189 protein-coding genes and 51 pseudogenes (2 of these 240 cut by a window edge) are annotated in these 229400 nt (G+C 68.4%); 132 read left to right on the top strand and 108 right to left on the bottom strand.

The window, feature by feature from the left end; translation table 11 throughout:
• Positions 1-632 carry the end of a multicopper oxidase family protein gene (locus OG395_RS02400; protein ID WP_327241376.1) on the top strand. The gene continues 793 nt to the left of window position 1, outside the view, so only the last 632 of its 1425 coding nucleotides appear in the window; its start codon lies beyond the left edge, outside the window; the stop codon is at positions 630-632.
• Positions 629-883, top strand: a complete 255-nt coding sequence (locus OG395_RS02395) for a hypothetical protein (protein ID WP_327241375.1) — start codon at positions 629-631, stop codon at positions 881-883. Before OG395_RS02400 ends, OG395_RS02395 begins: the two co-directional genes overlap by 4 nt.
• On the opposite strand, the gene OG395_RS02390 is transcribed toward OG395_RS02395, so the two are convergent.
• From OG395_RS02390 to hutU, 4 genes are all read right to left on the bottom strand, one after another.
• Entirely contained in the window at positions 869-2185 is a 1317-nt protein-coding gene (locus tag OG395_RS02390; RefSeq protein ID WP_327241374.1) for an MFS transporter, read from the bottom strand. The genes OG395_RS02395 and OG395_RS02390 overlap by 15 nt on opposite strands.
• Positions 2182-2790 (bottom strand): ArsR/SmtB family transcription factor, encoded by a 609-nt coding sequence (locus OG395_RS02385; protein WP_327241373.1) that lies wholly within the window; start codon positions 2788-2790, stop codon positions 2182-2184. Before OG395_RS02385 ends, OG395_RS02390 begins: the two co-directional genes overlap by 4 nt.
• 502 nt (positions 2791-3292) lie before the next feature.
• A complete protein-coding gene (gene hutG, locus OG395_RS02380; protein WP_327241372.1) occupies positions 3293-4309 on the bottom strand; it encodes a formimidoylglutamase in 1017 nt (338 codons plus the stop codon).
• A gap of 29 nt (positions 4310-4338) precedes the next feature.
• Complete coding sequence (gene hutU, locus OG395_RS02375) at positions 4339-6015, bottom strand: urocanate hydratase (protein WP_327241371.1); 1677 nt, start codon at positions 6013-6015, stop codon at positions 4339-4341.
• A gap of 239 nt (positions 6016-6254) precedes the next feature.
• Between hutU and hutC the strand changes: the two genes are divergently transcribed.
• Positions 6255-7004 (top strand): histidine utilization repressor, encoded by a 750-nt coding sequence (gene hutC, locus OG395_RS02370; protein WP_327241370.1) that lies wholly within the window; start codon positions 6255-6257, stop codon positions 7002-7004.
• 46 nt (positions 7005-7050) lie between these two features.
• Here the strand turns inward: hutC and OG395_RS02365 are convergent, their stop codons facing one another.
• Positions 7051-7890, bottom strand: a complete 840-nt coding sequence (locus OG395_RS02365) for an IclR family transcriptional regulator (protein WP_327241369.1) — start codon at positions 7888-7890, stop codon at positions 7051-7053.
• A gap of 139 nt (positions 7891-8029) precedes the next feature.
• Between OG395_RS02365 and OG395_RS02360 the strand changes: the two genes are divergently transcribed.
• Complete coding sequence (locus OG395_RS02360) at positions 8030-9466, top strand: amino acid permease (protein ID WP_327241368.1); 1437 nt, start codon at positions 8030-8032, stop codon at positions 9464-9466.
• A gap of 242 nt (positions 9467-9708) precedes the next feature.
• On the opposite strand, the gene OG395_RS02355 is transcribed toward OG395_RS02360, so the two are convergent.
• A complete protein-coding gene (locus OG395_RS02355) occupies positions 9709-10653 on the bottom strand; it encodes an MFS transporter (RefSeq protein WP_327241367.1) in 945 nt (314 codons plus the stop codon).
• 100 nt (positions 10654-10753) lie between these two features.
• Positions 10754-11182, bottom strand: coding sequence for an IS200/IS605 family transposase (tnpA, locus tag OG395_RS02350; RefSeq protein ID WP_327241366.1), 429 nt, complete (start codon positions 11180-11182; stop codon positions 10754-10756).
• 51 nt (positions 11183-11233) lie between these two features.
• Here tnpA (OG395_RS02350) and OG395_RS02345 point away from each other — a divergent pair, with 51 nt between their 5' ends.
• From OG395_RS02345 to OG395_RS02325, 5 genes are all read left to right on the top strand, one after another.
• On the top strand, positions 11234-12433 hold the full coding sequence (locus tag OG395_RS02345) for an RNA-guided endonuclease InsQ/TnpB family protein (protein WP_327241365.1): 1200 nt from the start codon (positions 11234-11236) through the stop codon (positions 12431-12433).
• Positions 12434-12541: 108 nt separating this feature from the next.
• On the top strand, positions 12542-14197 hold the full coding sequence (locus OG395_RS02340; RefSeq protein WP_327241364.1) for an IS1182 family transposase: 1656 nt from the start codon (positions 12542-12544) through the stop codon (positions 14195-14197).
• A gap of 200 nt (positions 14198-14397) precedes the next feature.
• Positions 14398-15549 carry an ISAs1 family transposase gene (locus tag OG395_RS02335; RefSeq protein ID WP_327241110.1) on the top strand — a complete coding sequence of 384 codons (1152 nt, stop codon included), beginning with the start codon at positions 14398-14400 and terminating at the stop codon, positions 15547-15549.
• 568 nt (positions 15550-16117) lie between these two features.
• Positions 16118-17458 (top strand): group II intron reverse transcriptase/maturase, encoded by a 1341-nt coding sequence (gene ltrA / locus OG395_RS02330; RefSeq protein ID WP_327241363.1) that lies wholly within the window; start codon positions 16118-16120, stop codon positions 17456-17458.
• A gap of 6 nt (positions 17459-17464) precedes the next feature.
• On the top strand, positions 17465-18454 hold the full coding sequence (locus OG395_RS02325; RefSeq protein WP_327249233.1) for a tetratricopeptide repeat protein: 990 nt from the start codon (positions 17465-17467) through the stop codon (positions 18452-18454).
• Between the two features lie 134 nt (positions 18455-18588).
• Here OG395_RS02325 and OG395_RS02320 read toward each other — a convergent pair whose 3' ends face one another.
• The 5 genes and pseudogenes from OG395_RS02320 to OG395_RS02300 all read right to left on the bottom strand — a co-directional run bounded on the left by OG395_RS02320 (position 18589) and on the right by OG395_RS02300 (position 23182).
• Positions 18589-19020, bottom strand: coding sequence for a hypothetical protein (locus OG395_RS02320; RefSeq protein ID WP_327241362.1), 432 nt, complete (start codon positions 19018-19020; stop codon positions 18589-18591).
• 306 nt (positions 19021-19326) lie between these two features.
• Positions 19327-19482, bottom strand: coding sequence for a hypothetical protein (locus OG395_RS02315; protein WP_327241361.1), 156 nt, complete (start codon positions 19480-19482; stop codon positions 19327-19329).
• 422 nt (positions 19483-19904) lie between these two features.
• A pseudogene (locus OG395_RS57980) lies at positions 19905-20237 on the bottom strand (transposase); the annotation flags it as partial.
• Positions 20238-20398: 161 nt separating this feature from the next.
• Positions 20399-21886 (bottom strand): lipase family protein, encoded by a 1488-nt coding sequence (locus OG395_RS02305; protein ID WP_327241360.1) that lies wholly within the window; start codon positions 21884-21886, stop codon positions 20399-20401.
• A gap of 1041 nt (positions 21887-22927) precedes the next feature.
• A complete protein-coding gene (locus OG395_RS02300; RefSeq protein ID WP_327241359.1) occupies positions 22928-23182 on the bottom strand; it encodes an IclR family transcriptional regulator domain-containing protein in 255 nt (84 codons plus the stop codon).
• Positions 23183-23305: 123 nt separating this feature from the next.
• Here OG395_RS02300 and OG395_RS02295 point away from each other — a divergent pair, with 123 nt between their 5' ends.
• Entirely contained in the window at positions 23306-24424 is a 1119-nt protein-coding gene (locus tag OG395_RS02295; protein ID WP_327249232.1) for a PP2C family protein-serine/threonine phosphatase, read from the top strand.
• A gap of 216 nt (positions 24425-24640) precedes the next feature.
• On the opposite strand, the gene OG395_RS02290 is transcribed toward OG395_RS02295, so the two are convergent.
• Positions 24641-25198 carry a TetR/AcrR family transcriptional regulator gene (locus tag OG395_RS02290; RefSeq protein WP_327241358.1) on the bottom strand — a complete coding sequence of 186 codons (558 nt, stop codon included), beginning with the start codon at positions 25196-25198 and terminating at the stop codon, positions 24641-24643.
• Positions 25199-25337: 139 nt separating this feature from the next.
• On the opposite strand from OG395_RS02290, the gene OG395_RS02285 reads away from it, so the two are divergent.
• From OG395_RS02285 to OG395_RS02265, 5 genes are all read left to right on the top strand, one after another.
• Complete coding sequence (locus OG395_RS02285; RefSeq protein ID WP_327241357.1) at positions 25338-26000, top strand: isochorismatase family cysteine hydrolase; 663 nt, start codon at positions 25338-25340, stop codon at positions 25998-26000.
• Complete coding sequence (locus tag OG395_RS02280) at positions 25997-27574, top strand: aldehyde dehydrogenase (NADP(+)) (protein WP_327241356.1); 1578 nt, start codon at positions 25997-25999, stop codon at positions 27572-27574. The genes OG395_RS02285 and OG395_RS02280 overlap by 4 nt, the downstream gene beginning before the upstream one ends.
• Before the next feature lie 73 nt (positions 27575-27647).
• Complete coding sequence (locus OG395_RS02275; RefSeq protein ID WP_327241355.1) at positions 27648-28133, top strand: lipocalin-like domain-containing protein; 486 nt, start codon at positions 27648-27650, stop codon at positions 28131-28133.
• Positions 28134-28642: 509 nt separating this feature from the next.
• Positions 28643-30001 (top strand): MFS transporter, encoded by a 1359-nt coding sequence (locus tag OG395_RS02270; RefSeq protein ID WP_327241354.1) that lies wholly within the window; start codon positions 28643-28645, stop codon positions 29999-30001.
• Positions 30002-30092: 91 nt separating this feature from the next.
• Complete coding sequence (locus OG395_RS02265; protein ID WP_327241353.1) at positions 30093-30911, top strand: enoyl-CoA hydratase/isomerase family protein; 819 nt, start codon at positions 30093-30095, stop codon at positions 30909-30911.
• A gap of 316 nt (positions 30912-31227) precedes the next feature.
• Here the strand turns inward: OG395_RS02265 and OG395_RS02260 are convergent, their stop codons facing one another.
• Both OG395_RS02260 and OG395_RS57975 read right to left on the bottom strand, forming a co-directional pair.
• Complete coding sequence (locus OG395_RS02260; protein ID WP_327241352.1) at positions 31228-31560, bottom strand: hypothetical protein; 333 nt, start codon at positions 31558-31560, stop codon at positions 31228-31230.
• A gap of 62 nt (positions 31561-31622) precedes the next feature.
• Positions 31623-31897 (bottom strand): annotated as a pseudogene (locus OG395_RS57975) (transposase).
• Between the two features lie 47 nt (positions 31898-31944).
• Here OG395_RS57975 and OG395_RS02250 point away from each other — a divergent pair.
• Positions 31945-33143: pseudogene (locus OG395_RS02250) on the top strand (RNA-guided endonuclease InsQ/TnpB family protein).
• On the opposite strand, the gene OG395_RS02245 reads toward OG395_RS02250, so the two are convergent.
• The 3 genes and pseudogenes from OG395_RS02245 to OG395_RS02235 form a co-directional block, all read right to left on the bottom strand.
• Entirely contained in the window at positions 33102-33353 is a 252-nt protein-coding gene (locus OG395_RS02245) for a hypothetical protein (RefSeq protein ID WP_327241351.1), read from the bottom strand. The pseudogene OG395_RS02250 and the gene OG395_RS02245 sit on opposite strands and share 42 nt — an antisense overlap.
• A gap of 761 nt (positions 33354-34114) precedes the next feature.
• The gene (tpg, locus tag OG395_RS02240) at positions 34115-34576 is read right to left on the bottom strand and encodes a telomere-protecting terminal protein Tpg (protein WP_327241350.1); all 462 of its coding nucleotides are present in this window, start codon (positions 34574-34576) and stop codon (positions 34115-34117) included.
• 47 nt (positions 34577-34623) lie between these two features.
• Positions 34624-35181 (bottom strand): annotated as a pseudogene (locus OG395_RS02235) (helix-turn-helix domain-containing protein); the annotation flags it as partial.
• Positions 35182-35370: 189 nt separating this feature from the next.
• On the opposite strand from OG395_RS02235, the gene OG395_RS02230 reads away from it, so the two are divergent.
• On the top strand, positions 35371-36015 hold the full coding sequence (locus OG395_RS02230; RefSeq protein WP_327241349.1) for a GNAT family N-acetyltransferase: 645 nt from the start codon (positions 35371-35373) through the stop codon (positions 36013-36015).
• Between the two features lie 509 nt (positions 36016-36524).
• Positions 36525-36815, top strand: coding sequence for a hypothetical protein (locus OG395_RS02225; protein ID WP_327241348.1), 291 nt, complete (start codon positions 36525-36527; stop codon positions 36813-36815).
• A gap of 803 nt (positions 36816-37618) precedes the next feature.
• Here the strand turns inward: OG395_RS02225 and OG395_RS02220 are convergent.
• On the bottom strand, positions 37619-37879 hold the full coding sequence (locus OG395_RS02220; RefSeq protein WP_327241347.1) for a GntR family transcriptional regulator: 261 nt from the start codon (positions 37877-37879) through the stop codon (positions 37619-37621).
• Positions 37880-38029: 150 nt separating this feature from the next.
• On the opposite strand from OG395_RS02220, the gene OG395_RS02215 reads away from it, so the two are divergent.
• The 7 genes and pseudogenes from OG395_RS02215 (at position 38030) to OG395_RS02185 (ending at position 44363) form a co-directional block, all read left to right on the top strand.
• Positions 38030-38233: a hypothetical protein gene (locus OG395_RS02215; protein WP_327241346.1), complete on the top strand. Its 204-nt coding sequence runs from the start codon at positions 38030-38032 to the stop codon at positions 38231-38233.
• A gap of 207 nt (positions 38234-38440) precedes the next feature.
• Positions 38441-38539 (top strand): annotated as a pseudogene (locus OG395_RS02210) (IS5/IS1182 family transposase); the annotation flags it as partial.
• Positions 38540-38827: 288 nt separating this feature from the next.
• Positions 38828-39766, top strand: a complete 939-nt coding sequence (locus OG395_RS02205) for an ABC transporter ATP-binding protein (protein ID WP_327241345.1) — start codon at positions 38828-38830, stop codon at positions 39764-39766.
• Positions 39763-40602, top strand: coding sequence for an ABC transporter permease (locus tag OG395_RS02200; protein WP_327241344.1), 840 nt, complete (start codon positions 39763-39765; stop codon positions 40600-40602). The genes OG395_RS02205 and OG395_RS02200 overlap by 4 nt, the downstream gene beginning before the upstream one ends.
• A gap of 27 nt (positions 40603-40629) precedes the next feature.
• The gene (locus OG395_RS02195) at positions 40630-41910 is read left to right on the top strand and encodes a sensor histidine kinase (RefSeq protein ID WP_327241343.1); all 1281 of its coding nucleotides are present in this window, start codon (positions 40630-40632) and stop codon (positions 41908-41910) included.
• Complete coding sequence (locus OG395_RS02190; RefSeq protein ID WP_327241342.1) at positions 41907-42575, top strand: response regulator transcription factor; 669 nt, start codon at positions 41907-41909, stop codon at positions 42573-42575. The genes OG395_RS02195 and OG395_RS02190 overlap by 4 nt, the downstream gene beginning before the upstream one ends.
• 444 nt (positions 42576-43019) lie before the next feature.
• A complete protein-coding gene (locus OG395_RS02185; protein WP_327241341.1) occupies positions 43020-44363 on the top strand; it encodes an endonuclease domain-containing protein in 1344 nt (447 codons plus the stop codon).
• A 798-nt stretch (positions 44364-45161) separates the two neighbouring features.
• On the opposite strand, the gene OG395_RS02175 is transcribed toward OG395_RS02185, so the two are convergent.
• On the bottom strand, positions 45162-45401 hold the full coding sequence (locus OG395_RS02175; RefSeq protein ID WP_327241340.1) for a Smr/MutS family protein: 240 nt from the start codon (positions 45399-45401) through the stop codon (positions 45162-45164).
• Positions 45402-45657: 256 nt separating this feature from the next.
• On the opposite strand from OG395_RS02175, the gene OG395_RS57970 reads away from it, so the two are divergent.
• Complete coding sequence (locus OG395_RS57970) at positions 45658-45762, top strand: transposase (RefSeq protein WP_376343250.1); 105 nt, start codon at positions 45658-45660, stop codon at positions 45760-45762.
• Here the strand turns inward: OG395_RS57970 and OG395_RS02170 are convergent.
• A complete protein-coding gene (locus OG395_RS02170) occupies positions 45720-45896 on the bottom strand; it encodes a helicase associated domain-containing protein (RefSeq protein ID WP_327241339.1) in 177 nt (58 codons plus the stop codon). The genes OG395_RS57970 and OG395_RS02170 overlap by 43 nt on opposite strands.
• A 3-nt stretch (positions 45897-45899) precedes the next feature.
• On the opposite strand from OG395_RS02170, the pseudogene OG395_RS57965 reads away from it, so the two are divergent.
• A pseudogene (locus OG395_RS57965) lies at positions 45900-46007 on the top strand (IS982 family transposase); the annotation flags it as partial.
• 59 nt (positions 46008-46066) lie between these two features.
• Here OG395_RS57965 and OG395_RS02165 read toward each other — a convergent pair.
• From OG395_RS02165 to OG395_RS02140, 6 genes and pseudogenes are all read right to left on the bottom strand, one after another.
• The gene (locus OG395_RS02165; protein WP_327241338.1) at positions 46067-47257 is read right to left on the bottom strand and encodes an aspartate kinase; all 1191 of its coding nucleotides are present in this window, start codon (positions 47255-47257) and stop codon (positions 46067-46069) included.
• 4 nt (positions 47258-47261) lie between these two features.
• Positions 47262-48668: an aspartate aminotransferase family protein gene (locus OG395_RS02160; RefSeq protein WP_327241337.1), complete on the bottom strand. Its 1407-nt coding sequence runs from the start codon at positions 48666-48668 to the stop codon at positions 47262-47264.
• Positions 48665-52816, bottom strand: coding sequence for a Pls/PosA family non-ribosomal peptide synthetase (locus OG395_RS02155; protein WP_327241336.1), 4152 nt, complete (start codon positions 52814-52816; stop codon positions 48665-48667). The genes OG395_RS02160 and OG395_RS02155 overlap by 4 nt, the downstream gene beginning before the upstream one ends.
• 238 nt (positions 52817-53054) lie before the next feature.
• Positions 53055-54359: a sensor histidine kinase gene (locus OG395_RS02150; RefSeq protein ID WP_327241335.1), complete on the bottom strand. Its 1305-nt coding sequence runs from the start codon at positions 54357-54359 to the stop codon at positions 53055-53057.
• Position 54360: 1 nt separating this feature from the next.
• The gene (locus OG395_RS02145; protein ID WP_327241334.1) at positions 54361-55047 is read right to left on the bottom strand and encodes a response regulator transcription factor; all 687 of its coding nucleotides are present in this window, start codon (positions 55045-55047) and stop codon (positions 54361-54363) included.
• A 170-nt stretch (positions 55048-55217) separates the two neighbouring features.
• Positions 55218-55358 (bottom strand): annotated as a pseudogene (locus tag OG395_RS02140) (IS6 family transposase); the annotation flags it as partial.
• Here OG395_RS02140 and OG395_RS02135 point away from each other — a divergent pair.
• Positions 55356-55595 (top strand): annotated as a pseudogene (locus tag OG395_RS02135) (IS6 family transposase); the annotation flags it as partial. The pseudogenes OG395_RS02140 and OG395_RS02135 overlap by 3 nt on opposite strands.
• Before the next feature lie 83 nt (positions 55596-55678).
• Here the strand turns inward: OG395_RS02135 and OG395_RS02130 are convergent.
• The gene (locus OG395_RS02130) at positions 55679-57307 is read right to left on the bottom strand and encodes a transposase (RefSeq protein WP_327249231.1); all 1629 of its coding nucleotides are present in this window, start codon (positions 57305-57307) and stop codon (positions 55679-55681) included.
• Positions 57308-57556: 249 nt separating this feature from the next.
• On the opposite strand from OG395_RS02130, the gene OG395_RS02125 reads away from it, so the two are divergent.
• From OG395_RS02125 to OG395_RS02115, 3 genes are read left to right on the top strand one after another with little or no spacing between them, the layout of a single operon-like run.
• Positions 57557-58570 (top strand): RNA polymerase subunit sigma-70, encoded by a 1014-nt coding sequence (locus OG395_RS02125; protein WP_327241333.1) that lies wholly within the window; start codon positions 57557-57559, stop codon positions 58568-58570.
• A 5-nt stretch (positions 58571-58575) separates the two neighbouring features.
• Positions 58576-58884: a hypothetical protein gene (locus OG395_RS02120; RefSeq protein ID WP_327241332.1), complete on the top strand. Its 309-nt coding sequence runs from the start codon at positions 58576-58578 to the stop codon at positions 58882-58884.
• Positions 58868-59320, top strand: a complete 453-nt coding sequence (locus OG395_RS02115; RefSeq protein ID WP_327241331.1) for a DUF6069 family protein — start codon at positions 58868-58870, stop codon at positions 59318-59320. The genes OG395_RS02120 and OG395_RS02115 overlap by 17 nt, the downstream gene beginning before the upstream one ends.
• An 82-nt stretch (positions 59321-59402) precedes the next feature.
• Here the strand turns inward: OG395_RS02115 and OG395_RS02110 are convergent, their stop codons facing one another.
• Positions 59403-59774 carry an integrase core domain-containing protein gene (locus OG395_RS02110; protein WP_327241330.1) on the bottom strand — a complete coding sequence of 124 codons (372 nt, stop codon included), beginning with the start codon at positions 59772-59774 and terminating at the stop codon, positions 59403-59405.
• A gap of 41 nt (positions 59775-59815) precedes the next feature.
• Positions 59816-60652 (bottom strand): AraC family transcriptional regulator, encoded by an 837-nt coding sequence (locus OG395_RS02105; protein WP_327249230.1) that lies wholly within the window; start codon positions 60650-60652, stop codon positions 59816-59818.
• Between the two features lie 162 nt (positions 60653-60814).
• Here OG395_RS02105 and OG395_RS02100 point away from each other — a divergent pair, with 162 nt between their 5' ends.
• Positions 60815-61678 carry an alpha/beta fold hydrolase gene (locus OG395_RS02100; protein WP_327241329.1) on the top strand — a complete coding sequence of 288 codons (864 nt, stop codon included), beginning with the start codon at positions 60815-60817 and terminating at the stop codon, positions 61676-61678.
• Between the two features lie 629 nt (positions 61679-62307).
• On the opposite strand, the gene OG395_RS02095 is transcribed toward OG395_RS02100, so the two are convergent.
• The 3 genes from OG395_RS02095 to OG395_RS02085 all read right to left on the bottom strand — a co-directional run bounded on the left by OG395_RS02095 (position 62308) and on the right by OG395_RS02085 (position 64465).
• Entirely contained in the window at positions 62308-63141 is an 834-nt protein-coding gene (locus OG395_RS02095) for a PIG-L family deacetylase (protein WP_327241328.1), read from the bottom strand.
• A 465-nt stretch (positions 63142-63606) separates the two neighbouring features.
• Positions 63607-64236 (bottom strand): hypothetical protein, encoded by a 630-nt coding sequence (locus OG395_RS02090; RefSeq protein WP_327241327.1) that lies wholly within the window; start codon positions 64234-64236, stop codon positions 63607-63609.
• Between the two features lie 22 nt (positions 64237-64258).
• Complete coding sequence (locus OG395_RS02085) at positions 64259-64465, bottom strand: LysR family transcriptional regulator (protein WP_327241326.1); 207 nt, start codon at positions 64463-64465, stop codon at positions 64259-64261.
• A 77-nt stretch (positions 64466-64542) separates the two neighbouring features.
• On the opposite strand from OG395_RS02085, the gene OG395_RS02080 reads away from it, so the two are divergent.
• Both OG395_RS02080 and OG395_RS02075 read left to right on the top strand, forming a co-directional pair.
• A complete protein-coding gene (locus OG395_RS02080; protein WP_327241325.1) occupies positions 64543-65118 on the top strand; it encodes an IS607 family transposase in 576 nt (191 codons plus the stop codon).
• A complete protein-coding gene (locus tag OG395_RS02075; protein WP_327241324.1) occupies positions 65111-66739 on the top strand; it encodes an IS200/IS605 family accessory protein TnpB-related protein in 1629 nt (542 codons plus the stop codon). The genes OG395_RS02080 and OG395_RS02075 overlap by 8 nt, the downstream gene beginning before the upstream one ends.
• 523 nt (positions 66740-67262) lie before the next feature.
• On the opposite strand, the gene OG395_RS02070 is transcribed toward OG395_RS02075, so the two are convergent.
• Positions 67263-68261, bottom strand: coding sequence for a helix-turn-helix transcriptional regulator (locus tag OG395_RS02070; protein WP_327241323.1), 999 nt, complete (start codon positions 68259-68261; stop codon positions 67263-67265).
• A 62-nt stretch (positions 68262-68323) separates the two neighbouring features.
• Here OG395_RS02070 and OG395_RS02065 point away from each other — a divergent pair, with 62 nt between their 5' ends.
• Positions 68324-68911, top strand: a complete 588-nt coding sequence (locus tag OG395_RS02065) for a DinB family protein (protein WP_327241322.1) — start codon at positions 68324-68326, stop codon at positions 68909-68911.
• Complete coding sequence (locus OG395_RS02060) at positions 68908-69369, top strand: VOC family protein (protein ID WP_327241321.1); 462 nt, start codon at positions 68908-68910, stop codon at positions 69367-69369. Before OG395_RS02065 ends, OG395_RS02060 begins: the two co-directional genes overlap by 4 nt.
• A gap of 417 nt (positions 69370-69786) precedes the next feature.
• On the opposite strand, the gene OG395_RS02055 is transcribed toward OG395_RS02060, so the two are convergent.
• Positions 69787-69999: a hypothetical protein gene (locus tag OG395_RS02055; RefSeq protein WP_327241320.1), complete on the bottom strand. Its 213-nt coding sequence runs from the start codon at positions 69997-69999 to the stop codon at positions 69787-69789.
• Between the two features lie 315 nt (positions 70000-70314).
• Between OG395_RS02055 and OG395_RS02050 the strand changes: the two are divergent.
• Positions 70315-70854, top strand: a pseudogene (locus OG395_RS02050) (integrase); the annotation flags it as partial.
• 210 nt (positions 70855-71064) lie between these two features.
• Here the strand turns inward: OG395_RS02050 and OG395_RS02045 are convergent.
• From OG395_RS02045 to OG395_RS02035, 3 genes and pseudogenes are all read right to left on the bottom strand, one after another.
• Positions 71065-71955 carry a TIGR03620 family F420-dependent LLM class oxidoreductase gene (locus tag OG395_RS02045; RefSeq protein ID WP_327241319.1) on the bottom strand — a complete coding sequence of 297 codons (891 nt, stop codon included), beginning with the start codon at positions 71953-71955 and terminating at the stop codon, positions 71065-71067.
• A gap of 127 nt (positions 71956-72082) precedes the next feature.
• Positions 72083-72220 (bottom strand): annotated as a pseudogene (locus OG395_RS02040) (hypothetical protein); the annotation flags it as partial.
• 114 nt (positions 72221-72334) lie between these two features.
• Positions 72335-72424, bottom strand: a pseudogene (locus OG395_RS02035) (transposase); the annotation flags it as partial.
• A 233-nt stretch (positions 72425-72657) separates the two neighbouring features.
• On the opposite strand from OG395_RS02035, the gene OG395_RS02030 reads away from it, so the two are divergent.
• Complete coding sequence (locus OG395_RS02030; protein ID WP_327241318.1) at positions 72658-73857, top strand: RNA-guided endonuclease InsQ/TnpB family protein; 1200 nt, start codon at positions 72658-72660, stop codon at positions 73855-73857.
• Between the two features lie 317 nt (positions 73858-74174).
• Here the strand turns inward: OG395_RS02030 and OG395_RS02025 are convergent, their stop codons facing one another.
• Both OG395_RS02025 and OG395_RS02020 read right to left on the bottom strand, forming a co-directional pair.
• The gene (locus OG395_RS02025; protein ID WP_327241317.1) at positions 74175-74858 is read right to left on the bottom strand and encodes a hypothetical protein; all 684 of its coding nucleotides are present in this window, start codon (positions 74856-74858) and stop codon (positions 74175-74177) included.
• A 164-nt stretch (positions 74859-75022) separates the two neighbouring features.
• A complete protein-coding gene (locus OG395_RS02020) occupies positions 75023-75679 on the bottom strand; it encodes a TetR/AcrR family transcriptional regulator (protein WP_327241316.1) in 657 nt (218 codons plus the stop codon).
• Positions 75680-75755: 76 nt separating this feature from the next.
• Here OG395_RS02020 and OG395_RS02015 point away from each other — a divergent pair, with 76 nt between their 5' ends.
• The 4 genes from OG395_RS02015 to OG395_RS02000 all read left to right on the top strand — a co-directional run bounded on the left by OG395_RS02015 (position 75756) and on the right by OG395_RS02000 (position 78229).
• Positions 75756-76448 carry an NAD(P)-dependent oxidoreductase gene (locus OG395_RS02015; RefSeq protein WP_266977703.1) on the top strand — a complete coding sequence of 231 codons (693 nt, stop codon included), beginning with the start codon at positions 75756-75758 and terminating at the stop codon, positions 76446-76448.
• Positions 76445-76849 carry a pyridoxamine 5'-phosphate oxidase family protein gene (locus OG395_RS02010; RefSeq protein ID WP_327241315.1) on the top strand — a complete coding sequence of 135 codons (405 nt, stop codon included), beginning with the start codon at positions 76445-76447 and terminating at the stop codon, positions 76847-76849. Before OG395_RS02015 ends, OG395_RS02010 begins: the two co-directional genes overlap by 4 nt.
• Positions 76846-77754, top strand: a complete 909-nt coding sequence (locus OG395_RS02005; protein ID WP_327249229.1) for a haloalkane dehalogenase — start codon at positions 76846-76848, stop codon at positions 77752-77754. The genes OG395_RS02010 and OG395_RS02005 overlap by 4 nt, the downstream gene beginning before the upstream one ends.
• 100 nt (positions 77755-77854) lie before the next feature.
• Positions 77855-78229: an integrase gene (locus OG395_RS02000; protein WP_327241314.1), complete on the top strand. Its 375-nt coding sequence runs from the start codon at positions 77855-77857 to the stop codon at positions 78227-78229.
• 47 nt (positions 78230-78276) lie between these two features.
• On the opposite strand, the gene OG395_RS01995 is transcribed toward OG395_RS02000, so the two are convergent.
• A complete protein-coding gene (locus OG395_RS01995; RefSeq protein WP_327241313.1) occupies positions 78277-79179 on the bottom strand; it encodes a hypothetical protein in 903 nt (300 codons plus the stop codon).
• 93 nt (positions 79180-79272) lie between these two features.
• Complete coding sequence (locus tag OG395_RS01990) at positions 79273-79464, bottom strand: trypsin-like serine protease (RefSeq protein ID WP_376346587.1); 192 nt, start codon at positions 79462-79464, stop codon at positions 79273-79275.
• A gap of 58 nt (positions 79465-79522) precedes the next feature.
• Between OG395_RS01990 and OG395_RS01985 the strand changes: the two genes are divergently transcribed.
• Positions 79523-79978 (top strand): VOC family protein, encoded by a 456-nt coding sequence (locus tag OG395_RS01985; RefSeq protein WP_327241312.1) that lies wholly within the window; start codon positions 79523-79525, stop codon positions 79976-79978.
• A gap of 21 nt (positions 79979-79999) precedes the next feature.
• On the opposite strand, the pseudogene OG395_RS01980 reads toward OG395_RS01985, so the two are convergent.
• Positions 80000-80682: pseudogene (locus tag OG395_RS01980) on the bottom strand (IS5 family transposase); the annotation flags it as partial.
• A gap of 211 nt (positions 80683-80893) precedes the next feature.
• Here OG395_RS01980 and OG395_RS01970 point away from each other — a divergent pair.
• A pseudogene (locus OG395_RS01970) lies at positions 80894-80993 on the top strand (HNH endonuclease); the annotation flags it as partial.
• A 105-nt stretch (positions 80994-81098) separates the two neighbouring features.
• Here OG395_RS01970 and OG395_RS01965 read toward each other — a convergent pair.
• A complete protein-coding gene (locus OG395_RS01965; RefSeq protein ID WP_327249227.1) occupies positions 81099-81662 on the bottom strand; it encodes a hypothetical protein in 564 nt (187 codons plus the stop codon).
• Positions 81663-81932: 270 nt separating this feature from the next.
• Positions 81933-82199: pseudogene (locus OG395_RS01960) on the bottom strand (YrhB domain-containing protein); the annotation flags it as partial.
• A 146-nt stretch (positions 82200-82345) separates the two neighbouring features.
• Between OG395_RS01960 and OG395_RS01955 the strand changes: the two are divergent.
• The 3 genes and pseudogenes from OG395_RS01955 to OG395_RS01945 all read left to right on the top strand — a co-directional run bounded on the left by OG395_RS01955 (position 82346) and on the right by OG395_RS01945 (position 87415).
• Positions 82346-82588, top strand: a complete 243-nt coding sequence (locus tag OG395_RS01955; RefSeq protein WP_327241311.1) for a hypothetical protein — start codon at positions 82346-82348, stop codon at positions 82586-82588.
• Positions 82527-82760 (top strand): annotated as a pseudogene (locus OG395_RS57960) (helix-turn-helix domain-containing protein); the annotation flags it as partial. The gene OG395_RS01955 and the pseudogene OG395_RS57960, both read left to right, overlap by 62 nt.
• A 293-nt stretch (positions 82761-83053) precedes the next feature.
• Positions 83054-87415 carry a S8 family serine peptidase gene (locus tag OG395_RS01945; RefSeq protein WP_327241309.1) on the top strand — a complete coding sequence of 1454 codons (4362 nt, stop codon included), beginning with the start codon at positions 83054-83056 and terminating at the stop codon, positions 87413-87415.
• 62 nt (positions 87416-87477) lie between these two features.
• Here OG395_RS01945 and OG395_RS01940 read toward each other — a convergent pair whose 3' ends face one another.
• Complete coding sequence (locus tag OG395_RS01940) at positions 87478-87684, bottom strand: helix-turn-helix domain-containing protein (protein ID WP_327241308.1); 207 nt, start codon at positions 87682-87684, stop codon at positions 87478-87480.
• Between the two features lie 13 nt (positions 87685-87697).
• Positions 87698-88159: a hypothetical protein gene (locus tag OG395_RS01935; protein WP_327241307.1), complete on the bottom strand. Its 462-nt coding sequence runs from the start codon at positions 88157-88159 to the stop codon at positions 87698-87700.
• 36 nt (positions 88160-88195) lie between these two features.
• Between OG395_RS01935 and OG395_RS01930 the strand changes: the two genes are divergently transcribed.
• Positions 88196-88717, top strand: coding sequence for a group II intron maturase-specific domain-containing protein (locus OG395_RS01930; RefSeq protein ID WP_327241306.1), 522 nt, complete (start codon positions 88196-88198; stop codon positions 88715-88717).
• A gap of 22 nt (positions 88718-88739) precedes the next feature.
• On the top strand, positions 88740-88964 hold the full coding sequence (locus OG395_RS01925) for a hypothetical protein (RefSeq protein ID WP_327241305.1): 225 nt from the start codon (positions 88740-88742) through the stop codon (positions 88962-88964).
• A gap of 181 nt (positions 88965-89145) precedes the next feature.
• Here OG395_RS01925 and OG395_RS01920 read toward each other — a convergent pair whose 3' ends face one another.
• On the bottom strand, positions 89146-89370 hold the full coding sequence (locus OG395_RS01920; protein WP_442818499.1) for a hypothetical protein: 225 nt from the start codon (positions 89368-89370) through the stop codon (positions 89146-89148).
• A 140-nt stretch (positions 89371-89510) separates the two neighbouring features.
• Entirely contained in the window at positions 89511-89894 is a 384-nt protein-coding gene (locus tag OG395_RS01915) for a winged helix-turn-helix transcriptional regulator (protein ID WP_327241304.1), read from the bottom strand.
• Positions 89895-89980: 86 nt separating this feature from the next.
• Here OG395_RS01915 and OG395_RS01910 point away from each other — a divergent pair, with 86 nt between their 5' ends.
• A complete protein-coding gene (locus tag OG395_RS01910; protein WP_327241303.1) occupies positions 89981-90970 on the top strand; it encodes a zinc-dependent alcohol dehydrogenase family protein in 990 nt (329 codons plus the stop codon).
• 12 nt (positions 90971-90982) lie between these two features.
• On the opposite strand, the gene OG395_RS01905 is transcribed toward OG395_RS01910, so the two are convergent.
• The 6 genes and pseudogenes from OG395_RS01905 to OG395_RS01880 form a co-directional block, all read right to left on the bottom strand.
• Positions 90983-91675 (bottom strand): response regulator transcription factor, encoded by a 693-nt coding sequence (locus OG395_RS01905; RefSeq protein ID WP_327241302.1) that lies wholly within the window; start codon positions 91673-91675, stop codon positions 90983-90985.
• A gap of 3 nt (positions 91676-91678) precedes the next feature.
• A complete protein-coding gene (locus tag OG395_RS01900; RefSeq protein WP_442818727.1) occupies positions 91679-92890 on the bottom strand; it encodes a sensor histidine kinase in 1212 nt (403 codons plus the stop codon).
• A gap of 57 nt (positions 92891-92947) precedes the next feature.
• Positions 92948-93868 (bottom strand): CPBP family intramembrane glutamic endopeptidase, encoded by a 921-nt coding sequence (locus OG395_RS01895; protein ID WP_327241300.1) that lies wholly within the window; start codon positions 93866-93868, stop codon positions 92948-92950.
• Positions 93869-94137: 269 nt separating this feature from the next.
• Positions 94138-94287: pseudogene (locus OG395_RS01890) on the bottom strand (IS256 family transposase); the annotation flags it as partial.
• 157 nt (positions 94288-94444) lie between these two features.
• Positions 94445-94666 (bottom strand): annotated as a pseudogene (locus tag OG395_RS01885) (IS6 family transposase); the annotation flags it as partial.
• On the bottom strand, positions 94615-94914 hold the full coding sequence (locus OG395_RS01880; RefSeq protein WP_442818498.1) for a transposase: 300 nt from the start codon (positions 94912-94914) through the stop codon (positions 94615-94617). The gene OG395_RS01880 and the pseudogene OG395_RS01885, both read right to left, overlap by 52 nt.
• Before the next feature lie 448 nt (positions 94915-95362).
• Here OG395_RS01880 and OG395_RS01875 point away from each other — a divergent pair, with 448 nt between their 5' ends.
• The 8 genes and pseudogenes from OG395_RS01875 to OG395_RS01840 all read left to right on the top strand — a co-directional run bounded on the left by OG395_RS01875 (position 95363) and on the right by OG395_RS01840 (position 104945).
• On the top strand, positions 95363-96613 hold the full coding sequence (locus tag OG395_RS01875) for an IS110 family transposase (RefSeq protein ID WP_327241299.1): 1251 nt from the start codon (positions 95363-95365) through the stop codon (positions 96611-96613).
• Between the two features lie 79 nt (positions 96614-96692).
• Entirely contained in the window at positions 96693-97712 is a 1020-nt protein-coding gene (locus OG395_RS01870; protein ID WP_327241298.1) for an NAD(P)-dependent oxidoreductase, read from the top strand.
• Positions 97713-97849: 137 nt separating this feature from the next.
• Positions 97850-98194 (top strand): hypothetical protein, encoded by a 345-nt coding sequence (locus tag OG395_RS01865; RefSeq protein WP_327241297.1) that lies wholly within the window; start codon positions 97850-97852, stop codon positions 98192-98194.
• A 5-nt stretch (positions 98195-98199) separates the two neighbouring features.
• Positions 98200-102135, top strand: a complete 3936-nt coding sequence (locus OG395_RS01860; protein ID WP_442818497.1) for a Pls/PosA family non-ribosomal peptide synthetase — start codon at positions 98200-98202, stop codon at positions 102133-102135.
• Positions 102135-103496: a M1 family metallopeptidase gene (locus OG395_RS01855; protein ID WP_327241296.1), complete on the top strand. Its 1362-nt coding sequence runs from the start codon at positions 102135-102137 to the stop codon at positions 103494-103496. Before OG395_RS01860 ends, OG395_RS01855 begins: the two co-directional genes overlap by 1 nt.
• 63 nt (positions 103497-103559) lie before the next feature.
• A pseudogene (gene tpg, locus OG395_RS01850) lies at positions 103560-103835 on the top strand (telomere-protecting terminal protein Tpg); the annotation flags it as partial.
• Between the two features lie 475 nt (positions 103836-104310).
• On the top strand, positions 104311-104568 hold the full coding sequence (locus OG395_RS01845; RefSeq protein WP_327241295.1) for a hypothetical protein: 258 nt from the start codon (positions 104311-104313) through the stop codon (positions 104566-104568).
• Positions 104569-104603: 35 nt separating this feature from the next.
• Positions 104604-104945, top strand: a complete 342-nt coding sequence (locus tag OG395_RS01840) for a hypothetical protein (RefSeq protein WP_442818726.1) — start codon at positions 104604-104606, stop codon at positions 104943-104945.
• A gap of 410 nt (positions 104946-105355) precedes the next feature.
• Here the strand turns inward: OG395_RS01840 and OG395_RS01835 are convergent, their stop codons facing one another.
• On the bottom strand, positions 105356-106813 hold the full coding sequence (locus OG395_RS01835; RefSeq protein WP_327241293.1) for an MFS transporter: 1458 nt from the start codon (positions 106811-106813) through the stop codon (positions 105356-105358).
• A 168-nt stretch (positions 106814-106981) separates the two neighbouring features.
• On the opposite strand from OG395_RS01835, the gene OG395_RS01830 reads away from it, so the two are divergent.
• From OG395_RS01830 to OG395_RS01805, 6 genes are all read left to right on the top strand, one after another.
• Positions 106982-107434: a MarR family winged helix-turn-helix transcriptional regulator gene (locus tag OG395_RS01830; RefSeq protein WP_327241292.1), complete on the top strand. Its 453-nt coding sequence runs from the start codon at positions 106982-106984 to the stop codon at positions 107432-107434.
• A 132-nt stretch (positions 107435-107566) separates the two neighbouring features.
• Positions 107567-108010 carry a hypothetical protein gene (locus OG395_RS01825; RefSeq protein ID WP_327241291.1) on the top strand — a complete coding sequence of 148 codons (444 nt, stop codon included), beginning with the start codon at positions 107567-107569 and terminating at the stop codon, positions 108008-108010.
• Positions 108011-108287: 277 nt separating this feature from the next.
• Positions 108288-108566, top strand: a complete 279-nt coding sequence (locus OG395_RS01820) for a DUF5372 family protein (protein ID WP_327241290.1) — start codon at positions 108288-108290, stop codon at positions 108564-108566.
• Positions 108567-108740: 174 nt separating this feature from the next.
• Positions 108741-109229, top strand: a complete 489-nt coding sequence (locus tag OG395_RS01815; RefSeq protein ID WP_327241289.1) for a helix-turn-helix domain-containing protein — start codon at positions 108741-108743, stop codon at positions 109227-109229.
• A gap of 28 nt (positions 109230-109257) precedes the next feature.
• Positions 109258-109521, top strand: a complete 264-nt coding sequence (locus OG395_RS01810; protein WP_327241288.1) for a hypothetical protein — start codon at positions 109258-109260, stop codon at positions 109519-109521.
• A 24-nt stretch (positions 109522-109545) separates the two neighbouring features.
• Entirely contained in the window at positions 109546-111606 is a 2061-nt protein-coding gene (locus OG395_RS01805; protein WP_327241287.1) for a recombinase family protein, read from the top strand.
• 129 nt (positions 111607-111735) lie between these two features.
• Here OG395_RS01805 and OG395_RS01800 read toward each other — a convergent pair.
• Positions 111736-111855: pseudogene (locus OG395_RS01800) on the bottom strand (leucine zipper domain-containing protein); the annotation flags it as partial.
• Between the two features lie 556 nt (positions 111856-112411).
• Between OG395_RS01800 and OG395_RS01795 the strand changes: the two are divergent.
• Complete coding sequence (locus tag OG395_RS01795; RefSeq protein WP_327241286.1) at positions 112412-112633, top strand: hypothetical protein; 222 nt, start codon at positions 112412-112414, stop codon at positions 112631-112633.
• Between the two features lie 691 nt (positions 112634-113324).
• On the opposite strand, the pseudogene OG395_RS01790 reads toward OG395_RS01795, so the two are convergent.
• Together OG395_RS01790 and OG395_RS01785 are read right to left on the bottom strand one after the other, a co-directional pair.
• Positions 113325-113570 (bottom strand): annotated as a pseudogene (locus tag OG395_RS01790) (DUF7848 domain-containing protein).
• Complete coding sequence (locus OG395_RS01785; RefSeq protein ID WP_442818496.1) at positions 113558-113800, bottom strand: hypothetical protein; 243 nt, start codon at positions 113798-113800, stop codon at positions 113558-113560. The pseudogene OG395_RS01790 and the gene OG395_RS01785 overlap by 13 nt, the downstream one beginning before the upstream one ends.
• Positions 113801-114096: 296 nt before the next feature.
• On the opposite strand from OG395_RS01785, the gene OG395_RS01780 reads away from it, so the two are divergent.
• Together OG395_RS01780 and OG395_RS01775 are read left to right on the top strand one after the other, a co-directional pair.
• Positions 114097-114816 carry an XRE family transcriptional regulator gene (locus OG395_RS01780; RefSeq protein WP_327241284.1) on the top strand — a complete coding sequence of 240 codons (720 nt, stop codon included), beginning with the start codon at positions 114097-114099 and terminating at the stop codon, positions 114814-114816.
• 2 nt (positions 114817-114818) lie between these two features.
• Complete coding sequence (locus OG395_RS01775; RefSeq protein ID WP_327241283.1) at positions 114819-115289, top strand: NUDIX domain-containing protein; 471 nt, start codon at positions 114819-114821, stop codon at positions 115287-115289.
• Positions 115290-115650: 361 nt separating this feature from the next.
• Here OG395_RS01775 and OG395_RS01770 read toward each other — a convergent pair whose 3' ends face one another.
• Positions 115651-118743 (bottom strand): glycoside hydrolase family 18 protein, encoded by a 3093-nt coding sequence (locus OG395_RS01770; protein ID WP_327241282.1) that lies wholly within the window; start codon positions 118741-118743, stop codon positions 115651-115653.
• 481 nt (positions 118744-119224) lie between these two features.
• On the opposite strand from OG395_RS01770, the gene OG395_RS01765 reads away from it, so the two are divergent.
• The 3 genes and pseudogenes from OG395_RS01765 to OG395_RS01750 form a co-directional block, all read left to right on the top strand.
• Positions 119225-119773: a hypothetical protein gene (locus tag OG395_RS01765; protein WP_327241281.1), complete on the top strand. Its 549-nt coding sequence runs from the start codon at positions 119225-119227 to the stop codon at positions 119771-119773.
• A gap of 172 nt (positions 119774-119945) precedes the next feature.
• Positions 119946-120242: a transposase gene (locus OG395_RS01755; protein WP_327241280.1), complete on the top strand. Its 297-nt coding sequence runs from the start codon at positions 119946-119948 to the stop codon at positions 120240-120242.
• A 186-nt stretch (positions 120243-120428) separates the two neighbouring features.
• Positions 120429-120761 (top strand): annotated as a pseudogene (locus tag OG395_RS01750) (long-chain fatty acid--CoA ligase); the annotation flags it as partial.
• Between the two features lie 110 nt (positions 120762-120871).
• Here OG395_RS01750 and OG395_RS01745 read toward each other — a convergent pair.
• Both OG395_RS01745 and OG395_RS01740 read right to left on the bottom strand, forming a co-directional pair.
• Positions 120872-121666 carry a maleylpyruvate isomerase family mycothiol-dependent enzyme gene (locus OG395_RS01745; protein ID WP_327241279.1) on the bottom strand — a complete coding sequence of 265 codons (795 nt, stop codon included), beginning with the start codon at positions 121664-121666 and terminating at the stop codon, positions 120872-120874.
• Positions 121605-122255 carry a TetR/AcrR family transcriptional regulator gene (locus OG395_RS01740; protein ID WP_327241278.1) on the bottom strand — a complete coding sequence of 217 codons (651 nt, stop codon included), beginning with the start codon at positions 122253-122255 and terminating at the stop codon, positions 121605-121607. Before OG395_RS01740 ends, OG395_RS01745 begins: the two co-directional genes overlap by 62 nt.
• 130 nt (positions 122256-122385) lie before the next feature.
• Between OG395_RS01740 and OG395_RS01735 the strand changes: the two are divergent.
• Positions 122386-122571, top strand: a pseudogene (locus tag OG395_RS01735) (zinc ribbon domain-containing protein); the annotation flags it as partial.
• A 10-nt stretch (positions 122572-122581) separates the two neighbouring features.
• Here OG395_RS01735 and OG395_RS01730 read toward each other — a convergent pair.
• Positions 122582-122875, bottom strand: coding sequence for a hypothetical protein (locus OG395_RS01730; protein WP_327249752.1), 294 nt, complete (start codon positions 122873-122875; stop codon positions 122582-122584).
• 58 nt (positions 122876-122933) lie between these two features.
• Between OG395_RS01730 and OG395_RS01725 the strand changes: the two genes are divergently transcribed.
• Complete coding sequence (locus tag OG395_RS01725) at positions 122934-123167, top strand: hypothetical protein (protein ID WP_327241277.1); 234 nt, start codon at positions 122934-122936, stop codon at positions 123165-123167.
• A gap of 544 nt (positions 123168-123711) precedes the next feature.
• Here the strand turns inward: OG395_RS01725 and OG395_RS01720 are convergent.
• Entirely contained in the window at positions 123712-123864 is a 153-nt protein-coding gene (locus tag OG395_RS01720) for a PmrA (RefSeq protein WP_327241276.1), read from the bottom strand.
• Between the two features lie 147 nt (positions 123865-124011).
• Here OG395_RS01720 and OG395_RS01715 point away from each other — a divergent pair, with 147 nt between their 5' ends.
• The 3 genes and pseudogenes from OG395_RS01715 to OG395_RS01705 all read left to right on the top strand — a co-directional run bounded on the left by OG395_RS01715 (position 124012) and on the right by OG395_RS01705 (position 127125).
• Positions 124012-124590 carry an IS607 family transposase gene (locus OG395_RS01715; RefSeq protein ID WP_327241179.1) on the top strand — a complete coding sequence of 193 codons (579 nt, stop codon included), beginning with the start codon at positions 124012-124014 and terminating at the stop codon, positions 124588-124590.
• Entirely contained in the window at positions 124583-126223 is a 1641-nt protein-coding gene (locus OG395_RS01710; protein ID WP_327241275.1) for a transposase, read from the top strand. The genes OG395_RS01715 and OG395_RS01710 overlap by 8 nt, the downstream gene beginning before the upstream one ends.
• 141 nt (positions 126224-126364) lie before the next feature.
• Positions 126365-127125, top strand: a pseudogene (locus OG395_RS01705) (IS6 family transposase).
• 519 nt (positions 127126-127644) lie between these two features.
• On the opposite strand, the gene OG395_RS01700 reads toward OG395_RS01705, so the two are convergent.
• The 4 genes from OG395_RS01700 to tnpA (OG395_RS01685) all read right to left on the bottom strand — a co-directional run bounded on the left by OG395_RS01700 (position 127645) and on the right by tnpA (OG395_RS01685) (position 131531).
• Positions 127645-129423, bottom strand: a complete 1779-nt coding sequence (locus OG395_RS01700) for a S8 family serine peptidase (protein ID WP_327241274.1) — start codon at positions 129421-129423, stop codon at positions 127645-127647.
• A gap of 206 nt (positions 129424-129629) precedes the next feature.
• The gene (locus tag OG395_RS01695) at positions 129630-130193 is read right to left on the bottom strand and encodes a hypothetical protein (protein ID WP_327241273.1); all 564 of its coding nucleotides are present in this window, start codon (positions 130191-130193) and stop codon (positions 129630-129632) included.
• Positions 130194-130734: 541 nt separating this feature from the next.
• A complete protein-coding gene (locus OG395_RS01690) occupies positions 130735-130974 on the bottom strand; it encodes a hypothetical protein (RefSeq protein WP_327241272.1) in 240 nt (79 codons plus the stop codon).
• A gap of 128 nt (positions 130975-131102) precedes the next feature.
• Positions 131103-131531: an IS200/IS605 family transposase gene (gene tnpA / locus OG395_RS01685; RefSeq protein ID WP_327241271.1), complete on the bottom strand. Its 429-nt coding sequence runs from the start codon at positions 131529-131531 to the stop codon at positions 131103-131105.
• Positions 131532-131581: 50 nt separating this feature from the next.
• Between tnpA (OG395_RS01685) and OG395_RS01680 the strand changes: the two are divergent.
• The 3 genes and pseudogenes from OG395_RS01680 to OG395_RS01670 form a co-directional block, all read left to right on the top strand.
• Positions 131582-132782: pseudogene (locus tag OG395_RS01680) on the top strand (RNA-guided endonuclease InsQ/TnpB family protein).
• 545 nt (positions 132783-133327) lie between these two features.
• Positions 133328-134764 carry a group II intron reverse transcriptase/maturase gene (gene ltrA, locus OG395_RS01675; RefSeq protein WP_327241270.1) on the top strand — a complete coding sequence of 479 codons (1437 nt, stop codon included), beginning with the start codon at positions 133328-133330 and terminating at the stop codon, positions 134762-134764.
• Positions 134765-135630: 866 nt separating this feature from the next.
• Positions 135631-135735 (top strand): annotated as a pseudogene (locus OG395_RS01670) (restriction endonuclease); the annotation flags it as partial.
• A 93-nt stretch (positions 135736-135828) separates the two neighbouring features.
• Here the strand turns inward: OG395_RS01670 and OG395_RS01665 are convergent.
• The 3 genes and pseudogenes from OG395_RS01665 to OG395_RS01655 form a co-directional block, all read right to left on the bottom strand.
• Positions 135829-138114, bottom strand: coding sequence for a SpoIIE family protein phosphatase (locus OG395_RS01665; protein ID WP_327241269.1), 2286 nt, complete (start codon positions 138112-138114; stop codon positions 135829-135831).
• A 121-nt stretch (positions 138115-138235) separates the two neighbouring features.
• Positions 138236-138463: a hypothetical protein gene (locus OG395_RS01660; RefSeq protein WP_327241268.1), complete on the bottom strand. Its 228-nt coding sequence runs from the start codon at positions 138461-138463 to the stop codon at positions 138236-138238.
• Positions 138464-138545: 82 nt separating this feature from the next.
• Positions 138546-138923: pseudogene (locus tag OG395_RS01655) on the bottom strand (transposase); the annotation flags it as partial.
• Between the two features lie 10 nt (positions 138924-138933).
• On the opposite strand from OG395_RS01655, the gene OG395_RS01650 reads away from it, so the two are divergent.
• A complete protein-coding gene (locus tag OG395_RS01650; RefSeq protein ID WP_327241267.1) occupies positions 138934-139275 on the top strand; it encodes a DUF2306 domain-containing protein in 342 nt (113 codons plus the stop codon).
• 36 nt (positions 139276-139311) lie between these two features.
• On the opposite strand, the gene OG395_RS57955 is transcribed toward OG395_RS01650, so the two are convergent.
• Both OG395_RS57955 and OG395_RS01645 read right to left on the bottom strand, forming a co-directional pair.
• Positions 139312-139809: a flavin reductase gene (locus OG395_RS57955; RefSeq protein ID WP_442818495.1), complete on the bottom strand. Its 498-nt coding sequence runs from the start codon at positions 139807-139809 to the stop codon at positions 139312-139314.
• On the bottom strand, positions 139806-141674 hold the full coding sequence (locus tag OG395_RS01645) for a hypothetical protein (protein ID WP_327241266.1): 1869 nt from the start codon (positions 141672-141674) through the stop codon (positions 139806-139808). Before OG395_RS01645 ends, OG395_RS57955 begins: the two co-directional genes overlap by 4 nt.
• Positions 141675-142158: 484 nt before the next feature.
• Between OG395_RS01645 and OG395_RS01640 the strand changes: the two genes are divergently transcribed.
• Entirely contained in the window at positions 142159-142554 is a 396-nt protein-coding gene (locus OG395_RS01640) for a peptidoglycan-binding domain-containing protein (RefSeq protein WP_327241265.1), read from the top strand.
• 868 nt (positions 142555-143422) lie between these two features.
• Here the strand turns inward: OG395_RS01640 and tnpA (OG395_RS01635) are convergent.
• On the bottom strand, positions 143423-143851 hold the full coding sequence (gene tnpA / locus OG395_RS01635) for an IS200/IS605 family transposase (RefSeq protein WP_327241177.1): 429 nt from the start codon (positions 143849-143851) through the stop codon (positions 143423-143425).
• 50 nt (positions 143852-143901) lie between these two features.
• Here tnpA (OG395_RS01635) and OG395_RS01630 point away from each other — a divergent pair.
• The 7 genes and pseudogenes from OG395_RS01630 to OG395_RS01600 all read left to right on the top strand — a co-directional run.
• Positions 143902-144255, top strand: a pseudogene (locus tag OG395_RS01630) (RNA-guided endonuclease TnpB family protein); the annotation flags it as partial.
• A gap of 102 nt (positions 144256-144357) precedes the next feature.
• Positions 144358-144624, top strand: a complete 267-nt coding sequence (locus OG395_RS01625; RefSeq protein ID WP_327241264.1) for a hypothetical protein — start codon at positions 144358-144360, stop codon at positions 144622-144624.
• 59 nt (positions 144625-144683) lie between these two features.
• Entirely contained in the window at positions 144684-144857 is a 174-nt protein-coding gene (locus OG395_RS01620; RefSeq protein WP_327241263.1) for a hypothetical protein, read from the top strand.
• A 274-nt stretch (positions 144858-145131) separates the two neighbouring features.
• On the top strand, positions 145132-146256 hold the full coding sequence (locus OG395_RS01615) for a PP2C family protein-serine/threonine phosphatase (RefSeq protein ID WP_327241262.1): 1125 nt from the start codon (positions 145132-145134) through the stop codon (positions 146254-146256).
• Between the two features lie 2 nt (positions 146257-146258).
• Positions 146259-146489 carry a hypothetical protein gene (locus tag OG395_RS01610; protein ID WP_327241261.1) on the top strand — a complete coding sequence of 77 codons (231 nt, stop codon included), beginning with the start codon at positions 146259-146261 and terminating at the stop codon, positions 146487-146489.
• Positions 146490-146933: 444 nt separating this feature from the next.
• Positions 146934-148649, top strand: a complete 1716-nt coding sequence (locus tag OG395_RS01605; RefSeq protein WP_327241260.1) for an IS1182 family transposase — start codon at positions 146934-146936, stop codon at positions 148647-148649.
• A gap of 30 nt (positions 148650-148679) precedes the next feature.
• Positions 148680-149525 (top strand): annotated as a pseudogene (locus OG395_RS01600) (transposase); the annotation flags it as partial.
• A 302-nt stretch (positions 149526-149827) separates the two neighbouring features.
• Here OG395_RS01600 and OG395_RS01595 read toward each other — a convergent pair.
• The 4 genes from OG395_RS01595 to OG395_RS01580 form a co-directional block, all read right to left on the bottom strand.
• Complete coding sequence (locus tag OG395_RS01595) at positions 149828-152260, bottom strand: lamin tail domain-containing protein (RefSeq protein WP_327241258.1); 2433 nt, start codon at positions 152258-152260, stop codon at positions 149828-149830.
• 321 nt (positions 152261-152581) lie between these two features.
• Complete coding sequence (locus OG395_RS01590; RefSeq protein WP_327241257.1) at positions 152582-153007, bottom strand: hypothetical protein; 426 nt, start codon at positions 153005-153007, stop codon at positions 152582-152584.
• A gap of 692 nt (positions 153008-153699) precedes the next feature.
• Positions 153700-153993 carry a hypothetical protein gene (locus tag OG395_RS01585; RefSeq protein WP_327241256.1) on the bottom strand — a complete coding sequence of 98 codons (294 nt, stop codon included), beginning with the start codon at positions 153991-153993 and terminating at the stop codon, positions 153700-153702.
• Positions 153994-154277: 284 nt separating this feature from the next.
• The gene (locus OG395_RS01580) at positions 154278-154520 is read right to left on the bottom strand and encodes a hypothetical protein (RefSeq protein ID WP_327241255.1); all 243 of its coding nucleotides are present in this window, start codon (positions 154518-154520) and stop codon (positions 154278-154280) included.
• An 83-nt stretch (positions 154521-154603) separates the two neighbouring features.
• Between OG395_RS01580 and OG395_RS01575 the strand changes: the two genes are divergently transcribed.
• Complete coding sequence (locus OG395_RS01575; RefSeq protein ID WP_327241254.1) at positions 154604-155197, top strand: hypothetical protein; 594 nt, start codon at positions 154604-154606, stop codon at positions 155195-155197.
• A gap of 458 nt (positions 155198-155655) precedes the next feature.
• Here OG395_RS01575 and OG395_RS01570 read toward each other — a convergent pair whose 3' ends face one another.
• Positions 155656-155982: a hypothetical protein gene (locus OG395_RS01570; RefSeq protein WP_327241253.1), complete on the bottom strand. Its 327-nt coding sequence runs from the start codon at positions 155980-155982 to the stop codon at positions 155656-155658.
• A 423-nt stretch (positions 155983-156405) separates the two neighbouring features.
• Between OG395_RS01570 and OG395_RS01565 the strand changes: the two genes are divergently transcribed.
• The 4 genes and pseudogenes from OG395_RS01565 to OG395_RS01550 all read left to right on the top strand — a co-directional run bounded on the left by OG395_RS01565 (position 156406) and on the right by OG395_RS01550 (position 158757).
• Complete coding sequence (locus OG395_RS01565) at positions 156406-156666, top strand: integrase core domain-containing protein (RefSeq protein WP_327241252.1); 261 nt, start codon at positions 156406-156408, stop codon at positions 156664-156666.
• Positions 156667-156813: 147 nt separating this feature from the next.
• The gene (locus tag OG395_RS01560) at positions 156814-157092 is read left to right on the top strand and encodes a hypothetical protein (protein WP_327241251.1); all 279 of its coding nucleotides are present in this window, start codon (positions 156814-156816) and stop codon (positions 157090-157092) included.
• A gap of 480 nt (positions 157093-157572) precedes the next feature.
• Positions 157573-157890: pseudogene (locus OG395_RS01555) on the top strand (3'-5' exonuclease); the annotation flags it as partial.
• 651 nt (positions 157891-158541) lie between these two features.
• A complete protein-coding gene (locus OG395_RS01550) occupies positions 158542-158757 on the top strand; it encodes a DUF6243 family protein (protein WP_327241250.1) in 216 nt (71 codons plus the stop codon).
• Between the two features lie 254 nt (positions 158758-159011).
• On the opposite strand, the gene OG395_RS01545 is transcribed toward OG395_RS01550, so the two are convergent.
• Positions 159012-159245 carry an isocitrate lyase/phosphoenolpyruvate mutase family protein gene (locus OG395_RS01545; protein ID WP_327241249.1) on the bottom strand — a complete coding sequence of 78 codons (234 nt, stop codon included), beginning with the start codon at positions 159243-159245 and terminating at the stop codon, positions 159012-159014.
• Positions 159246-159428: 183 nt separating this feature from the next.
• On the opposite strand from OG395_RS01545, the pseudogene OG395_RS01540 reads away from it, so the two are divergent.
• The 3 genes and pseudogenes from OG395_RS01540 to OG395_RS57950 form a co-directional block, all read left to right on the top strand.
• A pseudogene (locus OG395_RS01540) lies at positions 159429-159725 on the top strand (dihydrofolate reductase family protein); the annotation flags it as partial.
• A gap of 8 nt (positions 159726-159733) precedes the next feature.
• Positions 159734-160576: an alpha/beta fold hydrolase gene (locus OG395_RS01535; RefSeq protein WP_327241248.1), complete on the top strand. Its 843-nt coding sequence runs from the start codon at positions 159734-159736 to the stop codon at positions 160574-160576.
• Between the two features lie 357 nt (positions 160577-160933).
• Positions 160934-161059: pseudogene (locus OG395_RS57950) on the top strand (IS630 family transposase); the annotation flags it as partial.
• Positions 161060-161838: 779 nt separating this feature from the next.
• Here the strand turns inward: OG395_RS57950 and OG395_RS01525 are convergent.
• Together OG395_RS01525 and OG395_RS01520 are read right to left on the bottom strand one after the other, a co-directional pair.
• Entirely contained in the window at positions 161839-162393 is a 555-nt protein-coding gene (locus OG395_RS01525; RefSeq protein ID WP_327241246.1) for a hypothetical protein, read from the bottom strand.
• A gap of 178 nt (positions 162394-162571) precedes the next feature.
• Positions 162572-162661: pseudogene (locus tag OG395_RS01520) on the bottom strand (transposase); the annotation flags it as partial.
• Positions 162662-162894: 233 nt separating this feature from the next.
• On the opposite strand from OG395_RS01520, the gene OG395_RS01515 reads away from it, so the two are divergent.
• From OG395_RS01515 to rpsR, 3 genes are all read left to right on the top strand, one after another.
• Positions 162895-164094, top strand: coding sequence for an RNA-guided endonuclease InsQ/TnpB family protein (locus OG395_RS01515; protein WP_327241245.1), 1200 nt, complete (start codon positions 162895-162897; stop codon positions 164092-164094).
• A gap of 545 nt (positions 164095-164639) precedes the next feature.
• On the top strand, positions 164640-165980 hold the full coding sequence (ltrA, locus tag OG395_RS01510; protein WP_327241244.1) for a group II intron reverse transcriptase/maturase: 1341 nt from the start codon (positions 164640-164642) through the stop codon (positions 165978-165980).
• Between the two features lie 41 nt (positions 165981-166021).
• Positions 166022-166300: a 30S ribosomal protein S18 gene (gene rpsR, locus OG395_RS01505; protein WP_327241243.1), complete on the top strand. Its 279-nt coding sequence runs from the start codon at positions 166022-166024 to the stop codon at positions 166298-166300.
• A 535-nt stretch (positions 166301-166835) separates the two neighbouring features.
• Here rpsR and OG395_RS01500 read toward each other — a convergent pair.
• From OG395_RS01500 to OG395_RS01475, 6 genes are all read right to left on the bottom strand, one after another.
• Entirely contained in the window at positions 166836-167762 is a 927-nt protein-coding gene (locus tag OG395_RS01500; protein WP_327241242.1) for an anchored repeat-type ABC transporter permease subunit, read from the bottom strand.
• On the bottom strand, positions 167759-168490 hold the full coding sequence (locus tag OG395_RS01495; protein WP_327241241.1) for an anchored repeat-type ABC transporter ATP-binding subunit: 732 nt from the start codon (positions 168488-168490) through the stop codon (positions 167759-167761). Before OG395_RS01495 ends, OG395_RS01500 begins: the two co-directional genes overlap by 4 nt.
• Positions 168487-170040: a choice-of-anchor M domain-containing protein gene (locus OG395_RS01490; protein WP_327241240.1), complete on the bottom strand. Its 1554-nt coding sequence runs from the start codon at positions 170038-170040 to the stop codon at positions 168487-168489. The genes OG395_RS01495 and OG395_RS01490 overlap by 4 nt, the downstream gene beginning before the upstream one ends.
• Positions 170041-170045: 5 nt before the next feature.
• A complete protein-coding gene (locus OG395_RS01485; protein WP_327241239.1) occupies positions 170046-171581 on the bottom strand; it encodes an anchored repeat ABC transporter, substrate-binding protein in 1536 nt (511 codons plus the stop codon).
• A complete protein-coding gene (locus tag OG395_RS01480) occupies positions 171578-172681 on the bottom strand; it encodes a choice-of-anchor M domain-containing protein (protein WP_327241238.1) in 1104 nt (367 codons plus the stop codon). The genes OG395_RS01485 and OG395_RS01480 overlap by 4 nt, the downstream gene beginning before the upstream one ends.
• Before the next feature lie 108 nt (positions 172682-172789).
• The gene (locus OG395_RS01475) at positions 172790-173440 is read right to left on the bottom strand and encodes a choice-of-anchor M domain-containing protein (RefSeq protein WP_327241237.1); all 651 of its coding nucleotides are present in this window, start codon (positions 173438-173440) and stop codon (positions 172790-172792) included.
• A 202-nt stretch (positions 173441-173642) separates the two neighbouring features.
• Between OG395_RS01475 and rpmF the strand changes: the two genes are divergently transcribed.
• Together rpmF and OG395_RS01465 are read left to right on the top strand one after the other, a co-directional pair.
• Positions 173643-173813 (top strand): 50S ribosomal protein L32, encoded by a 171-nt coding sequence (gene rpmF / locus OG395_RS01470; protein WP_327241236.1) that lies wholly within the window; start codon positions 173643-173645, stop codon positions 173811-173813.
• A 20-nt stretch (positions 173814-173833) separates the two neighbouring features.
• On the top strand, positions 173834-174991 hold the full coding sequence (locus tag OG395_RS01465) for a GTP-binding protein (protein ID WP_327249224.1): 1158 nt from the start codon (positions 173834-173836) through the stop codon (positions 174989-174991).
• Positions 174992-175117: 126 nt separating this feature from the next.
• Here the strand turns inward: OG395_RS01465 and OG395_RS01460 are convergent.
• A pseudogene (locus OG395_RS01460) lies at positions 175118-175333 on the bottom strand (helicase associated domain-containing protein); the annotation flags it as partial.
• Between the two features lie 441 nt (positions 175334-175774).
• Between OG395_RS01460 and OG395_RS01455 the strand changes: the two are divergent.
• Both OG395_RS01455 and OG395_RS01450 read left to right on the top strand, forming a co-directional pair.
• Positions 175775-176197: pseudogene (locus OG395_RS01455) on the top strand (IS30 family transposase); the annotation flags it as partial.
• An 89-nt stretch (positions 176198-176286) separates the two neighbouring features.
• A complete protein-coding gene (locus OG395_RS01450; RefSeq protein WP_327241235.1) occupies positions 176287-176919 on the top strand; it encodes a DUF2461 family protein in 633 nt (210 codons plus the stop codon).
• Positions 176920-176921: 2 nt separating this feature from the next.
• Here OG395_RS01450 and OG395_RS01445 read toward each other — a convergent pair.
• Positions 176922-177252 (bottom strand): annotated as a pseudogene (locus OG395_RS01445) (hypothetical protein); the annotation flags it as partial.
• A 220-nt stretch (positions 177253-177472) separates the two neighbouring features.
• Between OG395_RS01445 and OG395_RS01440 the strand changes: the two are divergent.
• The 3 genes and pseudogenes from OG395_RS01440 to OG395_RS01430 form a co-directional block, all read left to right on the top strand.
• A pseudogene (locus OG395_RS01440) lies at positions 177473-177580 on the top strand (DNA-binding response regulator); the annotation flags it as partial.
• Positions 177581-177727: 147 nt separating this feature from the next.
• Positions 177728-178105 carry a zf-HC2 domain-containing protein gene (locus tag OG395_RS01435; RefSeq protein ID WP_327241234.1) on the top strand — a complete coding sequence of 126 codons (378 nt, stop codon included), beginning with the start codon at positions 177728-177730 and terminating at the stop codon, positions 178103-178105.
• A 153-nt stretch (positions 178106-178258) separates the two neighbouring features.
• A pseudogene (locus OG395_RS01430) lies at positions 178259-179356 on the top strand (integrase core domain-containing protein).
• Positions 179357-179411: 55 nt separating this feature from the next.
• Here the strand turns inward: OG395_RS01430 and OG395_RS01425 are convergent.
• Together OG395_RS01425 and OG395_RS01420 are read right to left on the bottom strand one after the other, a co-directional pair.
• Entirely contained in the window at positions 179412-181118 is a 1707-nt protein-coding gene (locus tag OG395_RS01425; RefSeq protein WP_327249223.1) for an IS1182 family transposase, read from the bottom strand.
• Positions 181119-181324: 206 nt separating this feature from the next.
• Complete coding sequence (locus OG395_RS01420; protein ID WP_327241233.1) at positions 181325-182275, bottom strand: Ppx/GppA phosphatase family protein; 951 nt, start codon at positions 182273-182275, stop codon at positions 181325-181327.
• A gap of 193 nt (positions 182276-182468) precedes the next feature.
• On the opposite strand from OG395_RS01420, the pseudogene OG395_RS01415 reads away from it, so the two are divergent.
• Positions 182469-182731 (top strand): annotated as a pseudogene (locus OG395_RS01415) (kinase); the annotation flags it as partial.
• 13 nt (positions 182732-182744) lie between these two features.
• Here the strand turns inward: OG395_RS01415 and OG395_RS01410 are convergent.
• Entirely contained in the window at positions 182745-183533 is a 789-nt protein-coding gene (locus tag OG395_RS01410; protein WP_327249751.1) for a hypothetical protein, read from the bottom strand.
• Here OG395_RS01410 and OG395_RS01405 point away from each other — a divergent pair.
• The 4 genes and pseudogenes from OG395_RS01405 to OG395_RS01390 all read left to right on the top strand — a co-directional run.
• Positions 183499-183690: pseudogene (locus tag OG395_RS01405) on the top strand (hypothetical protein); the annotation flags it as partial. The gene OG395_RS01410 and the pseudogene OG395_RS01405 overlap by 35 nt on opposite strands.
• A 151-nt stretch (positions 183691-183841) precedes the next feature.
• A pseudogene (locus OG395_RS01400) lies at positions 183842-183972 on the top strand (transcriptional regulator); the annotation flags it as partial.
• 578 nt (positions 183973-184550) lie between these two features.
• On the top strand, positions 184551-184769 hold the full coding sequence (locus OG395_RS01395) for a hypothetical protein (protein WP_327241232.1): 219 nt from the start codon (positions 184551-184553) through the stop codon (positions 184767-184769).
• 468 nt (positions 184770-185237) lie between these two features.
• The gene (locus OG395_RS01390; protein ID WP_327241231.1) at positions 185238-185780 is read left to right on the top strand and encodes a hypothetical protein; all 543 of its coding nucleotides are present in this window, start codon (positions 185238-185240) and stop codon (positions 185778-185780) included.
• Between the two features lie 746 nt (positions 185781-186526).
• On the opposite strand, the gene OG395_RS01385 is transcribed toward OG395_RS01390, so the two are convergent.
• Positions 186527-187717 carry an ATP-binding protein gene (locus tag OG395_RS01385; RefSeq protein WP_327241230.1) on the bottom strand — a complete coding sequence of 397 codons (1191 nt, stop codon included), beginning with the start codon at positions 187715-187717 and terminating at the stop codon, positions 186527-186529.
• Between the two features lie 500 nt (positions 187718-188217).
• Between OG395_RS01385 and OG395_RS01380 the strand changes: the two are divergent.
• Positions 188218-188961, top strand: a pseudogene (locus tag OG395_RS01380) (winged helix-turn-helix domain-containing protein); the annotation flags it as partial.
• 60 nt (positions 188962-189021) lie between these two features.
• Here the strand turns inward: OG395_RS01380 and OG395_RS01375 are convergent.
• A complete protein-coding gene (locus OG395_RS01375) occupies positions 189022-191538 on the bottom strand; it encodes a transposase domain-containing protein (protein ID WP_442818494.1) in 2517 nt (838 codons plus the stop codon).
• Between the two features lie 351 nt (positions 191539-191889).
• On the opposite strand from OG395_RS01375, the gene OG395_RS01365 reads away from it, so the two are divergent.
• Complete coding sequence (locus OG395_RS01365) at positions 191890-192708, top strand: alpha/beta fold hydrolase (RefSeq protein ID WP_327241229.1); 819 nt, start codon at positions 191890-191892, stop codon at positions 192706-192708.
• 1095 nt (positions 192709-193803) lie between these two features.
• On the opposite strand, the pseudogene OG395_RS01360 reads toward OG395_RS01365, so the two are convergent.
• Positions 193804-194625 (bottom strand): annotated as a pseudogene (locus OG395_RS01360) (transcriptional regulator); the annotation flags it as partial.
• Between the two features lie 406 nt (positions 194626-195031).
• Between OG395_RS01360 and OG395_RS01355 the strand changes: the two are divergent.
• The 3 genes and pseudogenes from OG395_RS01355 (at position 195032) to OG395_RS01340 (ending at position 197590) form a co-directional block, all read left to right on the top strand.
• Positions 195032-195511: a hypothetical protein gene (locus OG395_RS01355; RefSeq protein WP_327241228.1), complete on the top strand. Its 480-nt coding sequence runs from the start codon at positions 195032-195034 to the stop codon at positions 195509-195511.
• A 5-nt stretch (positions 195512-195516) separates the two neighbouring features.
• A pseudogene (locus OG395_RS01345) lies at positions 195517-197051 on the top strand (ISKra4 family transposase).
• Between the two features lie 143 nt (positions 197052-197194).
• Positions 197195-197590: a zf-HC2 domain-containing protein gene (locus OG395_RS01340; RefSeq protein ID WP_327241225.1), complete on the top strand. Its 396-nt coding sequence runs from the start codon at positions 197195-197197 to the stop codon at positions 197588-197590.
• A gap of 592 nt (positions 197591-198182) precedes the next feature.
• On the opposite strand, the gene tnpA (OG395_RS01330) is transcribed toward OG395_RS01340, so the two are convergent.
• Positions 198183-198611 (bottom strand): IS200/IS605 family transposase, encoded by a 429-nt coding sequence (gene tnpA / locus OG395_RS01330; RefSeq protein WP_327241224.1) that lies wholly within the window; start codon positions 198609-198611, stop codon positions 198183-198185.
• 51 nt (positions 198612-198662) lie between these two features.
• On the opposite strand from tnpA (OG395_RS01330), the gene OG395_RS01325 reads away from it, so the two are divergent.
• A complete protein-coding gene (locus tag OG395_RS01325; RefSeq protein ID WP_327241223.1) occupies positions 198663-199862 on the top strand; it encodes an RNA-guided endonuclease InsQ/TnpB family protein in 1200 nt (399 codons plus the stop codon).
• A 62-nt stretch (positions 199863-199924) separates the two neighbouring features.
• Here the strand turns inward: OG395_RS01325 and OG395_RS01320 are convergent, their stop codons facing one another.
• Positions 199925-201565, bottom strand: a complete 1641-nt coding sequence (locus OG395_RS01320) for an IS1182 family transposase (RefSeq protein ID WP_442818493.1) — start codon at positions 201563-201565, stop codon at positions 199925-199927.
• Between the two features lie 111 nt (positions 201566-201676).
• Here OG395_RS01320 and OG395_RS01315 point away from each other — a divergent pair.
• Together OG395_RS01315 and OG395_RS01310 are read left to right on the top strand one after the other, a co-directional pair.
• Positions 201677-202432: pseudogene (locus OG395_RS01315) on the top strand (integrase core domain-containing protein); the annotation flags it as partial.
• A 502-nt stretch (positions 202433-202934) separates the two neighbouring features.
• On the top strand, positions 202935-208745 hold the full coding sequence (locus OG395_RS01310) for a family 78 glycoside hydrolase catalytic domain (RefSeq protein WP_327241221.1): 5811 nt from the start codon (positions 202935-202937) through the stop codon (positions 208743-208745).
• 248 nt (positions 208746-208993) lie between these two features.
• On the opposite strand, the pseudogene OG395_RS01305 reads toward OG395_RS01310, so the two are convergent.
• Positions 208994-209269, bottom strand: a pseudogene (locus tag OG395_RS01305) (DDE-type integrase/transposase/recombinase); the annotation flags it as partial.
• Positions 209270-209788: 519 nt separating this feature from the next.
• On the opposite strand from OG395_RS01305, the gene OG395_RS01300 reads away from it, so the two are divergent.
• Positions 209789-210589 carry an SAM-dependent methyltransferase gene (locus OG395_RS01300; protein WP_266993504.1) on the top strand — a complete coding sequence of 267 codons (801 nt, stop codon included), beginning with the start codon at positions 209789-209791 and terminating at the stop codon, positions 210587-210589.
• A 625-nt stretch (positions 210590-211214) separates the two neighbouring features.
• On the opposite strand, the pseudogene OG395_RS01295 reads toward OG395_RS01300, so the two are convergent.
• The 4 genes and pseudogenes from OG395_RS01295 to OG395_RS01280 all read right to left on the bottom strand — a co-directional run.
• A pseudogene (locus OG395_RS01295) lies at positions 211215-211460 on the bottom strand (transposase); the annotation flags it as partial.
• A 261-nt stretch (positions 211461-211721) separates the two neighbouring features.
• A pseudogene (locus OG395_RS01290) lies at positions 211722-212021 on the bottom strand (IS5 family transposase); the annotation flags it as partial.
• Between the two features lie 76 nt (positions 212022-212097).
• Positions 212098-213129 carry a M14 family zinc carboxypeptidase gene (locus OG395_RS01285; RefSeq protein ID WP_327241220.1) on the bottom strand — a complete coding sequence of 344 codons (1032 nt, stop codon included), beginning with the start codon at positions 213127-213129 and terminating at the stop codon, positions 212098-212100.
• 11 nt (positions 213130-213140) lie between these two features.
• Positions 213141-214343 (bottom strand): M14 family zinc carboxypeptidase, encoded by a 1203-nt coding sequence (locus OG395_RS01280; RefSeq protein WP_327241219.1) that lies wholly within the window; start codon positions 214341-214343, stop codon positions 213141-213143.
• A gap of 276 nt (positions 214344-214619) precedes the next feature.
• On the opposite strand from OG395_RS01280, the pseudogene OG395_RS01275 reads away from it, so the two are divergent.
• Positions 214620-215706: pseudogene (locus OG395_RS01275) on the top strand (IS110 family transposase); the annotation flags it as partial.
• 32 nt (positions 215707-215738) lie between these two features.
• On the opposite strand, the gene OG395_RS01270 reads toward OG395_RS01275, so the two are convergent.
• Positions 215739-217124 (bottom strand): ATP-dependent DNA ligase, encoded by a 1386-nt coding sequence (locus tag OG395_RS01270; RefSeq protein WP_327241218.1) that lies wholly within the window; start codon positions 217122-217124, stop codon positions 215739-215741.
• 107 nt (positions 217125-217231) lie between these two features.
• On the opposite strand from OG395_RS01270, the gene OG395_RS01265 reads away from it, so the two are divergent.
• From OG395_RS01265 to OG395_RS01230, 8 genes and pseudogenes are all read left to right on the top strand, one after another.
• Positions 217232-217408: a hypothetical protein gene (locus OG395_RS01265; RefSeq protein WP_327241217.1), complete on the top strand. Its 177-nt coding sequence runs from the start codon at positions 217232-217234 to the stop codon at positions 217406-217408.
• Between the two features lie 45 nt (positions 217409-217453).
• Positions 217454-217693, top strand: coding sequence for a hypothetical protein (locus tag OG395_RS01260; RefSeq protein WP_327241216.1), 240 nt, complete (start codon positions 217454-217456; stop codon positions 217691-217693).
• 2 nt (positions 217694-217695) lie between these two features.
• Positions 217696-218184: a hypothetical protein gene (locus tag OG395_RS01255; protein ID WP_327241215.1), complete on the top strand. Its 489-nt coding sequence runs from the start codon at positions 217696-217698 to the stop codon at positions 218182-218184.
• 232 nt (positions 218185-218416) lie between these two features.
• Positions 218417-218755 carry a DUF6529 family protein gene (locus tag OG395_RS01250; RefSeq protein ID WP_327241214.1) on the top strand — a complete coding sequence of 113 codons (339 nt, stop codon included), beginning with the start codon at positions 218417-218419 and terminating at the stop codon, positions 218753-218755.
• 555 nt (positions 218756-219310) lie between these two features.
• Positions 219311-220603: a cytochrome P450 gene (locus OG395_RS01245; protein ID WP_327241213.1), complete on the top strand. Its 1293-nt coding sequence runs from the start codon at positions 219311-219313 to the stop codon at positions 220601-220603.
• 656 nt (positions 220604-221259) lie between these two features.
• Entirely contained in the window at positions 221260-221487 is a 228-nt protein-coding gene (locus OG395_RS01240; protein ID WP_327241212.1) for a ferredoxin, read from the top strand.
• Positions 221484-222854 (top strand): annotated as a pseudogene (locus OG395_RS01235) (NAD(P)/FAD-dependent oxidoreductase); the annotation flags it as partial. The gene OG395_RS01240 and the pseudogene OG395_RS01235, both read left to right, overlap by 4 nt.
• Positions 222855-222857: 3 nt before the next feature.
• Positions 222858-224108, top strand: a complete 1251-nt coding sequence (locus OG395_RS01230; protein WP_327249221.1) for a cytochrome P450 — start codon at positions 222858-222860, stop codon at positions 224106-224108.
• 227 nt (positions 224109-224335) lie between these two features.
• Here OG395_RS01230 and OG395_RS01225 read toward each other — a convergent pair whose 3' ends face one another.
• Both OG395_RS01225 and OG395_RS01220 read right to left on the bottom strand, forming a co-directional pair.
• The gene (locus OG395_RS01225) at positions 224336-224893 is read right to left on the bottom strand and encodes a GNAT family N-acetyltransferase (RefSeq protein ID WP_327241211.1); all 558 of its coding nucleotides are present in this window, start codon (positions 224891-224893) and stop codon (positions 224336-224338) included.
• Between the two features lie 373 nt (positions 224894-225266).
• Positions 225267-225470: an integrase core domain-containing protein gene (locus tag OG395_RS01220; protein ID WP_327241210.1), complete on the bottom strand. Its 204-nt coding sequence runs from the start codon at positions 225468-225470 to the stop codon at positions 225267-225269.
• A 110-nt stretch (positions 225471-225580) separates the two neighbouring features.
• Between OG395_RS01220 and OG395_RS01215 the strand changes: the two are divergent.
• Positions 225581-226673, top strand: a pseudogene (locus tag OG395_RS01215) (integrase core domain-containing protein).
• A 41-nt stretch (positions 226674-226714) separates the two neighbouring features.
• On the opposite strand, the pseudogene OG395_RS01210 reads toward OG395_RS01215, so the two are convergent.
• Positions 226715-227011: pseudogene (locus OG395_RS01210) on the bottom strand (transposase); the annotation flags it as partial.
• Between the two features lie 124 nt (positions 227012-227135).
• On the opposite strand from OG395_RS01210, the gene OG395_RS01205 reads away from it, so the two are divergent.
• Positions 227136-227588, top strand: a complete 453-nt coding sequence (locus OG395_RS01205; RefSeq protein ID WP_327241209.1) for a DUF2750 domain-containing protein — start codon at positions 227136-227138, stop codon at positions 227586-227588.
• A 424-nt stretch (positions 227589-228012) separates the two neighbouring features.
• Positions 228013-228222 (top strand): Lrp/AsnC ligand binding domain-containing protein, encoded by a 210-nt coding sequence (locus OG395_RS01200; protein ID WP_327241208.1) that lies wholly within the window; start codon positions 228013-228015, stop codon positions 228220-228222.
• An 80-nt stretch (positions 228223-228302) separates the two neighbouring features.
• On the opposite strand, the gene OG395_RS01195 is transcribed toward OG395_RS01200, so the two are convergent.
• Positions 228303-228425 carry a hypothetical protein gene (locus tag OG395_RS01195; protein ID WP_327241207.1) on the bottom strand — a complete coding sequence of 41 codons (123 nt, stop codon included), beginning with the start codon at positions 228423-228425 and terminating at the stop codon, positions 228303-228305.
• Between the two features lie 134 nt (positions 228426-228559).
• Between OG395_RS01195 and OG395_RS01190 the strand changes: the two genes are divergently transcribed.
• A protein-coding gene (locus tag OG395_RS01190; protein WP_327241206.1) for a VCBS repeat-containing protein crosses the window boundary here: on the top strand, positions 228560-229400 show its 5' portion. It continues 617 nt past the right edge of the window; 841 of the gene's 1458 nt are visible here — the first part of the coding sequence; the start codon lies at positions 228560-228562; its stop codon lies beyond the right edge, outside the window.

Raw genomic sequence — 229400 nt, 5'->3', positions numbered from 1 at the left:
CCCATGACGGCACCCCCGTTGACCGCATCTGGACAGCCGACTCGCTGCTCCTGGCGGCCGGGGCCCGCTTCGACGTGCTCGTCCAAGGCGGTCCGGGCGGCCGCACCCAACTGCAGACGCTCGCCTACAAGACCGGGCCGGGCGGCAATTCCTTCCCGGAGGCGACCTTGGCCACCCTGGTCTCCGAAGGGCCTGCTGCGCAGCCGGCGACGCTGCCCACCTCGTCCTTCGCGCCGACCGTGAATTTGAGCGATGCTCCGATCGCCGCGCGGCGCACCGTCGTGTTCTCCGAGAACAAGGCCGGCACCAAGTTCTACATCAATGGCAAGCAGTTCGATCCGAACCGAGTGGACATGCGGGCCAAGCTGAACACGGTCGAGGAGTGGACCGTGCGCAACGACAGCAACGAAGAACACTCCTTCCATGTGCACACCAACCATTTCCAGCTGATGAGCATCAACGGACGTCCGCACCGGGGCCACGGCTTGCAGGACGTTGCGAGCGTTCCCGCCAAGGGCCAGTTCGTCATCCGGATCCGCTTCAAGGACTACACCGGCAAGACCGTCCTGCACTGCCATATTCTCAACCACGAGGACGCGGGCATGATGGCGGTGCTGGACATCGTCAAGTGACGCGGCCATCCATTTTCTGCACGGGCCTGCACAACGTGCCCGACACGCCGGACTTCCTTCTCGGTGTGCTCGACGACGACCAGGCCCGCCGGGTGCGGGCGGTGGGCGGTCTGTACCGGCTGCTACTGAACCAGGAGCGTGTCTTCCCGGCCACCGCTCCGGCGGCGCTGGTCGTCGCCACCCTTCTCGGTGATCCCCGCACCTTCGCTGATCCGGGTCGGACCGTTACCGGTGGGTCAACAAGGTACTGATCGATTGTCGTCGTCCGTGCCGCCCGTTGTATCCGCGGTGTTGTTCGGGGCCAGGGAGCGAATGTGGGGTATCGGTGAGGGCAGTAGCCAGAGCAGTGACAGGGCTCCGCCGACAGCGGCGATGAGGAGGGTCGCCCTCAGGCCGATGACGGTAGCGAGTAGCCCGCCGACGATGGCTCCGACGGGGCGGATGCCGTAGTTGATCGTGCTGTACGCGCCGGCCACGCGGCTGCGCATGCCATCGGGGATCACAGCGGCCTGGAGGGAGTTGAGGTTGACGTCGAACAGCATGACGCCGAAGCCGGACAGGAACTCGGCCGCGGCCAAGGCTCCGGCACGGAGCCAGAGCGGGCCGTCTGCGGCGGCGGCGATGGCGATCGGCGCCGGAAACAGCACCGCGCCCACGACGATGCTGCGCCCCACGCCGAACCGTCGCGAGATTTTCGGGGCGAACGCCGCGCCAAGGAGGGAACCGGTCGCGCCGATCCCGAACGCGATGCCGATCACTCCTGCCGACAGTCCGAGGCTCCGGTTGGCGAACAGCACGATCAGCCCACTGCCCGCGACAAAGGTGAAGAAGTTGACGGTCGCCGCGCAGCTGAGAGTGGCCCGCAGTACTGGGTGACGGACGACGAACGACAGTCCCTCTCGGGCACGTTGCAACAGCGAGGGTGCCGCTGTGCTGCCGGATGCGGTCGGCAACTCGTGGACCGAGACCCGGCCGACCAGAAACGCTGACGCCAGGAAGGTCAGGGCGTCCACGGCGATGGTGACGGGTGCGGTCAGCGCCTGGACCAGAACGCCGCCGATGGCCGGGCCGGCGACATACGATGCGGACCGGCTGGCACTGAGTTTGCTGTTGGCGTCGACGTAGGACGCGCGCGGCACGAGGCGTACGAAGAACGGGGGATAGGCGGTGTTGAACAGCACCCCGGCGGCGCCCATCAGTAATGCCACGGCATACAATTGTCCCAGCGTCACCATCCCTGACAGGTAGGCCGCCGGGACGCTGAGCAGTACTGCGGCGCGTATCAGGTCGGCGAGGATCATCAGACGGCGTTTGTGGGCTTGGTGATCGACCCAGGCCCCCAGGAAGATTGCGAGCAGGTTCGGGGTCCAGATGAGTGCGGTCAGCCACGCCACCTGGTTGGCCGAAGCGTTCAGGGCGCTGATGGCGATCAGGGGCAGGGCCAGTTCGGTGATCCGGTCGCCGAACTGTGAGACCGACTGGCCGGCCCAGAAGCGGCGGAACCGTTGATCCCGCCACAGCGATATCGCAGCGGTGCGGTCCGGGTTGTTCATGGCGTCTGCCCGGTCTGCTTGTCGGCACCTTCCGGCAGGACGTAGCGCATCAGCCGGACGCCGCGGCCGTCGGCAGGCCGCTCGGCCGGGTCACGAGTGACGTACGGCGCGAGAATGCGCTCGATCCCGTCCTCGATGGCGGCGAGTTCTTCGGCGGAGACCACGACGCGGGTGTTGGCCAGCCCGGCCAGTCTGCGCCACGCCGGATCGAGTTCGGGCTCGATCTCGGCAGCCCACCGGCTCGGAAGGTCTGCACAGTGCAGGAACATCTGCCGCGACAGCACCCGCGCGGCTGACCGACCCTCCTCGTCCGCCGGGTCCTGTGGCGCCTCGAACCGGAAACCGCGCGCCACCGCCTCCCACCGCCGCTGGCGGCGGTCCGGTCCGGGCTCGCTGTCGCGGACCAGTCCGAAGCCTGCCAGGTGGCGCAGATGCCAGCTGGTCACCGTCGGGGTCGCTCCCACGTCGGGCGCGAGTTGCGTCGCGGTCGCCGGCCCGTGCCGCTGGAGATGGTCAAGGATGGCCAGCCGAACCGGATGAGCCAGCGCCCGCATCGCTTGCGGGTCGGTGATCTCGATATCGCCCAGGCGATTACTGGAGTCCATGACGTGAGAGTCTCCTCTCATAATTTGTGAGAGTCAACGCTCACGTCGGTCGACGTCGAGCAGCCGCCGGACGGGCCGCCGCCTGTACCACCGCGTCCCGGACGTCGCCGGGCGGGCCGAGCACGACGCATCGGCCTGGCAGTGCCTCCTCGGTACTGCGCTGCCGCCGGATACGGTCGCCGCGCCGCGCCCGCCACTCCTGGAGGGAGAGGGCGACGGCGCCGACGACAGCGGCGGCCTCCGTGGTCGGTGCCGCGTTCGCCGCCGCTCCCAGGGCCCGCTATCGATATGTCGGTGATCGTGGCAGAGAGCGGACGACAGATGATCCCGGGCGCGCGCCCGGAATTTCAGCGCGGCTGCGGAGCCCCTCTGTCCGTGGCGCTGAGAATGAATCCCGGCAGCCCGTCTCTCCCCGGAAAATCAATGGTCGCCAGACCGCGGCTGTCCGTGCTCTCACGGCCTGGCGACCGGTATAGGGGCGGCCCGTCTGTCAGGCGCGCCGTCAGTCGGACGCGGTGGCGTCGACCACGCCGGCCATCGCCCGACGCGTCGTCAGAACGCGGTGAATCAACCGCGCACCCGCGCGCGCCGTCCGGTGGTCGACATCGAGGTCCGGGTTGAGTTCGGCGACATCGACCACGATCGGCTTCCCGCTCGCCGCCACCCGGGCGCAGACGCGCTCGACGACCTCCATCTGCACGCCGTGGGCGGCCGGGGCGCTGACCCCGGGAGCGGCGGCGGCCGACAGGACGTCCAGGTCGATGCTGAGGTGGAGGACATCGCTGCCGTCGACGAACTCGTCCACGAACGCGTCGACCGCGGGCAGATCGAGGAGCCCGCACTCGGTGTCGGTCAGATAGCGCACTTTGAGCCGGTCGGCCGTGCGGAAGAGATGCTCGGTGTTGCTCGGCTGACTGATGCCGATCACACGGTAGTTGAGCCAGTGGCCCCGCTGCTCCTCGCTCCGCGCCATCTGGAGGAACGGGGTGCCGGAGCTCGCCCGCACGTCGTCCCGGAGGTCGAAGTGGGCGTCGAGGTTGAGCACCCCGAGCCGCCCTCCCGCCCGCACCGCGCGCGTGCCGACGAGCCCGAGATAGGTCCCGTACGCCACCTCGTGACCGCCGCCCAGCACCACCACCGGAATGCCGCGGTCGACGAGCGCGCCGACCGCCTGCCCCAGGCGCCAGTGCCCCGACTCCAGGTCCCCGTCGAGGACTTCGACGTCTCCGGCGTCCAGCACGGTCATGGGTGCGGGCAGTGCCATGGACGCCAGGGCGGCACGCAGTTCGCGCGGGCCGCCCGCCGCGCCCTGGCGGCCCTTGTTGCGGCGCACCCCCTCGTCGCTGCGGAAGCCGACGAACGCCGCGTCCCACGGCCCCGGTTGCCCGGGGTCGGTGCTGATCGCGTGGTGCCAGCGCAGGTGTTCGTTCCCGGGACCGTCGTCCCGGCCATGCCACGCCTCGGGAGCCACGTCCACGGTGAGGTCGACGGGCGCGTCCACAGCGCAGTCGACAGCCATGTCCGTGGGTTCGATCGTGCCCGCCGCGCTCACTTGCTGTCGCCCTCGGTCATGGGGATGCGTACCCCGCGGTCGCGTGCCACGGTGCCGGCGTACTCGTAACCCGCGTCGACGTGGCGGATGACGCCCATGCCGGGGTCGTTGGTCAGGACGCGGGACAGCTTCTGCGCGGCGAGTTCGGTGCCGTCGGCGATGCACACCTGGCCCGCGTGGATGGAGCGGCCCATGCCGACTCCGCCGCCGTGGTGGATCGAGACCCACGAAGCGCCGGACGACGTGTTCACCAGGGCGTTGAGCAGCGGCCAGTCGGCGATGGCGTCGGAGCCGTCGAGCATGGCCTCGGTCTCGCGGTACGGGGAGGCGACGGAGCCGGAGTCCAGGTGGTCGCGGCCGATGGCGAGCGGCGCGGACAGTTCGCCGGAGGCGACCATCTCGTTGAACCGCAGGCCCGCACGGTGGCGTTCGCCGTAGCCGAGCCAGCAGATGCGGGCGGGCAGGCCCTCGAAGGAGACGCGCTCACCGGCCATCTTGATCCAGCGGTGGAGGTGCTCGTTCTCGGGGAAGAGCTCCATGATCGCCCGGTCGGTGGCCTCGATGTCCTTGGGGTCGCCGGACAGCGCCGCCCACCGGAACGGGCCGAGGCCCTCTTCGAACAGGGGCCGGATGTGGGCGGGTACGAAGCCGGGGAAGTCGAAAGCGCGCTGGTAGCCGGCCCTGCGGGCCTCGTCGCGGATCGAGTTGCCGTAGTCGAAGACCTCGGCTCCGGCGTCGAGGAACCCGACCATGGCCTCCACGTGCCGGGCCATCGACTCGCGGGAGCGGCGGGTGAAGTCCGCCGGGTCCTTGCGGGCCTGCTCGTGCCACTCCTCGACGCTCACGCCGACGGGGAGGTAGGCCAGCGGGTCGTGCGCCGAGGTCTGGTCGGTGACGATGTCGATCGGCGCGCCCATCTCCAGGAGCTGGGGGAACACCTCGGCGGCGTTGCCCGCGAGGCCGATGGACAGCGGGCGGCGCGCTTCCTTGGCCTCGATGGCGAGACTCAGGGCGTGGTCGAGGTCGTCGGCCGCGACGTCGAGATAGTGGTGCGCGATACGGCGCTCGATGCGGGTGGGGTCGACGTCGACGCAGAGCGCGACGCCGTCGTTCATGGTGACGGCGAGCGGCTGGGCGCCGCCCATGCCGCCGAGTCCGGCGGTCAGCGTGATGGTGCCCGCCAGCGTGCCGTCGAACTTCTTGCGCGCGACCGCTCCGAAGGTCTCGTACGTGCCCTGGAGGATGCCCTGGCTGCCGATGTAGATCCAGGAGCCGGCGGTCATCTGGCCGTACATGGTCAGTCCGCGCGCCTCGAGGGAGCGGAACTCCTCCCAGTTGGCCCAGTCGCCGACCAGGTTGGAGTTGGCGAGCAGCACCCGCGGCGCCCACTCGCTGGTGCGCATGACGCCGACCGGCTTTCCGGACTGCACCAGGAGCGTCTCGTCGTCCTTGAGCGTTTTGAGCGTGCGCACGATCGCGTCGTACGCGGCCCAGTCGCGGGCGGCCTTGCCGGTGCCGCCGTAGACGATCAGGTTCTCGGGGTGCTCGGCGACCTCGGGGTCGAGGTTGTTCATGAGCATGCGCAGGGCGCCCTCCTGCTGCCAGCCGAGGCAGTTCAGTTCGGTGCCACGCGGGGCGCGGATGTGGCGGGCCGCGGGGGAAACGCCGATCATGGTCTTCTCCTGGTGGGTAACGGAGTTGCTGCGTGCCCCATGACAGGCGACCGGTCGGGCGGGAACCAGCGGCGGGCCCCGAAGTTCTCGGATCCGAGAACGGGATGCGCCCGGCCCGTACGGCGGGGGCCGCCGTGACCAGCATCCTGAAAGGCGTCTCGCCTAGAATTCGGGTGACCGTGACCGCACCTCAGGCGGCGCGGCGACCGACGGGGACGAGGACGGTGGACGGCTTGGTCGTGGGGGCTTCGGAGCTCGCCAGGCTCTACGCGGAGCAGACACCCGGTTCCGCGCCCGCCTACCAGCGGATCAAGGACCTCGTGTCCCGGCAGATCGTCAGCGGCCACTGGCGCGAGGGCGAGGCACTGCCGTCGGAGAACCAGCTCGTCGAGTCGCTCGGCCTGTCCCGGATGACGGTCAACCGCGCTCTGCGCGAGCTGAGCGCGGACGGCCTGCTGCGGCGCGTCATGGGAGTGGGCACCTTCGTCGCACGGCGCAAGGGCAGCTCCGCCCTGGTCGAGGTGCACAACATCGCCGACGAGATCCGGGGCCGTGGCCATCGCTACGAGGCCAGGGTGCTGTCACTGCGCGAGGAACTCCCCGATCCCGAGATCAGCGCACAGCTCGGCCTCGACGGGCGGCGCAGCGCCTTCCGTTCGCGCGTCGTGCACTTCGAGGACGGGGCGGCGGTCCAGTTGGAGGACCGTTACGTCCATCCGGACTTCGCCCCCGGCTATCTCGACCAGGACTTCACGCAACGCACACCGTTCACGTTCCTGTCGGAGGTCGCGCCGCTGGGCAAGGGCGAGCACATCGTCGAGGCGGTACTTCCCTCCGCGGAGGAGTGCGAGATCCTCGGCGTGTCACCGGCCGAGCCGTGCCTGCTGATCCAGCGACGCACCTGGTCGCGCGACGCCGTCGTCAGCGTCGCGCGTCTGCTGCACCCGGGCTCCCGGTACCGCCTCGAGGGAACGTTCGCCGCGCACTGAGCTGTCGGTGCGCCTGCCTGCATGTGCACCGACCTGTCGGTGACCGTCAGGGGGCGCCCGGTCCGGCGGTGCGGCTCAGCTGCGCCGCCGGTCGCCGGCCGGACATCGCGGCGGTCAGCCGCGCCGCGGACTGTTCGAGAACGCCGCGCACCTGGTCGGGCTCGTGCCGGCTGTAGTGCCGGTGCCAGGTGCTGCTGAGTGCGGCGACGGGCCGCTCGTTGTGGTCGAAGGCCGCGATCCCCATCGACCGGAAACCTTCCGAGACCAGCTCGACCTCCTCCGACCAGCCGCGTTCACGGTCCTGTGCCAGCAGGGACAGCAGTTCCGGCAGCGAGCGCGGTCCCTTGCCGGTACGGGTGATGAGGTCGCCGCGGCGCGGGAACAGGGCCCGTAGCTGCGCCGGAGCGGAATGGGCGAGGACGGCACGCCCGTTGGCCGTCAGATGCGCGGGCAGCCGGACCCCGATGTCCGTGACGAGGGCGATGTCGGCGTCGCCTGACGGGCGCGACCGGGGACGCTCCTTGAGCAGGTAGACCGTCTCCGCGCCGTGGACGATGCCCAGGTGGACGGTCTGGCCGAGGCGGTTGGACGCGCTGCGCAGGATGGGGCGCGCGAGCCGTTCGAGGGGCTCGTGCCGGAGGTAGGCCGAGCCGATCTCGAAGGACGCGACCCCGAGCCCGTACGCCTGCTCCTTGGGCAGGTAGGTGACGAAACCGCGGTCCACCAGGACGGAGAGGATGTGGTACGCGGACGACCGCGGGATGCCCAGTTCGCGGGCGAGGGCCGCGGCCTGGACCGGGCCCGACCGGCCGGCGAGGTGCAGCAGGATGTCCAGCGCCCGTCCGACGGCCGGTGAGGCGCTCGACGCCGTCTCTCGTTCACCCATTGGTCCACCTCTTGACGCTCCTGTATATACAGGAATATACAAGTTCCCTCGTCGTGCGGGTGTGCCGAAGGCCGTCACCGGTCATCGATCCGGCCCCGCCATCTCGCCCGGAACGCGCCGTTCCCAAGGAGGGCATTCGTTGACCACCGACATGTTGACCACTGACAAGACGTCCCTGCAGCGCGGGCTCAAGTCCCGGCACATACGCTTCATCGCCCTCGGCTCCGCCATCGGGACCGGCCTCTTCTACGGTTCCTCGGAATCCATCAAGGCGGCCGGGCCGGCCGTACTGCTCGCCTATCTCATCGGCGGAGCCGCCGTCTTCCTCGTCCTGCGCTCGCTCGGCGAGATGGCGGTGAGCCGGCCGTGCGCCGGATCCTTCGGCGAGTACGCGACCAGGTACCTCGGTCCGCTGCCCGGCTTCCTGACCGGCTGGACCTACGCGCTGGAGATGGTCTTCGTCTGCCTGGCTGACATCACGGCACTCGGCGTCTACATGGGCTTCTGGTTCCCCGACGTGCCCCGCTGGATCTGGCTCCTGGCGGCCGTGGGCGTCATCGGCGCCATGAACCTCTTCAGCGTCAAGGTCTTCGGCGAGCTGGAGTTCTGGCTCTCGCTCGCCAAGGTCGTCGCCATCATCGCGATGATCCTCGCCGGACTCGCGATCATCGTCTTCGGCTTCGGCAGCCACGGCGGCGCGGGCGTCTCGAACCTGTGGAGCAACGGAGGCTTCTTCCCCCACGGGATCCAGGGCATCGTCATGTCGCTGGCCGTGGTGATGTTCGCGTTCGGCGGCACCGAGATCATCGGCGTCACCGCCGGCGAGGCGCAGGACCCCGAGAAGACGATCCCGAGCGCCGTCAACTCCATCCCCATCCGCATCGTGCTCTTCTACGTGCTCACCCTCGCCGTGATCATGTCGCTCGACCCCTGGCAGCACATCGGCTCGGGCGGCAGCCCCTTCGTCGAGATCTTCGCCGGACTCGGCGTCAGCTCCGCGGCCGCCGTACTGAACGTCGTCGTCATCGTCGCCGCACTGTCCGCGATCAACAGCGACATCTTCGCCGCCGGACGCATCATGTACGGCATGGCCGAGCGGGGACAGGCACCGGCCGCCATGCGCAGGCTCTCGCGCAACGGGGTGCCGTGGCTGACCGTCGTCATCATGATCGGCGCACTCCTCTGCGGCGTACTCCTCAACTACCTCATGCCCGAACGGGTCTTCCTCGTCATCGCCTCCATCGCGACCTTCGCCACCGTCTGGGTCTGGCTCATGATCCTGTTCTCCCAGGTCAGCGCCCGCCGCAGGATGACCCCGCAGGAGGTCGCCACGCTGAAGTACCCGGCACCCTTCTGGCCCTACGGGCAGATCGCCGCGATCGTGTTCATGGCCGGCGTGGTGGCGCTCCTCGCGTTCTCGGACAGCACGAGGATCGCCCTCGTCGTCGGAGTGGTCTGGCTGGCGCTGATGACGGGCGCGTACCACCTCTGTATGCGCCACCGCCCACCGGAGGCCGAAACCCTCGAAGCCCCGAAGGGGACCGAGCCCGACAGGGAACCGGTCCATCAGTACTAGCCCCGCAACCACGACCACTCGGCGGAACCGCGACCCACGCGGTTCCGCCGAATGCTTTTCGGGTCGGCCGGTCATGGTTCAAGGCTCTGCCAGGCCCCCGCCCCACAGCCACCCACCCGAACCGGCAAGTGTCTGGGATCCCAGACAATAACCCTCCGCAGCCACTGACACCGCCGGTCGGGCTGAGCGGCCCGTCCTGGCCGGCACCTCCACCACCAGCCCTGTCTCCACCCGCGTACGGCTCACCCTCCGTGCTCAGGACGAGGTTGCCCGGGAGTGCAGGTCCCCCGCCCGGTCCCCGTCATGGTGCTCCGCTGCGGATTGGGGGCCTCGGGTCCGGGGCGTGTGCGTGCGGTGCGGAGCAGGGTGGCGATGAGAACCGCCGCGCCCGTCATCAGGACGGCACTGACCACCGAGGCGATCCTGGCCTCCCGGGCGAAGGCGTCGAAGGCCGCGTTCCGCAGGGATTCGGCGGTGCCCCTCGGGAGGGCGGCGGCGGTCTCGACGGCGCCGCCGAGTGTGCTCCTGGCCGCCTCCAACTCCTTGGACGTCAGGTCGTCAGGAGCACTGACCGCCAGTTCCGAACGGTAGACGGCGGTGCCGATGCTGCCCAGGAGCGCGATGCCCAGCGCCCCGCCGAACTCGGCAGAGGTCTCGGCCATGGCTGAGGCCGCCCCGGCCCGCTCCGGTGGTGCGGCGGACAGGATCACCTCGGTGACGACTGCGGAGACGGCGCCGATGCCGATCGCGACGACGGTCATGCCGCTGACGAGGTGGACGACTCCCGAATCGGCTTGGAGCAGGGCCAGCATGACGTAGCCGACAGTCGCCACGAGCAGCCCGGCGGCGATCACGTTGTGTTTACCGATGCGGGGGGCGAGCGCGGTGGCCAGCGCGATACCCAGGGGCATCACGAGGAAGGTGGGCAAGGACCACACGGCCGACTCCAACGGACCCATGCCCAGGACGAGTTGCATGAACTGCCAGTTGAACAGGCTGAAGCCGACCAGTCCGAACGTCGCCAGCGCGTCGATGAGCAGGGGCACGTTGAACCGGCGCGTGCGGAACAGCATCATGTCGATCACCGGGTTCGCGGCCCCGTGCTGGCGGCGGAGGAATGCCGCTCCCACAGCGAGTCCGGCGGCACAGCACATCAGGGGAATCCACCCGAAGCCGTGCTCCGCCATCCCTGATCTTGCGTGGGTATCCCCGGCTTCAGTCGGGGAGGGAAACGCATCCTTGGTCCGGAGGCGCGAAGCGCCGGAGTTCGCTGTGCCTGGGGGATGGTCAGGCAGGCCGCTTCTGCTCTTCGATGTACTGGCGGATCATGGTCAGCGGTGCGCCGCCGCAGGATCCCGCGAAGTAGGAGCGGGACCAGAACACCGATCCCATGCCGATCCGGTTGATTCGCCCGGTGTACTCCGCTCGCAGGTACCTGGAGCTGACGCCCTTGAGGCTGTTGATCAGCTTCGACAGGGCGACCTTCGGCGGGTAGTGCACCAGCAGGTGCACATGGTCGGCTTCGCCGTTGAACTCCCGCAGCTCCGCCTCGAACGTGCCGCAGACCTCGCGCATGATCTCCTCGCACCGCTTCAACATGTCGTCATCGAACACGCCGCGCCGGTACCTGGTGACGAACACCAAGTGGGCATGGAGGTGGGAGACGACGTGGCGACCGGTACGAATATCGGGGTTTGGTTCCCATCGTGGTGACACACGCCAAGCGTAGTATGATCTCCGAAGCGGGCCAGGAAGGGGGTGGGCCGGATGATCCGTGCGTACAAGTTCCTGATGCGGCCCACCGTGGGCCAGCAGGGCGCGCTCGCCGAGATGCTGCGGGATCACTGCTCGCTCTACAACGGCGCGTTGCAAGAACGCCGCGATGCCTACCGGCACAGCTCGAAGACGACGGTCCGGTACGGGCAGCAGTCCGCCCAGCTCAAGGACATCCGGGCCTTCGACCCGGAACGTCAGGGACGTTGGTCGTTCTCTTCTCAGCAGGCGACGTTGCGACGGCTGGACAAGGCGTTCACCGCGTTCTTCCGTCGGGTCAAGGCCGCAGAGGCACCGGGGTATCCGCGCTTTCGTTCGGGCAAGCGGTTCGACACCGTGGACTTCCCGAAGGACGGCGACGGCTGCCGCTGGGATGCCACCCCGCACGACCCCGTCACCCGCGTCCGCCTCCAGGGCGTCGGGCACGTCAAGGTGCACCAGCACCGGCCGGTGGCCGGGAAGGTCAAGACGATCAGCGTCAAGCGCGAAGGTCGGCGCTGGTACGTCATCCTCACCGCCGACCAGGAACAGCCCGCGCCCCTACCGGCGACCGGCAGCATGGTCGGCATCGACCTGGGCATAGCGAACTTCCTCGCCGACTCCCACGGCGAGTTCGTACCCAACCCCCGGCACGGGGCGAAGGCCGCCGCGAAACTCGAAGCCGCGCAGCAGGCCCTCGCCCGGTGCAAGCGCGGCTCGAAGCGCCGACGCAAGGCCGTGGAGGTTGTGGCGCGGCTGCACCGCAAGGTCCGCCGTCAGCGCCTGGACCACGCGCACAAGACCGCGCTGAACCTGGTGCGTGACCACGATTTCATCGCGCACGAAGACCTCAGGATCCGCAACATGAGCAAGGTCCCGGCTCCGAAGCCGGACCCCGCCACGCCGGGCAGCTTCCTGCCCAACGGGGCCGTCGCCAAGGCCGGGCTGAACCGTTCGATCGCTGATGCCGGATGGGGGGTGTTCCTGACGATCCTCACCGCCAAGGCAGAATGCGCCGGACGGGAAGTGATGGCCGTGGACCCCCGCAACACCTCCCGGCGGTGCCCCGTATGCGGGCACACCGCCAAGGAGAACCGGCCCACACAACAGAAGTTCCGCTGCGTGTCGTGCGGCCACCAGGCACACGCGGACACGGTGGGCGCCCTGAACGTTCTACGGGCCGGGCTGGTCCGTCGCGAAGCCCAACCGGCCTAGCGAGAAGCCCCCACCTTCAGGACTCCGTTGGGGAATCCGCAAACCGGTGATGACGAGCTGCCTGGACTGCCATGATCGTCCTGTTCATCGATCGAGGGCGGGGACTGGATGTCGTTGGAGCCGCGGGTTGATCGCGGGGTGCCGGAGCTGACGGCGCGGGTGGTGCGGGCGTCGTTCCCGAAGGGGGTGCTGGCGGTCCGGGTCCGGGAGGCGCTCGGTCCGCTGTTCGAGGACGAGTCCTTCGCCGAGGCGTTCCCGAAGCGGGGGCGGCCGGCGGTCTCGCCCGGGGCGTTGGCGTTGGTGTCGGTGCTGCAGTATGCGGAGGGGCTCACCGACCGGCAGGCCGCCGACCAGGTGAGGGCCCGGATGGACTGGAAGTTCCTCCTGGGCCTGGAGCTGGACGACCCGGGGTTCGACTTCTCCGTCCTGGGCGACTTCCGTGCCCGGCTGATCGAGCACGGGCTGGAGGAGAAGGTCCTGGACCTGGTCCTTGAGCGGATCTCCGCACTCGGACTGCTGCGCGCGGGTGGCCGTCAGCGCACCGACTCCACCCATGTCCTGGCCGCCGTGCGGACACTGAACCGGATGGAGTTCGTCGGCGAGACCCTGCGCGCGGCCCTGGAGGCCCTGGCAGCAGCGGCCCCCGCGTGGCTGTCCACGCTGGCCACGGCCGGCTGGGTCAAGCGTTATGGCGCGCGGATCGACTCCTACCGCTTCCCCAAGGGCGACAACGTGCGCCGGGAGTGGGCCGAGCAGGTCGGCCAGGACGGGTTCACGGTGCTGGACACCGTCGACGCGCCGGGGGCGCCGACGTGGCTGCGCGAGGTCCCCGCCGTCCAGGTCCTGCGCCGTGCCTGGGGCGAGCAGTACCACCGCGACGGGAAGGGGGTGCGCTGGCGGGAGGGCAGGGACCTCCCGCCGAGCAGAGAACGCCTGTCCTCGCCCTACGACCTCGATGCCCGCTACGGGACCAAGCGCGGCTCCGGCTGGTGCGGCTACAAGACCCACCTGAGCGAGACCTGTGAGCCCGACGCCCCGCACCTGATCACCCACGTGGCCACCACCGACGCCACGGTCACAGACACCGAGCTGACCGATTCCATCCACCAGGGCCTGGCGACAAGGGAGTTGACGCCGGACGAGCACGCGGTGGATGCCGGCTACGTCACCGCCGCCCACATCGTCACCGCCCGCGACGACCACGGCGTCGACCTGCTGGGCCCGGTCGGACTCGACACCTGCCATGACCGGTCAGGCGAAGAGCACTTCGCCCAGAGCGCCTTCACCATCGACTGGGATCGCCGACAGGTCACCTGTCCCCGGGGCGCGACCAGCGTCAGCTGGTCCGACCAGCGCAAGGCCAGTGGTACCCCGCTGGCCCGCATCCATTTCGCCGTCACCGACTGCGCGGCCTGTCCGCTGCGGGCCAGGTGCACCACGGCCACCAACGGCAAGTGGGGACGCAGCCTGACCCTCCTGCCCCGCGAGCAGCAAGAAGTCCTGGCCCAGCGCCGCCGGGAACAGCAGACCGAGGAGTGGAAGAAGCGCTACGACGTCCGCGCAGGTGTCGAAGGCACCATCTCCCAAACCGTCCGCCGCACCGGCATCCGCCGCACGCGCTACACCGGTCTACCCAAGACGCACCTCGGCAACGTGTTCGCCGCCACCGCGATCAACATCATCCGACTCGACGCCTGGCTCACCGGCACCCCGCTCGGCCAGACCAGAACCTCACACCTGGCCCGCCTCGAACTCGCCGCCTAACCATGATCACGACAGCCAGTTTGCGGATTCCCCAACGGAGTCCTTCAGGTGGGGGACAGGGGCGTTTCAAAGTCCCGATGATCAGGTGAGTCTGCAGGTCATGGTGCTGCAGGGTGTCGAGGGTGACCCGTCACGGAAGCAACGAAACTCCGGTTGAACGGGGTGACCTTCCCAAGTCGCCCTGCTTCGCCGGAGTTTCGATGTGTCGTCAGTCTGCCACCGTCTGTCTGGTCAAGCCGCCCACCCTGGCGGGTGTCGCAGTGCTTCCGCTGGTGGAGCGGTTGCGGTTGCTGCCTGATCCCCGGCGCCGGCGCGGTGTGCGTCACCCGTTCGTGGCGGTGCTGCTGGTCGCTGCCTCGGCGGTGGTGGCAGGCGCCCGGTCGTACGCGGCGATCGGGCAGTGGTCCACCAGCGCCCCGCAGCACACGCTGGCCCGGTTGGGCGCCCGGACCGTAGGCGCGCTGGGCGTGCGCGTTCCGCCGAGCGCTGCCACGATCCGACGGGTCCTCGGCCGTGTCTGCCCGGGCGGCCTGGCCGACCTGACCGGCGCCGATCCCGCAGGCGCACAGTCGGTGGCCGTGGACGGCAAGGCCGCCCGCGGGTCGCGTCACGACCAGAGCCCGGCCGCCCATCTCCTGGCCGCGATGACCGACCAGGGGCGGACCGTCACCCAGCTGCGGGTGCCCGACAAGACCAACGAGATCACCTGCTTCGCCGCCCTGCTGGAGCCCTACGACCTGACCGGGGTCACCGTCACGGCCGATGCTCTGCACACCCAGCGCGCCCACGCGCGCTTCCTGGTCGAGGAGAAGAACGCGCACTACCTGCTGGTGGTCAAGGCCAACCAGCCCGGTCTGCACCGACAGGTGCGGTCACTGCCGTGGAAGGACGTCACCGCACGCCGCTACGACCGCGAGAGGGGCCACGGACGCAAGGAGACCCGCGTCACCAGGGTCCTCACGGTCACCGACCTCGGACTCGACTTCCCCCACGCCGTCCAGGCCGTGCGGATCCTGCGCCACCGCACCGACCTCAAGACCGGCGCGTGCACCCGCCAGACCGTCTACGCGATCACCGACCTGACCTCGCATCAAGCCTCGCCCCAACGCCTGGGCCAACTCGCCAGGTCGCAGTGGACCATCGAGAACCGGCTGCACTTCGTCCGCGACACCACCTTCCGCGAGGACGCCTCGAAGGTTCGGACCGGCCACGGGCCCGACAACATGGCGAGCCTGCGGAACTTGGCGATCAACACGCTCCGCGACGCCGGGCACAGCAACATCGCCGCCGGTCTCCGCCACGCTTCCTACGAACCGTTCACCCGCCCACTCGACCTCTTGGGCATCGCCTGACCGGCGCACTCACAAGATCAAGAGACTTTGCAGCGCCCCTGAGGTGGGGGAGGAGTCAGTACGCCCGACATGGGCAGCAGCTAAAGGGTGAAAGTCCCGACGAGAAGAGGTGAGACTAACTCGCTAGCCGAACGGCAAGGGCGTCATCGCGAGGTGGGGTCCGAAGGAAGCCGGAGGCAAAACCGGGTACCGATGTACAAGAACCGCATTTGAGGCTAGGCGTCTTGGGCAAGGTGGCTGACTGCATCGAAGCCCGTTCTCACCAAGAAAGACGCAGAGTATATGCGGCGGCGATCCGGGGAAAGTTGCTGTTCTTATTCGGGGAGGTCTGCCCGGGTGTCACCTGTAACGGTGTGTCGGCCGGGATTGTGACGACCGATGCCAGCAATGGCACTGGTTTGCCGGACAGAAGTCAGCAGAGGTCATAGTACCGAGACGGGAAGGCAGTAGGCCGACAAGGACTCGGGAAGGGCCGAACGTTTAGCGGATTGGAAGAAGGGTGTCTGCTCGCGCAGGTCACGATGACCGCCGTAAATCTGCCCCGGCAGACCCTGGGGTGACGGGGTCGGTGCATACGACCGCCCAGCCCAAGGGGCGCAGTGACCAGCCGGCGCTACACGCGGACAACAATCACCGCGAGGTCTCCCTCTGGGAGACGGTGTTCTCGAAGGAGAACCTTCTCGCGGCGCTCAGGCGCGTCGAAGCAAACCGGGGTGCCCCCGGCGTTGATGGGATGACGACGGATGAACTCCGGCCATGGATCGCCCAGAACTGGCCCAAGGTATGGGCTGAGCTCGATGCGGGGACATATAAGCCCGCTCCTGTCCGTCGGGTGACCATCCCTAAGCCGAATGGTGGGGAGCGGATGCTAGGTGTCCCACGGGTGCTGGATCGCTTGATCCAGCAGGCAATTGCGCAGGCCCTCGTGCCCGTCTTCGATCCCCACTTCTCTGGGGCGTCGTTCGGGTTCCGACCAGGGCGTTCGGCCCACCAAGCCGTAAGGGTTGGTCGCCGGGCCGTCCAGGACAGAAACCGTTGGGCCGTGGACCTGGACCTCGACAAGTTCTTCGACCGAATGAATCACGATGCGCTTATGGCGCGGGTGGCTCGCCGGGTGAGGGACAGAAAGGTCCTGAAGTTGATTCGGCGGTACCTGGAAGCCGGGATTATGAGCGACGGCGTGATGGTGAGGAACGAGGAAGGGACCCCGCAGGGTTCCCCTTTGTCCCCGTTGCTGTCGAACATCATGCTGGACGACCTTGACCGCGAACTCTTCAAACGCGGACACCGGTTCGTGAGGTACGCGGACGATGTGATGATTTTCGTCCGGTCCGAGCGAGCGGCGCAGCGGACCCTCGCCTCGGTCACGGCCTTCATTGAGAAGACCTTGAAACTGAGGGTGAATCGTGAGAAGTCGAAGGCGTGCCCCATCTGGTGGACGTCACTCCTGGGATTCGGGTACTACCTCGCCAAAGGGCAGGTGAAGATCCGGGTGGACCGGAAGGCCGTGAGACGGCTAAAGTCCACCGTTCGGCGAGTCACCTCCCGGACGTGGGGCGTATCGATGGCCCACAGGATGGACAAACTCAACCGTTTCTCGGTCGGCTGGGTGGCCTACTTCAGTCTCTCCGACAGCCTTCGGGTTTTCGAGGAGATTGATCACTGGACCCGCCGCAGGCTACGGCAGGCCCAGTGGGTGCAGTGGAAGACCAGTCAGCGCAAGAACTCCATGCTCCAGAAGCTCGGTTACGAATTTGGAGACCAGGAGCAAGGCGTTGCAGTGCAACGCAAGCGATACTGGCGGGCCTCCCACCTGAAACCACTGGAAATCGCTATGAATAAAGCCTATTGGGATGCGCAGGGCTACAAGTCGTTCAAGGGCTCGTGGTCCCGCCTGAAGCTCGCCTGAGATCAGCTGGACGAACCGCCGGATGCGGGCCCGCATGTCCGGTGGTGTGGGGGGCGGGCCGGGCAAACCGGCCCGCCTACCCGATCGGAGCCTGAGTACGGTCTGCGCCTGGCCGACTCCCTGACCGTGCTCAGCAAGTGGTACGCCGAGACAGGCAGAGGTGAAGACGCGCTGAAGGTCCTGCGCAGCGCCATGGTCACGCGCCGGCAACTCGCCGTCAGGAGGCCAGCGAGCTTTCTGGATATCTATGCGACGAATCTGGTGATGCTGGCACGCCATGAGGCCGGACTGGGATACGTCCGCGAGGCGCTCCAGACGTATCAGGAAGCCTGCTCGTCCTTCGCCCGGACGGAGGCGGCCGCACGGGAACCGGAACTGGCGGCGCGGGCGCAAGCCCTGGAGTCCGAAGCGGAGAACCATGTCGAGGCGGGCCGGGAGGAGGACGCGCTCACCTCGTATCAGCAAGCCGTCACCGCGTACGGGCAGGCACTGACCGCGCCGACTGACCCGGAGCTGGTCTCGCAGGCCCCGAAACTGGTCAGGAGAGCGCATGCGCTGGCCGCGGCGGGACGGGACGAGGAAGCCCTGTCCCTCTTCGTGCGGGCGGCGGACGCGTACGGAAAACTCGCCGAGCGAAACGTCACCCGGTACGTCGGGCCGCATGTACTCGCGCTGAATACGGCTGCCAAACGCCTGGCCAGAGCCAAACGGCATGAAGAGGCGCTGGCCATGCTCGAACGCGTGACGGCGGCGTATCAGCGTGCAGCCGACGCGGATCCGGCCCGCTACACACTGCATTACGCCCGCTCTCTGGTGCCCGTGGCCAAGAAGCTCATGGGCGCCGGCCGCGACAGTGACGCACGCGCCGTGCTGCACAGAGCGCTCGACGTGTACCAGAGCGTGACTCCTCCACCCCGTTCACGGGGTGGAGGAGTCACCGTCATCCGACACCTGCGCGATCCAGGAGGGCCGAATCGGGGACGGGCCGCGTCGTGAGCGACCAGCCGGGTCTGATCGCCTCGCGCCATCCCGCCCTGCCGTCGGCCGAAGAGGTGTGAGCTCCGCTGTGACGAGACGGCGGCCGACCGCGTCGCAGGCGGGCGCGTCGGACGATGCGCCAGGTGCCCCGGTCAGCGCCGAGGACCGTCCTTGTTGCCGCGCCGGATCCAGTGCGCCCGGCGCTGGTAGCGGGCGACTGGCGGGGTGACCGCTGGACCGTGCGACGGCGCGGCCTCGCCGGTCGGCGGCGGGGTCGGGGCGGGCGTGTCGCTGGGCGGGCGGAGCCCTTCCGTCGAGTACTGCGTCGTGGCGATGCTCTCCACGAGCTGCTCTTCGGTGAAGCTCTCCGAACCGGACACATGAGGTACGAAGCCGATGAGCACTCCGTCGCTGACGATTTCCGCGTCGAGTCCCGAGGCCCCGTCGACGTCCCACAGCGCCTCGATTCCCTCGTCGAGGACGACCCGGATCCCGAACTCGTAGACGCCCGCCTCTACCAGATGGGCCATCACGCCACGGGCACGAAGCGCCGACACCAAACGGCCGGCACGTTCCGAATCCATACCGGGCGCACCTCCTTCGAGTACGGGCGCGCGAAGTGGACAACCGAACGCCGGCACATCCCGAGTGCCTCGGAACCGTCCTGGCGAACGGTGGCCTTGCCGGTCACGGCCGCCAGTCCGGGCCGGCCCCCCGCGCACAGCACATGGGCGGCGGGGTGCCGATCGCTGTCGCGCAATGCAGCGCCCCTTTCTCAGGCCGCTGACTTCACCGGATTCCGCTGCGGCGGAGCACGGGAAACAGGGCGGCGCACAGAGCCCCTGCCAGGGCGAACCGGCAAGGATCCCTACCGTATGCCGCCGCCTCTGTCAGCTCTCGGTATGCCCCGCCAGGCGCTCACCCTCCGCCTGGGACGGCCGGGCGCGCCACATGGCGGGATACTCGGCCTCGGCGGGATCCGTGTTCCCTTCCAGTCTCTCCCCTTCGGCCTGTGACGGCGTCGGGTACTTGACGTTCTGGCCCATGGCCGCCTCCGCGGCCGCAACGCGTGCCTACAAAATGAGCCTAACGCGTCGCCCGGCTGGCGGCCTGGGCTGCCCGCATCGCCGTACAGGCCTGGCCCGGACAGCAGATGCTGCGCGACTTCGAGCTCGTCGTCGGCCCGGCCGGGGTCGGTGAAGGCGGGAACGAACGCGCGCTGGGCCTGACTGGTGGTTCGTCCACCTGCTGATGCGGTGCGGCTCCGTCGAGAATGAGCAGGCGCGAGGGGTGAGCCGTGCCGGTCGGTGATCAGGTGGTACGGCCCGGACGCGCACGGCCGACCGGCGAAGGTCCGGTGTGAGCCCCCTCTGAGAGCCCTGACGTGCAAGCCGTCCACGGCCGCGTCATCCATGTCCGGCAGACCCGCCGCCCGCAATTCCGCCAGAAGGACCTCGTGCAGACGGGGCCGGACACCGGCCTCCGTCCAGTCGCGCAGACGTCGCCAGGACGTCACCCCACTGCGGCCGACCCTGTCCGTGGGCACATCCGCCCAGCCCGCGCCCTTGTAGAGCCCGTAAACGATCCCGCGCAGGGCGTCCCGGCCGTCCGCAGGCGGGTCTGTCAAACGAGCGGTGTAACCAGGGTGGTGGGGGGTTGAACACCAGGCTGACAACGCAGCGGCGGATCGGTGGGGGCAGCGGGCGTGGAGGCCAATGGTGGGAATCGCCCTTCGGTCCGGTGCACTTGCGGTCTCCTCCGGTGGCCAGGAGCCGGGCCCGGCTCCTGGCCCGTCGGCCACGTCCTCGCCTGCGTCGGCCAGTTGCTGGGCGAGCGTGTGGCCCAGGCCGCGTGCGTCTTCATGGCGAAGCGGCGTTCGGGTCACTGGGCTCACGGACGCGATTTGGTCCCGGACCGCGGGGCGATCGCTGTCCGCATCCAGTGGGCTGACCGACTCCGGTGTCACCCGGTGTAGGTGAACTCGTCGGCTGGACCGGTGGGGGACGAGTAGCCGTTCACGGTCACGGTGATGTCCACGGTTGTGCTCGTGGGCTTGCCCGATGGGGGTGCTTTGGCGACGATCTTGTCCGAGTCGACCTGGACGGATGGCGAGATGTTCTTCCCGAAATGCACGGTGGCGCCTTTCGCGAAGCCCGCGCCGGAGATAGTGACCGAGTCGTTGGCCTTGCCCCTGTCCGGTGTGATGGTGGTGACCACCACGGGTTCGGGCCCGCCGTAGGCGAACTGCCCGAGCGGGACGGCCGGGGAGGTGCCCAGGGGGTTGGTGACGTACACGTTGACGATGCCGGTCCCGTCGGGCACCTCGGCAGTGATGGTGCCGTCAGGGTTGAACGTGGGTGGTTTCTGGCACGGGACGGGGCCGAAGTCGACGTCGCAATCCTTGCTGAAGTCGCGGCCCTTGATAGTGACCTGTGTGCCCGATGCGCCGAAGCTTGGGATCACGCTGGTCACCGTCGGCGGCTCGGAGAGGACGGGCGCGTCCAGCAGTCTGAGGTAGGTGGAGTTGGCGTGCTGAAATCCGACCTGGCCGAGGAAATCCCCAACCGAGGCCTTGACCAAATTGTTGTCGCGGATCATGTAGTCGGTGTTCTTGCTGACGGCAGTGCCCGGCTGGACGTAGACATTGTTTCCGCGCAGGGTTGCGATCGTCCCGAGGAGCCCCTTCACGTCGAGGGTCGCCGCTGGTCCGGGATCCGGGTACCAGCTCTCTGCGGTGGGGAGATCGGCCCAGGCCAGCGGCACCACGTCGTAGGCGTTGACGTAGCGCTGGTTCATGCTCCCGAACTGGGAGGTGAGGTAGTCGGCGAAGCTCTCGAGACCGGCGGTGGGTGCCGCGAAGGTGACCACCCCGAACTGCGGCTGGCTTTGCTGCCAGGTCTGCGCCTTCAGGTACAGCGCGACCATGTTTGCGACGCAACCACCTAGGCTGTGACCGATCACGTAGACCGTCGGCTGCGCAATCCCCGTCAAGAGGCCGGCGAGCGCCTGCACGAGATTGGAGCTGGTGCCGAGCGAACGCATGTCGACGACCTGAGTGAAGGCGTCCATCGCCCCCTTCGACACGGAGATGGGGGACGTCGACCCGCTGGCGGTGAACGGCACCACCGTGCCGACGTCGAGGTCTTCGAGAATGTCGGTCACGCTGGCGATTGTCCCGCGGACGACCACGGCAAACTGGTTCGAACCGTCGTTGTTCTTGGCGATGTACGCCATGTTCGCGTTCTCCGGGCTCAGCGCGAGCCACGTCGGTGTCCAGTTTTTCGTCAGGGGGGAGTTGGAGAACTGCCGGGTGATGCCGAGCTTGATCCGCTCGGTCTGGGCTTGCAAGGTCTCCCCCGACGGACGCGGAGTCGCTCCAGTTGCCGCGATGGCGGCCAGGGTCATGGCCACCTGAGGCGTGATCGGATTGGCCTGTTGTGCCGCCGCCATGCTCGCTCCTTAAGTCTTCACCCACCGTCAAACATCTCCATTTCAATGTATTCGCATATTCAGTATCCTGACGGATATCAGGCTCTTTCTGTTCTCTGGTTCACTCGTTCGGAATGGGTCCGACTTCAAGCGGAACCGTAGTAAACGGCTTCAAGGAACTGGTCGCCGTGCAACCGCGTCGTCGTGATTGGGTCGGCGACTCTGGGGCGGGCGGTGGAGGCACCCCGGTTTGGGCCGTACCCGGGTTACACCGTTCCCATCGAAATCGGCCTGGGCGCAGCCACACTCCAAGCACTGGTCGCCGCTCTGCTGGAGAGACTCCGAACGTCGAAGTATGGTCCCGCTCTGCGCCAGGAGCTCGCCGGCCCTCGTCACTGTGCCGAGGTGTGGGCCGGCGTCGCGGAAGTACCAGTTCACCGGTGCGAGCGCACAGGATGTTCCTCTCCGCCGTTCACACAGAAAGTGGTGGGGTGTCCTCGCCGCTTCTGTTCGTCTGCGTGTCGGCAGGCGGCCTATCGCGAGCGCGTTCGGACAGGCGGAGGGAAGGATGACACCCCCTGCGACAGCTCAGGCAGCGGGCCCTCGCGTGGTCAGACTTACCGACTATTTCGCTGACCTTCCAGACTTCCCCGAGCCCGTGAGCGGGCTAACGACGCACGACAGCTTTTTGAAGCACTTCCAGGGCAGAGTGAGACGGTGGCATTCGCCGGGTTTCGGCTCCCGCGGCGCACCCCTGTCTCAGCATTGGGTTCCGGATGCGTCATCTTGTCTGTTTGCATCGTCTTGCCTGTTGTCGATACAGGCAACGCTTTTCCGCCCCTTCTGACTTCACCCATGGCTACGTGGATTCCTGCGCTCATAGTGAGGGTCGTTCCGCAGAAGGAACGGTGAGTATCGGCCTTTGCGTAGTCGTGTTGTTGACGGAGGGAAGGGCGGAGCCTGCCTGCCGACGGTTCCACTCGGACGGAGTAGCTCAGGTCCGTGGCCGTCAGCGAGGTGGGCGCCAAGCGCAGCCACATCGTGCCCCGTTCGCCCGGATCGTCATAGCGCGAGCCGCAGCGGCCGGAACGTCTCGACGGGCGTCACCACGCCGACGGCGGCCACCGCGGTGCCCACCGCGTCGCGGATCGGGGCCGTCAGTCCGGCCGTCTCCGGCGAGACGGTGCCGACGGTCACCGCGTAGGCCTGCCGCCTGATCTTCGTCAGGGAGTGCTGCAACTCCGCGCTCCCCAGGCCGGTGACCGGCTGGTCCGCCGGTCCCGTGTTATCGAATCCGACCGGGTCGAAGGAGTCCACGGGCCGCGGACCCTGCATGTAGTGCTGGTCACCGCACAGGGGACATCGTCCGGCGGGGCGCGGCTCACCCACGGCCGTGCCTGCCTACCGTACGGGGAGTACACCACCTGCCCGGGAGATCACGTGCCCCGTAAGCATCCGAAGAGTTTCACGCATCCCTTCGAGACCATCGAACCACCGCGCGACGCCGAGGTAATGATTGGCGTGGTGTCAGTGACGGTCCTGGTGGTGGCCCTCAGTGCCCTGTCCGAGTCCCCGGTGTGGCTTCTCGGACTCCTTGTATTCCTGCCGGGGACGGCGTCCGCGCTGTGCACCGTACGCCAGACGAAGTTCGTGGCTGCATGGACCACGTTCGTGGTCATCGTCACCGTGCTGGTCCGGCACGGTGAGATGCGGTGGTTCGACAGGATCCTCATGATGCTGCTCACCCTCGCCCTGGGCGCGGCCTCCGTCTACGCGTGCCGCAGCCGTATCCACCGCGAGAACGAGATGCTGCGGCTGCGTTCCACCGCCGCCGCAATGCAGCGTCACATCCTGCGCCCCCTGCCTCTACTCACCGACGACGTCCTGGTCGACGGCGTGTACGAGCCCGTCCAGGAGGACCGGCTCGTTGGCGGCGACATCTACGACGTCGTCGTCTCTCCGTGGGGTACCCGGGTTCTGATCGGCGATGTCCAGGGCAAGGGCCTGCCCGCGGTCGGCGCCGCGTTCGCCGTCATCGGCGCCTTCCGGGCGACGGCCCACCGAGAGCCCACCCTGACCGCCCTCGTCGACGCCCTCGACGCCTCTGTCGTACGGCACAACTCCTACGCCGCACAGACCGGCGACGACGAACGGTTCGTCACAGCGCTCATCGTCAACGTCGACGCGCACGAAGAGGTACAAGTCATTAACTGTGGGCACATTCCGCCGCAGCTGCTGCACGACGCCACCGTCATCACGCCGGCTCTCGGCTCCGGCGTCCCGCTCGGTCTCGCCGAACTCGCCGCCGAACCCGCGACCGTCGACTGGTTCGCCTTCCCACCCGGTGCGACGCTGCTGCTGACCACGGATGGGCTCACCGAGACCCGCTCTGCCGACGGCACGTTCTACCCCCTCGCCGAACGTCTCGCCAAGCACGTATCTCTCTCCCACACCGACCTGCCGCGCGCCCTCTACGAAGACGCGCGCGTGTTCGCCGGGGAGGGCGCCCAGCACGACGATGTGGCGGTCCTGTCCGTCCGACGGTCACCGCACCGCTGAGCGCATCGCGGTGCACGTCACGCAACCGACGGCGGGCTCGAGAAGTACCCGGTGGCCCTCGTGCGGGGTGGGGTACCGGTCTTGCGGGAGTCCGTAGTGCGGGCAGCCCGGCGGTTCGGGTGGCGGAGGCGCGGTGGCGCCCACCCCGTGCGATGCCCCGCGCGGGTGTCATGCCCGGTGGGCTTCAGGTCCGTCGCCAGGTCTTCGCTTCGCGGATCAGGTCAGCCGGGCTCTGACCGTCTCCAGTAGTTCGTCGGACAAGGCCTCGTCAGCCACGGCCCGGGCCATGAGTACGGCACCGACCAGGGCGCTGAGGGTGAGTATCGCCTCGGCCCGGGCGTCCTCGGAGTTGCCGTCGAGTCCCGCGATCAGGTCCAGGTATGTGCGGACCTGCTTCTCGTAGGCCTCTTTGAGGTGCCGGTCATCACGTCCGGCGACGGCGCCCAGGGTGACCAGCGCGCAGCCCGTGGCCGGATCATCTCGGTGTCTCTTCGCCAGGTAGGCGTCGATGAGGCCGGCCTGCGGATCCCGGGCGTTCTGCTGTGCGGAGCGCTCCATCTTCGCCGTGCCCTCCGCCAGCGCGGCGGCGGCAGCCTGTGTGACCAGGTCATCGCGTGAGTCGAAGTGCTTGTAGAAGCCGCCGTGCGTCAGCCCGGCCTCGTTCATGAGGTCCGCGATACCGAGGCGGGCGATGTCCTCGGAGCGAATCTTGCGGGAGGCGATCTGCAGGACCCGTTCGCGGGTCGCAGCCTTCTCGGCCTGCGAGTGGCCCATATCGACCCTGCCTTTCCTTGGGGTGGCGCAGTATGGCCACCACAAAACTGGATGATGGTCATCATACACCCATGTCCCGCATGAGGCTTTTGTGGTTTTCGTTTGACATTCTGGATGACCAACGTAATCTAGCTAGTGGATGACGACCATCATCCAGATTGGAGATGCGACCATGTCCCGTACCTACGACCCTCGTCGTACGGCCGTTCTGCTGGTCGACCCTTACAACGACTTCCTGTCCGAGGGCGGCAAGATCTGGCCGCGCCTGGAGCAGATGGCGCAGGAGGTCGGACTGCTTGAGCACCTGCATTCGGTGGTGGGCTCCGCCCGTGAGGCTGGTGTCCGCGTGGTGTTCGTCCCGCATCGCCGATGGGAGCCGGGTGACTACGAAACGTGGAACCATCCCAACCCCACGCAGCTGAGCATCATGGAGCGTCACAGCTTCGCCCGCGGGACGTGGGGCGGCGAGTTCCATCCCGACTTCCAGCCGCAGCCCGGTGATGTAGTCGTCCAGGAGCACTGGGCGCAGAGCGGATTCGCCAACACCGATCTCGACTTCCAGCTCAAGCAGCACGGCATCACGCATGTGGTGGCCGTGGGTCTGCTGGCGAACACCTGCATCGAGTCCACCAGCCGCTTCGCCATGGAACTGGGCTACCACGTGACGCTGGTGCGTGACGCCACCGCGGCGTTCCTGCCGGAGATGATGCACGCCGCTCACGACCTGAATGGCCCGACTTACGCCCACGCCATCATCACCACCGACGAGCTCACCGCCGCATTCAAGGGAGGACGCGCATGACACTGACCGGAGCCTTGTTGATCGGAGCGTCCCGAGTGGCCGCCACCGCGGGGGCCATGAAGGCGCTCAACCCCGCCACCGGTGAGCTCATCGAGCCCGAGTTCGCTTTCGGTGGCCCGGCCGAGGCCGACCACGCGGTCCGCCTGGCGGACGAGGCCTTCGACAGCTACAGCCACACCGGCCTGGCCGAGCGGGCCGCGTTCCTTGACCTCATCGCGGACAAGCTCGAGGCGGTCAAGGACGAGCTCGCGGAGCGTGTTGCCCTGGAAACCGGCCTGCCCGCGGCGCAGCTCGAGGGTGAGGCCGTGCGGAGCGCCGGTGTGTTCCGCAAGTTCGCCACCGTCGTCCGTCAGGGCCGCTTTCTGCAGGCGACCATCGATCCCGCGCAGCCGGACCGGCAGCCCGCACCACGTCTGGACCACCGGCTGCAGAAGGTGGCCCTGGGGCCTGTCGTGATCTTCGGCGCGAGCAACTTCCCGATCTCCTACTCCGTGGTGGGCGGTGACACCGCCTCCGCCCTTGCGGCCGGCTGCACCGTGATCGTCAAGGCGCACAACGCACACCCCGGCGCCTCGGAAATACAGGGCCGCGTCATCCAGGAAGCCGTCGCGGAGGCGGGACTGCACGAAGGTGTCTTCTCTCTCATCCGGGGCGCCGGCAACGAGATCGGTGAGGAGCTCGTGGACCATCCGCTGGTCCGGGCGGTCGCGTTCACCGGCTCCGAGGGCGGCGGCATGGCCCTCTACCGGCGGGCGCAGAAGCGTCCTGACCCCATCCCCGTGTTCACCGAGATGACCAGCGTCAACCCGACCTTCGTGCTGCCCGCCGCGCTCGCGGCCCGTGGCACGGAGATCGGCACCAGCCTGGTGCAGCGAGCCATGTACAACGTCGGACAGGCCTGCCTCAAGCCCGCGATCCTCCTCGCGGCCGACGGACCCGGCTTCGCGGAACTGCGTGCGGCAGCGGCCGCCGAGGTGAAGAAGGCAACCGCGCGAACCATGCTCACACCCGGCATCCACGACGCCTACACCCGCAACGCGCAGCGCCTGGAGGACGACGGCGCCGTCCGGATCGCCGAGGGCGACACCCCCACGCACGCCGGGGCCGGCCAGTCCCTGCTGTACGAGGTCACCGGCGAGCAGCTACTGGCCGAACCTGCCCTGCGCGAGGAGGTTTTCGGCCCGGCCGTTCTGCTGGTCAGGGTGACTGGACAGGAACAGCTGCTCGAGGCGGCCCGAGCCTTCCGCGGGCAGCTCTCGGCCACCCTGCACGCCGAGGTCGCGGACCGCGGCATTGCCGAACGGCTTCTGCCGGTTCTGGAACGCCGCACGGGACGGATCGTGTTCAACGCCTTCTCCATCCCGCAGGAGGTCTCCTACGCATCCACCCACGGCGGTCCCTTCCCGGCGACCTCCGACAGTCGATTCACGTCCGTGGGCACGGGCGCGATCGAGCGGTTCGTCCGCCCGGTCACGTACCAGAACCTCCCGGACGAGCTCCTGCCGCAGCCACTGCGCGAGGCGAACCCGCTGCACCTGTGGCGATTGGTGGACGGCGAAATCACGCAGCGCTGAACCGTTCTCCCGGGACCCGTCCGCCGCTACGGACGGGTCCCCCTCTCCTGAATGGAAGGAGCCCCCCTTTTCCATGAACGCCACCGAAGGTACCTCTGCGGACGCCGAACGCAAGGCCCGCGACGAGATACGCGGGAAACTGCTCGGCGCCTGGCGTCTCGTGTCCTACACCGCCACGAGCACTGACGGGGACGTGATCGAGCCCCTCGGCCCCAACCCGAACGGACTGATCCTCTACACCCCCCAGGGATACATGTCCGCCCAGCTGGGACGTAGCGATCGCCCACTTTTGAGCTCCGCACGGCTCGAGGACGCCACGCCCGAGGAACTGGCCCGGACGACGGTCGGCTACCTCGCGTACGGCGGACCGTTCGAGATCGTCGACGCCACCACTGTCGAGCATCACGTCACCACCAGCCTCTTCCCGAACTGGACCGGACATCCCCAGACACGAAAGGTGCGCTTCGACGGCCCACTGCTCACCCTCGCCGTCCCCACCCCCACCCGACTGTGGGGCGCGGAGCGCACGGCCGAACTCGTGTGGGAGAGGCCGGCCTGACCACGGGCCGCGTCCTGCCGTGCCTGTCGCCCCCGTAGTTGAATGCGTATTCCTTCCTGGCCCTTCGGTGAAAGCGGACCTGCGGCGTGGCCCAGTGGGCCGCACTGCTCGGGCGCGTCCCCGTCAAGCAGCCCTGCACGGAACCTCCCCACGACCCCGGCCAGCACGGCTGCGGTCGTCCGACCGCCTCCTGCCACGCAGGAACGCAGGCAGCGGCGGACGGACGGGCGAACGCCCGCTCCGCACCGGAAAGTTCATGGCACTGAATCACCACCCAGCCGTGATCCATCAAAACGAAATCCTTTGAAGACACTGCTCAGCCGGCCGAGGCACCGAACCGCAGGAGCGAAAGCCTGCTCCGCATGACCCGTGGCGATGTTGCCGCCGGCAGCCGCTCGGCCGGGTCTGAGAGCCGTACACCGCTGACAGAGGACATCGCCGGCACCGGAGCACCGTCGCGCCTGCCACGCTTCGCGTCTCCGCCTGTCACATCACGACATGAGGACCCCATGACCAGCGCAATCACACGCCCAGGCGTGAAGCGCGGAACCATCCCCGTCTTCGCCACCGCGACAGCGATCACCGTTTCCAACATCTACTTCACCCAGCCGCTACTCGACGAGATCGCCCGGGACTTCCACACGTCAGCCTCCGCTGCCGGGCTGGTGGCCACAACAGGGCAGATCGGCTACGCCCTGGGCATCATCGCCATCGTGCCGCTCGCGGACAGCGTCCGGCTGCGACGGTTGTCCACCCTTCTCCTGGTGGTGACCACCCTTGCCCTCCTGGCGGGCGCCGCCGCTCCTTCGATCGCTCCGCTGAGCATGGCCACCCTCATACTTTCCGCCAGTACCGTGCTCCCGCAGGTCATCATGCCGACTGTCGTCTCCATGGCCACTCCCGGCAACGCCGGACGTGTCCTCGGGGCGGTGGGGACGGGCCTGACCATGGGCGCCCTGCTCTCGCGCACCGCTGCCGGCCTCATCGCCGAGGCCATCGGGACATGGCGGGCCGGCTTCGCCGTCGCGGCCGTGGCCACCGGAGCCCTTCTCCTCGTCCTCCCGCGATACATGCCCGCCGATCCGCCGACTCCGGCCGGAACGCGGCAGAGTTACGGGCGCCTGCTGGCCTCACTCCCCAGACTGATCACCGAGCACGCGCCTCTGCGCCTCTCGGCGGTGCTGGGAGCGACGGTCTTCGCGGCCTTCTCCGCCTTCTGGTCGTCACTAGCCTTCCACCTCACCACCCCTCCGATCGCGCTGGGGCCCGCGGTGATCGGGCTCTTTGGACTGTTCAGCGTCCCTGGAGCCCTGGCCGCCCGCTATTCCGGACACCTCAGCGACCGATGGGGCGCACGACGCGTCAACGTGCTGTCACTCACGTCGGTGCTGCTCGCCTTCGCCCTGTTCGGGTTCGCCGGCCAGTCATTGATAGCGCTTGCCGTCGGCTGCAATCTTCTCGGCTACGGGACCACCAGCGGCCAGATCGCCAACCAGACGCGCATCTTCGCCGCGCAGCCCGCAATCAGAGCCCGGTTGAACACCGTCTACATTTTCGCGGTGTTCGCCGGAGGCGCCGTCGGATCCGCTGTGGCAGCAGTCATGTTCTCCGCGTTCGGGTGGGCCGGCGTGGTGCTCAGCGGACTGGGCTTCGTGCTGCTCGCGGGGATGGCCCTTGCTGGGAACGTCCTGCACATGCGCCGTCGGGCCGGCCGTGCACCGGCCGTGGCCGCTGGCTGGGCCTCGGCGGGTCGCCCGGCGGGCTGGAGGCGGCTCGCCGCCGCCCAGGAACGAAGCCTTGGCATCCCCGGCGACTTCGAGACGCACATGGAGCGGCCTCTGCCCGGCCTCGGCGCGCAGGACACGTGAAGACGTCGGACGACCGCCCCACTCTCGCCGAGATTTCCTACGTGAACAGCGCTTCTGTGCGCACCACTGTCCTCACAAGGAGGGACCCCGCATGAGTAACCACGAGCAGTTCGCCGTCGAAGAGGTCAGCCCGTCCTACTGGAGGGTGACCTTCTCCAACGGAGAGATCAACCTGATCGACCCCGACACCATCGAGCAGCTCGCGGAGCTGGTCACCCGCATCGAGCAGGCCCCGGATCTGACCGCCGTCGTCTTCCGCAGCAGCAACGCCGATTTCTTCATGGCGCACTGGGACTTCCAGGCGGACCGGTCTCGTGTGGCCGCCATGAAGCCGGCCCCCTCGGGTCTGCATCCGTTCGCCGACAACCTGTACCGGCTCGCTCAGGTGCCCGCTGTCACGATCAGCGAGATCAACGGCCGAGCCCGGGGCGCCGGCAGCGAGTTCGTCCTGGCGACGGACACCCGCTTCGCCGGGCCCGATGCCATCCTGGGACAGTTCGAAGTGAGCGTCGGATCCGTGCCCGGGGGCAACCCCAGCGGTCGGCTGCCTCATTTGGTGGGCCGTGGACGCGCCCTCGAGATCCTGCTGGGCGCCGACGACTTCCCAGCCGATCTTGCGGCAGAGTACGGCTATGTCAACCGCGTCGTGCCGGCGGGCGAACTGGAGCAGTTCGTCGACACCTTCGCCCGTCGTATCGCAGTCTTCGACAAGACTGCGGTCACCCGGATCAAGGCTCTGGTGGACGTCGAGTCCCTGCCGACGGCCGAGTCCTACGGGGCTAGCCTTCAGGCCTATTTCCAGACTGCCGGGCGACCCGAGAACGCGCACCGCGTACGCTCGCTGTTCGAACGCGGACTGCAGCGGCCAGACGGCGTGGAACTCGACCTCGGCCGCCGCGTGGCTGAGTAGCCCACGCGAACGGCCGCCGCGGTAGGACGCACCCGACTGCTCCGTAAACGCACCTGCACCGAACTTCATCCGGCCCGGCCCGGTGCCTCGGTACGGCAGGCAGGGATGCCCCCAGGGGGTGGCCCGCCTTGGCGGCCCATCCGCGGGCGGCGGTCAGGCCTTCTCCCCAGGCGACGTCGTAGTGGGACCAGATCATGCCGAGCTTCTCCAGCTGGATGATGCGGTCCTTGTCCATCGGTCACTGCCTCCTGTGGTCGGCTTCGTTGCGCGACAGCGGCCAAAGCTTCCCGGTACGACCGAAATACTCGCCTCGGGCTCAACTCTGCCGGGCGCGGGCGATGGTGTCGAAGACCCACTTATGAAACACAAGCCGCGGGAAGAACCGGCCTTCGACATCGAACTTGAGAGAAAAAGATGGGCTCATTCTCAAATCCCGGTGCACGGTGCGGACGCAAACGAAGGTGTCGGGACGGTGCCGGCCCGATCCGACGGGGCCGATTTGATTGATCCTCGCGTGAATACGGTTCCCGTGGACCAGGGCGGCACAGCCGTGTTCCCTGGCCTTCGATACCGGGACGCTGCCGGCCCAGCGGCTGAACTCGTCGAGATACCCATGCCCGGACAGCTCCCGCAGGGTGATCTTCTCCATCCCTCTTCTTCGGAGGGAATCCCCGCCTTCAGGATCGGAATGCCTCGCCCGCGGAGCCGCGCTCAGTCGGGCCGCTTCTGGTTCTCGATGCAGTCCTTGACCACGTGGAGGGGTGCGCCGCCGCATGACCCCGCGAAGTAGGAGCCGGACCAGAAGCGGCCGTGCATGATGGCCTGGTTGACGTGGCCGGTGAACTCCTCTCTTCGCAGCGTGTCAGTATCTCGTCGTTGAAGACGGTCCGCCGGTACCTGGTGACGAACACCAATTGCGTGTGGAGGTGGTGGACGACGTGACGGCCGCGCCGTATGTCGGGGTTTGGTTCCCAGCGTGGTGACATGAACCAATGTTACGGTTAAGGTCGATTCGAGTCGGAGGGTGGGCTGAATGATCCGTGCGTACACGTTCCTCCTGCGGCCCACCGCCCGGCAGGACCAGGCCCTTCGCGAGATGCTGCGCGATCACTGCTCGCTCTACAACGGCGCGTTGCAAGAGCGTCGTGACGCCTACCGGCACGCCTCGAAGACGACGGTCCGATACGGGCAGCAGTCCGTGCAGCTCAAGGAGATCCGGGCATGCGACCCGGAGCGTCAGGGCCGCTGGTCGTTCTCCAGCCAGCAGGCCACCCTGCGCCGGCTGGACAAGGCGTTCGCCGCGTTCTTCCGCCGTGTCAAGGCCGGTGAGAAGCCGGGCTATCCGCGTTTTCGCACAGTGGGCCGGTTCGACACGGTGGAGTTCCCCAGGGACGGAGACGGCTGCCGTTGGGATGCCACCGCGCACGACCCGGTCACGCGGGTGCGCCTGCAAGGTGTCGGGCACGTCAAGGTGCACCAGCACCGGCCCGTGGTCGGCCATGTCAAGACCGTCTCGGTCAAGCGTGAGGGCAAGCGCTGGTATGTGATCCTGACCGCTGAGCGGCCCCGGCCCGAGCCGCTGCCCGCGACCGGCAGCGTGGTCGGCATCGACCTGGGCATTGCCAACTTCCTCGCCGGCTCGAACGGCGAGTTCGTGCCCAACCCGCGTCACGGGCGAAAGGCCGCAGCGAAGCTCGAAGCAGCTCAGCAGGCACTGAGCAGGTGCAAGCGCGGAAGCAAGCGCCGCCGCAAGGCGGTAGAGGCTGTGGCACGTCTGCACCGCAAGGTGCGGTGCCAGCGCCTCGACCACGCCCACAAGACCGCCCTCGGCCTCGTGCGGGAACACGACCTCATCGCGCACGAAGACCTCAAGATCCGCAACATGAGCAAGGCCCCGAACCGAAGCCCGACCCCGACCAGCCGGGCAGCTTCCTGCCCAACGGGGCCGCGGCCAAGGCCGGGCTCAACCGCTCGATATCGGATGCCGGATGGGGGGTGTTCCTCGCGATCCTGAACGCAAAGGCTGAGAGTGCCGGGCGGGAAGTGATCGCCGTGGACCCTCGCAACACCTCCCGGCGATGCCCCGAATGCGGGCATACCACCAAGGAGAACCGGCCCACACAGGAGACGTTCCACTGCGTCTCGTGCGGCCACAGCGCGCACGCGGACACCGTCGGTGCTCTCAACGTCCTACGGGCCGGGCTGGTCCGTCGCGAAGCCCAACCGGCATAGCGAGAAGCCACCCCGTTCACGGGGTGGAGGAGTCACCCGCACATCCTCCGGACCGTCGAGGAACACCATGAGCTGCGGCACCCCCCTGCGGCGCCGCCAGTGAGCGGGGAGACCCTGGACGCCGCAGTCCAGCACGCGCAGGACGTCCGCGCGCACCGCGGGGCCCAGCGACTGGAGTTCTCTCAGCATGTATTCGCCGTCCTCGTTCACCCCACAAGCGTCCACGAGAAGGACCACCAACTCAACAATGCGGTCAGCGGCCTGCGTTCGTTTCCATCCAGGGCACCGCTGGGCGTTCGCCAGGGGCCTTGGTGACAGTAGGTCTGCTTTTGTGGCAACTATCCGTGCTTCGACTCACCAACTGTGCCGAGGCTCGGTAGTTGTCACCGACGGCACCGCATAGGCTGCACAGAAACCAGGTCGAAGCAGCCGGACTGTCACCAGAGAGGCGCTGGAGTTGTCACACATAGCCGATCACTGGTCTTCCTGTCGCCGGGGCGCAGTGTGACTCGCGACGACCTCATCGCCATGCTCCGCGAACAGACGCCGGCATGCGGGCCTGCACGTAACGCCTTGATCGCCGGGGCTGACTTCGTCGTCTGGGACGGCCTGGTCCCGGCCAACCGGCACGCGGGCGTTTTCCGGAGTCGAATGCACCACTCCTTGAAGCGTGGCCACACGATCGATGGCCTGGCCGACAGTGTCGACATCCTTCTGCGAGCCGGGGAAGAGCCGCTTCGTACCGGATCCATCGACGCGGTGGACAGGTCATCCTGGTTCACGATCTTCCTGAACTCCACGGCGACAGTAGTGGTGGCCTGCTGCGGCGGACGCCGACCCACCACCATGGAGTCGACCGACCCCCCCGAGTCCGGCGCCCAACCTCGCAGGTGACAACAAGCCTGCCTATGTGACAACTATCGCGCTTTGGCTCACCAACTGAAGTGCTCAATCGGGGCTTCGTTGCTGTGTCAGAAGCTGAGTTCTACGTAGTCGATGTCGGTGAATTCGACCAGGAGCCCGTCGGCACGGCGGCCGCGGTCCTTGAAGTACTCCTGTTGGAGTCCTTCGGCGAGGACGGCCCGGAGCTGCTGCTCAGGGGCACCGGCAGCCTGTGCGTCGAAGAGGCGGGCTGCGTAGGTGGCGGGAAGGTGCTGGGTGAGGCGCCGGATGCGTCCGTCGTCCGTGCTGCCCGGCGCGGCGGTGAACCCGAACCGCGCTCTCGTTTCCACGATGATGCCGGTGAAGATGGCCGCGTTCTTCTTCGCGTTCTCCTTTACCCGCGGTTGCCACCGTGTGCGGACCTTATCGGCGAGCCGGGCCGCGAGCTGTGCACGCGGCGTCTTGATCCGGTCCCTGACGTACCGCTCGGCGGTGCGCTGGGACACCCCCAGCAAGTCGGCCACCGGCCTGGTGCCCTTCAGTCGTTTCACCAGGAACCGCACCTGCGCGCCCGCCGATCTCGGGATCGGCCGGGTGGCTCGTCGAAGGCGAAGACCCGGTCCGGGAAGCAGTCCAGGACGTGCTCGATGCGGTCGAGCTTGGCGTCGCGCTCGGGGTCCGGAGATTCCTTCCACGTCTTGGTGTGCTGGAAGGTGATACCGCGGCGGGCGAGGAGGCAGCGTAATGCCTCGCGGCCGATGCGGATGATCCGACCGTGGATTTTCCGCAGGTACGCGACCAATTTGCGCAGTGACCAGCGGGTGAAGGGCTGGCCGAGCTTGACCGGTCGGGTGGTGGCTGTCTGGATGATGAAGTTCTCGTCGTCAGAGCTGAGCAGGCGGGGACGGCCTCCCGCCCACTGAGGGTCCAGACAGGCCAGGCCGATCTCGTTGAACTTGTGGATCACGTCGCGGACGGTGTCCTCGTCGGCCTGCACCAGCTGGGCGATCACCGGTACCCGGTTCCCGCCGGCCGAGGCCAGCAGCATCATCGCCTGTCGGTAGCGCACCGAACTCGTGCTGCCCCGACGCACGATTCGCTGCAGCAGCTGCCCCTCCTGGTCGGTCAGTCTGTGCGCACGGACAGGCTCAGCCACCGCGCCTCCAGCGGTCGGACCGGACGTCACCGCACATCCAACCGCCACGACCACCAACCTGGCGAACCTGTGCGGTCACAGCACTAGCGAAGAACTTCTGACTCAGGTCACTCGGGTCCCGTCTGCCGTGGGCCGTCCGGGGACGGAATTGACTGGTCCGCCGGTCCCGGTGGCCGGTAGCATCCGCCCGTGATCGAGGACGTGGCAGAGGCTGTGGCTGGGCGCCTTGCCGGGGAGGAACCGGAGGACGGGGACGGGGGATCGGCCCGGGAGGTCTGCTGGCGGGGTAGGGGTGTCGTCTTCGCGTCGCTCGACGTTGACGACGCGGAGCTGGTCCACGTCTGGCGCGCCGACCCCGTGGCTGCCCATGAGGTCGGCATGTGGCCGCGTTCTCTCTCTGCGGTGCGCGAGCGCATCGAGCGCGACCGCGACGAGCACGACCGTGACGACTTCCTCGTCCTGCTCCCCGACGGCACGCCGATCGGCCACATCGCCCTGACAGACCAGGACATGGTCGACGGCACAGCCGAGATCATGCTGATGCTGGACCCCGACCACCGGGGCCGGGGCTATGGCGTGGACGCTGTGGACGCGCTTGTCGACCTCGCCTTCGGTGAACTGCCCATGCAGCGCGTCCAGGCTGTCACCCACACCACCAACACCGCGGCTCTCGGCGTCCTGGACAGGGCCGGGTTCGTCCAGGAGGGGGTGCGCCGCTCAGCCTGTCTGCACCGCGGCCGCCGGTACGACGTCGCGGTGCTGGCCCTGCTCCGGGACGAGTGGCAGGCTCTTATCCGACCCCGGTCCTGGGACGTGCCGGTCACCGGACAGTGACCTGAGTCAGGGAACCTTGGCGGTTCAAATCTTGGGCGGCGTGATCTTCGCTGCGCTGCCCTTGGACCCCGTGGTCTGGGACCTACAGGACGGATCTCTGGCGATCCCTGACCTAGGGCGTTTCGTTTGGATCACCGTTCCGCTGCGCCCGGTATTGACCGGCAGGATGACAGGCGGCGGAACATGTATCCGGCGTCGCCCGCGTATCCGACGCGCACATCCGGAACTGATCGCTGCCTGTTGGCGTGGTGGCGTTTATGGCACAGGGTGGGAGCACGATGGGCGAGGAGCCGACGTGGGCAGAGCTGCTGCTTACCCTTCTCCTCATGGCGGCCGTCCCCACCATCATCGGAGGGGCGGTGCTCTTGTCCCTTGTCGGACTGACGATGTGGGTGACAGCACCGCTGCGGCGGCGCAGGCGTGCCCGGTCCGAGAACGACTAGGACCTCTCGTTTGGATCAAGGTGGGGGCGAGTTACGGCGGGCGTTGCCGGGTGGCAGTCTGGGGCGATGCTCCCCTGGAACAGCTCCACCGAGAGCGATCTGCGGCGTCTGCTCAATGAGTGGGACCCGATCGGCGTCGCTGACTTCGTGCAGGACGAGTACGACTGCATGCTCGCCCCTTTGCTCCAGCAGCTCCGCGCCGGTGCTGGCCAGGCGGAGATCGGCGAGTACCTGCGGCAGGAGCTAGAGGATCACTTCGGCCTCGATCCCAATTTCCAGCGGACGGACGCGGTGGCCGCCGGAGTGATTGGCTGGTGGGCAGCTGCCAGCCCGGCCGATGGCACTGGACGCATGTAGCCGCTGCTTCCAGTCCGTCTGATCGTTGGTCCGGGGATCACCGTGAGGCCCGCCACCCGGTGGGGCCAAATGAGACCGGAACACCCCCCGAACGCTCCCGTAAGCCCCCAACCCTGGGGCCAACTCAAGCCGAAAAGTGGAGCCGGATCAGACCGCCAAAGCCACCTGCTGGCAGCCCCGATGGCAGAACCCTCACGGCTGGTCGCCCAACGCCTCGGAGGAAGACGACTGGTGGGACTTCGCCGGCACCGTCCCCGTCATCGCCACCCACCTCGACCAGCTCCGCATCCACGGTCCGCACGGGCCGGTGTGGTGGCGCTTCGGCCACAGCGACTGGCAGCCGATCACCGACGCCCTCACCGACAACGGCACCGAAGGCGCTCTCTGTGAGGCTTTCGGGGTGCCGCAGAATCCACCCGGAGACCGTCCGAGGGGTCGGCGGCCTGAGCTCCGGGGGCCGCCAACTGTCGCCTTGGCACCGCAGGCTGCGCGCTCCGGGCACTTGAGGCAGTGGCTGTGGCCAGTGCTGGGCTTGTTGCTGCAGTTTCGGCAGCGGTTCCCCGCCATGCCTTCTCTCCGGCGGGCGTGGGAGGTAGGAAGATCCCGCATCCTGGCCAGGATGTCGGCCCTCAGCCAGGCCGGTCTGCGGGGGTGCAGATCTGGCACGCCTCAATGTCAGGCTCGCCGGCGGGACCGTATCAGCTGCACATCGTCACGAACGTGCAGTAGGCCGGGCAGCGACAGTCACTCCTGGGTGTAATTGTCGCCGCATCCTTCGGGCTGCTGGCCGCGGTGAAGTGAAGTCACTCCTGGGGTGCGCCGCCAGCCGGGGGCAGAGGGCGTGCGACGAACGACCCGAGCCCGGGTTCCGTGTAGATCAGTCCGTCCTCGCGCAGCGCCCGGTGCACCTTCTGCCCGGTCGCCGCGGCGATCCCGAACTCGGCCTGGAGCTGTAGCACCGACGGCACGCGGGTGCGCGGCGCGTAGGTGCCGTCCGCGATCCGTTGCCGGATCACTTCGGCGACCTGGCGCCACCGTGGCTGGTCAGGAGCAAATTCGATCACCCGGCCAAGCTAGGCAGGCCATAGCGCAGCACGCGAGATATGCCATATCTAGCATGCCGTAGCACGCTATGCTGCAGTCACACGAAGACCCTCCCTGCAGCCGATGGCACGGCCCCGGGGGCGTGGACACCGGCAGTGGGAGCTGATGACGTGCCTGAGAACACCGGCCCAATGGCGGCCGAGCGCAGGGCCGAAGACGCCGCCGTCCAGACCGCATACAGCGGGTTCATCCGCCACACCCAGGCGTGCACCGAGTGCCGCACGGGAGGCATGGACTGCACGGACGCCAGTGAGCTGCGGCGGGTGTACCGGGTGTACCGGGTGGCGAAGCGGCGCGCGGGGGAGGATCGATGATCTGCGAGCGCCGATGACTTTGGCCGAGACGGAGACCCGCGACATGCCTGGCGAGTCCGGCACAGGCTGCACGCTCTACCTCCACAGGGGCCGCTGCCCCGTGCCGGCCCCGCCGCGCCCCCGGACGTACTCGCCCCGCGACCGCTGAATTTTCGCCCGTACCCGGGGCCGGCGTCGGCCAGGGTGCGGGCGGGGTTCGGTGCGTTCACTGCCAGCTCCGAAGCCATGATCCACGTCGCCTCTATCGACAATCTCGCCAAGCGCATGACGGACGAGACCACACCGACCTGGCGAGGAACCTGCTAGGGCATAAGAGGCAATTCGCCCACGCTAAACGCCCTCTCAGGGAGATCTGGGTGGTCACCCCCTTGTTTGCTGGTGGACGAGTTGGCCTGGGAGTCTGACAGGCAGGCCAGGCCCTGGGGGCGGCCGACGAGCACGGAAGGCACCGCAGGTAGTCGGGTAGTACCGCGGTACTACGCGCCCGGCGTAGTTCAGCCTCCCGGTACCACCGGATTGGGGTGATTCGGCTCCTAGCGTGGCCGGTGAGGCGTCGGAAGCGACGGACGCCGGAGCCCGACAGGGAGAACGCGAATGATCGACGCACGGCAGTTGACCAAGAGGTACGGCGAGAAGACGGCCGTCGACGGGTTGGACTTCGTCGTGAGGCCGGGCACGGTGACCGGCTTTCTGGGGCCCAACGGCGCGGGCAAGTCCACGACGATGCGCATGATCGTCGGCCTCGACGCCCCGACGAGCGGATCCGTCACCGTGAACGGCCACCGCTACGCCCACCACCAGGCACCGCTCCAGGAGGTCGGTGCCCTCCTGGAGGCGAAGTCGATCCACCCAGGCCGCTCGGCGTACAACCACCTCAGGGCCCTCGCGCTGACCCACGGCATTCCGGGCCGCCGGGTCGACGAGGTCATCGACCTCGCCGGACTGGGCAGCGTGGCGAAAAAGCGGGCCGGCGCCTTCTCCCTCGGGATGGGCCAGCGGCTGGGCATCGCGGCGGCGCTGCTGGGCGATCCGCAGACGGTGATGCTGGACGAGCCGGTCAACGGGCTGGACCCGGAGGGTGTGCTCTGGATCCGCAACCTGCTGAAGACGCTCGCCGACGAGGGCCGGACGGTGTTCGTGTCCTCGCACCTGATGAGCGAGATGGCTCTGGTCGCGGACCACCTGATCATCGTGGGGCGCGGGCAGCTGCTGGCCGACACGACCGTGGCAGACCTGATCCGCGAGGCGGGCGGCGACACGGTGAAGGTCGCGACGCAGGACCCGGCGCGGCTGCGGGACGTGCTGACGGGGCCTGGCGTCGACGTCACCGGCCGGATCGGCTCCGAGGAGCTGCAGGTGACCGGGCTGACCGCCCGCGAGATCGGGCTGAAGGCCGCGGAGCACGGGATTGCGCTGTTCGAGCTGAGCGCGCGGACCGTGTCGCTGGAGGAGGCATTCATGGACCTGACCAGGGATGCCGTGGAGTACCACGGCTCCACGACCGGGATCGAGACCCTCGGGAGGCCCGCATGAGCACCCTCACCGCAACCGTCGAGGAACCCCGGACCACCCCCGCCCGCCCCGCCTACCGGGTGACCGGACGGCGCGTGCTCTCCTCCGAATGGGCCAAGCTGTGGTCCCTGCGCTCGACCTGGATCACCCTGGGCCTGGGCCTGCTGTTCCTGGTGGCCTTCGGCCTGATCGCCGCGAGCCGCTACAAGTCGGGGATCAACTCCGGCCACCTGGACCGGGACTTCGCCGATTCGACGGCCGTGAGCCTGTCCCTCTTCGGTACGAACTTCGCCCAGCTGGCCCTGGGCGTGCTCGGCGTGCTGGTCACGGCGGGGGAGTACTCGACCGGCATGATCCGCTCGACGCTCGCGGCGGTGCCCCGCCGGCTGCCCGTACTGTGGTCCAAGGCGGCCGTGTTCGGGCTGGTCGCGCTGGCGTTGGGGACCGTCGGTGCGTTCGTCACCTTCTTGGTCGGGAGCGGGATCGTCTCGGGCACGCCCGCGGCCATGGGTCTCTCGCACGCGGGTGTGCTGCGGAGTCTGCTGGGCGCCGGGCTGTATCTCGGCCTGGTCGGGGTGATCGGTGCCGCGCTGGGCGCGCTGCTGCGGTCGGTGGCCGGCGGGATCTCGGTGCTGGTGGCCACCCTGATGCTGATCCCGGGCCTGATCTCCCTGCTGCCGAGCTCCTGGCGGGACGACATCAGCCCCTACCTGCCGTCCAACGCGGGAGAGTCGATGTTCGCGCTGACCCACGACTCCACGACCCTGTCGCCGGCCGCAGGGCTGCTGGTCTTCCTCAGCTGGACGGCACTGGCGCTGGCGGGCGCGGCGTACCGGCTCGCGCGCAGCGACGTCTGACGCCTGCACCATGGACAGGTGACGTCCGTGACCACCGATGACATCAGCGGGATGGGACCGCTGGTCGCCCGTCTGTCCCGGGGCGGCCAGCGGTTGAGGCAGGCCGACCAGGCACATCCGTGGGTGCTGGACACCGCGGTCGTGGTCCTGGTCTTCCTCATGTTCTGCCTGCCCGACCTGCTCCACGGCGTTGTGGACGACGGCGACGGCCCGCGCCGGTTCCGGCTCGCCTTCACTCAGCTGCCCGTCGCGGGAATTCTGGTACTGCAGGCCGGACTGGTACTGCCCCTGCTGTGGCGGCGGCGCAAGCCCGTGGCGGCCTTCGGTGTCATCGCCGCGGTGTTCGTCGTCCAATGGTCCCTGGGCGCGGCGCTGCGCGCGGACGTCGCCCTCTTCGTCGCCCTGTACAGCCTGGCCCTGCACGGGCAGCTGCGGCAGCTGCCGTGGGCCTGTGCGGCCATGGCAGGCGCCATGGCGCTGGTCGCGGTACGCGCGTCCTCGGCCGTCTCCGTCTGGGACGCGCTGTTCTTCCTGCTGAGCACGGCGACCGCGGCTCTCGCGCTCGGCCTGATGGTACGCATCCGCCGGGCCCAGCTCGCCGGACTGCGAGAACGGGCCGCCCGGCTGGAGATCGAGCGCGACCAGCGCAGCAGGCTGGCCACGGCCACCGAACGCACCCGTGTCGCCCGCGAGATGCACGACATCGTCGGCCACAACCTGTCCGTCATCATCACGCTCGCCGACGCCGGCGCTTACGCCACCGACATCGCCCCCGAACGTGGCAAGGAGGCCCTCCAGCTTATCGGTGACACCGGCCGACAGGCCCTCGGCGAGCTGCGGCGCGTGCTCGGCGTGCTACGCGAGGCGGCGGACGGTCCCCGGGGCGGCCCCGAACTCAGCCCACAGCCCGGCATCGCGGACATCGAAGCGTTGTGCGCCAAGGTGCGCGCCGCCGGTCTTGAGGTCGTTTATCGGACCTCCGGCGACGTGGACGCCCTGGACAGTGGCGTGCAGCTGACGGCGTATCGCATCGTCCAGGAAGCCCTCACCAACACCCTGAAGCACACCGACACCGGCACCCGGGTGCACCTGGCGATCCTCGTCGAGGACAGCCGGCTGAACATCCGGGTCCGGGACACCGGCTCGGCCACACCCTCCGGACCGCCGAACGAGGAAGGACACGGCCTGGTGGGCATGCGGGAGAGAGCGGCTCTGTACGGTGGGACCGTCAGCGCGGGGCCGACCGGCGGCGGAGGATGGAGCGTCGAGGCCGTACTCGACCTCACACCCCAAGGCGGTGACCGATGACCACCGTGCTCATCGTGGACGACCAGCCGCTGCAACGCTACGGCTTCCACATGCTCCTGGACTCCGTAGCCGAGACCGACGTCGTCGGTGAGGCCGCCCACGGCGCCGAGGCCGTCCGCAAGGCCGCCGAACTGCGCCCGGACGTGGTCCTGATGGACGTCCGCATGCCGGGCATGGACGGCATCGAAGCCACCCGCCGCATCGTCGCCGCCGGCGACCGCTCGCGCATCCTCGTGCTCACCACCTTCGACCTCGACGAGTACGTCCATGCCGCCCTCCGCGCCGGCGCCAGTGGCTTCCTCCTCAAGGACGCGCGCCCCGAAGAACTCCTCGCCGGCATCCGCGCCGTCGCCGCCGGTGACGCCGTCATCGCGCCTGCCCTCACCCGCCGCATCCTGGACGAGTTCGCCCGCTACGTCCCTGCCCACCGCCAAGACTCCGCCGAGGATCCGAGACTCGGCTCCCTCACCGACCGCGAACGCGAGATCCTCGTCGCCGTCGGCAAGGGCTGGACCAACGGCGAGATCGCCACCCGCTTCGTCCTGTCCGAGTCCACCGTCAAGACCCACGTCGGCCGCGTCCTCGCCAAAATCGGCGCCCGCGACCGCATCCAAGCCGTGATCTTCGCCTACGACCACGGCCTCGCCCGGCCCAACGTGGACTGAACCGACGAGCGGCGGCCGGGAAGCCTGCTTCCACCGACCGCGCGGCAGCGTACCGCCGCCAACGCCTCGCACCAGCTGCGCACTCCACTGACCGGACTTCAGCTCACCGCTGGAGGCGGGCCTCGCGCAGGACGACAATGCCCGGCTGCGCCCCGCCCTGGCGGAGGCGCTGGCCACCACCCGCCGGCTGCACGGCACGGTGGAGGAGGTGCTACGGCTGCCCCGTTCCCGCGGCCTGCTCGGCGCGGCCGTCGTGATCGGTGTCGGTGGCCCGCACCCCGTACACGAACGTCGAGTGCTTCATCGGATGGTGCCGCCCGGCGCGGTGAGTGGATCGCCGCCTGCCTCACCGACCTGGAGACCGAGTACGTCACCGCCGTCTGCTCCAGCAGCGTGTCGATCACCGACTATCGGTATGTCGGTGCCGGCCGTTAGCCTGTGGGTATGTCAGAGCGTGTCATCGCGGGCCATAGGGGCGGCCTGATCACTCTGGGCGCCGCGGACGCTCTGTGGGCCGACTTGACGACCGACAGCGCTGTGCCGGCGGCTTCTGCGGCGTTCACCTGCTCTCCTGCCAATGCCCGGGCGGGGTACGTCCTGCTCGGCGGCCGTGTGGTGGCGACGGTGAAGGCAAGCGGCGGCCAGTGGAGTGTTCCGGAGATTGAGGTGCGCGGGGCGGCAGCGGAACTGAACGCGGTTGAGATGGACCGCCAGGACCTGGTCCGCATCGGTCCGTTCCGTAGCGCGAAGCAGAACGAGAAAACGCCGCTGCGATGGCGCCAGCGCATCACCCGGGAACTCCAGGAGCTGGGCGACCCCGAGCGGGCAGCACAACCTGAAGGCGGCCGGCCGCACCATCTGGCGGGAATCGACTGGCGGCGGATACTCGTGGAACAAACCCGCGGCCACACGGCGCGGACATGGTGGCTGCCGCGCGCCGTGGTCAGACTGCTGGACGCGGCCGAGCACACCGAAACGCAGTGGCTGCAAGCCGCACGGACCCGCCAGAAAGGCGCAGCCGCCACCGAGCCGCCCTCCCACCACCGGCAGACCCTGGCCGCCGACGGCCGGCAGACGACGAGCCCCCACTGCCCAACCACCCCACCGCGCTCGTACAACGGAGAACTGCAAGGCCACCTGTACTCGACGCTCAGCAGGAAACCCGGCATTTCCCGCAAGGTGGCTGAGTGGACTTGCGCCATCTGTCGCACCGCACCCGCCGCCGTACTCGACCACTGCCATGAACACGGCTACGTCCGCGCCCCCGTCTGCCACTCCTGCAACACACAAGAACGACCCGACCACCTGTACAGCAACGACATCCGCGTGGCCAGCCACTACACACGCCTCTTCCACACCCACACGGCCGACTGGCTCCACCACTGGCATCGTTGCCCCGGCTGCCGCGCCCGCACCACCCTCCCACTGCCACACCTCGCCGCATGGACCGCGCACATAGCCTGCCGGTCACTGCGCCCGACCCACCGCGACCCCCGCGGCTCCCGCGCACGCAAACCCTGCGGTGTGCTGCGCGTGTCCTGGACGGGCAGCCAGAACACGCCCCGTTCCTGCCTGCTCACTGTCGCCGTCGACTTCTGCCCCTCCGGCGAGCACCGTGTCCTGGCGCGAGTCCCCTACCGCGAAGCCGTCGAGCGGTTTGGCACCTGGCTGGCCGAGACCGCCCCTGCCGTTGCTGCCGCGGCCGGACCCGACCGCCTGGACGGCCTCCCCACCCGGTTCCGGCCAGTCATCGCGGACACCAGCAGTGAGGGCCTGGCGCTGTTCTGAGCAAACAGCGGGCGCCTTCTCAAGCGTCTGGCCGCAGGTTCGAGTCCTGCCGGGAGCATTGCCTGACGCCGTCCGCGCGTTCACCGTGTTGTTCTGGTGGCGGCCGACGGGCGGGCTCTTCTCGGTATGCGTCCGCGTCGTGTTGCTCGGCGTTCAGGGTTTCCGGCTCGGCTAAGACGTTTCTGCCGGGTCACCTCGCGGTCCGGATGAGGGGGCGCGAGGGAGCCCGGCTCGGTCATCTTCATGTGCCGTTCGACGTGGCTCTCGCACGGCGCGCTACCAAGCCGATCGCTGACGACGTCAGCGAGCCGCAGCTGCGGGACTTGCACCGGCCGCTGGATCTCCGCCCGGTGGAGTGGAGACAGCCATCGGCACCGGGCCGGCCTACGCCACATCGGTGACCGGCGAGGCCGGGCCGACGAGCCCATCCCTCTTCTTCGGAGGGAATCCCCGCCTTCAGGCGGGGAGGGAATCCGATCCTGACCCCTGCGGCGCGGAGCGCCGCAGGGGCGCACGTGATGCGATCCGGGCATGGCGGCAGGGGCCGTCGGACCGCGCGGCGGCACGGGTGACCGTCCGACTCCGCGGCGGCGTGTACAGGCGGACGCGAAGCTTCACGCTCGAAGCGCAGGACTCTGGTTCACCCGGGCCGGCCGGTCACCTACGCCGCCTCTGGAACGGCGATGTCGGCGGCATTGAGCCGGAATCTGATCCTGCCCTTGCCCCGCAGACCGCGGTTGGGGCGATCAGCGTGTGGCGTTCGGGCGTGAGGCCGTTCTCCCGTTGGGTGGTCCGGTCTTACGGCTTGAGGTGGACTATGATTCTGCCGTCGTTGGTCGGGTCTGTCTCGAAGCGTTCGTACAGCTTCTTGATGTGTGGCTGGTTGAGGAACGCGAGCACGCGTTTCTTCAGTTTTCCCGAGCCCTTGCCCGGAATGATCTCCATCGTGGTCTCGCCGCTGCGCGCTGCCTTGAATATGGCCTGACGCAGGGCCAGTTCGATGTCCCGGTTGTTGCGGAAGATCGGGTGCAGATCCACGGTGAGCAACGTGCAGCCTCCTGTTGTGTTCCGGCCACGCGAAAGGCCGCAGCTTGTCGGGCAAGGCTACGCGGCGCCGTCCGGGCACCGGCCCCCGTTCCGATACGTCACCGGTTCCTGCCCGGGGTGGGTGGTTGTGAGGTTCCCCCGAGATGCGGGGAAAGGTGACAGCAGGTCAGATGGGTCTCATGAGAGGAGCCCAGACGTGGCCTGCCCCGAGGAAATATCCGCTGGAGTTGCGTAGCGTGCGGTGCGGATGTATCGGACCGCCGAGCCGAAGCCCGTCATCCGCCGCATGGCCGAGGAACTCGGCGTGCATCACGAGGCCCTGCGCAACTGGATCCGCCAGGCCAACGGATAGGCTCCCTCGGCGTGTTCGTAGGGCACGTCCAGGCAGCCCTCGCGGTCGAAGTAGCGGCGTGCCGCGTCGTAGCCGCGGGCCCAGTCCTGGCGTTCGGTGTCGAGGATCTGGAACTTGACCCACTTCGCGACCATCACAGGGTCCCTGGGGGCCGCGAAACGAAGCAGCAGCCGAGACTCGCGAGCTGGCACAACGACCACACCGGACAGCCAGTACTGCGATCACTAACCGCCTTCGACCACTGACCCCTTGGAATCGATCATTTGGGCCGGACGGTGTGCTGGAGGGGTTTGGCCGGTTCTGGTCATGGCTGCAGGGTCAGTTGGCCGTTGTGTCGTGGGACCGGTGGTTGCGGCGTGTGGGTGAGGAACGCCTTGTGTAGCGCGCGAACGGTGTCGGCAAGGTGGGAGGGAGGGCACATGAGGGTGATTCGTGTGTCCGTCATGGTCATGGGTGTGAACGGGATCCCGGCGCGTGTCAGGGTTCTGCGGAGTGTCGCGAGTGTTTCAGGGTGGGCGCACAGGCCGGACCCGATCAGTGAGGCGGTAGCGGTGTACTCGTCGTAGGGGACGTCGCCGTGTCCGGTGTGCAGGGGATACGAGCGCGGGGTGGACCATCCGGCGGCGGTGGATGTGGTTGCGTGGAGGCGCAGGGTTGCCGGTGCCGGTTCGGGGCGGCCGGGCAGAGTGATCTTGGTGTTGTGGGGGTTGTGGGTTATGGCGATGACGGTCGGGCTCTGCTGCGCGTACGTGACGTCGAAGAACTCGTCGGACACGATGGTTCCGGGGCAGTGGTCGTAGGATGAACGGACGTGGAGGGGCACGCCGTGCTTTTGGGCGTATTCCACGCTGGACAGGGCCAGTACCTTTGCGCCGCCGGCTGCCATTTCGCACATGTGCTGGTGAGTGAGGCAGGCCAGTGGCCGGGCTTCGGGGACGACTTTGGGGTCTGCGGTGTAGACCCCGGACACGTCGGTGTAGATCTCGCAGACGTCGGCCTTGAGTGCGGCTGCGAGGGCGACTGCGGTGGTGTCGGAGCCGCCGCGGCCGAGGGTGGTGACGTCGGCGCCGCCGTAGATCAGCCCCTGGAAGCCGGCTACCAGTGGGACGACGCCGCGGTCGAGTGCGTTGCGGACCCGGTATGGATGGACATCAATGATGTCGGCGCTGCCGTGGGTGTGCGAGGTGAGGATGCCGGTCTGCCAGCCGGTGAAGGAACAGGCCTCGGTGCCGAGGGCGTTGAGGGCCATGGCGGTCAGCGCGTTGGAGGCCTGTTCGCCCGTGGCCAGGAGGGCGTCGAGTTCCCGTGGGGGAGGAGCGGCGGTGATGTTCCGTGCGTCCGTCAGGAGCTGGTCCGTGGTGCCGCCCATGGCGGACATCACCACGACGACGTCGTGTCCCGCGTGGTGGGCGGCCGCGATGCGCTGGGCGACGGCCTTGATCCTGTCCAGGCTCGGGATGGAGGATCCGCCGTACTTCTGGACGAGCAGAGCCATGACGTCAGACGCCTTCTTTGGTGGAGCCGGCGAACGTCTTCGATGTGCAGGCTTGGACGACGTCGACGAGGATCGTGGTGGCGGTATCGATCACGTCGGCGGTGACGTTGAGCGGGGGCAGGATGCGGATGACGGCGTCCTCGCGCCCGCCGCGTTCGACGATGAGGCCGCGCCGCAGCGCTTGCGTCTGCACGGTTGCCGCGAGCTGCGGGGCGGGCCGTCCGTCGTCGTCGGGGCGGGCCAGTTCGATGCCCCACATCAGGCCGCGGCCGCGTACGTCGCGGACCCAGGGGTCGGTGACGAGTTCGCCGAGCGCGTTCGCGATCTGCTCGCTTCTGCGCCGTACGTTCCCCAGGACGTCGTCCCGGCGGAAGATGCGAATGGTCTCCACTCCTGCGGCGAAGGCGAGTTGGTTGCCGCGGAAGGTGCCGATGTGGGCGCCGGGCGCCCAGGTGTCGAGGGCGGCGTCGTAGAGGATGAGCGAGACCGGGATGCCGATGCCGGTGAGGGCCTTGGACAATACGATCACGTCGGGTTCGATGCCGTACTGCTCGAACGCGAACCAGGTGCCGGTGCGCCCGCAGCCGGTCTGCACCTCGTCGACGATCAAAGGGATGCGCAGGGCGCGGGTGATCACCCGCACGCGTCGCAGGAAGTCGGGGTGCGCGATGACCACGCCGCCTTCGCCCTGCACCACTTCCACGATGACGGCAGCGGGCAGCGGGACGCCGCCGAGGCTGTCGGTGAGTATCTGCTCTAGTTGGTCGGCGCACTCCTGCGGGCCGAGGCGGCTCGCTGGTCCCGCTGGGTACGGGCCGAGGGAGCCGTAGGGGAGGAAGTGGACACCGGGCATCCCGTCGTGGACAGGCGTCTTCTGTGAGACCAGCCCGCTGACGGCCATGGCGCCGTGCGTGCTGCCGTGGAAGCCGCCGCGGAAGGCGATGACACCCCCGCGACCGGTGGCGGTCTTGCAGAGCTTGAGGGCTGCCTCGACGGCGTTGGCTCCGGTGGGGCCGCAGAAGTGCACTTTCATCCGGGTGCGCAGGCGCGGCGACAGCATGGAGAGCTGGGCCTGGGTGAAGGCGTCCTTGACGGGGGTGGGGAAGTCCAGGCCGTGGGTGAGGGCGCTGAGTTGCCGGATCACGCTGCGGACGATCTCCGGGTGGTTGTGGCCAAGGGAGAGGACGCCCGCGCCGGCGAGGAAGTCGATGAAGACGTTCCCGTCGACGTCCTGGACGAAGCTCCCCGATCCCTCGGCGAGCGCGATGGGCAGGTGGCGGGGGTAGGTGCGGGCCCGCGACTCCCACTGTTCCTGACGCGCCAGCAGTGCTGCCGAACGTGGGCCGGGCAGCTCGCCGGCCACGTGCGGCCGTACCGGTCCGCGGGTTCCTGTGTGCAGTGGCGTGATCATGATGGGCCTCCCTGGGAGAAGGCGGAGAGCTGAGAAGGAAGACCGGGACCGGGATCGCGGTCCTGCGCCGTGCTGGTTGTGGACGCGCGGTCGTGGCGGGGCGCGGCGGGGATGCCCCGCCAGCGGGTGCCGTCCGGCAGGCATTCGCCCTTCATCACCAGGGACAGCGCGTCCAGGCGGGCACCGGCTCCGACGCGTGCGTCGTACAGGACGACGGAACGGAGTCCGATCGAGGCGCCGTCATCGACGGTGACCCGGTCCATCTTCATCACGCGGTCCTCGAACAGGTGGGTCTGCAGCGAGGTGAATTCGCCGACGGCGGCGTCGTCACCGACGTGGACCAGGTCGAACTCGGTCATGAAGGTCGTGGCGATCCAGACCCGGCGTCCGATGCGGGCGCCGAACATGCGCATCACCGTGCCCATCCACGGCGTGCCGGTGAGCAGGCTCACCATGACCGGCACCACGAGGTTCTCGTACAGGCCGGTGACCAGTTCCGTGCGCCGCACCCAGATGCTCCACAGGGGCTCCACGCGTGGCCGGTACGGTCCCACGACCGCCCACTTGACTGCCACGGCAGCCACCGTGCAGCCGAGACCGGCGCCCAGGAGCAGGGCGGGGCCGAGTATCACCACCACCGCGGGCGAGAGGGAACCCACCATGTGCAGTGCGGCGAACAGGACGCCGAGGACGCTCAGCGCGCTGACCGTCGCCGGAAGGGTGATCCGGAAGTACTCGATGGCCAGGCGCGCCGCGACAAGGCCGCGGCTCGGTGTGTAGGTCAGTTTCGCGGGGAAGGCCTGGCTCGCCTCGCGGCGGGGCAGGAAGATCGCCGGTGAACCGAGCCAGGTCGTCTCCGGGTCCATGGGCCTGGTCGGCGCGAGCGAGTGCACCCCGAGGAGGCTGTTGTCGCCGAGCCGGCAGGAGCCGGGCACCAGCGCGCCGTTACCGACGAAGCTTCGCCGTCCGATCTGCGCCGGGGCCAGGGCAATACGGCCCCGGTGGAAGATCGCCGGGCCCACGACGCTGACGTCGGCCAGGAAACTGCCTTCGCCGACAACGAGCATGTCGGGATCGACGAAGTTCACGGTGGCGACCTCGGCCCAGCGCCCCGTCCGTGCGCCCATCGCCCGCAGGAACGGCACGAGATAGAGGGTGGAGTACAGGGCCTGAGTCATGGTCAGGCTGATGAGCATCAGGCCGTCGCTGATCCACTTGCGCACCCCGAAAGCGCTGCGCTCGTGGTGGATCCCGGCGTGTGGTGCGGCGGGCATCACGATGCGTTTGGTTACGAGGGCGAAGAGGCAGGTGGCCAGGGGAACCAGCGGACCGGCCGCTGCCGCTGCCGCCAGGGCCCACACCAAGCCGTACCGCCAGGCGGTGTACTCCACCAGCGCCGAGGCGGAACCGAAGATCACCATCGGGCCCAGCACGAGCAGCAGCGCCCCCGCGCCGTACCCGGCGAGCACCCGCGCGGGCCAGGGTTCGTGGTCGGCTCGGGCTTCCAGGTCCCGCAGCAGTGCCGGCACGGTGTCCTGCCGGGTGGCCGGGGAGCCGGCCCAGTGCTCACCGGGCGGCACGACGCAGTCCTCCGGCACGAGCGACTGCTCGCCCACACTGGCGCCGTCGCCGATCACGGCCCCCGGCAGCACCACGCTGTTGGTCCCCACGAAGCACCCCGACCCGATCCGGATCGTTCCCAGGCGCAGGCGCCCGGACTCGACGGTGTAGGTCTGCAGCCTGGCCCCGTAGCCGATGCTCGTCCCCGCGCCGATCCGCAGCAGCGACGGTGGCGCCAGCATCGCCTGCAGGTGGCAGTGGCTGCCGATTTGCGCGCCGAGCAGGCGCAGGCACACGGCGAGCAGCGGAGAGCCGGCCAGCAGCCGCAGCGGCGTCAGCGCGAGGACCTTGCTCTGCATCCAGAACCGCCAGTACGTCACACCCCACAGCGGATAACGCCCCGGGCCGACCCCGGCCATCAGCAGTCGGCTCACTGGCAGCGGCAGCACCAGCAAGGTGATCGCGAGCCATCCGATCTCCAGTAGCGTGATCGCCGGGACCGGCAACCGGACGAGGTGGTCCAGGACTCCGGCGGTGGACGCCGGCACCCGGGTGTGCCCGGAGCGGAACAGCCGGTAGAACAAGACGGTCATCGCGAGTCCGGGCAGGAACAACCATGCGTACAGTCCGGCGAGCTGTGCCACGCCGCAGACCATCACCCGGGTCGTGGAGTGGTTCAGGGGAGCCGGGGCCGCCTCGGTAGTGGCCGGCGGCCCGGCCTGCGGCTCGGTGGCGAGGGCCTCGATGCAGGATGCCAGGCCCCTGAGGGTGGGGTGGGCGTACAGGTCCCCCATGGCCACGTCCCGCAGTTGGGGGTCCTGCCGCATCCGCGAGACCAGGCGGGCAGCGGTCATGGAGTGCCCGCCCAGGTCGCAGAAGAAGTCCTCCGTCACCGAGATCCCGTCGCACCCGAGCACGTCGGACCACAATCCGGCCAGCCGCTGTTCCAGCGGTGTCGCGGGGGCGGCGCGCGGTCGCGAGCGCCGGGTCAGCGGGGGCGAGATCGGGGCGGGAAGCGCGGCGCGGTCGACCTTGTCCGCGGCCAGCAGAGGGAACGCGGAAAGCACCTCCAGGTGCGCAGGCACCATGTATCCCGGCAGTCTGCCCTGCAGCCGGATCCGCAGACGCTCCCGCAGGTCTGCCTCCGAGACAGTGTCCGGCGCGGCGGCGAGGGTGACGTAGCCGACGAGGTCCTGAGCGGAGCCGTCGCGCTCCAGCGGCGTGACGACCGCGTTTTCCACCGCATCGTCCTCGCGCAGCACTTCCTCGATCTCCGCCAGTTCGATGCGGTAGCCGCGGATCTTCACCTGCGTGTCGACCCGGCCCAGGTACTCGATCTCGCCGGTCGTGGTGCGCCGTCCACGGTCCCCGGTGCGGTAGACCCGCGGGGCGGCCGCGCGGTCCCGGGCCACCGGGTTGGGGACGAACCGCTCCGCGGTGAGGGCGGGCCGGTTGACGTAGCCGATCGCCACGCCCGGGCCCCCGATGCAGATTTCCCCGGGCTCCCCTGTCGGAACGGCGCGAAGCGATTCGTCCAGGATATAGAGCCGGTACGTGGGCAGCGGGGCGCCGATGGTGACCGGCCGGTGCGGCACGGGTTCGCTGCAGCTAGCAGTCACCGTCGTCTCGGTCGGACCGTACGCGTTAAGAATGCGTACGTTGGGGCGCCACCAGCGGCGCACCAGGTCGGCGGGGCACGCCTCGCCGCTCAGGAGCAAGGTGCGCAGACGCGGCAGCTCCGGCTCGAGAGTCGCCAGCAGGGTGGGCACGCAGCACAGCACGGTGATACCGCGCTCGGCCAAAAACGCGGTGAGGTCCGGGCCCGCGATCCGGCCCCCGGCCGGCCCCGCGACCAGCGTCGCCCCCGCGATCCAAGCCGGCCAGATCTCCTCCAACGCGAAGTCGAAGGCGATCGACAGGCCCTGATAGACCCGGTCCCGACCGGTCACGCGGTAGAACGGCGTGACCACCCGCAGGAAGTTCACGATGCTCGCGTGCGAGACCACCACGCCCTTGGGCCGTCCGGTGGTGCCCGATGTGTAGATGACGTAGCACGGAGAGGAGGGGGCGATCTCGACACCGGGCCGACCGGCCGGCAGCGCGGCCAGCCGATCGACCACGCGGTCCACCTCCAGCACCGCGCACGGCAGGTGCAGGGTCCGGTCGGACAAGGATGACGACGTCACGAAGTCGCGCAGCCCCGCGTCCCGAACGATGAACTCCAGCCGGTCGGCCGGGAACGCCGGATCCAGTGGCACATAGCTCGCCCCCGACTTGATCACGCCGAGCAGCGCCACATAGGAGTCCAGGGACCGGTCGAGCAGAATGCCCACGCCGTCGCCCGGCCCCACCCCTCGCGCCAGAAGCAACCGGGCCAGCCGATTCGCCTGCCGGTCGAGCTCGGCGTAGGAGAGCCGTTCCGCACCGCACTCCACGGCGGTGCACTCCGGGCCCCTGTCGCATGCGCGCTCGAAGCACTCGTTCAGGAGTCGCACATCGGACCAGAACTGACTACTTGCCTCTGGGGGCCCATCCTGTACGGCGGCACAGGCCTCGTCGGGCGGTGGCAGTTCCCTCTGCCCTGTCATCGCTACCGTCTCCCTCTGCAGCGAACCGCTCCCGGGTTGCTGTCCGGTATGACCGCGACGCGGCGATCCCCGATCACGGGACTCTGCCGACATCAATCACGCTATCGAGCACCTGGTTAGCGTCCGCTGTGGGGAGGGTTAGGCCACGGTTAAAGCGTGCGTTTGAGCGTCCGCACTTCAACGTCGCCGAGGTCGCAATCATCGACAAGCGCCGCCTGCCAAGCGCGGGTGCCTGCGGTCAGGCCAGGTCAGAGCCTGAGTTCTGCGGGTTCGGCCGGGGGATGAGCCAGGTGAAGCAGGGACGCGGGGCCCGGCGGGAGACAAACAGCCGCCCCCCTTCGGCCTCCACCAGGGATCGGGCGAGCGTCAGCCCGAGGCCGTGCTCTTCGCCCGCCGGGCGGCGGGCGAAGACGTCCTGGCCTTCGGGCAGCCCCGGGCCCTGGTCTTCGACATCGACGGCCAGGACCTCGCTGGCGTCCCTGGCCCGCACGGTCACCTCTCCCCGGCCGTGGGACGCGGCGTTGGCGATCAGCACATCGAGTACCTGGAAAGCGGCTTGCCGGGAACCGACGGCCGGCGGCAGGTCGTCCTCGACCACCACCCGCAGCCGACGGCCCGCCACCGCGAGATCGTCCCACCATCGCCCTCGGGCTTCCGCGAGCAGAGCCGCTACATCCAGCAAGGTTCGCTCCGGTACGTCGCGCGCCAGGGCCAGCAGGTCGTCCACGATCGTCGTCATATGGTCCAGCGACTCCAGCGCTGCACGCATCGCTGCGTGCGGGTCGGAGGGTGGACTGACGGTGAGTTCGCTCTCCAGCTCCAGGCGCGTACGGGCCAGCGCGGTGCGCAACTGGTGGGATGCATCGGCGCTGAAGGCCCGCTCCCGCTGCAGCAGCCGGTCAAGCCGGTCGGCGGCACGGTTCAAGGCGATGGCAACCGCGTCGGCCTCCGGCAGCCCGCAGGTGGCGGCCCGCGCGGTCAGTTCACCGTTCTCCAGTCGCCGCGCGGTCGCCGCCAGCGCCTCGAACGGCTGCGCCAGTCTCCTGCTGGACCGCACGGACACCAGGGCCGCGGCGCCGACGGCCAAGGCTCCGAGCCCTCCCATGGCAAGCCAGGTGAGCGCCGAACGGCGCCACGCCCACGCGCCGCTACGGCTGACCTGAACCGCACCGCGCACACGCTTGGCGGACCCCACCGGCACCGCCACGACCAGGTTCCCGCCGACCTGGCGGGACTGCGCGGAGCCCGCCAGGGCAGCCCGTACAGCGGCATCACCATTCGCCGGCCCCGAACCGGTCACCAGACGTGCTCTGGTGTCGTACACCGCCAGCCGTGTGCCGGACCGCAGACGCGGCAACTCACGCGGGTCGAGCTCCCGAACCTGCGTGGGGAGGGTCAGCGCGGCACGGTCGGCAGCCCGTTCCAGCTCACGGATCTCGTCCTGCTGGTACAGGCGCAGCACCGCCACTGCCAGCGGAACGGCGAACAGCAACAGCGCGCATAGCACCGCGACGACCGTGGCCTGCAGGATGCGGCGGCGCACCTCAGGCGTCCGACGGGGGCTCGAGACGGTACCCGAAGTGCCGCAGCGTGGTGATGTGCACCAGGTCCCCCAGCTTGCGGCGCAGCGCCGCGACGTGCACGTCCAGGGTCTTGGTCGAGCCGAACCAGTTCTCGTCCCAGACCCGGCTCATCAGTTCCTCCCTGCTTACCGCCTGTCCCGATGCCGCCGCCAGCACGGCCAGCAGGTCGAACTCCTTCGGCCGCAGTTCCACCTCACCCTCGGGCGTCAGGCACCGCCGCGCCGCGCGGTCGATCACCAGCCGCCCATGCACGAGGCCCGCCGCTTCCGCCGTGTCGCCGCCGTCCGCCGCCCGCCGCAGGTGCGCCGTCACCCGCGCCACGAGCTCGGCGAGTCGGAACGGCTTGGTGAGGTAGTCGTCGGCGCCCGACTCCAGCGCCTGGATGACGTCCAATTCCCCGGTGCGGGCCGTCAGCACCACCAGCACCGCGCCCGGCAGCCGGTCCCGCAGCCGCTGGCACAGCTCGAAGCCGTCCACGTCCGGCAGCCCCAGGTCGAGCAGCAGCAGGTCGACGCCGCCATCGGCGGCCCTGGCCAGAGCTGCCGCGCCGTCCTGGCACCAGTCGCTGTCATGTCCGACATTGCGCAGCGAGGCCGCAAGCTTGGGTCCGATAGAGGCGTCGTCCTCCACGATCACGATGTGCGCCACACCACGAACGCTAACCACACAATCACGCACTGACCACTTGCCAACCCGCCTGCGCTCGCGTCGCGAACTCCAGCGCCACACGGGTGTCCGAGGCCCCGGCATTTCTGCTGCGTGTGCAGTGCGGACCCCCGTCCTCGCTATCCGGGCCCTGACCCCGGATCTTGGACACCGGAGAGACTTGGATCTTGAAGGTGCTCGACGGAAGGCATCACCTCGCGGTGCGCGACCCCGTAACTGCGGAGCTTGTCCGTGACCACCACTCGCGGCACCGAGCGCGTCTTCTTGAGGAGCTTGCGGAAGAAACGCTTGGCCTCAACAACCGGGCCGAGAACTCCCACCAGCCGACCCGGCAACGAGAACGCGCCATGAAGGGCTTCCGCAGCGTCGGCGGAGCCCAGCGGTTCCTGTCCGCGTTCAGCGGCATCTCACCCCACTTCCGACTCCGACGCCACCTGATGACCGCCACCGACCACCGCGCCGAAATGACCGTCCGCTTCGCGATCTGGGAGCAGATCACCGGCACTGCCGGCCTGCCCGCCACGGCCTGAGTGCGGAGCCGGAACCGACCCCAGCACGCCCCGGCACCCCGCCAAGCGCCAACACCTTCGACAACGTGACAACGCCACCGTTCCTAACCAGTGCGCATGAGTGAGTCCTGGACCCACTGTTGCGTACTGGGCGCATCCCGAACGGTGTTGGATGCGCTGGGTTCCCGCTTTCGCTTCCCGCTCGGCGACGGTCCTCCAGGGGGCCGGTCCGTTGCGGGTGGGCGGGTTCCCTCACGCCCCCGGTCACCTGACCCGGCCTGGACGGTCCGATGCCCCACACGATCACTCCGGTCGCGTGGGGGCGGTGCCGTCCGACGCCGGACCGGGTATCCAAGGGCACGTCGTCCGATCGCGATGCCCGCGGCATCGTGACGAGACATGGTGCGGTGGGGGGTGACCAGCGGCTTCTGCCAGTGCTGACCACCCCACAGGGAGGTGTAGGCGGGATCGACCGCGACAATGCTCAGGCCGTGTTCGGCGGCCATCGACACCAGCCGGGCCTTGAGCTTGCCGGTCGGGATACCGGAGACGAGCTGCCTAAACCGCTTGCGGCGGCCGTGCTTCTCCCGGGTCTTCTCAGGCGCGAAGTCGAGGTCTTCGATGCCGATCGCGGCGACACCGACAGACTTGGCCCAGTTGATCAGGCGGGTCAGCGCGTGACGGATCTGTGCGTCACGGTGACCGGCCGAACCGGACAGGTCGTAGGGGAAACGATGCGGCCCGCCGACCGGGTTGCCGTGCCGGTCGAGCCGGTAGGCGGCGAAGTGGTCGGCGTTGGTGTCGACACCGATCATCCCCCGGGCGCGGGCGGTCTCCAACGGGACGATCCGGACGGCGGGGCGTTGCCAGGATGCGGTGAGGTACCAGCGTCCGCGGTTCACATCGAGGTGGATGCGGTAGGCGACGGCCCGGTGCGCTTCGATGCGGTCGGCCCACTCCGCGCCCCGGTGCGCGAACGCCACGATGGAGGTGAGGGTGTACCGGCCATGCCTGGTGTTGGCCAGGTGCGCGAGCGGGGCTGGCAGTTTGATGCTGACTTCGCCGTCCGGGGTGACGCGGATCGTCTCGTTCCCGAACCGCTTCCCCGACTCACCGTCGGCAGCGATGAACCAGCGTTCCGCCTCCCAGCGTTGTCGCCACTGGTCTTCGGTGAGCTGGGCCTCGGTGAGGTGGTGGCGGGTGTTGAGGAGACGTTTCCCGCCCCGTACCACCCGGACCCGTCCGGCCTGCCAGTCGGCCACAGCAGCAGCATGCCTGGCTTCCAGTGCCGCGAGGCGGCGGGACTTGCGGAACCACTCGCCCTTCGACCGATAACCACCCGCCGCACGCTTGGTGCCCTTCTCCCCGACCGGGAGGGACAGCCGGTGCCGCAGCATCGTGATCCCGGCCGCCAGGTTCTGGATGTGCGCTGCCTGGCAACGGCGTGCGAGCGCCCACTGATCGTGCGTGGCCTTCGTGATGGCCCCCGCGATCCGCGACGACGACACCCCGGTCAGCTCCCGCTTCCGCGACGCCCACGTATCCGCGCTGTGCCCCAGACCATCCGCACAGCGGGCCTTGAGATCACCGGAAGCCAGCGCCCCCTGATGTGCACCGACCGCACGCAGCACCCTCTCGTCCTGGGGCGTGAGGTGTCTGAGGCGGTCCCGGACCGCCACCCCGCAAGGCCCAGGCACCACGAAGGACACGGCCAACTCCCGCAGACCACCCACCACATCACCCCAACCCTCCAGACCGGACACCTACCACCCGACCCAACGAGCAGCAGCCACCAAGGTCACCCATTCGACCCCAGAACCCCCGTTCCCACCCCCACAAATCCACCCACAGGACTCACTCCCGCTCGCTACAACTCACTTCAATGCAGCAAACCGACAGCAGCTCGCAACCCTGGTGATGAGTTGTCGCGCCCGCACCCGTCATACCTACGACGGGACACGACGAGACGGAAGGATGACGTGATGAATGCGGACACGCGGCTGGAGGAGCTGGGCGAGAGCGGTCTGGGCGGGAGCGGTCTGGGCGAGGTCGACGAGCCGGCGTTCTCGGGGCTGGCGGAGCGGCACCGGCGAGAGCTGCACGTGCACTGCTACCGGATGCTCGGGTCGTTCGAGGACGCCGAGGACACCGTGCAGGAGACGTTCCTTCGTGCCTGGCGGCGGCGGGAGACCTTCGAGGGGCGGTCAACGTTCCGGGCCTGGCTGTACCGGATCGCGACCAACGCCTGCCTGGACCTGCTCGCCAAACGCCGCCCGGAGCCCGCGACCGGCGGCGAGGTGCTGTGGCTGCAGCCCTACCCGGACCGGCTGCTCGACGAGCTGCCCGCGGGAGACGCGGACGAGCCGGAGACCGTCGCCGTCGCGCGGGAGACGATCGAGCTGGCGTACCTCGTCGCCGTCCAGCACCTCGCGCCGCGCCCGCGCGCCGTACTCATCCTGCGCGACGTGCTCGGCTGGCCGGCGAAGGACGTCGCGGAGCTCCTCGGCGACTCCGTCAACTCCGTCAACAGCGCGCTGCAGCGGGCCCGCGCCGGCATGCGGGAGCACCTGCCCGCCGAGCGGCAGGACTGGACCGGCGGCGCCGAGGACTCCGGGACGCGCGAGCTGGTACGTCGCTTCACCGACGCCAGCGTGGCCACCGACGTCGACCGGCTCGCCGACATGCTCCGTGACGACGTCCGCTGCTCGATGCCGCCCACGCCGGGCCTGTCCCTGGGCCGCGACGCGGTGGTGACCGGCTGGGTCGAGGACGGCTTCGAGGGCATGCAGGGACTGCGCGGCGTCCCCACGTCGGTGAACCGGCAGCCCGCCGTCGCCTTCTACCTCTGGAACGAGCGCGAGGGCGCCTACCTGCCGTTGACGCTCGACGTCCTGCGCGTCACCGGCGGGGCGATCACCGAGATCGTCATCTTCCACGCCGACCAGTTCCCGCGGCTCGGGCTGCCGGAGCGCCTGCCGGCGGACGGCACGGAGTAGTCCCGATGTGGACGCTCGCGCTGCGCGGTGGCACGCGTGTCGCGGTGGTCGCAGCGGAATGGTGCGACGCGTTCGGCGTCGTCACCCGCGGGCGGGTGCAGCTGGAGCTGCGCGACGGCGAGCCCGGGCCGGTTCTCGGACGCGGCGCCGGGTTCTGGCTCCGCGGCACCGGCGTCCGCGCCCTGCGCAACCCCGGCCGTCGCACGGCGAGGGTGCGCATCGTCACCCCCAAGGCCAGGACCGTCACATGCCAGTCAACACACCCGTACGCCAGTTACCGAATGATGGAGGAACGACATGAACAGCATGAATGACACCGGCGTCGTCGCAGGCCCGGCATCGGGCCGGACCAGCCACACCCACCGACTCCGCAGGCTCGCCGGCACCGGCTTCATTGCCACGCTCGCAGCGATGGTGGCCACCACCCTCGCCGCTGCGCTTGCCCAGGCCGTTGGCGTCGACTTCGAGGTCCCCGATGGTGGCGAGACGATCCCGTTAGCCGGGTTCGCCGTGGTGACCGGCTTCTTCTCGGTCATGGGCATCGTCATTGCCGTCGCTATTCTTCGTTGGAGCGCTCGCCCCGCCAAGCGATTCGTGTGGACGGCAGTGTCGCTGACCGCGATCTCGATGGTCCCGCCCCTCCTCTCCGGGGCAAACACCGCCACCACCGCCCTTCTCGGGCTACACCTCGTCCCTGCGACGGTGATGATCCCCACCCTGGCGCGGAGCCTCCGCACCCGGACCGATTGACGATCCCGCAACGGAACAACACGCGGCGCAAGGACGTGCCGAGCGCACTGATGTCAATCCCCTGGAAACGTAGAGGCCTTCCTTACGCGGCTTGGTCCTTCTGATGGTGCTCGGCGCGTGCTTCGCTGAGGGTGCGTTCGAACTCGATTGGCGGTAGGCCGGCGGCCCCGCTGTGGCGGCGGCGCGGGTTGTAGAAGTCCGTGATCCAGGTGGCGATCTTCAGCCGGGCCTCGGCGCGGGTGGCGAACTGGTTGCGGTGGGTGTACTCGACCTTGATCAGCGAGTTGAACGACTCGGCGGCGGCATTGTCCAGGGCTGATCCCACGCGCCCCATGGACTGCACCACGCCTAGCCTGTCGCACAGGTTGTTGTACGCCTCGCTGGTGACTTGTAGGGCCTCGCGCTCGGCTTCATACGGCGACGCTGCGACCTGCGACTTCTTCCGCTGTCTCACGCCACTTCAACTGTGGGCCGTCTCAACGTCGCTGCCCTTCCTCAGCGACCCCCTCGTGAGCCGACGTCGGTAACGGCGACCGAGCCGAGATCCGTGGAAACGTGGGTCTTGGGTGGGCGTTTCACGGTCGGCCATGCGCGGTCGTCCACCGTCAGGAATGGCTCGCCCAACACGGTCGCCGGAGTTGTACCGGTGAACGCCACGACGTCCCGATGCAGATGGGACTGGTCGTAGTAGCCGCCGTCCGCCGCGACTTGGGCTGCCCCTTCACCCGCGACCAGACGGTGCACGGCATGGTCGAAGCGGACCAGCTTCGCGGCACTTTTCGGTGGAATGCCGATGTGCGAGTGGAACCGGGACCACAGACGCTTGCGGCTCCATCCGAGTTCGGCCGCCAGGTGGTCGACCCGGACGAGGCCCCTGCCGACGACGATCCGGTTCCAGGCCCAGGCCACCGCCGGGTCCACCAGCGACCGCGCCTCAAAACGACGGGCGAGCAACGCGTCCGTGAACGCGAAGCGGCCCTCCCACGAGGGGATTTCGCCCAGTTGCTCGCGAATCCGTGACGCCTCCCTGCCCCACACCTCGTCGAGGGACACCAGGGAACCGGCCAGATCGGCCGGACAGGAGCCCAGAACCGCCCCTGCGACCACTGGGGACAGGCGCACCTGCACGCACTCGACATGTTCGCCCCACGCCCGAACCCCGCCTCCGGAGCCGAACCCGGGCCCGGCGACGAGACTTCCCCGATGTCGCCGCCCACCGCCATCCTCCACGGTGGACGCGCTCGCCCCGAACTCCAGGATCAGCATCACGGCCGGATGCGGAACCACTCGCAGGCCACCAACGAGCGGGCCGGGGACCCGGAACCCGGCCATATCGACACCAGCCACCCGGCTGGGCCGCTGCGGACGTGCGACGTCCCACACAGCGGGATCGTCACGTTCACTCATGGTGGACCCCATCACCAAATGCTACGCGGGCCAAGGAGGGAACATTTATCCAAGCCGCCGGTGTGCACCGGCGGCGACAGTGGACTCATGACCCCTCCCGACAGGCACCCTCATATGACCGGCGACGCCGGCGCCCCTGAGGATTCGATCCTCTGCCTGGAGCACGGCGACATCTACGTTTGCCAGGATGGCCCTCGCGACGCCCCCGTGCTCCTGCTCATCCATGGATCCGCCACCTCGAGCCGTTCGTGGGACGCCCTGGTTCCGCTGCTCACCACGCTCCATCGCGTCATCCGGATCGACCTGCCGGGGCACGGCCGCTCGGCCGAACCGGTCGACGGCGATTACGCGACCCCGGAGCAGGGACGCAGGATCGGCACGGCACTGGACCGGCTCGGCGTCGAGCACGCCATAGTCGTCGGCCACTCCAGCGGTGGCTATGCCGCCACCGCTCTCGCCGAGCAACGCCCCGACCTGGTGACCGCGCTCGCGCTCATCAACACCGGCCCCAGCATGGATGCCTTCATCGCACAGGGGCCCACCGCGTTCCACCCCGCGCAGTGGCCACCGACCGACGAGCAGATCCGCCAGTTCGCGAGCACCGGATTCCGCGTGGGATACCAGGTCCCACAAGAACTCGTCGACGAACTGCGTGGCATGACCTACCGCGCGGTCACCGCAGCAATGCAGGCGTCCACCGCCTATCTGAACCAGCAGGCGCTCCCGGATCGACTGATGGCCCTCGGTAAGCCGCTGCAGGTAATCTTCGGCGACCAAGACCGCAGATGGCGACCCTCCTCCGCGGCCGACTACCGCGTCGTTCCGGGCGCGAAAGTCGAGTTGCTGCCCGGCGCCGGACACACACCCATTCTGGAGGATCCGCAGCAAACCGCCGCACTTCTCGTGTCCTTCGCCGAGTTCCACACCGTTCGAGCGCCCAAGGCCACTTGACGATTTTGCCCAATACGGCAGGTCTGCGAATGATGGCCGCGCCTTGCGAGTCTCAGCTTCATGGCGCATCCGATTCGGATCCGACATCAACTCGGAGAATCCGACGCGAAGATTGAGACCCTGCAACGGGTGTAAATTCTCGCGGCTCGTTGCATGCTCCAGCTCTGTGACCTGGGGATTTTCTAGTTGTCTCACGTTCGCTTCATAAGTGCAGTCGATATGCAGTCAGGCGTGAGACTGTGCAGCGAAGCCTGAGACCCTACATGGCTTGTAGGGTCTCGCGGTTGGTGTCGGAGACCGCCCTCGTGACCTGCTGCTTCTTCCGTTGCCTCACGGCGTGTCGAATATCGGAGCCTCGGCTTCGTGTCGCTTCCTCGGCGGGCTTGTGACCTGGGCTGTCGCGCACCTTCCAAGTCAGCAGCCCGCAGGTCTCCCACCTGTGCGATTGCCAGGCGGTTTGAGGACGAGCGCGGTGTCGGGTCGGAAGTGCGGGCACGCGTCGACGCCGTCGGCGAGGGCCTGGACGCGGGCTGCCGGAACGGAACTCGCGTGGACAAGCCTCCGGGTGTGTGACCCGCTCGATCGCGCCATGCGGCCGATGCGCTTTCCCAGCCAGTCGGACGGGCGGATCAGCGCAGCCCGGCGAAGAGATCGTTCTCGGGTATGGCCGAGCCGGTGGCGTCCTGGACACGTACGAAGGTCTCCATGCCCATCAACTCGCCGAACCTCTCCTTGCCCATCTTGAGGAAGAAGATGTTCTCGCCCTGACTGGCGTGCGCGGCCAACGCGTCGAACTTTTGACAGCTGAACGCGGTGGTGTCCACCCACGTGGTGATCTCATCATCGGGGAGGCCGATCTCGGCCATCGCGGCGGTCTCGGCAGAATCCGGCTCCGGCATGTCCTCATGAAACTCGCGCATGATCTCGCCGAACCGCTGCATCATCGAGCGGGGCATCGTGGTCCAGTACACCTTCGGCGTCAGCGCGGTCATCTCCAGCGCCGCCATCGTGATGCGGTGGGCCTGGATGTGGTCGGGGTGGCCGTAGAAGCCGTTCTCGTCGTAGGTGACGACCACATCAGGTCGGTAGTGCCGCATGAGTTCCGCGAGTCGGGCCGCGCCTTCCTGCACGGGGGTCTGCCAGAAGGATCCGAGGGCGTCGTTGCTCGGCCAGCCCGTCATCCCGGAGTCGGCATAGTCCAGCATCTCCAGATCGCTGACCTTCAGGACGTCACAGCTCGCCTCAAGTTCTTGACGGCGCATCAAGGCGACCGCCGCCGGATCGTGCCCGGGATCGCCCGGCTTGATACCTCCCGGTCCGTCACCGCAACCGCCGTCGGTACACGTCACGAGAACCGTGCGGATGCCTTCCGCCGCGTACCGCGCGAGGACCCCTCCGGTTCCGGTGGCCTCGTCGTCGGGGTGGGCGTGTACTGCCATGAGCGTCAAGGGCCGGTCAGTCATGAAACAGTCCTCCTGCAGAAATACGTCTTGGTCCGAGTGCGCGGCGGGCGTACCGCGATCCTGGGGCCCGGATCCTGGTGGGGCGGACGACCTTGTGGCCTCCGTGTTCCCCGCCCGCGCGGCGCCGGTCCCTCGGTCGATGCAACCGTGCCGGCCGGACCGTCTGTTCCCGGCGCGGCCGCTTGGCCTTCCAGGCGTCGGCGTTTCAACGCGAACGAGGTACAGGCGCGACCTGCATGTCTCAACGCCACGTCGGATCCGACTTCCATCCGGCACCAGCCGTGCGATTCCGATACAAAATTTGAGACCCTACATGACTTGTAGGATCTCGCGGCTCATGTCCCAGGGCATCGTGCTGACCAGTGAGCTCTCCGGCTGTCTCACGTCGTGGCCGACCACTCTTGTCTCAGGACGGGTGGCATTTCCTCAGCGAGAGCGGCGGGTAGAGCTCGTGCCTGGGCCTACTCAGTTGTCAAACCAGACAACGAGTCGCACGTTGTCATCGCCGTGCTGCGATGCGAGCGCCTCCATGACCGTCCAGACCGGTTTCCACTCGCCGGTCTCCGGGACGGCATCTCGACGGCGGAGTTTCTCGGATCTGTAGAGAGTGTCGCCGATGAGCCATTCGCTCCCCTCGGGCCACTCTTGAGCCTCGTCCGGCACTTGTGCAGGAAGGCCGACGGCTTGCGCGAAGCGAGAGTTCCAGGCGGACTTCCCCGTCAACCTGAACCCATCCGGAGTCTGCCGGTATTGGTGGAGTCGGCTGTCGGCCTTCTCAGCTGGCTCGCCCCAATCGACCTCCTTGATCTCGGCCCAGGTGATCCAGGTGGTGCCGTATGCCTGGTCCGGCCACTGGGCAAGTTGATCGAGTTCGGCACGAACAGTCTCCGACGCATCGACTGGGATTCCTCGGTCTGCGGCCAGCGGTCGGAAGTTCGCGTAGTTGCGGACTCCGAAGAGGCAGCCAAACGCGTCGTAGTTCCGGGTGATGTTGAGGAAGAAGAGGTCGATGGCGGCTCGCCAAACCGAGTCCTCGTCCTCCTCGTGGAGGTGCCATGCTCGGCACTCGACAAAACCGCTGATGTCCGTCCCCATGACAGAGATTCTGCAACCGCCGTCAATCGATTTTGGGGTGGTGACCTGTCGATGCCAGCCGGAGAGCCCGAATAGCAGTGGCGACCTCGTCTCCGAAGGTAGTCAGTTTCATGGCTCGGCCGCGTTCAGCCCGCTCAAGCAGAGGCTGCCCCAGGTCTCGTTCCAACCGGTTGATCTGGATCACCAGGGTCGGTTGGTTGATACCGAGGGCTTGCGCTGCCTCGCGCATCGTGGGGTGTGGAGCTGGCGTCGGTTGAGTGTGTATAAGTGTGCGTGACCTGACTCTAGTTGCGTTATGATCTTCGTGTGAATCTGACTGAGTGGGCACGAGCGCAGGGGGTGAGCCCCCACACTGCGTACCGCTGGTTTAAGAACGGGACGCTTCCCGTGCCTGCTCGGCGTGTTGGGCCGCGCACGATCCTGGTCAACGTCGATGCAGCCACCACGCCGGAGGCCATCGGCGGCCTGGGTTTGTATGCCCGCGTCTCCTCGCACGATCAGAAGAGCGACCTGGAACGTCAGGTAGCCCGCCTGTCGGAGTGGGCGGCCAAGGCCGGTCACCGGGTGGTCCGCGTGGAGGAGGAGATCGCATCTGGGATGAACGGCGCCCGCTCCAAGGCGAAACGGCTGCTGGCCGACCCCTGCGTGACCACGGTCGTGGTCGAGCACAAAGACCGTCTCGGGCGCATGAACGTCGAACTCGTCGAAGCCGCTCTGTCCGCGCATGGTCGGCGCCTCGTCGTCCTGGACGACGGCGAGGTCGAGGACGATCTGGTGCGCGATGTGGTGGAGGTGCTGACGTCGTTCTGCGCCCGCCTGTACGGGCGCCGCTCGGCGAAGAACCGTGCCCGTAAGGCCCTGGAGGCCGCGCAGCATGGCTGACCAGCACAGGCCGCTCAGGCAGATCGCCCGGCCGTTCGTCGCCGACGGGCCCACGGGTGTGAGCATCCGGGACCGCCTCAAGGGCCTGACCGGCGAGGACGAGAAGGTCTTGCGGCTGGTCGGCGAGCACATGGGTTGCCTGGCGTCCCGGGATCTTTCCCGTAGGTGCCGGGACGGCCTGGAGCATTCCACGGACACGTGGGCGGCACGCAAGCGGGACATGACCGCCGAGTCGTCGTCACGGTGGGCCGGTTCGGTCACCTCCAACACGCATGACCAGTGGGGCCTGTCCCGTCGCGCCCAGCATCAGCACCTTGTCTCTCTGGATGCCGGTATCCGCACGATCCGGCACCGGCTGTCGCTGCCGGTTGGAGAGAAGGGCGGCCGGGGCAAGCCTGGCGGCTACCGCTCCAAGCACGAGTGGTTCCAAAAGACGCGCCGCCTGGCGATCCTCGAAGGCCGGTACGAGCAAGTCCGCGCCGAACGGGAAGTCGGGAAGGTCTCCGTGGTGCGGGGCAGTCGTCGGCTGGTCAAGCAGCGGCACAACCTTGCCGCAGCAGGCAAGACGCCCCAGCGGTGGCGGGCTGAGTGGGAGACATCCCGCTGGTTCCTGACCGCTGACGGCGAGTCCGGCAAACGCTTCGGCAACGAGACGATCCGCGTCACCCCCGAGGGCGAGATCAGTATCAAACTCCCGGTCCCGCTCGCCGGCCTGGCCAACAGCAAGCACGGCCGGTACGTGCTGACCGCGAAGGTCACCTTCCCGCACCGGGGCGAAGAGTGGCGCGACCGCATCGAAACGAACCGGGCCGTGGCCTACCGCATCCATCTCAACGCGTCCTCGGGGCGCTGGTACCTCGATGCGTCCTGGACCCGCAGGGACTTGCCCATCGTCCCTCTCAGCACGCTGCGGGCCGGTGGCGTGATCGGCGTCGACACGAACGCGGATCACCTGGCCGCCTGGCTGCTGGACAAGTACGGCAACCCGGTGGGTGCACCCCGCCGCTTCGGCTACGACCTGTCCGGCACTGCCAGCCACCGCGACGCGCAGCTCCGCCACGCCCTCACCCGCCTCCTCCACTGGGCGCGGAACGTCGGCGTCAAGGTCATCGCCATCGAAGACCTCGACTTCACCGACTCCAAAACGCGGGAGAAGCACGGCCGGAAGAAGAAGTTCCGGCAGCTCATCTCCGGCATCCCCACCGGAAAGCTCCGCGCACGCCTGCTGAGCATGTGCGCCGAAGCCGGCATTGGCGTGATAGCTGTCGATCCCGCCTACACCTCCAAGTGGGGCGCCGAGCACTGGCAAAAGCCCCTCTCCACACCTCGACGCCCCGCTGCACGGCACTACGCCGCAGCGGTGGCGATTGGACGACGCTCCCTCGGTCACCGGATCAGGCGACGGACGGCACCGCCCCCACACCACCAGAGCGATGGTGCGGGGCATCGGACCGTCCAGGCTCGACCCAGCGGCCGAAGGAGCGAGGAACACCGCCCCCACCTACCCGGACCACGGACACGATCCGATGGCACTGAATGCGGAGCGAACGCGGTGGACCAGAACCCCCAAGACCGTTCGGGGCGTTCGGCTGAGCATGTGCAACTCATGCTCAGTCTTTAGGAACGGTAGGACGATGCGGTCGCGAAGCGGTCGAGTCGCTGCCAGGCATAGGGACTGGTGAGGGCCTTTCCCAGGATGGTTGGGTCTTGGCTGCCTGCTCGACGACGCGGAGTGCGATGTTGTGGCTTACTCCGCCGCGGGGCCGGAGGGGGATGTTGTGGGTGTGGGCCCAGCGGGCCATGTTCGCGGTGCTCATGCCGGTTTCGCGGGCGAGGTCCGGCAGAGTTCGGCTTCGTCGGTGTCTCACTTCCGCGGGAAGCTGACGCTCGCCGTCTTTCGGAGGATCCGGGCGTCTGTCTCTCGGTTGGTGGGCGTCGACGTCGCGCCTCCAAGTGCCTCCCTGTGGTACGGGGTCGGCGGTGTGACGTCGGCAGCCGCGTTGGCTCCATGGTGAAGCCAGGGGGCCTCGCGTGAGCCGAGCCGAAGATGTGAAAGGAGCGCGTGGTGATGTTTCGGGGGTATCCGGGCCGGAACCGTAAGTGCTCAGGACGGAGGTGCTCCTCGGCGCTGGTGTGGTCGCGGCTCATGACTCCTCCACGTCCGGGATGGGTGAGATCGTTGCACCAGCCGACAGCAATCTCTGCGCCAGCGCGCGACAGCGCCTTCCGAGCTCCGGAGGGTCGAGTATCTCGAAGGCGTGTCCCAGCAGGAGTACGTGCATGAGCACGGCGTCGAGGCTGGCGGCGCCACTGAGCACCTCGCAGAACTCGCTCCCGCGCTGTCGTACGACGGCCGCCGACGCCGGAATCTGGGTGCGCACCGTGTCGGCCGACGCGTGCACGAGGAAGCGCGCCTGGTGTGGGTAGACCCGGCTCGCCACACCCTCCTGCACGTACGTTGCCGCGTCGGGCGCCGCGCGCGGGCAAAAGCGCCAGGTCCGTGCGGACGCGTCGGTCATCCGGTCGACGCGGAAGCTGCGCCAGTCGTCGCGATCGAGGTCGTAGGCGAGGAGGTACCAGCGCCGGTCGGAGGCGACCAGGCGGTAGGGCTCGACCCGCCGCCGTCGCACATCGCCCCCGGACGGGTAGTCGAAGCCGGCTTCAACCTCGTCGCGGCAGGCTCTGGCCAGCGTCATGAGCATCTCGGGGTCGACTGGCGTGCGGCCTCCGCCAAAGGACTCCACCGAGCCGGAGAGCGCGCGCACCTCGTGCCGCAACCGGGTCGGCAGCACCTGGTCGAGCTTGGTCAGTGCCCGGAGCGCGGCATCGCCGGCGCCGGTGACCGCGCCGCCCGCGCCGGCGAGCAGCGAGACCGCGGTGGCGATCGCCTCCTCGTCGTCGAGAAGCAGCGGCGGCAGGTCCTGCCCCGGCCCGAGCCGGTAGCCGCCGCCGACACCCTGGCTGGCATGCACTGGATAGCCGAGCGTGCGCAGCCGCTCGACATCACGCCGTACCGTGCGCGGCGTGACCCCGAGCCGGTCGGCGAGCTCGGGGCCGGTCCAGACTTGGCGCTGCTGCAGCAGCCCGAGCAGGGTGAGCACCCGCTCCGTCGTACCCCGCTCGTCGCCGCTTGACACGTCCATGTTGCCCACCCTGCCAGAAATAGCGGACCGATCCTGTCCGCCAGAGGTGTCACGGTGGCTCCATGGATGCAGACGAGATCGACTGGAACCGGACGCTGCGCGAGCAGTGGGAGTTCCACTGGAAACATCAACTCCGAGCCCGGCTTGAGGGCCTCACCGACGACGAGTACTTCTGGTCGCCGGTGCCGGACGCCTGGAGCGTGCGGCCGCGCGGCAGCTCGACGGCGCCCGTGCAGCTCGGTGCCGGGGACTTCGCGATGGACTACGCATCCCCCCAGCCGGTCCCCTCGGCCTTCACCACGATCGCGTGGCGGCTCGGTCACGTCCTCGTCGGCGTGCTTGCCGCGCGCAACGCGGGAGACTTCGGCGCGCCGGCGGCGTCGTACGAGACCTGGGAGTACGCCGGCAGCGCGGCCACCGCGCTCGACCAGCTCGAGACCCAGTTCGACATCTGGCTGGCTGGGGTGGGCGGCCTCGGCGACGCCGGGCTCCGGGCCCCGATCGGTGAGAAGGAGCCCTTCCCCGAGATGCCCATGGCCGAACTGGTGCTGCACATCCACCGCGAGCTGATCCACCACCTGTCCGAGGTCTGCCTGCTGCGCGACCTCTACCTGCACACGAAACCCGCTACGAACGGAGCAACCCGATGAGCCGCCACATCCAGGTCACCTTTGACGCCCACGACCCGCGGGCGCTGTCGTCCTTCTGGCGCGACGTACTGGGCTACCTCCACCCCGGCCCGCCCGGAGTCGACCTGCCCGAGGGCGCCGACCCGCTGGCCGCGTGGGACGACTTCCTCGCGCGGATCGGCGTACCTGAGGAGCAGCGCAACACGAGATCGGCCATCGAGGACCCGGACGGTCACGGCCCACGGCTGTTCTTCCAGCAGGTGCCGGAGGACAAGGTCGCCAAGAACCGCGTCCACCTGGACGTCCGCGCGGCTCCCGGACTGCAGGGAGAGGAGCGGATGGCGGCGCTGGAGGTCGAGTGCAACCGGATCGTCGCGCTGGGAGCGACGCGGGTACGTCGCCACGAGCCCGCTCCCCCGATGAGCGCCGGCTTCATCGTGATGACCGACCCGGAGGGCAACGAGTTCTGCCTGGACTGACGCAGCTCAGCTGTAGTCGCGGAGCCGCGGCCGGTCTTGACCGCTGCACCGATGTTTCCCGAGGCCGATCAAGGCCGCAGTCATGCTGGCCGACGCCCCGGCGGACACCCGGTAGGCCGCCGGCCCTGAGCCTGCCGCGACATCAGCGCCGGGGTAAGGGGATGACGCCCATGGCGTTGTCCCCCTGCCCTTGATCAGGGCCCGGAGCGGGGAACGTCGGCGTGCGAGACCTCGCGGTGGTGTGTCAGTCCTGCGTCCAGGCCGGGACCGTACTGGGTGCCACGGCGGTCAGCTCGGTAATCCGCGCGAAGGCTGGACCGGGCCAGCGATGGCCGGTGGCACCGGTGCCCACTGCTCCAGCTCGCCCGGCAGCATCTTCAGCAGCGTGCGTCGGCGGGTCTGCTGTCCCGCGAGGGGTCAGTCGGGCAAGGGCACGCGGATGACAGGGTCGAAGGGGCGCTTGTTGAAACCGGTCCGCAGATTGCGGCAGCCCGGAGCCTTGCACATGAAGAACTCCTCGACGGTCTTCCGGCCCGTGCGGTTCTTGAGCCAGACTTTCTCCGTGGCATTGAGGCGACGGTGCTGTTCGTCAGATTCGCAGGTGTAGCAGTACATCGTGTCGGCTGGCACGACACCCCCTGAAACGGGCGGATAGGTGAACTACAAGCATATGAGGAGATGTTGGGCAACGGGCAGTGCGCAACAGGACAACTCGATCTGCTGGTAACTGGCCCGCTTCGCGATGTCGGCTATGGGTATTGCCCACCCGCTGTACCGCCCGGTCTCTCCGCCCGCTACGGCCGACCACTGCCGGACTCCTCAGCACTGCGGGTGCCGATAGATCATCCGTGCAGGTGGCAGTCTTGAGCGCCGATCTCGGGGCGGCACTCGCTGCTCGTCCCGCGGTTTTCGCGGGACAGGTGCCGGGCGGCATCATGATCTGTCGTGCTGCTGCGCCTGGCATGCCTCGCCGTGACCAACACCTTCGCGTTCCTGCGCCTGCTGCCGATGAGCGATCGGGACAAAGACATCGAGATCCTCGCGCTGCGGCACCAACTGCTGGTCCTGCAGCGCCAGGTCGGCCGGCCCAGGTTCACCGACACCGACCACGCGGTCCTCGTCGGCCTGCTCCACCACCTCCCCATGGACAAGCTGCGGCACCTCCTGTTGCTGGTACACCCGGACACGATCGCGCGCCGGCACCGCAACCTGCTCAAGCGACGCCACGCCGTGACCTGCGCGCCCAAGTGCTGTGGGCGCCCGCCCACTGTCCGCTCGATCCGCGCCCTCGTGCCGCGCCTGGCCCACGAGAACCCCTCGTGGGGACACCGCCGCATCCACGGCGAGCTCCCGGCTCTCGGCATCAAGGCCGCCGCCTCCACGGTCTGGGAGACCCTCCGCGAGCACGGCATCCCGCCCGCGCCCGAACGGCAGAGCACGACCTGGGCCGACTTCCCGCGCAGCCAGGCCGACGCGCTGCTCGCCCTGGGAGCCTGGCACCCCGAACACCTTGTATGTCTGGAATGCCTGGGAGGTGGGGCCCGCGTTTGCCCAGGTGATGACGATCCTGGTAGACGACCTGGGAGCTTGGCAGGTGATCCGGCGGAACCTCACGGCCCGTGATCAGCGGCAGCGTCAGCATGAAGAGTCAGCAGTGGCAGCGTCCCCGGTCCGGCTCCCCGTGCGAGCCGCCCTCTACAGTTCATCGGCGAAGGCCCCGGCCAACTCACGCCATTCGGCCCGCGGCAGGCCGGCGCCGCCCTCGTCGGCGGTGAGTACCTGGAGCGCGACGTGGTCGGCGCCGGCGTCGAGGTACTCCCGCGTCCGGGCCTTCACGCGCTCGGCGTCGCCCAGGGCGAAGAGGGCGTCGAGGAGACGGACGCTGCCGCCGCCCTCGAAGTCGCTCTCCGCGAACCCCAGGCGCAGCAGGTTGTCGGTGTAGTTGGGCAGCCGGAGGTACATTCCCAGCATGTTCCGCGCAGTGGTGCGGGCCCGGTCGAGGTCGGTGTCGAGCACTACCGACAGCTCCGGGGCGAGCAGCGCGTCGGGGCCGAGCGCCTCGCGTGCCTCCACAGTGTGCTCGGTGGTGACGAGATAGGGGTGTGCGCCCAGCGCCCGGCCGGTCGCGAGCTTCAGCATCTTCGGGCCGAGCGCCGCCAGGACCCGACGTCCGGAATCCACGGGCGGGGTGGCGGCGTCGAGTGCGTCGAGGTAGGCGACCATTGCGCTGTACGGCTTCGCGTACTGCGGCACCATCGGGCCATGGCTGACGCCCAGGCCGAGGACGAATCGCCCGGGCGTGCTCGCGTCGATCGCCGCGATCCGCGCCGCCACCTCCTCGGCGGTGTGGTCCCAGATGCTCAGGATGCCGGTGGCCACAGTGACTGTGCGGGTGGCGGCGACGACAGCCGCGGCGTCGTCGGGCGAGGGACTGCCCCCGATCCAGAGAGTGCCGTACCCCAGCTCTTCGAGCTCGGCGACCGCCTCCGCGATCGCCCCCTTGCCCGCGTCGTCCGCCCGCGCCCCGTGCAGGGCACTGCTCCAGATGCCGACCCGTCCGAATGCCTCGCGCGTCTCAGAAGTCATGGTGTGATCAACAGCGACCCGTGCCCGCTATTCCCGGCTGGGCGGGGACTCATCCGTACGGGTACAGCAATCGCGCGTGTAGCCCTGTAGGGCAGTCGGCATTGATGCTTGGCCGCAAGGCAGCAGGTCAGCCCGCCCACCCGATGTCACGGACCTCGATCGCTCCGGCGTGCGGCATGTACTGGATCCAGCAACGCCGGAACGCCTCCCGGATCTCCTCCACGGAGCCCGGGCCGCGGACATCGGGCCAGGCCCGAGGATCCATCCCTCTTCTTCGGAGGGAATCCCCGCCTTCAGGCGGGGAGGGAATCCGATCCTGAACCCTGCGGCGCGGAGCGCCGCAGTTTCGCTCCGGAATGCCTCGCCCGCGGAGCCGCGCTCAGTCGGGCCGCTTCTGGTTCTCGATGTAGTCCTTGACCACGTGGAGGGGTGCGCCGCCGCATGACCCCGCGAAGTAGGAGCCGGACCAGAAGCGGCCGTGCATGATGGCCTGGTTGACGTGGCCGGTGAACTCCTCTCTTCGTAGCGTGTCAGCATCTCGTCGTTGAAGACGGTCCGCCGGTATCTGGTGACTGACATCAATTGCGTGTGGAGGTGGTGGATGACGTGACGGCCGCGCCGTACGTCGGGGTTTGGTTCCCAACGTGGTGACATGAACCAATGTTACGGTTAAGGTCGATTCGAGTCGGAGGGGTGGGCTGAATGATCCGTGCGTACAAGTTCCTCATGCGGCCCACCGCCCGGCAGGAACAAGCGCTCGGTGAGATGCTGCGCGATCACTGCTCGCTCTACAACGGCGCGTTGCAAGAGCGTCGTGACGCCTACCGGCACGCCTCGAAGACGACGGTCCGATACGGGCAGCAGTCGGTGCAGCTCAAGGAGATCCGGGCGTTCGACCCGGAGCGTCAGGGCCGCTGGTCGTTCTCCTCGCAGCAGGCCACCCTGCGCCGGCTGGACAAGGCGTTTGCCGCGTTCTTCCGGCGCATCAAGGCCGGGGACAAGCCGGGCTGTCCGCGCTTTAGGGGGATCGGCCGCTTCGACACGGTGGACTTCCCCAGGGACGGTGACGGCTGCCGCTGGGATGCCACCGCGCATGACCCGGTCACCCGCGTCCGCTTTCAGGGCATCGGGCACGTCAAGGTGCACCGGCACCGGCCGGTGGTCGGCCATGTCAAGACGGTCTCGGTCAAGCGTGAGGGCAAGCGCTGGTATGTGGTCCTGACGGCCGAGCGGCCCCGGCCCGAGCCGCTGCCCGCGACCGGCAGCGTGGTCGGCATCGACCTGGGCATTGCCAACTTCCTCGCCGGCTCGAACGGCGAGTTCGTGCCCAACCCGCGTCACGGGCGAAAGGCCGCAGGGAAGCTCGAAGCAGCTCAGCAGGCACTGAGCAGGTGCAAGCGCGGAAGCAAGCGCCGCCGCAAGGCGGTAGAGGCTGTGGCACGTCTGCACCGCAAGGTGCGGTGCCAGCGCCTCGACCACGCCCACAAGACCGCCCTCGGCCTCGTGCGGGAACACGACTTCATCGCGCACGAAGACCTTAAGATCCGCAACATGAGCAAGGCCCCCGAACCGAAGCCCGACCCCGACCAGCCGGGCAGCTTCCTGCCCAACGGGGCAGCGGCCAAGGCCGGACTGAACCGCTCGATATCGGATGCCGGATGGGGGGTGTTCCTCGCGATCCTGAATGCAAAGGCTGAGAGCGCCGGGCGGGAAGTGATCGCCGTGGACCCCCGCAACACCTCCCGGCGATGCCCCGAATGCGGGCACACCGCCAAGGAGAACCGGCCCACCCAGGAGAAGTTCCACTGCGTCGCCTGTGGCCACACCGCGCACGCGGACACAGTCGGTGCTCTCAACGTTCTACGGGCCGGGCTGGTCCGTCGCGAAGCCCAACCGGCATAGCGAGAAGCCACCCCGTTCACGGGGTGGAGGAGTCACCCGCGCGACCTCCACGAGGGGGCGCACCCGCGCCGTCCGTGCCGTGCCGCGGGACGGGGCAGTCGGTCACCGGCCGCTCCGCGCCCGGTTCCCCCGCTCCGCGCTGCCTCATCCCTTGCCCCAGGCTCTACGCGCCTGGGGGTGGCGACACGGCCCGCACAGCGCCCCGCCCCGGAGTCCTGAAACTGCCTCTGAACTCGGAAAACACCTCAAGAAAGATCCGTGCAACGCCCCGTTCTGGGTCCAGCCCACACCGATGCCTCGCGTGCTTCGCTCCCGTCTCACGGCTGGGACCGGATCACCGCGGCGCAGCACAGTGCCGCGAGCGCCAAACTTGCCGCCGCCGGCCTCGCGAGGGCTGCTGCGGCGGAGGCGGGAAGGATGCGGTCGGCCGGGGGGACGGCGTCCTCCGGGTCGAAGACCATCGTGATGTGCTGGCCCGGGCGGGCGTCGGCGCCGCAGCTGCGCCAGGCTTCGTTCGGGACCGGGGTGCCGTCAAGGAGACGTACCGAGCACGAGTTCTTGACGTAGTTCCGTCCTTCGTAGCGGTGGACGTGGACTTCGGTCACCACCACCGTGCGGCTCTCGCCGCGCGCCGCCAGGACGGCCTGCGCGGTCTGGCCCGGTATCCACAAGGCGAGGAACCCGCCGAACAGGGCGACCGCACCGACCAGGACACGTCCCGCGTTCGTCGAGAGGAGATACCCGGCGGAGACCAGGGCCACGACGGCTCCGACCACCGTGCCGATCATGTCGAAACCGGTCAGCACACCCGTCACCGCGGCACCCGCGACCAGACCGGCCGTCACGACGCCCACGACGACGCCCTCCACCACCAGCCGGGCAGGCGGCCGTCCGGTGAAGTTCGCCGGGCCCCACAGGAACGCCCCGTCGTAGGACATGCTGCTCCATTCGTCGTTCAGGATTGCGCGGATGGGGTGCCGCCCGGGGCGAGTGCCGGTCATGCCCGCACCCGCACCCCGGGCGTGAGTAGTTGAGGTACAGGAAATGCCGGCGCGATTGATCCTGGCCGGTCAGCACACCGGGCGCGGGCACCGCCGGGGTTCACCGGGATTCCCGGAAGACGCCCCGGTCTTCGGGCTACGCCGCACTGGAGGCGCTGAGGCGGTCAAGGCCGAACGGCGCCTCCGCCCGAGGTCGGCGAGCCCTGACGGCCGGCTCTGGTGGGTGCCGCCGCGCGCGGCCTCGGGGCCAGTGCCGCGCGCAGCGCCGGGGTGAGGCTGTGACGGATCTCGGACGGGGTGAGGGCGGCGGGGGTGGGGAGGGGGTTGAGGTAGCGGGTGTAGATGAGGCCGCCGAGGATCGTCACCACGGCCGTGGCGCGGGCGGTCGCGTCCCGGCCGCCGAGAAATTCAACAAGCCGGGCCAGCAGCTCGCGTTCCAGGTATTCGCGGATCACCTCGGCGGCCTCGTCGCCCTGGGTGGTGAGCTGCTGGAAGTCGGCGTCCTCCCACAGGTCGGTCACCGCGTCGATCAGGCGGTCGGGGAGGGTGGCCGGGTCACCGCCGAGGACGTCGTCCACCGCCAGCGCATTGGCGCACTGGAACTGCATCACGTCCGCGAACAGGCCCTTCTTCGAGCCGAAGTGGTACGCGATCAGCGCCGGGTCGACCCCTGCGGCCCCGGCCACCGCGCGCAGGGTGGTGCTCCGGTAGCCGTGCTCCAGGAACAGCGAACGGGCCGCCGAGACGATCGACTCGCGGGTCGGCGGGTTGCCGCGGGGGCGGCCTCGGGTGCGGGTGGGGGCAGGGGCGGCGTTATTCATCAGCGTTGAGCCTGCGTTTGGTGAGCAGCACAGTCAAGGGCGTTCCGGAAACCATACGAAGGGATGACCCGACACCATGCGTATCGCAGTCTTCGGTGCCAACGGACCGACCGGCCGCCGCCTCACCGACCAGGCCCTCGCCGCCGGCCACGAGGTCGTCGCCGTGACCCGCAGACCCGGCTCCCTGCCCGCGCGGCCCGGCCTTGCCGTGGCCGTCGCCGACGCCACCGACCCGGCGGCTGTCGACGCCGCGATCGGCGGGACGGACGCCGTCCTCTCCGCGCTGGGCGCACGCTTCAGCAAGGAGACCATCACCACGTACTCGGCGAGCGCCACCGTCATCACCGGGGCCATGGCCCGCCACGGCATCAAGCGGCTGCTCGCCGTCAGCTCCAGCATCGCCGACCCGAACTGGCGCCCTACCGGCGCGCACTTCTTCAACCATGTGCTCGACCCGCTGGTGAACCGACGTCTCGGCCGCACCCTCCACGAGGACATGCGCCGCATGGAGGCCGTGATCCGTCAGACGGGCCTCGACTGGACCTTCGTCCGGCCCTCGGGCCTCTTCGAGCACCCCGTCGTCACGGACTACCACACCGCCGAGACCAGCGCCGACGGCGTCTTCACCGCCCGTGCCGACCTCGCCGCGAGCATGCTGCGCGAATTGGCGGAGCGGCGGTATGTCCGTACGGCCATGGGCGTCATCACCACGGCCGTGAAGCCGAACATCGCCAAGCTGATCTGGGACGAGGGCGTGAAGAAGAAGTGAGCCGCCCGACCTTCCAACTCCCGGTCGTCGCACGAGCGTTCCTCACCCTCCCGCACACGGCCACCCTCACCACCCTCCGCCCCGACGGCACCCCGCACGTCACCCCCGTCCGCTTCACCTTCGACGCGGCCACCGGCCTGGTCCGGGTGACCACCCGGGCGGGGGCCCGCAAGGCCCGGAACGTGGAGGCGGGCGGCCCGGCGGCCCGTGTCGCGCTCTGTCAGGCGGACGGCTTCCGCTGGATCACACTCGAAGGCCGGGCCGCGGTCACCGATGCCCCCGCGCGCCTGGCCGAGGCGGTCCGCCGCTACACCGTCCGCTATCGCGCGGACCCGCCCGCCCCGCTGGACCTGGTCGTCGTCGAGATCGCCGTCGACCGCGTCCTGAGCCTCAACCTCTGAATCCCCCGTATCGAAAGCGAAGTGACACCGCCATGCCCACCCTCCCCGTCCTCGATTCCGCCCTCTACTACCGCGAGTCCGGCGACCCCGACGGGCTGCCCTTCGTCTTCCTCCACGGCAACCCCACCTCCTCCCACCTGTGGCGGAACGTCCTGCCGGGGGTGGCCGCGCCCGGCCGCCGCCTTCTGGCCCCCGACCTCATCGGCATGGGCGACTCCGGCAAGCCCGACCTCGCCTACTCCTTCGACGACCACGCCCGCTACCTCGACGCGTGGTTCGACGCCCTCGGCCTTACCGAGGCCGTCCTCGTCGGCCACGACTGGGGCGGCGCGCTCGCCTTCGACCGCGCCGCCCGCCTCCCGGGCACCGTCCGCGGCCTCGCCTTCACCGAGACCATCATCAAGCCGCTGGTCGACGACGAATTTCCGGCAGCCGGGCGGAAGTTGTTCACCCTTCTACGCACCCCCGGGGTGGGCGAGGAGATGATCCTGGAGAAGTCGCTGTTCATTGAGGGGCTCCCGGACACACTCGCCACCCCGCTCGATCTTGCCGACCTGGAGGTCTATCGCCGCCCCTTCCCGACCCCGCACAGCCGCCGCCCGGTACTGGCATGGACGCGCATGATGCCGCTGGATGCCGAGCCCGCCGACGTCGTGGCCCGCATCGAGCAGTACGACGCCTGGCTGGCCGCCAGCCCCGAAGTCCCCAAACTGCTCGCCGCGTTCGAGCCGGGACCGGGCGCGATGACCGATCAGGGGACCGTGGCCTGGTGCGAGGAGAACATCGCGGGCCTGGAGGTCTCCCGCCACGGCCTGGCCGGCCACCACTCCCCGGAGGACCGCCCCGAGGAGCTGGCCGCGGCGATCAACGCCTGGGCCGACCGCCACGGGCTGGCACGCCAGTAGGCGTCCTCGATCACGGCGCGGCGTCACCGCCCACCCCACCGCGCAGTGAGCGACCCAGCAGGCCCGCAATCTCGCCGTCGACCTCGGCACCCGCGTCGAGTTGCTGCGCTTCGTTCTCCGCGACCGCGACAGCAAGTACACCGACTCCTTCGACGCCGTCTTCGAAGCCGAGGACACCGAGGTGCTGCTCAGCGCACCTCGGGCGCCGCGCGTGAAATGCCTACTGCGAGCGAGTAATCGGCACGATCCGGCGCGAGGCCTCGACCATATCCCGATCATGAACGAGGTCCACGCCCGACAGGTCCTCGCCGAGTATCAGGAGCACTACACCTGCCACCGGCCACACCGATCACGACACCAAAGACCACCCGAAGCCCCGGGACAGCCAGCGGTGTTGCACGATCGCGTACCCCGCAGGCTTCTGCGCACCCGCGTCCTGGGCGGGGTCATCAACGAATACCGATACGCGGCTTGAGCTGCAGCGATGGCTTTTCGAGCTCCACAGGCAAGGACTTGCGCTGCTCAACTCCAGCTCGGCGAGGGTCCGTGCGGTGGCTTGCAGGGAACCGGTTGGCCGGTGTGCGCGTCGACCACAACGCGGTCGCCTACGGGTCGTGCCAGCTTCACAGTCACTTGTTGCAACCTTGCCTGCTTGGTGCAGTGGCCGCCGTCGTCCTTACGGTGTTTGACGGAGCCCGAGAGCACCACGCTGCCCCGTGTTTCCAGTACAGCCACCACGGGGCCATCGTCGCAGGCACCGTGGAGGGCAACCACGGTCACCGAACGCCCTCCTGCGGCAATCTGGACCAGCTGATTGAGCGGATAGCCCGGGACGCCGTAGGCCCGCCCGATCGGCGGCCGGGGGAGTGGCGACGGGATGACAGCGGCCTGCTTGAGAGGGGAGGCATAGCCATTTAGGGTGAACAGCCAGGCTGGGACCACCGCCGGTCCCCGGCTGGTGGCCACACTCATCTCACCCAGCTTCGCCCCGGTCACAGTGAGGTGTGGCTTTCCGCCGGTGCGGCCCCCAGCCAGGGTCTTGTACGACTCAACCGCCCCCGCCAGCTGCCGTGTGAGCGATCCGCCTCCGATCCAAGTCACCCGGCCGTCCTTCGGCCCGGTGTCGGGTAGCGTGCCCCGCAGGACGAAGGTGTGGTCTTGGTAGGCCCGCTTGTCAGCCTGGCTCCGCAGGCCGCCGCGCGGCAGCTGGGCCACCTCGCCCATGGGGTGGTAGCCAACTCGCCACGCGGCGGCAGCGGTTGACCCGTCCCAGGCTCTGGCGACCTTGCGGGCACGGTGCGCCATCACCGCCGTGTCGCCGTCGGCATCCTTCTGGCCGCCGCAACCGGAGACGGCCCCCAAGCCGGCGGCGGACAAAGCCGCCGCAGCGAGCAGGCTCAGTGAGCGCGACGCCCGGATGCGCATGTGGACCTCCGAAAAGACGGTGACGTGGCAACTGCCCTGTTCCTGTGACGCGGCCGGGCCAGGGCAGGTTCCGCCGGTTGCGGCGGCCCGTTGTCAGTAGACCTTGAGACCAGTCTGGTTCAGCACTGTCTGCACCTTCGTGAAGTAGTTCACGTAGTTTCCGGTGGAGGAAGAGTTGCACACTGTTTCGTTGCTGCCGCCGGAGAGAAGGCCCAGGGCCGTTGCCCCGTGGAGCAGGGGTCCACCGCTGTCGCCACCTAGAGCGCTGACGTTCGACTCGATCATGCTGTAGGCCTGTTGCGAAAGTGGATCGTCTGTCAGACCTGCCTGGGATGCTCCGAGCATGGAGATGACAGTGCAGCTGACGATCGACTGCTCCGATCCGCAGAAAATGGTGGCTTTCTGGGCCGAGGCCCTGGGCTACGTGCCTGAGCCTCCGCCTGGCGGGCACGCCACGTGGCGTGCTTACTGGGCGGCGGTGGGGGTGCCCGAGGCGGAGTTGCCAGCCGGTGCCGGGGATATTCCGGAGTCCATCATCGATCCCGCGGGACGTGGACCGAGGGTATGGTTCCAGCAGGTTCCGGAGCCGAAGGTCGCCAAGAACCGGTGGCACTTCGACCTGAAGGTCGGTGGGGGCCGTGACGTCCCACTGGACGTCCGCACACAGCGGGTCAAGGCTACGGTGGAACGGCTGGTCAAAGCTGGTGCCACCGTGCTGCGGATCAAGGATGAGCCGGACATGGGGCTCTACGCCGCCGCCATGCAGGACCCCGAGGGTAACGAATTCGACGTCGTCTGAGGGCCGTTGTGACGGTGCTGGTCACAGCCACTTGTTCACGGCTGCGACCAGCACCGTCGCCTCGTAGCGGCCACTGCCCTGTGCCTTTTAAGTCGGTTGATCCCGCATTCGACCGCATGGCGCTCGCGGTGATCCACCGCATCGAAACGCGGCGGTCGGCCGCCACGGGAGCCGAGCTTCCTGCGGTTGCGGGCCTGGTCAGCCCTGTATGGGATGGTGCAGCGGATTCCACGGCGGCGCAGGTAGGCGCGGTTCTTGCGAGAGGAGTACGCCCGATCGGCGCGTACTCGATCGGGGCGGACGCGTGGCCGGCCCGATCCGATGCGGGGTACGCGGACATTCTCCAGCACGGGCTCGAATTGCGGCGAGTTGCCGCGCTGCCCGGCCGTCACCACGATGGACATGGGCTTTTGGCCCTGCTCGACAGCCACGTGCAGCTTGGTGGTGAACCCGCCACGTGAGCGTCCCAGCCCGTGATCGCGGGGCTCGGCCAGCACTCCGCCCGGTGGTTCCTTCTGTAGGTCCCCCTGCTTCCTGGCCCCTGCCGCATGCTGATGGGCACGACACACTGTGGAATCGACGCTCAGGTCCCACGTGATCCCGCCCTTCGCGTCGGCCTGGGACTGAAGTCGGGTGAGGACCCGGTGCCAGGTGCCGTCTCGTTGCCATCGGCGGAACAGATCGTAGATCCGGCCCCATCTGCCTCGAAGGCATGTACTGCCTCCCAGCCAAGAGCCGACTCCTCTCCGTCATCGACGTCGAACGCCGCACGGAGCGCCGCCAGCTCGGCAGGGTCAGCTTGATCAATGTTCATGCGGCATGGACACCACCTCGCTGTGACAACGCCCTGGACGCGTTGGTGGTCGGCGACGAACCTCGAGGAATGTGGCACGTTTCGAATGACGCTCCCCGCCAGCTGGAGCCTCGCAGTGGACTGCTGCCCGGCGCGAGGCGTATGCCAACGATCAGGGGGCGGCCAACTTCCTTGGTTGCGGTCACCGCGCGCACCAACCGCCCGACTTGAGCCGGTCCGCGATCTCGCCGTTCCTGTACTGCTCGACGTCAGGTGCACCACCGCCTGCCGGAGGGTCGTGGAAGGGCAGTCATCTCTCGTCGGACATCAGCCAGACGAACGTGGGGTCTCAAGGGATCCGGCGAAGTCGGCGAGGGCGTGAAAGTCGGCCTCGCGTAGCCCGATCCGCGGATTGACGTGCTGCAGAAGTCCAGGCCCGCGGTGGTGGGCGGTCACGTACGCATGATCGAGATCGCTTTGCTCGTCGTCCACCCAAGCGAAGGGACGACCGCCCGCGTAGTCCACCAGAGGGCCGGTCTTCCAGTGCACGCCGTCAGGGCGCTCTTGGAGCAGTGCGTCACCGAAGTCGACGAAGGGGAGATCAGGAAGACCTAGCACCGGGCCGATCCACCGGTTGGCATCGTCCATCCATGTCGTGGCCCAGCACAGCTCATAGTCGAGATGAAGCAGCGCTTCCCCATGTTCCGGGTTGAGCCAGACCCGCAAGGGCCGTCTCCTGCTCAACAGTCCGCCAGTGCTCGCGCTCTCGTAGGGCACCCTGAGCGTTGTGTAGCCCTCGGGACGTCTTTCCGGCTGCGCCGCATAGGGGTTGAGCGGCCCGTCCACGTCGAGGAACAGCAGCGGTTTTGATTGTCCTCTCCCTCTGCGGATGGTCGTCACACGGAGAACTGGGTTGAGAGGTTCCACGAGAACTTTGGTGGAGATGGCTACGAGGTGAGCGGGCACAGCGCCGTTCTGCAGGGCGCCCACGTAGTCGATGACCTCAGCGTGGGATAGCGCCGGTACCCGCTGGCGCAGGATGTGCATGGCAAAGATGCGCCCACGCTCGGCTGCGACTTCCCGGACCTCTTCGTGCAGATCGTCCACTGCGGTACGTACGACCTGGCTCCGAATGCGGACACGATAGTCGGCTTCCCACGCCCCCGTGACCGCAGAGACGACGCCGACCTGGTGCAGACCTCCGTCGACCCGGTCGATCAAGTATGGCCCGTTCCCGGCGAGCATGAAGTCCGGATTCCGGGTCCGTAGGTACTTCTCGGACGTCCACGAGATAATCCACACCAACTCGTGCTGCTCTACATGCGCAACAGCCATGCGCATCGGGTCCAAGTCCGCCGACACTTCCCTCTGATAGTCGCGCTCCAGCTGTTCTTCAACGATCCGGACTGCGGCTTCTCGCTCGATCACCCGCGCAGCATCGCTCACGGACCCGCGCGGAGACCAGCAGGTTTCTCACCCGCCGGAGCGACCGGGGCGCTGCGTTCCCGAATACGACACCTACACAACAAGTGCACTCCGACAGTACCGCTCAAGTCGCCTGGGAGCTGCCTGGAGTGCCACGACGGCACACCGGCCGACCCGAACAGCTACTCCCTGCCGCGCGGCGGGCGACGGTGCTGGGGCGGCCCATCGAGCACATCAAGGGGCCGCACATCGAGTCGCCGTGGCTCGCGATGGATCTGGTGTATCGGGCACCCTCCACCGCCCAGGCCGCGTGGGCGCTGCTCGACGACGCCAGCCGCCGGGTGCTGGAGCTGTGCCAGGACATCGCCCGGGACGCTGGCCCGCATCGCTGAGGTCGTGCGTCGCCGGTTCGGGGTCGAGTACACCCTTGCCGGGCTGGACCTGCTGCTGCACCGGATCGGCTGGAGCGTGCAGGTCCCGGCCCGCAAAGCCACCGAGCGCGACGAGGACAGGATCGGCGCCTCGAAGGACGAGCAGTGGCCCGTCATTCAACGACCAGCATCATTCCATCCCCTGGAGTCGTCGTTCCTCAGCAATCAACTCCGGCTCACAACAGGTGAATTGGAATTAGCCACCAAGATCGCGCAGGGTCTGCGCCGAGTGTGGCGGCATTCCGCCATGGCCGACATCCGCCCCACTCGGTCCGTTGATCCTGCCCGGACCCAACTGCGAGATTGGCCAGGCGGCTCAGGTGTTCTCGTGTCTGCGGGCTTGGCCGCACGTTGATGTTTCACTCCTTGGTTAGGAGCACGATGGCGCGAGGAAGACGAACAGGTGTGATTGCCACGGTGTCGGCCGTGTTGATCGCCGCGGCGCTGATTGCGCCTGCGGCCGCAGCCGCCGACCCGACCAGCCCGACTGGCTCCGAGAGTGCTGGCGCGAGCAAGGTCGAACCTGCTGATCCCGACGGGCCACAGGGGCCGGGTCGGTCGCCCGTTGCTGGGCTCGACGACCGGGCCGGGCGCGACAACCCGGATTCGATCTACAGGGCGGGGAAGACCGACGGGTTCCAGCCGCTGACCGACGAGTCGCTGTCGGATACTGCGGCCGAGAAGCTGGGCAACGCCGACACCAGGCTGCTGCAGCAGGCGCAGGCGTCGAAGAAGAAGTCTGTCACGGTGTTGATGCTGGCCCGGAAGGGCGCGACCGCGGACGTCGTCGCCGCGGTGGAGAAGGCCGGCGGGACCGTCGGGTCGGTGACCGGAAAGGTCGGCTACGTCCGGGCGACCGTCCCGACCGACAGCGTGACCACCTTGGCCGGCCTTCGGTCGGTCGCGGCGATCGACCTGAACCGGACGTACAAGATCCCGGGCCCGGAACTGGGCGCCGCGGGTGCGAGGACGGCGGCAACGAAGGCCGCGGGGCCGACCGCGCCCGGCGCGAACACGCCCGCCGACAACCCGTACCTACCGATCAACGAGACCGGCGCCGAGGCCTTCGTCAAGGACAACCCGGCCTGGGACGGGCGCGGCACGGTCGTCGGCGTGCTGGACACCGGCGTCGACGTCGAGCATCCCGCGCTACAGACGACCAGCAACGGCAAGCCCAAGATTGTCGATTGGGTAACCGAGACCGATCCGGTCACCGACCGCGACGGCAGCTGGGTGCGGATGTCCACCACCAAGACGGGTCCGACGTTCAGCTACCTGGGCAAGACCTGGACGATCCCGCAGGGCACGTTCCAGTTCGGCGTGTTCTACGAGAGTGCGACGGCCGGGAGCGACTTCGAGGGCGACCTCAACCGGGACGGCGACACCCTGGACTTCTACGGGGTTCTGTACGACCCGACCACCCACAGGATCTGGGTCGACGGCAACAACAACCAGGACCTCACCGACGAGACACCGATGGCCCCGTTCGCGGTCGACCGCCAGGTCGGCCACCTTGGGAGCGACGACCCCGCAACACCGCAGAACGAGCGCATCCCGTTCGTCGTCGAGTACCGCGAAAACGTCGATCTCTCCCCGCTCGGCGGCAGCAACGTCGGCAAGACCGCGAACTACGTGTCTATCGGGTTGTCGGTCGCCTCGCACGGCACCCATGTCGCGGGGATCACCGCCGGCACGTCGATGTTCGGCGGTCAGATGCACGGCGCCGCACCGGGCGCGCAGATCGTGTCCGCCCGCGCCTGCACTTGGGGCGGTGGCTGCACCCAAGCGGCACTGACCGAGGGCATGATCGACCTGGTCACCAATCGCCATGTCGACGTCGTCAACCTGTCCATCGGTGGGCTTCCCGCATTGAACGACGGCTCCGACGTGATCGCCGCGCTCTACGACAAGCTGATCGACAACTACGGCGTGCAGATCATCATCGCCGCCGGCAACGACGGCCTCGGCACCAACACCGTCAGCTCGCCGTCCGTGGCGGGCAAGGCCATCTCGGTCGCCGCGTCCGTCAGTTCCGACACCTGGTGGGCCGGCTACGGGTCGAAGGTCGCCACCAAGCAGGGCATCTTCGGCTTCTCCTCCCGCGGCCCCGCTGAGAACGGGGCGCTGGCACCGCAGGTGTCCGCGCCCGGCGCAGCCATCTCCTCGATCCCGATGTGGCTGTCCGGTGAAGCCGTCCCCGAGGCCGGGTATTCGCTGCCGGCCGGGTACGGCATGGCCAACGGCACCTCCATGGCGGCCCCGCAGGTCGCCGGAGCAACGGCGCTGCTGCTATCGGCCGCCAAGGCCCATTCGCTGACGGTCAGCCCGGCGGCGCTGAAGACCGCCCTGACCGGCACCGCCGACCCGATCCCCGGCGTCCCGACCGTCGCGCAGGGCGCCGGCATCATCGACACCGTCGCGGCCTGGAAGCAGCTCAGCGCTGGCATCAACACCAATGAGCTCACTGTGTCGGCTCCCGTTTGTAGTTCGCTGTCCGGCCTGCTCGCGACTCCGAAGACCGGCGTCGGCATCTACAACCGTTGTCTGCCAACGGAAGGCGGCCAGGTGACCGGTGCGCAGAAGACCTACAAGGTCAGCGTCACCCGGACCAGCGGTGCCGCCGGGAACGGCGTGCACCGGATCGGTTGGATCGGCAACGACGGCACGTTCAGCGCCCGCGCGGCAATGCCCCTGCAGCTCGGAAAGGCAGCCGATATCACGGTCACCGCGACCGCGACGACCTCCGGCATGCACAGCGCGATCCTGACCATTGATGACCCGGCGACGGGCGGCATCGACCAGTTCGTCGCCGTCACCGTGCTGGCGACCAAACCGCTGGCCAAACCCGACTACGCGGTCACCAGTTCCGGCACGCTCAACCGAACCGGAACCACCTCGCTGCTGGTGCCCGTTCCCAAGGGCGTCGAAGCACTGCAGATGACCCTGGGCGGGCTCGCCGACGGCAGCCAGGTCCGCGCATTGCCCATCGACCCCGACGGCATGCCCGCAGACTCCAACGCCAGTTACCACTGCTACACCAACTACACCGACCCGGCGAACTGCAACGCCACCGCACGACCGGTGTACCGACCCAAACCCGGCATCTGGGAGTTCGTGATCGAGTCTCGCAGGACGTCTCCGGTCGAACAGAACCCGTACACAGCGACGGTTTCGCTGCAGGGCATGTCGTTCGATCCGGGGACCGTCACAGTCGACAAGGTGACGATGAACTCGCCGACGAATGTCGGCTCGACGGGGACGAACACCTTTGGCCCCGCGACCGCCCACGTCGCAACTGGCGAGATCGGCGATGTCCGCAATTTGTTCTCGACGGTCTCGCAAGGCGAAATCACGTCCAACATGCTCTATGTTCCACGTCAGACGACCCGGCTCGACGTGACGCTGACGCCCAGAGACGCTGCCGATCTGGACTTCTATGTGTACTTCAACGGCAGGCCGATAGACCAGAGCACCACGACCGGGGACTCGCCCGAGCACATCGTCATCGATGACCCACAACCGGGTACGTACTTCATCGTGGTCGCGGGAGTCGCCGTGTCCGGAGACAACGTCACGTTCGACTACCACCAAGAGATGTACTCGAAGGGCCTCGGCACGATTACGCCGAAATCCGACGCGAAGTACACGGTTGCCACGGGCCAGTCGATGCCGGTCGACGGGGCAATGATCGTCAGCGCTCGGCAGTTGACCAAGGATCCCATGGTCGGCCGGGTCCGAGTGGCCAACGAGTACGGCACGATCATCGGGGCGGCGGACGTCACGATCGCCACTGTCGATGTCCCCAAACTCGATCTGGTCGCGTGGGCCCCGCCATTCGTCGGCGCGGCTCTCAATGAGAGCGGCGTAGTCGCGGGGGATCGCCAGTACAACTCCAGGATGACGCCGACCATCTGGACGGCCGCCGACGGGTTCACCAACCTGGATCTTGCCGGGGGCAGGTACGGGTCGGCTTTGGACCTGAATGACGGCCAGATCGCCGTCGGTATCGCGACGGACAGTGCATTGCATACTCTCCCCGCCCAATGGGCCAAGGATGGATCGCTCACCGTGCTCGGCGTCCCGGATTGGCGGCCCTATTCCAGCGGCTACGCGACCGCCGTGAATAACAAGGGGGTGGTCACCGGATTCTCCGAAGCAATCGTCAAGGAGTCTGACGGCAAGAACCACAGCTACAGTGACGGGTTCGTGCGGACGCCGGATGGGACGTTCAGCAAGCTGGCCCACCTGTCCTCGGATCTGACGGGAACCCAGCCGCGCGCCATCAACGATGCCGGAATGATCGTCGGTGCCTCGCACACCGATGGCCATGTGCCGCACGCGGTCACCTGGGATGCGACGTCAGGTGTTACTCAGGATCTCGGCACGCTTCCGGGACAGCATTCGGCCCAGGCAAACGACGTGAACGCCTCCGGGACCATCGTGGGGACCAGCGGTGACGACGCGTTCGTGTGGACCAAGGCCGGCGGAATGCACCGCCTTGCCGACTACGGATACAACGCGACCGGCGAGAAAGTCACCGACGACGGGTGGATCCTCGGAACTGTCGAACTTTTCCCGGACGTCGCGGTGTCGGCGATGTGGGACCCGCAGGGACGACTCTGGGACCTGTCCGGCATGGTGCCGCTCTCTGCCGGTGATCGATTCACGCCGACCTACAGCTTCGACATCAACGATCACCACCAGCTAATGGTCTACGGCGAGGGCGGCCCGAACGCCGCCTGGTCCAGCTCGGTGATGCTGAGGATCCCGGCAGGTCTGGGCAACTAGGCCCCGGCGCCACCTCGTCCCGTCGAGCCACCGCAGTCGGTGGCTCGACGGGACGAAGGCGTTCAAAGCCAGCCCCGGTCCCGCGCGTGCCAGCCAAGCAACACCCGGGAATCGGTGCCGGCCAGATCCATCAGCCTGCGGACCCTGCGCTGCATGGTCCGCAGGCTGATCCCCAGTCGGGCAGCGACCGCGGCATCGGTGTACCCAGCCAGCAACAGCATCAGGACCTCCCGGTCCGCCGGGTCGGCGAGATCCTTCGGCGATGCCAAGTTCGGATCGACCCTACGGCCGGGGACCTCCCGCAGTTGCATGGCCGACCGCCACAGGTTCTCGAAGCTGAACACCAGACAGTCCAGCAGCCCCCCCCCCGGCGCGCACCACCGCGATCTCCGAGTGCGCGTGCCCACCCTCGTCGAGCTGCACGATCGCAATCGAATCGTCGACGATCAGCAGCTTCGCCGGTAACGACTGCACCATGCGGATCTCCTGTCCCCGATCCAGGGAGGCGACCAGGTCCTTCTCCGCGGTGGGCTCATCCAGCACGGTCCGTTCGATGATGATCCGCTCACGCAGACCACGGCCGGCGACCTCGCGTTCGGTGTCAGTTTCGGAGATCCCGAAAACCGCGAACGGTGGTTTCGCGAACATCCGGAACTGCTCCTTGGCGGACAGCAACAGGCCATTGAGCCAGCTGCCGATCTCGCTGCGACCCCGAACGATCTCGATGCCGTTCGACAGCTGCACCTCGCGCGCCCTCCGGCGGCCTTCATTGAGAAGACCTTGAAACTGAGGGTGAATCGTGAGAAGTCGAAGGCGTGCCCCATCTGGTGGACGTCACTCCTGGGATTCGGGTACTACCTCGCCAAAGGGCAGGTGAAGATCCGGGTGGACCGGAAGGCCGTGAGACGGCTAAAGTCCACCGTTCGGCGAGTCACCTCCCGGACGTGGGGCGTATCGATGGCCCACAGGATGGACAAACTCAACCGTTTCTCGGTCGGCTGGGTGGCCTACTTCAGTCTCTCCGACAGCCTTCGGGTTTTCGAGGAGATTGATCACTGGACCCGCCGCAGGCTACGGCAGGCCCAGTGGGTGCAGTGGAAGACCAGTCAGCGCAAGAACTCCATGCTCCAGAAGCTCGGTTACGAATTTGGAGACCAGGAGCAAGGCGTTGCAGTGCAACGCAAGCGATACTGGCGGGCCTCCCACCTGAAACCACTGGAAATCGCTATGAATAAAGCCTATTGGGATGCGCAGGGCTACAAGTCGTTCAAGGGCTCGTGGTCCCGCCTGAAGCTCGCCTGAGATCAGCTGGACGAACCGCCGGATGCGGGCCCGCATGTCCGGTGGTGTGGGGGCGGGCCGGGCAAACCGGCCCGCCTACCCGATCGTCAACCAGGCCCACCTGCCGCAACCCACCGATCGCCGCTTCGATGCCCTCGACCGAGATCCCCAGCAGGCCGGCGAGATCCGGCCCGAGCGCCGGTCCGCCGGAGACCAACGCCCGATAGACCCGCTCGGCCGTCGCGTCGACATCGACCCCGATGAGTGAGCTCAGCGGGGAGGGGCGACTGGGGTCGGGCATGGCGCGAACTATACGTCCGTTACCGAACTGCTGGGTGATAGATGGGCTCCCTCAGATACGTAGCCCCAGCACAGGCATTGTCAACTTGTTGGTGTGCGGTTGCTTGAGGGTGTGCGGGGGTGTGCTGGGCTTGGTTTCCGCCTCTGGTTCAGGCCTCGGTGGGCATGGCGGTAGTGCCGGTGATCTCGTTCCAGGTTCCGAAGCGGTGGCGCATCTCGGTGCGGTAGCCGTGGCGGTCGTCCGGTGGCGGCGGGGCCGGAAGTGCGGTGAGATCTGGCTGAACGCGGACAGGAACCTCTGGGCCCTTCGCGATCGTCGCACGCGCGATCTGACTGCCGACCTCGCCCGCACCGATGATGCCGATGACGGTCATGGTTCCTTTGCCTCACTTTCTGCTGGGACTGCTGCCTCGCCGGATGTGTGCAGCCGCAGTACTCAGATCTGGTTCAGGCCTCCGTCGACGTACACGGCGTCGACGTCGCCCCACCGGCGGGGCGACGCCCATCGCCGAGATCAACCCGCCGGGCGAACCCGAGCAGAAGGAGCGGCTTCCGCCGCCTCCTGGAAATCGGCGATGTCCCCGCCGTACTCCCTCGCCCAGTTCGTCAGGACCTCGATGGGCTCGATGAGGGTCCGGCCGAGGTCGGTGAGGCTGTATTCGACCCGCCGCGGCGCTTCGGCATGGCGGTCGACCAGGCCGTACTGCTGGAGTCGGCGCAGCGTCTGAGTAAGGACCTTGCGTGAGACGCCGCCGATGAGGTCGACGAGCTCACCGTGCCTGCGAGGCTTCTGGCTGAGCCCGAAGAGCGCGAGCACGGCCCATTTGTCAGAGATGATTTCGACCGCCAGACGCGTGGGGCAGTCGGCGAGGGAGGTTGCTCCGTCCACGTTCTGCATGAAGGTCGAAGGTACCAGGAGGTAACCCACGGCTCCGTAGCGTCTTCCTCGAGCAACCAACCAGCACCGGATGCGGAGGAGTCACCATGCCACGAGTCGTTGTGTTCGACGAGTTCGGCGGGCCGGAGGTCATGCAGGTCGTCGAGGAGCCCGTCGTCGAGCCCGCAGCCGACGAGGTCCGGGTCAGGATGGAGGCGTTCGCCGTCAACCCGCTCGACCAGATGATGCGTTCCGGCACCTCGCCCGCACCCGTCCCCCTGCCGCACGCTCGCCTCGGTGTCGAAGGAACCGGCGTCCTCGACGCGCTGGGCCCCGAGACCGCCGGGCTGAAGATCGGCGATCCGGTCATCCTCACGGCCGTTCCGGACGCGAGCGCCCGAGGCAGCTACGCCGAATACACCACGATCCCCGCAAGCCGGGTCGTCGCCCGGCCGGCCGGGCTCGGAATCACGGAGGCAGCGGCGATCTGGGTCGCCTACTCCACCGCCTACGGCGCGCTCGTCGAGAAGGCGAGGATCCGACCCGGCGACCACGTCCTCATCACCGCTGCGTCCGGCGCCGTCGGCCGGGCGGCGATGCAGATCGCCAATCAGATCGGTGCCGCGCCCATCGCCGTCACTCGGCACACCGCGAGGAAGGACGAGCTGCTCGCCGCCGGCGCCGCCGCGGTCGTCGCCACCGACCACACGGACATCGCCGAAGCCGTCGACCACCACACCGGCGGGACCGGCGCGGACATCGTCCTCGACCTTGTCATGGGCCCCGGCCAGCAGGATCTCCTGAAGGCGGCCCGCCCCGGCGGAACACTGGTCGCCGCAGGCTTCCTGGACCCGCGGCCCACGCCCTTCCCGGGAGGCCCACCGCTCACGATCTTCAGCTATCGGAGCTTCGAGCACACCCTCGACCCCGTCGTGGTGAAGCGTATGGCGGCCTTCCTGAACGCGGGCGTGCGCCTCGGTGCACTGCGGCCCGCCGTCGACGACAAGGTGTTCTCCCTTGACGACGTCGTCGAGGCACACCGCCACCTCGAAAAGGGGCTGCACGCCGGGAAGAAGATCGTCGTGACGGCCTTCTGAGGCCGTGCCGGCTCAGGACGTGGCGGATACCAGGCCGATCCGGTAGGCGAGGACGACGGCTTGGACGCGGTCGCGCAGGTCGAGTTTGGTCAGGATCCGCGACACATAGGTCTTGACCGTCTCGGGCGTGATGAACATCGCCGCGGCGATCTCCGCGTTCGACAGTCCCTCGGCGATCAGTTGGAGCGCTTCCAGTTCGCGGACGGTCAGCGCGCTCATGACTTCCTCCCTGGCCGGCCGGGAGGTGTCCGCCGGGCGCAGCCGTTCGGCGAAATGGCCGATGAGGTGGCGGGTGACGGCCGGTGCGAGCAGTGCCTCGCCCCGGGCGACCGTCCGGATGCCGCCCACCAACTCCGCAGGGGGCGAGTCCTTGAGGAGGAAGCCGCTCGCCCCGGCTCGGAACGCGTCGTAGACGTAGGCGTCGACGTTGAAGGTGGTGACGACCAGTACCTTCGGTGGTGCCACGGCGTCGGGGCCGGCCAGCCGACGGGTCGCCTCGATGCCGTCCAGCAGGGGCATTCGGATGTCCATCACGACCACGTCGGGGCGTAGTTGCTGCGTGGCCTGGACTGCGGCGTGCCCGTTCTCGGCCTCCCCGACGACCTCCAGGTCGGGCTGGGCGGAGAAGATGGTGACATAGCCGGTGCGCACCAATGCCTGGTCGTCGCAGACGAGTACGCGGATCGGCGGCGGCGCATCGCTCATGGGTCACTCCTGCGCGGGCTGGGTGGGGATCACGGCACGGACACGGAACCCGCCGTCGGGCCGGGGTCCGGCCACCAGTTCACCATCGAGCATCCGCACCCGTTCACGCAGCCCCGTCAGGCCTCGTCCGCCACCACGGCCCACCTTTCGGGCAGCGGGTGCGGACGCCGGGGAGGGGGCGGATCCTTCGGTGGCCACCTCGATCTCGATGTGCTCGTCACCGTGCTGGACCAGGACCCGTGTTCGCTGCCCGACCGCGTGCTTCATCGCGTTGGTAAGCGCCTCCTGCACCACGCGATACGCGGCCAGTTCCACGTCCACGCTCTGCGCTGGCCACTCGCCCCGCTCGGTGAACTCGACGGGCTGGCCCGACATGCGTGCCTGCGCGACCAGGTCCCCCACCTTTCCCAGGGTGGGTGCCCGGTCCGCGGAGGCGGACTGACCGGTCGCCTCCAGCACGCCGAGCAGGTACCGCAGTTCGGTGAGCGCCCGGCGACCGGTGTCGCTGACAGCTGTCAGACTGTCACCGGCGCGTTCCGGCGCGGACGTGAGCAGGAACTGCGCCGCGTCGGCCTGGACCACCATGGCCGTCACATGGTGGGTCACCACGTCGTGCAGTTCACGCGCGATGCGTGCGCGCTCGGCGGCCGCGGCCACCTCGGCGGCCAGCCGCCGCCGCTCGGCCTCCTCCGCCCGACGCCTGCGTACGCCGCTGCCCACCAGCCAGACCCCGGCCAGAACCAGAGAGAACGCAAGGTAGTCCGGGATCCGCTCCGGTGAGCCGAGGCGGTGCAGGACGACCGCCAGCACGGCGTAGCCCGCGCTCGCCGCGGCGGCGAGAGCGCGGCGGAAGGAGACCTGGTGGGCTCCGGCGGAGTACAGGGCCGCATAGAGCCCGACAGTCCCGAACGTCGCCGGACAGCCCATGGCCTGATGCACCGCGAAGGCGCAGCCGACGACGGCGAGGCAGGCCGCGGGCCGTCGGGTGCGTACCGCCAGCGGCAGGGTCTGCGCCAGGGTCAGCCCGATACTCGAAGGGCTTGACGGGTGATCAGGCAGGCCGCCGATCTGCGCCCCGATCTGCGACAGGGTCGGTACGAAGGCCAGCACGGTGAGAACCAGCGCGAGAACGCCGTCCTTGACGGATTGCTGACGCCCCGTCAACCAACCGAGCGGCCTCCGCAGCAACAGTGGTCTCCGAGACCACCTGAGCATCATCACTTCCGTCTCCGTTCCGTTCCGGTCAGCCGGGGGCGGTGCCGCGCGCAGAGCTCAGCGGGCGACGTGCTGACAGGGCAGCAGACCGCCCCGCCGGTGAGCGAGGACGAACATCGGGACCGTCAGCGCCACACCGATGAGGACGGTAACGATCGACGCCTCCAGACCGAAACTGCCGCCGGTCAGCAGGCCCGAACCGCTGACGTGCACGGACAGCAGCCCCTTGGCGGTGTTGCCCGAGACCGGGATGCCGAGCAGCTGCTCGGTGGCGTTCCAGGCGAAGTGCAGACCCGCGACGAACCAGATGCTGCGCCGCCACAGGAACGCCGCTCCGAGCAGCACGCCCGCCTCGAGGGCGATCGCCAGTGCGCTCCACGCGGTGGCACCGGGGTTGGCCAGGTGCGCGGCGCCGAAGAGCAGCGCGGTGATCGCGACAGCGGCACGGCTGCCGAACAGCCGCTCCAGGGCTTGCAGGGCGAGGCCGCGGAACATCAGCTCCTCCGTGACCACCGCGCCCGCCGACACGGCGGCCGCGGACGCCACGACGGAGAAGAAACCGTTTCCGGCCCAGGAGAACGAGTAGCCTCCGAACGCCGTGATCACCAGGGCGGATACGAGGATGAAGCCCAGGCCGATCCCGCCGCCGAGCAAGGCCTCCCGCACGGCCCCGCGCCGGGCGATCTCCGGCATCGGCCGTCGCGCGACGAAGCGCATGACCGCCCAGTAGACAGCCACCGCAACGGCCGCTCCCAGCACCGGCACCGGTCCGGGGCCGGTCGCGGTCGCAGCCGAGACCGCGCCGACGCCGGCGATTCCGATCAGCATCCAGCCGAGCGAAGAGCGGCAGATCAGGCCGAGGCGGCCGCCGCTCGGACCGGAGACGCCGCTCGGACCGGAGGCATCGCTCGGGCCGGAGACGTCCGCAAGCCGGTCGTGGCCCGCCTCGTGGCGCGTGGTGGATGACGTGTGCATCATGGCCTCCCCTTGGTAGTCGGCCGCCCAGGCGGCGACCCGACGACCACGCTAGGAACACCGCGACATCCGCGATTCACCCGCGAGCGGACGGCGCCGGTAGCTCTCACGGGGGATGCGCCTACGACCAGGCCGGGAACGTCACCTCCATCCAGGACCCCTCCACCCTCGGCGGCACCAGCAAGCCCGACTACCAGTGCTTCACCTACGACGGCCAGCGGCGCCTGAGCCGGGTGTGTCAATTTAACGGCTGATCTTGGTTGTTGAGTTGGTCAGTGGTCGGTGGGGGTCAGGCGGCCCTCGAAGGCGACCTGGAAAGCGCTCAAGGGCGCCTTCCAGCGCATGGTCCACCGCTTGCGGCCCTTGCCGGTCAGGTCCAGGTTCATCAGCGCCATGTAGACGCACTTGAGCGCCGCGGCCTGGCGGATGCTCTCCGGTCCATCCGTCGATGACGGCGCGAGCTTGGACGCAGTGATGGCGGAGGAACAGCAACGTCTCAGACGGTGTTGTCAAGTTGCTGTTCCGGCAGGCGAGTTGAGGTGTGCTGAAGGTGATTCGGCCGGGCCGGAGGCATCCTGGTCAGGCGGTCGTGAGGGCTCCCGTGACGGTCTTCCAGATGCGGAACCGTTCGGCCATCTCGGCGCGATAGTCACTCGCTGTGATCAGATGGCGTCGGGGCCGGAAGTGGCTGGAGATCCGGCTGAAGGCGGCAAGGAACCTCTGGGCCGCTCCGCTGGAGCGGAAGCCCTTCATAGCGCGCTCGCGCTGCCTCGTGGGCTGATGACTGCTCTCGGCCCTGTCCCTGGTGGCGGGGCCCTCCACGACCTGCCGTGGCGCGCCGTCCGCAGAACCTCGTTCGCCCGCTTGAGCTGGGCGTTTTCCTTGCGCAGCGCCGCGAGTTCCGCTCGCTCGTCGGTGGTCAGCCGATCGTCACGCTCGCCGGCGTCCGCCTCGGCCTGCCGGATCCAGCCGCGCAGGGCCTCGGGGTGGACACCGAGGTCGATGGCGAGCTTCTTGATCTGCGGCTTGGGGTCCGCGGTGCGATACATCCGCACTGCACGGTCACGCAACTCGAGCGAGTATTTCCTGGGGCAGCCATGGTCGATGTTCCTAATTCGTGTGTAGGCGGTTCCAGATCAGCTCGTGGGTGAGCTGCTGGACTGTTGAAGCGGGTTGGGTTCGTAGCGGCCGCGTGGGCACCGGGCAGACTCCTGTCGGTTCCCGGCCCGTCGAGGCCTTATGAGAGAACGGTGGCGCCCGGTGTCTTCGGGCCGCTGCGGAACCCAACCCGGCCTCCCGTACGTAGATCGTTGTGGTGTGAGCCCGTCGCAGGGCGACCTCTTCGCTTCCTCCCGAGCCGCCGAGCTCTTCGTAAGACGGAGGCCCCTGCGGTGCGCTGGTGCCGCGAACGGCTAGTGAGATGGCGGACCGAAGAGTCCTGGAATTAGGTCGCCGCGTGGCCCGCACAGGCTCACCACCTGCGCACACAACAAGTGAATGGAGAACCGTGTGACCGTGTTCTGCGGGATCGACTGGGCCGAGAGTCACCATGACGTGGCTCTGGTCGATGACACCGGACAGCTGCTGGCCAAGCGCCGCATCACGGATGACACGGCGGGCTACCGGCTGCTGCTGGACCTGCTCGCCGAGTACGGCGACACCGCCGAGGAACCGATTCCCGTGGCCATCGAGACCGGGCGGGGTCTGCTCGTTGCCGCCCTGAACACCGGAACACGGCCGATCTACGCGATCAACCCCCTCGCCGCGGCCCGCTATCGCGACCGCCACAGTGTCTCGCGCAAGAAGTCCGACGCCGGCGATGCCCTGGTCCTGGCGAACATCCTGCGAACCGATGGACACGCGCACCGCCAGCTGCCCGCCGACACCGATCTCGCACGGGCGATCACTGTCCTCGCCCGTGCCCAGCAAGACGCGGTCTGGGCGCGTCAGCAGCTGGTCAACCAGGTCCGCTCGCTGCTGCGGGAGTTCTTCCCTGCCGCCCTGGACGCTTTCCTGGGCAAGCAGTACGGCCTGGCCCGCCCCGAGGCCCGCGCGGTGCTGACCTCGGCACCGACCCCGGCCAGGGCCGCCAGACTCACCCCGGCCCAACTGCGGGCGGCACTGAAACGCGCGGGCCGCACCCGGGGCATCGACGCCGAGGCCGATCGCCTGCGAACCATTTTCCGCGCTGACTACGCCCACCAGCCGCAGGCCGTCGAGGATGCCATGGGCTATCAACTTCTGGCATTGATACGCCAGTTGCACGCAGCCTGCCTGGCCGCCGAGGAACTCGCGACGGCGGTGGAGGAACATTTTCGCCGGCACCCGGACGCTGAGATCCTCCTCAGCTTTCCCGGCCTGGGAGTACAGCTCGCCGCCCGGGTGCTCGCCGAGATCGGAGACGACCGCAGCCGCTTCGCTGACGCCCGCGCTTTGAAGGCCTACGCGGGATCGGCTCCCATCACTCGCGCTTCGGGCAAGAAACGCTACGTCGGACGGCGCTTCATCAAGAACGACCGACTGATCACCGCTGGATTTCTCTGGGCCTTCTCCTCGCTGAGAGCCTCTTCTGGGGCTGACACGCACTACCGCCGACGACGCGAGCACGGGGACTGGCATGCCCAGGCCCAGCGGCACCTGTTCAACCGCATGATCGGCCAGCTCTACCACTGCTTGCAGACCGGACAACTCTTCGACGAACAGCATGCCTTCACCTCCTCGGCAGCGGTGTTGACCGTCGCAGCTTGACTTCTTAGGCACGTGAGATGTCTCTCATGAGTCCCATCTGACCCGCTGTCACTTCTTTCCGCATCTCGGGGGAACCTCAATGGCACGTGTCCGGCCGGCTGAGCTGCAGAGCCGCATAGGGCAAGCCGTCTTCCAGGATCGAGGTACAGAAATGCCGTATGTCGCCCAGCAACACCCGCGCATCGGCTGGATCGGTACCGGCCGCATGGGCTTCCAACTCGCCGCCCGGCTGCTGGACGCGGGGCACGACGTAGCCGTCTACAACAGGACCCGCGCCAAGGCCGAACCGCTGGCCGAACGGGGAGCCGCGGTCGTCGACCAGCCGGCCGGTCTTGCCGACCGGGACGTCGTCTTCACCATGGTCTCCGCCTCGCCCGACCTGGAGGCGGTCACCACCGGCCCGGGCGGCGTGCTGACCTCGCCAGATGCCGTGCCAGGGGTGCTGGTCGACAGCTCCACGGTGTCCACGCAGACGTCTGCGCTGATTCGGAAAGCAGCCGCCAAACGTGGGACCGCCTTCCTGGCCGCCCCGGTGAGTGGGAACCCGAAGGTGATCGCCGCAGGCAAGTTGACCGTCGCGGTCTCCGGCTCACGCGAGGCGTTCGACCAGGTTGGACCGTTGCTCGCACTGCTGGGGCGCGGGGTGACCTACGTCGGCGAGGACGAAGTCGCCCGTCTCGTCAAGATCGCACACAACGTCTTCCTCGGCGTCGTCACCCAGTCGCTCGCCGAGATCACCATCCTCGCGGAGAAGGGCGGTGTCAGCCGTGCCGCCTTCCTGGAATTCCTCAACGACTCCGTGATGGGCTCGGCCTACTCCCGCTACAAGTCGCCCGCGCTGGTCAACCTGGACTTCACACCGACGTTCACCATGCCGCTGCTGCGCAAGGACTTCGACCTTGGACTGTCCGCCGCCCGCGAGCTCGAGGTCCCGATGCCGCTCGCCGCCGCCACCGCCCAGCTCGTCGCGGGTGCCATCGGCGCGGGGCACGTCGAGGAGGACTTCGCCGCTCTGATCCTCGAACAGGCCAGGAACTCCGGCATCACGCTGGAAGCCCAGAACATCCCCATGGACGACGGCCTGTCACCCCATGCCTGACCGGCTACAGCTCGACTGGGTTGGATGAGACGGCGACTGGCTTTGGTGACAACGGACAGCTGCGCCAGTCAGAGCAGCCATCGAGCTGAAGCGTTCCGGAATATGCACTATGAGAAGAAATGCCCCAAGGGTCGATCGTGAGTGAGGGTGATCCGGTGGAATCTGTGGTGTCTGATGACTGGGTGCTCGACTGGGTCAACAAGGCGCGTGAAGTGCCGCAGAGGAATGGGCTGGTCGGGCTTCTCGCGGAGCTGACCACGTATTATCCTGTGCGGCCGCACCCCGCCCACAGGGTTGACCTGCCGCTGCGGAGCGCTGCCGCCGCGCTCGGGATTCCCGCGGCCGAACTGCACACCTGTTTGCGCCGGCTGGCCAACGCAGGCCTACTCACCTATTCGTTGTGGCCCGACAGTGAGAGAACTCTGCACGGCGCGATCACACTGATTCCCGTCGCCGATTCGCCTGTGGATTTTGGTATCTGAGCTCGATGGAACGGACAGAGAGATCTGGGGCGCTGGCCGACGTGCTGTTGGACGAGGGTGCGGTGGCGGTCGCGCCGCCAGCGGTGTTCACGGCCAGCATGGGAGCGGCTCCTTCCCGGACGTTGTTGGATGTGCTGGAGGCAACCACTCGCCGGTACCCCGATGCACTGGCGGTCGATGACGGGACCGCGGCGCTGAGCTATCGGGATTTGCTGACCGAGGTGGACGCGATGTCGGGGCGGCTTCGGCGTGCGGGCATCGGTGTGGGTGGCCGGGTCGGGGTGCGGATGCCCTCGGGGAACGTGGAGTTATATGTGTCGATCCTGGCGGCGCTGACTGCCGGGGCGGCCTATGTGCCGGTGGATGCGGAGGATCCGGATGAGCGGGCGGAATTGGTCTTCGCCGAGGCCCGGGTCGCAGCGGTCATCGGTGCCGGAAGCGAGCTGACGCTACGCGCGGGGTCGAGCGGTGCGGCGGGATACCCGGGGCCCGACGACGATGCCTGGATCATCTTCACGTCCGGGTCCACTGGGAAGCCGAAGGCAGTGGCGGTCACCCACCGGTCTGCGGCGGCGTTCGTCGACGCCGAGGCACAGTTGTTCGCCGTCGAGAAGCCGTTGGGCCCCGGCGACCGGGTGCTGGCGGGACTGTCGGTGGCGTTTGATGCCTCGTGCGAGGAGATGTGGCTGGCGTGGCGGCACGGAGCCTGTCTGGTTCCCGCACCGCGGTCACTCGTGCGTACCGGGCCTGACCTGGGTGCTTGGCTGGTGCAGCAGCGAATCACCGTGGTGTCTACAGTGCCGACGCTGGCTGCGCTGTGGCCGACCGAAGCATTGCGCGGAGTGCGGTTGCTCATTCTTGGGGGCGAGGCGTGCCCGCCCGAACTCGCGGCCCGGCTCGTTGTCGCGGGGCGTGAGGTGTGGAACACCTATGGTCCCACCGAGGCCACCGTTGTCGCCTGTGCTGCCCGGCTCACCGCGGACGGACCGGTGCGCATCGGGCTGCCGCTGCCGGGGTGGGACCTCGCGGTGGTGGACTCCTGCGGCGAGGTTCTGGGGATGGGCGAGGTCGGTGAGCTGGTGATCGGCGGGGTCGGGCTGGCCCGCTACCTTGATCCGGCCCAGGACGCGAAAAAGTATGCGCCGTTGGCATCACTGGGCTGGGCACGGGCCTACCGCAGTGGGGACCTGGTCAGGGCCGAGCCAGCAGGGCTGCTGTTCATCGACCGGGCGGATGAGCAAATCAAGCTGGGCGGGCGACGGATCGAGCTCGGCGAAGTGGACGCGGCCCTGCGGGCACTGCCGAACGTGGCCGGCGCTGCAGCGGCCGTGCGCACCTCGGCGAGCGGCGCCCCGCTGCTGATCGGATACCTGGTCACCGCATTGGATCCGGCCGCGCCGGACGAGACGTTCGACACGGCGCAGGCACTGGTGCGACTCCGGCAGATGCTGCCACCGGCCCTGGTCCCGCTGCCGGCCGTGGTGGACACCTTACCGACCCGCACCTCAGGCAAGATCGACCGTGCCGCACTGCCCTGGCCCCTGCCCGGGACGGACTTGCACGCGCCGACTCCGGATCTTGCGGGTACCGAAGGATGGCTCGCCACGCAGTGGCGCGAGATCCTCGGCAGCCCGGTGCAGAACGCGGACGCGGATTTCTTCTCCTCCGGAGGCAGCAGCCTTGCTGTCGCCCACCTGGTGTCCCGGATCCGCAGCCGCTTCCCGAACTGCTCGGTCGCTGACGTCTACCAGTACCCGACGCTGCGCGCCCTGGCCGCGCACCTGGACGAGCTGGCAAGCGGTCACAGTCCCGCGCGGCAGGTACAGCCCACGCCGCGCCGTGCTGCGCTCGCTCAGACGTTGCTGATGGTGCCGCTGCTCACCGTGGCCTCGCTGCCTTGGGTCGTGGCACTGGCGGCGGTCGGAAACGCACTCCACTGGCTCGGGTCCTTTCCCTGGGCACCCGTCGTCTCCTGGTGGTGGGTGGCCACAGGCTGGGTGCTGTTCGCAAGCCCCGCAGGCCGACTGGCGATCGCGGCGGCAGGTGCGCGGCTGCTGCTGCACGGGGTTCGCCCGGGCACCTATCCTCGCGGCGGCGGCGTGCACCTGCGGCTGTGGACCGCTGAGCGTCTGGCGGCGCTCAGCGGTGCAACCCACCTGACCGGCAGCTGGCTGACCTGGTACGCCAAAGCGCTGGGGGCCCAGGTCGGCGCGGATGCCGACCTGCATGCACTGCCATCAGTGACCGGCTTCCTCGAGCTGGGCGGGGGCTGCGCGATCGAGCCGGAGGTGGACCTGTCCGGCCACTGGCTGGACGGAGACCTGCTGCACATCGGCCGTATCCGTATCGGTTCGGGGGCAACCATCGGATCTCGCAGCGTGCTCCTTCCTGGGGCCAGGATCGGCAAGCGGGCAAGCGTGGCGCCGGGTAGCGCGGTGGCCGGCTTGGTGCCCGCAGGCCAACGCTGGGCGGGTGTACCGGCCCGCCCCACCGGCAAGAGGCCGCACCGCAGGCCGCCGGCCCGCCCCCCACAGAGCAGGCGATGGGCCGTTTTCTACGCGCTCACTTCAACGGCACTGACGATGCTGCCCCCGCTGGCCGCGCTGCCCGGGCTGATGGTGACCGGCCTGTTCCTGCGCGGACAGGCCGACCCAACAGCCGCGCTGGGCCGTGCCCTGCTCTCGGTGCCGCTCGCCGCAATCAGCTCACTGATGTGCTACGCACTCCTGCTGTTGACGGGAGTGCGCCTGCTCAGCTTCGGCCTGCGCGAAGGAAGCCATCCCGTTCACAGTCGGATCGGCTGGCAGGCCTGGGGCACCGAACGGCTGATGGACGCCGCCAGGGTCGGCCTGTTCCCTCTGTACGCGAGCCTGCTCACCCCGGCATGGCTGCGCGCACTGGGTATGCGGGTCGGACGCCGAGTGGAGGCATCGACGGTGCTGGCACTGCCGACCATGACGCGGATCGGCGACGGCGCGTTTCTCGCCGACGACACCATGGTCGGCTCCTACGAACTGGGGGGCGGCTGGCTGCGCATCGCGGCCGCACGCATCGGCAAGCACGCCTTCCTCGGCAACTCGGCCATGGCCGCACCCGGACGCTCAGTGCCCAACCGAGGCCTGGTGGGCGTGCTGTCCGCCGCCCCCAAGCGCGCCAAGGCGGGCAGCTGCTATCTCGGCATGCCACCGATGAAGCTTCGGCACACTGCCGAGAAGAGCGACCCGAGCCGTACCTTCGAACCGCCACGCCGCCTGGTGTTGGCCAGAGCCAGCGTGGAGCTGTGCAGGCTCGTGCCGGTCATGTGCACCGTCGCGCTCACGGTGCTCGTGCTTGCCGCCTTCGAAGTACTTGCGGTGCGGATGGGGTTCACCGTGGCAGCGCTGGGCGGCGGACTTCTGCTGTTCACCGCAGGCGTGCTGGCCTGCGCGGTCGCGGCGGCGGCGAAATGGCTGCTGGTCGGCCGGTTCCAGGCCATCGAGCGGCCGCTGTGGAGCGCGTTCGTGTGGCGCAACGAGCTGGCCGACGCCTTCGTGGAGGTACTCGCCGTTCCGTGGCTCGTCGGAGCGATCGGCGGCACTCCGCTGATGAACCTGTGGCTGCGCTGCCTCGGAGCCCGCATCGGGCGCGGCGTGTGGTGCGAGACCCGCTGGCTGCCCGAGGCCGACCTGGTGCGGATCGGGGACGCTGCGAGCGTCAACCGCGGCTGTGTGCTCCAGACACACCTGTTCCACGACCGGATCATGCGCATGGGGGAGGTGATTCTTCAGGAGGGGGCTACCCTGGGCCCGCACACCATCGTGCTGCCCGGCGCCGATGTCGGGTCCCACACCACGGTGGGACCGGCATCACTGGTGATGCGCGGTGAAACCGTGCCTTCTGGTACCCACTGGCTCGGGAATCCGATCGCCACCTGGCCCAGGGAAAGTAGCTTCGAAGAGTAATGGCCGAGCGAAATCGCAGCACGCTTCGCCCCTCGTCCGGAGCGGCCACATCTGCTGACTCTTATCTGCCCGAGCACGGCAACGGCGGTTACCGGACCACGCACTACGACCTGGAACTGCGCTACCGGCCCGACTCCGGACGACTGTCCGGACGGGCGGTGCTCACTGCGGTCACCGAGCAGGCACTCACCGACTTCACCCTCGATCTGGGAGCCTTCCGGCTCGACCGGGTGAAGGTGGATGGCATCCAGGCCGCCCGGTACACCCACCGGGCCGGCAAGCTGCGGATCTGGCCCGCCCGAGCGCTGCGCGCCGGGAGCCCGTTCACCGTAGAGGTGCACTACGTCGGAAACCCCCGGCCGATCCGCAGCCACTGGGGCGATCTCGGCTGGGAGCAATTGGACGACGGCGCACTGGTCGCCGGACAGCCGATCGGCGCGCCGTCCTGGTTCCCCTGCAACGACCACCCCGCGGACAAAGCAACCTACCGGATCTCGGTGACCGCACCATCGCCCTACACGGTGCTCGCCAACGGCAACCTGTTCACCCGTACCACACACTCCAGCACCACGACCTGGGTGTACGAGCAGCCGACGCCCATGGCGAGCTATCTGGCCACCGTGCTGATCAGCCACTTCGAGACAGTCGAACTCGCCCCTGCCCCGATACCGCAGACAGCGGCCGTACCTGCCAGGTTGCTCACCCGGTTCCGATGGGACTTCGCCCGCCACTCCGAAATGATGACCACTTTCGAGCACTTCTTCGGCCCGTACCCCTTCGACCGGTACGCCGTGGTCGTCGTCGACGAGGAGCTGGAAGTCCCCGTTGAGGCCCAGGGGCTGTCCATCTTCGGAGCCAACCATATCGACGGACACCGCGGCTTCGAGCGACTCGTGGCTCACGAACTGGCACACCAATGGTTCGGCAACAGCCTGACCCTCGCTGCCTGGCGCCACATCTGGCTCAACGAGGGCTTCGCCTGCTACTCCGAATGGCTGTGGTCGGAGTCCTCCGGCGGCAGGCTGGCCGCCGACCTGGCGACCCAGGCCCACGCTAGCCTCGCGGCACACCCCCGGGATCTGCGGGTCGCCGACCCCGGCGTACGGCAGATGTTCGATGACCGGATCTACCTGCGCGGGGCACTCGCACTGCACGCACTGCGCACAACACTCGGCAGCACCGCATTTTTCGCCGTGCTCCAGGAATGGACCGCGACCTACCGGCACCGCACAGTGACGACGGAAGCGTTCATAGCCACAGCGCAACGCCACACCCCCAAGCCACTGGACGAGCTCTTCACGACGTGGCTCCACGACACCCAACTGCCGGAACTGCCCCAGCCCACGAACTGGCGCGGCTGAGGCGCCCCACCACCCGGTGGCTCCGTTCACTTCTGCCGACAGCGTTTTTCCGTGACTTTGGGCAGCACCGGCATCGTCGTCGAAACACGGGCGCGGTTCGGATTCACCGCCGCACCGGGCATCACGGACGACGGACGCATCCGGCTGATCACCCAGCACCTCCCGCCCCAGTACGCGGCCCGCCTCTTCGGCGCACAGACCGCCGGCGCCTCCGAACAACAGCTCCAGGCAGTGATCGCCGAAGGACTCCAGGAGCAGTACTTCAAGGACCGCGGCCGCCGCGCTGATGGACTCCTGGTGGAGTTCACCGACATCGACTATGTCGAACTCGAATTCTGACCAGCCAGGCACCGCCGCCGCCGCCGACCGCGGCCGGTCGAGCCGAAGCACGACAGTGGTCACACAGGCAGCCTCGTTGTCACCAAGCAGCGGTGGTGCCTTTGCCCGCAGCTCTACTCGGGTGGCGAGAGGTCGAAGCGTCCGTCTCTCCCGAGGCGCGCTGCGCGGGGCTCTCACGCAGTCGGGTCAGCCGGTTGATCTCGGCGTCGAGGGCGGGGAGCCTGCGGCCGACAAGCCTGGAGGTGGAGACGCCGGGTTCGGCAGAGCCACACCGCGGCGGCGGGTCCTGGGCGAGTAAGCGGATGGCGAGTACCGACGAGCAGCGTTTCGTCAGCCGTTGCTTCATCGTCGGCACAGGCTGGGCGGTGCCTGCCGCACCTTCACCGTTCGGCAGGTAGTGGTCACGCACACCGGCGTGACGGGTACGGGTACGGGTACGTACCCGTACCCTGGAGGGAGGGGAAGGAGTGCGACCATGTCCGATGCCAATGTCCGTATCCCCGAAGAGGCGAAGGACCGGCTCGCCGCGATCGCAGCCGCTGAGGGCCTGTCGCTGCGCGCGTATCTGGCTCGTCTGGCCGAGACCCTGCTCACCCCGGCCGAGCGTGCCGAGCGTGCCGAGAAGGCCCGCGCCGCACTGAAGGAGTGGAACGGCTACGCCCCCACCCCGGCCGAGCAGGACGACCTGGACAGTGAGCTGGACCGGCGCCTGGCCCAGGCGACGAGCCGGTGACCGAATCCACGCATATCGTCCTGGACGAAACGGCGATGGCCGCGGCCGGTCAGGGCAACGTCCTCGCGTCCCGTCTCATCCACCGGGCCCACGCCGAATCCGGCTGGTTCCTGTACGCCCCGGCGTGTGCGCTCGTCGAAGCCGACCATGCACGGCCCGGCACGGCCGAGCACCTTGCCGCACTGCCGGGTATCACCGTCCTGGACCTGGATCTGGCCGCGGCCCTGGCCCTCGCCCGGCAGGAAACATGGGCTGCGGCCCACAGCCAGTACGCAGCGCAGCCCACACCCGACCGCCCCGACGGAGCGATCATCGCCACCACCGCCCCGAAGCGGTGGCAGGGCGAGCCGGTCCGCGTACTGGACCTCAACGCCTGATCCAGCCCCGCCGTCTGAACGGCGCCTCAAGGCGCTCTGCGTGAGTTCTGGGGGCCGCCAGCTGTCGTCTCGGCACCGCAGGCTGCGGCGCTCCGGGCACTTGAGGTAGGGGGCCGTGGCTGTGGCGAGTGCTGGGCCCGTTTGCTGCAGCGCCATGCCTGCCGTCCTCTCCCCGGCGGAGCGTGGAGGCAGGAAGATCCCGCATCCTGACCAGGATGTCGGCCCTCAACCAGGCCGGTGCCGTCGGTGCTCCAGCTCCAGGTCCGTGCTGTTCGTCTGCGTCCCCAGCGCCGGGCGACCACAGAGACCTCTCGCCGCGGATGCGATGTCGGATCCGCGGCGAGATGCCGGATACAGGACCGGGCCGGCCGGTCGAGCAGCGGCCGGGCTCGTCCGGCGCTACTGAGCCGTCAGGCCTTGACCGCGGTCTGATCGGATTCGGCGATAGGGGCGGTCTCGTCGCCGGAGCCTGCCACCACGCGGGCTGCCGGAATGGCGGCCGCGATCACCGCGCCGAGGAGGGCGACGCCGCCGCCGATCATCAGAGCAGTGCGGAAGCCGTCCTCGGAGGCGAAGGTGTAGCCGCCCGTCGTGGTGGTCATCTGGGCGAGGACCACTCCGATCACGGCCGCGCCGACCGAGGTGCCGAGCGAGCGCATCAGCGTGTTGAAGCCGTTGGCGGCAGCGGTCTCGGAGAGCGGGACCGAACCCATGATCAGGGCGGGCATCGCACCGTAGGCGAGACCCACGCCGCTGCTGGTCACGATGGTGACCAACATGAGACCCCAGGCCGAGCCCATCAGTGCCAGCGACAGACCGTAACCGGCCGCGATGACCAGGACCCCGGAGATCAGCGTGAACTTCGGGCCTCGGGCATCGGTGAGCTTCCCGCCGAGCGGGGAGACGATCATCATCATGAGCCCGCCCGGAGCCATCCACAGGCCGGCGGCGAGCATCGACTGGCCCAGACCGTAACCAGTGGCCTCGGGGAACTGCAGCAGCTGCGGCACGACCAGCATGCTGGCGTACATGGCGGTGCCGACGAAGATCGAGGCGAGGTTGGTGAGCAGCACGCGGGGGCGGGCGGTGGTGCGAAGGTCGACCAGCGGGTCGCGGGTCCGCAGCTCCCACATCCCCCACCCGACCAGGATCACGACGGCCGCGGCGAACAGGCCGAGCGTGGTCGCCGAGCCCCAGCCCCAGTCGGCGCCCTTGGAGACCGCGAGCAGCAGGGAGACCAGGCCGGCGCCGAGACCGAGCGCTCCCGGCAGGTCGAAGCGCTGACCCTTGGCGCCGGCCGGTACGTCCGGGATCAGGAACCAGATGAGAGCCGCAACCGCTACGGCCAGGACCGCGGAGCCCCAGAACAGCACGCGCCAGTTCGTGTACTGGGCGACCGCTGAGGCGATCGGCAGGCCGAGGCCACCGCCGATGCCCATGGAAGCGCTGACCAGAGCGATCGAGGAGCTGAGCTTCTCCGCGGGGACCACGTCACGCAGAAGGGCGATGCCGAGCGGCAGCATGCCCATGCCCATGCCCTGCAGACCACGCCCGATGATCATGGGGATGACCGAGGAGGACAGCGCGCACACCACCGACCCCACGATCAGCGGCACCGAGCACGCGATAAGCATCCGGCGCTTGCCCAGCAGGTCGCCCAGGCGTCCGGAGACCGGCACGAAGACGGCCGCCACGAGCAGGGTGACGGTGATGACCCAGGCGGCGTTCGACGAGGTGGTGTGGAGGATCTGAGGCAGCTCCGCGATGAGCGGCGTGACCAGGGTCTGCATGATCGCTGCCGTGATGCCCGCGAAGGCCAGCGTGGCGACCACACCGCCTGAGCGGCTTGATGCCTGGGAGGCATCCATAGAGGACTCCTTGGTTGCATGACGAGAGAACGATATGCATCGTACACTCCTCATGTATCGATCACATTTTGTGCATGACGCATATGCGCGTGAGAGGATGCAGGAGAAGGCCGTCGCGAAGGACAGGGCAGCGCGTCGGACTGGCGAGGAAGGGAAGGCGGCAGGCGTATGGTCAGGCCCACGAGCGACGTCGAGTACGAGCAGATGTTGCTCAGCCGCCATGGACTCGTTCACCACAAGAACGTGCGGCGCGAAGGCGGGCTGGAGCGCAGCGCTTACATCCTGCTGAGCCGCATTCGCGTCCAAGGACCCATGTCCATCGGCGAACTGAGCACGGCCTTCGGGCTCGACGCGTCCACTCTCAACCGGCAGACCGGCGCAGCGATGCGCTCCGGCCTCGTGGACCGCATACCCGACCCCGACGGCGGGATGGCCCGCAAGTTCCGCATCACGGACAAGGGCGCGAGCCTGCTCGACGAGGAACGCGAACGCACCGTCGACAACCTGGACCGGGTCATGGCCGACTGGTCGGACGAGGACATCGCGGGCTTCGCCGCCTACCTCAAACGGTTCAACACCGACATCGAACGTCTCGCCGGACGCCCCTGGCCCCGGCCGTGAACCCGCGAGCGCGGGCCGCACACACCTCGCTGACCTCGGGATTCACGGAACTCCGGCCTTGAAAATCCTCGGCCCTGTCCTCTTTAGGCCCAGTTGGTTACTCCTTCAACCAGGGGCTCAATTATCGCCGAGATGCCCGACGCTCCTGCCAGCTCGGTGCGCCAGGCCGTCGTTCAGGCCGCCAGCGGTACCTGGCGGGCGGACCCTGGAGTCTTGTTCGTTGTGCCCGACCCGGAACTGTCTGAAGATGAACCGGCGGCTGACGTGCTGCCCGGGTCGGTTGGCCGTCCGCGATGGAAGGACTGGCCGGTGAAGGTCGTGCGGATCGCGCACCTGCATGAGTTCCACATCACGGACGAAGACGCTCTGCTCCGTGCCGCTGTCGACCGCGGATGGGAGCCGCTGCCGGCGTCCGAACTCGATGACGACCCGCGCGACCTCATCGAAGCAGTGATGACCCTCACCGAGTGTGAGCGGGTGGGTTGGTGTCAGTGGGTTGGGTGGCATCCGTGCGGTGGGGGATATCAGCGCAGCGAGCTTGCTGTTTCGTGGTTGATCTTGGGCCTTCCCCCGTGAAGGTGGGCACGCGGTTGTTGATCACGCGGCGAGCGTGAGTTTAGCGGTGTGGCGTCGGTGTTCGTATTCGTTGGGGCTGAGGTGGCCGTTGGCGGAGTGCCGGCGGCGGGTGTTGTAGCGGGTCAGCCAGGCGAAGACGGTCCTGCGGCAGGCATCGGAGTCGCCGTAGTCGTGGGTGCCTGGAGGGTCTCGCGTTTCAGGGAGGCGTGGAAGCTTTCGCAGGCCGCGTTGGCGTGAGCCGTCGAATGCGCTCGTTCACCGTGGTGACGATGGATCTGTGCGGTTGATCCATCCGTTCCATCCGAGGAGCGGGGAGATCTTCGAGTTCCTCGAGCGGATGAACTCCTGGCGCGGGGACGTCGTCCTGGTGCTGGATGCGGCGGGTCGTCGCTGCTCGTTCCCGGTGGAGTGGACGGATGTCGCGCCAGTCGATGTGTTCGTGGTGACGGCCGCGGGCCGGTGTCCGTTCCGGACCGAGGACCTGTGCGTGCTCGTGGATCTGGTGGAGCATCTCCGTGATCAAGGGCTTGGTCGTGTCGGGGAGATGGCGCCGTGACCGTCGTGGGAATCGGGCCGCTGCGGCGGGTGCGTGTGCTCGTCGGTGGGGGCGTGCGGAGGTGCATCCGCTGCTGTGACCTGCTCCTTGTGCTTCTTCTAGGCCGGGATGCGCCCTTGGGGGCGATGACTCACGGCCGGATTCTTGAGACATCGGATCCGAACGGGAGGCGACATGGCGGCGAAGGGCCTGGAGCACGGCAAGAAGACCGCGTTGGTGGCTTCTCGGACGTTGAACCCGCGTCCGCAGGCGGTCGTGGACGAGGTGTTCGCCCGCTCGGTATTCCTCGACCCGAACGACTTGGTGCAGGTCAAGTACGAGATGGTGCGCCGGGTGCGGGTCGACAACGTGCCGGTGACACAGGCGGCGGCTCAGTTCGGGTTCTGTCGCCAGAGTTTCTATGTGATTGCTGCCGCGCTGGACGCGGGAGGGCCGGCGGCGCTGGTGCCGGGCAAGCCGGGGCCGAAGGGGCCGCGCAAGCTCACCGACGAGGTGATGGAGTTCCTCGAGAAGCTACTCGAAGCCGACTCCTCGCTCCGCTCACGGCAGTTGGCGGAAGCTGTACTCGAGCGCTTCAGGATCACGGTGCATCCACGCTCGGTGGAGAAGGCACTGGTCAGGCGCCGCGAGTCACGGCCGAAGGAGGAACTTCATCGTCCCTGAACCGGCGGCGGGTCAGCCGGTGGGAGCCGTGGAACTGGCACGGCGTTATGAGGATCTGCGGGCCGCGGTCCTCGGCGGGCCGGACGCCGGCTCGCGGCACGGCTGGGCGGTGCTGGCCCGCTCCGGGATGGCTGCCTGGCTTCTCGCGGTGGCCCTGGTCCCGGCGGCGGCGCTGCCTGCTCGCCGGGCCAGCCCGCCGGCGGTGGACCGGGGCCCGGAGGCCGAGGAGCTGGTGCAGGTACTCGCGCAGATGGTGCTGGCCGCCGCAGGCGGTGGCTGTGGTGACGGCTGAGACACAGGATGGGAGGAGCGGGTGATGGCGACGGAATCGACGGGCAAGGTCAGTGCTGATCATCTTCGGCGAGGCGCTTATCTGTATGTCCGGCAGAGTTCGCTGAAGCAGGTCGTGAACAACACCGAGTCCACGCAGCGGCAGTACGCCCTGCGCGGCCGGGCCGTCGCCCTGGGCTGGGAGGAGGACCAGATCACGGTGATCGACAGTGATCAGGGCCGGTCGGGGGCCTCCATCAACGGGCGGGACGGCTTCCAGCACCTGGTCGCCGAGGTCTCCATGGGACGTGCCGGGATCGTGCTGGGCCTGGAGGTGTCCCGCCTCGCCCGGAACAACACCGACTGGCACCGGCTGCTGGAGATCTGTGCACTGACCGGGACGCTGATCTTGGACGAGGACGGTCTGTACGATCCCCTCACCTTCAACGACCGTCTCGTGCTGGGCATGAAGGGCACCATGTCCGAGGCCGAACTGCACCTGCTCAAGGCCCGGTTGCGGGGCGGGCAGCTGGCCAAGGCCCGCCGCGGCGAACTCAAGCAGGGCCTGCCGATCGGCTATGTCCACGACTATGCCGACCGTATCGTCAAGGACCCCGACGCCGCCGTGCGCGAGGTCATCGAGCGGGTGCTGAGCCTGTTCGCGGCCACCGGCTCGGCCCGTCAGGTCGTCAGAGCTTTCGCCGCCGACCAGCTCACCTTCCCCTCCCGGATCCGCACCGGCCCGTGCAAGGGCGAGCTGGTCTGGGGGCCGCTCAAGCACTGGCAGGTCCTGAATGTCCTGCACAACCCGCTCTATGCCGGGGCGTTCTGCTACGGACGCCGCAAGGTCCGCCACGACGTCCACGGCAAGGTCCGCATCCAGCTGCTGCCGCGAGAGCAGTGGGACACCCTGATCCCCGATCACCACGCGGGCTACCTCACCTTCGAACAGTGGGAGAACAACCTCGCCCAGCTCCAGACGCAGGCCGCGGCCCGTGGGGACGACCGGCGGGCGGGCCCGCCGCGCGAGGGCACCGCGCTCCTGCAGGGCCTGGCAATCTGCGGCCGCTGCGGGCGGCGGATGACCATCGCCTACCACCTCCGCCAAGACCACGAGGTCAGCGACTACCGGTGCATGACCCACGCGATCCAGGACGGCGGACAGGTCTGCCAGCGCATTCCCGGCCCCAGCATCGAGGCGGCCGTGGCCGAACTCCTGCTGCAGATGCTCACCCCGCTCGCCGTGGAGACGGCCCTGACGGTGAGCGATGAGATCACCGCCCGCACTGCCGAGGCCGACCGGATGCGCACGACGCATCTCCAGCGCGCCCAGTACCGGGCCGATCTGGCCAAACGACGCTATCTCGCGGTCGACCCGGACAACCGCCTGGTCGCCGACTCACTCGAGGCCGACTGGAACGCGGCCCTGCGCGAGGTGTCCGCCGCCCGGACCGACGTCGAACGCGCCCGCACCCTGGCCGCCCCGCGCCAGCAGGCCACCCGCGAACAACTCGCCCGCCTCGCCGGTGACGTCAGGTCCCTGTGGAACGATCCGGCCACCCCGATGCGCGAGCGTAAGCGCATCACCCGCCTGCTGATCGCGGACGTCACCCTGATCAAGGACGACGACATCACCGTCCACGTCCGGCTCAGCGCCGGCCAGACCCACACCCTCCACCTCCCGTTGCCGCTGGGCGGCGGCAAGCTGTGGCAGACCCCGCGTCCGGTCGTGGACGCGATCGACGAACTCCTCGAGCACCACACCGACGCCGAGATCGCCGACATCCTCAACCAGCGCGGCCTGACCAGCGGCAAAGGATGCTCCTTCCACCGCCTCCTGGTCCGAGACATCCGCGAGAACTACCAGCTCCGCAACCGCCATGACCGCCTGCGCGACCGCGGTCTGCTGACCGCCCCCGAACTCGCCGTACTCCTCGACGTCAGCGTGCCGACCGTCTGGAAGTGGCACCGGGCCGGACTGATCGAGGGCGAGAAGTACAACGACAAGAACGCCTGCCTCTACCCGCCCCCGGGCCCCAACCCGCCCCGCGTCCAGCAAGGCATCCGCCTCGACCGCCGCCGACCAGCGACAACACCCGCAAAGTGAACCCGATAGGAAAAGAGGTGCAGTGTGATGACAAGCGTTTGTCGGCGCTGGTGCCGACCGCGCCCATCGACCGTGTGACCCCGAGTTGGTCGCAGAGGCTGGCGAAGGCCCGGGATCCGTATTGCGCTCCGTGGTCGGGGAGACCTGGAAGCGTTCGGCGGCCCTGCGCAGAGGCCAGCCGTCCTCGACCACGCAGCGGGCCAGACGCAGCCGTCCGGTCTCGGTCAGGGGTGCATTACGGTGAGGCATGAGGGCCTTTCTGGTCGCCGGTGCAGATGTCGCAATCCACACCAGGCCAGAAGGCCCTCACCCATTTCAAGATCAATCAGCCGTGAACCCTGTCGCCAACCTCCGTGGACAGAACACCTAGACCCGCGAAGTCCGGGTCTAGACAGCCGCTTCGAGCAAGTCATGCATCACGGTTACCGGAAGGGCGGGGTTGACGGCCGCGGCGCGTGCGATGTCCGGGGCGCGGGAGGCCAGCAGCCGCAACAGGTCATCCTGCGGCAGTCGTCGCGCAGGGCGGCCTCCCGGGTTGCGTCCTGAGAAGTGAGAAGTGGTGTACAGGCTCCCACCTGATCCTGGCCCAGTCGTGAGCGTCCCCCGCGTGGCGGCAGGGGAGATTGCTGGAAGTCGGCTGTCCGGTGCGGCAACGGGTGGGAAAGGCCTGACGGCACCTGATGAGTTCAGGGGGATGGGCGAGTGATCATGGATGGCAAGGACGCAGTGAAGCTGTATCTGTGGGTGGTGGGGCACTGGCTGTGGGGGCGCGGCTGTCGCCGTTGTCGCGGCGCTGTACGTCCCTGTGCCCGATGTGCTCGCAGCTCTCGGCGGCCTCTTTCTCGGTACGGCCGCGACGTTGTATCTCACCGGCCATCCCAGCCTGAGCAAGTGGGCCACCCTGCGCAAGCGTGAAGGCTTGAAAGTGCCGCGTGTCAAGGACTGGGACTACGTCCAGTTGTGGCTCGCCGTCGGCTTGGTCTGGCTGGCGTCGGCCGCGACGGCGGTGGCGCTGGAGGCGCTGTAGGGGCGTGGTGGGCAGCCGTTGGGTTGCCGCCTCACGGGAGTGGCGCTGTCTGAGTTCTGGTCTCCGACTTCCAGACAGTTGACTGCGCCGCGTCGCCCCGTCGACGGGCGCGGGCGCTGGGCCGGCAGGTGACCGCTGTTCTTCCAGCCGAACCTCTTGACGGGCCGATGAGTACGGACGAAAGACGAGATCACCCAGTGGCCGTCGATACACCACTCCAGCGGACGTGACCGCCTCCCGGACCTGACCGTCAGGATCGGCAGTCAGCCGGAGGACGGAGGCGGGCGCGAGCCGCGGGTCCTGGAGCGCCGCCCGACGAACCTCGGGGGAGGGGCCGCGGCTCAGGCGCTCGAGGAGCTCGGCGGTGGAGTCCGGGGCGTCGAGGGCGAGTTGCCGCATCCGCGGATGCGGGTCGGCGGTGTAGCGCAGCATGCCCGCGCGCGGAAAGCGGGGGTGCTCGCGGGGGCCCGGGCGGTTGGGTGCCGACGGGCGCGTCCAACGCTGCCAGACGTCCAGGAGCGTCTCCGGCGGCGTCTGCGGGCAGGACTCGGCGAGGGCCAGGCGCACGGCGTATGCCGGATCCCGTCCCTGCCGGGGCTGACGAGTGCGGGGGAGCCTCGATCGGCTGCGCCCGGCAGGGACGGGAGCCGGGTGGGTCAGCGCGGTGCGGCGCCTGGGCGAGCGAGGCGGGTCACGTCTGGCGCCAGGTCAGCCAGGGGCGGGTGATGATCTCCCGGTAGGTGTGGTGGGACGGGTTCTGGCCGCAGTTCCGCAGTACCCAGTCCTGCGGTGCGGCGAAGTCCTCGCTCGTCGGTGAGGTCTCTCCGTCCACGGCGCACTGCATCGCGTACAGGACCGGCTCCGCGTCCGGCTCGCGGTCGGGCTGGAGCGTCTAGGTCTCGTAGCGCAGGACCGAGCGAGGGGTCACCGTCCCCACCTCCGGTTGGCCACGGCCACCTTCGCGCTCAACCCCTCCGTCGGAGTCGGCGTACGTACGTCCTCAGGCGGCACGTCCCACTCCCGGCCGCCGCGCGGTGGCCGAAGCTGCACGTACGGCCCCACATGCCCCATCACCACGCCCACCTTGCCGCTCCGCCGGTCGACCACCAGGGCGCCGGCATCGGGCGAGACGGTGTGCCCGTCGGCATCAGGGGTGGGGGCCGTCATCGTGACCACCCCGGCGAGGCGGCGCGCGACCGGGCGTCCAGTCGCAGGGCGGGAACACAGGGGGTGGCGCTCATTCGCACGGTGACGCTCCTCGGCGGCGTTGATGCGTGCCCCTGGGCCTGTCGGTGCCGCAGGGTCGGCACCGATCCTCACGCCGGTCACCGGGACGAAGGAACCTCCACCAAACCCCACTTCGGGACGTCCTGCACCGTGTAGAACGTCCCTAGTGCCGTCCTGCTAGTGCCGTCCTGAGACGAAGGGGGAGACTCGTGCCGAACGAGAGACTACGAGCCGTCATGGCAGCGGAAGGTTGGACGTACGCCGCACTCGTTCAGCAGGTCGAGGTCGACCCCAAGTCGGTCGAGCGCTGGGTGAACCTTGGGCGTATCCCACGTCGTGCTACCGTCCTCCAGGCGGCCAAGGCCCTGGGGGAAGACGTGCACGCACTCTGGCCGGCGCTCCGCCAGGCCCGCCCCGCCCGCGCCACCAGCCCTGAGTTGGTGGCGCTCTACGAGCAGCGGGCCGACATCCCCGTCTCGGCGTTCACCGACCTGATGGCCCAAGCCCGGGAACGGATCGACATCCTCGTCTATGCGGCCGTCTTCCTCCACGAGGCGTACCCGCGGCTGAACCAACTCCTCACCGAACGCGCCGCCGAAGGGTGCACCGTCCGCATCGCGATCGGGGACGCCGACAGCGATACCGTCCAAGCCCGAGGCAAGGAGGAGCGGTTCGGCCACGGCATCGAATCCCGCTGCCGCCTCGCGCTCATGCACTACAGGCCGCTCGCCGGCACCCCCGGCATCGAAGTCCGCACCCACGAAACCACGCTCTACAACTCCCTCTACCGCGCCGACGACCAGCAACTCGTCAACGCACACATGTGGGGCGTCAATGCCTACGCCGCCCCCGTGTGGCACCTTCGCCGTCACGAGACAGGCGGCATGTTCGACACCTACGCCGAGAGCTTCGACGCTGTGTGGGCGACGGCAACCCCCGTACGAGAGGAAGGCTGACCGTGGCCCGCACCGAGTACTACGACGACCCCAGCGCGCCCAAGCCGAACAGCATGGTCGTCGCCGCGTCCGCCGTCGTCACCGACGATCACGGGCGCATCCTCCTCCAGCGCCGCCGCGACAACGACCTATGGGCCCTGCCCGGCGGGGGCATGGACCTCGCCGACTCCCTGCCAGGCACGGCCGTCCGCGAAGTCAGGGAAGAGACCGGCCTCGACGTAGAGATCACCGGCCTGGTCGGCACCTACACCGACCCGAAACACATCATCGCCTACACCGACGGCGAAGTCCGGCGACAGTTCAACGTTTGCTTCACCGCCCGCATCACCGGCGGCCAGCTAGAGATCTCCGACGAGTCCACCGAACTCCGGTTCGTTCCGCCGGAAGCGATCGAGCAGTTGCCGATGCACCACACCCAACAGCTCAGGCTTCGGCACTTCCTGGAACACCGGGAGAAGCCGTACCTGGGCTGAACCGTCTGACGGCAGTAGCGACGGCAACAACCCCGCACAACCACGAACACCCACGCACCTCAACGGACCAGCAAACCGCGCTTGACCTGCATAAAAGCAGGTAGAGGCAGTCGCGTAGCACACGTACTATGTGCTGGCGGGTGAACCCCCTGTCCTCGTTCACAACAGCAATTGCTTCGCCTCGATTTTTCGGCAGAAGCAAGATCAGCACGTTGCGGGAACGAAGGAGTATCAGGAGCGGCTCGCCAACGGTACGCCGACATCTGTGTTCGCATCCCGCAGCGAAGGTCGCGACCGAGGGAGCGGTTTGCCCGCTGTTCCCCGGTGTGAGCACCGGGGGACAGCGGGCGGGGTTGGACGCTTACTCGTAGTCGTGCCGGGTGGCGAGTTGTCCCGCTTCCCACATCTGGTGGACTCGCTCCTTGCATTCCTTGTCGGTTTTCACTTCGTCCGCGAGGCGGAGGCCGATGATGTTGTTGGCCTCGTCCGCCTTGTTGTCCGCATCGGATCCGGGGAGGGCCTCCTCGTGCGCTTCGGCCATCTGCTTGGCGAATTCTTCCCCGAGCCTTTTCTTGAGCAGGCACTGCCAGTACACATGGCGGATGGAGTTCTGCATCTCCGCGTCCGTCATCTGTCCGGTTTCCTTGTACACGTCTTTGTGCACTCCGAGCCATCGGACGATGTTGGCCGGGTACCTGAGGGCCACCCGGGCCTCCGCCCCGGAAATGTTCTTGTCGATCAGATACCAGTACTTTTTCAGCGCGGAGGGACCTTCCCTCACGAGATCCTTCGCGACCTTGTCGAGGATGCCCGCGGCGTCGGAGAAGTTTTCCGCGACACCGGCCTTGCTGGTGCCCAGTTGCGCGAGTACGGAGAGGCCTGCTCCGGCAACGGCGACGGCCAGCCGGTAGGAGAGGGCGAGTTCGGGGGCGAGCACCCAGACAGCCGCGGTACCCACGAACGCCGCGACGCTGAACCAGCTGATGTCCCGGGGTTCGAGGCCCTGCCCTTCGTGGAGTTTCCGGCGGGTCGCGACCATGGTGTCGAAGACGTCGGTGCCCGGCACGGTGTTGCATTCGCAGCGGAACTCGGCGTCCCTGGTCACGCTCATCGACATGGTCCAGTCGCCGGCCTGCGGGTTCTCGACGATCAGGCACCGGATCGAGTCGCCGGACATCTTGACGAGTTTGCCATCCTGGTCGATGTCCTTGTCGTAGGTGTTCCCGTCGGGATCCGTGACGGTCATGACGACGCCCTCGGGGAAGTCAACCGAGTCGTCGTCCTTCGTGATCACCGAGTAGAGGAAGGGCGCGTCCTCGCCGATGGTCATCGTGTTCGTCAGGTTGAACCGTTCCACGTTGACCAGGCCGTCCAGGGACGGAAGGGTGTCGACCTGGCAGTACATGCAGTCGTTGTCGCCCTTGGCCTGCGCCGTGAACGCGGGGATGGGGCTCGGCTTGTCACTGACGTCGAAGATGCCCCAGAGTCCGCCGACTCCCTTGTCCTCGATTTCCGTCGGCTCGTCGAAGTACTGGCCTGCGATGAGCGCCGGGGTCTGCTTCGCGGCCTCTTGCCAGTCGTCGCTGAGGGAGAGCCCCCAAAGGCGCGAGGCGTACCGCGTGTACCCGTCGGGCGCCCCGTCCTTCTCCTCCATGTGACCCCAGAACCAGTCCGGGACGTCGGCATTGTCGAGGACGTCGAACTCGCCCCAGAGTCCGAGGGCGCCCTTGTCGACGATGCGGGTCGGCCGGTTGAAGTACTGCCTCTTGACCACGGCCGGGCAGTTCTGGGCGACGCTCTTCCAGTCCGCGTCGTCGGGAATGTTCCACAGCCGGGCCGAGAACTGCCGCATGCCGTTGTCCTTGGTGCCGTCGTCCTGGAACTGCAGAGGGCCGGCCGCGTGTCCCAGGAAGCCCAGGGAGTCCCACAGGTAGGAATTCGCCACCGGGACCGGCGGATCGGTGATCGGCGAGGGCTCGGTGACGGGGTTGCCGGAGGCACGGTAAAGGGCCTCGATGATGCCGTTGCCGTCTTCCCAGACGTCATTGGAGAGTTCCCAGATGATGACGCCCTGCGCGCCCACGTCCTTGAGGAACTTCAGTTTGGTGACAGCGGTGTCCGGGGTCTCGAAATAGATGTTGTGGGCGTACGGGTACTCGCCCGGAGGCAGGGGTTCAGTGAGCTTGGGGCGGGGCGTTTTCCCGTCCACCTTGATGTTCGCGTCCTTAGCCTCAAGGGCGTCCGGGAACTCGTCCAGGATTTCCTTGTACCGCAGCACCTTGTAGCCCGGGGGCACTTCACCGGTGAGGTCGTCCGGCTCCTTGGCCGCGGCGAAGTCGTAGCCGTAGACGGGCACTCCGGCCGCGATCTTGCCGCGGTCCACGCCCTGCCCCGCTCCCTGCCAGTTCAGGAAGAGCGGATTCGTCCAGTACCAGAGGCAGTCCTCGACCGACAGGATCGGATTGTTCTCCAGGGCGTCGTCGTCCGGGGCGTTCGGACCGGTGCCCGCCCCGGCTCCCGGCCAGCCGCCCTGCTGTTCGTCGAGGTACGACTCCAGATAGACGTCCGACTCACGGATCTCCGCCGTCTTCTTCCCGCGAATCTTGTGCAGCGCGGAATGCGGGCCGACCGGGGACTTGTCCCACGACCCGGTGAGGTCGTAGGTCATCACACTGATCCAGTCGAGGTGTTCGGCCATGTCCGAGTCGTAATTGTTCCCGTACCACGAGGTGCCGAAGACGGCCGCCGACACGACCTTGTCGGGCATGGCCTCCTTCAGCCTCTTGGCGAACAACGTCAGCCCCCGCCCCGCGGGATGCGGCCCGTCACTCTTCATCCGGCCGCCCTGGTCGCCCTGGCCGGGCCGGCCCCACCAGCACTCCAGGTCGAGGTCGACGCCGTCCAGGCCGTTGTGGGTGACGTAGTCCACGACGTTGCGCACGGTCTGGTCGAGCTTCGGCGACGCCGGGTCGTTCCCGATCGCCGTCATCAGGTCCAGGAAGGCGAAGTCGTTCGCACCGCCGAGGGCGACCATGATCTTGGTCCCGTAACGGTTCGCGGCCATGTGTATGTCCGAGAGAACGGCGCTGATCTCCCGGACCGAGGCGGAGTCGAACTCCCCGACGTTCTCCTCGCTGAACGTCAAGAACGCGATGAGGCCGTGCGTGATGTACTTGTACATCGCACCCTTGCCGTAGTCGAAGCCTTCCTCCTTCCGCCAGGTGGGGATGTAGGCAATGACTTTCGCCCGCTCGGTCTCCTTGTGCGGGGTCTGGTCGTACAACTCGTCGAAGTGACGCCAGCCGTTCTTGTTGGGGTCCCCCACCCCCGGTTCCGAGGCCCAGAATGCCGCACGGAAAATATTGCCCTTGTATTTGGCTACGGCCCCCGCCTGGTAACCCTCGGGCTTCGGCTTCCACTCGGGTACGTCGGGATAATCCGAAGAAAGGCTCACTGAAACTCATGCCCCCTGGTGTGGGTGTTCATGCGGTCATGTCCACTCAACCGGAGACCTCCTCGCCATCCCAGACCAGATTCAGCCCCGCCGTCGACTGTGAAAAACGTCTCGGCTGGCGCGCCGAGTTGAATGCTCTGAGTGGACCAGTCGGAAATCTACGGGTCGCTTCCAGGACTCGGGGTCGTTGTTCTGGCGGCCGGTATCGTCCTGGATCCACGACCCGGCGAAGTGGACCTGATCGGCAGCCCAGTTGCCCACCCGATGCCGAGCCCTCGCGGGGCGTTTCTGTCCAGGAGCGGGTTTGCTGATCAGTGGTTGGTGAGGTGACCTGGGCTTATCAGCTTGGTGTGTGGGAGGGGTCAGAAGTCGTATCTCAACCGAATATGATCGCTTGATTCCTGCTGGTCAGGCATGGTCTCGGTCGGGGTGAGGGAGGCATCCAGCGTTCTGCTTCCGCTTGTTCGTCGAGGGGTGCGCGATGGCGTCGATGCTGGGGTTCTTGGAGGCGCGGGAAGCGTCTGCCCGCGAGCGGGTGGAGGCCCTGCGGGAGGAGGCGGCCCGTGCGGCTGCGGCCTTGGAGGCCGGCGAGATCGAGCTGGACCGGCGGGTGATCGCACGCGAAGAGCTCGTCGACGCTCTGGCCGCATCCGCCGCCGAGACCACTTCCGTGACGGAAGCCGCGGGCGAGGGAGAAACGGCACCCACCTCCGTTCCCACGCCTGCGGCCGCGTCGGTGCCGGGAGCGGTCGTGCCGCCCTGGCGGGAGGGACTGGAGGTGTCGGTGCTCTCGCCGGACAATCAGCGGATCTTGAATGTGCTGCAGGACCGGCCGGGCCTGGAACCCTTGCGGGCCAAGGACATTGCGGCCGCGATGGGCATCGACACGGCGGTGGCGGCGAAGGTCGAGGGGGTGCGCTCGAAGGCGAAACGCCTGGCCGAGCGGGGCTGGTTGCTCCAGGAGGCGTCTGGCGCGTTCAGTGCCGGCCGCAGGCTCGTAGCCTCGCCAGGCGGCGACCCATCCGCGTGATCATCGACCACTGGATCATCGCCTCGCTGGTCGCGGTCAGTGTTTCGTAGTCCCGGCACAAACGGCGCGAGTGCATCAACCAGCTCAGGGTGCGCTCACGATCTGAAGGGACAGGGCGAGTGACCATCCCCTCGTAGCGTAGAGGCCGTGATTGCAGGGGAAGTTGGGGGTCATGGCAGAGAAGCGACGGAAGTTCGACGCGGAGTTCCGTGAGGGGGCTGTGCGGATCGTCTCCGAGACCGGTCGGCCGATCGCGCAGGTCGCGAAGGACCTGGGGATCAACGAGACCACCCTGAGCACCTGGGTGTCGAGGGCGAAGAAGGCCGGCGGGGACGGGACGCTGAGCGTGCCCGAGCGCGAGGAACTGGCCCGGCTGCGCAGGCAGGACGCGGAGAAGAACAAGCGGATCAGGGAGCTCGAGATGGAGCGTGACGTCCTCAAACGCTGCATGGCCCTTTGGGCGAAGTAGCTGAGGGGAACCCGGCGTTGCTCGTTGGGGTGATCAGCGACCAGAGGACCGAGTACGACATCCCGCACACCGTCGCCTGCCGCGCTCTCGGGGTATCCGAGGCGTGGTTCTACAAGTGGCGCCGCCGGCCGTCCGAGCCCACGAAGCGCGAGGCCAGGAGGAGGCAACTGGAGGAGAGGATCACGTATGGCGCAGTGCATCGTGGTCGGCAACGACCGGCCGTACATCGCGGCGCTGGTGACCGTGGATCAGGAGTCCGTGGACCACTGGCTCACCATGCAGGGGCGGCCGCCGATGAACGCGGCGGACCTGGTGCGGGACCCGGATCTGGAGATGGAGGTCAGGCGGGCGGTGGTGGCCGCCAACACGGCGGTGTCGCAGGCCGAGTCGATCCGTACCTTCCGGATCCTTGCGCATCAGTTCACCGAGGAGCACGGTCTGCTGACCCCGTCGCTGAAGCTGAAGCGGAAGGCGATCGAGACGGCGTATGCGGTCGAGGTGGACGCGCTGTACCGCTGAGAGAGAGCCGTGCCGCCCCGCCGGAGATGAACTCGCACCGGCAGGACGGCACATGGAATCGGGGCCATGGTCCGGGCCTGACCGGGCCCGGGCCATGAGGCGGCTGTCCGTCAGAACACGACCCTGGCCCGGCGGACGGCCGCAAGGGCCTCCTGGGCACCGGAGGCGAGCTCCAGCGCGGCCTCGCCGTCGCGGCCGGACAGTACACGCATGTACGCCACGGCGTCCGCGCTGACAACCCCCGCCGGTTCGCCGGAGCCCAGCAGCCAATTACCGCCCGCGGGGCCACTGAGCTCCAGATGGACCGGCGCGTCGGACCAGGCCAGCGCCAGGTCGCGGACCACCTGCTCGACGATGTGCCGGTCGTGCTCCTCGAGTGCGACCGGCTGTTCTGTGGCCCGCGCCAGGTCGATGCGGTGCATCCACAGGTCGCGTACGTAGATCACATCGAGCAGGTAGGCGATGGACATCCGGGGCACCTCGGGGATCCCGCTGTCTACCGTGACGCGCCGCATCGGACCGGGCCTCCGCCTGCGGGCGCGCACGGCGCGGGGCCACAGCAGTGCGAACTGCTCCACCAGCGCCGGTCCGGCCTCGGAGGCATGGTCGTCGATCTGCACGGCCATGTGGGCGTCGAGCGTGATCTTGTCGGGGTAGCGGCGCGGCCCCACGAGCTGGCGGCGCAGCATCGTACGGAGACGGATGTTGTCCTCGCACTGGCCGACGAGGTGGGAGACGAGGGTGCGCACGTCCCACTCGCCGCAGTCGGTGGGGAGCGACCAGTCGCCGTTGCGCAGGCCTTTGAGCAGGGCGAGGGCTGCCCGGCCCTCGGCCTCGGCGATCTCAGCCGACCGGTCGCGGCCGGTCGGCGGCAGGTGTGCGGCTGCCACGAAGGATGTGGTCATCGGACTCGCCCTCCTCGGGGGCAAAGTAGCGGAAGAACATGTCCAGTGCCGTCTGTGCGAGCCGGGTGAACCGGCCCTCCCCGGCCGATGGAGACGGTTCGTTGGAAAGCTGCTGACTGATCACACCGGACGTCAGCACCGTGTAGAGAGCCACGCCTTCCTCGCTTGCGGCCGCAGACGCCAGCTGCCCGGCGTCCACGGCCGCTTGTAGTGCCGTGCGCAGGGCCTCCAACTGTCGCACGGCGGGCTCGAACGCCCGGGGAGAGGGTTCAAAACCTGGCACCGGCCGCCAGTAGAGGAGCTGTGCGAGCACCGGGTTGGTCATCACCCAGGTGATGGTGGCCTCCTGGCCCGCGGTGATGGCGCTCCGCGGATCCTCGGAGAGTCTGGCGAGGTACGGATCCAGCACTTCGACCGCCTGCCGCATCCCGCGTTCGAACAGCGCGTCGTAGACGGCCATCTTCGACGGGAAGTACTGGTACAGGGACGGCGGACGCATGCCCACCCGCCGCGCGACCTCCGCGAGGCTGAGCGCCGCCACGCCTTCCTCGGCCATGACCTCGACCGCAACGTCGAGGATCTCCTGCACAGTCTCATTGTGACGGCGGAGCCTGCGATCCTCCCTCATACCATTAAGAAAACCTAAATCCAGTAGGGAAGTCAACACCCCTTCGGGTAGCGAACGTTGGAGGCTGGGTCTGCCGTCCTTCAGCGAAACCGTGCACCCAGCCCGGCAGCGGTCACAGCCGGTGAGACGGCCCGGTACCGCCGCCTCCCTGATCAACCCGGCTTTCACGTCGCAGCGGTGCAACCGTTGCGGTCACACGGACGCGAACAACCGTAGGAGCCGAGCGGCCTTCGCGTGCGCAGCCTGCACCCACACCGACCACGCCGACGTGAACGCCGCAAAGAACATCAAGGACGCCGGACTGGCGCCCTCAGCCTGCGGGCCTGTAGCCGTCCCGGGGGTATCGCGTCCAGGTTCCAGGCGTGATCGCCGAAGGCGCGCAGCGACTCGTAGCGTTCCAGCGCCTTGCCCACTCGGCGCGCGGAGATGTCGCGCGGCGAGCGGCGCAGCCGGTCTAGCTCGGAGAGGCGCTTGCCCGCGGGGACGACGACCAGTTGCCGCAGCTGCGCGGACGGCTCCAGGCCCCCGGGCCGCGGACTTGTGTGATCAGCAATGCCTCTGATCCCTTCGGGCGGATCCACCCCACCGCCTTCGTGCCTGATCAGTGGGGTGCTCGGTGTTCCCGGCAGGATGGCAGGCATGGGCCACTGGGTGTACGAGTTCTCGGGTTACCCCGACTCGGCGGACTACCAGCAGATCATGGATGATGCGGAGCCGGGCGATGTGGTGCTGCGGGAACGCCCGGACGGTCTTGGCATCGTGGACGGGTCCGTGCGGGAGAACGTCGACGACATGATGATGATGGCCCGCTTCCGGTGGGTGGCCAGCGGGGACCCGTCCGCAGTGGCACCGGCGGCGCTGCAAGCATCCTGACTTCTGCCCCTCGCACGGCGGGATGCAGGGCGTTCCGAGCCTGCTTTCGAGACTGCCGTCGTGGCTGTGCGCGACGACCGTCGCGCACAGCATTTCTCCTACTCCTCTGTGGCGGGTTCTTCAGCCCCGGTCTCCTCGGCAGCGGGGGTCGCGGGTTCTTCAGCCCCGGTCTCCTCAGCCGCGGTAGGAGCCGGTTCCTCAGCCCCGGTCTCCTCAGCCGCGGGGGTTGCGGGTTCTTCAGCCCCGGTCTCCTCAGCCGCGGGGGTCGGCTCTTCGCCCTCTGCAGGACCGGCCTCAGTCGTGGCCGGTGACTCCTCGGGGGTGGTCTCCGCCTCTGTTCCTTCGGACGCAGTGGGCTCCTGCTCGGTGTCGCTCACGTGCTCACCGCCTTCCCGTGCTGACAGGCAGGAAGAGGCTCAGGTGTCGCCTGGTCGGACGACCGTCATGACGCGGAATTCATTACTCATGATGTCACCGAACCGCATGATTTGAGGCATTGCGAGGCCGCAGGAATACTCCGGGAACGTTCTGTAGGCCGCTGTGATCAACCCCGGCAGCGGGCGGCGGGGTCAGACGCGGCGACGTGCGCGGCGACCGCGTCGACGCCGGGGCGGGCGTATCGCTCCAGGGAGCGGACGGAGGCATGGCGGGAGCGGGCCAGCAGCATCGGGGTGGAGGGGCCCGCGCTCGGCGTCATGGGTGAGCGCGGAGTGCCGGAGCCGGTGCAGCGTCCAGCCCTCCAGCTCGTCGATGTCCTCGGGTGAGGCGAGGGGGTCAGGAACTGCTCTCGACTAAGTGTCCATGAGTGTCCTTCAGGTGTCAGGAGTGTCGTATGATCTGGTGTATGAACCTGACGGAATGGGCACGCGCACAGGGGGTCGCCCCGCGTACTGCGTACCGCTGGTTCCGTGAGGGCACGCTGCCGGTCCCTGCGGAGCGAGTGGGGCCGCGCACGATCCTGGTGAACATCGATGCGAACACCTCACCGTCCGTGACCGGTGGCGTGGGCCTGTACGCCCGTGTCTCCTTCCATGACCAGAAGGCCGATCTGGAGCGGCAGACCGCACGCTTGTCGGCATGGGCCGCGAAGGCCGGGCATAAGGTCGTGCGCGTCGAATCCGAGATCGCTTCGGGCATGAACGGCGCCCGCGCCAAGGCCCGTCGCCTGCTGGCCGACCCTGCGGTGACCACGGTAGTGGTGGAGCGCAAAGACCGGTTGGGCCGTATGAACGTCGAACTCGTTGAGGCCGCTCTGGCTGCAACCGGCCGTCGACTCGTTGTGCTGGATGACGGCGAGGTCGAAGACGACCTGGTGCGCGACATGGTGGAGGTTCTGACCTCGTTCTGTGCCCGCCTGTACGGCCGCCGCAGTGCGAAGAACCGTGCCAGGAAGGCACTGGAAGCGGCGGCTGCCGATGGCTGACAAGAAGCAGCTCCGTACCATCGACTTGCCGTTCGTTGCTGTCGGCCCGTCCGGTGTGGCGTTACGCGACCGCCTCAAGCACCTCACACCAAAGGACGAGAAGGTGTTGCGTCTGGTCGGCGAGCACCAGGGCCGCCTGGCCTGTCTCGATCTCAAGGCCCGTTGCGAAGCCGGGCACAAGCACGACAACGACGCGTGGGCGTCCCGCAAGCGTGACCTGACCGAGCAGTCGTCGTCGCGTATCGCGGGTGCGATCACGAAGGCTACGCATGACCAGTACGGCCTGGCCCGACGCTGCCTGCTCGCCCATGTCCAGAACCTTGAGGCCGGTATCCGCACGCTGCGACACCGCCTGTCCCTCCCGATCGGGGAGAAAGGCAGCAAGCGGGGGCCGGGCGGGTACCGGTCCAAGGGCGAGTGGTTCCACAAGTCCCGCCGCCTGGCCACCCTGGAACACCGCCTCGACGTGGCCCGCGACGACTGGAAGACCGGACATGTCCGTGTCGTTCGCGGCGGCCGGCGGCTGCTCAAGAACCGGCACAACCTTCAGGCCGCGCAGCTCACCGAGCGCGAGTGGCGTCAGCGTTGGGAGGCTGAGCGCTGGTTCCTCGCCGCGGACGGCGAGTCCGGAAAACGCTTCGGGAACGAGACGATCCGCGTCACTCCTGACGGCGAAGTGTCGATCAAGATGCCCGCCCCGCTCGCCCACCTGGCCAACAGTAAGCATGGCCGGTACGTTCTTGCCTCCAAGGTCGCGTTCGCGCACCGTGGGGACGAGTGGCGCGACCGCACCGAGGCCAACCGTGCCGTCGCCTACCGCATCCACTACCACGTTGAGCGGGGCCGCTGGTATCTCACCGCTTCGTGGACCAGGCCCGCCGTGCAGACGATGCCGCCGGCCACCGCCCGCGCCAAGGGCATGGTCGGCGTCGACACGAACGCCGACCACTTCGCCGCCTACCGGCTCGACCGGCACGGCAACCCGGTCGGCGACCCGCGCCGCTTCCACTACGACCTGTCCGGCACCGCCGACCACCGCGACGCCCAGATCCGGCACGCCCTCACCCGCCTCCTGCACTGGACCAAGCAGACCGGCGCGCAGGCGATCGGCATCGAAAACCTGGACTTCGCCGCCGAGAAGACCCGCGAGAAGCACGGCCGCAAGAAGCGGTTCCGGCAACTCATCTGCGGTATGCCTACCGGCAAGCTCAAGGCCCGCATCGTCTCCATGGCCGCCGAACACGGCATCGCGATCGTCGCCGTCGACCCGGCATACACCTCGATGTGGGGCGACCAGCACTGGCGCAAGCCCCTGATCAGCAAGACTCGCAGCATGACTCGCCATGACGCCGCCTCGGTGGCCATTGGCAGACGCGCCCTCGGGCACCCGATCCGGCGACGGACGGCACCGCCCCAGCATCACCAGAGTGATGGTGCTGGGCATCGGACCCTCCAGGCCGATCATGGTGACCGAGGGCGTGAGGAAACCCGCCGCCCCGTCGCGGAGCGTGCACACGATGCGCGTCACCGGACAGGGACAACGAGAACGCGGGGGACCAGCGCATCCAAAACCGTTCGGGATGCGCGCAGTTCCGGGACGTGGGTACAAGGCTCACTCCTGGACACTGTTTAGGAACGGTTGGCCAGTAGCCGGGTGCTCTCCTCGAAGATCTCCTCCGCCCGCCGGTAGGACAGCCGGACGCGTTCGGTCTCCGGGCACACGTCCAGTGTCGCGGTGGCAGTGTCAGGTTGAGCTGGTGGCCTTGGGGCTGGGATGATCGTCGGGTTTGTTGATCACCAGGGGGCGGCCGTGGAGACCGAAGCGACGGTGTCCTACAGGGGTTTCCGGTTCCCGCCGGAGATCATCTTCCATGCGGTGTGGCTGTACCACCGCCTCCGCCTGTCCTTCCGCGAAGTCGAGGAGCTGTTGCTCGCGCGCGGGATCGTCGTCTTTCACGAGACGTTCCGCCGGTGGTGCGACCGGTTCGGCCCCCGGTACGCCGCGGCCCTGCGCCGCCGCCGTCCCCAGGCCGGCGACAAGTGGCATCTCGACGAGGTGTTCGTGAAGATCAGCGGGGTGCGGCACTACCTGTGGCGGGCCGTGGACCAGGACGGTACCGTGCTCGACATCCTGCTCCAGTCCCGGCGGGACGCAAAGGCTGCGAAGCGCTTCATGGCCAAGCTCATGAAGAAGCAGTGCCGGGTGCCCTGGGTGCTGGTCACCGACAAGCTGAAGAGCTACGGCGTCGCGCACCGCGAGCTGATGTCGTCGGTCGAGCACCGCTCCCACAAGGGCTTGAACAACCGCGGGCCGAGAACAGCCACCAGCCGACGAGGCAGCGTGAACGCGCCATGAAGGGCTTCCGCTCGGCCGGCGGAACCCAAAGGTTCCTGTCCGCGTTCAGCCAGATCTCACCGCGCTTCCGGCCCCGTCGCCACCTGATGGCCGCACCCGACTACCGCGCCGAGATGCAGCATCGCTTCACCACCTGGAACCAGATCACCGGGACCGCCGCCATGCCCGCCACGGCCTGACCCAGAGCCCGCCACCTCACCCCACCTTGACCTGATGCACCATCAGCCATCCTGCTCATAGACAACTTGATAACACCGACGGCGAGCACCCAGCTCACGCTGTTCCAACAGCCCAACTACCGATGGCATCCACGACCTCCCGGGGAGCGACAGCACGACAGGCCACTACTCCCACGGAACCTCCGACCCTACGCCCGACCAGCGGAAACGCAGACCTCAAGTCCGGAAAGACAACAGCTTCTTACAGACAACCGATGCTGTCGGCCACGGCCCGACCGAGGCGGATGCCTGGCTGGACTTCTGGAAGGCCACCCGCGCCGAGGCGCTGCCGCCGAAGGACGTCTCGTTCGCCGCGGCGAGCGGGCGGTTGCCGGCGCGCCGGGCCCGATGGCTGAAGGTGCGCACGATCCGGGTGCGCGACCTGTTCGGTTGACAGTGGGCTCGGCGGCCGCGTTCCACCCCCCTGGGTGTGGCGGTATGGCGGCAAGGGGGGGCGGAGTCTGTGACGGCGTCGTGCCGTCAGCCTCGCTGGTGCGCCGCCGCGTATCCCTCGGCCCGGTAGTCCTGTTGCCAACTGGCGGGGATACCGAGGGCGGTGGGGGCGTCGGCGATCCCGGCCCCCAGGCGGGGGTCGGCGCCGGGCAGGGGCTGGCAGGCGGTGCGCAGCAGCAGGTACAGCAGGTCGGCGCGGGCCGCGGTGCGGGGCGCCGCCTGGGTGCGCAGGTGGTCGTGGTGGGCCAGCAGCAGCGCCGCCAGGCCGGTGACGTGCGCGGCGGCGATCGCCGTGCCGTCGACGGCGGCATAGCCGTCGCCGAGCGCGGTGGTAATGACTGCCGCGCCGGGCGCGACCAGGTCCACGCCGGGGCCGGTGGGGGTGAACGGTGCCGGGTAGGGGCCGGGCCACGGCGGCTGCGCCGCGGTGAGCGGGCTGCTCACGGGATAGGTGCCGGTGTGCGCGATTGCCCCCACCGCCAGGACCCCCGGCAGCGCGGCCGGGTGGGTGAGAGGCCCGGCGGTGTCCCCGGCCGGGGCGATGACGCTGATGCCGGCGGCGCGCGCGTCGGCGAGTTTCCAGGCGGCCAGCTGGGATGGTAGGGGGTAGGCGAGGCTGATCTGGGCGATGTCGATGTCGTGGGTGATGCAGTAGTCGACCGCCTCGAGCAGGTCGCTGAGGTGCCCGCCGGGGAACAGTTTCAGGGCATGCACCTCGGCCTCCGCCGCGATCCCGGCGATGCCGGCGTTGTTGTCCGCCGCGGCGACGATGCCAGCACACCAGGTGCCGTGCCCGGTCACATCGAGGCCCCAGGTGCCGTTTCCGGCGCCGGTGAAGTCGTGACCGTGCTGAATGGTGCTCTTGAGGTCCGGGTGGGCGGTGTTCACCCCCGAATCGAGCAGAGCGATCTTAATTCCGTCGCCGCGGTAGGTCGGCGGGATCTGGTTGAGCCGCATCGCCTGGCTGCCCCAGCCGGTGAGCGCCTTGCCGGGGAAGCCCTCGAAGGTGTCCGCCAGGGCCTGCACCGTAACTACCGCCTCCCCGTTGCCCGCGGGTTGGGGGGTGCCGGTGCGGCCTGGCCAGTAGCCGGCCACCGGGCGGATGTAGAGGGCCTGCAGGGTGTCTGGGGTGTCCGCGGCCAGGGTCAGCGTCAGCCGCCCGTCCGGGCCGGTGATGCCGTGCACGGGGCCGCCGGTGCCGATCGCCCACACATGCGCCCCGGCCACCGCATCCCCGTCACCGCCCACCACTCGCAGCGTGAACTGTTCGGGCTCCTCCAGCGTGACCGCCAGCATGGGGTCGATCACCGGCACCGGGCCCACACCCACGGAGGGGATGGGGGTGTAGGACAGCGGCTGGTCGATCTCCACGACCACCTGCGGGTTCCCGGCCAGGGCGCGGGCCCGCTCTTGGGGCATCTTCACCACCGCGACCGGGGGGCAGGCCGGATGCGGCTCCGCGATCGCCCCCAACCCGCGCGACCGCGACGGGCGCACCTGCGCCACCGGTTCCACATCGGGGTCTTCCTCCAGCAGCTTGAACAGCGCCGAGGCCTCGATCGGCGGCACCCCACCGCCCAGCAGCCCCAGGGGTCGGGGCGCGACCAGGTAGCGGCCCCACCCCGCCCGCACACCCCGACCAGGCACACCGGCCTCCGGCCGCTCGCGGCGTTCCCCGCCCGTGCCGCCCGGCCCGCCTGCGGCCGGCGGCTGCTGTTCGGCCTCGCCCACCGCGCCCTGCGCACGCGAGCTCTTCCCGCCCTTGCCGTTGCCCGGCTTCACACCGTTGCCGCCCTGCTCACTCATTCAGCTAACCGCCATCTCAACGTAAAGCGTCGTCGTACGCCCCGGATCTTCAGTGGCCGGCCGGGAAGCGGGCGTTCATGAGCTCCCCGGCCAGCGTCCCGCCGTGCCTGAGGCCCTCGCGTGCCACGTCCCGGCGGGGTATCCGGCCGGGCAGGCCCGCTCCCCCACAGGGAGAAAAGGGAACGGGTGCTGCCCGACCGGGGTGCTCACATGCCCATAGGCGACAGCTGCCCGTACTGCGGCTGCTGCCCGAACATCCCCTGGCCCGGGAACTGTCCGAGCTGGCCCTGCGGCTGCATGCCTGGGAACTGGCCGAACTGCTGCTGGCCGTAACCACCGCCCGACGGCTGCTGGCCCTGCTGGCTCTGCTGGCTCTGCTGCACCAGCGTCAGGATCGCGATAGGCAGCGCCTGCTGCACGGCCTGTTCCACAGCGCTGCGCACGCCCTGGTGCAGGGTGTGGTGCAGCGCGACAGCCAGGTACGGGTGCGCCTGGTGGGCCAAGCCCTGCTGCTGCAGCTGCTGCTGGACCTGCTGGATCTGCTGCAGCGACTGCTGCAGGCGCTGCGCCACCTGCTGGCTCGCCTGCTGGCACGCCTGTTGGATCGACTGCTGGACCACCTGCGCGATCTGCTGCTGGCCGATCTGGCCCCAGGGCTGCTGTTGGCCGTACTGCGGCTGCGTGATCGGGGGCTGGCCGAACAGCTGCTGCTGGTTGTGCGGCTGCTGGGTCTGCGGCTGGCTGATCTGCTGGGGGGTGTAGACGGACATGCGGGACTCCTCCTTGAGCCTTGCGGTTTCGAAAGCACAGACGAGCGGCACGCCAAGAAAGCCAGCCTGCCGCCACCGAGCAGCAAAGCACCAACCGACCAAGAACACATTCCGGGACATACCGCCAAGCGATGGAGCCGCGTAACGGACGCGTTGACGATGCCCACGGCCGCAGCACCCGCCCTGCTCCACGTGATCGTCCAGGCAGGCTGCAACACCAGTTCCCCACTTCCCGGTCGGGCGGCGCCGCGGTGACGCTGACTGGATGCGACAGGTAAGTGATCGTGCCCTGGGTGGTCGATGCCGCTGCGGCCCGGCAGATGCTGCAGGCCCGACTGCTGCGCCGCCCAGACTGCCGGGGTGTCCTGCACCCCTGAGCGACGGGACTCGCTCCTACACAGGGCGCCGACCAGGCCGCGATCGCCCGCGACCTCGACGTCCCGGCACGCACGGTTCGGGACTGGCTACGCGCCGCCCGGCGCGGTGCCACCGGCCTGGTCGCGCCCGCGGCCCAGGCCGCAACGCTCCTGGGCACGTCGGTCTACGACCATCGCAGCACCGGCAGCCGGCTCGGGACCGAACTGGCATCGAGTAGCGCGGAGAGGACGGGGCGGCCTTGCGTAGTGCCGGCCGTCCCGGGGCATGCATGGTCGAAAGCTGCAAAGATCGTGGCCTGTTCGACACGGCGTTGCGTCATCGAGCTCAGGGTTGCCGCCAGGCAGGCCGCCGATTCCGACAACAGTTGCCACTCGGCTTCCTCGGCACCTCGGTTGTCGCTCATCAGTCGTCGTCCATCCGTCTTCTTCGGAGGGAATCCCCGTCTTCAGGCGGGGAGGGAATCCGATCCTGAACCCTGCGGCGCGGAGCGCCGCAGTTTCGCTCCGCAGTGCCTCGCCCGCGGAGCCGCGCTCAGTCGGGCCGCTTCTGGTTCTCGATGTAGTCCTTCACCACCTGGAGTGGTGCGCCGCCGCATGATCCGGCGAAGTAGGAGCCGGACCAGAAGCGGCCGTGCATGGTTGCGCGGTTGATGCGGTCGGGGAACTCGGCGCGCAGGTACCGTGAGCTGACGCCCTTGAGGCTGTTGACCAGGCTGGAGAGGGCGACTTTCGGGGGGTAGTGCACGAGCAGGTGCACGTGGCCTTCTTCGCCGTTGAACTCGATCAGGTCGGTCCCGAAGTCGGTACAGACGTTCCGCATGATCTCCTCGCAGCGCGTCAGCATCTCGTCATTGAAGACGTTGCACCGATATTTGGTGACGAACACCAAGTGTGCGTGAAGGTTGTAGACTACGTGACGGCCGCGCCGCACATCGGGGTTGGGTTCCCAGCGTGGTGACATGCGCCAAGTCTAGTGCGGTCGATGGAATCGACGCGGAGGAGGTGGGCTGGATGATCCGTGCGTACAAGTTCCTCATGCGGCCCACCGCCCGGCAGGAACAAGCGCTCGGTGAGATGCTCCGCGATCACTGTTCCCTCTATAACGGGGCATTGCAGGAACGTCGTGACGCCTACCGGCATGTCTCGAAGACGACGGTCCGGTACGGGCAGCAGTCCGTGCAGCTCAAGGAGATCCGGGCATGCGACCCGGAGCGTCAGGGCCGCTGGTCGTTCTCCTCGCAGCAGGCCACCCTGCGCCGGCTGGACAAGGCGTTTGCCGCGTTCTTCCGGCGCATCAAGGCCGGGGACAAGCCGGGCTGTCCGCGCTTTAGGGGGATCGGCCGCTTCGACACGGTGGAGTTCCCCAGGGACGGTGACGGCTGCCGTTGGGATGCCACCGCGCATGACCCGGTCACCCGCGTCCGCTTTCAGGGGGTCGGGCACGTCAAGGTGCACCGGCATCGGCCGGTGGTCGGCCATGTCAAGACGGTCTCGGTCAAGCGTGAGGGCAAGCGCTGGTATGTGGTCCTGACCGCTGAGCGGGCCCGGCCCGAGCCGCTGCCCGCGACCGGCAGCGTGGTCGGCATCGACCTGGGCATTGCCAACTTCCTCGCCGAGCTCGAACGGCGAGTTCGTGCCCAACCCGCGTCACGGGCGAAAGGCCGCAGCGAAGCTCGAAGCAGCTCAGCAGGCACTGAGCAGGTGCAAGCGCGGAAGCAAGCGCCGCCGCAAGGCGGTAGAGGCCGTGGCACGTCTGCACCGCAAGGTGCGGTGCCAGCGCCTCGACCACGCCCACAAGACCGCCCTCGGCCTCGTGCGGGAACACGACTTCATCGCGCACGAAGACCTTAAGATCCGCAACATGAGCAAGGCCCCCGAACCGAAGCCCGACCCCGACCAGCCGGGCCGCTTCCTGCCCAACGGGGCCGCGGCCAAGGCCGGACTGAACCGCTCGATATCGGATGCCGGATGGGGGGTGTTCCTCGCGATCCTGAATGCAAAGGCTGAGAGTGCCGGGCGGGAAGTGATCGCCGTGGACCCCCGCAACACCTCCCGGCGATGCCCCGAATGTGGGCACACCGCCAAGGAGAACCGGCCCACACAGGAGAAGTTCCACTGCGTCTCGTGCGGCCACAGCGCGCACGCGGACACAGTCGGTGCTCTCAACGTTCTACGGGCCGGGCTGGTCCGTCGCGAAGCCCAACCGGCATAGCGAGAAGCCACCCCGTTCACGGGGTGGAGGAGTCAGTACGCCCGACATGGGCAGCAGCTAAAGGGTGAAAGTCCCGATGAGAAGAGGTGAGACTAACTCGCTAGCCGAACGGCAAGGGCGTCATCGCGAGGTGGGGTCCGAAGGAAGCCGGAGGCAAAACCGGGTACCGATGTACAAGAACCGCATTTGAGGCTAGGCGTCTTGGGCAAGGTGGCTGACTGCATCGAAGCCCGTTCTCACCAAGAAAGACGCAGAGTATATGCGGCGGCGATCCGGGGAAAGTTGCTGTTCTTATTCGGGGAGGTCTGCCCGGGTGTCACCTGTAACGGTGTGTCGGCCGGGATTGTGACGACCGATGCCAGCAATGGCACTGGTTTGCCGGACAGAAGTCAGCAGAGGTCATAGTACCGAGACGGGAAGGCAGTAGGCCGACAAGGACTCGGGAAGGGCCGAACGTTTAGCGGATTGGAAGAAGGGTGTCTGCTCGCGCAGGTCACGATGACCGCCGTAAATCTGCCCCGGCAGACCCTGGGGTGACGGGGTCGGTGCATACGACCGCCCAGCCCAAGGGGCGCAGTGACCAGCCGGCGCTACACGCGGACAACAATCACCGCGAGGTCTCCCTCTGGGAGACGGTGTTCTCGAAGGAGAACCTTCTCGCGGCGCTCAGGCGCGTCGAAGCAAACCGGGGTGCCCCCGGCGTTGATGGGATGACGACGGATGAACTCCGGCCATGGATCGCCCAGAACTGGCCCAAGGTATGGGCTGAGCTCGATGCGGGGACATATAAGCCCGCTCCTGTCCGTCGGGTGACCATCCCTAAGCCGAATGGTGGGGAGCGGATGCTAGGTGTCCCACGGGTGCTGGATCGCTTGATCCAGCAGGCAATTGCGCAGGCCCTCGTGCCCGTCTTCGATCCCCACTTCTCTGGGGCGTCGTTCGGGTTCCGACCAGGGCGTTCGGCCCACCAAGCCGTAAGGGTTGGTCGCCGGGCCGTCCAGGACAGAAACCGTTGGGCCGTGGACCTGGACCTCGACAAGTTCTTCGACCGAATGAATCACGATGCGCTTATGGCGCGGGTGGCTCGCCGGGTGAGGAACAGAAAGGTCCTGAAGTTGATTCGGCGGTACCTGGAAGCCGGGATTATGAGCGACGGCGTGATGGTGAGGAACGAGGAAGGGACCCCGCAGGGTTCCCCTTTGTCCCCGTTGCTGTCGAACATCATGCTGGACGACCTTGACCGCGAACTCTTCAAACGCGGACACCGGTTCGTGAGGTACGCGGACGATGTGATGATTTTCGTCCGGTCCGAGCGAGCGGCGCAGCGGACCCTCGCCTCGGTCACGGCCTTCATTGAGAAGACCTTGAAACTGAGGGTGAATCGTGAGAAGTCGAAGGCGTGCCCCATCTGGTGGACGTCACTCCTGGGATTCGGGTACTACCTCGCCAAAGGGCAGGTGAAGATCCGGGTGGACCGGAAGGCCGTGAGACGGCTAAAGTCCACCGTTCGGCGAGTCACCTCCCGGACGTGGGGCGTATCGATGGCCCACAGGATGGACAAACTCAACCGTTTCTCGGTCGGCTGGGTGGCCTACTTCAGTCTCTCCGACAGCCTTCGGGTTTTCGAGGAGATTGATCACTGGACCCGCCGCAGGCTACGGCAGGCCCAGTGGGTGCAGTGGAAGACCAGTCAGCGCAAGAACTCCATGCTCCAGAAGCTCGGTTACGAATTTGGAGACCAGGAGCAAGGCGTTGCAGTGCAACGCAAGCGATACTGGCGGGCCTCCCACCTGAAACCACTGGAAATCGCTATGAATAAAGCCTATTGGGATGCGCAGGAGCTACAAGTCGTTCAAGGGCTCGTGGTCCCGCCTGAAGCTCGCCTGAGATCAGCTGGACGAACCGCCGGATGCGGGCCCGCATGTCCGGTGGTGTGGGGGCGGGCCGGGCAAACCGGCCCGCCTACCCGATCCTCGCTGTAGGTCTCCTGCTGTGCCTCTTCGCCGGCATGGGGTGTGCTGTCGGGATCGCGCGGTTTCACCAGCAGCCGCGCGGCGAAGACGCGGCGGGTGGCACGGTCCTCGTCCGGCATCGTCTCGCTTGCGAAGCGGTCGGTGACGTGCAGGTGCCGTATCCCGGTGCGCTGGTCGGCGTCGTTGCGCAGCCGGATGCATAGGGGGAACGTGGCCAGCACCCGGCCGCACGCCGAGCCGTGTCCCGGCTGAACGAACTCGGCTACCGCGTCACCCTTGACCCGATGGAGGCCGCTGGATGACCGAGCGCGACCAAAGCCCGGCGGAGACGACTCCGACCGGGCCGACACCCCTGCCCGAGACAGCACCCACCTACAGTTATTTACGCGTCAGAGTCCCACAGGATGCCAAACGCCACCCCGAATGTTCGTCCGGCTCTCCGGAGCAGCCCAGGTGGTCCTGAAGGCCGGACAGGCTCTCGCGAGTTCGCTGAATGTCGACCGCCCTGCCTACCGCGGCCTGACACAAGGACCGCCGCCCGGCCCCTCCACGGCCACACACACCCTCAGCCAGACACCGACTGGTCAAGTTGACAACGCCCACGCCGCCGATCACCGATCCGGATCAGATCGCCCGCCTCGACATACGACGACGCGACCGCCTCGGCCACACCCTCCACGAGTACCAGCATGCGGCCTGAACTGGACAGGTGAGGTTTTCGGCAGGCGCAGGACCCTGGTGGTTAATTACTCAGCGTATCCAGGCACCGAAGGCGTCGAAGCGAGCGCACCCGCATTGCCGACAAACCAGACAGGATTCGGGACCCCACGACCCGCTGCTGTGACGCTGCGCCAATTAACCACCAGGATCGCGCAGCCGTCCAGGTCGGCGGCGCCGGAGACAACGGCGCCGACGTCAAGGCCACCGACCCCTACGGCCGACGCTGGCCGGAAGCCCGGCGAGAAGGTCTCCGGGCGGCCGACCGGCGGCCAACCGTGCGAAGGGCGTGCATGCATGGGCGGTGGCCAAGAGCGTTGCCGGGCGCATGCCGATGACCGCTCGGCCGCTGTCATTCAGGCGCTGAGTGCGTCGCCGCCGGCGACGACGCCCAGGCGGATCGGAACCTCGGTCCAGATCGTCTTTCCCTCGCGCGTATAGCGGGTTCCCCACTGGTCGGTGAGCTGGGCGACCAGGAACAGCCCGCGGCCGCCCTCCTCGTCCAGGCGTGCACGTTGAAGGTGCGGGGAGGTGTGGCTGCCGTCCGATACCTCGCAGATCAGCGCGCGGTCCTGGTCGCGCAGGAGTCGCAGATGCAGCGGCGGACTACCGTACCGGATCGCGTTGGTGACAAGCTCGCTGACGATCAGTTCGACGACGAAGCTCACGGCGCTGAGGTCCCAGCGGGCCAGCTGGACCATTGCGGACGCGCGCGCTCTGGCCACTTGGGCCGGGTCCGGGTCGATTCGCCAGCTTGCCATGTTGTCGTCGGCCAGGGAATGGACCCGGACCAGAAGGAGCGCGACGTCGTCCTGCGCGTCAGCCGGGATCTTGGACTCGACGATCCGGTCTCGCACATCGGCCGGGGAGAGCTCCGGGTACCGGGACAGGATCCGGCACAGGCCGGCCACTCCGGCGTCGAAATCGTGTTGTGTGTCCGCCACCAGTCCGTCGGTGAACAGGGCAAGCATGCTGTTCTCGGCGATGTCGAACTCTGCGCATTCGAACGGCAGGCCGCCGATGCCCAGCGGGGGGCCGACCGGGATGTCGAGTGGTATGGCGGGCTCGTCGGGTGCGGCGAGGACGGGGGGCAAATGGCCGGCGCTGGCCACACTGCATCGTCTTGAGACGGGGTCGTACACGGCGTACAGGCATCTGGCGCACACTGCCTGGTCCGCACTGCTCTCTCCGGCTGGGTGGATTCCCATGCCTGCCTGCCCGACCAGGTCGTCGAGGCGGGTGAGGAGCTCGTCGGGTGCGAGGTCGAGAGCGGCCAGGGCTCGTACGGTGGTCCGCAGCCGCCCCATCGTCACCGCGGCGTGCAGTCCGTGACCCACCACGTCTCCCACGGCGAGCCCGACGCGGGCGCCGGACAGAGGGATCACGTCGTACCAGTCGCCGCCGACGCCTGTGGGACCTGCGGTGGGGGCGTAGTAGTGGGCGGTTTCCACGGCGGTCGGCTCTGGCAGCTCCTGCGGGAGCAGACTGTGTTGCAGCAGCAGGGCGGCTGCGTGCTCGTGGGCGTAGCGCCGTGCATTGTCGAGGCACACAGCGGTGTGGGCGACCAGTTCCTCGGCCAGGGCGCGGTCGGCGTCGTTGAAGGGGGCCCTGGGGGGACTGCGCAGCAGGGTGACCAGGCCGAGCGTTGCACCTCCGGCCTTGAGGGGCAGGACGAGTTGCTGGTCGCCGGCGGGGAGGTTCACGAGCGGGGGTGTTGCCGCTGCCTGGCCTGGGGTGTTCCCTTGGGTGACCCGGCGCAGTTGCTGTGAGGCGTGCCAGGGGGCGGGCTCCTCGCCAGTGAGCACGGGCTCCGCCAGGTCGACCCATGCTGCGTCCGCGAAGTCGGGGACGACGACGGCGACGAGTTCTTCGGATGTCCGGGTCACGTCCAGCGTTCCTCCGATGCTGCTGGAGCGACTCAGCAGAGTCAGGCGCCGCTGGGTCTCGTAGCGCTCGGTGATGGTGAACGCCGATTCGCAGACGCCCAGGCAGTGGCCTTCGGCGTCCTGCAGGCGGAAGTAAGAGCAGGACCAGACTCTTTGATGGGTGGGGCCGGCCGGTGTGGGGCTTCGGTAGTGCAGGTCAACGACGGGCTCGCCAGTGCGGAAGACCTGCTCGATCACCGATTCGAGCCGGCGGCCCCACAGCTCCGGGGAGATGATCTCGCCTTCCGGCAAGATGTCCTGGATGTACCGGCCAACCCATTCGTGGAGAGCGAGCCCGGTCTGGCCCTCCAAGGCGTTGTTGACCCAGTTCACGCGGCTGTCCGGGCCGTACACGGTCAGTGCGATCGGTGCCTGGGTGAACAGCCCGGCCAGTATGGCCTGGTCGGTGGCCCATCGCTCCATCTGGTCGGCGGCGATGGAGATGATGGCCCAGGCGGCGTTGGCCCCCTTGGGTCCCAGCTGCAATACGTACAGCACCGTGCGTACGAGGCTGCCGCCGCGTCCCCGCATCGTCCGTGTCTCGCCCCAGGACTCGGCTGGGGAGTCCGGGTCGAAGAGCGGGCGTCCGTCGATGGGGACGAAGAACTTGCGGGCCGGCTTTCCAAGGGCGTCGTCGGCGGTGTGCCCGTAGAGCTTCTCGGCCGCGGTGTTCCAGCCGATGACGATGCCCCGCTGATCCAGCACGGCGGTGGCCATGGTCGCCAGGCTGAATGGAGTGCCAAGGAGCAGCTCTCGTGCACTGGGCGTCGTCATGGAGGGCCTCGCAGCGAGCAGAGATCGCTACTCCACAGGCTACTCGGCATGGGTGTGGGCGCGATCAAGGAAGCGTGACCGGGCCGTCGGGGTCGTCGTCCAGGCCGACGAAGGCGAGGTCCGCGCGGGCGCCGAGGCCGGCTTCGCGGAGGTGGGCGGTGATCTTGTTGCGGCGGGCCGTGGCGATCTCGATGGAGCGCCCGGGTCTGGCGGCCGAGATCCGGATCAGGTTCCCGTGCCCGTCGGCGAGCGTGAGGCTTATGTTCGCCAGAACAGGTCGGCCGGTTCTCATCCCCAGCGCGTCTGCGGACCCGGGCGCCGTCGAGGAGCACCACGGCGCACCACACCCCCGGGGGGTGCCCCTATGGGTTTGGTCAAGGTGATGGGGCAGGTTGGGGTTCGTAGAAGGTGCCGTCGCGGAGCATCGCGAAGAGGACGTCCGCTCGTCGGCGGGCGAGGCAGAGGAGTGCTTGGGTGTGGTGCTTGCCCTGGCTGATCTTCTTGTCGTAGTAGGCCCTCGATCGTGGGTCGGCGAGGGTGGCGAACGCGGAGAGGAAGAAGGCTCGTTTGAGCTGCTTGTTTCCTCTTCGGGAAGGTTGTTCGCCGCGGATCGACGACCCCGAACTACGAGTCGTCGGGGCGAGGCCGGCGTAAGCGGCGAGGTGGGCGGCGGACGGGAACGAACTGCCGTCGCCGACGTCGATGAGGATCCTGGCTCCGGTCCTGACGCCGATCCCCGGCATGGACGTCAGGGGCATTTCCGTGCAGGTTGCGTTCTATCTGTTGTCCGCCGCCTGGCTGTACACCCTCTTCCAGGGTTTCCGCGCCATCCGGCAAGGTCAGATCCAGCTCCACCGGATCTGGCTGATCCGCAACTACTCGCTGAGCTTCGCCGCGGTCGCGCTCCGCGCCTTCATCGGTCTCGGCGTGGCTCTGCAGGGCCCGTTCCCCTCGCTGACCTTCGACGACATCTACACCACGAGCGTGTGGGCATCGATCCTCGTGTGCGCGGTCGTCGCCGAGTACGTCATCATCCACAGGACACTCGCGCCGCTGGTGCGCAAGCGGTCGAGCAAGCCGCGCACACCCACGTACGACTCCTGATCACTTCGTCGTGGGTGAGGATGTCTAGTGGCGAAATCATCGCTCTGGGGGAGTGTGCGCCCCGGCGGGGCGTGCGTCGTCAGGTACGTAAGAGGAAAGCATGATTGAGACGGATGCTTCTCTCTGGCCCGATGTATTGAGTGGACGGCGGATGTGTGCACGCGATGTGCACTTCGTCCTCGCTCGGGACGCTGCGCAGCAGACCAGGGCGGCCAGGGTGCCTTCGATGCGGAGGGTGCCGTGAGTGGTGGCGTGCCAGCCCATGTCGCGGAACTTGTCCTCGTTGCGACTGCCGACCGCTGCGCACACCTCCTGCTGGTCCGTGGCGAGGATGCTGACGCCGAAGGCCTGTGTGTGGGGGCGATCCGGGACCAGCTCGTGGCGCCCTCGCTCGGCAGGCTGCGCAGCGCGACCAGGCCCGTGGCAGCATCGGCGGAGTCGATCACGACCGTGCCGTCGGCCGGCGCGGCTCGGGCAGCGGTCGGCCTCCCCCTGCCCGGGCGTACCGTGCCGCTGCGCCCGGGCGGCACTCACCCGAGGAACGACAGCAGTACGGTCAGAGCCAACAGCACAGCGAGGACGGGACCCAGTGGCAGGCCGTGGTTGCGCGGTGGACTCTGCTCGATGGGGCGCAGCTCCGGACGGGTGTGCAGCGCGTTGATCTCGTCGGCCATCCGGTTGTACGGCGGGCGCAGTCCCAGTCGGCGTTCCGCCCCGGGCCAGCCGATGCCGGGCAGCTCCCAGGTGTCCTGGTCGCGCACTCGGATCTCGACCGTGCCCTCACGGGTGTAGGCGGCCCCCCGCAGCCGTTCCCACGGCACATGCCGCACCTTCCAGGCTCCGGTCAGCCACAGCCCCGCGCTGTCCGCGGTGACCCGCCAGTTGAGCAGGGTGGCCGCCAGGTTGAGCAGCATGAACAGTGCGAAGAAGCCGAGGACGTGCCAGCCGAACCCGTCCGCCAGCAGCGTGTCGGTGACGAACTCGGCCCCCACCACTGCGCACGCCGTGAAGGCCAGCCCGCCGGCCCTGGCCGCCTTGCCAGGTCCCCAGCGCATCGGCCGGCCGGTGGGTGTCAGGGTCGCGGCCACCTCTGCCACACGGTCGTCCGGCAGCGGCTTGGCGCCGGCGGGTTCCTCGATCGCGTCGAGGTTCGGGGCGTGCGCCAGGGGGCCAGGGCCCCTCCTGGGCAACCGGACCGGCCCCCTGGTGCGCGTCACCACCGGGTTCCCATCACCGTCGGCCGTGAGGAAGACCAGCTCGCCACCTCCGCACGGGGCGCCGAACATGACCGCCTCGTGTAGCCGCGTGTCGAAGACCGGGGCGTCCTCGCCCTCCCAGCCCTCCTCGTCGTACTCCCCCTCATCGGGCTGGTCCTCGTCGGGCAGCACCTGCACGAGGAGACAGCTGAAGAGGGGGGTGCTGCCAGAGGCGTCGTCGGCGGCGTAGACCCAGGTCCGTCCGTTGAGATCGACGCGCCCCAGCACCCGCAGAGCCGGCACCGGTCCCCGCCGCAGCGCCGCACTGCGGCGGCGTGCCAGGACACCCGTCGTGAGCAGCGAGATGCCCGGCAGCCCTGCGGCCAGCGCCAGCAGTTGCCAGCCGAAAGCGTCGTACGGCTCGGCGGCCAGGCGCCGCCACCGTCCGTCCTCCAGCACCGTCACCGTGGTCCCGACGGCGTAGTCCTCGGGGAACGCCGCGTCGACGGTGATGCGCCGCGCGTCGTCGGTGCGGACACGGACCGACACGTCGTTCCGGCTGATCACCTCGGCCGCGATGCGCTCCGCCCCAGCGGCATGGCGCTCGTCCTCGCGCACACCGCTCAGGCCCAGGCAGATCGCGCCGGCGGCCACGACGCACAGCATGGCACCGGCTGTGAAGGGGATCGTCCCCCGCCACAGCGGGCCGACGGGCTCGGGCAACCGGTGCCGTATCCCGGCGGCGGCCCGCTCCACGAGTCGCCGCTGCTCACGCCGGGCGGCCGACCGCGCCCAGGCCGCGGCCCAGCCGAGCGCGAGGACCGCGATCACCGCCATGTTCGCGGCTCGGGACACCTCTCCGGGGGCGGGGAACTGCTCCCACGCCACGAGGACCGCCAGGACCGGCGCGGTGACGAGGGTGAGTTCGGGAAGCCGGGCGAGCCAGTACAGCAGGCCCACGGCCAGGCCCGCCTGCACCATGCCGGCCCAGTCCGGACCGCACGGAACCGCATCACTGCACACCGGTTCCGGATCCGCGCCGATCGCCACGACCAGTGGGACGAGCAGTGCCAGGACGGACCACAACGGCCTCGTCCACGGCGCCAGGCCGGCCTTCCGCCACGCCGCGGCGTCGACGGACTGCCAGTTGGGAATGTCTGCGGGGACGGACCCCGACGGTATCGGAACCGGGCTCTCGGACACCCGAGGATTATGCGGTAGGCCATCGCACCTGTGCCCACCGGCCCTCACCAGCAGGACCGGGCCCCCCGACGGCGACCGGAACGGTCCCGGACGCGTCGGCCGGGTTCACTCCGTGTGGACTTCCTCTCCCGCGACCGGAGTGAGCACCGAACAGGTGCCGGCCACGTCCGTGTCCGGTGCGAGGCGCTGGAGATGGCCCTGGCTGAGGCCGTCGAGGGCGAGCGCGCGGATCGGGCTGGCCGCTGCCTTCTCGGTGCTGAGTCGCGCCCATCCTCAGTGGCGGTTTGTTGAAGGCCGGGGCTGCTCTGTCGTGCAAGGTGCAAGTCGTCAATTCCGTTTGTGTAAAGGGGAATTGGAGATGTCGGATCTCTTGACCGTGAGGTCAGGGGGACGCCAGGCTCACCGGAGCCGACCGGTGTGGTCGGCTACTCATGCGCGGGAGCGTTCTTGCTACCGCCTGGAACCACTGGAGGCCAGTTTGCGCATGAAGCTGAGAACGCTGACGGTCAGTGCAGCTGTGGCGGCCGGTAGTCTGCTGGGCGTTGTCCCGTCGGGGCCGGCCGTCGCGGCGACGCCGACCTGCGACTGGGTGGCGTCCTACGCCGGAGCCTGGGTTCCCATGTACAAGGCGACCAACACGGTCACCTGCAATTTGGTGCAGGGAACCCACAGCGCGGCCGTGCGGCAGCTTCAGCACTCCATGAACCTCTGTTACGGCGAGAAGCTGGCTGAGGACAGCGACTTCGGACCGTCGACGCGCGCGGCGCTGATCAGGACGCAGCAGAAGGCCGGCACCCCGGCCGACGGCGAGTATGGACCCAACACTCGCAAGGCCATGCTCCACGAGAAGGTCGGCGGAGGCTGCACCCGCGTTCCGTAATGCCATCAGCAGCCAGTTCTCAGGGCAGACCCTGCACTGACGGGGCTCCGTAGAGGCCCCGTGCCGCCGGCTGCCACCAAGGCCCCGGGAATCTGCCGTGACATCCCGGGGCCTTGGTGCGTACTGCGTGCGGCTGCTGACAGACACCGCGCGGTGAGAGTTTTCGCCGACTGAAGCGCTGCGCCGGGTTCAGTCGGTCCTGTGCGTCGTTTGTCCGGTCCAGGTGTCCGCGAACGTTCCCGCCCGCCCTCTGGCCTTTGCAGATCAGTTGGCTGCCGGTCGGTATGGCGGCGCTTCACCACCCTGTTGCGGCTATGCCGCCCAGTCGTATCCGAGGGCGGCGAGGACCGCGAGCTGCTCTTCACTGAGCCGGGCACGCCGACTTTTTTGGTTACTCAGAAAGACGCCCAGGCGTACGGAGTTGCCGTCCGGGAGCTCTTCGATGCGATCTCTCGGTTTGGCGTCAGTGGTGGTGAGAGTCAGTGGTCAAGGTCGTGGTTGTGGGGTTTTGTTGCTGGTCAGTGGGTGGTTGATGGTGGGTTCTTGACTGACGTGAGGTGAGAGGTTGGGGGTCGGTTTTGCTGTCATGAGGCGTTATCTCATGGCCCGTTTGTGCTGGTCAGGAGGGCGTGGTCGGCAGCGCTGAGTTCGGACGCTGTGGTTGCGGATGGACTGTCTGCTGCCCTCGGGGCGGCTGGAGTAGCGGGGGAGTGTCGGCCGGGGCGACGACGCTGCCTCCTGGGCTGGCCTCCATCCGTCTTCTTCGGAGGGAATCCCCGTCTTCAGGCGGGGAGGGAATCCGATCCTGAACCCTGCGGCGCGGAGCGCCGCAGTTTCGCTCCGCAGTGCCTCGCCCGCGGAGCCGCGCTCAGTCGGGCCGCTTCTGGTTCTCGATGTAGTCCTTCACCATCTGGAGTGGTGCGCCGCCGCATGATCCGGCGAAGTAGGAGCCGGACCAGAAGCGGCCGTGCATGGTTGCGCGGTTGATGCGGTCGGGGAACTCGGCGCGCAGGTAGCGTGAGCTGACGCCCTTGAGGCTGTTGACCAGGCTGGAGAGGGCGACTTTCGGGGGGTAGTGCACGAGCAGGTGCACGTGGCCTTCTTCGCCGTTGAACTCGATCAGGTCGGTCCCGAAGTCGGTACAGACGTTCCGCATGATCTCCTCGCAGCGCGTCAGCATCTCGTCATTGAAGACGTTGCACCGATATTTGGTGACGAACACCAAGTGTGCGTGAAGGTTGTAGACTACGTGACGGCCGCGCCGCACATCGGGGTTGGGTTCCCAGCGTGGTGACATGCGCCAAGTCTAGTGCGGTCGATGGAATCGACGCGGAGGAGGTGGGCTGGATGATCCGTGCGTACAAGTTCCTCATGCGGCCCACCGCCCGGCAGGAACAAGCGCTCGGTGAGATGCTCCGCGATCACGGTTCCCTCTATAACGGGGCATTGCAGGAACGCCATAACGGGGCATTGCAGGAACGCCGTGACGCCTACCGGCATGTCTCGAAGACGACGGTCCGGTACGGGCAGCAGTCCGTGCAGCTCAAGGAGATCCGGGCATGCGACCCGGAGCGTCAGGGCCGCTGGTCGTTCTCCTCGCAGCAGGCCACCCTGCGCCGGCTGGACAAGGCGTTCGCCGCGTTCTTCCGGCGCATCAAGGCCGGGGACAAGCCGGGCTGTCCGCGCTTTAGGGGGATCGGCCGCTTGAAGCTTCCCCTTGATCACGGACACCTGGAGACTGGGACCTGAGGTTCCAGAGGAAGTAGAGCCAGGTGGGAAGCAACTACTCGAAGCGGTACTCCGATGAGTACAAGCGCGATGCGCGACGGCCTGGATACCGCGATCGCCGTCACGGACGAGGACAGCTCTGGTGCGGCTGGTGACCTCGCTGCCCTCGGCGTGTCCTCCGGTCCCTGCGGCGCCGCATCCCTGGCCGGGATCCGCGCCGCGCTCACCGACGACCGCGCCGACGAGCGCCGCACGACCCTGGGCCTCGGCCCCGCCTCGATACTCGTGCTGCTCGGCACCGAAGGCACCGCCGCCAGCCCCCACTCCACCACCGATCACTGAATGACCCAGGCCTGCGGGACACTGTTCGCCAGGGTCGGAGCCGCCTCCACGCCGTCCGCGTGCTGGACCGTGAGGAGCGGGCAGAACACTTCCTCGGTGACCGTCGGGTCGTCGTACGGGAGATCTGCAGGAGAAGGACCACACGCCAGTGGCTGTGCTCCTCGCCGGGCGGGGCGGCGATGTCCGCCGCCAGTTGTCGCTTCGCCGACGAGGAGGCGACGAGGGAGTCGTAACGCGCCACATGGTCCAGGTTGTTCAGCGGGCCGAAGTCGCGGCCCGTCAGCCGATCACCCCGCGCTTCTGTGACTCGAGCACTCGTGTGCTGATCGCGGATTACATGGAAGCGGTGGAACGTGAGCGGTCCTGGCCGGCACCTTCGGCAGCGCGGACTGGCTGTGGGACACCCCCGACGAACTGCGGTAGCTGCGACGGTCACGGCCAAAACCGCTCCGGGCAGGACCAGGGACCGACTTGCGGGGCCACTCTGATAGGTACAAATTCAGGCATATGGGCATATCGTGGCGGGTTTCGTTCCGCCAACATTCCTGGCGGGCCAGTGACGCCCTGCTGGCGATCCCGCTCGCTCTGATCGCAGCCATCGTGCTTGTCGACGCAACGACCGGGCCCGACGTGGCGCTGGGCCCCCTACTGATCGTGGCTCCCGCGCTCACCGCCTCTTTCGCCGGCCCCCTCGTAACCGCCGTGGTCGGAGCCATCGCCGTGGCGGCCCTGTTCGGCGTCGGCGTAGGGCTCCGCATCCTGACCACGGAGAGCGTCGGTACGCAGATCGTCGCCGTGGTGGTGGTCTCGGTGATTGTGACGGTGTTCCGGTGGCTGCGGGATCGGTACGGTCGTGAGCTGGCGCAGGTGCGCACGGTCTCGGAGGCCACGCAGCGAGCGGTGCTCAGACCGCTGCCGCGGCAGATCGGGCCACTGCGGGTGGCCTCGGTGTACCTCGCGGCGGAGGAGCAGGCGCAGATCGGCGGCGATCTCTACGCGGCCACCCGCACCTCGGCCGGCACCAGGCTGATCATCGGGGATGCGCGGGGCAAGGGCCTGACCGCGATCGGAGATGCCGCGCTGCTGCTGGGTGCATTCCGGGCGGCCGCACACCGGCAATCGTCCCTGCCCGACCTCATGGCCTACCTGGAGAACAGCGTGTGCTGGAGCATGGTCGAACCCACCGAGTCGGAGCAGGAAGGGGAGTGCTTCATCACCGCCGCAATCATCGACATCCCCGATGCAGGCGAGAAGGCGGAGATGATCAGCTGCGGGCACCCGCCCCCCTTGCTACTACGCGACGGACAGGCCACCGCACTCAACCCCACCCGCCCCGCGCCGCCACTTGGCCTGGGCGAGCTGACCACACCCCAGTACCAGGTGGACACCTTCACCCTGGAGCCCGCAGACCTGCTGCTGCTCTACACCGACGGCGTGATAGAAGCCCGGGACCCCGGCAAAGTCTTCTACCCACTGACCGAACGTGCCGCCTCCCAGGCACACGACAGCCCCCAGGCCCTAATCCACCACCTGCGCGCCGACCTTCTGACTCATGTGGGCGGGCACCTGGACGACGACGCCGCCATGGTCTGCATCCAGCGCACCCCGGGGCCCGGATCTGGGTCGTCGTAGTCGTGGCCCAGGACCCGGCCGCGCACCCTCAGCACAGCGCCAGGGTGGACCTCACCGAGCCCGAGTACTACGAGGCGCTGAAGAGCCAACTCCGGATCTTCAGCGCCGGTCCGGCTATGTTCTATGCGTTCAGCAGCTTCCTCGTCCTCGCCTCCGCGTCAGCGACCGCCGCCCGCGCCTGGACCGCTCCGGAGCGTTCGTCCGGCTCTCCGGAGCAGCCCAGGTGGTCCTGAAGGCCGGACAGGCTCTCGCGAGTTCGCTGAATGTCGACCGCCCTGCCTACCGCGGCCTGACACAAGGACCGCCGCCCGGCCCCTCCACGGCCACACACACCCTCAGCCAGACACCGACTGGTCAAGTTGACAACGCCCACGCCGCCGATCACGGATCCGGATCAGATCGCCCGCCTCGACATACGACGGCGCGACCGCCTCGGCCACACCCTCCACGAGTACCAGCATGCGGCCTGAACTGGACGGATGAGGTTTTCGGCAGGCGCAAGGATCTTGGTGGTTAATTCCAACTGCTCGGCACTGAAGTCGAGTTGGCAGGGATCGAGATGGCTGGCGGAGTCGGTCGTGGGCGTGCCTGTGCGCCAGGGGTGGCAGCGCGACGAGGAGGCAGTGGATCATGAGCGCTGGTGATCACTCGTGGGTCTTCTCGGATCGGAGCGTGTCGTGTCGGTGCAGCCCCAGCCTTGGCCTGAACCGGATCCGCAGATCGCGGCGGCGGTCCGGGCGATGTACTCGGGCAGGCGGGAGGCCCCGCTGGCGGTGCAGGTCCGCGACCGGCTGGGCGAGCTGTTCCCGGATGCTGCCTTCGCCGACGGGTTCGGGCGGGCGGGCAAGCCGGGCTGGTCGCCAGGCCGGCTCGCGCTGGTCACGGTGCTGCAGAAGGCCGCGAACCTGACCGACCGGCAGGCCGCGGACGAGGTCCGCGAGAACCTGTCCTGGAAGTACGCGCTGGGTCTGGCTCTGGAGGATCCGGGCTTCGACCACAGTGTGCTGTCGGAGTTCCGCTCCCGGGTGGTCGCCCACGGGTTGGAGGAGCGGGTGCTGGACCTTCTGCTGGAGCGGCTGCGCGAGCTGGGACTGGTGGCGGCGGGCGGCAACCAGCGCACCGACTCCACGCACATCGTGGCCGCGGTGCGGGACCTGAACCGGCTCGAGCTGGTCGGCGAGAGCGTGCGCGCGGCCCTGAACGCCCTGGCTGCGGCTTGCCCCGACTGGGTTGACCAGGCGCTGGTCGTGGAGGACTGGAGCCGCCGCTACGCGGACCGGATCGACACCTGGCGTCTGCCCTCCTCCAAGACCAAGCAGGACGAACTCGCCCTGCACTACGCCAAGGACGGCTACACCCTGCTGGAGGCCCTCTACGCCCCGGTGTCCCCGGCATGGCTGCGCGAACTGCCCGCGGTGCAGACCCTGCGGATTGCGCTGGTGCAGAACTACACCCGCACCCCGGGTAGGGGCGGTAGGCTGCGGATCCGGCGCCGCGAGCGCGACGAGGACGGGGGTGACGGGCTGCCGCCCGGCCCGATACGCCTGGCCTCCCCGTATGACACCGACGCCCGCTGGTCAGCCAAGCGGGACATGTTCTGGAACGGATTCAAGCTGCACGTGTCGGAGACCTGCCACCCACAGGCCGACGGCGACCGTCCCGCCCGGCCGAACATCATCACGAACGTGGCCACCACCGCCTCCACCCTCCCGGACACCAAGGCCCTGGAGCCGATCCACCAGGCCCTGGAGCGCCGTCGGCTGCTGCCCGCACGGCACTACCTCGACTCCGGCTACCCCAGTGCCGAACTGATCGTGGGCTCCGCCAAGGCCTACGGCGTCGCCTTGATCACCCCGGTCCTGCTCGACACCTCCCGCCAAGCCAAAGCCCAACAAGGCTTCGCAGCTACCGACTTCATCATCGACTGGGACAACCAGCAGGCCGTCTGCCCGGCCGGGAAGACCAGCACCACCTGGAACGATGTCATCCAAGAAGGCGTGGCCAAGACCGTCGTATCCTTCGCCGCCCTGGACTGCATCCCCTGCCCCTCCAAGGACCAGTGCACCAGCGCCCGCAGCAACCGCCGCCGGCTCAGCCTCCAACCCCGCGAACTCACCGAGGCCATCCAAGCTGCCCGCGCCCACCAACAGACCGACGACTTCAACCGCGACTACGCCCTGCGCGCAGGCGTCGAGGGCACCATCCGCCAAGCCACCCACACCACCGGCCTACGCCGCGCCCGCTACCGCGGCCTGGCGAAGACCCACCTCGACCACACAACCAGCGCCACAGCCCTCAACCTCATCCGCGTCGTCGCCTGGTGGAACGGCCACCCCCTCGACCGCGCCAACCACAGCCACCTCGCCCGACTCCAACTCTCCCTCGCTGCATGACAGTTGGAATTAACCACCAAGATCGCGCAACGCCACCTGCACGCCGAGGGAGTCGAGGTCAACCAGCCGGACAAGGCCGCCCGCCGGCGCCACGGCAAGACCGACGCCGCCGACGCCGAGGCCGCCGCCCGCGCCGTGCTGTCCGGACACGCCACCGCCACGGCCAAGACGAGCGACGGCCCGGTGGAGATGCTGCGGCTGTTCAAACTCGCCAAGGGATCCGCGATCAAGTCCCGTACCCAGGCCATCAACCAGCTCAAGAGCGTCCTGGTCTGCGCCGACTCCGCCCTGCGCGAGCCCCTGGCCAGCCTGACCAACCCGCACCTGATCAAGCGGTGCGCCGCACTGGAAGCTCTGGACGCGACCGGGCCTGCTACAGGTGCCCGGCACACCCTGCGTCTGCTGGCCCGCCGAATCCAGCACCTGACCGAAGAGATCGACGACCTGAACCAGCGGATGGCCGAGGCCGGCAAGGCGAATACGCCCGGTCTGCTCGACGTACGCGGCGTCGGCCCGGACAGCGCCGCAGCCCTGCTCATCGCCGCAGGTGACAACCCCGAACGCCTCACCAGCGAGGCGTCTTTCGCCGCCTTGTGCGGCACCAGCCCGGTCGAAGCGTCCTCCGGCAAGACCCAGCGCCGCAGACTCAACCGCGGCGGCGACCGCCAGGCCAACGCCGCTCTCTACCGGATCGTCCTCAGCCGCCTGCGCTGGGACGACCGCACTCGGAACTACCTGCAGCGACGCCTTGCCGAGGGCAAGACGCGCCGAGAAGTCATCCGCTGCCTCAAGCGCTACATCGCACGGGAGGTCTACCGGCTCATCGCCACTCCGAGCCCCGCAGCCAGCCGCGCACGTGTCGCAACCGCTACTTGACATCCATAGGGGCGTCAACGCCCCGGCATGTGTTCGGCAGAGCCGCAGGCGTCTTCCAGTGTCGACCAATCCGTCATGCGCTGGTCCAAGCAGACGGCCCGGTAGCCGAGGAGGACGGGCCGTCCGCCAGGTCCCGGGGTGCTCGTTCGATGGCACAGGATTGTCCCGGCACGCGCCTTTCCGTTCGTAAGGATCCGCACCCATCCTGGGTTCAGTGCTTACGGCGCGCTGAGCGGCCTGAACGCACGTGTGGCGTGCACGCGTCGAACGCGTGCACGCCACAGATCACTGGGATCTTCGCGTTACTTGATGCGAACGACCTGCGGGTCGTGGTCGCTCGTCTGGTCGGAGAACTCCGCATTGACGTGGACCAGCTCGTACCCGGGGTTGTGGATACCCGGGGTGACGAGGATGTGGTCCAGCGTCTGCGAGTTGCCGTCGTAGACGTAGCTGTACCGCTCGCCCACCGGCAGCTTGTTGATCAGGTCGGTGAGAACTCCGCCCTGGGTGAGCGTGGTGAGCGGCGTGGAGTACTGGTAGTCGTTCATGTCACCGAGAACGACGACCTTGGCGTTCTTGTCCTTGGCGAGCAGGCTGGAGACGAAGGTGTTGACTTCCTTGGCCTGGGACAGACGCTGCGTCTGGGAGCCCAGCGTCGGCGGCTGGAAGACGCCGTGGGTCGGCTGGTCGCCGCCCTTGGAGTTGAAGTGGTTGCCGATGATGAAGACCTGCTGGCCCTGGAACGTGAACTCGCCGACCAGCGGCTTGCGGCTGCTCTTCCAGGCATCGGACGTCGGGTTGATACGGCCGGGGGAGGCCGACAGGGTGATCCCCTTGTTGCCGCTGTCGACGACCTTGACGGGGGTGGTGGCGTCGCCGCCCGGACGGTCCACGAAGCTGACGCGCTTCGGGTTGAAGAGGAACACGTTACGGATGTTTCCGCCGGGCTCGCCGCCGTCGGTCTTGTTCTCCGGGTCGATGGAGCGCCACTCGTACGCCGGGCCGCCGGCCTTCTTGATGGCGTCGGTGAACTTGGCGAGCGTCTGGTCGGCGGCGACCGTGCCGTCGTCCGTGGCGCCGTTGTTGTCCTGGATCTCCTCCAGGCTCACGACGTCCGGGGTGGCGAGGTTCTTGACGACGCCCTGGGCCAGCTGGTCGAACTTGCTCTGCGGGTTCTGCGGGGCAAGGTTCTCCACGTTGTACGTGGCGACGGAGAGCTCGTTGGCCTTGCCGGGCTTCGCCACGTCCGGCTTGAGGCCGCCGGACTTGACCTTGCCGAGGGTGGTGGCCTGGATGTTGTAGCCACCGAAGTTGGCGTAGTCCAGCGGGCCGATCGTCGTACCGGTGAGAGTGTCACCGACGTTGGCCTTGAGCTGGTCGGCGGTCAGCGAGCCGACCAGCAGGCGCCCGGAGTTCAGGTCGTTGTAGCTGGTGAGAACGGTGCCGCCGCTGGAGGTCGGGTTCTGCTTGGGCTTGGTAGTGATCCACGTCTCGTTGTACGCGTTGCTGGCACCCACCACGCGGGTGTCCTGGATCTGCACCAGCATGCCCTCGCGGGACTCGAACCAGTCCAGGGCGTACTTGGACGGCTCCAGGTTGAGGGGCTCGATGCTGGCGCCCTCCGCGTTCGGCGCGTAGGCCTCGGGCAGCGTCTTGGCGTCGATCGCCTCGGGCGCGGGCAACTGGTTGCCGGAGGACAGGACGGTGGTCGTCGGGCCGCTCAGCTCGGTGATGGACTGCGAGCCGGATGCCTTGCCGCCCGGGTAGTACTCGGTGACCTTGGCGGAGACCAGGACCGAGTCGCCCACCTTGACCTGCGGGGTGGAAGAGCCGGTGAAAGCGAAGACGCCCTCGCTGGTGTCCGGGTCGCCGTCCGGGTTCGTGTCCTGGATCCAGAAGCCGCGCGAAGTACCGGCGGCCCGGACCGCGGTGACCACGCCGGGGACGTTGGTGACGCTCTTGCCCGCGTACGGGGAGAGCCGCGTGGCGCCCTGGATGTCGTGGATGCGTACGTCGCCAGGGGTGGTGTCGGTAGGCGAGGGGGTGGGGGACGGGTCCCCGCCACCGTCGCCTCCCGTACCGGCGCTGTTGCGCGGGCTCGGCGTCGAGCCGGAGAAGTCGACGGAGTTGTTGTCCGTGTCGGTGAAGGCGGCATCGCGGCTCACCGAGTGCGTGTTGTCAGCGCCGGTGGCGGGTGAGGTCTCCCGTACGACGGCGGTTCCGAAGCCGACCAGGTCCTTGATGCTGCTGTCCGCGGCGCAGTCGGCGGCAGTAAGGCAGGCCAGCGGAGTGGTGGAGTGGACGAGCGCGACGGTGCCGCTGCTCGCCGACATGCCGATGGTGCCGGCCGCGTCGGGGGTGGGCAGCGCGGTGTCGCCGCCCGCGCCCTTGGCCTCCTCCACGAGGTAGTTGCCACCGGCCGGGATGGCGCCCTTGATCTCGGTGACCTGCCACTTGGAGGTGGCGGTGGGCGAGCCGCTCAAGTACTGGAGCGACCAGCCGGTGAGGTCGAAGGGAGCGTCGCCGGCGTTGCCTAGTTCGATGAAGTCATTGGTGAGACTGGCCCCGGCGTTCCCGCCACCGCCGAAGATCTCGGAGATGACGGCGTCCGAGGACGCGGTCGCCTGCGCAGTGAACGGCAGCGCGATGAGCGACCCGGCGAGACCGATGGGCAGAGCAATGGCAATGGCCTTGGCACGTCGGCCGCGCAGGGCCGGGGGTATGGAAGGCGACATGGTGAGTTCTTTCTTGCGGACGTGCTTGCGGACGTCAGGTATGGATTCGCGATGTACGGGTTCTGAGGGAGAAGCGCCGAAAGTCGGCTCAAGATACGCGCGTAGACACGCACACAACAAGCGGTCTCACACGTGAAAAGCCAAGCGTTTCCCGACTGTTCGCCGGAATTTACCTCGTTGTCGGATCGTGACTTACGGCGGGTGCGGCGGGTGCGCAAGCGTATTACCGCTGACGGGCGGCCGATAAAGTTGAGCGGGTCGCCCTCATGCCCATATGGAGAGAAGCCGTTGTGTCAATCCCCTTGGATCGTGGAGTCCTTTCTACGCAGCCAACCCCACGGTGAGGCCGGCCCAGTACTCGCGTTCGTAGTCGATCGGACTCTTGAAGTCGCACACGCTGTGTAGTCGGCGGGTGTTGTAGAAGCCGGTGATCCGGGTGGCGATTCTGATCCTGGCCCCGGCGCGGGTGCGGAATGTGTGCCGGTGGACGTACTCGACCTTGAGGACGCTGTTGAACGCCTCGCTGACGGGACGGGCTCCGCGGCTAATGTAGGGGGACGTCCAAACAACGATGAGCTTGCAGTGCTCGGGATTGCCGATCCGGCGGGCTCCGATGAGAACGTGATCGACGTCCCGCCCGAGGCTCACTTTGACGCAACTGATCCACGGAGCTGCGGTGATGGAGCGTGGAGGATCAATGCTGCGGGTGAGGCTGAGGACGCCCCCGCCGTTGCGAACGTCGAGCACATCGACGTTGAAAGGATCTTCTCCAGGGTCGCTGCCGCCCCCCACGTACCGCACTGCTCTTCGTACCACTCCAGGAGCGCAATGTGCTCACGCATGCGTGGTGACTTCGGACGCCACACGATCCAGACCGCCCCGACGCCGGCAGTGGCGTCGACGTCGGCCGACACCACGCGGGATCCACCGCGGCTGCGGCGCTTCTCTCGCCAGCACCCGCCACACCACGCCCCGCAGGAAAGTCTCCAACCGGGGTCCCGTCCACAGGGCCTTTCCCCATGCCTGCATGCGCCTGCGATACCCAGCGCGCGAGGGCATCAAGCCCCAAGCCGGTGAGGCAAAGCCTCATAACCCTCCGACCAAAAGATCGTTACGGGACAAGCCTTAGACTCACTGTCAGTGACGAACAGGGTCCCCCTCATCTGGGTGAGCCCCGATGTCCACGGTTCTTGTGGTGGCGTCGTCGGCCGAGAGGCCGTCTTGGGTTTGGGTGCTCTGCCATGCGGCGGACGTTCTTCAGCGGCCGTCGCACGGGTCGTCGTCCGCAGACACCGGCTTGGTGTCTGCCGCCAGGCAGGAGGAGTACACCCGCGGCGGCGCGGGCCGCGGCTTCGGTTCCGACGTGGCGCCCACGGCAATGATTGCCCCGGCACCGACGAAGGCTAGCCCTGTCATCGCGGCGAGCCAGGTACCGCGGCTCACTGATCGCCACGGAAGTGGTTACGGAGATCGTCACGGCAGTCGTCCTCGGTGCCGACCTGGACTCGCGAGAAGACCAGCACTCCGTCTCCCTTGCCTTCCTGCTTGCCCTTGGCCAGCTGCGTCTCGATGTCCGCGATGCGCTCGGCGCACTCGGCACTGACGGACTTCTCGGGCTGCGGGTCCGGTGCCGAGGAGGCGTTCAGTTTGGCGGTGGCGGCGAGGCCAGCCGCGCACAGCACCGCCCACGCGGCAACCCACGAGCGGCGGCTCATCCGTATCTGCTGAGGCATCCAGGCATCCTACGAGCGCCGCGGCGGGCTGTCGCCGAATCGGGACTTCCTCGTCGACGAGACCAACGACGGAGCCAGCTGGCGTCGCCGACGAGGGCGACGGTGTCTGACCGATCGCGCGTCAGATTTGGCCGGCTGCCGTTCAGCCTCGACCGCTCGCCGAAGTCGGCGCGGGCGGTCTCGCCTTCACGTTCCGTCCGCAGCTCGGGGCGTCTCCCGCAGGCCGCCGTCGCCTACCGCCCGACACGGCCGCCGGCCTCGCCACTGCTCGGTCACGCACCGTATCAGGCGGCGCGAAGCCGGGGAGCGGAACTGTGCGGGTGCCGGGTCAGCCGACGGCGTGCAGCGAGCCGCGGCGCGTGCCCGCGGCCGCTTTCTTCGCGGCGGCAAGGGCGGCCCGCTTCTTGCGCGGCGAGCTGGTCCTGGTAGGCGGCGACGGTCTTGCGGTAGCTCGCCACGTAGTTCTTGCTGTCCAAGCGGCCGGGCGGGATGACCTGGCGCCTGGTCCTCACGGGGCTGGGGGCCACGGCCCATGGGATGGGCTTGGACTTGAAGGAGCCGGGCGCGTACAGTCCGCTCGCCGGTGACTTGAGCAGCGGGGGATACGGCCTTGGGTGAGGAAATCGAGGGGGCGGCCGAGAAGTTCGAGCGTGCGGTGCAATGGCTGCGCCAGGAACTGTGGGCCGTCGCGGCTGCGGTCGCCCCTGGTGTCGAGCCGCGCGCCGAGGAGCGGACCGACGATCGGCGCACCGTAAGCGGGGCGATGGGCAAGCGGTTCTCGATGGCCCTGATACTGCCTGACACTCCCTACGCGACCGCAGCCGCGGCCGACGCGTTCGCCGAGGCGGGCTGGCGCGCCGAGACCGAGCAGGGATTCGGCGGTCGCCGTCTGCCCGTGGTAACACGCGACGGATGCAGGGCCGGTGGCAGCCACGCGGGCCGCGCTCTGCGGCTCTGGGGAGAGGTGCCCGTCGTGTGGATCCACGCCCGTTGGATACGTCCCCCACGCGTGGCCACCCCGGAAACGTTGAGGCCCGGCTACCGACTGTGCGTCATGTGCGAAGGCTGGGGCACATGCCGCATCTGTGAGGGTCTGGGCTTCGTGAACAGCCGGCGGTGCCCGGAGTGCGGACTCGGAATGGATTGCCCGGATTGTCAGGGCACCGGGCAGGAACGCGTACGAGGAGCGGGCAATGGCTGCTGACGTGGCCAGGGAACCGCGCCTCATGCTCGCCTCCGAGAAAACGGCCGCTGTCCCGTCGGGTCCATGGCGGGCGAGCGTGTGCGGCTTGGTGGTGGATAACACCGACCGCTGCCTGAGCGGAGCCCCGGCGAGCGGTTAGGGGCGGCACAGGCACGGGCATGAACCGAACGCCCACCAGCACATCGCCGTCCCCGCCACCTACCGCGGCAACGACGCCAACGATCCGCTCGTTCTGTGCTGTTGGATGTCCGAACGGCGCCGCAACGTCACACGTCTCACCGCGGAACAGATCAACACTCTTCAAGCACTGGACATGCGCTGGTGCTGACGAATTTCGGACAGTTGGCTTTATTCACGAGTAGTGCCGTCAGCTGTTCACGGGTTTGGGAGGCACCCAGATCCACGGTCGGGTGATGTTCACGAGTTTTGGCAGCGCTGGGGTACTTGCCAAGGCGGCATCAGGGTGCTCCTCGTGAAAGGTCCTGGTCGTGATCACGACCGCGTCCCGCTCCGCGGTCGACCAGGATGAAGACGGCCAGGGCGACCGTCGCCGCGGCCCCCGTGGCCAGCGCGTCCGCCGTACCGGCCCAGACCCGGACGCAGGACGTCGACAAGAGCGAACAGCACGACAACCCCCCGCGAGGCCCGCCGCGACCGCGGCCGGCCAAAAGCCGTGGCGCTCCCAGAACCACGAGGGCGGCGAGCACGCCGTATCCCAGACCGCTGACCGCCCAGCAGGCAACGGCCACGAGCGCCGCCTCACTCCAGGGGACGGCCCAGTTCACGCCTGCCGCCCCTCATTCATGGCCCGAGCGCGACGGCGCTCCCGCCGACGGGACACGAAGGCCGCCAGGATCGAGCCGACCACGAGCGGCCCGGCGACCCAGCGGATCACGTTCGCCGCCCAGCCCTGTTCCCGCCGGCCATCAGGGTCACCGACTCGACGCGGCCAACCGCGAACGCCCTGGTCTTCATTGAGCACGACACCAGACGAATCCACCTCGCCGGTGTCACCGTGCACCCGACCGCGCAGTGGACCGTTCAACAGGCGAGGGACCTCGCCATGGCACTGGACCGCCGCATGGATTCCCTGCGCTTCCTTCTCCGCGACCGGGACAGGTAGGTATACCAGCGCCTTCGACGCCGTCTTCGAGGCCGACGGCGTGGAGGTCCTACTCAGTCCACCGCGGGCACCCAAAGCGAACGCGATGTGCGAGAGAGCCGTGGGCACCCTGCGCCGCGAGGTCCTCGACCGCGTGCTGATCTATAACGAGGCCCATTCCGTAAAGGTGCTGACCGAGTACATCCAGCACTACAACCAGCACCGGCCGCACCAGTCCCGACGGCAACTATCCCCCGATAGCGCCGAACCACCCGCCCCGGCCACCGTCACCGATCTCCAGAACCACCGGATCCGACGAGAATCAATCCTCGGAGGATTGATCAACCAGTATCACCGCGCCGCCTGACCGCGCGACATCTCCGCAGCTCACTGCACCGAATCGTATTTTCGATCGGGACAGGCAATGGCTCAAACGTCCCAGTCTCCGGGCCTCGGCCATTGCAGGAACTTGAAGACACACTGCCCGAACTGCAGCACGCACTACGCTGACGTCATGTCACCCTCGGGCTGGATAGGGCTCACCAAAGCGCAGGGAGTGCGGCGCCGACTGGCGATCGTATGCAGCCACGTCGTCAGGCGCCCGCTCCTGATCCTCGCCCTCGCGGGGCTGGCCTTCCTCATCACCAGGTTCGGCAAAGATTTCCCCGTGCTCTATGGCATGACCCCCCTTGGAGCCGTTCTGATCTCCTGGAGCATGGGTCGCTACCGCTCGGTCGATCCCGCCGAAGAGACCGACGATGGACCCCAAACCCAGGACGCAGAGACGACGTGACCGGCAGCAGCACCTTCCGCCGGCAATCCTGCGAGCCCTTGCCCACGGGCGGGCGCCAACAAGGCGCCCGCCCGTCCGCATTCCTGTCAGGGGAAGCAGCCGGGCGGGCTCCGTGGACCACACGCTACCGGCCGCCGCGGACCGCCATCTGCCCTTGACTGCCTCCGTCCCAGGACACCCACGAAACGTCACCTGATCGAGGGTGGGGCCATTTCAAACCGTTCCTCTCCGGCACCGCCAAAACACACCCTCGAAAACACGTAAGCCGCTCTCGGGGGCGCACCGTCGCCGGGGCTGGCTGCCTCCTGCTGGACGGCGATCGCGTTAACGGGTTCTTTGGTGTGCCTGTGAACAGGGGCCAGCCGGTACGGGCGCTGGCGCCGTCCTGAGGCTTCACTGCACGATGTGGGCGGTGTGGGCGGCGGTCAGCCAGTCGGGGAATTCGTGTAGCAGCCGGTCGAAGAGCTGGTGGTCGCCGGTCTCCAGCCACTCGTGGACCTCGTCGATACCCATGGCACCAGCGCCATCCTCAGGGCCGTCGATCAGCTCGACGACGAACGTGCAGCCGAGGTGACCGTCTCCACGGCGCACAGAGCCAAAGGGCGCGAATGGTCGCGCGTGCGAATCGCTGACGACTTCACCCCACCTCCGGACAGCGACGAGCACGATGACAAGGGTCGGCCCCTTCCCGGGCCCATCGACGATGGTGAAGCCCGGCTCGCCTATGTAGCGGTCACACGCGCCCGCCGCCGCCTCGACATCGGCGGCCTGGCATGGATCAACCACCACCCCGCCGGCCGCCTGCATGAGGGGGGCTCACTGCCGCGGCACGTCTTGACGGTTCGTCTTGGTGACGGCCGGCACTGGTGCCGGGCTTGTGGTCCCGTCTCGGTAGGTGCTGGTGTAGCGGTCACAGTCGCTAATTGCTGTCACGGTGGCGGACGGTATGGGTTTTGCGCCGGCAGTCTTCTGGGGCTTCGCGGGGTCATCCGCACTGCCATTCCCTACGCCGACGAAGAACGAAATGACGCCGATCGGGACGAGGATTCGCGCGGCCTAAAGGTTGTCCCGTAACGGCGGGGCGCAAGTGAGATGATCTCTCATGCCGTCAGTGTGCTCGCGACCACTGACTACGCCCGCGGCGGCCCAGTAACGCCCATCTGGACCTGCCCCGGGCGGGCGGCGACCACCGGCGGGTGCTGGCGGTGCTGAGATTCCCGGAAGGAAACGGCTGGCCCCGGGCGCTCGCCGAAGGCCCGGCCGATGCCGGGGAACCGAAAAGGTTGGTGTGCGGGGCCGACGGAACCGGGTAACGTCTTTGTCATGGTTCTTCCAGACGCCGATTTACGAGTGAGAGCGTGATGGGCACCTGCTGACGTCCTTCGACGTCGCCGCCCGTCCCCCACCGATGAATCCGTAGATCACTTCACATCATTACCGGGAGAACCCGTGACCGTGAGCAAGAACATCAACAATCCCGTGGGCATGGGCGGCGGCCAGCGCAAGAAGCTGTCGCGCGCCGAACGGCAGAACAACGGTCCGCACCGCAACCTCGACCGCCAGAGTGCAGCCGTCCAGAAGGCGGAGCTGGTGCGCAAGATGCGCGAGAAGGCAGGCGCAGCTGAGGTCGCCGGGCAGGCGGGCGACGACACCGCACAGAGCTGACGCACCGCCGCCGCAGGGCGGCACCGCACGGGGCAGGGCCCGGACCGCGACGCGCGGTCCGGGCCCTTGCTGCCGTATCGGGGCTCTGCTGCCGTACCGGGCGCGGCCGGTCCCGCTCAGCTCGCGGCCGACCACCCGCGTCTCAGCTGACCACCCGGGGCAGCCGCAGATTCGGCAGCCCCGTCACCGCCACCACCCCGAGCTGCACCAGCAGCTCAGCGCGTTCCCCGTGCCCAGCCCGGGCGACACCGCAGCTAAGGCCTGCCCCGCAACGTTGAGGCGGGCGGCTGAGGGAGCGAGGGCTTGCCCACGGCTCCGGCCGCCAGGACGCTGCGCACGGTCTCGCCCACACCGGCGGGATCGGTCGCATAGCCGCGTTCGATGTCGGCGGTGACCGGCACGTCAACAGCGGCCGTGATCCGGGAGATCGCGCCCAGTGCCTGGTCGCGGCTCAGATGATCCCCGTCGCCGTGGCCGTGGGCGGTCATCCCAGGCCGCGTAGTCCTCGTGGCTGGTCATGGTGCGGGGATCGTTCAACACCGCTGCGACCGCCCTGCCGGCTGTCTGACCGCGCCGTGCCCCGCCCCGACCTGCACCGGGGCGGGGCACGTGCGGCAGCTGGTCGGCTGCGCGAGCGATGAGTTCGGGCGGCGGATCGGGTCTGCCCTGGCATGACTCGAATCATCGCTGACATCTCGGTTTCCATCGACGGCTTCGTCACCGGACCCGACCCCAGCCCGGACAACGGGCCGGGCACCGGCGGCGAGGCCCTGCGCACGTGGGCGTTTTCCGACGACCCCGACGACCGCCTGGTCCTGCGCAAGGGGTCCGCCCGCTCGGGCGCCGTCGTCCTCGGCCGCCGCCTCTTCGACGTGGTCGACGGGACGAAAGGCTGGGACGACACGTCCGGCTACGGTGCTGGCGAGGTCGGCAAGCCCGCGTTCGCCGTCGTGCCGAGCTCGCTTCCGGTGATCCGATGACCACTGTCCATGCCAATGAGATCGCCTTGGGTATCGAGTCGTTCGGTGACGACGACGCGCCACTCGTCCTGCTCGCGGGCGGGACGACGATGCTCTCCTGGCCCGACGCGCTGTGCGAGCGCCTCGCCGCTGGCGGGCGCCGTGTGGTGCGCTACGACCTGCGCGACAGCGGGGAGTCGACGATGACGGATCCGGAGGCGCCCGCCTACACCCTGCGCGACCTCGCCGCCGACGCGGCGGCCCTTGCCGGCGTGCTCGGCGGGGGGCCCGCGCACCTCGCGGGGATCGGCGTCGGCGGGATGGTCGCCCAGGTGGCCGTGCTCGACCATCCGGACGCGTTCTCGGCGCTCACCCTGGCCGGCACCCGCGCGGTTGCGCCTGGCCCGCCCGACGATGACCTCCCCGACCATGACCAGGCGACGATGAGCCGACTGTTCGCGCGCCTGATGCCCGATTGGACCGACCGCGAGGCGGTTGCGGAGTTCGCCGCCGTCGGCGCGGAGATCCTCGGCGATGACCCCGTCGCCACGCGCGCGATCGCCGCGCGCATCTGGGACCGCACGCCCAGCACTGCACCCCCGGTCCAGATGGCCAACCAGATCGGCATGGTGTTTTCCAGGCTCGACTGCAAACCCCGCTGGCGCGAGCGCCTGCCCGAGATCGAGGTCCCCACGCTCATCGTCCACGGCCGCCGCGACCGGTTCTTCCCCGTCGGCAACGGCGAGGCGATCGCGCGCGAGATCCCCGGGGCACGACTGCTCGTCCTCAAGGAGGCCGCCACTGCGATCCCCGATGCGGCGGTCGGCGAGGTCACCGAGGCGATGCTCACGCTCGGATAGGGAACGGCGGGTACCGCGCGGGTCCAGCCTCCACGCAGCAGTGGACGTCGGAGGCTCGATCCGCCCGCGCGCCCGCGATCGGCACGATTCCAGCCCGAGGTTGTCCAGGATGCTTCTCTCGATCCATGTCCCGTAAACCCACAGCTTCAACCCACAGCTTCTGCCGTCAGCGCTCCACGTCGAACGTCGTAGTCATCACGGAAGCGCGGCCACAACCAACCGGAGCACTCCAGACCACACCATCCCACAAGCAAGATCACGATCTTCGGGCCGGTGCATTACTGACTTCTGCGTCTTGGGGTCTGGATTTGTGCCGGGGCTGGTGAGGGGACGTGTCCGAGCTGGTACGCCGGATGCATGCGGTATCCGGACGGGGGCGGGTTGACCGCCGAGCAGCGCAAGCGTCGGGAAGAGGTACGGATGCGGGCCGTTGATCTCTTCGAGGAAGATGCGAAAGTCCCGTGCAATGCCCGGGAGTTGCGGGCCCTGGTCGGCGAGGAGGTCGTCGACAATCTCCTGCGCCTGGCCCGCCTCGCCGCCGCAGCGATCCGCACCACGGTCCGCACCGCGGTCCGCACCGCGGTGGACGTCGCGGCCGCAGCCCTGGAGATCACCGCGATCGTCTCGGTCCACCACGGCGGCCGCTTTCGCCACCGTCACCTGCTCGCCGAAGCCCGCCGCTACCTCACCCGCACCCTCCACGGACACCCCGCCCCGCCCCTCACCGACACCGCCGTCACCGCGGCCGCCATTCGCGACCACTGCATTCCTGGCGACCCGTCGAACCCGGACAAGTCGATACCGCTCGCGTACCGCACCTTCACCCCGGCCTGGGCCCCCAAATCGCCCCGCAGTTCGACCACACCCGCCGCCCACCGGATCCACCACCGCGCCCGCGCCGAAGCCGCACAGCCCTTGCTCGCGCCGAAGCGCAACAGTGCCCGCCTGTACGGCAGCAAGAGCACACCCCGCAGGCGGCACCACAGCAACTGCTGCCTCCCGCCCCGGGCCAGGCACCCGGCGGGCGAAGCCAGTGAACCGCACCAGGTGTCACAAGCTGCGACCGACGCCACCCCCCGCTCCTGTGCGGGCGAGTGAAGCGCTCCGAGATCGGTGTCCCTCCACCTGCCACAACGTCCGTTGTTCACCGGCAGAAGCGGCTCCAGCCGAGCCCATTCCTCGTCGGTCAGACCCCCGCAAGCACCCATACCAAGCTAACGCGTCAGATGATCAGAGAGGCATGGCCTGGCTCTGGAGGCCGCTCATGGCGTGGTTGCCGACGGCGTGGGCGTGATGGTCACCTGGTTGCCGTCCGGGCCGACGTGGACCGTGACGGCATTCGGCAGGTGCACGTTGGTGGCGGAGAGGTAGACGGTGTCCGAGGCCGAGTCAAAGTAGAGCTTTGCAGAGTCGGCGCGCACCAAGCTCTCGTCGAGCACTCTGCTGTGGACCCACTGCGCCCCCGCCGGTGCGAACTCGGCGAGTTCGGCGGGAATGGAGATGCTTTCGGGCTCGGTCGCGATGACCGCCGGCTGCATCTGTGTGGACGCGGTCAGGACAGCCACCGACCCGGGTTCGAGCTTCATGAGGGCGCTGACGTAGTAGTCCGTAGGGCCGGGCACTCGGCTGTCCGAGCCGGGAGCGCCCTGCTGCCAGTGCGCCGAGACGATCCGACCGAGCTTCGGTAGGCGCTTGGCCAGCGGCTCGGTGTCAGTGTGAATCTCGGGGGTCTTCGAGGCCTCGGCCTTCGCGTCGGCGACGGGGCCGATGGCGCCGCCGGTGACCGCAGTTGCCGCCAGCAGGAGCGCGCTTGCCAATACAAGAGATGTCTGACGCTCCGCCACTGCTTCCCCCCACCTTGCCCAGGATCTGGTATTCCATCCCTCTTCTTCGGAGGGAATCCCCGCCTTCAGGCGGGGAGGGAATCCGATCCTGAACCCTGCGGCGCGGAGCGCCGCGGTTTCGCTCCGGAATGCCTCGCCCGCGGAGCCGCGCTCAGTCGGGCCGCTTCTGGTTCTCGATGTAGTCCTTGACCACGTGGAGGGGTGCGCCGCCGCATGACCCCGCGAAGTAGGAGCCGGACCAGAAGCGGCCGTGCATGATGGCCTGGTTGACGTGGCCGGTGAACTCCTCTCTTCGCAGCGTGTCAGCATCTCGTCGTTGAAGACGGTCCGCCGGTACCTGGTGACGAACATCAATTGCGTGTGGAGGTGGTGGATGACGTGACGGCCGCGCCGTACGTCGGGGTTTGGTTCCCAACGTGGTGACATGAACCAATGTTACGGTTAAGGTCGATCCGAGTCGGAGGGGTGGGCTGAATGATCCGTGCGTACACGTTCCTCCTGCGGCCCACCGCCCGGCAGGAACAAGCGCTCGGTGAGATGCTGCGCGATCACTGCTCGCTCTACAACGGCGCGTTGCAAGAGCGTCGTGACGCCTACCGGCATGTCTCGAAGACGACGGTCCGGTACGGGCAGCAGTCCGTGCAGCTCAAGGAGATCCGGGCATGCGACCCGGAGCGTCAGGGCCGCTGGTCGTTCTCCTCGCAGCAGGCGACCCTGCGCCGGCTGGACAAGGCGTTCGCCGCGTTCTTCCGGCGCATCAAGGCCGGGGACAAGCCGGGCTGTCCGCGCTTTAGGGGGATCGGCCGCTTCGACACGGTGGACTTCCCCAAGGACGGTGACGGCTGCCGGTGGGACTCCACCGCGCATGACCCGGTCACCCGCGTCCGCTTTCAGGGCATCGGGCACGTCAAGGTGCACCGGCATCGGACGGTGGTCGGCCATGTCAAGACGGTCTCGGTCAAGCGTGAGGGCAAGCGCTGGTATGTGGTCCTGACGGCCGAGCGGCCCCGGCCCGAGCCGCTGCCCGCGACCGGCAGCGTGGTCGGCATCGACCTGGGCATTGCCAACTTCCTCGCCGGCTCGAACGGCGAGTTCGTGCCCAACCCGCGTCACGGGCGAAAGGCCGCAGCGAAGCTCGAAGCAGCTCAGCAGGCACTGAGCAGGTGCAAGCGCGGAAGCAAGCGCCGCCGCAAGGCGGTAGAGGCTGTGGCACGTCTGCACCGCAAGGTGCGGTGCCAGCGCCTCGACCACGCCCACAAGACCGCCCTCGGCCTCGTGCGGGAACACGACTTCATCGCGCACGAAGACCTTAAGATCCGCAACATGAGCAGGGCCCCCGAACCGAAGCCCGACCCCGACCAGCCGGGCAGCTTCCTGCCCAACGGGGCAGCGGCCAAGGCCGGGCTGAACCGCTCGATATCGGATGCCGGATGGGGGGTGTTCCTCGCGATCCTGAATGCAAAGGCTGAGAGTGCCGGGCGGGAAGTGATCGCCGTGGACCCCCGCAACACCTCCCGGCGATGCCCCGAATGTGGGCACACCGCCAAGGAGAACCGGCCCACACAGGAGACGTTCCACTGCGTCTTGTGTGGCCACAGCGCGCACGCGGACACAGTCGGGGCTCTCAACGTCCTACGGGCCGGGCTGGTCCGTCGCGAAGCCCAACCGGCATAGCGAGAAGCCACCCCGTTCACGGGGTGGAGGAGTCAGTACGCCCGACATGGGCAGCAGCTAAAGGGTGAAAGTCCCGACGAGAAGAGGTGAGACTAACTCGCTAGCCGAACGGCAAGGGCGTCATCGCGAGGTGGGGTCCGAAGGAAGCCGGAGGCAAAACCGGGTACCGATGTACAAGAACCGCATTTGAGGCTAGGCGTCTTGGGCAAGGTGGCTGACTGCATCGAAGCCCGTTCTCACCAAGAAAGACGCAGAGTATATGCGGCGGCGATCCGGGGAAAGTTGCTGTTCTTATTCGGGGAGGTCTGCCCGGGTGTCACCTGTAACGGTGTGTCGGCCGCGATTGTGACGACCGATGCCAGCAATGGCACTGGTTTGCCGGACAGAAGTCAGCAGAGGTCATAGTACCGAGACGGAAAGGCAGTAGGCCGACAAGGACTCGGGAAGGGCCGAACGTTTAGCGGATTGGAAGAAGGGTGTCTGCTCGCGCAGGTCACGATGACCGCCGTAAATCTGCCCCGGCAGACCCTGGGGTGACGGGGTCGGTGCATACGACCGCCCAGCCCAAGGGGCGCAGTGACCAGCCGGCGCTACACGCGGACAACAATCACCGCGAGGTCTCCCTCTGGGAGACGGTGTTCTCGAAGGAGAACCTTCTCGCGGCGCTCAGGCGCGTCGAAGCAAACCGGGGTGCCCCCGGCGTTGATGGGATGACGACGGATGAACTCCGGCCATGGATCGCCCAGAACTGGCCCAAGGTATGGGCTGAGCTCGATGCGGGGACATATAAGCCCGCTCCTGTCCGTCGGGTGACCATCCCTAAGCCGAATGGTGGGGAGCGGATGCTAGGTGTCCCACGGGTGCTGGATCGCTTGATCCAGCAGGCAGTTGCGCAGGCCCTCGTGCCCGTCTTCGATCCCCACTTCTCTGGGGCGTCGTTCGGGTTCCGACCAGGGCGTTCGGCCCACCAAGCCGTAAGGGTTGGTCGCCGGGCCGTCCAGGACAGAAACCGTTGGGCCGTGGACCTGGACCTCGACAAGTTCTTCGACCGAGTGAATCACGATGCGCTTATGGCGCGGGTGGCTCGCCGGGTGAGGGACAGAAAGGTCCTGAAGTTGATTCGGCGGTACCTGGAAGCCGGGATTATGAGCGACGGCGTGATGGTGAGGAACGAGGAAGGGACCCCGCAGGGTTCCCCTTTGTCCCCGTTGCTGTCGAACATCATGCTGGACGACCTTGACCGCGAACTCTTCAAACGCGGACACCGGTTCGTGAGGTACGCGGACGATGTGATGATTTTCGTCCGGTCCGAGCGAGCGGCGCAGCGGACCCTCGCCTCGGTCACGGCCTTCATTGAGAAGACCTTGAAACTGAGGGTGAATCGTGAGAAGTCGAAGGCGTGCCCCATCTGGTGGACGTCACTCCTGGGATTCGGGTACTACCTCGCCAAAGGGCAGGTGAAGATCCGGGTGGACCGGAAGGCCGTGAGACGGCTAAAGTCCACCGTTCGGCGAGTCACCTCCCGGACGTGGGGCGTATCGATGGCCCACAGGATGGACAAACTCAACCGTTTCTCGGTCGGCTGGGTGGCCTACTTCAGTCTCTCCGACAGCCTTCGGGTTTTCGAGGAGATTGATCACTGGACCCGCCGCAGGCTACGGCAGGCCCAGTGGGTGCAGTGGAAGACCAGTCAGCGCAAGAACTCCATGCTCCAGAAGCTCGGTTACGAATTTGGAGACCAGGAGCAAGGCGTTGCAGTGCAACGCAAGCGATACTGGCGGGCCTCCCACCTGAAACCACTGGAAATCGCTATGAATAAAGCCTATTGGGATGCGCAGGGCTACAAGTCGTTCAAGGGCTCGTGGTCCCGCCTGAAGCTCGCCTGAGATCAGCTGGACGAACCGCCGGATGCGGGCCCGCATGTCCGGTGGTGTGGGGGCGGGCCGGGCAAACCGGCCCGCCTACCCGATCGACACGCCGCCAGAATCCCAGCAAGCCGCTGAAGTCCCGCCCCAACCCCCTCGACGCGGCCGGGATCACCTACATCGACTACAAGGACACCGACCTGCTCCGAAAGTTCATCTCCGACCGCGGCAAGATCCGCAGCCGACGCGTCACCAGGGTGACGGCCCAGCAGCAGCGACAGCTCGCAGCAGCCATCAAGAACGCCCGCGAGACGGCGCTCCTGCCCTACACCGCACGGTAGACGCGGAGGTCGGTCCCAGCGCACCCTGCGCTCCTCGAGCGGGGCCGCATGCATGGTCGGGCCGGCCTCGCTCGGCAGGCGCGGGGCGCGGTTCATCCGAAGTGCCCACCACCGCACCTCGGCCAGCCGGCGCGACCGGGCGGCGCAAGCGCTTCAGCCTCGACCTTCACGCCTGGGGGTCGGCATCGGAAGGGGCACGGTTTGACCCCATGCTGACCACTTGCTGACCCAGGTCCCGACAGCACGGATCCGACCTGCACAAATGTCCAGATGCTAGATGTTGGACTTGAACATGGTACGAAACACGGAGAAGCTCCCGATTTATCTGCTCCCTGCCTGGTCAATTCAGGTCAAGGGCGGTCTCCACGGCAGAATTATTGGCATGTTCCGGTCAACTTCCCCAGGTGTTTCAGGACTCACACCGACCACTTGCTGATTTCCCTGACGCACCGCCAGGTCAATCCCTTGAAGGTATCCCTCAAGCCAGGGCGGGAGGTGCCGTGGCTGCGACCACCGCCCGCCCCGGGGTCCTGAGTCAGCGCCCCGCCGACACCTCGGCGGGCGTCCTCGTCGGCGCGGGACTGCCCGCCGGCTGCTCCTCCTCGACAGTCCTACCCCGTGTACGGAGCTTCGCCGCGAGTCCGTGACGGGGAGCGAGCAGCCAGACCACGACGAAGAGGGCCGTCAGGACGACGACGACCGAGCCACCCGCCGCGAGGTCGTTGGCGTAGCTCACGTACAGCCCGGCGAGGCTGCCGACGCAGCCGAACAGAGAGGCGAGGAGCGTCATCGCCCATAGCCGGTCGGTCAGCAGCCGGGCCGTGGCCGCCGGGGTGATGAGCAGAGCCAGGACCAGGATGTTGCCCACGGCCTCCAGGGACATGACGATCGTCGCCGTCACGACCACGTACAGCGTCAGGTCCAGCGGAAGCACCGGGAGTCCGGCCGCACGTGCCGTCTCGCGGTCGAGACTGACCGCCACCAGCTCCTTGCGGAGCGCGAGGACGACCGCCACGAGCACGGCGCCCATGGCCGCGACCCGCCAGATGTCCGCCGCATCGACGGCGAGGACCTGGCCGAAGAGGAAGGACGACAGGTCGGTCGTCCAGCTGTCGCGGGTCGAGACGAGCACGATGCCGAGGCCGAACGCGAAGGCGAAGAAGACGCCGATGACGGTGTCCTCCTTCAGCCGTCTGTTCTGCGAGACGAAGGCGATGAGCACGGCGGTTGTGACGCCGGCCGCCGCGCCGCCGACGAGCAGGTTGCCCTCGAAGGCGTACGCGAGGGCCACGCCGGGAAAGGCCGAGTGGGCCACCGCGTCGCCGATGAAGGCCATGCCGCGCAGGACGACGTAGACGCCGACGACCCCGCAGACCAGGCCGACGATGGCAGCGACGGTGAACGCCCTGCGCATGAAGGGTAGTTGCCACGGATCGGTGAAGAAGGAGAGCAGGTCGGTCATGCCGCCACCTCCGCGCCGCCCGCGGACACGGCTCGGTCGAGTCCGAAGGCCCGCAGCATCTGGTCCGCGTCGGAGAGGATTTCCGGTCCGCCTTCGGCGACGACCGTAAGGTTGAGGAGGACCACTCGGGTGCAGGTGCGGGCGGCGGCGGCCAGATCGTGTGTGGTCATCAGCAGTCCTCTGCCCTCGACCGCGAGACGGCCGAAAAGCTCGTTGAGCAGCTCCTGGGTGGGGACGTCGACTCCGGTGAAGGGTTCGTCCAGGAGCAGCAGCCGGGGTTCGGCGGCGAGCGCTCGCGCCACGAGGACGCGTTGGCGCTGTCCGCCCGACAGTTCGCCGATGGGGCGGCGTCGCAGGTCGGTCAGGCCGGCCAGTTCCAGCGCTTCGTCGGCGGCGGCGCGGTCGTGCGCCCTGGGGCGTCGCAGCCAGCCGATCGTACGGGTGCGGCCGCTCAGCACCGCGCCGGCCACGTCGATGGGGAAGTCCCAGGCGAACTCGTGGCGTTGGGGCACGTAGCCGACCAGGTCAACCGCATCGACGCTGCCGGCCGCGGGTGAGGCGAGGCCGAGGATCGCGCGCAGCAGGGTGGTTTTGCCGGCGCCGTTCGGGCCGAGGAGGCCGACGAGTTCACCGGACGACACGGTCAGCGAAGCGTCCCGTACCGCCGTACGGCCGCCGAGGACGACGGAGACCGCGTCGACGCCGAGCAACTGCTCGGGGGCGCTCATGACGTGCGCCTGCGGGTGAGGACGACGGTACCCGCGCCGGCCACGGCGAGTGCGGCGGCCGTACCGGCGAGAAGCAGGGTGCCTTTCGATCCGGTGTTCGCCATGGAGCCGCCTGTAGCGGATCGGGATCCGCCCGTGACGCCGCCGGTAGCCGACCCGCCGCCGGTCGAACCGCTGGTGTCCCCGCCGGTCGTGCCCCCGGTGGAGCCACCTGTCGTACCACCGGTGGAGCCACCCGTGGACCCGCCCATCGAGCCTCCGCCGGTTCCGCCGGGCGGCACCTGGTTCGGGTCGCCCGCGCCCACGCTGAAGGCCAGCGTCTCCGTGTCGCTCGTCTTCGTCCCGTCGGCGAGTGTGGCGGACATCGTGAAGGTCAGCCGGTACACGCCCTCCTTGCCGAAGGCCCAGCCGCCGTGCGCGTGGGTGTTCTGCGGTACGCCGAAGGCGTCCGGCACGCCGTCGCCGCTGTTGAAGCGGACGGTCGCGCCCGAAAGACCGTCGTAGTTGTACAGGGCGAAGTTCCCCGGCCCGTCGGTCTTCACCAGCTTGAACTCGACCTCGCCCTTCGTCGCGCCGGCCGCCATGTTGTCGGTGGACCAGCCGGGCCACAGCAGCCCCGGCTGCTGCACCTGGTCGAGGAGCCAGATCGGGTCGCCCGCCTTGCCGAGGAAGGCGAAGTCCTTGTTCGCCGGGATCGTCTTCTTCGCCCCCGGCTTGACGTGCAGGACCACCGACGAGGGCTCCCGCCACACGGTCTTCCCGGGGACCGTACCGTCCTTCACGTGGATCTGCAGTCGGCCGTCGACGACGCGCGCGGCGATGTCGATGTGCCCTTCGCCGAGGACCTTCTTCGCGGTCTCGACCGGTTCGGCGGCCGGGAGCAGGTTCGGGGCCTGGGCGGCGACCCGCCGGCCGACGGGCGGCGCCGAGGCGGTCTCCACCGGCTCCGTGCTGGGCTGCACGACAGGCTCCGGCTCGGGCTGAGGCTGGGCGACGGCCGCATCCCCGACCCGTACCGTGTATGAGGCCTCGGCCACCAGGGGCCGATCCTCCACCTCTCCTTGCATCTGGGCCGCGAAGATCAGCGTGTACGTTCCAGGCGCGTCAAACGACCAGCGGGTCGCGCCGCGCGCTGCGGTCGGCAGGTCGTACCCGTCGGGCAGCCCGTCCGAGCTGTCGAACCGTACGAGGGGCTCGCCGTCGGTCGCGTCTTCGCGGTCGCCTCCAACCTCGGAGTCGTCCGGTTCGGTGACCCGAAGGATGCCCGGCCCCGCGACGCCGGTCAGCGACCAGTGCACGGAGCCCGAGGTCAGCTGGGCCGTGTCCCATTCCGGGCTCAGCTCCCAGCGGTCCGTACCGTCCGGCCCGGTCACCTTGTGGGTGTCGTCGACGTCGATCACCCCGCCCTCGCCCAGACTGAGCACGCCGTCGGTGAGGGTGACGGGGGCGACGACGAGCGGCGGCGCGGGCGGGACGGTCATGGCCGTGCCACCGAGCGCGAGCGCTCCCGCCGCCGCGAGGGCGACCCTACTGTTCCGTACGAGCCTCATCGGGCTCAACTCCCCTCCCGGCCCAGGCAGCGGGCCAGTTCGTTGGCGTTGTGGCGCATCATCGCGACGTAGTCGTGGATCTTGTCGTCGAAGGAGTCGCCGTAGACGGTGCAGATGCCGACACCCTCGTCCTCCGCGACCCGGCGCAGCACGTCCGCCCGCGCGGCGAGGTTCGGCTCCAGGAACACGGCCGGGACCTTCTTGTCCCTGATCGTGGTGCGCAGCGCGGCGATCTCCGCGGCGCTCGGCTCACGGCTCGGCACCGGGACGACGAAGCCGGCGACCTCCATGCCGTAGGCGTGGGCGAGGTAGCCGAAGGCGTCGTGCGTGGTGATCAGCTTGCGGTTCGGCTCCGGCACGCGGGCGAGCTTCCGGGCCACCTCGTCGTCCAGCGCGGCCAGTTGCTTGAGGTAGCGTGCGGCGTTCCGCTCGTACGCGGGTTTGCCCTCCGGGTCGGCCTTGATCAGTTCGGCCTCGATGCGGCGGACGTACGCCTCTGCGTTTGCCACGTCCTCCCAGGCATGCGGGTCCATCTCGCCGTGCACGTGCTTGCCGATGACGGCCTGGGGCAGTACCCAGATGTCCGCTCCGGAACGACCGAGGAAGCGGTACGTCTCCTCCTTGGGCACGGACGCCTTCGCCCGGTCGGGGACGGAGAGCACGACCGAGTCGGCCGGATGGTGGGTACGCCGCCCGGTCGTCGGGTCGTCGGAGCGGACCTGGACGGTGCGGGTCTGCGCATTGACGGCAACGTCGGCGTGACCGCCGTTCAGGACGGTCTTGCCCTGCGGGACCGTCCTGTCGCCGACGACGAAGGTCATGGTCCCGCTGCCGGCGGGCGTGGTCTTCCCGTCGAGAGTCTCGGTCTGCCCCTGGACGGTGAGGCGGTACGTACCGGGCCGGCTGAAGACCCAGTTGACGTGTGTGTGGGCCTCCGGCGGCAGCGCGAAGGAGTCCTTCTTGTCGAAGCCGTCCGTGGAGTCGATGTAGCTCTGTGGCGTGCCGAGAGTGTCGGTCAGGTAGACATGCAGGTCGCCCGGCCCTTCGAGCTTCGTCGCCGTCGTACGGACCTGGGAGCCGTCACCGGCGACCTCGCCCTCCACGGCCCATCCCAGCCACAGGACGTTGAGGCCGAGGTCCTCCTTGAGCTTGATGACGGAGCCGCCGTACTGCTCCAACTTCTCGCTGATGGGCACCTTCGGCGTCCTCTTGGGCGCGTTGGTATGGATCATCTTCATGATGCCGGGTTCTTCGAGGAGCAGCCCGTTGCTGAAGACGAGGTCCGACTTGGCGATCCGGGCGGCGTCCCCGGGGCTCGGCTCGTACGAGTGGGGGTCGCCGTGGTGCGGGACGACGGAGGCGACGTCGACCCGGTCGCCGCCGACGTTGCGCACCAGATCGGCGATGATCGCGGTGGTCGTGGAGACGGTGAGCGCGGCGTCCTTGGACGACCCGCCGGAGTCGGCCTGGCAGCCGGAGGCCAGCAGGGCGGTCGCGACGAGCACCGCGGTGACCGTGCCCCCGGTGCGTACGCGGCTCAACGGACGGCCCTCTTCCGGCGGACGAGGACCACTGCCGAGACGCCCGCAGCGAGTGCGGCGGCCGCGATTCCGGCCGGCAGGGCGACGCCTGCACCGGTCGACGCCAGGCGGCCCCCGTCCGTGTTCGTTCCGGTGGACCCGCCGTCTCCCGAGGGGAAGTTCGCGGCCGGCGTGGTGGAGAGGGTCGTCGACGCCGATGGGCTCGCGGTGGGGCTCGGCGGCTCGGTGGGCGTGGCGGACGGGCTCGTGATGACGGTGGGCGTGGCGGAAGGTGTCGGCGTGACCGAGGGCGACCCCGTACTGGGCGTGGGGGTCGGGGTCGGCGTGGGGGTGGGAGTTGGCGTCGGGGTGGGGGGCGTGCCGTCCCCCGGTACGACGGTGTCGGGGTCGACGTCGTCGCCGACCACGACGGCGAGGGTCTCCCGGTCGGAGACCGTGGTGCCGGACGGCAGGGTGGCGGTCATCTGCATCGTGATGCGGTAGACGCCCTCGGCATTGAAGATCCACAGCGGGTGAGCGTGCGTGAACGCGGGCAGATCGACCGCCCCCGAATCGGGCTTCGCACCATCCACGGTCAGGCCGATGCGCACGCCCAGGTCGGGGTTGTCCTCCCACTGACCGAGCACGAATCGCCCTGGTCCCTCGATCTTCGGGAAGGTGACCTTCACCCCGCCCGACACGTCCGCTGGCAGGATCTCCGTAGTGTTCCAGCCGGGCCAGAGCAGCCCTTCCTTCACCTCGAAGTCCTTGTCGACCCAGAGGCTGCTGCCCGGTTCCCCGAACCCCTCGAACTGCGGGACCTCCTCGCGCGGCGGGATCACGATCTCGTGGCGGGTATCGAAGTGCAGCAGCACGTCGGAGGGTTCGCGCCAGACGAGGGAGCCGGGCACCGTCCCGTCCTTGATCTGGAACTCCAGCCGTCCGTTCCTCAGCCGGGCCGCCAGGTCGAGGTGGCCGCCGTTCAGGATGGTGCGCTCTCCGGCGGGTGCCTCCCTCGGAGGCGTATCGGCCGCGTGCGCGAGCGGGACGGCGGAGAGCAGCGACAGGGCGACCGCGAGAGTGGCGGCTCGTACGGGACGGGATGCGATGGGGGCCCGCATGACGGGGCTTCTCCTTCGGGCGTGGGAGCGAGGGACCGCGGCCGCGCCGGGGGCGGTCCGAACGGCGGGCACGGCCCGTCCCCGGCGCGGGGCTTGTGCGGGACGGGGTCAGCCGACCTGGAAGGTGTACGTGGCGGAGGTCGGGCCGACCTTGGTGCCGTTCGCCAGCGTGCCGCTCACCTGGAACGTGGCGGTGTACGAACCGGCCTTCGTGAAGACCCAGTTGGCGTGGTCGTGCTCGCCGGCCGCGACGTCCTTGCTGTTGGTGAGCGTCGCGTCGCCGCTGTCGAAGTAGCGGTTGCTCTTCGGGCAGAGGCCGTTCTTGTAGACGGTGAGCTTGCCCGGGCCGCTGACGGAGGTGAGCTTGACCTGCACCTTGTCGCTCTGGAAGACGCCGGTGGAGAGATGCTCGCCGGAGAAGCCGGGCCAGAGCAGGTTGGCGTTCTCGACCTGCGGCAGTCGGTACACGGTGGCGCCGGCCGTACCCAGGTGGCTGTAGCAGGTGCCGCTCGGCACGGTGTACGCGGAAGCCGGCAGGGACTGGAGGACGACGTCCGCCGGGGCGTACTCGACATCCGGGGTGACCGACTCGTCGTGGACGTGGAGGTCGAGGCCGACCCCGTCGTACTCGACGTCGAGGACGTCGACGTGCCCCTTGGAAAGAGTGGTCCCGGCGGCGTGGGCAGCGGTCATCCCGCCGACGGCGATGGCCGCGGCTATGGAACCGGCAACGGTGAGAGTGCGCGTGAAGGCACGCAAAAGAAGCCCCCCTTGGGCATGGGTTGAGTGTGCACGAACAAGCAAGACGATAATCGTTTTCAACTAGAGCCACAAGCGAGCGCCCGGTTACCGGCCGCTGCAGGCGCGACTGCCGTCAACGTCAAGTCGACCAATTGGAATCGACATCCATTTTCATCTAAGTTGAGCGCGGCACTGTCCCCCAACACCCCCGGAGGTCCCCATGGCCGTTCCCAAGCGGAAGATGTCCCGCAGCAACACCCGCAACCGCCGCGCCCAGTGGAAGGCGACCACCGCCCAGCTGGTGCCCATCACGGTCGACGGCTCGGTGTACCTCGTGCCGCAGCGGCTGGTGAAGGCGTACGAGCGCGGCCTGATCCGCCCCGAGGGCTGATCCCCGTGACGTACACGCCGATGCAAGGCCGGCTGCCCGTGACCGTCCTGTCCGGGTTTCTCGGCGCGGGGAAGACCACCCTGCTCAACCATGTGCTCGGCAACCGCGAAGGGCTGCGGGTGGCGGTCATTGTCAACGACATGAGCGAGGTCAACATTGACGCTGCGCTGGTGAGCGGCGGCGAGGCGGCTTTGTCCCGCACCGAGGAGCGGCTGGTCGAGATGACCAACGGGTGCATCTGCTGCACCCTGCGCGACGACCTGCTCGAAGAGGTCGAGCGGCTGGCCCGCGAGGGACGCTTCGACTATCTCCTGATCGAGTCCAGCGGCATCTCGGAGCCGATGCCCGTGGCCGCCACCTTCTCCTTCCCGCGCGAAGACGGCGCCACCCTCGGCGATCTGGCCTGCCTGGACACGATGGTGACCGTGGTGGACGCCGCGAACTTCCTGGCCGAGCTCGGCGGCGGCGACGAGCTCGTCGCGCGCGGTCTCGACCAGTACGAGGACGACGAGCGCACCGTCAGCGATCTCCTCATGGACCAGGTCGAGTTCGCGGATGTCATCGTGCTGAACAAGCTCGACCTGGTCGGGCCCGACGAGGCCGCCCGACTTCGGGCGGCCCTGTCCCGGCTCAACCCCGAGGCCCGGATCGTGCCCGCCGTACGCGGCCGGGTGGCCCTCGAACAGGTGCTGGGCACCGGCCTGTTCGACGTCGAACGGGCCCAGCAGGCCCCGGGCTGGGTGAAGGAGCTCAACGGCGACCACGTGCCGGAGACGGAGGAGTACGGCATCTCCTCAATGGTGTTCCGCGCGGACCGGCCGTTTCACCCGCACCGGCTGTGGACCTTCGTCACCAAGAGGCTCGACAGCGGCACCTTCGGGCGGATCCTGCGCTCGAAGGGATTCTTCTGGCTCGCGAGCCGCCCCCGGGTGACCGGACTGTGGTCACAGGCGGGTGCGGTGGCCCGGTTCGAACCCTCGGGCGCCCGCGGCCCGGAAACCACGCAGGGTCAGGAGCTGGTCTTCATCGGCACCGGGCTGCGCACCGAGGCGCTCCGGGCGGCGCTCGACGCCTGTCTGCTCGGCTCGGACGAAGCCGTACCAGCCGAGGACGACTTCCCCGAGTGGGAGACGTACGGCATCGACGACGCGTGCGAGCACGAGCACGCAGCGGCCTGATTCCACCTCCGCCTTTGCGGTTCAGGCGCCAGACGCCGCAAGTCTCTCTGCGGCCGGCGGCTGGCGCTACTGCGACGACGGGAACCGGCTGAGCGTCGCTCCTCGAGCGGCGCCCGCCGCAGCGCCCTCGACGGCCGTCAGCTGCGCGGCACGCTCTTCCGCGCGCTCCGGATCTTTGCCCAGGCCGCCTTTCCTGCGGAGGTTGGCGATCAGCTGCCCGATGGGCAGCAGGTCGTTGTCGCGCTCGCCCCAGACGGCGTCCTGCCTCGGGGCCAGGTGCCCGTGCGCACGCCGGTACAAGCGCAGCATTGCCAGCTTCGTCTTCCAGGCTTCCTCCCCGGGTGCCTCGCACGCGATGACGATCACCGAGACCCTTGTCGAGATGCGGTGGCCACCGCCGAAGCCGCGGTGGCGAGCCGGGACGGGATCGGCACGATCGCCTCGTACGCCACCGAGGTGCCGCTCCCGTCGACCGGCACCTGGACTACCGCGGGCAAGGGCGGCGCCCAGGCCGACGTTGTGCTGGTCACCCCGGAGGCTGGAGTGCCGCTGCTGTTCATCGAGGTCGACGAGCACGCCGGACGGTCAACGAATCCGTCTCCTCCACACTCATTGTCAACGGCGGAATGGAGCCGCCGTGATGACGAGTCCAGCACTTTTTGCCCGTCGGCGAGCCTTTGGGGCTTGCTTGAGTCGTGTGCGGTGAATAGCTGCTTGCACGGTTCTGAGGGGGCGGGGACGCAGCAATGCGCCCCCGCTACCCGACTGATCATCAGCAAGGACGGGGCGTCGGCGATCGGCACCCTGGTCGAACGCACCACCCGCTACGTGATGCTCGTCCATCTGCCCGACGGCCGCAGCGCGGAACTGGTCCGCGACGCTCTCGTGGACACCGTCCAGGCCCTGCCCGCTCACCTGACGCGCTCGCTGACCTGGGACCAGGGCAGCGAGATGGCCGCTCATGGCTCCTTCACCATAGCCACCAACATTCCGGTGTACTTCTGTGATCCCGCCAGTCCCTGGCAGCGCGGCTCGAACGAAAACACCAACGGACTGCTGCGGCAGTACTTCCCGAAGGGAACCGACCTCTCGGCCCATACCCGCGAGCACCTGGACACGGTCGCCGCCGAACTCAACGGCCGCCCGAGGAAGACCCTCGCCTGGGAAACCCCGGCCCAGCGCCTGCATAAACTGATCGCAGCCTGACCAACCGACCACGTGTTGCGACGACCACTGGAATCCAAGGTAAGGGCCCGCGGGCACTTCCCGAACGACCAGGCCGCTATCCTGCGCGCATGCGCGGACAGTTCACCGGCTGGCCGGAGCAGGCCATGGACGTGTTGTGGCAGCTCCAGGGCGAACCGACCCACGCGACTCGCGAGCGCCACCGCGCGGACCGCGAACGCCTGGTCCGGCAGCCGATGATCGCCCTGCTCAACGAGGTCGCGGACACCGACCCCCGGTACGAGGACTTCTCCGTCTGGCACTACCGCACCGACTCCTGGTGGTGGCAGCACCAGGGCGCGGTGATCCGGCTCGGCCGCAAGATCGAGATCGGTCTCCGGTTCTCCCTGGACGGCCTGCGGATCCAGGGCGCCTGGTGGTACCCCGATCCCGGCCAGGTGGACATGTTCCGCAAAGCCGTGGCCTCCGAGGGGAGCGGCCGCGAACTGTCCGCCATCGTCGAGGACGTGCGGAAGAAGGGCTACGACATCTCCGGGGACGTGATGAAACGCCCCCCGCGCGGCTATCCGACAGACCACTCCCGTACGAACCTGCTGCGCCACCGTTCTCTGATCGCCGCCCGTCCCCTCGGCTGCGAGGAGTGGCTGCACACCCCCGAGGCGGTCGACCGAGTCCTCTCGGCCGCCGCTGACCTGGACGCCCTGCTGATGTGGCTGGTCCGCCACGTGAAGCGCGACGCCTGACATCACGAGGGCCCCGCGCGGCACGGGAGGAACCCAACCCGTGCCGTCGGCCCCGCGCTCAGATAGGTGACGCGCACCTTCAGCGCCGATCGGTGGTCCATCGCCCGATGACCGTCCGGCACCTCGGCCAGGGGGACGGCATGGTCGAAGACGGGCCCCGGATCGAGGACCCCGGAGAGCACATCCGGCAGGAGTTTGGGATTGTAGGCGCGGATTGGGGCGATGCCCCCGCGCAACGCGATGTTGCGGTCGAACATCCGGCGCAGAACGACCCCCGCGTTTTCCGCCGTACGGCGCCCCGACACAACCGACCGCACCGCCGTCCCGGGTGAGAGCGGGCCGTGAGACACCGCAGGTCAGCGGTCTGCCCGTCCGGAGCGGCCTCAGTAAACCTGGCGGGGGTGCACCGAGAGCTGAGACAACCGCAGATGAAGCAGCGTGAGACACCGCGAGAAGTCGCAGGTCACAGCCTCGGCGTATGCAAGGAAGCGCGAGACCCTACAGCTCTGTAGGGTTTCAAATTTCGCGGCACAATCTCAGCTCCGATGGCACATTGACCAAGCTGGCGGCTCGTGACCGGGCCCAGCTCGTCGTCATCGCCTACGAGTGCGGGCTGGTCAGTCCGGCGACCGAACCGGGTCGCGCGCAGGCGCCCGCATAAATCGCCGGCACGGTGTTACGTGTTCCGCCCCGGCCGTAGGCCGGCGCGGTGGATACTGCGGCCGTGGTAGCCGTAAATCGCTGCGCGGGGACGACGCGCGGGGGGCCGTTCCTGGGAGATGGTGAGACCACGAACGGAGGTTTCGCCATGATCGGAGCCCACTGCCTGACCACGGAGTACGGCGACGAGGCAGCCGTCGAGGAATGCCGCAGGTTCTGTGAACTGCTGGCCGGATACGCGCTCAAGACTCTCGCACCCGATGAGGCGAGCGCGGTGGGGTCTCACCTGGCAACCTGCGACACATGCCGGGACGAGCATGACTGCCTCGCAGCCGTGGCGGCACATCTGTCCCTTCTCCGCGACGCCCTGGCCTGCGGCAGAGGCCAAAATCGGCGGATGTGCGCGGTCACCCGGGCCGAATGCGGCCACGCCTCGCCCCGTCGCCGCAGCCCGGACCGGGCGGCCCTGCCCATGCAGATCACACTGTCCCAATGGGTCAGCAAGACCACGACGTACTTCGGGTGAGCGGATCTCGTGGAAGCGACGACGTTGCCCCTGCCGATAACCTCATCCGCCCTGGTGGGAGCCGGTGTGCGGTGATCTTTGGGATGTCGGGCGCGGGGCCGTGCGTCGGCGGGCTCTGGCAGGGGTGATGATCACCCGGCATCATGTTCGGTCGTGCTGCTGAGGCTGGCGTATCTGGGCGTGACAAACGCGTTGGCGATGCTGCGACTGCTGCCGATGGACGACCGGGACAAGGACGTGGGAATCCTGGCTCTATGCCATCAGATCAAGGTGCTGGAACGGCAGTTGGGCGGGCAGCGTGTGCGGTTCACGGCGAGCGGCCGGGTGTTCCTGGCGGCGTTGCTGCATCGTCTGCCGTCCCGGGTGCTTCGCGGGGTGTGGTTGGTGGTAGATCCGGACGCGCTGCTGCGCTGGCATCGTGATCTGGTCGCCCGCCGCCACGCGGCCCGGTCTCGGCCCAAGCGCTCGGGACGGCCGCGGACCGTGCGCTCGATCCGGCTCCTGGTGTTGCGGCTTGCGCGGGAGAACCTGAGCTGGGGGTAGCGCCGCATCCACGGCGGATTGCTCGTTCTCGGGATCAAGGTGGCCGCCTTTACGGTCTGGGGAATCCTCCGGGAGGCCGGGATCGACCCGGCGTCCCAACGGGCCTCAAGCACGTGGGCAGGCTTCCTACGCTCGCAGGCAGACGCCCTGCCGGCATGCGATTTCTTCGAGACGGTCACCTTGTCCGGGGCGCGGCTGTACGTGTTCGCGGTGATCGAGCACTCGAGCCGGCGGATCCGGATCCTGGGCGCCGCCGCGCATCGCAGCGCGTCCTGGGTAGCGCAGGCGGCGAAGAACCTCGTCATGGACCTCGAGGACGCGGGACGCCACGCGCGCTACATGATCAGGGACCGGGACGGGAAATTCCCCGCCCTGTTCGACGCGATCCTCAACGGTGCGGGCATTGAAGTCGTGCTCACCGGAGTCCGCATGCCCGGCATGAACTCAATCATGGAGAGATGGGTGCAGACCTGCCGACGCGAGCTGCTGGACCGGACCTTGATCTGGAACCAGCGGCATCTGCTCCACGCCCTGCGCGAGTTCGAACAGTTCTACAACTCCCACCGACCCCACCAGGGCATCGCCAACGCCCGCCCACTGCGTCCCTTGCCGACGCCGATCACCGATCCGGACCAGATCGCCCGCCTCGACATACGACGACGCGACTGCCTCGGCCACACCCTCCACGAGTACCAGCATGCGGCCTGAACTGGACGGATGAGGTTTTCGGCAGGCGCAGGATCTTGGTGGCTAATCCCAACTGTCATGCAGCGAGGCGGAGTTGGAGTCTGGCGAGGTGGCTGTGGCTGCCGCGGTCGAGGGGGTGGCCGTTCCACCAGGCGTTGAGTCGGATGAGGTTGAGGGCGGTGGCGCTGGTGGTGTGGTCGAGGTGGGTCTTGGCAAGGCCGCGGTAGCGGGCTCGGCGTAGGCCGGTGGTGTGGGTGGCCTGGCGGATGGCACCCTCGACCCCGGCGCGGAGCGCATAGTCACGTTGCCAGGTTCCGTTCTGTTGCTGGGCGCGGGCGGTGCGGATGGCCTCGGTGAGCTCACGGGGGTAGAGGCTGAGCCGGCGGCCCTTTCGTGAGCTGGTGCACTGCTCCTTGGTCGGACAGGGGATGCAGTCCAGGGCGGCGAAGGCGACGACGGTCTTGGCCACGCCTTCCTGGACGACGTCGTTCCAGGTGGCACTGATCTTTCCGGCCGGACAGACGGCTCGCTTGCGATCCCAATCGATGGCGAAGTCGTGTGCGGCGAAGCCTTGTTGGGCCTTGGCCTGGCGGGAGGTGTCGAGCAGGACCGGGGTGACCAAGGCGATGCCGTAGTCCTTGGCGGACGAGACGATCAGGTCGGCGCTGGGGTAGCCGGAGTCGAGGTAGTGCCGGGCGGGCAGCAGGTGGCGGCGGCGAAAGGCCTGGTGGATCGTGTCCAGGGCTTTACTGTCCGGCAGGGTGGAACAGGTGGTCGTGACATTGGTGATCAGGTTCGGGCGGGTCGGCCGGTCGCCGTCGGCCTGCGGGTGGCAGGTCTCCGAGACGTGCAGCTTGTAGCCGTTCCAGAACAGGTCACGCTTGGCGGACCAACGCGTGTCGGTGTCGTAGGGAGAGGCCAGGCGTATCGGGGCGGGCGGCAGGCCGTCGCCGCCGTCGTCGGTCCGCTCGCGCTGCCGGATCCGCAGCCTGCCGGCCCGGTCGGTGGTGCGGGTGTAGTTCTGCACCAGCACGCACCGTAGGGTCTGCACCGCGGGCAGCTCGCGCAGCCACCCCGGCGAGGCGGGCGCGTAGAGGGCCTGCAGCAGCGTGAAGCCGTCGGCGGCGTAGGCGAGCGCGAGTTCGTACTGCTTGGTCTTGGAACTCGGCAGTCGCCAGTTGTCGATCCGGTCCGCGTAGCGGTGGCTCCAGTCCTCCACCACCAGCACCTGATCGACCCATTCGGGGCATGCGGCGGCCAGCGCGTTCAGGGCAGCGCGGACGCTCTCGCCGACCAGCTCGAGCCGGTTCAGATCCCGCACCGCGGCAACGATGTGTGTGGAGTCGGTGCGCTGGCTGCCGCCCGCCTGCACCAGATCCAGGGTCTGCAGGCGCTCCAGCAACAGGTCCAGCACACGTTCCTCCAGGCCGTGGGCGACAACACGGGAGCGGAACTCTGACAGCACGCTGTGGTCGAAGCCCGGATCCTCCAGATCCAGGCCGAGTGCGTACTTCCAGGCGAGGTTCTCGCGAACCTCGTCAGCAGCCTGCCGATCCGTCAGGTTCGTAGCCTTCTGCAGCACTGTGACCAGCGCCAGACGCCCCGGCGACCAGCCCGGCTTGCCCACCTGGCCGAACGCGTCAGCAAAGGCCGCGTCCGGGAACAGCTCCCCGAGCCGGTCACGAACCTGCACCGCCAGAGGCGCCTCGCGCCTGCCCCGATACATCGCCCGGATCGCCGCCGCGACCTGCGGATCCGGCTCAGGCCAGGACTGCGGTTGCATCGACACGACACACACTCCGATCCCCAAGGAACCACGACAAGATCAACGACCAGCATGATCCCATCCGCTGGAACCACCGCTCCTACGGCGATCAACTCCGCGTCACAGCAACCGAATTCGAATTAGCCACCAAGATCGCGCAGGCGTGCATCCGGTGCAGCACCGGAGCTCTGCCGGTGATGTGCTGCTCCCACCTGTGTAGCCAGTCAGTGTGCTCGGGGGTGCCGGGTTGTGGTGTGGGGCATGCCGAGGCGTTCGAGCAGTAGTCCTTCTCGGGTGGACCAGGGGCAGATTTCGACGTTCTTGGCCCCGCAGGCTTCCATGAGGGCTTGTGCGATCAGGGCTCCGGCCAGGGACTGTTCGGCGCGGTGTCGGGAGATGCCCGGCAGTTTGGAACGGCGGGACGGTCCCGCGGTGGCCAGCAGGGAGACTGACGTGCGTAGTTGGGGTAGCGCGAGCTGCCGTCCGGCCCGCGGTGTCTTGCCCTGAGCGGCGGCGAGCCGGGCGAGCTGTTCGAAGGACTTGGAGCAGGCCAGCACCCGCCCGCCCGTTTCGGCCTGCGGCAGGCCGGGGACGGCTTCCAGGGACTGGCGCAGGTGCTGCCGGACCTCGGCCAGTCGGCGTGGAGATGGTGCGGTGCCGCCGGGAAGCCAGTCCCGGGTGATCCTGCGGGCGCCCAGGGGCAGCGAGTAGACGACGCGGGGCCGGTCTCCGGTGCCGGAGGCGATCTCTACCGTACCGCCGCCGATATCCAGGACCAGCAGCTGCCCGGCCATCGAGCCTGCCCACTGGCGGGCGGCCACGTAGGCCAGCCGTGCCTCCTCCTCGCCGGTCAGCACGCGAAGGCGGGTGCCGGTGGTGCGTGCCACGCGCGCGATGATCTCGTCGCGGTTGGGTGCGTCCCGGATGACGGAGGTCGCGAACGCGAACACTTCCGGCCCGCGCAGACGGGGGTCAGCGGCGACGGCCTCGGCCACTGCCCGTTCGACGCTCTTCACGCCGGTCTTGTCCAGCCGTCCCTTGCGGTCGAGGGTCTCGTGCAGTCTCAGCCGCACCTTGCGGGAGAACACCGGCTCCAGCACCGTCCCCGGGCGCCGTCGCACCACCGTCAGCAACGCACTGTGGCACCCGACATCGAGCACACCTGCCTGCCGCATCCCATCGCCTCCCCTGGCCTGGCCCTCGACCGGACCGGCTCCTTCCCCGATCCTCCGACAGCCCCGACGACGGTGCGACGGGGATTCCAGCCCACCGCGTGAGCATAACGTCACCATCCGTGCCCCCTCCGCCCCGGCCCACAGGGGTAGAGCTGCGCCGACGGACGGGCGGTGTCGGTAGCTCGCTCGGGTGATGGTGGCCAACGAAAAGACGAGGCTGGTCGTGCTGCGAGGGAACAGCGCCTCGGGGAAGTCGTCCGTCGCGGCGGGCCTCCGCGACCGTTTTGGCCGCGGTCTGGCGCTCGTGGGTCAGGACAACCTCCGCCGGATCGTTTTGCGTGAGCGGGACCGGGCTGGTGCGGCGGACATCAGCCGGATCGACCTGACGGCCCGCTACGCGCTGGACGCGGGTACCACGTTGTTCTCGAAGGGATCCTGTACGCCGGCCACTACGGCGCCTGGTAGATCATCACGTTCTGCCGTGCTTCCCCCTCCATTCCGTGAGCGCGGTGAGGGCGTTCTGGGCACGGGGGAGTTCGCCTCCGAAAGCACCGGCGGCGAGCAGCGGCCAGGTGTCGGTGAGTTCCGCCTCGATGGTGGTGGCGAGTCCGTTGTTGTCGTAGCCCCAGGTGGAGTCGAGGAAGAACTCTCCGGCCCAGGGGCAGGCACGGAAGCCGATGTCTGTGTCCATGGCGATCATGGAGGCCAGGAACTCGAACCGGGCGCATGCTTCGCGGTAAGCGGCGTCGTTGGGCTCGATGAGGCGGAAGGGTTCGCGCAGCGTGTCCTTCAGCCAGTTGCTCTGGGGGTAGTAGAACCTGCCCCCGTTCTCGGCAGGTTGCAGGCCGTGCATGCCGTCGGCGCTGAGGACCCGGTTGGGGTTGAGGAACCACGCCGGGCCCGGGCGGATGTGCCCGGAGTGGGGGACGGCCCACTCCGGGTGGTGAAGGGCGGTAGCCAGGAGTTCCTCGCGGCGGCTGAGGACGGCGGCGACGTCGATCGTCCAGGTGGCCAGCAGCGCCGGAAGGTGACGCAGCTTCTCCAGGTACTTGTTGTAGGTGCCCGGTGTGGTGTCGCGCAGGTGGACGAGGCGCTCGACGGCGCGCCGCCATACGTGGTCGTGCGAGCCGTCGTTGTGGAAGACCCCAGTGGCCAGCAGGTGCAACAGGGTGTCGCTGTCGGCTCGGTAGCCGCGGACGTTGGAGCCGAAGGTGTCCGCCCAGGAGTCGCAGGCGCAGACGAAGCAGGAGCTGCGCAAGCAACGACGGCGTCTCCAGGACGCCGGATGCCGCCGCTTCTTTGCCGGGCAGTCGCGCCGGCCCCGGCCCCGGCAGAACCGCATCGGCAGCGCGGCCGTGCGCCGCGATGCGCGCGCCCTGTCCCGGGTGCGGCACTCCACCGCGTGGCTGTGGTGACGATGCAGTGCACCGAGCCGGAGCCGGAGGAGGACCGAGACCGGGAGCCGGGCAAGCCCCGCCGCGGCCTGTTCCGCCGCCGGACCTGACCCGGGCAAGCCCAACGGGAGCCTGGGCAAGCCGCTCCGAACGGCGTACCCAGGCCCGCGAACCCGGCGCAATGAAGGGCCAGCTGCGAACCTCCTGGCCGTGATGCCGCTCGCGTGCGTCTCGCTGGGCATCATCCCGTTCACCGCGCAGCGCACCGTGTGGCCACTGGAGGCGTTCTACCTCCACGACGACTTCGAACGGCTGGATCGCCTGGAGGCCGCGCCCGCGATCCGGGCTGTCTGAACTGCCAGGGGCTTGCCCGGCCCTGAGGGAGCGGTGCCGTGCGGCGCGGAGGGGGGTTGCATCCAAGGGCGGGTGGACAGTGGGCTGGACGGTTGCTTTCAGCGGGGGACCGGAGGTACTGCCGCAGGTGTGGACCCCCCAAATCGGGCACCGCCCATTTCTGCAGGTCACCCCTTGTGGGCAAGCCGGTCCCGTGCGCCGACACCTCTTTCCCCCGCGATAGCCGAGGGAAAGAGGACTCCTTCGGGCCCCGGGGCCGGCGGGCTGCGGCGGAGGAAATCCCTGGTCGCCCGTTGATCGGGATAGCAGGCTCTGCCTCCACTCGAAGGGAGCTCCGCGATAACCGGTACGGAACGCGTCGACTGCACCGATTGCTTCGCCCTGCCGGGCCCCGACAACACCCGCATCGCGTACGTGAAGACCGGCGGCGGGATCAGCGAGACCTGGCACACCCCCGACTGCCCGGCCCTGGCGATCACACAGATCAACATGGAGGAGGGAAGCAAGCGGGTCCGAGAACAGGACGCATGGGCCCGGGGCGTCTTCCCCGCCGCGCACGAGCGGCTCAGGAAGGCCTCGGCCGCGATGCCCGCGGGCACCGCCGCCAGCCCTTCGTCGACGCCCTGAGCGAGCTGGTCCAGGCACAGGCCGACACCACCGGCATCGTCGTCCTGCACCGCTGGGCCGAGATCCTGGAGTGGCACTTCCCGCCGGAGCTCCCCGACCCCGACCGCACCACCGAGTAGCCACACCCGGGAACTCCACCGCTGGGGCGCCGGCGTTCCGTTGGGCCGGGGGATCTGGCCGCCGACCTGCGGGCCGATCCGGACACCCGGGTTGCATCGACCGGTCACGCCACTGACTTGCGGTTTGGCCGACGGCTGCGATCGGATCGGTCACACGGCCGGTCACCGGTCACGGCCGCAGACATATGACCGGTCACGAGTGCCGGGCAAGCCCAAGAGGACCCTGGGCAAGCTCACCGTGCGGCAGGCTTGCCCAGCCCCGGAGGCCGGCGGCCAGGACGCGACTTTAGTACTGGAGTGTCGGAGCTGGGCGAAGTAGGGGAGCGAACCGTGCACCGTCGGGCCGAGGGGCGCGCACCACGGGGGAGGGTGTCCCGTGACAGCGAACCTTGAGCGTGTGTCATCGAACCTTGAGCAGCACTGCCCCCAGGGCTTCCCTTAAGGGCTGGCCGTTGTCATGATCCAGCCATGGCTCACAGCAGCTCACCCGTCTACCAGGCGCGCTACGGCTGGGACTTCAGGACCGCTGGAGTCGTAGCGCTTTCCGCCGTCTTCACAGCAGTCCTGCTGCTCCCGGGCGTGCCGCTGTTCGCGCAGATACTGGGCCTGCCGCTCTTCGGCGGGGGCGGGCTGTTCATGTCGTACGTGGCGCTGAGCCGCAAGGTCGCGTTCCGGGTGGACGAGACGGGGGTGCTTCTTGGAGGGAGCCCCGCCCGGTACGGGGCCACCACCAGCCATGTGCCCTGGGATGACATCACAGGTTTCGTGCTCTGGCGCCAGGCTGCGGGCGGCGCTTCCCTGCCCTATGTCGGGGTCACCCGGCGGAAAGGCGCTCCGGCCCTGCCGGGAGATGGCCCAAAGGCCCGTGCTGCCCTCAAGTACCTCGTTCCGGTGCCGGCGGACGTCGCGCTGGCCTCACGGGCGGTGACCGGGTGGCGGCTGGACAAGGACCGACTGGTCACTGCCGTCGCCCACTTTGCGCCCGAGATCCCCGTGCGTGACCTCTCGTAGTCGACGTACGCCTTGTGCGCGCACGCTACGCGCGGTCGATCAAGATTCGTTGGCACGAAGCTCAGCGTTGGATGGCACAGGACAGGGGGGCCGCTGCTCGGGCATGTCGGCGTGTTTCGACATGACAAGAAAATCGAACACGCGATCTAATGCCGTCATGGACTCCGCCGCCTCACGATCTGGTGCAGGCCCAGCTGCGATGCGCCGGTTTGGTGTCAGTGGGGTGTTGTCAGTGACGGTTCGTTAGCTTGACAGGTTCGTGCTGGTCACACGCGCTGGTGGTGTGGACGTCACTGACGTGGAAGTGGTGTAGGGGTGGGCCGCTGCTGTCACGGACCGGTACACCACCAGGTGTCTCACTGTCGTGGAATCGGTGCTTCTTATCCGTGGAGGTGTGCCGGGTTCGAGGCTGGGTCTGGTTCGGGGCCGGTCTGATCGTGGGAGCGCATGGTGGTGGAACGGGACGGGTTGCCCGAGGCCGCGCGTGTGGGGATGCGTGTTACGGCGGTGGGTCGGTTGCTGGAGCTTCGTGCGGCTGCTGCGTTGACGTCGTCGCATGTGCGGGTGGCTGCGGGGGCGTTGGGGGTGTCGGAGCGGACGGTGTGGCCCACTGGATACCGAGGTCGGTGAGCGCGGTGGCGGCGCCGCCCGCGATCCATCCGTTCGCGTTCAGTGTCCCGGTGATTGGGTCGTTGCCCGTGACAGCGACCTTCAGGTGTTTCTCCTCGCCGGCGGGAAGTCCTTCGTCACTCCTTCCCGTGTTCGGTAGCGGCATTGAGTATGTGGCGGATGATGGCCGCGGTTTCGTTCGGGTTGTGGTCCAGCCAGTCGGTGAGGTGTTGGTGGACGACTTCTTGGACGTAGGCGTCTGCTTCGGGATTGCTGAGCCTGGTCCTGGTGGAGCCCTCGAAGGCGGGATGGGCGAGCTTTACGGAGACGACCGCGGTCAGGCCCTCGTGGATGGCTTCGGCGGTGATGTCCTCGTCGTCTGCGGATATCTGCCGCTGACGGCGCGCGTAATGGTTGACGAGGTCTGTGAGCGCGGTACGGAAGCCCTGTTCGTGGGCGCCGCCCTCATGGGTTCGGGTGCTGTTCGCGAAGGAGTGGAGCTTTCCCGGGGGCCAGGTGTTCCACTGCATGGCGACCTGTACGAAGATCGTCTCGTCCTGATTCTCCGACTCGAAGGCGATGGCGGGGGAGTGGACGAGACTCGGGGGGTAGGGGTTGAGGTGGGCGACGTAGGCCCGAAGGCCGTCCGCGTGGTGGTAGCGGACCGGCCGCTGCGGACGCTCGTCGGTGAGTGAGATGGCCAGGCCCCCGTTGAGGAAGGCAAGTTCCTGGAGGCGCTCCGACAGCGTGGCGAACGAGTAGCGGGTGGTGTCGAAGATGTCGGCGTCGGGCAAGAACGCAATTGCGGTGCCGTGTTCGCTCGTCTCCTCGTTCCTCGTCAAGGGAGAGATCGGGGTGCCCTTCTCGTACTCCTGGGTCCAGCGGTGGCCGTCTCGGTGGATCTCGACCGTGAGACGGCTCGACAGCGCGTTGACCACACACAGGCCCAGGCCGCTCAGGCCGCCGGAGACCCCGTAGCCGGTGTGGGGCTTGGAGCCGAAGGACAGCTCCGCGAGTTCGCGTTCGATGGCCGACTTGCCGGTGGGCTCCTGCACTTCGACGAGCAGGCCCCGCCCGTTGTCCGCGACGCGAACGCCGCCGTCCGCGGTGATCGTGACGTCGATGGTGTCGGCGTGGCCGGCAAGGTGCTCGTCGACGGCGTACGAGACGACCTCGTACACCAGTTGATGCAGGCCGCGCTCGCCGGTCGAGCCGATGTACATGCCGGGGCGCCTGCGTATCGCCTCGTGGCCCTGGAGTACCTGGATGTGACTGCTGGTGTACTCGTTCACGTTCGCGGGCTGATCGGGGTTGCCGGACTCGGTCATGAAGCACCCTCCCTGGGCCGTCCTGAGCATGTTTGTGGGTAGATGTCACCGAAGCAGCCGACGCTGCTTCCACGCCGTCGCCCGTGCATGTCCATCTTAGGTATCTGGGCGTAAATGCGCAGGTCAGGCCATATGTGATGAGGTCCCAGGTGGTCGTGTCCACGGCTTTACCGAAGCCGCCGTTCTGGGGGGCCGCCGCTGGGAGCGGAGCAGCGCGAAGGCCCCGCCGGAGGCGCGCGGGGGGCGTTCTCGGCTGGGTCCGAGGGGCCTTTCCCCGCTATTTTCCGGCAGGGTGCGACTCGTCTGTGCCGGAGGGCGCCCAGGACGCCGATGACGACGACGTCCGGGTAGGCATCTACGAGTTGGCACGGCAAAAGCCCGCATTCTGACGCGGGCCGGTTCCTCCCCCTTGCCCGTCCGGGCTGTGCCGGAGAAGCGGTAGCAGGGCCACGGCGGCGTTGTACGCGGCACACGCCGCTGTGGCTGGCCGCGAGGACGCCGCCACCTTCGAACAGGAGGTCGCCTACGTCAGGCGAACGCCCGCGCAGGCCGCCCGCGCCGACCTGCGGGTGTCGCTGCGCGGCCCGCTGCCCGCCCTGCTGGACCGCTCCGACCTGCCGGACCGCCTGGCCGGCGTCCTGGAGTGGGTGTGGCGGGAGACGGTGCTGCCCACCTGGCCGCGGCGCAGGGCGGTCCTGGAGTCGGATGTGGTGGCCCGCACCTGCCGGCTGAGCCTGGGCGGCTGGGCCGCGGCGCTGGGAGAGCTGCGGCCCGGGATGCGCTGGCTCGGCGAGAGCCGGCTGCAGATCAACGCCTTCGACTATCCACCGATGAAGGTCTCGGGGACGGGCCTGATGTTCCTGCCCGTCACCCCCTACCGGGGATGGGTCACGGCCGAGGAGCCGCATCGGTACGCGGTGATCTACCCGTGCGCGGGAGCGCTGGCCGAGGGGGAGCGGACCCCGGTGCCCCACTCGCTCGGCAGGCTGCTCGGGACCGGGTGGGCCACGGTGCTGACGCTGCTCGACACACCCAAGAGCACGACGCAGCTCGTCGCCCTGACCGGGCAGCGGCTTGGTTCCGTGGGCCGGCATCTCAAGGTGCTACTCGACGCGTGGCTGGCACAGCGGCGCCGGGCGGGGCGGTCGGTGCTCTACTACCGGACCGCCGCGGCCGACGTGCTCGTCCGGGCGCGGCACGGGCGGGGACCGGCGGCGGACGGCCGGAGCACAGAGCCGTCATAACGCTCCGGACCCGGAGCCGGACCTGGTGCGCGGACGGCCGGTCCGCCGCCGATCGCGCGCTCACTCCACCTCGGTCGGCGTCCCCGCCCCGCTTCGTTGCGCGGCACGGGCCGGCAGGGCCGTCGAGACGAAGGCCAGGAGCACGGCTGTCGCGATGACGGCAAGACACGGCACGAGTGGTGCGTACGGTGTCGCGGCGCCGGTCATGCCCAGGCTGTACGCGGTCAGGGTCGCGCAGGCCACCGCCGCTCCCAGAGCGATCGCGAGCAGGGTGACCGTGAGCGTCTCCCAGCGGAGCATCGCGCGCAGTTGGCGGCCGGTCGTGCCGATCATGCGCAGGAGAGCGAGCTCGCGGCGCCGGGCGGACGTCGACATCACGAGGGTGTTGACCACGGCGATCGCGGTGAAGGCGATCACGAGTCCCATCGCGATGTAGTTGACCTGGGCCTGCGCGCCTTCCTGGGTGCGGCGTGCCGCTGCCACGGCGGTGCGGTCCAGGACGTGGACCGTGGGGAAGGGACGCAGCGCGGTGGTGAGCGCCGACCGGCTCGGCGCCCCGGCCACCAGGACCGACGAGGACAGCGGCTGGTCGACATGCGCCGCCACCAACCGGTGCGGGAGCAGCAGATCGCCGAAGCCCAGCCCGCGTTCGTAGACGGCGGACACTTCGAGGTCCTTCTTGACTCCGTCGCCGAGTGTGAGGGGGATGTGGTCGCCGACCTGCGCGTGCCGGGTACGGGCCGCCAGTTCGCTGAGCGCCACCGTTCCGTCGCCCATTGCGGCGAGCGTGCCCGCGGTGACCTCCGGGTCGAGGGTCCGGGCCAGACCCGGTGAACTCACGCCCTGGGCGGGGAACTTGTCCTGCCCGATCCGCACCGTGGTGCGGACGACCTCCGTCACCGTCGTCCCCGGCACCCGCTCGCGCACGGCCTGTGCGGCCACGGTCGGGACACCGGGCTCCGAGGCGGTGAGGACGTAGGGGGCGCGTGTGCCGGACGCGGCCTGCTCGCCCGCCGAGTGACTCGACGTCGTCTGCGTGAACAGGATCGTCGAGGCCATCGCCACGGCCAGGCTCAACGGGGTGACCACGGCCGCGACACGCCGGGCGCCGGCACGGGTGTTCCGTGCGGCGAGAAATCCGGAGGCCGGGGAGATCCGCTGTGCGATCCCGCCCGTCACCCAGGTCGCGGACCGGGCGAGCGACGGGCCGAGCAGCGCGATCGCCGCGGCCGCGACGATCACCGACAGGAACGTCACCGGGGTGGCCGCCGCGTCGGTCTTCAGCCCGGACAGGACCACGACCAGGACGACGTACCCGACGGCGGCCAGGACACCCGCGACGACCCGGCCGGCGTGCGGCCGCTCCGAGCCGAGCGCCGCCGCGGCGAGCCCCTCCGTAGGGCGCATCCGGGCCGGCCCGCGGGCGGACACCCGCGCCGCACCCCACGCGGCGAGCAGCGTCGCGAGGAACGCGGCGACGGGCGGGAACGCGCTCACGGTGAGCTCCAGGGTGTCCGGCAGCGCCCCCACGGCCACGAACCGCCCGTGCATCCAGCGGGCCAGGAACAGCCCCGCGACCGCCCCGGGCGGCCCGGCCAGCAGCCCCACGACCAGTGCCTCGCGCCCCACCATGCGCCGCAGTTGGCGCGGCGTCGCGCCGACCGCCCGCAGCAGGGCCAGTTCCCGGGCCCGCTGCTGGATCGACAGTGCGAAGGTCCCGGCCACCACCAGCAGGGCGACGAGCAGCGACGTACCGCCCATCGCACCGCCCAGACTGATCAGGCTGACCCGCGCCTTGCCGGCGTCGATGAACTCGACGGGCCCGCGGTCGTCCCCCGACCGCACCTCCAGCGAGGGCGTGCCGGACACCGCCTCGAGAGCCCGGGCGCGTACGTCGCTCACCGTGGCGCCGGGGACCGTGAGCAGGCCGAGCGCGGAGACCTGCCCCGGGTGTCCGGCCAGGCGCCGCGCCTGCTCCGTGCTGAAGAACAGCGTCGACTGGCGGGCCAGGGCGTCACGGCCGGCCGGTGCGGCGATGCCGACGACCTCGTACACGGAGGGTGCGCCGGTCGACTGCACGGTCACCTTCGCGCCGGTGCGCAGCCCGCTGCTGGCGTCGGCCACGATCTCGTCCGCCCCGGTCGGCGCCCGGCCGTCGCGCAGCGCGAACGGCGTGAGCCGCGCCGACTCCCAGGCGTGGCCCCACGACGCCCCCTCGGCGAGCGGGCGGACAGCCAGCAGGTCGAACAGCTGTTGAAGAGGGGCAAATCCTATACGTCGTCGCAGGTCACGTAAGGCCTTCTCCGAAGGTCTGGGGACCGGGCCGCTCAGGCCGGTGACCAGCTTCTCCCAGACCAGTCTGGCTCCCAGATGCTCGAACAGCCCCAGTGCCAGGACGAAGTAGACCCCGACCCGGGACGGCAGGTCCCGCAACCGCCGCTCGCGCGTACGGGTCTCCTCCAGCACGGCATCGACCAACTCGAACGGCACAACCTGCGTCAACTCCCCGATGTGCCCCGGAGCAAAGACATCCACCGCGTCCGACGTACCAGCCCCGCCATACTCAGACACCTGCATCCCCCGGTTCAGAAAGATCTTGATAGATCTCCTCAACAGCACGACCCTCACTGCTATGCCGCACCCGTTGACACCCGCTGCGAGGCCCTAACTTCGTGGCATTGCATGATCACCCGGGGGTGGTGCGTTGATCACTTGAGGGTGCCTTCGTTTGTGGAGTAGTGGTCGGGGCAGAGGTGAACCAGCGACTGGGCGATACCCGGTTCCCATGCTGTACTCAGCTTTGAGGCGATCGGAGAGTGAGTGACCAGATGATCGAGCGTTCCCACCGCTCGGTGGCAGCGAGCCCGCCGTCCTGTGCCGATCCCGTCTTCGCCGAGGCGATGGATGCACGCCTGTGGAGGTGAGCGCGTGAGTTCTGAGGGGTTTCAGCACGTCAAAGTCGGCGACATCGATATTGCCTACGTTGAGTCCGGCCAGGGTGAACCGCTGGTTCTGTTGCATGGCGGGGAGAGCCATAGGGGACAGTTTGATGCCTTCCGCCCCCTGTTAGGCGCTGGAATCCTGGCCATCAGCTTCGACCAGCGTGACACCGGCGACACACTCAACGGGCCCGAGCCGTACGACATCGTTCGGCAAGCTGCTGACTGCGCCGACTTCCTTGCCGCGCTGGGATTTGAGCGCGCTCATGTTATGGGAGTGTCGTACGGCGGAGCGATCGGAATGCACCTGGCGATCCACTACCCCCAGCGGGTCGCGTCTCTCATACTGTCAGGCGCCACCCCGAGCTGGACCATGACCGAGAGCCTTGGTGACCGCATCGTCGCCATGGGGCCGGACGCGCGGGCGCAGTTCGTGCTGGACCTGCTCCTCACACCCGAGGGGCAGGCGAACGACCCGCAGCTCGTCGCCGACACCAAGCGCGCCCTGCGGGGGCGTCCCGTAGACGCCGACGCACGCCGCATGACAGCGATTCAGAACCACGACTGCACTGACCGGCTGCATGAAATCACGGCTCCTACTCTCGTGCTGCATGGCGCGGAGGACCCCATCGTCCGCGCTCAGGTCGCCGAACTCATGGCATCGGAGATCCCTGGCGCACGTCTGGTGATCCTGCCGCGTACTCGGCACGGCATCACCTTCGAGGCCCGTGAGCAGGCCGCACGCCTGGCGCGCGACTTCGTGCTGAGCCATGCCATGGGTACAGTCAGCACCGGAAACGGAGGCTGACAGGAGCGGTCACTGCGCGGTCGGACGTCGTTGCGGTTGGCGGAAGCCGAGTTGGCGCTGTATCGGCCTTGCGCGGCCTCCCGACGTGCCTCACGGAGCACGGACCACTCGGTGAAGGGGCGGATGACCCGGCGGCGGGCCGCCCGCAGGTGAGCCCCCAACCGTTACGGTCGTCGCCGAAGCGCGCACACGCCGTCCCTGGGCGGCACGCGAGCGGCTGACCGAGAAAGTGCCCCGCTCGCCGACCTCGTACGGGAGTAGAACCCGCCCGCGACCGATCGGCGTCAGTCGCGGGCGGGAGATCAGGGCCTGCGCTGCGGGTATGTTTGCGGCTGGGCCGAGACGGGCAGGGCGCATGGACGCTTGTGCACGTAGATCGTGATGCCGGGGCCCGACGCTCCGGGCACGTCGTACGGCTTCGACTCCTCGCGGGTCACGGGCTGGTGGCAGCGTTCGCACATCATCGGCGGGCCCCCTCCACGCACGGGTGAGGCGGACCGCGGTCGGGCAGGGCAAGCAGCGGCAGGCCGCGCACCCGTAGGTGTGGCGCACCAGGACTCGGTACGCATCGTCGCCGCGCGGGTGGCTGGGTTTCTTCAGGGTTGTCACTGGTGGCACTTCCAGCAGGTGGGGCAGCAGCGGGGGAACCATCCGGCCGCGGTGCCATGCGCGTCGACCGGGCGGGGCCCGAGGTCGTGCGCCGCGCCGATAGCCAGAGGGGCACCGCACCAGACGCAGTTCGCGCCGCGCTGCTGCGCGTCGGACAGTGTCACCGGATCAGGAAGATCAAGCAGAGGTGACGCGGCAGCGGATGGGGGCATGGCCGTCTCCATGTCGGTGACCGGCGCACAGCCACAGGAGACGATTGGCCAAGGCTGGGTTTGCCCCGCCAAGACGACGGCTCCTGCAGGGATGAGGCCGCGGGTGACGGCGCCGCAGGTCCAGCCGGCTTCGCCGTGGAGGCGAGCGATGCTCACCTGGCCGTCGACGAGCACAGGGGTGGTCATGGGGCCCCTCGTCTCTACCTGTGTGGTGCGGACAGATAGATCGTGGGGCCTGGGAAGGGGCGCAACTGCTACTGCTTGTAGCAGTTCGTCAAACGGCGCCGATCCACTGGGCGAAGTGCGACAGGCTCTCGGCGCCGGCTCGGTGGAAGCGTCGCAGATCCCTGGCGACCTCGCGCGCCCACGGGTGCTCGCGGGTGTGCTGCGGCGCCGCCGCGCGGGCCACCTTGAGGCTCTCGAAAGCGTCCGCGGGGAGACCTGCCCAGTTCTGCGCGCGGGCGAGCTCGATGTAAAAACCGCTGCGGCGCTCGGCTGGCAGATCGGCAGGAGGCTTCCACTCGGTAGCCACGCGAAGGGCGCGGTCGACGTGCTCACGGCCGAGGCTGACGGCGACGGAGACTTCGTGGATGCGGACAGAGTCAGGGCCGAACGTCGTGCCAAGGTAGATGCCTTCGCGCGCGACCTGGTCACCGAGCTGGTGGGCATGCTTCAGGTGGGTATCGGCGGAGTCGGCGTTGCCCGCACGTCCGGCAATGACGGCGGCCCGCATGTGGAGAGCGCCGCGTGCGGCGGCTTTTGTGCGGGAGGTAGATGCGGGGGCGGCTTCGATCGCCTGCTCCAGTGCGGCGAGGCCGACGGTGTGGGCGCGGGCTGCGAAAAAGATCTCGGTCCGTACGTATGCCGTGGCGGCCTGAACGAGAGGATCGGTGGAGCGGTCGGCTGCCCAGCGCATCAGGTCGAGTAGCCGGGCGGACAGGTCGTGGGCGCCGTACTTGAACGCGATCGCGTCGCCGCTGCGGGCGGCGGAAACCAGCGATCGGAGGGCTTCCTGGTGGTCGGCGGTGCGCGCGGTGTGGACGTCGCGGACGGCGTCAGAGAGGAGATTGGGGATGGAGGTCGCGATTCGCCCGTACTACGCGGCAAGTGATGATCTGCGGGTTTTTGTCGGTGGTGGTTCGGCATCATGATGTCAGTGCAGTAGGTATCGGGCTTTTGCTGTTCAGTCTGTTGTCGTGGGTGACTCGACCGCTGTCATGGGTGCCGATCTAGTGCTGACGTTTTTGGTGATGATGCGGGTCAGTTGATTGCCGATCGGTACAGCACGGCGTGTGTTGTCGCTGGTCAGGTCCGTGGTGGCAAGGGCTGCTGTCCTGTCGCAGTGCAGCTGGCGGATTCTCACTTGGGTGCAGATCTTCTGAGGGTGCCTCGGTGGGGTGATTCGCAGAGGTTCGGGATGTGGCCGGTCGTGCCGACTTCTACCGTCGCCGAGGTCGAGCCCGCCTTGAGGCGTGCGGGTGCTGAGCGAGGGTGGGTGTGGTGTGCCGTCGTTGATGGAGGCGTTGGAGGCCAGGCGAGCTGAGGTGCTGGGCCAGGCCGAGCGGCTTCGTGAACAGATCGCTGGCCTGTCCGAGGAGTTGTCGCGGGTCGAGGAGCGGCTGACGCGGTTGCAGATCGCGCGGGAGACGGTGGAGGAGGTGCTGGCCGCGCCGTCCTCGTCGGTGCCGGGCACGGACGCCACGGGTGGGGGTGCCGGCGGAGTCGCCGTGGCGCTGGTGGAGGCCGAGGCAGAGCTGGACGTGACGGTGATGTCGCCGGAGTACCGGGCGATCATCGCCTTGTTCGCGACCTCGGGAGCGGCGATGCGCTGCAAAGAGGTCTGCCAGCACCTGGGGCTGGGAACCGAGCCGCGACATGTCGAGGGGATGCGCTCGAAGCTGAAGAGGCTCGTGGAGCGCGGGATCCTGGCCGAGCCTTCGTCCGGGCTGTTCAAGGTCGACGGCAGGAAGCAGGGGTGGTGAGCACGGTGGGGCCAGCCCAGGGTGCGCTCGCGGAGTGTGAGGACGCCTTCGCCGCCTCGGCAGGTCTGTTCGCCGCGGCGTGCGCGGCGCTGGCGGCCCCCAAGGCGGCGGTGATGACGCACGCGCAGTTGGAGGACCTGCTGGGAGCGCGGATGCGCGAGGTCACCCGGCAGTTGTTCCAGGACCACCTGACCCTGCGGGCCAGGGACGAGGTGCGTCGGCAGGAGGTCGTGGACGCCGCCGGTGTCGAGCGCTCCCGGATCGAGCGGGACCGACACCGGACGCTGGCCACGGTGTTCGGCAGGTCACCGTGGCCCGGATCGCCTACCGCGGCACCGGCGTGGCGGACCTGCACCCGACCGATGCGCTGCTGAACCTGCCGGACGGGATGCACTCGCACGGGCTGGCCAGGCTCGCCGCGATCGAGTCCTCCCGCGGCAGCTTCGCCGACGCCTGCGAGCGGATCAACGCCCACACCGGCTCCGGCATCGGGCACCGACAGGTCCAGGAACTCGCTGTCAGTGCCGCAGCGGACATCGACGCGTTCTACGACGCCCTGGTGCCCGCTCCCTGCACCGACACCACGCCACTGATCTTGTCGGTCGACGGCAAGGGCGTGGTGATAAGACCCGAAGCGCTGCGCGAGGACACCGCCAAGGCCGCGGCCGCCAAAGGTGGCAACGCGATGAAGACCCGGCTGGCGTCCGGGGAGAAACACGGCAGGAAACGGATGGACACCCTGGGAGCCGTCTACGATGCCGAACCCGCGCCGCGCACAGTCGACGACATCATCGCCGACTCCGACCAGCAAGACGACCCCGGCCACGACGCGGCGCCCGAGCGCCGCCAGGGGCCGAAGGCCCGGTCGAAGTGGTTGTGCGGCCCGGTGACCGACACCGCCGCGCAGGTGGTGGCCGCCGTGTTCGATCAGGCGGAGCACCGCGACCCCGGCCACCGCCGTCCATGGGTCGTCCTGGTCGACGGGGCCCGCCATCAGATCGACCTCATCAAGGCCGAAGCACAGCAGCGCGGCGTGGACGTCCGCATCATCGTCGACCTGATCCACGTGCTCGAATATCTGTGGCGAGCGTCGTGGCGCCTGCACGACAGCGGCGATGCCTCCGCCGAGAACTGGGTCACCCGTCACGCCCGAGTCCTGTTGGGCGGCGGCGTGCAGCAGTCCGCCGCCGCACTCGAGGAAGCCGCCCGCGCCGCCGGACTGCGTGGCGCCCAGCGCAAGGGCATCGACGAGGCCGTGAACTACCTGGCCGGCAAGGCCGAGCACCTGCGCTACGACACCGCCCTGGAACGCGGCTGGCCGATCGCCACCGGAACCATCGAGGGAGCATGTCGGCACCTGGTCAAAGACCGCCTGGACATCACCGGCGCCCGCTGGGGCCTGTCCGGAGCTGAAGCCGTGCTCAAGCTGCGTGCCGTCCGCGCCAACGGCGACTTCGACGCCTACTGGACGTGGCACCAGCAGCAGGAGTTCATCCGCAACCACCAGACGCGCCGCGACCATGTCATACCCACCACCTGATCGACAGCACCCTCATTGGATCTGCACCCATCCGTGTTCCGCCCCGGCCGTAGGCTGGCGCGGTGGATACTGCGGCCGTGGTAGCCGTAAGTCGCTGCGCGGGGACGACGCGCGGGGGGCCGTTCCTGGGAGATGGTGAGACCATGAACGGAGGTTTCGCCATGATCGGAGCCCACTGCCTGACCACGGAGTACGGCGACGAGGCAGCCGTCGGGGAATGCCGCAGGTTCTGTGAACTGCTGGCCGGATACGCGCTCAAGACTCTCGCACCCGATGAGGCGAGCGCGGTGGGGTCTCACCTGGCAACCTGCGACACATGCCGGGACGAGCATGACTGCCTCGCAGCCGTGGCGGCACATCTGTCCCTTCTCCGCGACGCCCTGGCCTGCGGCAGAGGCCAAAATCGGCGGATGTGCGCGGTCACCCGGGCCGAATGCGGCCACGCCTCGCCCCGTCGCCGCAGCCCGGACCGGGCGGCCCTGCCCATGCAGATCACACTGTCCCAATGGGTCAGCAAGACCACGACGTACTTCGGGTGAGCGGATCTCGTGGAAGCGACGACGTTGCGCCTGCCGATAGCCTCATCCGCGCCGGTGGGAGCCGGTGTGCACGGTGTAGGCGATGTCCACGGCGGTCGCTTGAGCCAGTGCCCTCGCGTGGGTTGTTGATCACCACGGCATGATGATCGACCATGCTGCTTCGACTGGCGTACCGGGCATGGCGAACGCGTTCGCCCTGCTGCGCCTGCTACCGATGAGCGATCGAGAGAAGGACGCGGAGATCCTCGCCCTGCGCCATCAGATCACGGTCCTGGAACGCCAACTGGGCGAGAAGAGGGTGCGGTTCACCCTGAGCGATCGGGCATTCCTGGCGGCGCTACTGCACCGACTCCCGAGGGATGTGCTCCGCAGAGTGCGGCTGCTGGTACGCCCGGACACGCTACTGCGCTGGCATCGCGACCTTCTCGCACGCCGCCACGGCGCCGCCTCCCGCCCCAAGCGCCCAGGACGACCGCGGACCGTGCACTCCATCCCTGATCTTGCGTGGGTATCCCCGGCTTCAGTCGGGGAGGGAAACGCATCCATGGTCCGGAGGCGCGAGGCGCCGGAGTTCGCTGTGCCTGGGGGATGGTCAGGCAGGCCGCTTCTGCTCTTCGATGTACTGGCGGATCATGGTCAGCGGTGCTCCGCCGCAGGATCCCGCGAAGTAGGAGCGGGACCAGAACACCGGCCCCATGCCGATCCGGTTGATTCGCCCGGTGTACTCCGCTGGCAGGTACCTGGAGCTGACGCCCTTGAGGCTGTTGATCAGCTTCGACAGGGTGACCTTCGGCGGGTAGTGCACCAGCAGGTGCACGTGGTCGGCTTCGCCGTTGAACTCCCGCAGCTCCGCCTCGAACGTGCCGCAGACCTCGCGCATGATCTCCTCGCACCGCTTCAGCATGTCGTCATCGAACACGCCGCGCCGGTACCTGGTGACGAACACCAAGTGGGCATGGAGGTGGGAGGCGACGTGGCGACCGGTACGAATATCGGGGTTTGGTTCCCATCGTGGTGACATACGCCAAGCGTAGTATGATCTCCGAAGCGGGCCAGGAAGGGGGTGGGCCGGATGATCCGTGCGTACAAGTTCCTCATGCGGCCCACCGTGGGCCAGCAGGGCGCGCTCGCCGAGATGCTGCGGGATCACTGCTCGCTCTACAACGGCGCGTTGCAAGAACGCCGCGATGCCTACCGGCACAGCTCGAAGACGACGGTCCGGTACGGGCAGCAGTCCGCCCAGCTCAAGGACATCCGGGCCTTCGACCCGGAACGTCAGGGACGTTGGTCGTTCTCTTCTCAGCAGGCGACGTTGCGACGGCTGGACAAGGCGTTCACCGGTTTCTTCCGTCGGGTCAAGGCCGCAGAGGCACCGGGGTATCCGCGCTTTCGTTCGGGCAAGCGGTTCGACACCGTGGACTTCCCGAAGGACGGCGACGGCTGCCGCTGGGATGCCACCCCGCACGACCCCGTCACCCGCGTCCGCCTCCAGGGCGTCGGGCACGTCAAGGTGCACCAGCACCGGCCGGTGGCCGGGAAGGTCAAGACGATCAGCGTCAAGCGCGAAGGGCGGCGCTGGTACGTCATCCTCACCGCCGACCAGGAACAGCCCGAGCCCCTACCGGCGACCGGCAGCATGGTCGGCATCGACCTGGGCATAGCGAACTTCCTCGCCGACTCCCACGGCGAGTTCGTGCCCAACCCCCGGCACGGGGCGAAGGCCGCCGCGAAGCTCGAAGCCGCGCAGCAGGCCCTCGCCCGGTGCAAGCGCGGCTCGAAGCGCCGACGCAAGGCCGTGGAGGTTGTGGCGCGGCTGCACCGCAAGGTCCGCCGTCAGCGCCTGGACCACGCGCACAAGACCGCGCTGAACCTGGTGCGTGACCACGATTTCATCGCGCACGAAGACCTCAGGATCCGCAACATGAGCAAGGTCCCGGCTCCGAAGCCGGACCCCGCCACGCCGGGCAGCTTCCTGCCCAACGGGGCCGTCGCCAAGGCCGGGCTGAACCGTTCGATCGCTGATGCCGGATGGGGGGTGTTCCTGACGATCCTCACCGCCAAGGCAGAATGCGCCGGACGGGAAGTGATGGCCGTGGACCCCCGCAACACCTCCCGGCGGTGCCCCGTATGCGGGCACACCGCCAAGGAGAACCGGCCCACACAACAGAAGTTCCGCTGCGTCTCGTGCGGCCACCAGGCACACGCGGACACGGTGGGCGCCCTGAACGTTCTACGGGCCGGGCTGGTCCGTCGCGAAGCCCAACCGGCCTAGCGAGAAGCCCCCACCTTCAGGACTCCGTTGGGGAATCCGCAAACTGGCTGTCGTGATCATGGTTAGGCGGCGAGTTCGAGGCGGGCCAGGTGTGAGGTTCTGGTCTGGCCGAGCGGGGTGCCGGTGAGCCAGGCGTCGAGTCGGATGATGTTGATCGCGGTGGCGGCGAACACGTTGCCGAGGTGCGTCTTGGGTAGACCGGTGCAGCGCGTGCGGCGGACGGTTTGGGAGATGGTGCCTTCGACACCTGCGCGGACGTCGTAGCGCTTCTTCCACTCCTCGGTCTGCTGTTCCCGGCGGCGCTGGGCCAGGACTTCTTGCTGCTCGCGGGGCAGGAGGGTCAGGCTGCGTCCCCACTTGCCGTTGGTGGCCGTGGTGCACCTGGCCCGCAGCGGACAGGCCGCGCAGTCGGTGACGGCGAAATGGATGCGGGCCAGCGGGGTACCACTGGCCTTGCGCTGGTCGGACCAGCTGACGCTGGTCGCGCCCCGGGGACAGGTGACCTGTCGGCGATCCCAGTCGATGGTGAAGGCGCTCTGGGCGAAGTGCTCTTCGCCTGACCGGTCATGGCAGGTGTCGAGTCCGACCGGGCTCAGCAGGTCGACGCCGTGGTCGTCGCGGGCGGTGACGATGTGGGCGGCGGTGACGTAGCCGGCATCCACCGCGTGCTCGTCCGGCGTCAACTCCCTTGTCGCCAGGCCCTGGTGGATGGAATCGGTCAGCTCGGTGTCTGTGACCGTGGCGTCGGTGGTGGCCACGTGGGTGATCAGGTGCGGGGCGTCGGGCTCACAGGTCTCGCTCAGGTGGGTCTTGTAGCCGCACCAGCCGGAGCCGCGCTTGGTCCCGTAGCGGGCATCGAGGTCGTAGGGCGAGGACAGGCGTTCTCTGCTCGGCGGGAGGTCCCTGCCCTCCCGCCAGCGCACCCCCTTCCCGTCGCGGTGGTACTGCTCGCCCCAGGCACGGCGCAGGACCTGGACGGCGGGGACCTCGCGCAGCCACGTCGGCGCCCCCGGCGCGTCGACGGTGTCCAGCACCGTGAACCCGTCCTGGCCGACCTGCTCGGCCCACTCCCGGCGCACGTTGTCGCCCTTGGGGAAGCGGTAGGAGTCGATCCGCGCGCCATAACGCTTGACCCAGCCGGCCGTGGCCAGCGTGGACAGCCACGCGGGGGCCGCTGCTGCCAGGGCCTCCAGGGCCGCGCGCAGGGTCTCGCCGACGAACTCCATCCGGTTCAGTGTCCGCACGGCGGCCAGGACATGGGTGGAGTCGGTGCGCTGACGGCCACCCGCGCGCAGCAGTCCGAGTGCGGAGATCCGCTCAAGGACCAGGTCCAGGACCTTCTCCTCCAGCCCGTGCTCGATCAGCCGGGCACGGAAGTCGCCCAGGACGGAGAAGTCGAACCCCGGGTCGTCCAGCTCCAGGCCCAGGAGGAACTTCCAGTCCATCCGGGCCCTCACCTGGTCGGCGGCCTGCCGGTCGGTGAGCCCCTCCGCATACTGCAGCACCGACACCAACGCCAACGCCCCGGGCGAGACCGCCGGCCGCCCCCGCTTCGGGAACGCCTCGGCGAAGGACTCGTCCTCGAACAGCGGACCGAGCGCCTCCCGGACCCGGACCGCCAGCACCCCCTTCGGGAACGACGCCCGCACCACCCGCGCCGTCAGCTCCGGCACCCCGCGATCAACCCGCGGCTCCAACGACATCCAGTCCCCGCCCTCGATCGATGAACAGGACGATCATGGCAGTCCAGGCAGCTCGTCATCACCGGTTTGCGGATTCCCCAACGGAGTCCTGAAGGTGGGGGAGGAGTCACCCGGGCCCTGGTATTGCGCCTGGCGAACGAGAACCCCAGTTGGGGCTACAGGAGGGTGCATGGCGAGCTGCTCGTGCTGGGGGTGAAGGTGGCCGCGTCCACCGTCTGGGAGATCTTGAAGGAGGCCGGGACCGATCCCGCGCCCCAGCGCTCCTCCAGCACCTGGGCCGACTTCCTGCGCTCACAGGCAGACGCCCTGCTCGCATGCGACTTTCTCGAGACGGTCACCCTGTCCGGGGCGCGGCTGTACGTCTTCGCCGTTATCGAGCACACCAACCGACGGATCCGGATCCTGGGCGCCACCGCGCACCCGACCGCCTCCTGGGTGGCGCAAGCCGCGAAGAATCTCGTCATGGACCTTAAGGACGCCGGCTGCCGGGCCCGGTTCCTGATCCGGGACAGGGATGGCAAGTTCCCGGCCCTGTTCGACGCGATCCTCAAGGACGCGGGGATCGAGACCGTGCTCAGCGCTGTCCGGACGCCGAGGATGAACTCGATCACGGAAAGATGGGTGCAGACCTGCCGACGCGAGCTCCTAGACCGCACCTTGATCTGGAACCAGCGCCATCTGCTGCATGCCCTGCGCGAGTTCGAGCAGTTCTACAACTCCCACCGCCCACACCAGGGCATCGCGAACACTCGACCGCTACGCCCCTTGCCCACACCGATTGCCAATCCGGACGAGATAGCCCGCCTCGACATACGCCGACGTGAACGCCTCGGCGGCATCCTGAATGAGTACCAGCATGCGGCGTGAGCAGCATGGATGGGGTTTCCGGCAAGCGCAGGCGCGGTCGCCTGACTTGGCTCCGGCCGGCGGATCGACCGCAGGGCCATGTACGCCGAACCACCGCCCGTTTCGCCGCCCTGGGGATCAACTTCGACCCGCGTCGTCCGGCGCGCGGCTGGGCGCGCGCCCGAGGCGCCGGCACGCGAACTCGACACCAGCGAGCGGGCCCTGCGCCGCAGGTTTGCGGGCCCTGTGAGACCTCCTCGACGTGGGACGCCGATCGAGGCGGTCGTCTGGGCGGTTCGCGGTGAGCTCAGCTGAGATCGCCGCCACGGCTTGACAATGTGTCGTTTCAATCAACGGTAGGCGTGGGCTCGATGGCGTGGTTGCGCACCTGGGCGCAATCAAGTGCGGTGGCCGATGTTTGTCCAAACCCTTGACATGTGACGGCTGCCACATCATTTTTGGAACGTTTCACCTCGCAGTGGGAACCGCGAGGGCCCCCTCTTGCCACGAAAGGCCCGTCGGCATGACGCCTGCCAGACCAGTTGCCGCACTCCCTGTCCCACCCGCCGCCCCAGTGGGGCGCCGGTTCTTCGCGCTGCTTGCGGCCCTCGTCATGGTGACCGTCGCCTTCCTGGTCGCGGACCCGGCGGCCGGTGCAACGAAGGGGAACGGCCTCGCGGTCGGCGCTCTCCAGACGAACGCCCGGACCGACCCGCTCGGCATCGCGGGCAACGCCCCGACGTTCAGTTGGAAGTCGACGTCGGGCGCCCGTGGCGTGGTGCAGAGCGCGTACGAGGTCCGGGTCGGCACGAGCGCAGCCGCCGACGACGTGTGGTCCTCGGGGAAGGTCGAGTCGAGCGACCAGCTCGACGTGCGTTACGCCGGGCCGGACTTGGCCTCGCAGACCCGCTACTACTGGCAGGCCAGGGTCTGGGACGGCGACGACCAGGCCGGCGACTGGAGCGCTCCGAGCTGGTTCGAGACCGGCATCCTGGACGCCGCCGAGTGGACCGGCGACTGGATCGGCAAGTCCGCCGGCGGCGAGATGGACAAGTGGACCGACTACACCACAGACGTCGACTTCACCCTCGACAACCTGGCGTTGGGCGTCTACCTGCGCGCGTCGGACACCGGGAACGCGTACATGTGGCAGGTCAGCACCGCCGACGGGACCGCAGTCCCGAAGTTCCGGCCGCACAAGAAGGTCAACGGCGGCTACTCCCTGCTCGGGAACATCCCGATCACGACCCTGACATCCGCCCAACTGCTCACCGGCACACACCGCCTGTCGATCACCGTCGACGGCCCCACGATCACCACGAGGCTCGATGGCGCCGAGATCGACAGCCGCACCGATGCCACGTTCGCCAAGGGCTTCATCGGTTTCCGCCAGGACCTCGCCAACGAGGGACCCGAGACAGCGCACATCCACGCGGTCAAGGTCACCTCGAAGGCCGGCGACGTGCTGTTCCGGACCGACTTCTCCGGGCCCACCGACCCGTTCACCGGCGGCACCCTGACGCCGGACGGCCTGCTCGTGGAGAAGAAGCTCGACGCGATCCTGCGGACCAGCGACAGCAATCTGCCGCTTCTGCGCAAGGAGTTCACCACCGACCCCGACAAGACGGTCGCCCGGGCCAGGGTGTACGCCTCCGCGCACGGCACCTACGAGCTGGAGCTCAACGGCAAGAAGGTCGGCGACCAGTTTCTGGCCCCTGGCGACACCGACTACAGGAAGCGCATCCAGTACCAGACCTATGACGTCACCGATCAGCTTGCCAACGGCCGGAACGCGATCGGCGCGGAGCTCGGTGACGGCTGGTGGGCCGGCAAGGTCGGCATGTGGGGCCCCGGCATGTTCGGCAACTCGGTCGGCCTGATCGCGCAGGTGCGCATCGACTACACCGACGGCACCCATCAGGTCATCAAGACCGACGGCACGTGGAAGAGCCACTCGGGTCCATACGTGGCTGCCGACAACATCGACGGTGAGACGTATGACGCAGGGGCCGAACAGCCCGGCTGGGACCGCCCCGCCTACGACGACGCGGCGTGGAACCCTGCCACAGTCGGCGCCTCCGACACCGCCAAGCTGGTGCCGCAGCCCGATGAGCCCGTGCGCGCGACCGGCGAGCTTCCGGCACTCACCAGGACCAGTCCTTCCGCCGACACTTACGTCTACGACCTCGGCCAGAACATGGTCGGCGTCGCCCGGATGCGCCTGCAGGGCGTCACGGGACAGACCGTCAAGATCCGCTACGGCGAGGTCCTCAACAAGGACGGGAGCCTCTACACCGCCAACCTCCGCGCGGCCAAGGTCACCGACTACTACACGTTCAGCACGAGCGGCACGGTCGTCTACGAACCGAAGTTCACGCAGCACGGCTACCGCTACCTCGAGATCTCGAATGTCACGAGCGCACCCGAACTCGGCGATGTCACCGGCGTCGTCTGGGGTTCCGATCTCAAGGCGACCGGAACGCTGACGACCTCCAACGCGATGCTCAACCAGCTCCAGAGCAACATCTCGTGGGGACAGCGCGGCAACTTCCTGTCGATCCCGACCGACACCCCGGCCCGTGACGAGCGCCTCGGCTGGACCGGCGACATCAACGTCTTCTCGCCGACCGCGAGTTACCTGCGCGACACCCGCGCGTTCCTCGGCAAGTGGACGACCGACCTGCGTGACTCCGCCTATAGCAATGGCAACTACCCGGGCATCGCTCCATCGGTGCCGACGATCGACATGGGCAGTGGCCTCGGTTGGTCCGACTCGGCGGTCACGGTGCCGTACGCGGTGTGGCACGCGCAGGGTGACAACGCCATCGTGCGGGCCAACTACGCGTCGATGAAGAAGTTCCTCGGCTTCGTGAAGAACGGCGCGGGCGACGACCTCATCGACTCGGCGCGTGGCAACTGGAACGACTGGCTCAACCTCGACGACAACACCGGCACCGATGTCCTCGGCACCGCGTACTACGCCGAAGACGCGCGCATGCTTTCGGAGATGGCGAAGGCGATCGGTGAGGACGCCGACTCGGCGACCTATGCGAAGCTCTCAGCCGATGTGCGCGATGCCTTCACGTCGAAGCTCGTGGCGGCCGACGGCACGGTCCAAGGCGGGAGCCAGACGGCATACGCCATGGCGCTCGGCATGAATCTCGTGACCGATCCGGCGCTGCGCGAGAAGGTCGGCGAGAAGTTCGTCGCCAAGCTCAAGACCAGCGACTACCACCTCACGACCGGGTTCCTCGGAACACCGTGGCTTCTGCCGGCGCTCAGCAGCATCGGGCGGTCCGACCTGGCCTACACGATGATCCTCAAGAAGGACTACCCGTCGTGGGGCTACGAGATCGAGCACGGTGCCACCACGATGTGGGAACGCTGGAACTCGATCAACCCCGATGGCAGTTTCGGCGATGTCAGCATGAACTCCTTCAACCACTACGCCTATGGCGCGGTCGGTGACTGGATGTATCAGAACATCGGCGGCATCTCGGCGACCAAGGCCGGCTACAAGGAGTCGAAGATCGCCCCGGCCATGGGCGGCGACCTGACCAGCGGCCATGGAACCTACGAATCCGTGTACGGGACGATCGGCTCGAACTGGAAGAAGACCGATCAGGGAATGTCCCTGGACATCACGGTCCCGGTCAACACGACCTCGAGAGTCAGCATCCCGGCCCGAAACATCGAGGCCGTGACCGAGGGCGGCACGCCGATCACGAAGGCCGATGGTGTCAGCGATGTATCGGTCGGCAAGGGCGTCGTGACGTTCACCGTCGGCTCGGGTTCGTACTCGATCCACTCCGACACCAAGCGCGCCCTGTTCGGCGACATCGTCTCTGAAATCCACAAGACCGACGACCATGCCGGCGACCTGGCAACAGCGGGTGACCTCGGTGCGGCGAGCCGCACCCACATCGGTGGGGCACTCGACACCGCGAGCGGCAAGGTCGAGGATGCCCTCGCGGCGGACGTCGCAGGCGATTCGGGTCAGGCATCGCAGCGGCTGAGCGACGGCGTGGCGACCATCCGTACCCTCAAGACCTGGCTGGCCGACTCGTCGGTCGACGGACCGGTCAAGAACGACCTGACGACCCGTCTGGAGTCGATCGAGGCGCTGTTCGGCAAGGCGGTCGCCGCGAGTCTCGGAATCTCGGTGATTGTCCCGCCCGTCGCCGAGCCGGGGCTGCCCGGAGCGAGCGTCCCCGGAACGATCGGGATTGCGAATGCCGGTGATGTCGCGATCAGCGATCTGAAGGCCGTCGTGACGGTCGACGACTGGAATGTCGACCCGACCAGCTCGACCAAGGACACGGTCGGAGCGGGCGACAGCGCACAACTGCCGTTCACGGTCAGTGTGCCGAAACACCAGAAGCCCGGCACGTATGACGCCTCGGTCAAGCTGACCTTCACCAGCCAGTACGGGACGTTCACCCTGAACGACTCGACGCCGTGGGTCTCGGTGACGTCGGGCGTTGACATCACCACCGTGACGTCGGCCAACCCGGTCGACGGCTCCGACGAGAAGGCCACTCTGACCGCGACGGTCAAGAACAACAGCCGCTCCGCCGTGTCGGGCCAGGTCACGGCGGTCCTGCCGGAAGGGTGGAAGACCCCGCCCGCCTCCGACCGGGTCACGATCGAGCCCGGGGCGACCAAGGTCGTCGTACTCCCGCTGTTCCCCGGACTCGAGACCGTCGCGGGTGACCAGGACGCCGAGGTCGACTTCGTCGATGAGGGTGCGATGCTCGCCAGCAAGAACGCGACGATCAGGGTCAACCTCGCGGTACCGCCGACGCAGGATGTCCTCGACTACGTCGACTTCGGCAACGCGGCTTCGGAGAATGCCCACGCAATCATGGCCGCACCGGCCAGCGGGACGAACATCGAAGCCGGCCTCGACCGACGCTATGCGAACTCGGCCAACCCGGGCTCGTGGTACTCGGCCGTGGTGCATGTGACGCCGGGTAAGCCTTTCATGCTCCGCAACCGGGAGACGTTCGACGGCGCCAGGACGAAGAAGTACAACATCTACGTCGACGACACCCTGGTGAAGACGTACATGCTGAAGCGCACCGAGACCGGTATGGGCACGAAGACCTATCAGACGGTCATCGATGATCCCGCCGCGATCGACAACGACGGCACCGTACGGATCAAGTACGAGTTCCCGCTCGATGCCTCGGGCTACTTCGACCCGTCGATCGCTGACAGCTGGGTGCTGCCGGTGTCCGACGACAGCCTGGCTCCGCTGGCCTCCGCGACGGTGACCAGTGCCGCCGCGCCTGGCGACAACGGCTGGTACCGGGGTGACGCCTCCGTGGCCGTCACCGCCGTCGACAACCGGGACACCGCTCCCTCGGTCGAGGTCGGCCAGTCCGCCGGTTGGCAGGCGTACGTCGCTCCGGTCATGGTCAGCGGTGACGGCAAGCACTCGGTCTACTACCGGGCGAAGGACACGGCCGGCAACTCCACCGGTCAGCGGACTGCGCAAATATGGATCGACGGGACCGCTCCCGTCACCCAGCTCGCGGTCACCCGCGGGCCCGGGACGGCGGAGGCAGACCGGGCCACGGTCGGCTTCACCGCCCAGGACACGCTCAGCGGCGTCGCGACGACGACCTACCGGATCGACGGGAGCGCCTGGAAGGTGCTGGCCGGCGAGACTCCCGCGGTCGAGGGCTTCGGCCGGCACACGGTCGACTTCTTCTCCACCGACGTGGCCGGAAACCCGGAGCCGGTGCACTCGGTGGCCGTCGACCTGGCGGACGTGGACACCATCAAGGCCCTGGTCGCTCCCCAGATCGCCGGGACACCGAAGTACGGCTCGGCGCTGACCGCGACCACGGGTTCGTGGAACACCAAGGGCCTGTCGTTCGCCTACCAGTGGCGCCGCGACGGGCATCCGATCAGCGCCGCGAACGCCTCGACCTACCGGCTGGTCCGGGCCGACATGGGGCATCGGCTGTCGGTGACGGTGACCGCGTCCAAGGCCGGAAAGGCTCCGGCGTCGTCGACCTCGGCCGAGACCGCCAGGGTGACCGCGGCGAAGTCTCAGGTCGTCGTCGGCCTCTCCGCGACGTCGGTGAAGAAGAAGCAGTCGGTGACGCTCACGGTCACGGTCTCGACCACGGCGGGCACACCGGGCGGGAGCGTGCTGGTCTACGAGAACGGGCACCGGGTCAAGACCCTCACACTCTCGGCCGGCGGCACGGCCTCGACTGCGCTGACGATGAATCAACGGGGCCTGCGCACCCTGAAGGTGGTCTACGCCGGCGGCGCGTCGGTCGAGGGATCCTCCTCCCAGGTGCACGTTCGCGTGCTCTGATCCACGAGCCCCGCCCGATCCACCGCCAACCGCCAACCGACAGCCGAGCCGAGGAGCCCCCGTGAAGATCGCCCTGCGCGCCCGGCTTGTCACCTTCACTCTGGCAGCGGCCTTCGTCGCTGCCGTCGCCACCGCCCTCAACGGCCGCCCCCGCAAAACCCTTGGCTGGAGAACACCCTCCGAGACTCTCAACAGTCATCTACAATCAACACAAAACGGAAGTGTTGCGACGACTCCTTGAACCTGGGCTGCGACCCCGCGTCCGAGTGATGTATCAACTCGCCCTGTGCGTGCGGGAATCCGTCCCGGTCGCGCTGCCACAGCGCCATCTCCAGGGCGCCCAGGACGAGCCTGGTCTCCTTGGTGGTGGAGGCGGACCAGCCGACGATGCGACGGGAGAAAGTGTCCACGACGAAGGCGACGTAGACGACCCCGTTCCAGGTGGCGACGTGCGTGAAGTCGGCGACCCAGCAGCGGTTGGGGGCACTGGCGACGAAGTCGCGGTCGAGGAGGTCCGGGGCCCGCTCGGCGGCCTGATCGCGGCAGGGACGCAGATCCTGCTGACTGGCAGGCCGCGGTCCGCTGTTCTCAAGACGTCCCTGGACGCGCGACGGGACGCGCGGCGAGAGTTGGACCCCCGCTGACCTCTTCATCCCTGAGGGCCGACAGCCGCCAGCTGTCGGCCCTCAGACACGACCCCAAGTTTCAACACGCTGAACTTGACAGGGAATGGCCGGCACAAGGGCCTATCACTCGGCGGGCGGCTCAAGCCAAGGCCGGTCCGAGTGCCTGGTGACGCCCGAACAAACTGCCGAGCTCTTCCGGGCGCCGGTCTCACCCCGGTGATCCTCGACAGCCTGATGCACGGTCGGCACGAGTGCACCGCGCGCTCTTCCCGGACGGGGTGTGCCCCGTTCTGCGTCCGTGCCCGACAAGGGAGTTACTCCCTTGTCGGGCTGGTGCGGACGATGCTGGTGAGGAAGCATGGGCGTGCGCGGTACGAATGCCGTCCGCGCAACCGATGTGCGACACGAAGAGGGCCGATGACTGACGAGCAAGGCATCCGGACGCCGGTGGACGGAATCGAAACGGGCACGCCGCATTCTGCGCGGGTGTGGAATTACTGGCTGGGTGGCAAGGACAACTACGAGGTGGACCGTCGGCTCGGGGCTACGATGGAGGAGCTGTACCCGCAGATCATCGAGATAGCGCGCGCCTCGCGGGCATTCCAGGCGCGAGCGGTGCGCTTTCTGGCCGGTGAGGCCGGGGTGCGCCAGTTCCTGGATCTCGGCACAGGTCTGCCGACCGCGAACGCGACGCACGAGGTCGCCCAGGACGTCGAGCCGACAGCACGCATCGTGTATGTGGACAACGACCCGATCGTCCTGGCTCACGCGCGTGCCCTGCTGACCAGCCGGCCTGAAGGGGCGACGGACTATGTGCACGCGGACCTGACGGACGCGAAGACTGTGTTGCGCGAGGCCGCCCGGACGCTGGACCTCGACCGGCCGGTGGCCGTAATGGTGCTCTCGACGCTGGGACACGTTGCCGACTCGGGCGAGGCCGCGGCGCTGCTCCGCAGCTACTTGGACGCGCTGCCCGCGGGCAGCTACTTGATGCTGTGCGACACCATCGAGACTCCGGAGACGCAGGCCGGGTCCGACGAGTACGCCAGTGGCGGCGCCATGCCGTACATCTCGCGTCCCAGGGAGGTCATGGGGACCTTTGCGGACGGACTCGAGCTGGTGGAGCCGGGCTTCGGCTCGATCAGCCTGTGGCGCCCCGAAGAGCCTGTCGTCGGCGAACCGGTCGACCAGTGGGGATTCGTGGCCGCCAAGCGGTAGCTGCCTCCGTTCCGCCGAGGCCGTGGGCGCAGCCAGCAAGGCCCCTGCCCCGTCGCCGCGGCGGCCTCCCGGACGTCAGCCTCCCCGTGCTGACGTTGCCCGGCAAGAAGGCCGACGCGGTACCGGCCGCCGCCCCGGTCCCGCCTGAGCGGTAGGTGCGCCACACGCCGTACATCGGACCGGTGAACGGGCCCTTGGAGTACGAGTGCTGCTCCCCGGGCCACGGGCGTAAACCGGGGCTCGGTGCGCGAAACTTGCCGCCCGTCCGCGAGGGCACGGGCAGGGTCCTGGCGGTGACGGGGCGGCGGTCGCCTCGTCAGCGCCCGACCGGTCGCGGTCAGCAGCCCCGGCGGTCAGCCCCCCTCGTGGCGGGAGATCAGGTCGGCGGCCCGCGCCCCGCGCGGCACGTACGGCATGCCGACCGATGTGCGCGTCCTGATTCAGGGCTGTGCCCCGGGCGCCGAGTACAGCGTCGAATCGTTCACCCAGGACGGCAGCACGGCGCATCTGTGCGCCACCGCGAAGGCCGTGACCCAAGGCACGCACCGGGTAGAGATCGGCCACAGCCTGCCCGCCGTTCTGCCGCGGGTCTGTACAGCGAACGGTGGGACTCGGTCAGTGTTTTCTAGCGGCGTCCGGCGGTGAGCCGGCCATCGAAGGCGATGTCGAAGGCTTGGAGTGCGGCCTTCCAGTGCATGGTCCAGCGTTTGCGTCCGGTGTCCGTGGGGTCCAGGCTCATCACGGCCAGGTAGACGCACTTGAGAGCGGCCTGGTCGTTCGGGAAGTACCCACGGGCCCGGACAGTCTTGCGGATGCGGGCGTTGACGCTCTCGATCGCGTTCGTCGTGCACACGATCTTGCGGATCTCCACTGCCGCTGGGGGATCGGGCGGCTCCGGCGCGGGGTATGCCGAGCGGCCGCCGGTGTGGCGGTCGGGCATGGGTGAGGAGGTGCTCAGTGGCGTGTATCGGGAGGTGTTCGCCGCGGTGGTGGCCGCGTCGGGGCCGGTGAGCGGGGTGGAGTTGACGCGCATGGTGGGCCGGGATGCGGGGATCAAGAGCGAGGTGGAGAAGATCCGTCACCGTGCCTATGCGCTGGAGAAGCGGGGCTGGCTGGTGCGGGAGAAGGGCGGACGGTTCACGCTCGTGTCCGGGGCCGTCGGTCCCACCGCGTCATCGCGGACCTGGACTTCTTCCAGGAGTTTCGCCCAGACCTCGTCCTTCTCCCACTGGGTGAAACGCCGGTAAACGGTCTGCCAGGGCCCGTACCGCGACGGCAGATCACGCCACGGCGCACCCGTCCGCAACCGCCAGAGCACCCCGTTGACCACCTGACGGTGGTCCCGCCATGGGCGGCCTGCACCGTCACGCTTCGGCAGCAACGGCTCTATTCGCGACCAGGCTGCGTCTGTCAGTTCTCCTCGCCCCACCACAAGATCAATTATGAGACACGGCCTAGTGCGGTGGCCCCCGCGCCGTGGGGCGAGGCCCACCCGCGTCCGGCAGTCGTCAGCTGCCGCCGCACTGCTCCTGCACGGCGAACGGAAGACTTCCGTAGCCTGAGACGTCGTACGAGCCGAGGGAGCCGTCGGCGGCTGCCGTGAGAACCGCCATCGTGGGGATGGTGAAGAGCCGTTCCAGCTGGCCGTTGCTCTTCTGGCCGACCGAGCGGACCTCGTAGAAGATCGCGCCCTTGGTCGGCGTGTGCAGCACCGGCTGTTCGCCGGCGGGGGCCGTGCCACCCATGAGCATGCGGCTGAAGACGGCGTTGGTGATGTCGATGAGCGGGTAGTGGGCGACATTGGCCAGGCCGTAGTGGTCCAGCGCGTCGACGCTGGCCATGGCCATCTGCCGGTTGGTGAGCCACTGTTCGGCTGTCATCCGGGACGGGGCGATGGAACGGGCTCCGATCTGGAACTGGTTGAGGTCGTTCGTTCCCGCGACCACCGGGGCCTGACCCATGTGGTGCAGGTCGAGGCTCAATTGCGGGGCGGTCCGGCGCCACAGCTTCCAGTAGGCGACCGACTCCGGCTGGACGAAGTTCTCCCAGTCACGGTTGAGGTCGGTACGGGTCGGGGTGGTGCTCTGGCGGATGTTGGCCTCAGCGCCGTCCGGGTTGTACATGGGGAGGACGACGACGGTGAGTTTCTCGCGGATGAGGCGGGCGGCCGGGTCGCCGCTCGCCAGGTGCCCGAGGATCTGGAGGACGGCCTCGGTGCTGTGCAGTTCGTTGCCGTGGATACGGGCCTGCAGCCAGAAGACGGTCGGCCCAGTGCCGACGGTGGCGTACAGCAGCTCGCGTCCCTCGCCCGACAGACCGCCCGTTCCGACATTGACGAGTCCGTGCGAGGTCCGGGCGATACGGTCGAGCTGCCGGACCACGTCGTCGTATCCCGCGACGCTGGCCAGGCTGACGTTCTGGTCCGGCTGGATGCAGGGCCCGCCCGGCAGATGCGCCGGGTCCGCCGAGGCGGTGGAGACGCCGGCCAGTCCGGCAGCCAGCACGCCGGCAGCGCCGAGCAGTGTGCGTCGTCCGATCATGGGTGCCTCCCTCACAGGTCGTCGCGCGGATTGCCGATGGACGGGCCGGCCGGCGGAATGTCGTAGTAGCGGGCCGGGTCGACGTTCTGGATGCCACCGGTGGCGAGGCTCTCGAGCGTGGTGCCCATCCCGATGAGCGACTGGCGGATCAGCATGCCCATGGACTTCTGGGCCACCGAGCGCGTCTCGTAGAGCATGATTCCGGCGCCGTTGAGTGCGTACGATCCGAGCGCGGTGCCCGGCAGTTCGACGTCGGGGTAGCGGGTGATGCCTCCGAAGCCCGACTGGCCCAGGGCGCGCAGGGTGTCCCAGACGAGCACATTGACCCGGAAGCCCAGGTCGCGGGCGGCCGGGTCGAGCGGATACCCGGTGGTGCCCTTGGTGACGATGCCGACCAGTTGGAGCGTGGTGAGCTGGTTGTCCGTGTCGGACTGCGTGTTGCTGCCGCGGTGGTGGTGGTCGATGAAGACCTTCGGCCGCATCCGCTGGAAGACCGCCGCGGAGGTGCGCGCCTCGGGCGTTACGAAGAAGCCCGGCAGCTCGGAGCGTCCGGGCAACAGGCCTTCGTCGCCAGGCTTCAGCCGGAACGTCAGATCCGGGTGGAAGTCGCGGTTGATGTCGTAGCCGGAGACCCGGCCGGGCTCCAGCAGCGTACGGGGCAGATACCACGGCGCCGGTGTGCCCGCCGCGAGTCCCCATTCCTGCGGTGTCCAGCGCTGGGTGTTCTGCCGCCGCTGTACGAGGAAGCCGTCGGCGTCCCGGAAGTCGGCGCCGTCCATGTTGAGCCGCGGGATGAACCAGACCGCGAGCCGGTCGAGGATCGCCTTGACGGTCGGATGCGAGCTGGTGGCGAGCGTCTGCATCAGATGCAGCGCGACCTCGGTGCCGAGAGGTTCACCGCCGTGGATCTGGGTCTGGATCAGTACGGGGAGCTTGCCGGCGGCGGGCTCGCCGAACCGTATGAGATGGATGGGCCAGCCGCCGGCCGAGTGACCGGCCACCTCCACGGCCATCCTGCCCTTCGAGCGGGCCGCGATGCTCTGGAGTTTGGGGCCGAGTTCGGAGTTCGCCGTCAATGCGGCTTTCTGGACTGTTTGTTCCGGCTGGATCCACGGCCCGTTGGGCCGCGACTGCGGTTCCGCGTAGGCCGACGGCTGGAGAACCGTCCCCACCCCGAGGCCTGCCATCCCGGCCAGGATCGTGCGTCGACGCATGTGCTCTCGCTTTCCGGTCGATGGGAGGGATCCCCCCCGGTCCTCTCCGACAAGAACGATTGCAGCGATCACGGTCTGTCGGCCCAGTCTGATTCCTGGCAGCGTGCATGACAAGGCATCAGCATCCTCTGGTTTCACTGCTGTATCGGGGCAGGAACGGGCATCGGCCCGGCCGGTCATCGAGGCGCTGGGGCGCCAGTCGGGGCGGGACGGCCCGGGGTGGTCGCTCGGCCGTCGGGCTCGTTGCCGTCGGTGGCGGCGCCGCATTCACGACGAGGCGACGTCCTCGCACTGGCCGAGGACGCACCGGTGACCTGGGCACGACCTTAACGCGGGCGGAGCCGCCCTGCTGATCGCCTTGCTCACCAGCCACGGCCAACGACTCCTCTATATCCCTGGCCGCACCGTTCACCATGCCTCACGCGGTTACCGAGGGGATGGCAAGACCGACGCCAAGGACGCCTACGTCATCGCCGACCAGGCACGGATGCGCCGGGACCTGCAGCCCCTGCAGGACTGGGACGAGATCGCGGTGGACCTGAAGATCCTCACCGCTCGCCGCTACGACCTGACGGCCGACCGCACGCGGGCCATCAACCGATTGCGGGCCCAGCTGCTGGAGTACTTCCCCGCTCTGGAGCGGGCGTTCGGCTACGCCGCATCCAAGGGTGCCCTCGTGCTGCTGACCGGCTACCAAACGCCGGCTGCCCTGCGCCGGATCGGTCCGAACCGACTGGCGAGCTGGTTGAAGAACCGTAAAGTGCGCGGCGCCCAGGCCCTGGCAGACACCGCAGTCGCCGCGGCGCATGCCCAACACACCGCTGTCGCCGGGGAGGCCACGGCCGCAGCTGTGGCCCACACCCTGGCCAGGGCCGTTCTGGCGCTGGACGAGGAGATCTCCAACATCGACCTGCAGATCGCTGCCCGCTTCCGTGAGCATCGCGACGCGGAAGTGATTGTCAGCATGCCCGGAATGGGCCCACTTCTGGGGGCAGAGTTCATCGCCTGCACCGGAGGGGACATGGACGCTTTCGGTAGTTCGGGGCGCCTGGCCGGGGTCGCCGGTCTCGCACCGGTCCCACGCGACTCCGGCCGGATCAGCGGCAACATGCGCCGACCACACCGCTACCACCGCCGACTCCTGCGCGTCTTCTACCTCTCTGCCCAGATCGCCGCCCGCTTCTGCCCCACATCCAAAGCCTTTTACGACCGTAAGAGAAGCGAGGGCAAGAGCCACAAACAGGCTGTCCTTGCCCTCGCCCGGCGCCGCCTCGACGTGCTTTGGGCCCTCATACGTGATCAGCGGACCTTCAAGGCCCAGCCACCTCAGCGCGAACTCGCCACCGGATCCCCGTCGGCGTGAGACGGCACGCTCTGCTGCTGCCACGGTGCACCTCAGGCCCTGATCAGAGGCTCGTAGGGATAACCCTCCGGCGTGAAGATGAGGACGAAGTCCTCTCCGACTCCGAGGGCCACCTCCCGCAGGCGGTCCAGGACAACTGCCTCGGTGGAAAGATCGAGGCCAAGGGCTGCGGCGGCATAGTCTCGTCGGGCCAGGAGGTCCGGTATGTCCTCCAGGTACTCGTCTGCCAGCTTGCGGCTCTCCTCGGCCGTGAACGCTTGACAGCCTCGCCACCACGGGGCGACCAGCAGCAGCCGCAGGAGCTCGGGCAGGCCGATCGCAACCAGAGCCGAACCTCCTTCGGAGTCGGCATACAGGACAGGACGTTCCTCGCCGCCTTCGCCACAGAAGAAATACGTGCCCCCGGCGCCGTCGCCCGCGAAGCCCTCCAGCGCAGCGCCCGAGGCTAGGTGGACTTCCTCGACATGGTCGCCTCGGTCCAGGTCGAAGTCACCCGGCCCAGCGAGAAAACGGGCAGCTTCGTCCTGTTCGCGGACGGCAGCGATCAACGATTCCATGAGCCGCAGCTTAGGGCTCACTGGTTGACAAGAATCATTGGGAATCCTTACCACCGTGAGCGTTCCGTGCCGACCCGATCCCGCCAGGACTTCCACCGTGAGGTCGGTCTGGATCCGGGTGTATGTCTCGCGCTCCGTTCGTCGCTCGCCCATCACTTCCGTGCCCGCCAGGGCGGTACCGATGTGGGCGGCGAGGACGGGCTCGAGGCGGGCCGACAGCCGTACCTGGCTGTCCTCGTCGCCGACCACCAGGGCCAGGTGATGCGGGCGGAGCCTGGGCCCCGTGAACCCGACGACCAATCCGTCGACGGTGTCGGCATGGCGGACCTTCACCCACCCGTGGCGCCCCGACGGGTACGCGGCCGCGCCCTGCTTGGCCACCACTCCTTCAAGCCCCTGCTCCTGGAGTGCCTCGTACCAGTGCTCCGCCACATCCCGGTTGTCAGTCGCCGGTACGGGCTGGATCGGCGGGCCGACCTCGGCGAGCAGTTCGAGGAGCAGGGCGCGCCGTTCCGTGTAGGGGAGGGGGCGGGTGTCGCCGATCGCCGGGTCGGGGTGCTGCATGAGATCCCAGCAGGCGTACGAGGCCGGGTGCCGGGCGGCCAGAGCGCGGGCCCGGGTCACGGACGACGCGGCCCTGGACTGAGCCGCTCCGAAGGCGAGCCGCCCATCCCGCCAGATCACCGCCTCGCCATCGAGGACCGTGCCCGGCCGCAGTGCCACGCCGGCCAGGGCCAGGTCCATCCAGTACGGCGTGACGACCCTCCCGGACTGGGCGTACAGGATCACGGTGTCATCGGTGCGCCGCAGGACAACTCGGTGCCCGTCGTTCTCCAGACTTCGATGTGTCTCATGAGACACGTGGCCACCGACATGACGGCTTCTGGGAGCGTGCGACTCAGCCCTGGTCGTCTCGGAGAGGGGCGCCGAGCATTTCGGATGCCAGGCTCAGCCCTTGCATACCTGGGGTGAGCACCACGACCTGCGCGACAGGGCTGATCATCGCGGTCGTGGTGATGACCGCCGGCGCCCACGACAACCAGGTCGGCACCGCGCTGCTGTCGAAGGATCTGGGGCGTGCCCCGGGCACATCCTCGCCTGACTGGGTGATGGCCCGCGCGGGGCGAGTGTTGGCGTTGGCGTAATCGGAAACTTGGACCAGTCTCGTCGAGGAAGGGAGGCCCCGAAACATGGCCGTGCACGTTTTCGAATCCCCGCGTGGCGCCCGCGCTGGACTGCGGTTCCTGGCACTCGCCGCGCTGACCGCTGCCACTGCGTGCTCCAGCGGTTCGGCCCTGGCCCCAACCGGGAGTCCGAGTCCCATCGACAAGCACAAGGAACTCGGCATGGACACCCACCTCCGGGTCGGCGGGAACGGCACGGCGTCCCCAGCGCCCGGCAGTGCCGCAGCAAGCGCGACCGGGCAGTAGCGATGGCTGCCGGACCTGGCGACCGCCCGCGCCGCAACACGATCACCCGTGTGCTGCTCCAAGTGGTGACCGCAGCCGCCCTGGCGGTGAACGCCTACGTGCACGCCGACCTCGCCCACGCCTTCGATCCGATCGGGCAGCAGATCAGCCAGGGAACGCTGTTCCGCCTCGAAGCCGCCGTGGCGTCCCTGGCCGCGCTGCTGGTCCTGCTCCTCGGTCGCCGGCGGCCGGTGTGGGCGTTCGCCTTCCTGGTGTCCGTCTCCGCCCTGGGCGCCGTGCTGCTCTATCGGTACGTGAACGTGGGCGCTCTGGGTCCGCTGCCGAACATGTACGAGCCGGCCTGGTGGCCGAAGAAGACCGCCAGCGCGATCGCCGAGGCCGTAGGCGCCGTGACCTCGCTCGCCGGCTTCCTGATCACCGGCCCGCCGCGCTCTACATCCACTCGGGCCGGCGCTCCTCGGGGCGACAAGGCCGACGGCGTGGGCGGCTGATCACATGCCACGCCTTGCCCCGCGCACCGAATCCCGGCAGCTCCTTGGGCTGTTGTGGCTGTTGCTGCCCCTGGCGGTGACCGCCGCCCTGCTCTGGTAGGGCCGGGTACACACCCCGGAGTACCGGCGCAGCCTCTTCGGGGTGCACGGCCACGCCGTCGTCCTGCTCAAGGCCCAGCTGGGCAGCGCTCGGTTGGGCCTGGCGCTGATTTAGCTGCCCCTCGCGCTGTGGATGTACGGCCGACTGCCCGGCCTGCGCGCCGCGCCGCACCCGGTGCCCACCGTGCACCGCCTGATCGGTATGGTCGCTTTCCTGTTCTCCGTCCCGATCGCCCAGCAGCGCATCATCGCCCACAGCGTCAGCCTGACCGGGACCCGCGAGGCGCTGCACTCGCTCGCCGGCTGTTTTCTCTACGGGGCCGTCGTCGCCAAGGTCGTCGTAGTGCGCCACCGCCGCTGGCCGGGCTGGGCGCTCCCGCTCGCCGGTGGCGCGCTCGTTACGGTGATCGCCCTGGTCTGGTACTCGGCGGCGTTCTGGTACCTGGGCGGCTACCGGGCGCCCGGCCTGTAGGCGGACGGCGCCGGTTCGGTGCCGTTGTCGGCCACTATCGGCAGTGGTCGCAGCTCGCCAACCCGCCGCCTTCCCGAGGTGCGAGGTGACCGGTTCGCGCGAAAGCCGTTCCGTTCCTTCGGGGCGTTGGTGCCGCCGGTCTTGAGGTGCCCGGCGCCGCCGAACCTCGCGGCCGGGGGCGGCACCGCCCCTCAGCGCCGGGGCGACGTCGACCGCCTGCGGGCCCGGCCCGCAGGTACGCGCCTTATATCCGTGCGTGCGGCTGACGCCCTTAAGATGACATATAGGGCATGTATGAAAAAAATGGCACTTAAAATACATGGTGCTGAAGACAGGTGAGAGGAGTGCGCCATGATCGCCAAGCTGCTCGGCAAGCTGTCCTTCACCCGCAACTACGGTGCGTACGGCGGCCACGACTGGGCCACGCACACCGGCGATGACAGGATTTGACCGCCCTGCCGGCGGGAGCCCCCGGGCGCCCGCCGGCTCCCGGCCACGCTGCCGACGATATCGGCCTGGACAGGTACGAGAGTCAGGGGCGATCCCATGGGCCGAATGAATGAGCCGCCGCGGTTGCCCGAAGGCAGCTTCGCGGCCTGGAGCCGCGACCGGCTGGCACTCGCGCGCCGTGGCGCTGACGAGTGCGGGGACGTCTGGCAGCTGGAGCCGGGTGTCTACGTAGCCGCTGCGGCCGGGCCGTGTCAGGCAGTCCTGCGCCGCGCACGGGACTTCCCCAAGGTGCCCTCGCCTCTCTTCCCGCCGTTGAAGCGGTCGAGCGGAGCACCGACGTCTGAGGAGCGTGCGCACGCTCACGCCGCCCGCATGCGCGGACTGCGCCCGCAGGCGGTTGCAGCCCGGATCGGTGAGATAGCGCCCGGGACCGCTCGATTTGTTGACCAGTGGCCCACGGGCCAGGACGTCGAGATTCTGCCCCCGGTCCGGCACGCCCTGGCAGAGATCGGCGTGCGCTACCTCTTCTCCGAGGACGCTCCCACCCTGCTGCCCTTTGCCTCACAGCTCTTCGTGGCCCGGGAGGTGCTCGTACGCCCCTCGCGCTGGGTATGGCCGCGCTGGATCCCCACACCGGCACGGCGGTTCCGCACACGGCAGCAAGTCGCCTTCACCAACGCTTTGCGGCCCATCGTCCGCCGGCGCCGTTCATCGGGCCGGCTCGGTGACGACGTGCTGGGACAGATGCTCCAGCCCTCCTCCCGCTACGGCCTACTGCCGGAAGAGGCCATCCTCGACACTCTCCCCGGAATCACCGTCGCCACCTTCGAGACACCTTCCCGGGCAGCCGGATGGATCCTGCTCCACCTGGCCCGGCACCCCCAGGCAGCGGGCCGCGTCGCGGCCGAAGCCGCCTTGCTGCCCGCGGACCCGGCCGCGACGACCAGCACCCACCTCGACAGCCTGCAATACACCCAGGCACTGGTACGCGAGGTGCTCCGCCTGTACCCCCCGAGCTGGCTACTGACCCGGCGCGCCCCGCGACAGACTCAGCTCGCCGACTACACCATCGACGCCGGGTCCACCGTTCTCGTCTGCCCCTACACCGCCCACCGCGACGCACGGGAACACTCCGAGCCGGACCGGTTCCAGCCCGAGCGCTGGCTCGATGATTCGGGCTCGCCGGCGAAACCCGGGGTCTTCCTCTCCTTCGGTACCGGGCCGCATGGCTGCGAGGGAGCCGCTCTGGCCATGGCGATGCTGACGCTCCTGACTGCGCAGACCGCCCGTTGCTACCACTTGAGCGAGCCGCCCGGACCGCAACCCAGCTACCAGGTCGCCACCTTCGAAGGTCTCGCAACTGTCGGCTTGCGCCTGCGTGCCACCTTGCGCAGCTGAGGGCAGTCCCGCTTTCGGTGACAGGCCGCCTCAGCCCGCGAACAGCGAACGTTGACAAAGTTCGAGTGCCGTTCCGCACACGCTTGGATGACCAGCTTATGGTTCGCTCATCGTGTGTCGCCGGTCGAACTCGTCGGCGAGCATGCCCATCATGACGAGGTCGTGGTGCCAGCCGGCGAAGAAAACGTGTTCCCGCAAATTGCTTTAGGAGTTCGATCCGACCTCTGCAGACTCGGCGTCTCGCTGCCATGCCGCGTACGCCGGTCCTCTACCAAGGTACGCCGCTGTCCAGCGTCGTTGATGTCAACGTTGGATGTCAGGCGTTCGTCTCCCGGGCCATTGCGCTCGCCGGTATCGGTGTCGCTGTTAGGCTGATTCACGGTATTCCGGAGCACCGTGCCACACGGTTTCCGTCGAAACGGCAATCCAAAAGAGCGTCGCTCACGTAGCCAAAATGCAGCCGCAACGAGGGATACGTCTCTAGTCAGGCGCCGATCACCTTAGCCGCGATGATCAATTCTTTCCATGGAGACCCGACGAGCGCGGTGCACCCCCTCGCACTTCGAGGGGTGGGCAGCGGCCGGATCCTCCCTCGTTGCGCGCCGGAGTGGCGCCGGCTTGAGGGTCTGCAGCTCCCACTCCCTGTGGAGGTCGGGGTGAAAGTTGTCGTTGATCTTTCCCGATGTAAGGGGTATGCACAGTGCGCGTTCCTGGCTCCGGAGGCGTTCCGGATGCACGGTGAGGAAGCGCTCATGTACGACCCGAACCCCGACGACGCCCAGCGCGACCAGGTGCTACGCGCTGCGGCGGCCTGCCCGGTCCAGGCGATCCTGGTCGACCAGCTGGAGGCGCGGCACGCACCGGCGGAGGCGTCGGCGTCATGACCAGTGCCGACAGCCTGCGTGCGTTCAAGCGCGATGGCCGCATCGTGGTCGTCGGGGCTTCGCTGGCGGGGCTGCGGGCCGCGGAGGCTTTGCGAGACGAGGGTTTCACCGGATCGTTGACCATGATCGGTGACGAGTTGGGCGAGCCCTACGACCGGCCTCCCCTGTCCAAGCAAGTACTGACCGGGTGGGTGCTGGCCGGGGGCACCGCTTTGCCCCGCCGTCGTGGCATCGATGCGGAGTGGCTGCTGGGCGTGCCCGCCAGCGGGCTGGACCTCGCGACGAACCACGTGCGTCTCGCCGACGGACGCGAGGTTCCCTTCGACCGGGTGCTGATCTCTACCGGGGTACGGGCCCGGCCGTGGTTCGTTGAGTCCGAGGCGGCCCTGGACGGAGTGTTCGTCGTACGTACACGCGAGCATGCCGAGAGCCTGCAGCGGGCCCTCGCCGCCGGGCCCTCCCGTGTGCTGGTCATCGGTGCGGGATTCACCGGCTCCGAGATCGCCTCGATCTGCCGCGAGCGGGACATCCCGGTGACCGTCGCCGAACTCGCGCCGGCCCCGCTGGTCGGGGCGCTCGGCGCCATGATCGGCGAGGTTGCGGCCGACATGCAGCGCGCTCACGGTGTCGACCTGCGATGCGGTGTCAAGGTTGCCCGGCTGGAGGGCGACGCGCAGGGACGGTTTCGCCGTGCTCACTTCGACGACGGCAGTACGGTCGACGCCGATGTGGCGGTGGTGGCACTCGGGAGCATCCGCAACACCGAGTGGCTGCGGGAGTCGGGACTGGCGGCGGGCGTGTGGGGAATCACCTGTGACACGGGCTGCCGCGCCCTCGACATCAATGGCCGCGTCACCGACGACGTCTTCGCCGCGGGAGACGTGGCACGTTGCCCGAACCCCATCTACGAATACCGGCTCATCTCACTGGAGCACTGGGCCAACGCCGTGGAGCAGGCAGAGGTCGCGGCACACAACATGGTCAGTGCCCAGGCGGACCGCTGGCCCCACCTGTCCATCCCGCTGTTCTGGTCGATCCAGTTCGGCGTCAACATCAAGTCCGTCGGCGTGCCGACCTTCGCCGACGAGGTGGTCGTCACCCAGGGATCGCTGGACGACCACCGTTTCGTCACCGCATATGGCTATCGGGGCCGGGTCACGGCTGCCGTGAGCTTCAACAACGGTAAGTGGCTGGACCACTACCGACGGCTGATCGAGACGGCCGCACCTTTCCCGCCCCCCTGCTCCACGCCGGACCAGCCGGCCGACATGAAACCGGTGCCCGTCGACTTCCCCGGCCCCGCCCTGCTCGCGCAGGGCGCCACGGTGGTGGTCACAGGCCATGACCGGGGTGAGCGCCGCGTCACGGCCGTGCACCAGCATCGGCAGGAGGAAGGCCAAACGGCCACGACCGGGACGCCCGGCACGCTGCAACGGATCTTCGACTACTCCGCCCGGGCCGACCCCTACCCGCTGTATGCCGAGTTGCGCAAGACGCCGGTGGCTCGGCAGGAGGACGGCAGCTACGTCATCAGCACCTATCGCGAGATCACGGACATACTGAATGACCCGCATCTGAGTTCCGACCCGCGCAATCTGTCGCGTCCGTTGCCCTCAGCCGAGGAAGGGGCCACGTCGTCGTTCATCCACATGGACCCGCCCGAGCACGATCGCCTGCGGCGTATGGCGATGCGTCACTTCGGCCCCCCGCACACCCCTGGGCTGGTGACCGGACTTGAAGGCTTCCTGACCGCCACCGTCGGCAGCCTGATCGACAATTTGGCGGGCAAGGAGCAGATCGACGTCGTCGACGATTTCGCCTCCCCGCTCCCCGTAACCGTGATCTGTCACTTGCTCGGCGTGCCACGCGAGGACGAGCCAAGGTTCCACCTCTGGGTGAACGACATCATGAACTCGATCGACTACAACCCCAAGACCGACCCGAAGGAGAAGCTGGACAAGGGCGTACAGGCCCGCAAGGACTTGCGCCAGTGCCTCGGCGAGCTGGTGGAACAGCGCCACGGCCGGCCGGGAGACGGCCTGCTGTCACGGCTGGCCAACGACGACGGGCCCGACGGTCGGATGGCCGACACCGAAATTGTCGCCACCGCCAGACTGCTCCTCATCGCCGGCCATGAGACCATCGTCAACCTCATCACCAACGGCATGCTGACGCTGCTGCGCCACCCGCAGGTGCTGCAGCGACTGCGAGACGAACCGGACCTCGTCGTGCCGCTGGTCGAGGAACTGCTGCGCTACGAGCCCCCCGTGCACATCATTCCCTGGCGGGTGGCGTACAGCGACGTCACCGTCGCCGACACCGTCATCCCCCAGGGCTCGCAGATGATGCTCATGCTGGCCTCAGGCAGCCGCGATCCGAAGCGCTTCCACGATCCGGACCGCTTCGACCCGGATCGGCATGACAACCAGCACCTGGGGTTCGGCAGCGGCATCCACCTGTGTTTCGCCGGCCCGCTGGCCCGGCGGGAAACCCAGATCGCGCTGACCGAGCTGGTACGCCGGCTCGACCGCCCCAGGCTGGTCGCCGACCCGCCGCCGTACCGGCCCAGCCCCGTTCTTCGGGGTCCGATCCATCTGGACATCGAGCAGGGTGACGGTTGACGCGGCAGCCGAGGGCAGTTGCAAGGTCGCGCCGCGGACGGCCCGGCCGACTCTGCATTCGACAGCAACCCGCTACCCTCCTCGGTCTCGCAGCCGCCGGCCTGCACCTGCGTGCCACCGTGCGCGGCTGAGGACAGCCCCGCTTTCGGCGACAGACCGCCTACACCCGCCAACAGCGAACGTCGATCAAGTCCGAGTACCGTTCCGCACACGCCCGGACGACCTGCTCACGGCTCGCTCATCGTGTGTCGCCGGTCGAACTCGTCGGCGAGCATGCCCATCATGACGAGGTCGTGATGCCCGCCGGCGAAGAAAACGTGTTCCCGTAAGCGCCCCTCCTCGGTGAAGCCGAGCCGACGAAAAAGTGCCAACGACGCCTCGTTGGGGGCCAAGACCGCCGCCAGGCACTTGTGATAGCGCCGCTCGGCGAACATGAAGCGCAGCAACAGCACCACGGCTTCCGCCGCGTAGCCCTTGCGCCGGTGGCCGGCGCCGATCACGACATCGAACTCGAACCAGCCCGAACAACGACCGGTGCGATGTGAGCCGACCGCGCCGACCAGCTCCCCCGTGGCCGTCGTTTCGACCGCCAACCGGAAACGGTCGTCATCGCACTCGGCAACGGCCTGCTCCTTCGCCCAGGCACGATAGCTCTCGGCGGACCGCGGCAGATCCAACCGGCCCACTCGCCGCCCGTCATCGTCCGCGAAGCGCGCGAACACCGTCCAGTCATCGGGCTCAATAGCGCGTAGGCGCACCCGCCTACCGGTCCAGGACGATGCCATGCCCTATTCGATCACGCTGCACTGCGCGCGAGGCCAACAGGCACGCCGAGGCGGCGCTGTCGGCCCCGTGCCAGATGCGTGCCAGTTGGGGCGGTCAACACCGGACAACAGTGGTCGGTCACGGACAGCGTCCGAGGCCGAAAAGCCAGGCGGCCCCTGACCATAGTTGCTGGTCAGGGGCCACCCCACGCGGAGAGCGTGGGATTCGAACCCACAGCATGGGGCACCATGCGACAGTTTCCGCAGCTGCTTCGTCATTTCCATCAGGCGGTCTTCCGGCACTCTGCCGAGTGCCGTCCGGTCCTCGCCGATGACGCGCTGCCATGCGTCGCCCTGAGCTGCCCCGAGTTTCGTAGAGTCCGATCTTGATGGTTCAGGCGGGCTGCGGGACTTGTTCCTGGCTCCGCCAGAAGTCGTGTTCGTACTCGGCGGGCGGTACGTAGTCGAGTGCGGAGTGGAGACGTTCTTCGTTGTACCACGTGATCCACTGGAAGATCGCCCGCTCGACCTGGTCGACGTCCGTCCAGGGGCCCTGCATCTCGATCAGTTCGGCCTTGAACGTTGCGGGTGCCGACAAATTATCCGGCCAGGTCAGGAGCTTGATCGTCGCTGGCAGGCCTTCTGCTCGCGCGCCACTCGCGCCCGTGCTGTTCACCCGGATGGCCGTCGGCGGCATCATGATCTGTCGTGCTGCTGCGCCTGGCCTACCTCGCCGTCACCCATACGTTCACGCTCCTGCGGCTGCTGCCGATGAGTGAGCGGGACAAAGACATCGAGATCCTCACCCTGCGGCACCAGCTGCTGGTCCTGCAGCGCCAGGTCGGCAAGCCCGCGTTCACCGACACCGACCGTGCGCTGCTCGCTGGCCTGCTCCATCGTCTCCCAGTGAACAAGCTGCGCCGGCTCCTGCTGTTGGTGCGTCCCGACACGATCTCGCGGTGGCACCGCGACCTGCTCAAACAGCGCCATGCCGTCACGTGCGCACCGCGGCGGCGAGGGCGCCCCACCCGCAGTCCGCTCGATCCGCAGCCTGGTCTTGCGCCTGGCACGCGAGAGCAGCTCCTGGGGGTACCGGCGCATCCACGGTGAGCTCGCGGCGCTCGGCATCAAGATCGCCGCCTCCACCGTCTGGGAGATTCTCAAGGAGCACGGCATCCCGCCCGCCTCCGAACGCGAAGGCACGACCTGGGCTGACTTCCTGCGCAGCCAGGCCGGCGCGCTCCTCGCCTGCGACTTCTTCGAGACCCGCACCCTGGCCGGGGCACGCCTGTACGTTTTCGCCGTCATCGAGCACACCACCCGCAGGATCCGGCTCCTGGGCGCCACCGCACACCCCACCGCGGACTGGGTGGTACAGGTCGGACGCAATCTCGCCATGGATCTCCAGGACGCGGGCAGCCAGGCCAAGTTCTTGATCCGCGACCGGGACTCCACGTTCACCAAGGCCTTCGACGCCGTGATGGCCGACGCCGGGCTGGAGGTCATCCTCAGCGGTATCCGGATGCCGCGGATGAATTCGATCACGGAGCGATGGATACAAACCTGTCGACGTGAGCTGCTGGACCGCACCCTCATATGGGGCCAGCGGCACCTACTCCACACCCTGCGCGAGTTCGAGTCGTTGTACAACCGCCATCGCCCCCACCGGGCCCTGGGGCAAGCCACTCCGCTCCGCCCGCTGCCCACACCGACCGCCGAACCAGGGCAGATTCAGCACTGGGAGATCGGCCGACGAGATCGACTCGGCGGAACCCTTCGCGAGTACCAACATGCCGCCTGATCAGGGCGGATGATTAATCGGCATCCGCAGTGTCGATCAGGGGAGACCGTTGGGCCGGAGGCCACCGGCCCGAACACGGCCGGCTCGGCCCGCAGCAGTCCCACATCGGCCAGCCAGTCCCCACCCAGCGCGACCGCGAGAGCGACATCCAGCAGGATCTTGCCCGGATCGTGCACCGCCCGAGGCCGCCGCCACGGTGTCAGCGCCGCCGATATCGCGGTATCCAGGCCGGCCTTACGGGCAGTCTCGACCAGCAGCACCCCGCCAGCCTGCGAGACCACCCCGCTCCCGCCGCCCTCGATGCGGACACGCGGATAGGAGCCGATACGCTTCTTCACCTGAGGAGTGCTTCTTTCATGCGACGACCAGGACCCTAGACAAGTCTCATCGTTGCAAGTCAGGAGCACTCTTCGCGTTTCCGATCACGCATCGAACAACCGGCCACGTGAAGGCCCGGGGCTAATGCTGCGAACGGGGCGCGGCAACTGGGGCCCTCTGGTGCCGCGCTCAAGCGTGATGCTGAAGTCGGGACGATCTAGGAGGATTCAGGTGAGCACAAGCGGGGCTCAGGCAGCGGCCTTCTTCCGTGAGATCGCCCGGACTCGTACCGTTTGGTGGGTTCGAGACGACGACGGCAGTCCGACCCCGGTCTCAAGTTCTGGGCAACCAGCTTTCCCCTATTGGTCGTCGAAGACCCGTGCGCAGCGCGCTGCTCAGCTATGGGGTCCTCAATTTCGAGCTGTTTCAATGCCGCTGGATCATTGGCGAAGCGCGGCTTTGCCGGATCTAGCCAAGGATGACTTCCGGGTAGGGATTAACTGGAGCGGACAGCGCCTAACCGGATGGGACTTCACTGTCGGTGAAGTAGTCAATCGTCTCATTCACGCGCTCGGCGAGCCACCATACGACCGGTAGATTCGGCCGAGTGACGGCTGTCGCAACGATCTCAAAGCGTGTACAGAGACGGAACTTCTGATCGGGTAGCCGCGCCTGCTGCTGGCGCGGCGCCGGGACGACGAAGCCTCCGGGGCCCGACTGGCCCCGGAGGCTTGCCCGTTGCTCCGCAGCCCCGTTCAACGAACCGGGCCTGTCGGCGTCACGCCACGGCGGCCTGCTTCGCCAGCGCCGCGAGCGGGGGCGCCGGCCGTTCCAGTCCGCCACAGGTGACGCCCCTTTCTGGCTCTCGGTTGGCATGCTGGTGGGCGTGGTTGAGGGCGAAGTCAGCCGACACCGTCGCTGCGGGTCGCGCCCATCTCATTGCCCGCTGCCCCGGAAGTGATCCTCCACTGACCACGAGATCAATCAGCGAAGCGAGCATGCCTGGCGGCGTCGCGAGGACGTGATCGCGTTCGAGAGTGCGGTCACCCGGCTGCCCGAGGGGGTCGCCTGCCACCACATCACCGGCAACTTCGACCATCTGCTCGAGGTCGAGGTGGCCGACCTGCCCGCCTACGAGGACTTCCACGCCGACCAGTTGGCCAGCCTGCCCGGCGTGGCCATGGTGACCAGCTACGTCACCATGAAGACGCTCTCCGCAGACACCACATGACGATCCCGCCCCGGCCCCGGTGGTCCGGCGCATGGACTGCCGCGCAGCTGTCCGCGCTCCGGCTGGCTGCCGGAGCTCGGTCAGAGAGTGATGGTGCCGCGGATGCAGATAACGGCGGCGCCGCTGACCCAGACGGTGCCGTCCGTATCGGCGGTGATCTCGATGCTCCCGGCCCGCCCCAGTGGGGGGCTTCGCCTCAACACCTTCGAACGCTGCTTCAATCGTCTCAAAAGGCTTCTACAGCATCCCCGCCCGGCCACAGCGCCCCGCACGCCTTTACAATCCGTCGCGATGTTTGGGTGCACGGGAGGTGCGCCCGGGGTGGAGGGGACTCAACATGAGAATGAACCGTGTTCTGACCGGGCGCAGGTGGAGAGCCGCCGCCCTTCTGGTCGCTGGTCTGATCGGCGGCACGTTGCTGCCGGCCACTCCCGCGGCCGCCGTGCACGGGGCGGTACCCGGTGACTTCAATGGCGACGGCTACCGTGACGCCGTCCTGCCCGCCCCCGGCGCCGATGTGGCGGGTAAGGAGGCGGCCGGTGCGGTCGTCGTGATGTACGGGTCGAAGTCGGGACTGTCGACGACCCGGCGGAAGATCATTACGCAGAACACCGCCGGCGTGCCGGGCACCGCCGAGGCGTACGACCGGTTTGGTGCCGCCACCGCCACGGCGGACTTGAACCGCGACGGGTACGCGGACCTGATCGTCTCGTCGCCCTACGAGGGCACGGCCCAGGGGATCGATGCCGGAGCGGTGACGGTGCTGTGGGGAAGCAGCGCCGGCCTCACCACAGGCACCAACTTGCCGACACCGGAGAGCGATCCGCTGTACTACGGCCTGGACCTGGCTGCTGTCAGCGCCGGCCCGGGAGTGAAGACCGAAGTCCTGGTGGGCGGCTGGCACGGGGCCGTCCGCTTCACTGGCCCCTTCAGTCGCACCGGCTCGTTCGGCAACGCGGCAATGCCGGCGCACATGTCCTGGGGCGAGTCTGTGGCGCTCGGCGACCTCAACGGGGACGGCGCCCAGGACCATGTGAACGTCACCTACCGCTACGGTGGTCTCTCCGGTGGCGCGGTCTTCGTGAACCCCGAGAACTACGTTCACACGCCCGGTGTGTCACCCGGTCTCCAGAAGGGCAACGGCCTTATCTCCGCCACCGGCGACCTCAACGGCGATG

It is taken from the genome of Streptomyces sp. NBC_01320 (genome assembly GCF_035974375.1).
GTDB lineage: Bacteria > Actinomycetota > Actinomycetes > Streptomycetales > Streptomycetaceae > Streptomyces > Streptomyces yanii.
This window is presented reverse-complemented; position numbering and strand designations above follow the sequence as displayed.

Bases quoted from the DNA above. Each gene is read 5' to 3' on its own strand.
- OG395_RS01880 (WP_442818498.1), bottom strand. From the start codon at position 94,914: ATGTATCGCACCGCGGACCCCAAGCCGCAGATCAAGAAGCTCGCCATC.
- OG395_RS01840 (WP_442818726.1), top strand. From the start codon at position 104,604: ATGGCCGCGGCCGGTCAGGGCAACGTCCTCGCGTCCCGTCTCATCCAC.
- OG395_RS01920 (WP_442818499.1), bottom strand. From the start codon at position 89,370: ATGACCGTCATCGGCATCATCGGTGCGGGCGAGGTCGGCAGTCAGATC.
- OG395_RS02065 (WP_327241322.1), top strand. From the start codon at position 68,324: ATGGATGCAGACGAGATCGACTGGAACCGGACGCTGCGCGAGCAGTGG.
- OG395_RS01285 (WP_327241220.1), bottom strand. From the start codon at position 213,129: ATGATCGGACGACGCACACTGCTCGGCGCTGCCGGCGTGCTGGCTGCC.
- OG395_RS01995 (WP_327241313.1), bottom strand. From the start codon at position 79,179: ATGCGCATCCGGGCGTCGCGCTCACTGAGCCTGCTCGCTGCGGCGGCT.
- OG395_RS01395 (WP_327241232.1), top strand. From the start codon at position 184,551: ATGGGCCCGGGGCGTCTTCCCCGCCGCGCACGAGCGGCTCAGGAAGGC.
- OG395_RS01205 (WP_327241209.1), top strand. From the start codon at position 227,136: ATGCTGCGAACGGGGCGCGGCAACTGGGGCCCTCTGGTGCCGCGCTCA.
- hutG (WP_327241372.1), bottom strand. From the start codon at position 4,309: ATGGCTGTCGACTGCGCTGTGGACGCGCCCGTCGACCTCACCGTGGAC.
- OG395_RS02290 (WP_327241358.1), bottom strand. From the start codon at position 25,198: ATGGGCCACTCGCAGGCCGAGAAGGCTGCGACCCGCGAACGGGTCCTG.
- OG395_RS01255 (WP_327241215.1), top strand. From the start codon at position 217,696: ATGGCTGCCGGACCTGGCGACCGCCCGCGCCGCAACACGATCACCCGT.
- OG395_RS02285 (WP_327241357.1), top strand. From the start codon at position 25,338: ATGACGACCATCATCCAGATTGGAGATGCGACCATGTCCCGTACCTAC.
- OG395_RS02185 (WP_327241341.1), top strand. From the start codon at position 43,020: ATGTCAGAGCGTGTCATCGCGGGCCATAGGGGCGGCCTGATCACTCTG.
- OG395_RS02165 (WP_327241338.1), bottom strand. From the start codon at position 47,257: ATGGCTCTGCTCGTCCAGAAGTACGGCGGATCCTCCATCCCGAGCCTG.
- OG395_RS01640 (WP_327241265.1), top strand. From the start codon at position 142,159: ATGAAGCTGAGAACGCTGACGGTCAGTGCAGCTGTGGCGGCCGGTAGT.
- OG395_RS02120 (WP_327241332.1), top strand. From the start codon at position 58,576: ATGTGGACGCTCGCGCTGCGCGGTGGCACGCGTGTCGCGGTGGTCGCA.
- OG395_RS01745 (WP_327241279.1), bottom strand. From the start codon at position 121,666: ATGACCACATCCTTCGTGGCAGCCGCACACCTGCCGCCGACCGGCCGC.
- OG395_RS01900 (WP_442818727.1), bottom strand. From the start codon at position 92,890: ATGCTCAGGTGGTCTCGGAGACCACTGTTGCTGCGGAGGCCGCTCGGT.
- OG395_RS02315 (WP_327241361.1), bottom strand. From the start codon at position 19,482: ATGGGCCAGAACGTCAAGTACCCGACGCCGTCACAGGCCGAAGGGGAG.
- OG395_RS01660 (WP_327241268.1), bottom strand. From the start codon at position 138,463: ATGAGAACCGGCCGACCTGTTCTGGCGAACATAAGCCTCACGCTCGCC.
- OG395_RS02085 (WP_327241326.1), bottom strand. From the start codon at position 64,465: ATGCGCGAGGCAGCGCAAGCCCTCGGTATCAACCAACCGACCCTGGTG.
- OG395_RS02270 (WP_327241354.1), top strand. From the start codon at position 28,643: ATGACCAGCGCAATCACACGCCCAGGCGTGAAGCGCGGAACCATCCCC.
- hutU (WP_327241371.1), bottom strand. From the start codon at position 6,015: ATGATCGGCGTTTCCCCCGCGGCCCGCCACATCCGCGCCCCGCGTGGC.
- OG395_RS01925 (WP_327241305.1), top strand. From the start codon at position 88,740: ATGCGGGCCCGCATGTCCGGTGGTGTGGGGGCGGGCCGGGCAAACCGG.
- OG395_RS01915 (WP_327241304.1), bottom strand. From the start codon at position 89,894: ATGCAGAACGTGGACGGAGCAACCTCCCTCGCCGACTGCCCCACGCGT.
- OG395_RS01910 (WP_327241303.1), top strand. From the start codon at position 89,981: ATGCCACGAGTCGTTGTGTTCGACGAGTTCGGCGGGCCGGAGGTCATG.
- OG395_RS02030 (WP_327241318.1), top strand. From the start codon at position 72,658: ATGATCCGTGCGTACAAGTTCCTCATGCGGCCCACCGCCCGGCAGGAA.
- OG395_RS01805 (WP_327241287.1), top strand. From the start codon at position 109,546: ATGGCGACGGAATCGACGGGCAAGGTCAGTGCTGATCATCTTCGGCGA.
- OG395_RS02155 (WP_327241336.1), bottom strand. From the start codon at position 52,816: ATGACAGGGCAGAGGGAACTGCCACCGCCCGACGAGGCCTGTGCCGCC.
- OG395_RS01385 (WP_327241230.1), bottom strand. From the start codon at position 187,717: ATGACCGAGTCCGGCAACCCCGATCAGCCCGCGAACGTGAACGAGTAC.
- OG395_RS01435 (WP_327241234.1), top strand. From the start codon at position 177,728: ATGATCGGAGCCCACTGCCTGACCACGGAGTACGGCGACGAGGCAGCC.
- OG395_RS01495 (WP_327241241.1), bottom strand. From the start codon at position 168,490: ATGAGCGCCCCCGAGCAGTTGCTCGGCGTCGACGCGGTCTCCGTCGTC.
- OG395_RS01625 (WP_327241264.1), top strand. From the start codon at position 144,358: ATGAGTACAAGCGCGATGCGCGACGGCCTGGATACCGCGATCGCCGTC.
- OG395_RS02020 (WP_327241316.1), bottom strand. From the start codon at position 75,679: ATGAATAACGCCGCCCCTGCCCCCACCCGCACCCGAGGCCGCCCCCGC.
- OG395_RS01815 (WP_327241289.1), top strand. From the start codon at position 108,741: ATGGCGGCGAAGGGCCTGGAGCACGGCAAGAAGACCGCGTTGGTGGCT.
- OG395_RS02025 (WP_327241317.1), bottom strand. From the start codon at position 74,858: ATGACCGGCACTCGCCCCGGGCGGCACCCCATCCGCGCAATCCTGAAC.
- OG395_RS01300 (WP_266993504.1), top strand. From the start codon at position 209,789: ATGACTGACGAGCAAGGCATCCGGACGCCGGTGGACGGAATCGAAACG.
- OG395_RS02260 (WP_327241352.1), bottom strand. From the start codon at position 31,560: ATGGAGAAGATCACCCTGCGGGAGCTGTCCGGGCATGGGTATCTCGAC.
- OG395_RS01490 (WP_327241240.1), bottom strand. From the start codon at position 170,040: ATGAGGCTCGTACGGAACAGTAGGGTCGCCCTCGCGGCGGCGGGAGCG.
- OG395_RS02160 (WP_327241337.1), bottom strand. From the start codon at position 48,668: ATGATCACGCCACTGCACACAGGAACCCGCGGACCGGTACGGCCGCAC.
- OG395_RS01260 (WP_327241216.1), top strand. From the start codon at position 217,454: ATGGCCGTGCACGTTTTCGAATCCCCGCGTGGCGCCCGCGCTGGACTG.
- OG395_RS02100 (WP_327241329.1), top strand. From the start codon at position 60,815: ATGACCCCTCCCGACAGGCACCCTCATATGACCGGCGACGCCGGCGCC.
- OG395_RS01585 (WP_327241256.1), bottom strand. From the start codon at position 153,993: ATGCCTCAGCAGATACGGATGAGCCGCCGCTCGTGGGTTGCCGCGTGG.
- tnpA (WP_327241224.1), bottom strand. From the start codon at position 198,611: ATGTCACCACGATGGGAACCAAACCCCGATATTCGTACCGGTCGCCAC.
- OG395_RS57970 (WP_376343250.1), top strand. From the start codon at position 45,658: ATGTATCGGACCGCCGAGCCGAAGCCCGTCATCCGCCGCATGGCCGAG.
- OG395_RS01715 (WP_327241179.1), top strand. From the start codon at position 124,012: ATGAACCTGACGGAATGGGCACGCGCACAGGGGGTCGCCCCGCGTACT.
- OG395_RS02115 (WP_327241331.1), top strand. From the start codon at position 58,868: ATGAACAGCATGAATGACACCGGCGTCGTCGCAGGCCCGGCATCGGGC.
- OG395_RS01870 (WP_327241298.1), top strand. From the start codon at position 96,693: ATGGCACGTGTCCGGCCGGCTGAGCTGCAGAGCCGCATAGGGCAAGCC.
- OG395_RS01860 (WP_442818497.1), top strand. From the start codon at position 98,200: ATGGAACGGACAGAGAGATCTGGGGCGCTGGCCGACGTGCTGTTGGAC.
- OG395_RS01700 (WP_327241274.1), bottom strand. From the start codon at position 129,423: ATGAGTGAGCAGGGCGGCAACGGTGTGAAGCCGGGCAACGGCAAGGGC.
- OG395_RS01825 (WP_327241291.1), top strand. From the start codon at position 107,567: ATGCCCGACGCTCCTGCCAGCTCGGTGCGCCAGGCCGTCGTTCAGGCC.
- OG395_RS01320 (WP_442818493.1), bottom strand. From the start codon at position 201,565: ATGTCGTTGGAGCCGCGGGTTGATCGCGGGGTGCCGGAGCTGACGGCG.
- OG395_RS01690 (WP_327241272.1), bottom strand. From the start codon at position 130,974: ATGAGCGACAACCGAGGTGCCGAGGAAGCCGAGTGGCAACTGTTGTCG.
- OG395_RS02125 (WP_327241333.1), top strand. From the start codon at position 57,557: ATGAATGCGGACACGCGGCTGGAGGAGCTGGGCGAGAGCGGTCTGGGC.
- OG395_RS02335 (WP_327241110.1), top strand. From the start codon at position 14,398: ATGTGTCGTCAGTCTGCCACCGTCTGTCTGGTCAAGCCGCCCACCCTG.
- OG395_RS02205 (WP_327241345.1), top strand. From the start codon at position 38,828: ATGATCGACGCACGGCAGTTGACCAAGAGGTACGGCGAGAAGACGGCC.
- OG395_RS02305 (WP_327241360.1), bottom strand. From the start codon at position 21,886: ATGGCGGCGGCACAACAGGCCAATCCGATCACGCCTCAGGTGGCCATG.
- OG395_RS01515 (WP_327241245.1), top strand. From the start codon at position 162,895: ATGATCCGTGCGTACACGTTCCTCCTGCGGCCCACCGCCCGGCAGGAA.
- OG395_RS01785 (WP_442818496.1), bottom strand. From the start codon at position 113,800: ATGACGGCCCCCACCCCTGATGCCGACGGGCACACCGTCTCGCCCGAT.
- OG395_RS02060 (WP_327241321.1), top strand. From the start codon at position 68,908: ATGAGCCGCCACATCCAGGTCACCTTTGACGCCCACGACCCGCGGGCG.
- OG395_RS01855 (WP_327241296.1), top strand. From the start codon at position 102,135: ATGGCCGAGCGAAATCGCAGCACGCTTCGCCCCTCGTCCGGAGCGGCC.
- OG395_RS01545 (WP_327241249.1), bottom strand. From the start codon at position 159,245: ATGACCGCCCACGGCCACGGCGACGGGGATCATCTGAGCCGCGACCAG.
- OG395_RS01845 (WP_327241295.1), top strand. From the start codon at position 104,311: ATGTCCGATGCCAATGTCCGTATCCCCGAAGAGGCGAAGGACCGGCTC.
- OG395_RS02170 (WP_327241339.1), bottom strand. From the start codon at position 45,896: ATGGTCGCGAAGTGGGTCAAGTTCCAGATCCTCGACACCGAACGCCAG.
- OG395_RS01560 (WP_327241251.1), top strand. From the start codon at position 156,814: ATGTCACCCTCGGGCTGGATAGGGCTCACCAAAGCGCAGGGAGTGCGG.
- OG395_RS02385 (WP_327241373.1), bottom strand. From the start codon at position 2,790: ATGGACTCCAGTAATCGCCTGGGCGATATCGAGATCACCGACCCGCAA.
- OG395_RS01985 (WP_327241312.1), top strand. From the start codon at position 79,523: ATGGAGATGACAGTGCAGCTGACGATCGACTGCTCCGATCCGCAGAAA.
- OG395_RS02265 (WP_327241353.1), top strand. From the start codon at position 30,093: ATGAGTAACCACGAGCAGTTCGCCGTCGAAGAGGTCAGCCCGTCCTAC.
- OG395_RS01420 (WP_327241233.1), bottom strand. From the start codon at position 182,275: ATGCGGCAGGCAGGTGTGCTCGATGTCGGGTGCCACAGTGCGTTGCTG.
- OG395_RS01565 (WP_327241252.1), top strand. From the start codon at position 156,406: ATGTGCGAGAGAGCCGTGGGCACCCTGCGCCGCGAGGTCCTCGACCGC.
- tnpA (WP_327241271.1), bottom strand. From the start codon at position 131,531: ATGTCACCACGCTGGGAACCCAACCCCGATGTGCGGCGCGGCCGTCAC.
- OG395_RS02015 (WP_266977703.1), top strand. From the start codon at position 75,756: ATGCGTATCGCAGTCTTCGGTGCCAACGGACCGACCGGCCGCCGCCTC.
- OG395_RS01280 (WP_327241219.1), bottom strand. From the start codon at position 214,343: ATGCGTCGACGCACGATCCTGGCCGGGATGGCAGGCCTCGGGGTGGGG.
- OG395_RS01755 (WP_327241280.1), top strand. From the start codon at position 119,946: ATGGCAGAGAAGCGACGGAAGTTCGACGCGGAGTTCCGTGAGGGGGCT.
- OG395_RS01835 (WP_327241293.1), bottom strand. From the start codon at position 106,813: ATGGATGCCTCCCAGGCATCAAGCCGCTCAGGCGGTGTGGTCGCCACG.
- OG395_RS01875 (WP_327241299.1), top strand. From the start codon at position 95,363: ATGGAGAACCGTGTGACCGTGTTCTGCGGGATCGACTGGGCCGAGAGT.
- OG395_RS01480 (WP_327241238.1), bottom strand. From the start codon at position 172,681: ATGCGGGCCCCCATCGCATCCCGTCCCGTACGAGCCGCCACTCTCGCG.
- OG395_RS01830 (WP_327241292.1), top strand. From the start codon at position 106,982: ATGGTCAGGCCCACGAGCGACGTCGAGTACGAGCAGATGTTGCTCAGC.
- OG395_RS02355 (WP_327241367.1), bottom strand. From the start codon at position 10,653: ATGGCGGAGCACGGCTTCGGGTGGATTCCCCTGATGTGCTGTGCCGCC.
- OG395_RS01535 (WP_327241248.1), top strand. From the start codon at position 159,734: ATGACCACTGTCCATGCCAATGAGATCGCCTTGGGTATCGAGTCGTTC.
- OG395_RS01465 (WP_327249224.1), top strand. From the start codon at position 173,834: ATGCAAGGCCGGCTGCCCGTGACCGTCCTGTCCGGGTTTCTCGGCGCG.
- OG395_RS02090 (WP_327241327.1), bottom strand. From the start codon at position 64,236: ATGGGGACGGACATCAGCGGTTTTGTCGAGTGCCGAGCATGGCACCTC.
- OG395_RS01425 (WP_327249223.1), bottom strand. From the start codon at position 181,118: ATGCAACCGCAGTCCTGGCCTGAGCCGGATCCGCAGGTCGCGGCGGCG.
- OG395_RS02095 (WP_327241328.1), bottom strand. From the start codon at position 63,141: ATGACTGACCGGCCCTTGACGCTCATGGCAGTACACGCCCACCCCGAC.
- OG395_RS01225 (WP_327241211.1), bottom strand. From the start codon at position 224,893: ATGGCATCGTCCTGGACCGGTAGGCGGGTGCGCCTACGCGCTATTGAG.
- OG395_RS02320 (WP_327241362.1), bottom strand. From the start codon at position 19,020: ATGGATTCGGAACGTGCCGGCCGTTTGGTGTCGGCGCTTCGTGCCCGT.
- OG395_RS01710 (WP_327241275.1), top strand. From the start codon at position 124,583: ATGGCTGACAAGAAGCAGCTCCGTACCATCGACTTGCCGTTCGTTGCT.
- OG395_RS02345 (WP_327241365.1), top strand. From the start codon at position 11,234: ATGATCCGTGCGTACAAGTTCCTGATGCGGCCCACCGTGGGCCAGCAG.
- rpmF (WP_327241236.1), top strand. From the start codon at position 173,643: ATGGCCGTTCCCAAGCGGAAGATGTCCCGCAGCAACACCCGCAACCGC.
- OG395_RS01500 (WP_327241242.1), bottom strand. From the start codon at position 167,762: ATGACCGACCTGCTCTCCTTCTTCACCGATCCGTGGCAACTACCCTTC.
- OG395_RS02390 (WP_327241374.1), bottom strand. From the start codon at position 2,185: ATGAACAACCCGGACCGCACCGCTGCGATATCGCTGTGGCGGGATCAA.
- OG395_RS02045 (WP_327241319.1), bottom strand. From the start codon at position 71,955: ATGACTTCTGAGACGCGCGAGGCATTCGGACGGGTCGGCATCTGGAGC.
- OG395_RS02280 (WP_327241356.1), top strand. From the start codon at position 25,997: ATGACACTGACCGGAGCCTTGTTGATCGGAGCGTCCCGAGTGGCCGCC.
- OG395_RS01375 (WP_442818494.1), bottom strand. From the start codon at position 191,538: ATGCAGGTGTCTGAGTATGGCGGGGCTGGTACGTCGGACGCGGTGGAT.
- OG395_RS02200 (WP_327241344.1), top strand. From the start codon at position 39,763: ATGAGCACCCTCACCGCAACCGTCGAGGAACCCCGGACCACCCCCGCC.
- OG395_RS01245 (WP_327241213.1), top strand. From the start codon at position 219,311: ATGAATGAGCCGCCGCGGTTGCCCGAAGGCAGCTTCGCGGCCTGGAGC.
- OG395_RS01725 (WP_327241277.1), top strand. From the start codon at position 122,934: ATGGGCCACTGGGTGTACGAGTTCTCGGGTTACCCCGACTCGGCGGAC.
- OG395_RS01695 (WP_327241273.1), bottom strand. From the start codon at position 130,193: ATGTCCGTCTACACCCCCCAGCAGATCAGCCAGCCGCAGACCCAGCAG.
- OG395_RS01340 (WP_327241225.1), top strand. From the start codon at position 197,195: ATGAACGGAGGTTTCGCCATGATCGGAGCCCACTGCCTGACCACGGAG.
- OG395_RS01595 (WP_327241258.1), bottom strand. From the start codon at position 152,260: ATGTCGCCTTCCATACCCCCGGCCCTGCGCGGCCGACGTGCCAAGGCC.
- OG395_RS02275 (WP_327241355.1), top strand. From the start codon at position 27,648: ATGAACGCCACCGAAGGTACCTCTGCGGACGCCGAACGCAAGGCCCGC.
- OG395_RS01325 (WP_327241223.1), top strand. From the start codon at position 198,663: ATGATCCGTGCGTACAAGTTCCTCATGCGGCCCACCGTGGGCCAGCAG.
- OG395_RS01720 (WP_327241276.1), bottom strand. From the start codon at position 123,864: ATGACGCCGAGCGCGGGCCCCTCCACCCCGATGCTGCTGGCCCGCTCC.
- OG395_RS01765 (WP_327241281.1), top strand. From the start codon at position 119,225: ATGGCGTCGATGCTGGGGTTCTTGGAGGCGCGGGAAGCGTCTGCCCGC.
- OG395_RS02070 (WP_327241323.1), bottom strand. From the start codon at position 68,261: ATGGACGTGTCAAGCGGCGACGAGCGGGGTACGACGGAGCGGGTGCTC.
- OG395_RS01895 (WP_327241300.1), bottom strand. From the start codon at position 93,868: ATGATGCACACGTCATCCACCACGCGCCACGAGGCGGGCCACGACCGG.
- OG395_RS02365 (WP_327241369.1), bottom strand. From the start codon at position 7,890: ATGGGTGAACGAGAGACGGCGTCGAGCGCCTCACCGGCCGTCGGACGG.
- OG395_RS01310 (WP_327241221.1), top strand. From the start codon at position 202,935: ATGACGCCTGCCAGACCAGTTGCCGCACTCCCTGTCCCACCCGCCGCC.
- tnpA (WP_327241177.1), bottom strand. From the start codon at position 143,851: ATGTCACCACGCTGGGAACCCAACCCCGATGTGCGGCGCGGCCGTCAC.
- OG395_RS01990 (WP_376346587.1), bottom strand. From the start codon at position 79,464: ATGATCGAGTCGAACGTCAGCGCTCTAGGTGGCGACAGCGGTGGACCC.
- OG395_RS02340 (WP_327241364.1), top strand. From the start codon at position 12,542: ATGTCGTTGGAGCCGCGGGTTGATCGCGGGGTGCCGGAGCTGACGGCG.
- OG395_RS01250 (WP_327241214.1), top strand. From the start codon at position 218,417: ATGTACGGCCGACTGCCCGGCCTGCGCGCCGCGCCGCACCCGGTGCCC.
- OG395_RS02105 (WP_327249230.1), bottom strand. From the start codon at position 60,652: ATGGCCGGGTTCCGGGTCCCCGGCCCGCTCGTTGGTGGCCTGCGAGTG.
- OG395_RS02075 (WP_327241324.1), top strand. From the start codon at position 65,111: ATGGCTGACCAGCACAGGCCGCTCAGGCAGATCGCCCGGCCGTTCGTC.
- OG395_RS01615 (WP_327241262.1), top strand. From the start codon at position 145,132: ATGGGCATATCGTGGCGGGTTTCGTTCCGCCAACATTCCTGGCGGGCC.
- OG395_RS02190 (WP_327241342.1), top strand. From the start codon at position 41,907: ATGACCACCGTGCTCATCGTGGACGACCAGCCGCTGCAACGCTACGGC.
- OG395_RS01390 (WP_327241231.1), top strand. From the start codon at position 185,238: ATGGCTCACAGCAGCTCACCCGTCTACCAGGCGCGCTACGGCTGGGAC.
- OG395_RS01450 (WP_327241235.1), top strand. From the start codon at position 176,287: ATGCGCGGACAGTTCACCGGCTGGCCGGAGCAGGCCATGGACGTGTTG.
- OG395_RS01665 (WP_327241269.1), bottom strand. From the start codon at position 138,114: ATGGCCACCGCCGTGCTGGATCAGCGGGGCATCGTCATCGGCTGGAAC.
- OG395_RS02225 (WP_327241348.1), top strand. From the start codon at position 36,525: ATGCTCCCCTGGAACAGCTCCACCGAGAGCGATCTGCGGCGTCTGCTC.
- OG395_RS01905 (WP_327241302.1), bottom strand. From the start codon at position 91,675: ATGAGCGATGCGCCGCCGCCGATCCGCGTACTCGTCTGCGACGACCAG.
- OG395_RS01780 (WP_327241284.1), top strand. From the start codon at position 114,097: ATGGCAGCGGAAGGTTGGACGTACGCCGCACTCGTTCAGCAGGTCGAG.